At 74.5% G+C, this 230686-nt stretch carries 185 protein-coding genes and 2 pseudogenes (2 of these 187 running past the window's edge); 100 read left to right on the plus strand and 87 right to left on the minus strand.

Translation table 11 applies throughout. The features are described from left to right. Positions 1 to 212: the start of a hypothetical protein gene (locus tag ACGF15_RS00255; protein WP_362608556.1), read on the minus strand. The gene continues 1045 nt to the left of window position 1, outside the view; 212 of the gene's 1257 nt are visible here — the first part of the coding sequence; its start codon is at positions 210 to 212; its stop codon lies off the left edge, out of view. A gap of 146 nt (positions 213 to 358) precedes the next feature. Continuing rightward, positions 359 to 514, minus strand: a complete 156-nt coding sequence (locus ACGF15_RS00260) for a hypothetical protein (RefSeq protein ID WP_392796408.1) — start codon at positions 512 to 514, stop codon at positions 359 to 361. Positions 515 to 1316: 802 nt separating this feature from the next. Between ACGF15_RS00260 and ACGF15_RS00265 the strand changes: the two genes are divergently transcribed. The 8 genes from ACGF15_RS00265 to ACGF15_RS00300 all read left to right on the plus strand — a co-directional run bounded on the left by ACGF15_RS00265 (position 1317) and on the right by ACGF15_RS00300 (position 10948). After that, a complete protein-coding gene (locus ACGF15_RS00265) occupies positions 1317 to 1910 on the plus strand; it encodes a carbonic anhydrase (protein ID WP_362608560.1) in 594 nt (197 codons plus the stop codon). Between the two features lie 64 nt (positions 1911 to 1974). Next, positions 1975 to 3432 (plus strand): SulP family inorganic anion transporter, encoded by a 1458-nt coding sequence (locus ACGF15_RS00270; protein WP_362608562.1) that lies wholly within the window; start codon positions 1975 to 1977, stop codon positions 3430 to 3432. Positions 3433 to 3662: 230 nt separating this feature from the next. Next, a complete protein-coding gene (locus tag ACGF15_RS00275) occupies positions 3663 to 4850 on the plus strand; it encodes a cytochrome P450 (RefSeq protein WP_392796409.1) in 1188 nt (395 codons plus the stop codon). Positions 4851 to 4867: 17 nt separating this feature from the next. After that, positions 4868 to 5065 carry a ferredoxin gene (locus ACGF15_RS00280; protein ID WP_345609790.1) on the plus strand — a complete coding sequence of 66 codons (198 nt, stop codon included), beginning with the start codon at positions 4868 to 4870 and terminating at the stop codon, positions 5063 to 5065. Between the two features lie 756 nt (positions 5066 to 5821). Beyond that, positions 5822 to 8494 (plus strand): class IV lanthionine synthetase LanL, encoded by a 2673-nt coding sequence (lanL, locus tag ACGF15_RS00285; protein WP_392796410.1) that lies wholly within the window; start codon positions 5822 to 5824, stop codon positions 8492 to 8494. A gap of 42 nt (positions 8495 to 8536) precedes the next feature. After that, complete coding sequence (locus ACGF15_RS00290) at positions 8537 to 8692, plus strand: VenA family class IV lanthipeptide (protein WP_345608230.1); 156 nt, start codon at positions 8537 to 8539, stop codon at positions 8690 to 8692. 316 nt (positions 8693 to 9008) lie between these two features. After that, complete coding sequence (locus ACGF15_RS00295; RefSeq protein WP_392796870.1) at positions 9009 to 10079, plus strand: ATP-binding cassette domain-containing protein; 1071 nt, start codon at positions 9009 to 9011, stop codon at positions 10077 to 10079. Continuing rightward, positions 10076 to 10948, plus strand: coding sequence for an ABC transporter permease (locus ACGF15_RS00300; RefSeq protein ID WP_392796411.1), 873 nt, complete (start codon positions 10076 to 10078; stop codon positions 10946 to 10948). Before ACGF15_RS00295 ends, ACGF15_RS00300 begins: the two co-directional genes overlap by 4 nt. 747 nt (positions 10949 to 11695) lie before the next feature. Here the strand turns inward: ACGF15_RS00300 and ACGF15_RS00305 are convergent. After that, positions 11696 to 12328: a response regulator transcription factor gene (locus ACGF15_RS00305; protein WP_345608232.1), complete on the minus strand. Its 633-nt coding sequence runs from the start codon at positions 12326 to 12328 to the stop codon at positions 11696 to 11698. Between the two features lie 638 nt (positions 12329 to 12966). Between ACGF15_RS00305 and ACGF15_RS00310 the strand changes: the two genes are divergently transcribed. The 7 genes from ACGF15_RS00310 (at position 12967) to ACGF15_RS00340 (ending at position 19991) form a co-directional block, all read left to right on the plus strand. Then, positions 12967 to 13959 (plus strand): MFS transporter, encoded by a 993-nt coding sequence (locus tag ACGF15_RS00310; RefSeq protein ID WP_392796412.1) that lies wholly within the window; start codon positions 12967 to 12969, stop codon positions 13957 to 13959. Next, the gene (locus ACGF15_RS00315) at positions 13928 to 14677 is read left to right on the plus strand and encodes a class I SAM-dependent methyltransferase (protein ID WP_392796413.1); all 750 of its coding nucleotides are present in this window, start codon (positions 13928 to 13930) and stop codon (positions 14675 to 14677) included. The genes ACGF15_RS00310 and ACGF15_RS00315 overlap by 32 nt, the downstream gene beginning before the upstream one ends. A 161-nt stretch (positions 14678 to 14838) precedes the next feature. Then, positions 14839 to 15570, plus strand: a complete 732-nt coding sequence (locus tag ACGF15_RS00320) for a hypothetical protein (protein WP_345608238.1) — start codon at positions 14839 to 14841, stop codon at positions 15568 to 15570. Between the two features lie 85 nt (positions 15571 to 15655). Beyond that, the gene (locus ACGF15_RS00325; protein ID WP_345608240.1) at positions 15656 to 16951 is read left to right on the plus strand and encodes an ABC transporter substrate-binding protein; all 1296 of its coding nucleotides are present in this window, start codon (positions 15656 to 15658) and stop codon (positions 16949 to 16951) included. A 71-nt stretch (positions 16952 to 17022) separates the two neighbouring features. Further along, positions 17023 to 17904, plus strand: coding sequence for a carbohydrate ABC transporter permease (locus tag ACGF15_RS00330; protein ID WP_392796871.1), 882 nt, complete (start codon positions 17023 to 17025; stop codon positions 17902 to 17904). Further along, positions 17904 to 18737, plus strand: coding sequence for a carbohydrate ABC transporter permease (locus ACGF15_RS00335; protein WP_360645798.1), 834 nt, complete (start codon positions 17904 to 17906; stop codon positions 18735 to 18737). The genes ACGF15_RS00330 and ACGF15_RS00335 overlap by 1 nt, the downstream gene beginning before the upstream one ends. A 72-nt stretch (positions 18738 to 18809) precedes the next feature. Next, a complete protein-coding gene (locus ACGF15_RS00340) occupies positions 18810 to 19991 on the plus strand; it encodes a sn-glycerol-3-phosphate ABC transporter ATP-binding protein UgpC (protein WP_362608585.1) in 1182 nt (393 codons plus the stop codon). Between the two features lie 99 nt (positions 19992 to 20090). Here the strand turns inward: ACGF15_RS00340 and ACGF15_RS00345 are convergent, their stop codons facing one another. The 3 genes from ACGF15_RS00345 to ACGF15_RS00355 are packed head-to-tail and all read right to left on the minus strand — an operon-like array spanning position 20091 to position 21838. Further along, positions 20091 to 20711 (minus strand): 4'-phosphopantetheinyl transferase family protein, encoded by a 621-nt coding sequence (locus ACGF15_RS00345; protein WP_392796414.1) that lies wholly within the window; start codon positions 20709 to 20711, stop codon positions 20091 to 20093. After that, a complete protein-coding gene (locus ACGF15_RS00350; RefSeq protein WP_345608248.1) occupies positions 20708 to 20938 on the minus strand; it encodes an acyl carrier protein in 231 nt (76 codons plus the stop codon). The genes ACGF15_RS00345 and ACGF15_RS00350 overlap by 4 nt, the downstream gene beginning before the upstream one ends. 36 nt (positions 20939 to 20974) lie before the next feature. Then, positions 20975 to 21838, minus strand: coding sequence for a hypothetical protein (locus ACGF15_RS00355; RefSeq protein ID WP_392796415.1), 864 nt, complete (start codon positions 21836 to 21838; stop codon positions 20975 to 20977). 454 nt (positions 21839 to 22292) lie between these two features. Here ACGF15_RS00355 and ACGF15_RS00360 point away from each other — a divergent pair, with 454 nt between their 5' ends. Genes ACGF15_RS00360 through ACGF15_RS00375 form a run of 4 tightly spaced genes read left to right on the plus strand, consistent with a single transcriptional unit; the run spans position 22293 to position 27796 of the window. Continuing rightward, positions 22293 to 23381: a phytanoyl-CoA dioxygenase family protein gene (locus tag ACGF15_RS00360; RefSeq protein ID WP_392796416.1), complete on the plus strand. Its 1089-nt coding sequence runs from the start codon at positions 22293 to 22295 to the stop codon at positions 23379 to 23381. Continuing rightward, positions 23363 to 24712, plus strand: a complete 1350-nt coding sequence (locus ACGF15_RS00365; RefSeq protein WP_392796417.1) for a DUF6271 family protein — start codon at positions 23363 to 23365, stop codon at positions 24710 to 24712. Before ACGF15_RS00360 ends, ACGF15_RS00365 begins: the two co-directional genes overlap by 19 nt. Beyond that, positions 24709 to 26472, plus strand: coding sequence for a condensation domain-containing protein (locus ACGF15_RS00370; RefSeq protein WP_392796418.1), 1764 nt, complete (start codon positions 24709 to 24711; stop codon positions 26470 to 26472). The genes ACGF15_RS00365 and ACGF15_RS00370 overlap by 4 nt, the downstream gene beginning before the upstream one ends. A 1-nt stretch (position 26473) precedes the next feature. Then, a complete protein-coding gene (locus ACGF15_RS00375; protein WP_392796419.1) occupies positions 26474 to 27796 on the plus strand; it encodes an MFS transporter in 1323 nt (440 codons plus the stop codon). A gap of 557 nt (positions 27797 to 28353) precedes the next feature. Here the strand turns inward: ACGF15_RS00375 and ACGF15_RS00380 are convergent. Then, the gene (locus tag ACGF15_RS00380; RefSeq protein WP_392796420.1) at positions 28354 to 29358 is read right to left on the minus strand and encodes an AraC family transcriptional regulator; all 1005 of its coding nucleotides are present in this window, start codon (positions 29356 to 29358) and stop codon (positions 28354 to 28356) included. A gap of 397 nt (positions 29359 to 29755) precedes the next feature. Here ACGF15_RS00380 and ACGF15_RS00385 point away from each other — a divergent pair, with 397 nt between their 5' ends. Further along, complete coding sequence (locus ACGF15_RS00385) at positions 29756 to 31495, plus strand: C40 family peptidase (protein WP_392796421.1); 1740 nt, start codon at positions 29756 to 29758, stop codon at positions 31493 to 31495. 75 nt (positions 31496 to 31570) lie between these two features. Here the strand turns inward: ACGF15_RS00385 and ACGF15_RS00390 are convergent, their stop codons facing one another. Beyond that, positions 31571 to 32536 (minus strand): pirin family protein, encoded by a 966-nt coding sequence (locus ACGF15_RS00390; protein WP_392796422.1) that lies wholly within the window; start codon positions 32534 to 32536, stop codon positions 31571 to 31573. Positions 32537 to 32942: 406 nt separating this feature from the next. On the opposite strand from ACGF15_RS00390, the gene ACGF15_RS00395 reads away from it, so the two are divergent. Further along, a complete protein-coding gene (locus ACGF15_RS00395; RefSeq protein WP_392796423.1) occupies positions 32943 to 34208 on the plus strand; it encodes a hypothetical protein in 1266 nt (421 codons plus the stop codon). A 239-nt stretch (positions 34209 to 34447) separates the two neighbouring features. Here the strand turns inward: ACGF15_RS00395 and ACGF15_RS00400 are convergent, their stop codons facing one another. Then, a complete protein-coding gene (locus ACGF15_RS00400; RefSeq protein ID WP_392796424.1) occupies positions 34448 to 35881 on the minus strand; it encodes a dihydrolipoyl dehydrogenase family protein in 1434 nt (477 codons plus the stop codon). Positions 35882 to 35998: 117 nt separating this feature from the next. Here ACGF15_RS00400 and trxA point away from each other — a divergent pair, with 117 nt between their 5' ends. Further along, entirely contained in the window at positions 35999 to 36373 is a 375-nt protein-coding gene (trxA, locus tag ACGF15_RS00405; protein ID WP_392796425.1) for a thioredoxin, read from the plus strand. A gap of 143 nt (positions 36374 to 36516) precedes the next feature. Here trxA and ACGF15_RS00410 read toward each other — a convergent pair whose 3' ends face one another. The 3 genes from ACGF15_RS00410 to ACGF15_RS00420 all read right to left on the minus strand — a co-directional run bounded on the left by ACGF15_RS00410 (position 36517) and on the right by ACGF15_RS00420 (position 39237). Then, a complete protein-coding gene (locus ACGF15_RS00410) occupies positions 36517 to 37701 on the minus strand; it encodes a thiolase family protein (protein ID WP_345608271.1) in 1185 nt (394 codons plus the stop codon). Between the two features lie 164 nt (positions 37702 to 37865). After that, entirely contained in the window at positions 37866 to 38135 is a 270-nt protein-coding gene (locus ACGF15_RS00415; protein ID WP_256526516.1) for a hypothetical protein, read from the minus strand. Positions 38136 to 38214: 79 nt separating this feature from the next. Further along, positions 38215 to 39237: a LacI family DNA-binding transcriptional regulator gene (locus ACGF15_RS00420; protein WP_345608274.1), complete on the minus strand. Its 1023-nt coding sequence runs from the start codon at positions 39235 to 39237 to the stop codon at positions 38215 to 38217. A gap of 207 nt (positions 39238 to 39444) precedes the next feature. On the opposite strand from ACGF15_RS00420, the gene ACGF15_RS00425 reads away from it, so the two are divergent. Beyond that, positions 39445 to 39906 carry a type II toxin-antitoxin system PemK/MazF family toxin gene (locus ACGF15_RS00425; RefSeq protein ID WP_345608276.1) on the plus strand — a complete coding sequence of 154 codons (462 nt, stop codon included), beginning with the start codon at positions 39445 to 39447 and terminating at the stop codon, positions 39904 to 39906. Here ACGF15_RS00425 and ACGF15_RS00430 read toward each other — a convergent pair. Next, complete coding sequence (locus ACGF15_RS00430; protein ID WP_345608278.1) at positions 39891 to 40784, minus strand: TIGR02452 family protein; 894 nt, start codon at positions 40782 to 40784, stop codon at positions 39891 to 39893. The two genes, ACGF15_RS00425 and ACGF15_RS00430, sit on opposite strands and share 16 nt — an antisense overlap. Before the next feature lie 139 nt (positions 40785 to 40923). Between ACGF15_RS00430 and egtA the strand changes: the two genes are divergently transcribed. From egtA to egtD, 4 genes are read left to right on the plus strand one after another with little or no spacing between them, the layout of a single operon-like run. Next, entirely contained in the window at positions 40924 to 42198 is a 1275-nt protein-coding gene (gene egtA / locus ACGF15_RS00435; protein WP_345608280.1) for an ergothioneine biosynthesis glutamate--cysteine ligase EgtA, read from the plus strand. Beyond that, on the plus strand, positions 42195 to 43511 hold the full coding sequence (egtB, locus tag ACGF15_RS00440; RefSeq protein ID WP_362611148.1) for an ergothioneine biosynthesis protein EgtB: 1317 nt from the start codon (positions 42195 to 42197) through the stop codon (positions 43509 to 43511). The genes egtA and egtB overlap by 4 nt, the downstream gene beginning before the upstream one ends. Beyond that, on the plus strand, positions 43511 to 44266 hold the full coding sequence (gene egtC, locus ACGF15_RS00445; protein WP_345608284.1) for an ergothioneine biosynthesis protein EgtC: 756 nt from the start codon (positions 43511 to 43513) through the stop codon (positions 44264 to 44266). The genes egtB and egtC overlap by 1 nt, the downstream gene beginning before the upstream one ends. Further along, positions 44263 to 45225 carry an L-histidine N(alpha)-methyltransferase gene (egtD, locus tag ACGF15_RS00450; protein ID WP_345608286.1) on the plus strand — a complete coding sequence of 321 codons (963 nt, stop codon included), beginning with the start codon at positions 44263 to 44265 and terminating at the stop codon, positions 45223 to 45225. The genes egtC and egtD overlap by 4 nt, the downstream gene beginning before the upstream one ends. Here egtD and ACGF15_RS00455 read toward each other — a convergent pair. The 3 genes from ACGF15_RS00455 to ACGF15_RS00465 form a co-directional block, all read right to left on the minus strand. Continuing rightward, positions 45120 to 46019 carry a lysophospholipid acyltransferase family protein gene (locus ACGF15_RS00455; protein ID WP_392796426.1) on the minus strand — a complete coding sequence of 300 codons (900 nt, stop codon included), beginning with the start codon at positions 46017 to 46019 and terminating at the stop codon, positions 45120 to 45122. The genes egtD and ACGF15_RS00455 overlap by 106 nt on opposite strands. Next, complete coding sequence (locus ACGF15_RS00460; protein WP_345608290.1) at positions 46016 to 46816, minus strand: GNAT family N-acyltransferase; 801 nt, start codon at positions 46814 to 46816, stop codon at positions 46016 to 46018. The genes ACGF15_RS00455 and ACGF15_RS00460 overlap by 4 nt, the downstream gene beginning before the upstream one ends. Before the next feature lie 183 nt (positions 46817 to 46999). After that, positions 47000 to 48247: an extracellular solute-binding protein gene (locus ACGF15_RS00465; RefSeq protein ID WP_345608292.1), complete on the minus strand. Its 1248-nt coding sequence runs from the start codon at positions 48245 to 48247 to the stop codon at positions 47000 to 47002. Between the two features lie 513 nt (positions 48248 to 48760). Here ACGF15_RS00465 and ACGF15_RS00470 point away from each other — a divergent pair. Further along, positions 48761 to 48976 carry a dodecin gene (locus ACGF15_RS00470; protein ID WP_345608294.1) on the plus strand — a complete coding sequence of 72 codons (216 nt, stop codon included), beginning with the start codon at positions 48761 to 48763 and terminating at the stop codon, positions 48974 to 48976. A 42-nt stretch (positions 48977 to 49018) separates the two neighbouring features. Here ACGF15_RS00470 and ACGF15_RS00475 read toward each other — a convergent pair whose 3' ends face one another. Then, positions 49019 to 49513: a hypothetical protein gene (locus ACGF15_RS00475; protein WP_362611165.1), complete on the minus strand. Its 495-nt coding sequence runs from the start codon at positions 49511 to 49513 to the stop codon at positions 49019 to 49021. A 132-nt stretch (positions 49514 to 49645) separates the two neighbouring features. Between ACGF15_RS00475 and ACGF15_RS00480 the strand changes: the two genes are divergently transcribed. Beyond that, positions 49646 to 51982 (plus strand): ATP-binding cassette domain-containing protein, encoded by a 2337-nt coding sequence (locus tag ACGF15_RS00480; protein WP_392796427.1) that lies wholly within the window; start codon positions 49646 to 49648, stop codon positions 51980 to 51982. 66 nt (positions 51983 to 52048) lie between these two features. Here ACGF15_RS00480 and gap read toward each other — a convergent pair whose 3' ends face one another. Beyond that, positions 52049 to 53053 carry a type I glyceraldehyde-3-phosphate dehydrogenase gene (gap, locus tag ACGF15_RS00485; protein WP_392796428.1) on the minus strand — a complete coding sequence of 335 codons (1005 nt, stop codon included), beginning with the start codon at positions 53051 to 53053 and terminating at the stop codon, positions 52049 to 52051. Positions 53054 to 53333: 280 nt separating this feature from the next. Here gap and ACGF15_RS00490 point away from each other — a divergent pair, with 280 nt between their 5' ends. Beyond that, positions 53334 to 53870, plus strand: coding sequence for a CGNR zinc finger domain-containing protein (locus ACGF15_RS00490; RefSeq protein ID WP_392796429.1), 537 nt, complete (start codon positions 53334 to 53336; stop codon positions 53868 to 53870). Between the two features lie 19 nt (positions 53871 to 53889). Here ACGF15_RS00490 and ACGF15_RS00495 read toward each other — a convergent pair whose 3' ends face one another. Genes ACGF15_RS00495 through ACGF15_RS00505 form a run of 3 tightly spaced genes read right to left on the minus strand, consistent with a single transcriptional unit; the run spans position 53890 to position 57315 of the window. Continuing rightward, positions 53890 to 54636 carry a succinate dehydrogenase/fumarate reductase iron-sulfur subunit gene (locus ACGF15_RS00495; RefSeq protein ID WP_345608304.1) on the minus strand — a complete coding sequence of 249 codons (747 nt, stop codon included), beginning with the start codon at positions 54634 to 54636 and terminating at the stop codon, positions 53890 to 53892. Then, a complete protein-coding gene (locus ACGF15_RS00500) occupies positions 54633 to 56606 on the minus strand; it encodes a fumarate reductase/succinate dehydrogenase flavoprotein subunit (protein ID WP_392796430.1) in 1974 nt (657 codons plus the stop codon). Before ACGF15_RS00500 ends, ACGF15_RS00495 begins: the two co-directional genes overlap by 4 nt. A 1-nt stretch (position 56607) precedes the next feature. Continuing rightward, positions 56608 to 57315: a succinate dehydrogenase gene (locus tag ACGF15_RS00505; protein WP_392796431.1), complete on the minus strand. Its 708-nt coding sequence runs from the start codon at positions 57313 to 57315 to the stop codon at positions 56608 to 56610. A gap of 95 nt (positions 57316 to 57410) precedes the next feature. On the opposite strand from ACGF15_RS00505, the gene ACGF15_RS00510 reads away from it, so the two are divergent. Further along, positions 57411 to 58292 carry a LysR substrate-binding domain-containing protein gene (locus ACGF15_RS00510; protein ID WP_362611178.1) on the plus strand — a complete coding sequence of 294 codons (882 nt, stop codon included), beginning with the start codon at positions 57411 to 57413 and terminating at the stop codon, positions 58290 to 58292. 79 nt (positions 58293 to 58371) lie between these two features. Here ACGF15_RS00510 and ACGF15_RS00515 read toward each other — a convergent pair whose 3' ends face one another. From ACGF15_RS00515 to pip, 4 genes are all read right to left on the minus strand, one after another. Further along, complete coding sequence (locus ACGF15_RS00515; protein ID WP_392796432.1) at positions 58372 to 60534, minus strand: putative bifunctional diguanylate cyclase/phosphodiesterase; 2163 nt, start codon at positions 60532 to 60534, stop codon at positions 58372 to 58374. After that, complete coding sequence (locus ACGF15_RS00520; protein WP_392796433.1) at positions 60531 to 61343, minus strand: SAM-dependent methyltransferase; 813 nt, start codon at positions 61341 to 61343, stop codon at positions 60531 to 60533. Before ACGF15_RS00520 ends, ACGF15_RS00515 begins: the two co-directional genes overlap by 4 nt. 286 nt (positions 61344 to 61629) lie before the next feature. After that, positions 61630 to 62616 carry an SCO0930 family lipoprotein gene (locus tag ACGF15_RS00525; RefSeq protein WP_345608315.1) on the minus strand — a complete coding sequence of 329 codons (987 nt, stop codon included), beginning with the start codon at positions 62614 to 62616 and terminating at the stop codon, positions 61630 to 61632. A 265-nt stretch (positions 62617 to 62881) separates the two neighbouring features. Continuing rightward, entirely contained in the window at positions 62882 to 63859 is a 978-nt protein-coding gene (gene pip / locus ACGF15_RS00530) for a prolyl aminopeptidase (protein WP_345608317.1), read from the minus strand. Between the two features lie 401 nt (positions 63860 to 64260). Here pip and ACGF15_RS00535 point away from each other — a divergent pair, with 401 nt between their 5' ends. After that, entirely contained in the window at positions 64261 to 64782 is a 522-nt protein-coding gene (locus ACGF15_RS00535; RefSeq protein ID WP_345608319.1) for a hypothetical protein, read from the plus strand. A gap of 125 nt (positions 64783 to 64907) precedes the next feature. Here ACGF15_RS00535 and ACGF15_RS00540 read toward each other — a convergent pair whose 3' ends face one another. Next, entirely contained in the window at positions 64908 to 65399 is a 492-nt protein-coding gene (locus ACGF15_RS00540) for a hypothetical protein (protein ID WP_345608321.1), read from the minus strand. Positions 65400 to 65686: 287 nt separating this feature from the next. Here ACGF15_RS00540 and ACGF15_RS00545 point away from each other — a divergent pair, with 287 nt between their 5' ends. Then, positions 65687 to 66361 carry a class F sortase gene (locus tag ACGF15_RS00545; protein WP_392796434.1) on the plus strand — a complete coding sequence of 225 codons (675 nt, stop codon included), beginning with the start codon at positions 65687 to 65689 and terminating at the stop codon, positions 66359 to 66361. Between the two features lie 46 nt (positions 66362 to 66407). Here ACGF15_RS00545 and ACGF15_RS00550 read toward each other — a convergent pair whose 3' ends face one another. Continuing rightward, positions 66408 to 67271 carry a polysaccharide deacetylase family protein gene (locus tag ACGF15_RS00550; protein WP_345608325.1) on the minus strand — a complete coding sequence of 288 codons (864 nt, stop codon included), beginning with the start codon at positions 67269 to 67271 and terminating at the stop codon, positions 66408 to 66410. Positions 67272 to 67870: 599 nt separating this feature from the next. On the opposite strand from ACGF15_RS00550, the gene ACGF15_RS00555 reads away from it, so the two are divergent. Then, the gene (locus ACGF15_RS00555) at positions 67871 to 68488 is read left to right on the plus strand and encodes a sigma-70 family RNA polymerase sigma factor (protein WP_392796435.1); all 618 of its coding nucleotides are present in this window, start codon (positions 67871 to 67873) and stop codon (positions 68486 to 68488) included. A 111-nt stretch (positions 68489 to 68599) separates the two neighbouring features. Next, positions 68600 to 69121: a hypothetical protein gene (locus tag ACGF15_RS00560; RefSeq protein WP_392796436.1), complete on the plus strand. Its 522-nt coding sequence runs from the start codon at positions 68600 to 68602 to the stop codon at positions 69119 to 69121. A gap of 63 nt (positions 69122 to 69184) precedes the next feature. Here the strand turns inward: ACGF15_RS00560 and ACGF15_RS00565 are convergent, their stop codons facing one another. The 5 genes from ACGF15_RS00565 to ACGF15_RS00585 form a co-directional block, all read right to left on the minus strand. Beyond that, positions 69185 to 70408, minus strand: coding sequence for a histidine kinase (locus ACGF15_RS00565; protein ID WP_345608332.1), 1224 nt, complete (start codon positions 70406 to 70408; stop codon positions 69185 to 69187). Then, positions 70405 to 72195: a cation acetate symporter gene (locus ACGF15_RS00570; protein WP_392796437.1), complete on the minus strand. Its 1791-nt coding sequence runs from the start codon at positions 72193 to 72195 to the stop codon at positions 70405 to 70407. The genes ACGF15_RS00565 and ACGF15_RS00570 overlap by 4 nt, the downstream gene beginning before the upstream one ends. A gap of 3 nt (positions 72196 to 72198) precedes the next feature. Then, a complete protein-coding gene (locus ACGF15_RS00575) occupies positions 72199 to 72579 on the minus strand; it encodes a hypothetical protein (protein ID WP_345608337.1) in 381 nt (126 codons plus the stop codon). Between the two features lie 304 nt (positions 72580 to 72883). Further along, positions 72884 to 73153 carry a hypothetical protein gene (locus ACGF15_RS00580; RefSeq protein ID WP_392796438.1) on the minus strand — a complete coding sequence of 90 codons (270 nt, stop codon included), beginning with the start codon at positions 73151 to 73153 and terminating at the stop codon, positions 72884 to 72886. After that, the gene (locus tag ACGF15_RS00585; protein ID WP_392796439.1) at positions 73150 to 73746 is read right to left on the minus strand and encodes an RHS repeat domain-containing protein; all 597 of its coding nucleotides are present in this window, start codon (positions 73744 to 73746) and stop codon (positions 73150 to 73152) included. The genes ACGF15_RS00580 and ACGF15_RS00585 overlap by 4 nt, the downstream gene beginning before the upstream one ends. A gap of 425 nt (positions 73747 to 74171) precedes the next feature. Here ACGF15_RS00585 and ACGF15_RS00590 point away from each other — a divergent pair, with 425 nt between their 5' ends. Further along, the gene (locus tag ACGF15_RS00590; protein ID WP_392796440.1) at positions 74172 to 76139 is read left to right on the plus strand and encodes a GNAT family N-acetyltransferase; all 1968 of its coding nucleotides are present in this window, start codon (positions 74172 to 74174) and stop codon (positions 76137 to 76139) included. Positions 76140 to 76217: 78 nt separating this feature from the next. Here the strand turns inward: ACGF15_RS00590 and ACGF15_RS00595 are convergent, their stop codons facing one another. Continuing rightward, entirely contained in the window at positions 76218 to 77027 is an 810-nt protein-coding gene (locus ACGF15_RS00595) for a LytTR family DNA-binding domain-containing protein (protein WP_345608345.1), read from the minus strand. Between the two features lie 169 nt (positions 77028 to 77196). Here ACGF15_RS00595 and ACGF15_RS00600 point away from each other — a divergent pair, with 169 nt between their 5' ends. From ACGF15_RS00600 to ACGF15_RS00615, 4 genes are all read left to right on the plus strand, one after another. Then, a complete protein-coding gene (locus ACGF15_RS00600; protein WP_392796441.1) occupies positions 77197 to 77871 on the plus strand; it encodes an anti-sigma factor family protein in 675 nt (224 codons plus the stop codon). A gap of 129 nt (positions 77872 to 78000) precedes the next feature. Next, positions 78001 to 78483, plus strand: coding sequence for a transposase domain-containing protein (locus ACGF15_RS00605; protein ID WP_392796872.1), 483 nt, complete (start codon positions 78001 to 78003; stop codon positions 78481 to 78483). Further along, positions 78398 to 79069, plus strand: coding sequence for a transposase (locus tag ACGF15_RS00610; protein ID WP_392796442.1), 672 nt, complete (start codon positions 78398 to 78400; stop codon positions 79067 to 79069). The genes ACGF15_RS00605 and ACGF15_RS00610 overlap by 86 nt, the downstream gene beginning before the upstream one ends. Next, positions 79066 to 79266: a hypothetical protein gene (locus ACGF15_RS00615; RefSeq protein WP_392796443.1), complete on the plus strand. Its 201-nt coding sequence runs from the start codon at positions 79066 to 79068 to the stop codon at positions 79264 to 79266. Before ACGF15_RS00610 ends, ACGF15_RS00615 begins: the two co-directional genes overlap by 4 nt. A 199-nt stretch (positions 79267 to 79465) precedes the next feature. Here ACGF15_RS00615 and ACGF15_RS00620 read toward each other — a convergent pair whose 3' ends face one another. The 3 genes from ACGF15_RS00620 to ACGF15_RS00630 are packed head-to-tail and all read right to left on the minus strand — an operon-like array spanning position 79466 to position 83568. Then, positions 79466 to 80326, minus strand: a complete 861-nt coding sequence (locus ACGF15_RS00620; protein WP_392796444.1) for an Fpg/Nei family DNA glycosylase — start codon at positions 80324 to 80326, stop codon at positions 79466 to 79468. Positions 80327 to 80380: 54 nt separating this feature from the next. Continuing rightward, the gene (locus ACGF15_RS00625; protein ID WP_392796445.1) at positions 80381 to 82453 is read right to left on the minus strand and encodes a SpoIIE family protein phosphatase; all 2073 of its coding nucleotides are present in this window, start codon (positions 82451 to 82453) and stop codon (positions 80381 to 80383) included. A 59-nt stretch (positions 82454 to 82512) separates the two neighbouring features. Further along, on the minus strand, positions 82513 to 83568 hold the full coding sequence (locus ACGF15_RS00630; protein ID WP_392796446.1) for a DUF6777 domain-containing protein: 1056 nt from the start codon (positions 83566 to 83568) through the stop codon (positions 82513 to 82515). A gap of 221 nt (positions 83569 to 83789) precedes the next feature. Between ACGF15_RS00630 and ACGF15_RS00635 the strand changes: the two genes are divergently transcribed. The 3 genes from ACGF15_RS00635 to ACGF15_RS00645 all read left to right on the plus strand — a co-directional run bounded on the left by ACGF15_RS00635 (position 83790) and on the right by ACGF15_RS00645 (position 86588). Next, the gene (locus ACGF15_RS00635; protein WP_392796447.1) at positions 83790 to 84608 is read left to right on the plus strand and encodes a YndJ family protein; all 819 of its coding nucleotides are present in this window, start codon (positions 83790 to 83792) and stop codon (positions 84606 to 84608) included. Then, a complete protein-coding gene (locus ACGF15_RS00640; RefSeq protein ID WP_362611801.1) occupies positions 84605 to 85123 on the plus strand; it encodes a DUF1990 domain-containing protein in 519 nt (172 codons plus the stop codon). The genes ACGF15_RS00635 and ACGF15_RS00640 overlap by 4 nt, the downstream gene beginning before the upstream one ends. Before the next feature lie 61 nt (positions 85124 to 85184). Next, positions 85185 to 86588 carry a lipase maturation factor family protein gene (locus ACGF15_RS00645; RefSeq protein ID WP_392796448.1) on the plus strand — a complete coding sequence of 468 codons (1404 nt, stop codon included), beginning with the start codon at positions 85185 to 85187 and terminating at the stop codon, positions 86586 to 86588. 84 nt (positions 86589 to 86672) lie between these two features. Here the strand turns inward: ACGF15_RS00645 and ACGF15_RS00650 are convergent, their stop codons facing one another. Both ACGF15_RS00650 and ACGF15_RS00655 read right to left on the minus strand, forming a co-directional pair. Further along, the gene (locus tag ACGF15_RS00650) at positions 86673 to 86843 is read right to left on the minus strand and encodes a hypothetical protein (RefSeq protein WP_360652958.1); all 171 of its coding nucleotides are present in this window, start codon (positions 86841 to 86843) and stop codon (positions 86673 to 86675) included. 321 nt (positions 86844 to 87164) lie between these two features. Beyond that, entirely contained in the window at positions 87165 to 88631 is a 1467-nt protein-coding gene (locus tag ACGF15_RS00655) for an SDR family NAD(P)-dependent oxidoreductase (RefSeq protein ID WP_345608361.1), read from the minus strand. Positions 88632 to 89416: 785 nt separating this feature from the next. Here ACGF15_RS00655 and ACGF15_RS00660 point away from each other — a divergent pair. Beyond that, a complete protein-coding gene (locus ACGF15_RS00660) occupies positions 89417 to 90457 on the plus strand; it encodes a DMT family transporter (protein WP_392796449.1) in 1041 nt (346 codons plus the stop codon). On the opposite strand, the gene ACGF15_RS00665 is transcribed toward ACGF15_RS00660, so the two are convergent. Further along, complete coding sequence (locus ACGF15_RS00665; protein WP_392796450.1) at positions 90338 to 91624, minus strand: transglycosylase family protein; 1287 nt, start codon at positions 91622 to 91624, stop codon at positions 90338 to 90340. The two genes, ACGF15_RS00660 and ACGF15_RS00665, sit on opposite strands and share 120 nt — an antisense overlap. A 405-nt stretch (positions 91625 to 92029) precedes the next feature. On the opposite strand from ACGF15_RS00665, the gene gndA reads away from it, so the two are divergent. Next, on the plus strand, positions 92030 to 93472 hold the full coding sequence (gene gndA / locus ACGF15_RS00670; RefSeq protein ID WP_392796451.1) for an NADP-dependent phosphogluconate dehydrogenase: 1443 nt from the start codon (positions 92030 to 92032) through the stop codon (positions 93470 to 93472). Between the two features lie 387 nt (positions 93473 to 93859). Here the strand turns inward: gndA and ACGF15_RS00675 are convergent, their stop codons facing one another. The 3 genes and pseudogenes from ACGF15_RS00675 to ACGF15_RS00685 form a co-directional block, all read right to left on the minus strand. After that, the gene (locus tag ACGF15_RS00675; RefSeq protein ID WP_392796873.1) at positions 93860 to 94507 is read right to left on the minus strand and encodes an aspartate/glutamate racemase family protein; all 648 of its coding nucleotides are present in this window, start codon (positions 94505 to 94507) and stop codon (positions 93860 to 93862) included. 100 nt (positions 94508 to 94607) lie between these two features. Continuing rightward, complete coding sequence (panD, locus tag ACGF15_RS00680) at positions 94608 to 95024, minus strand: aspartate 1-decarboxylase (RefSeq protein ID WP_345608369.1); 417 nt, start codon at positions 95022 to 95024, stop codon at positions 94608 to 94610. A gap of 814 nt (positions 95025 to 95838) precedes the next feature. Further along, a pseudogene (locus tag ACGF15_RS00685) lies at positions 95839 to 96076 on the minus strand (restriction endonuclease); the annotation flags it as partial. 593 nt (positions 96077 to 96669) lie between these two features. Between ACGF15_RS00685 and ACGF15_RS00690 the strand changes: the two are divergent. From ACGF15_RS00690 to ACGF15_RS00730, 9 genes and pseudogenes are all read left to right on the plus strand, one after another. Beyond that, a pseudogene (locus ACGF15_RS00690) lies at positions 96670 to 97237 on the plus strand (ATP-binding protein); the annotation flags it as partial. A 194-nt stretch (positions 97238 to 97431) separates the two neighbouring features. Next, positions 97432 to 98178 (plus strand): BTAD domain-containing putative transcriptional regulator, encoded by a 747-nt coding sequence (locus tag ACGF15_RS00695; RefSeq protein WP_345608371.1) that lies wholly within the window; start codon positions 97432 to 97434, stop codon positions 98176 to 98178. Positions 98179 to 98264: 86 nt separating this feature from the next. Then, positions 98265 to 98954 (plus strand): hypothetical protein, encoded by a 690-nt coding sequence (locus tag ACGF15_RS00700; RefSeq protein WP_345608373.1) that lies wholly within the window; start codon positions 98265 to 98267, stop codon positions 98952 to 98954. Positions 98955 to 98978: 24 nt separating this feature from the next. Beyond that, entirely contained in the window at positions 98979 to 100124 is a 1146-nt protein-coding gene (locus ACGF15_RS00705) for a hypothetical protein (RefSeq protein WP_345608375.1), read from the plus strand. A 76-nt stretch (positions 100125 to 100200) separates the two neighbouring features. Continuing rightward, positions 100201 to 102006 (plus strand): hypothetical protein, encoded by a 1806-nt coding sequence (locus ACGF15_RS00710; protein WP_392796452.1) that lies wholly within the window; start codon positions 100201 to 100203, stop codon positions 102004 to 102006. A gap of 12 nt (positions 102007 to 102018) precedes the next feature. Then, entirely contained in the window at positions 102019 to 103509 is a 1491-nt protein-coding gene (locus tag ACGF15_RS00715) for a peptidoglycan-binding protein (RefSeq protein WP_392796453.1), read from the plus strand. Between the two features lie 40 nt (positions 103510 to 103549). After that, complete coding sequence (locus ACGF15_RS00720) at positions 103550 to 104686, plus strand: hemopexin repeat-containing protein (protein ID WP_392796454.1); 1137 nt, start codon at positions 103550 to 103552, stop codon at positions 104684 to 104686. Positions 104687 to 104731: 45 nt separating this feature from the next. Continuing rightward, positions 104732 to 105949: a DUF2235 domain-containing protein gene (locus tag ACGF15_RS00725; protein ID WP_392796455.1), complete on the plus strand. Its 1218-nt coding sequence runs from the start codon at positions 104732 to 104734 to the stop codon at positions 105947 to 105949. A gap of 102 nt (positions 105950 to 106051) precedes the next feature. After that, positions 106052 to 106726 (plus strand): peptidoglycan DD-metalloendopeptidase family protein, encoded by a 675-nt coding sequence (locus tag ACGF15_RS00730; RefSeq protein WP_345608383.1) that lies wholly within the window; start codon positions 106052 to 106054, stop codon positions 106724 to 106726. 175 nt (positions 106727 to 106901) lie between these two features. On the opposite strand, the gene ACGF15_RS00735 is transcribed toward ACGF15_RS00730, so the two are convergent. After that, positions 106902 to 108047, minus strand: coding sequence for a tyrosine-type recombinase/integrase (locus tag ACGF15_RS00735; RefSeq protein ID WP_392796874.1), 1146 nt, complete (start codon positions 108045 to 108047; stop codon positions 106902 to 106904). Between ACGF15_RS00735 and ACGF15_RS00740 the strand changes: the two genes are divergently transcribed. Both ACGF15_RS00740 and ACGF15_RS00745 read left to right on the plus strand, forming a co-directional pair. Then, a complete protein-coding gene (locus tag ACGF15_RS00740) occupies positions 107943 to 108251 on the plus strand; it encodes a hypothetical protein (protein WP_392796894.1) in 309 nt (102 codons plus the stop codon). The two genes, ACGF15_RS00735 and ACGF15_RS00740, sit on opposite strands and share 105 nt — an antisense overlap. Positions 108252 to 108296: 45 nt before the next feature. Then, a protein-coding gene (locus ACGF15_RS00745; RefSeq protein ID WP_392796875.1) for an IS5 family transposase occupies positions 108297 to 109126 on the plus strand; the annotation gives its coding sequence in 2 pieces (ribosomal slippage) (positions 108297 to 108638 and positions 108641 to 109126; 828 coding nt in all). Between the two features lie 587 nt (positions 109127 to 109713). On the opposite strand, the gene ACGF15_RS00750 is transcribed toward ACGF15_RS00745, so the two are convergent. Further along, entirely contained in the window at positions 109714 to 110679 is a 966-nt protein-coding gene (locus ACGF15_RS00750) for a helix-turn-helix transcriptional regulator (protein ID WP_362607277.1), read from the minus strand. Between the two features lie 1130 nt (positions 110680 to 111809). Between ACGF15_RS00750 and ACGF15_RS00755 the strand changes: the two genes are divergently transcribed. The 12 genes from ACGF15_RS00755 (at position 111810) to ACGF15_RS00810 (ending at position 129950) form a co-directional block, all read left to right on the plus strand. Next, positions 111810 to 111959 (plus strand): hypothetical protein, encoded by a 150-nt coding sequence (locus tag ACGF15_RS00755; protein WP_345608387.1) that lies wholly within the window; start codon positions 111810 to 111812, stop codon positions 111957 to 111959. 325 nt (positions 111960 to 112284) lie between these two features. Next, on the plus strand, positions 112285 to 112515 hold the full coding sequence (locus tag ACGF15_RS00760; RefSeq protein ID WP_345608389.1) for an MbtH family NRPS accessory protein: 231 nt from the start codon (positions 112285 to 112287) through the stop codon (positions 112513 to 112515). A gap of 22 nt (positions 112516 to 112537) precedes the next feature. Further along, positions 112538 to 114307, plus strand: coding sequence for an amino acid adenylation domain-containing protein (locus ACGF15_RS00765; protein WP_392796456.1), 1770 nt, complete (start codon positions 112538 to 112540; stop codon positions 114305 to 114307). Beyond that, positions 114304 to 115551: a cytochrome P450 gene (locus ACGF15_RS00770; protein WP_392796457.1), complete on the plus strand. Its 1248-nt coding sequence runs from the start codon at positions 114304 to 114306 to the stop codon at positions 115549 to 115551. Before ACGF15_RS00765 ends, ACGF15_RS00770 begins: the two co-directional genes overlap by 4 nt. Then, positions 115548 to 116285 carry a thioesterase domain-containing protein gene (locus ACGF15_RS00775; protein ID WP_345608395.1) on the plus strand — a complete coding sequence of 246 codons (738 nt, stop codon included), beginning with the start codon at positions 115548 to 115550 and terminating at the stop codon, positions 116283 to 116285. Before ACGF15_RS00770 ends, ACGF15_RS00775 begins: the two co-directional genes overlap by 4 nt. A gap of 158 nt (positions 116286 to 116443) precedes the next feature. After that, positions 116444 to 117520 (plus strand): phosphopantetheine-binding protein, encoded by a 1077-nt coding sequence (locus ACGF15_RS00780; protein ID WP_392796458.1) that lies wholly within the window; start codon positions 116444 to 116446, stop codon positions 117518 to 117520. A 5-nt stretch (positions 117521 to 117525) separates the two neighbouring features. Continuing rightward, positions 117526 to 117756 carry an MbtH family protein gene (locus ACGF15_RS00785; protein ID WP_362607267.1) on the plus strand — a complete coding sequence of 77 codons (231 nt, stop codon included), beginning with the start codon at positions 117526 to 117528 and terminating at the stop codon, positions 117754 to 117756. Continuing rightward, the gene (locus ACGF15_RS00790; RefSeq protein ID WP_392796459.1) at positions 117753 to 126056 is read left to right on the plus strand and encodes an amino acid adenylation domain-containing protein; all 8304 of its coding nucleotides are present in this window, start codon (positions 117753 to 117755) and stop codon (positions 126054 to 126056) included. The genes ACGF15_RS00785 and ACGF15_RS00790 overlap by 4 nt, the downstream gene beginning before the upstream one ends. After that, entirely contained in the window at positions 126053 to 127318 is a 1266-nt protein-coding gene (locus tag ACGF15_RS00795; protein WP_392796460.1) for an MFS transporter, read from the plus strand. Before ACGF15_RS00790 ends, ACGF15_RS00795 begins: the two co-directional genes overlap by 4 nt. Then, on the plus strand, positions 127315 to 127938 hold the full coding sequence (locus ACGF15_RS00800) for a hypothetical protein (protein WP_392796461.1): 624 nt from the start codon (positions 127315 to 127317) through the stop codon (positions 127936 to 127938). The genes ACGF15_RS00795 and ACGF15_RS00800 overlap by 4 nt, the downstream gene beginning before the upstream one ends. 91 nt (positions 127939 to 128029) lie before the next feature. Then, a complete protein-coding gene (gene gntD, locus ACGF15_RS00805) occupies positions 128030 to 129052 on the plus strand; it encodes a guanitoxin biosynthesis L-enduracididine beta-hydroxylase GntD (RefSeq protein WP_345608407.1) in 1023 nt (340 codons plus the stop codon). A 118-nt stretch (positions 129053 to 129170) separates the two neighbouring features. After that, entirely contained in the window at positions 129171 to 129950 is a 780-nt protein-coding gene (locus ACGF15_RS00810) for an alpha/beta fold hydrolase (RefSeq protein ID WP_345608409.1), read from the plus strand. 286 nt (positions 129951 to 130236) lie between these two features. Here the strand turns inward: ACGF15_RS00810 and ACGF15_RS00815 are convergent, their stop codons facing one another. The 10 genes from ACGF15_RS00815 to ACGF15_RS00860 form a co-directional block, all read right to left on the minus strand. Beyond that, positions 130237 to 130755, minus strand: coding sequence for an SMI1/KNR4 family protein (locus ACGF15_RS00815; protein WP_392796462.1), 519 nt, complete (start codon positions 130753 to 130755; stop codon positions 130237 to 130239). Between the two features lie 797 nt (positions 130756 to 131552). Further along, positions 131553 to 132140, minus strand: coding sequence for a hypothetical protein (locus ACGF15_RS00820; RefSeq protein WP_392796463.1), 588 nt, complete (start codon positions 132138 to 132140; stop codon positions 131553 to 131555). Beyond that, positions 132137 to 142813 (minus strand): LamG-like jellyroll fold domain-containing protein, encoded by a 10677-nt coding sequence (locus ACGF15_RS00825; RefSeq protein WP_392796464.1) that lies wholly within the window; start codon positions 142811 to 142813, stop codon positions 132137 to 132139. Before ACGF15_RS00825 ends, ACGF15_RS00820 begins: the two co-directional genes overlap by 4 nt. Before the next feature lie 266 nt (positions 142814 to 143079). Then, on the minus strand, positions 143080 to 143490 hold the full coding sequence (locus ACGF15_RS00830) for a hypothetical protein (RefSeq protein WP_392796465.1): 411 nt from the start codon (positions 143488 to 143490) through the stop codon (positions 143080 to 143082). 46 nt (positions 143491 to 143536) lie between these two features. Then, a complete protein-coding gene (locus ACGF15_RS00835) occupies positions 143537 to 144055 on the minus strand; it encodes a protease inhibitor I42 family protein (protein WP_362607253.1) in 519 nt (172 codons plus the stop codon). Next, positions 144027 to 145610 (minus strand): peptidoglycan-binding protein, encoded by a 1584-nt coding sequence (locus tag ACGF15_RS00840; protein WP_345608419.1) that lies wholly within the window; start codon positions 145608 to 145610, stop codon positions 144027 to 144029. The genes ACGF15_RS00835 and ACGF15_RS00840 overlap by 29 nt, the downstream gene beginning before the upstream one ends. Before the next feature lie 11 nt (positions 145611 to 145621). Further along, positions 145622 to 145993: a hypothetical protein gene (locus ACGF15_RS00845; protein ID WP_392796466.1), complete on the minus strand. Its 372-nt coding sequence runs from the start codon at positions 145991 to 145993 to the stop codon at positions 145622 to 145624. A gap of 208 nt (positions 145994 to 146201) precedes the next feature. Next, positions 146202 to 147236 carry an ABC transporter ATP-binding protein gene (locus ACGF15_RS00850; RefSeq protein ID WP_392796467.1) on the minus strand — a complete coding sequence of 345 codons (1035 nt, stop codon included), beginning with the start codon at positions 147234 to 147236 and terminating at the stop codon, positions 146202 to 146204. Beyond that, positions 147233 to 148822, minus strand: a complete 1590-nt coding sequence (locus ACGF15_RS00855; protein ID WP_392796468.1) for an ABC transporter permease — start codon at positions 148820 to 148822, stop codon at positions 147233 to 147235. The genes ACGF15_RS00850 and ACGF15_RS00855 overlap by 4 nt, the downstream gene beginning before the upstream one ends. Positions 148823 to 148827: 5 nt before the next feature. Continuing rightward, positions 148828 to 149847: an iron ABC transporter substrate-binding protein gene (locus ACGF15_RS00860; protein ID WP_392796469.1), complete on the minus strand. Its 1020-nt coding sequence runs from the start codon at positions 149845 to 149847 to the stop codon at positions 148828 to 148830. A 211-nt stretch (positions 149848 to 150058) separates the two neighbouring features. On the opposite strand from ACGF15_RS00860, the gene ACGF15_RS00865 reads away from it, so the two are divergent. Then, complete coding sequence (locus tag ACGF15_RS00865; RefSeq protein WP_392796470.1) at positions 150059 to 152752, plus strand: AMP-binding protein; 2694 nt, start codon at positions 150059 to 150061, stop codon at positions 152750 to 152752. Between the two features lie 94 nt (positions 152753 to 152846). On the opposite strand, the gene ACGF15_RS00870 is transcribed toward ACGF15_RS00865, so the two are convergent. Continuing rightward, a complete protein-coding gene (locus ACGF15_RS00870; RefSeq protein ID WP_392796471.1) occupies positions 152847 to 153458 on the minus strand; it encodes a class I SAM-dependent methyltransferase in 612 nt (203 codons plus the stop codon). Positions 153459 to 153855: 397 nt separating this feature from the next. Between ACGF15_RS00870 and ACGF15_RS00875 the strand changes: the two genes are divergently transcribed. From ACGF15_RS00875 to ACGF15_RS00885, 3 genes are all read left to right on the plus strand, one after another. Beyond that, positions 153856 to 154884 (plus strand): sodium:calcium antiporter, encoded by a 1029-nt coding sequence (locus ACGF15_RS00875; protein ID WP_392796876.1) that lies wholly within the window; start codon positions 153856 to 153858, stop codon positions 154882 to 154884. Between the two features lie 308 nt (positions 154885 to 155192). Beyond that, positions 155193 to 156392, plus strand: coding sequence for a lycopene cyclase family protein (locus tag ACGF15_RS00880; RefSeq protein ID WP_392796472.1), 1200 nt, complete (start codon positions 155193 to 155195; stop codon positions 156390 to 156392). Continuing rightward, on the plus strand, positions 156389 to 157960 hold the full coding sequence (locus tag ACGF15_RS00885) for an FAD-dependent oxidoreductase (RefSeq protein ID WP_392796473.1): 1572 nt from the start codon (positions 156389 to 156391) through the stop codon (positions 157958 to 157960). Before ACGF15_RS00880 ends, ACGF15_RS00885 begins: the two co-directional genes overlap by 4 nt. Before the next feature lie 59 nt (positions 157961 to 158019). Here the strand turns inward: ACGF15_RS00885 and ACGF15_RS00890 are convergent, their stop codons facing one another. The 4 genes from ACGF15_RS00890 to ACGF15_RS00905 are packed head-to-tail and all read right to left on the minus strand — an operon-like array spanning position 158020 to position 162834. Next, positions 158020 to 159039 (minus strand): DUF5914 domain-containing protein, encoded by a 1020-nt coding sequence (locus ACGF15_RS00890; RefSeq protein WP_392796474.1) that lies wholly within the window; start codon positions 159037 to 159039, stop codon positions 158020 to 158022. After that, positions 159036 to 160094 (minus strand): phytoene/squalene synthase family protein, encoded by a 1059-nt coding sequence (locus ACGF15_RS00895; protein ID WP_392796475.1) that lies wholly within the window; start codon positions 160092 to 160094, stop codon positions 159036 to 159038. The genes ACGF15_RS00890 and ACGF15_RS00895 overlap by 4 nt, the downstream gene beginning before the upstream one ends. Then, on the minus strand, positions 160091 to 161677 hold the full coding sequence (gene crtI, locus ACGF15_RS00900; protein ID WP_392796476.1) for a phytoene desaturase family protein: 1587 nt from the start codon (positions 161675 to 161677) through the stop codon (positions 160091 to 160093). The genes ACGF15_RS00895 and crtI overlap by 4 nt, the downstream gene beginning before the upstream one ends. Then, the gene (locus ACGF15_RS00905; RefSeq protein ID WP_362611466.1) at positions 161674 to 162834 is read right to left on the minus strand and encodes a polyprenyl synthetase family protein; all 1161 of its coding nucleotides are present in this window, start codon (positions 162832 to 162834) and stop codon (positions 161674 to 161676) included. The genes crtI and ACGF15_RS00905 overlap by 4 nt, the downstream gene beginning before the upstream one ends. Positions 162835 to 163082: 248 nt before the next feature. On the opposite strand from ACGF15_RS00905, the gene ACGF15_RS00910 reads away from it, so the two are divergent. The 4 genes from ACGF15_RS00910 (at position 163083) to ACGF15_RS00925 (ending at position 166974) form a co-directional block, all read left to right on the plus strand. Beyond that, positions 163083 to 163790 carry a class I SAM-dependent methyltransferase gene (locus tag ACGF15_RS00910; RefSeq protein WP_392796477.1) on the plus strand — a complete coding sequence of 236 codons (708 nt, stop codon included), beginning with the start codon at positions 163083 to 163085 and terminating at the stop codon, positions 163788 to 163790. A gap of 185 nt (positions 163791 to 163975) precedes the next feature. Beyond that, complete coding sequence (locus tag ACGF15_RS00915) at positions 163976 to 165238, plus strand: YhgE/Pip domain-containing protein (RefSeq protein WP_392796478.1); 1263 nt, start codon at positions 163976 to 163978, stop codon at positions 165236 to 165238. A 182-nt stretch (positions 165239 to 165420) separates the two neighbouring features. Then, entirely contained in the window at positions 165421 to 166026 is a 606-nt protein-coding gene (locus tag ACGF15_RS00920; protein WP_392796480.1) for a redoxin domain-containing protein, read from the plus strand. A 6-nt stretch (positions 166027 to 166032) separates the two neighbouring features. Continuing rightward, complete coding sequence (locus ACGF15_RS00925) at positions 166033 to 166974, plus strand: cytochrome c biogenesis CcdA family protein (RefSeq protein WP_392796481.1); 942 nt, start codon at positions 166033 to 166035, stop codon at positions 166972 to 166974. 150 nt (positions 166975 to 167124) lie between these two features. On the opposite strand, the gene ACGF15_RS00930 is transcribed toward ACGF15_RS00925, so the two are convergent. Both ACGF15_RS00930 and ACGF15_RS00935 read right to left on the minus strand, forming a co-directional pair. After that, on the minus strand, positions 167125 to 168042 hold the full coding sequence (locus tag ACGF15_RS00930) for a PaaX family transcriptional regulator C-terminal domain-containing protein (protein ID WP_392796482.1): 918 nt from the start codon (positions 168040 to 168042) through the stop codon (positions 167125 to 167127). After that, a complete protein-coding gene (locus tag ACGF15_RS00935; RefSeq protein WP_362611483.1) occupies positions 168039 to 168686 on the minus strand; it encodes a GNAT family N-acetyltransferase in 648 nt (215 codons plus the stop codon). The genes ACGF15_RS00930 and ACGF15_RS00935 overlap by 4 nt, the downstream gene beginning before the upstream one ends. 112 nt (positions 168687 to 168798) lie before the next feature. Here ACGF15_RS00935 and ACGF15_RS00940 point away from each other — a divergent pair, with 112 nt between their 5' ends. The 4 genes from ACGF15_RS00940 to ACGF15_RS00955 all read left to right on the plus strand — a co-directional run bounded on the left by ACGF15_RS00940 (position 168799) and on the right by ACGF15_RS00955 (position 174017). Next, complete coding sequence (locus ACGF15_RS00940; protein WP_392796483.1) at positions 168799 to 169863, plus strand: alpha/beta hydrolase family protein; 1065 nt, start codon at positions 168799 to 168801, stop codon at positions 169861 to 169863. Continuing rightward, a complete protein-coding gene (locus ACGF15_RS00945) occupies positions 169860 to 171137 on the plus strand; it encodes a DUF418 domain-containing protein (protein ID WP_392796484.1) in 1278 nt (425 codons plus the stop codon). The genes ACGF15_RS00940 and ACGF15_RS00945 overlap by 4 nt, the downstream gene beginning before the upstream one ends. A 158-nt stretch (positions 171138 to 171295) precedes the next feature. Continuing rightward, on the plus strand, positions 171296 to 172213 hold the full coding sequence (locus ACGF15_RS00950; RefSeq protein ID WP_392796485.1) for a diiron oxygenase: 918 nt from the start codon (positions 171296 to 171298) through the stop codon (positions 172211 to 172213). Positions 172214 to 172229: 16 nt separating this feature from the next. Next, positions 172230 to 174017 (plus strand): FAD-dependent oxidoreductase, encoded by a 1788-nt coding sequence (locus ACGF15_RS00955; protein WP_392796486.1) that lies wholly within the window; start codon positions 172230 to 172232, stop codon positions 174015 to 174017. Between the two features lie 146 nt (positions 174018 to 174163). Here the strand turns inward: ACGF15_RS00955 and ACGF15_RS00960 are convergent, their stop codons facing one another. The 4 genes from ACGF15_RS00960 to ACGF15_RS00975 all read right to left on the minus strand — a co-directional run bounded on the left by ACGF15_RS00960 (position 174164) and on the right by ACGF15_RS00975 (position 179014). Then, positions 174164 to 174715, minus strand: coding sequence for a DoxX family protein (locus ACGF15_RS00960; RefSeq protein WP_392796487.1), 552 nt, complete (start codon positions 174713 to 174715; stop codon positions 174164 to 174166). Positions 174716 to 174861: 146 nt separating this feature from the next. Beyond that, positions 174862 to 176112 carry an NAD(P)/FAD-dependent oxidoreductase gene (locus tag ACGF15_RS00965; protein WP_392796488.1) on the minus strand — a complete coding sequence of 417 codons (1251 nt, stop codon included), beginning with the start codon at positions 176110 to 176112 and terminating at the stop codon, positions 174862 to 174864. Beyond that, on the minus strand, positions 176109 to 177548 hold the full coding sequence (locus tag ACGF15_RS00970) for an FAD-dependent oxidoreductase (protein WP_392796489.1): 1440 nt from the start codon (positions 177546 to 177548) through the stop codon (positions 176109 to 176111). The genes ACGF15_RS00965 and ACGF15_RS00970 overlap by 4 nt, the downstream gene beginning before the upstream one ends. Next, the gene (locus ACGF15_RS00975; protein WP_345608471.1) at positions 177545 to 179014 is read right to left on the minus strand and encodes an FGGY family carbohydrate kinase; all 1470 of its coding nucleotides are present in this window, start codon (positions 179012 to 179014) and stop codon (positions 177545 to 177547) included. The genes ACGF15_RS00970 and ACGF15_RS00975 overlap by 4 nt, the downstream gene beginning before the upstream one ends. A gap of 552 nt (positions 179015 to 179566) precedes the next feature. On the opposite strand from ACGF15_RS00975, the gene ACGF15_RS00980 reads away from it, so the two are divergent. The 4 genes from ACGF15_RS00980 to ACGF15_RS00995 all read left to right on the plus strand — a co-directional run bounded on the left by ACGF15_RS00980 (position 179567) and on the right by ACGF15_RS00995 (position 184082). After that, positions 179567 to 180556, plus strand: coding sequence for a hypothetical protein (locus tag ACGF15_RS00980; protein WP_345608473.1), 990 nt, complete (start codon positions 179567 to 179569; stop codon positions 180554 to 180556). A 192-nt stretch (positions 180557 to 180748) separates the two neighbouring features. Next, complete coding sequence (locus tag ACGF15_RS00985; protein WP_345608475.1) at positions 180749 to 182278, plus strand: amino acid permease; 1530 nt, start codon at positions 180749 to 180751, stop codon at positions 182276 to 182278. A gap of 948 nt (positions 182279 to 183226) precedes the next feature. Continuing rightward, positions 183227 to 183436: a hypothetical protein gene (locus ACGF15_RS00990; protein ID WP_345608477.1), complete on the plus strand. Its 210-nt coding sequence runs from the start codon at positions 183227 to 183229 to the stop codon at positions 183434 to 183436. 214 nt (positions 183437 to 183650) lie between these two features. After that, positions 183651 to 184082, plus strand: a complete 432-nt coding sequence (locus ACGF15_RS00995) for a pyridoxamine 5'-phosphate oxidase family protein (protein WP_345608479.1) — start codon at positions 183651 to 183653, stop codon at positions 184080 to 184082. Between the two features lie 81 nt (positions 184083 to 184163). On the opposite strand, the gene ACGF15_RS01000 is transcribed toward ACGF15_RS00995, so the two are convergent. Next, entirely contained in the window at positions 184164 to 184871 is a 708-nt protein-coding gene (locus ACGF15_RS01000) for an alpha/beta hydrolase (RefSeq protein ID WP_345608481.1), read from the minus strand. Between the two features lie 682 nt (positions 184872 to 185553). Here ACGF15_RS01000 and ACGF15_RS01005 point away from each other — a divergent pair. From ACGF15_RS01005 to ACGF15_RS01020, 4 genes are all read left to right on the plus strand, one after another. Then, positions 185554 to 187251: a S8 family serine peptidase gene (locus tag ACGF15_RS01005; RefSeq protein WP_392796877.1), complete on the plus strand. Its 1698-nt coding sequence runs from the start codon at positions 185554 to 185556 to the stop codon at positions 187249 to 187251. Between the two features lie 191 nt (positions 187252 to 187442). Next, a complete protein-coding gene (locus ACGF15_RS01010; RefSeq protein ID WP_392796490.1) occupies positions 187443 to 190253 on the plus strand; it encodes an AAA family ATPase in 2811 nt (936 codons plus the stop codon). 469 nt (positions 190254 to 190722) lie between these two features. Further along, the gene (locus ACGF15_RS01015) at positions 190723 to 192741 is read left to right on the plus strand and encodes a hypothetical protein (RefSeq protein WP_392796491.1); all 2019 of its coding nucleotides are present in this window, start codon (positions 190723 to 190725) and stop codon (positions 192739 to 192741) included. Between the two features lie 167 nt (positions 192742 to 192908). Beyond that, positions 192909 to 193481, plus strand: coding sequence for a MarR family transcriptional regulator (locus tag ACGF15_RS01020; protein ID WP_345608486.1), 573 nt, complete (start codon positions 192909 to 192911; stop codon positions 193479 to 193481). Between the two features lie 82 nt (positions 193482 to 193563). Here ACGF15_RS01020 and ACGF15_RS01025 read toward each other — a convergent pair whose 3' ends face one another. The 7 genes from ACGF15_RS01025 to ACGF15_RS01055 form a co-directional block, all read right to left on the minus strand. Next, on the minus strand, positions 193564 to 194292 hold the full coding sequence (locus ACGF15_RS01025) for a gamma-glutamyl-gamma-aminobutyrate hydrolase family protein (RefSeq protein ID WP_345608488.1): 729 nt from the start codon (positions 194290 to 194292) through the stop codon (positions 193564 to 193566). Then, positions 194289 to 195791 carry an aldehyde dehydrogenase gene (locus tag ACGF15_RS01030; protein ID WP_392796492.1) on the minus strand — a complete coding sequence of 501 codons (1503 nt, stop codon included), beginning with the start codon at positions 195789 to 195791 and terminating at the stop codon, positions 194289 to 194291. Before ACGF15_RS01030 ends, ACGF15_RS01025 begins: the two co-directional genes overlap by 4 nt. A 116-nt stretch (positions 195792 to 195907) precedes the next feature. Further along, positions 195908 to 196603, minus strand: a complete 696-nt coding sequence (locus ACGF15_RS01035) for a TetR/AcrR family transcriptional regulator (protein ID WP_392796493.1) — start codon at positions 196601 to 196603, stop codon at positions 195908 to 195910. Positions 196604 to 196631: 28 nt separating this feature from the next. Next, a complete protein-coding gene (locus tag ACGF15_RS01040; RefSeq protein WP_392796495.1) occupies positions 196632 to 197477 on the minus strand; it encodes a fumarylacetoacetate hydrolase family protein in 846 nt (281 codons plus the stop codon). A gap of 12 nt (positions 197478 to 197489) precedes the next feature. Next, on the minus strand, positions 197490 to 198416 hold the full coding sequence (locus ACGF15_RS01045; protein ID WP_345608496.1) for a 3,4-dihydroxyphenylacetate 2,3-dioxygenase: 927 nt from the start codon (positions 198414 to 198416) through the stop codon (positions 197490 to 197492). After that, a complete protein-coding gene (locus ACGF15_RS01050) occupies positions 198409 to 199872 on the minus strand; it encodes an aldehyde dehydrogenase (protein WP_345608498.1) in 1464 nt (487 codons plus the stop codon). The genes ACGF15_RS01045 and ACGF15_RS01050 overlap by 8 nt, the downstream gene beginning before the upstream one ends. A gap of 37 nt (positions 199873 to 199909) precedes the next feature. Then, complete coding sequence (locus ACGF15_RS01055) at positions 199910 to 200716, minus strand: acetoacetate decarboxylase family protein (RefSeq protein WP_345608500.1); 807 nt, start codon at positions 200714 to 200716, stop codon at positions 199910 to 199912. Between the two features lie 415 nt (positions 200717 to 201131). Here ACGF15_RS01055 and ACGF15_RS01060 point away from each other — a divergent pair, with 415 nt between their 5' ends. After that, positions 201132 to 202487: a glutamine synthetase family protein gene (locus tag ACGF15_RS01060; protein WP_392796496.1), complete on the plus strand. Its 1356-nt coding sequence runs from the start codon at positions 201132 to 201134 to the stop codon at positions 202485 to 202487. Between the two features lie 139 nt (positions 202488 to 202626). Here ACGF15_RS01060 and ACGF15_RS01065 read toward each other — a convergent pair whose 3' ends face one another. The 9 genes from ACGF15_RS01065 to ACGF15_RS01105 all read right to left on the minus strand — a co-directional run bounded on the left by ACGF15_RS01065 (position 202627) and on the right by ACGF15_RS01105 (position 212655). Beyond that, a complete protein-coding gene (locus tag ACGF15_RS01065) occupies positions 202627 to 203010 on the minus strand; it encodes a nuclear transport factor 2 family protein (protein WP_392796497.1) in 384 nt (127 codons plus the stop codon). A 24-nt stretch (positions 203011 to 203034) separates the two neighbouring features. After that, a complete protein-coding gene (locus ACGF15_RS01070) occupies positions 203035 to 204486 on the minus strand; it encodes an aldehyde dehydrogenase family protein (protein ID WP_345608506.1) in 1452 nt (483 codons plus the stop codon). A gap of 58 nt (positions 204487 to 204544) precedes the next feature. Further along, the gene (locus tag ACGF15_RS01075; protein WP_345608508.1) at positions 204545 to 205135 is read right to left on the minus strand and encodes a TetR/AcrR family transcriptional regulator; all 591 of its coding nucleotides are present in this window, start codon (positions 205133 to 205135) and stop codon (positions 204545 to 204547) included. A gap of 8 nt (positions 205136 to 205143) precedes the next feature. After that, positions 205144 to 205995, minus strand: a complete 852-nt coding sequence (locus ACGF15_RS01080) for an ATP-binding cassette domain-containing protein (RefSeq protein ID WP_392796498.1) — start codon at positions 205993 to 205995, stop codon at positions 205144 to 205146. Further along, positions 205992 to 207797, minus strand: coding sequence for a dipeptide/oligopeptide/nickel ABC transporter permease/ATP-binding protein (locus tag ACGF15_RS01085; protein ID WP_392796499.1), 1806 nt, complete (start codon positions 207795 to 207797; stop codon positions 205992 to 205994). Before ACGF15_RS01085 ends, ACGF15_RS01080 begins: the two co-directional genes overlap by 4 nt. Further along, positions 207794 to 208735 (minus strand): ABC transporter permease, encoded by a 942-nt coding sequence (locus tag ACGF15_RS01090; RefSeq protein ID WP_392796500.1) that lies wholly within the window; start codon positions 208733 to 208735, stop codon positions 207794 to 207796. The genes ACGF15_RS01085 and ACGF15_RS01090 overlap by 4 nt, the downstream gene beginning before the upstream one ends. 126 nt (positions 208736 to 208861) lie before the next feature. After that, entirely contained in the window at positions 208862 to 210373 is a 1512-nt protein-coding gene (locus ACGF15_RS01095) for an ABC transporter substrate-binding protein (protein WP_392796501.1), read from the minus strand. Positions 210374 to 210623: 250 nt separating this feature from the next. Then, positions 210624 to 211619, minus strand: a complete 996-nt coding sequence (locus ACGF15_RS01100) for a methyltransferase (protein ID WP_392796502.1) — start codon at positions 211617 to 211619, stop codon at positions 210624 to 210626. A gap of 67 nt (positions 211620 to 211686) precedes the next feature. Further along, on the minus strand, positions 211687 to 212655 hold the full coding sequence (locus ACGF15_RS01105) for an aldo/keto reductase (RefSeq protein WP_392796503.1): 969 nt from the start codon (positions 212653 to 212655) through the stop codon (positions 211687 to 211689). 90 nt (positions 212656 to 212745) lie between these two features. Between ACGF15_RS01105 and ACGF15_RS01110 the strand changes: the two genes are divergently transcribed. Further along, positions 212746 to 213486 carry an SDR family NAD(P)-dependent oxidoreductase gene (locus ACGF15_RS01110; protein ID WP_345608522.1) on the plus strand — a complete coding sequence of 247 codons (741 nt, stop codon included), beginning with the start codon at positions 212746 to 212748 and terminating at the stop codon, positions 213484 to 213486. 97 nt (positions 213487 to 213583) lie between these two features. On the opposite strand, the gene ACGF15_RS01115 is transcribed toward ACGF15_RS01110, so the two are convergent. Beyond that, complete coding sequence (locus ACGF15_RS01115; RefSeq protein WP_392796504.1) at positions 213584 to 214981, minus strand: amidohydrolase; 1398 nt, start codon at positions 214979 to 214981, stop codon at positions 213584 to 213586. Positions 214982 to 215081: 100 nt separating this feature from the next. On the opposite strand from ACGF15_RS01115, the gene ACGF15_RS01120 reads away from it, so the two are divergent. From ACGF15_RS01120 to ACGF15_RS01135, 4 genes are all read left to right on the plus strand, one after another. Further along, complete coding sequence (locus ACGF15_RS01120) at positions 215082 to 216191, plus strand: zinc-binding dehydrogenase (RefSeq protein ID WP_392796505.1); 1110 nt, start codon at positions 215082 to 215084, stop codon at positions 216189 to 216191. A 22-nt stretch (positions 216192 to 216213) separates the two neighbouring features. Further along, positions 216214 to 217176: an aldo/keto reductase gene (locus ACGF15_RS01125; RefSeq protein ID WP_392796506.1), complete on the plus strand. Its 963-nt coding sequence runs from the start codon at positions 216214 to 216216 to the stop codon at positions 217174 to 217176. A 140-nt stretch (positions 217177 to 217316) separates the two neighbouring features. Beyond that, positions 217317 to 218309, plus strand: a complete 993-nt coding sequence (locus ACGF15_RS01130) for an alpha/beta hydrolase (protein WP_345608530.1) — start codon at positions 217317 to 217319, stop codon at positions 218307 to 218309. Between the two features lie 35 nt (positions 218310 to 218344). Further along, positions 218345 to 219583, plus strand: coding sequence for a multidrug effflux MFS transporter (locus tag ACGF15_RS01135; RefSeq protein ID WP_392796507.1), 1239 nt, complete (start codon positions 218345 to 218347; stop codon positions 219581 to 219583). Positions 219584 to 219933: 350 nt separating this feature from the next. Here the strand turns inward: ACGF15_RS01135 and hpaD are convergent, their stop codons facing one another. From hpaD to ACGF15_RS01155, 4 genes are read right to left on the minus strand one after another with little or no spacing between them, the layout of a single operon-like run. Beyond that, entirely contained in the window at positions 219934 to 220959 is a 1026-nt protein-coding gene (gene hpaD / locus ACGF15_RS01140) for a 3,4-dihydroxyphenylacetate 2,3-dioxygenase (protein WP_345608534.1), read from the minus strand. 20 nt (positions 220960 to 220979) lie between these two features. After that, complete coding sequence (gene hpaE / locus ACGF15_RS01145; RefSeq protein ID WP_345608536.1) at positions 220980 to 222479, minus strand: 5-carboxymethyl-2-hydroxymuconate semialdehyde dehydrogenase; 1500 nt, start codon at positions 222477 to 222479, stop codon at positions 220980 to 220982. Positions 222480 to 222501: 22 nt separating this feature from the next. After that, positions 222502 to 223422 (minus strand): 4-hydroxy-tetrahydrodipicolinate synthase, encoded by a 921-nt coding sequence (gene dapA / locus ACGF15_RS01150; protein WP_392796508.1) that lies wholly within the window; start codon positions 223420 to 223422, stop codon positions 222502 to 222504. A gap of 34 nt (positions 223423 to 223456) precedes the next feature. Next, entirely contained in the window at positions 223457 to 224896 is a 1440-nt protein-coding gene (locus tag ACGF15_RS01155; protein ID WP_345608540.1) for a fumarylacetoacetate hydrolase family protein, read from the minus strand. Between the two features lie 262 nt (positions 224897 to 225158). Here ACGF15_RS01155 and ACGF15_RS01160 point away from each other — a divergent pair, with 262 nt between their 5' ends. From ACGF15_RS01160 to ACGF15_RS01185, 6 genes are all read left to right on the plus strand, one after another. Continuing rightward, positions 225159 to 225899: an alpha/beta fold hydrolase gene (locus ACGF15_RS01160; protein WP_392796509.1), complete on the plus strand. Its 741-nt coding sequence runs from the start codon at positions 225159 to 225161 to the stop codon at positions 225897 to 225899. A 61-nt stretch (positions 225900 to 225960) separates the two neighbouring features. Further along, on the plus strand, positions 225961 to 226635 hold the full coding sequence (locus ACGF15_RS01165; protein ID WP_345608544.1) for a GntR family transcriptional regulator: 675 nt from the start codon (positions 225961 to 225963) through the stop codon (positions 226633 to 226635). A 123-nt stretch (positions 226636 to 226758) separates the two neighbouring features. Beyond that, a complete protein-coding gene (locus ACGF15_RS01170) occupies positions 226759 to 227877 on the plus strand; it encodes a phosphotriesterase (RefSeq protein ID WP_392796510.1) in 1119 nt (372 codons plus the stop codon). After that, positions 227874 to 228944 (plus strand): phosphotriesterase, encoded by a 1071-nt coding sequence (locus ACGF15_RS01175; RefSeq protein ID WP_392796511.1) that lies wholly within the window; start codon positions 227874 to 227876, stop codon positions 228942 to 228944. The genes ACGF15_RS01170 and ACGF15_RS01175 overlap by 4 nt, the downstream gene beginning before the upstream one ends. Further along, positions 228941 to 230002: an alpha/beta hydrolase gene (locus tag ACGF15_RS01180; RefSeq protein ID WP_392796512.1), complete on the plus strand. Its 1062-nt coding sequence runs from the start codon at positions 228941 to 228943 to the stop codon at positions 230000 to 230002. The genes ACGF15_RS01175 and ACGF15_RS01180 overlap by 4 nt, the downstream gene beginning before the upstream one ends. A 107-nt stretch (positions 230003 to 230109) precedes the next feature. After that, positions 230110 to 230686: the start of an amidohydrolase gene (locus ACGF15_RS01185; protein ID WP_392796513.1), read on the plus strand. It continues 1133 nt past the right edge of the window; only the first 577 of its 1710 coding nucleotides appear in the window; the start codon lies at positions 230110 to 230112; its stop codon lies beyond the right edge, outside the window.

Genomic DNA, 230686 nt, shown 5'->3' on the forward strand with positions numbered 1-230686 from the left:
ATCCTGGCGTGGTTGGTGCCGGTGGAGAGCACGCACTCGGCCTCGCCCTCGGCGAGCGCGGCGGCCAGCCGCGGTGTCATCCAGTTGCCGGGGAACCCCCGGGCGATCTCGGGCTTCTCCAGGACGGGGAAGCTGCCCGCGGCGACCGACTCGCGGTAGATCGGTATGTCCCTCACCTGTTCGATGAACTCTGCCGGTGGCTGACCGTGCACGCGAGCACCCCCTGTGGACCGGTTGGCGGATAGCGGATTTCACTGCCGACGAGGGGCGGGGCGCCTTTCTGAATGCCCTTCGGGAAACGGGCCGGGAGCCTTGGAGGCAGACCCCCGGCCCGTCCCGCTCCTCCGTCAGACCCGGTTCAGGAGATACAGCCCGACTTGCCCGCGACGCTGATGCAGCCGGACTTCGGTGCGGAGCTGATACAGCCGGACTTGCCGGAACCCTGTGCGGAGTTGACGGTCACCCACTTGTGCCAGACGGCGTCCTGGGACATCTGCGCGATCAGCTTTTCCATGCGACCCTCCGAATAGGAACATAGGAACGACTGCCATTGATCGTGGTGCGGTGACAGACCGTAAAGCCCAGACCAAGTCACTGTCAACGAACGGCAATACAAATGACGCTATCAGGACATGGAAGCGCTCTCACGGGGTGATTTGAGACATCGCCCGGCCCGAAGGAACCCCACCGGCGCACCCCCGCCGTCACCCTCTTCATCCGCCGCAGGGAGGCCGAAGGGGCCGCGCACGCCTGGGAAGACCCGCCACCGGGACGCCGAGACGGCCGCGGGAGCCGGGGACGGGCCCCGCGGGCCGGACCACCGGACCCTCCCGCCGAAGCCCTGGCGCCCGGCGCCATTCACCGTCTCCCGCACCGGACTTGACGATCCCTTGACCTGGACTGCAAGGTAATCCGCGGGTAAAGCAGAAAACTCGTTCCACGGCAGATGCAACACCGTCTCCATCCGGCCAAAAGCGCGAGGATGGCGATGGTTTTCGGTCCGCTCGGGGCGCACACCCCCAGGAATCCGACGGATCCCCACGGTTTTCGGACATCCGTCGAATCCGTGCGACTGCACCCCGTCGCAATTCCGAACGCCGCATCCGAACACTGCACCTTTATGCAGAGCACACGCATTTCCGCGCCGTCCGGACGCCGCAGTCCGCACCCGCCCCCGCACCGGGCGGATACGGGCCGCCGGCCGGAACACGGACCGCTTCGTTCCAGGCCTGCCGAGTGAATATGCCCCTTGCCCGGTGCCGGGGGAAAGCCGCCCCCGCACTTCTCGTCCCTCACATCCAGCAGAGAGGCCCCCCATGAAGCCCCTGATCGACCGGGCACGCTCGTTCACGGCCCATGTGGCCGAGCATTCCGAGGAGTTCCGCGCCCTGGAGGCCGGCCAGCGCCCCGGGGTGCTGTTCATCACCTGCTCCGACTCCCGGGTGGTGCCCGCCCTCATCACCGGTGCGCGGCCCGGGGAGCTCTTCGAACTCCGCACCGCCGGAAACGTCGTGCCGGAGTACGGTGCCGACCGGCCCTGCGCGGAGGCGGCCACCGTCGAGTACGCGGTGGAGGTGCTCGGCGTCCGCGACATCGTCGTCTGCGGACACTCCCACTGCGGCGCGGTGGGTGCCCTGGTCCGCTCCGACGACCTCTCCGCCGTCCCCTCCGTCCGGGGGTGGCTGGAGCGGTCGACCCCGCGCCCCGCGGGCGGCCCGGGAGCCCGCCCCGACCTCGCCGAGTCCGTGCAGGACCACGCCCTCACCCAGCTGCAGCGCCTCCACGCGCACCCCAGCGTGGCGAGGCGGGTCGCGGAGGGAGCCCTGTCCCTGCACGCCTGGTACTACGAGGTCCACACGGGCGCCGTGCGGGCCTACGACACCGGCAGCGGCTCCTTCCGTCCGCTGTGAGCCGCCCCACCCGTGCCCTCCGGCCGCAGCCCCCACCGCCCCCACACCTCGAGGAAGACCGCTGATGTCAACGCCTCTCAGCAACACCTCCGGCGTCCGGCGCGACGTCCTGGCGTCCCTGGTCGTGTTCCTGGTCGCCCTGCCCCTGTGCGTCGGCGTCGCCGTGGCCTCGGGCGTCCCCGCCGAGCTGGGCCTGATCACCGGCATCGTCGGCGGGCTCGTGGTCGGCGCCCTGCCCGGCAGCAGCCTCCAGGTCTCAGGCCCGGCCGCGGGTCTGACGGTCCTGGTCCACGAAGCCGTGCAGACCTTCGGCCTCGCCGCACTGGGCGCCCTCGTCCTGGTCTCCGGACTCATCCAGATCGGCCTGGGAGCCCTGCGGTTCGGCCGCGTCTTCCGCGCCATCTCCGTCTCCGTCGTCCACGGGATGCTCGCGGGCATCGGCCTGGTGCTGATCTTCGGGCAGCTCTACACGATGGCCGGGCTGGAGCAGCCCCGCTCCGGCTTCGAGAAGATCATCGGGGTGCCGGGGCTGGTGGCCGACGTGCTCGCCTCCCGGCAGGCACTCACCGCCGCGGCACTCGGCCTGGGGACCATCGCCGTCCTGGTCCTCTGGAAGAAGCTGCCGGCCCGCGTCCAGGTGCTCCCCGCTCCCCTCGCCGCGGTGGCCCTGGCCACGGCCGTGGCCGCCGCCGGGGGCCTGTCCGTGCCGCGGGTCGAGGTGCAGGGGCTGCTGTCGGCCGTACAACCCCCCGGCACCTCGGCCTTCGCCGCCCTGGCGAGCCTCGCCGCGGTCGGCACCGTGCTCGCCTTCGCGCTGATCGCCTCGGCCGAGAGCCTGTTCAGCGCCGCCGCCGTCGACCGGATGCACGACGGGAAGGGCACCGAGTACGACAAGGAGCTGATGGCGCAGGGAGTGGGCAACACCCTGTGCGGCGCGCTCGGCGCCCTGCCGCTGACCGCCGTCATCGTCCGGAGCTCCGCCAATGTCCAGGCAGGTGCCAGGACGAAGCTCTCCCGCATCCTGCACGGGCTGTGGCTGGTGCTGTTCGCGGCACTGCTGCCCGCGGCCATCGGGATCATCCCCCTCGCCGCGCTCGCCGGAGTCCTGATCCACGCGGGCTGCAAGCTCGTCCCCGCCGGGGAACTCCGTCCGCTGTGGCGCAGGCACCGGGGCGAGGCGCTGGTCCTGGCCGCCACGGCGCTGGCCATCGTCGCCGTCGGCATGTTCGAGGGCGTGCTCCTGGGCCTGCTGCTGGCCGTGGTCAAGTGCGCCTGGGAGACCTCCCAGGTGCAGGTCGGCGTGCACGAGCTGACCGACGGCCGGCTCATCGTCTCCATCACCGGCTCGGCCACCTTCCTGCGCCTGCCCCGGCTGCTGGAGGCGCTGGAGGCGATCCCGCAGGACCGGCCGGTCGAGCTGGACCTCACCGGGGTACGCCACCTCGACCACGCCTGCGCCACCACGCTCGACACCTGGGCGCAGCGGCGCGGGACATCGGTCGCCACCCTGACCAGCGCCTAAAGCCGCACCGCTCCTGCCGCCGCCCGGCAGGCCCCCCGCCGCCCCCTCCGGCCCCGCACCCCGGGCCGGAGGGGGCGGCGCGCGATGTGGCGGGGCACGCGGGCAGGGGGAGCGCTCCCGCCCGGTGGGTTTGGCCGATCCTCGCGTTGACCAGATGGATGCCTGAGGCATGTAGTTGTCGGGGAACCACCGTCGTCCGAGCCGCCGACCCCACCGCCTGCGAGGCCCCCGTGACCGAGACCGTCGTCTTCCCCCAGGACCGCACCTGCCCCTACCACCCGCCCGGCGCCTACGCCTCGTTGCAGCGCGCGCACCCGCTCTCCCGGGTGACCCTGTGGGACGGACGCTCCGTGTGGCTGGTGACCGGCCACGCCACCGCCCGGGCCCTCCTCGCGGACCAGCGGTTGTCCAGTGACTCCACCCGTCGCGACTTCCCCGTGCCCACCGAGCGGGCGGCGCTCCGGCGGCGGCGGCGTCCGGCGCTGCTGGGGCTCGACGACCCCGAGCACCACGCCCAGCGGCGGATGCTGATCCGCGGCTTCACCCTCCAGCGCGCCGAGCGGATGCGGCCCCGTATCCAGACCGTGGTCGACGGGCTGCTCGACGCGGTGGAGACGCAGGGCCCTCCCGCCGAGCTGGTCTCCTCCTTCGCGCTGCCGGTGCCCTCCATGGTGATCTGCGAGCTGCTCGGGGTGCCCTACGCGGACCACGAGTTCTTCGAGACCCAGTCGCGCCGCCTGCTGCGCGGTCCCACGGGGGCGGACGTCGAGGACGCCCTCGCGGAACTGGAGGCGTACCTGGGCGAGCTGGTCGACCGCAAGCGGGCACACCCCGGCGAGGGGCTGCTCCACGACCTGGTGGCACGTCAGCTCGACACGGGCGCACCGGCGCGGGAGGAACTGGTCCAGCTGGCCACGATCCTGCTGGTAGCGGGGCACGAGACCACGGCCAACATGATCTCCCTGGGCACCTTCACGCTGCTGCGGCACCCCCGGCGGGCGGCGGAGCTGCGCGCGGACCCCGCTCTCGTCCCGGCGGCCGTGGAGGAGCTGCTGAGGTTCCTGTCCATCGCCGACGGCCTGCTGCGCGTGGCGCGCGAGGACACGGAGGTCGCCGGAACGGTGATCCGCGCCGGTGAGGGCGTGGTGTTCGCCACCTCCGCGATCAACCGGGACGGCGAGGTCTACGCGGCTCCCGACTCCCTGGACTGGGGCCGCCCGGCCCGCCACCACCTGGCCTTCGGCTACGGCATCCACCAGTGCCTCGGGCAGAACCTCGCCCGGGCCGAGCTGGAGATCGCCCTGGGCACCCTGCTGCGCCGGCTGCCCGGCTTGCGGCTCGCGGTGCCCCCGCAGGAGGTTCCCTTCAAGCCCGGCGACACGATCCAGGGGATGCTCGAGCTCCCCGTCACCTGGTGAGGGGAGGCGAGCAGCCCGTGCGGGTGACCGTCGACGAAGGGGCCTGCATCGGCGCGGGGCAGTGCGCGCTGACCTGCCCGGAGGTCTTCACCCAGGACGAGGACGGCTTCGGCACCGTGGCGCCGGGCCGCGAGGACGGCGCGGGCAGCCCGCTCGTACGCGAGGCCGCGCGGGCCTGCCCGGTCGGGGCCGTCGTGCTCGTCGAGGACGCGTAGCAGCGCCGCTCCCGCACCCCGGGCGTTCCCGCGCGGGCGTTCCCACGCAGGCGTCCCGCGCGCGGTGCCGCCGACGGCCCTCCCGGGCGCCACACCGCGCGGCAGCACGGTCGGGGCGGCCCGTCTGCGCCCCACGGGACCGGTCCGGGGCGCTCCCTGCGGTGTGCACACGGGCGGCCGCGACGCCCCTGCCCGCACCGCCCGCGGGCGCCGTCTGCCCGCCGCCCGCCGGGGGTCCGGGCACCACGGGGGCGGATGCCCGTCCGCCCCCGCCGCGGTCCCGTGCCGTGCCGGACGGAGCGGCGGCCCCGCGTGCGCGGCGCGCCGCACACGCTCCCCCGGTGCACCGGTTACCCGTGCGTTCCGCACGGCGCAGTGGTGACAGCGGTGACTGTTCCGGCCCGTCCGCCCCGTGACACCGTTTCTCCTGTCACCGACCGGAAGGGAGACGGGCGTGCACCAGGGCTGTCACGTGTTCTGCGACGCGGACCGTCACTTCCACGACGCACCCCAACGCGTCTCCCGGCCCGGCGCCGGGGGCCCGCGCCACGCGCTCGCCGAGCGCCCCGTGCCGGAAGGCCGGGAGCGCCACGAGCACGGTGACCGGCCGGCCCCGCAGCCCGCGGACCACCGGCTGCCGGCGGCCCCGTCCACAGCACGGTGCGCCCGCTGCGCCGGGTGACGTCGGGCACGCACGGTCTATTCGTTCCGAAGGCACAGTCCAATCTGCGGTCCCCGCGGTGGAGAGGGATGGGCATGACGAGCCAGGCAAGCGAAGTCGAACTCCAGGACCTGCTGGGCCGGTCGCTGGACGCCACGGGACAGGCCGCGCGGTGGACCGTGGACACGGACGCGATGTGGTGCCGCCTCATACCCGCCTCCGCGGCGCAGCGCGAGCAGGGCTGGAAGCTGCACGTGTCGGCCACGTCCGCCTCCGCTCCCGCGGTGCTGGCGCGTTGCCTGGAGGTACTGCTGCCCCAGGAGTCCATGTTCAAGTTCGCCCGGTCCCTGGAGCAGGTGAGCGCGCTCAACTCCCGTGCCACGCCGAGGGGCAGCTCGGGCAAGTTCATCACCGTCTACCCCCGCTCCGACGCCGAGGCGGCCGCGATCGCGCTGGAGCTCCACCGGGCCACGGCGGGACTGGCCGGCCCGCGGATCCTGTCGGACCAGCCCTACGCCGTGAACAGCCTGGTGCACTACCGCTACGGGGCGTTCGTCGGCCGTCAACGGCTCTCCGAGTCGGGCCTGCTGGTGTGGTACATGGAGGACCCGGACGGCAACCCCGTGGAAGACGTCCGCACCGGCCGCTACTCGCCGCCGGCCTGGGCGGTGAGCCCGTTCCCGGCCTCCGTGCCCGCCCCGGCGGCCGCGGAGCGGGCCACGACGGCCCCGGTGCTGCTGGGCGGCCGCTTCTCGGTCCGGGAGGCGATCCGCCACACGAACAAGGGCGGTGTCTACCGGGGGACGGACGTCAGCGCGGACGTGCCGGTGGTCATCAAGGAGGCCCGGCCGCACGTGGAGGCCGACGCCTCCGGATCCGACGTGCGGGACTGGCTGCGCGTCGAGGCCCGGGTACTGGAGTTCCTCGACGGCACGGGGCTGGCCCCGCGGCTCCTGGCCGTGTTCGAGCACGGCGGGCACCTCTTCCTGGCCGAGGAGGAGATCCAGGGCGTCCCGCTGCGCAACTGGGTCGCCGAGCGCTTCCGCGACATCGGCGGCGAGCGCTACCGCGCCGAAGCCCTGGCCCTGGCGGGGCGTCTGGTGGACCTCCTCGCCGCCGCCCACGGCCTGGGCTGCGTCCTGCGGGACTTCACGCCCGGCAACATCATGGTCCGGCCCGACGGTGAACTGCGCCTCATCGACCTGGAGCTCGCCGTCCTCAAGGACGACGTCCCGCTTCCGACCACGGTGGGGACTCCCGGCTTCAGCGCCCCCGAGCGGCTGGCGGGCGCGGCGGTCTCGCCGACGGCCGACTACTACAGCCTGGGTGCCGCCGTGTGCTTCGTCCTCACCGGCAAGGTCCCCGGCCTGCAGGCCGAGGAGCCCGCGGCCAGGACCGCGCACGAGCGGCTCGCCGGGTGGCTGGCCGCCTGCGACGACGTGCTGCGACTGCCCGAGGGCCTGATCGAGATGATCCTCGGGCTGATGGCGGACGATCCCGCCGAGCGCTGGGACCCCGACCGGGCCGGCGCGGCCCTTCGCCGGGCGGTAGGGGGACTTCCGGGCCGGGCCACCGCGGTCCCGGCCGGCCGGACCCCGCGGTCCGACGAGACGCAGGGCGCGGTGGCGGGGATGGTGGACCACCTCATCGACTCGATGACCCCGCAGGACGAACGCCGCCTGTGGCCGGTGTCCGTCAAGGCGGGGGAGACCGACCCCTGCACGGTGCAGCAGGGCGCCGCCGGTGTCCTCGCGGTCCTGACCCGGTACTTCGAGCTGACCGGTGACCGGCGCCTGCCGGAGGTGCTCTCCACCGCGGGGCACTGGATGGCGGCGCGGACGGACACCCGCTCCACGCGGTCGGGCCTGCACTTCGGCGGCCGGGGGACGGCGTGGGCGCTGTACGAAGCCGGCCGTGTCCTCGAGGACCGCGTGCTCGTCGAGCATGCGACGGCCCTGGCGCTGGCCCCCCAGGAACCGGCGCCCCACCACGACATCACCCACGGCCGGGCGGGGAGCGGACTGGCCGCCGCCCACCTCTGGCACCGCACCGGGGACCAGCGCTTCGCCGAACGCGTCGTCGAGGCGGCCGACGCGCTGGTCGCCGCTGCGACACCCGAGCCGTCCGGCGTCAGCTGGCCCGCGCCGCCCGAAGTGGTCACCGGGAGCGCCGGTGAACGCTATCTCGGCTTCGCCCACGGGACGGCCGGCATCGGATGCTTCCTGCTCGCCGCTTCAGCCGTCACGGGCCGTCGGGAACACCGGGATCTGGCCCTGGCGGCGGGAGAGGCCCTGGCGGCCGCCTCCCTGACGGTCGGCGGGGCGGCGCAGTGGCCGTCCCGAGCCGGTGACGTGCCCACCGCCCCGTACTGGTGCCACGGCTCGGCGGGAATCGGCTCCTTCCTGCTCCGGCTGTGGCAGGCCACCGGCGACGATCGGTACGGCGACCTGGCCCGCGGTGCGGCGAGGGCCGTCGTGGAGCGTGCCTCCCGGGCCCCCCTCGCCCAGTGCCACGGCCTTGCGGGCAACGGCGACTTCCTCCTCGACCTGGCCGCCGCCACGGGGGATCCCGCCCACCACGCGTCGGCCGAGGCCCTGGCCCGCCTCATCACCGCCGAACAGATCCACCGCGACGGCCACGTCGTCTTCCCCAACGAGTACGGGGACGTCTCGACGGGCTGGAGCGACGGGTCCGCAGGAATCCTCGCGTTCCTCCTGCGGACCCGCCACACGGACTCCCGGCTCTGGATGATCCAGCAGCCGGGCTGACAGGGACCCCCCTGTCGACACCACCGAGAGAAGGAGATAGCCATGGAGAACCGCGACCTCGAACTGCTGGCTCACCTGCACGCCCTTCCGGAGACCGACCCGATCGGCGCCGACGGAGCCGCGTTCGCCGACACGTGTGCGTGCGTCGGCCTGCTCACGCTCCTCAACACCGTCTGCATCGGCATCAGCTGCGCCTGACCAGGTCGCAGCCCGAGCGGATCCGATACGGCCCGGCGGCCCCGTCAACCGCTTCGCGCTTGACGGGGCGCTGAGCGCCGGTCCCCCGCAGGCCGGCACCACCCGGTGCACCCGCGTCGCCAGCCGACCAGGGCAGCACGAGGGAACCGGCCGACCTCCGGCCGGTGACCGCCCCCGCGGCAGTCACCGGCCGGAGCGTCCGGCCCCCGCCTCCGCGGGGGTACGAGGCACCCGCCCCGAGCAGCACACGGCCCCTTCGACGTATCGCGCGCCCACGTCCGTGGACGACATCCAGCAGACGAGGACCTGAGTGACCATGCAGCCGTACGCCGGTGCCGATGCCCCCGCACGAACGCCCCTCCCGACCTCCGCCACGGCCCAGGACGGTGCGCGGCCCGAAGCGCAGGGGCCGTACGCCATCAGCACCCGCGGTCTGGCCAAGAGCTACCCCGGCCCGGACGGGAGCGTCAGCCCCGCCGTGCGCGGCCTGGACCTCGACGTGCACCAGGGCGAGACCTTCGCGTTCCTCGGCCCCAACGGCGCGGGGAAGTCCACCACGATCTCCCTCCTGTGCGCCCTGGCCCGCCCCACCTCCGGAACGGCCACGGTGGCAGGCGTCGACGTCCTCACCCACCCGGGCCAGGTCCGCCGTCAGGTCGGCATGCTCTTCCAGCACAGCGCACTCGACATGGAACTGACGGTGCAGCAGAACCTGCGCGTCCACGCCCGGCTGTACGGCATGAGCCGCCGCGACGCCCGCCGGCGTACCACCGAGACCCTCGATGCCATCGGCCTCGGCGACCGGCGGCGGGCCCCGGTCCGCACCCTCTCCGGCGGCATGCGCCGCCGCCTCGAACTCGCCCGCGGCCTCCTCCACGAGCCGCGGATCCTCTTCCTCGACGAGCCCACCACGGGACTCGACCCCCACGCGCGCGCCCAGGTCTGGGACTACCTGCGCCAGTTGCGCGAGCGGCAGGGGACCACCCTCTTCATCACCACCCACTACCTGGACGAGGCCGAGAACTGCGACCGCCTCGCCATCATCGACGGCGGCCGCCTGGTCGCGCAGGGGGCGCCCGCCGCCCTCAAGGCCGCCATCGGCAACGACCGGGTGGTCCTGCGCACCCACGACGACCCTGCCGCCGACCGCGTCGTGCGCCGTGCCGCCCCGCCGGGCACCCGTACCACCCACGGCTCGGACGGGATCAGCCTGCGCCTGCCCGACGGCAGTTCCTGGATCCCCCGCCTGTGCGCGGCTCTCGCCGCGGAGGGCATCCCCGTCCGGGCCGCCTCCGCGACCCCGCCGACCCTCGACGACGTCTTCTTCCACCACACCGGCCGCAGCATCCACACCGCAGGACCGAAGACGGCGGGTGAGGGCCTGTGACCGCCACCGCCGTCACCGCGCCGGGAAACCCCGACGGCCGCACCGGCCCGCGTCCGGCACCCCCGAGCCGCCTGCGCCGGGAACTGCGCGCGGTCCATGCCCTGGTCCACCGCGACCTGCTGCGCCTGTCCCTGCAGCGCACCCACACCGCGCTGATGCTGATCCAGCCGGTGCTCTACCTCTTCATCCTCGGAGGCGGTCTGGCCGCCCTGATCCCCACCGCCGCGCTCGGCGTGGGCTACCAGCTGTACCTCTTCCCCGGCATGCTGATGATGACCGTCCAGAGCCCCGCCATCATGGTGGGCATCCGCCTCATCACCGACAAGCAGACCGGATACCTGCGGGAACTCCTGATGGCCCCGGTCAGCCGCGCCACCCTGCTCCTGGGCAACTGCGCGGGCGGCACCGTGGTCGCCACCGTCCAGGGCGCCGTCCTCCTCGCCCTGGCCGGCGCGGTCGGCCTGCCCTACGACCCGCTGCTGCTGGCCCTGCTCCTCGTCGGCCTGGTCCTGTCCTCCTTCACCATCACCGCGCTGGCGCTCGCCCTCGCCGTCAGCCTCGGCCGCGCCGAGCTCTTCCACGTGCTCCTCGGCCTGGTGATGATGCCGCTGCTCTTCCTCTCCGGCGGCTTCTTCCCGCTCGACAGCCTCCCCGACTGGGCTCGCGGACTGGCCGCCCTGAACCCCCTCGCCTACGGCGTGGACCTGCTGCGCCGCTCCATCGGCCTGCACGTGCCCCACGAGGCGACCGCGGTCGGCATCGAATGGTTCGGCCACCAGCCCCCGCTGCTCCTGGAAGCCGGAGTCCTCCTCACCGCCGGCGTCCTCGCCCTGCTCTACGCCACCCGGCGCTTCAGCCGCCCCGAATGACCCCGGCCGCGGGGCCGCCCCTGGTCCGACCCCGCCTCCACAGCGCCGCCCCTGCCCCCGGGTCCTCACAGACCCCGAGGCCAGGGGCGGCGTGAGTCGGTGCCGGACAGGGTGCCGGCCGCCGGTACGGGGTGGCGGTGAGGCCGCCGTGCAGATGCTCCCCATCGCGAGCGGCCCGCCGTGCCCGGGCGACGGCCGGGGTCCGGCCCTCCCGTCGGAGCGGCGCCGGCGCGGGGGGCGGCCGCCAGCGCTGCGGGCCGGGGCCGGGGAGCACCCTGCGCCGCGAAGACCTCCTGCGCTGACCGGTTCCAGGCGGCTGCGCTGTCGTCACGCAGCACGGGTGCACAGAGCCGGGCCCCGGGGCGGCATGCCTCCCCCCGGGGCCCGTGGCCCCTCCGGTGGAGGCGCGGCGTGGTCCTGCGAGCCGCTCAGGCGTGCCCGGCCGGGCGGGCGAGCAGCCCGACGCGGCCCACGGAGGCGGGACGGGTGTGCCGGAGCCGGGACGGGGCGTGCCGCAGGTCCCCCGGCGGATCCCGGGGTGCGGTCTCCTCCCTGCTGCTCCTCGGAAACCGGGCGGCGTACGGGAAGCACCGGGAACGGCCGGGCGGTTCACCGCTGAACCGGGACGTCACCGGCCACGGGGAGCGCGCGGAGGCGGCTGAGCCGGATGAGCGGCCCTGCGCCGAGCGTGCCGGGAGCGGGCAGGGGCGGGGCGCGGGAGCCGTCCGCGCCCCGAGCGGGCGGGTGTCACGCCCAGCCGGCGTCGCGGACGATCCGTATGGCGTCCATCCGGTTGCGGGCGCCGACCTTCCGTATCGCGCTGGCCATGTAGTTGCGCACGGTGCCCCGCGACAGGTGCAGCAGCGCCGCTATCTCGTCCATCGGCGCACCCTGGCCCGCGAGCGTCACCACCCTGAGTTCCCGGTGGGTGAGCGGCGGGGCGGTGGCGTCCAGCAGCGCGAAGGCCAGGGAGGCGTCGAGATGGCGCTCCCCCTTGGCGACCGCGTGCACGGCCGTGATCAGATGGCGCCGGGAGGCGTTCTTGTCGACGAGGCCGAGCGCCCCGGCGTCCAGTGCCCGGCGCAGCAGGCCGGGCTGCTCGGGTGTGGCCAGGACGACGAGCCCCGGGTCCCGTCCCGGGGGCCCGCCCTGTGCGCCGGGGACCGCCTCGCACCGGTCGCAGGAGGCCATGCAGTCCCCGTCCACCACGCGGACGTCCACGGACGGGTCCCCGGTGCCCGGGGTGGAATGACGGCCCGTCCGCCGCAGGCAGTCGGAGGGCGTCGTGGAGGTCACCTCCAGTGCCGGGTCGGTACGCAGCAGTTCCACCAGAGCCGAGCGGAGCAGCCCCGCATCGTGCACGACAAGCACCCGGACCATCCTCAACCCCCTGAGTCGCCGGCGACAGCGCCGGTCACGCCACAGGCATGTGCCCACTCCTCCCAACTGCCCCACTCCACACCGTCGCAACACCGCGCGCGGGGGCACAAGGGGGCGCATTGCGGGCCCGTTGACCTGCCGGGACCATCCGGAGTGCGCAAAATCGACGGTGTGCCGGACCCTTGGCGCCGGGTACACCGACCCGCTGCCACACGTGCCCACGTCACACGCGGGGCGAGGGCGCCCAGCGTGTGTCCGGGCCCGACCGCGGCTCCCCGGATCTGACCGATACCCCACCCGGGGCCGCCGGGCGCATCGAGGCGCCGGGGGCGGACGGCGGCCCGGCGCGGCGCCCGCGGGCGCGACGGCCCCCGCGGGGACGGCAGTGCGGGCGCGGCCGTGCGCGGGGAGCGGGCTTCAGGGCGCGGAGGGCGGCCGCGGCGCGGGAGTTCCGTCCGGCGCGGACGGTCCGGTCGCGGAGGTGGTCCGCACCGGCGAACTGCCGACGGTCCCGCCCCGGCGCGGACGGTCGGGCCGCGCCCGGGGCGCCCGGTGCGTCCCTGCGGTCCTTCCGCGACCGGCGTCTCCGGTCCTGCCCTGGCGCCCTGCTGGCGGCTCTGCGCTGGCCGCCGCTGGCGGTGGGCGCGCTGGTCCTCACCTGCTGCGGTGCCGCCCTGTACCTGCCGGCGAACAAGGCCTACCTGGTGGCCGGGGTGGACGAGGAGCGGCGCCCGGCGTTCCTGTCGGCGGGCAATGCGGCGCTCAACGCGGGCATGGCGGTGGGGCCGCTGGTCGCGGGACCGTTCGTGCTCTCCTCCCCCGGCTGGCTGTTCGCCACCGTCACGGCGCTGTTCGCGGCGGTGACGGCGGGGCACGCCCTGCTGCCCGCGGCCGCGCGCGGCGCGGGGAGCACCGGGGCGGAGCAACGCGGGCGGGGTCTGCTCACGGGCCTCGCCCCCCTGCCGTTCGCCGCCAACGCACTCGCCTTCTACCTGTACTTCCACTTCCAGCACTATCTGGCGGTGTACGCCGTGGAGCGGGCCTCGGGCGCCTTCTACAGCCTGGTGCTGCTGGTGTGCTTCGCGCTGGTCGTGGTCGTGCAGCCGCTCGCCTCGGGCCTGATCGGGCGGATGCCCTACCCGGTGGCGCTCGCGGTGGGCTTCGCGGGCCTGGCGGCGGGGATGGCGGTGCTGGCCGCGGGCACCCGGCCGGCGCTCCTGGCGGGCGGTGCGCTGATCACCGCGGGGGACATCGTCCTGTTCCTGAAGAACGACCTGGAGGCGCTGCGTCGCAGCACCGGCTCGGACGCCGCGGTCTTCGGCCGGCAGCGGCTCGCCGCGGGCCTGGGCGCCTGCGCCAGCGGGCTGCTCGGGGGCCAGTTGTACGGCTTCGTCGAGCGGGCCGGGCACACCGGGTGGTTCTGGCTCCTCGCCGCGGCGCAGTGCCTGCTGCTCCCGGCGCTGCTGCTGGCGGTGCGCGGCGGGCCCCGGCCGGACTCCGGCGCGGACGCGCGGGGCGGCACGGGCCACCGAGACCACCCGGGTACCCGCGGGGCCCCGGGCGACCGAGACGACCGAGACGACCGAGGAGCAACGGCTGATGACACGGACGGGCGGGTTCCAGGACGATGACTTCTGGACCGAGTTCCACGACGTCCTCTTCTCCGAGGAGCGCATCGGGCAGGCCGGGGCCCTGGTCGGGGCCTCCCCCCTGCTGTCCTTCCCCGCCGGCTCGCGGGTGCTGGACCTGTGCTGCGGCCCGGGGGTGTTCACCGTCCCGCTGGCCCTGCGGGGCCACGAGGTCACGGGGGTCGACCTGAGCCCCTCGATGCTGGAGCGGGCGCGCGGGCGGGCGGACCGGGCGGGGGCCCGGGTCGCCCATGTGCGGGCCGACGCCCGCACCTTCGAGGCGCCGGGGCGCTTCGACGTCGCCGTGAACCTGTTCACGTCCTTCGGCTACTTCGAGGACCCGGCCGACAACGCGCGGGTCCTGCACACGATGCACGACTGCCTGGCGCCCGGCGGGACGCTGCTGCTGGACCTCGCGGGCAAGGAGCTGCTGGCCCGCCGGGTCACCCCGCCCAAGGTGGTGCGCCGGGGCGAGGACCTGGTGGTGCAGACCGACACGGTGCTGGACGACTGGGCGAGGCTGCGCAGCGACTGGGTGCTGGTCCGCGGCGACCGGGTGGTGCGGGCGAGGCTGGAGTGGTTCGTCTACAGCGCCGTGGAGCTGCGCGGGCTGGTCGAGGAGGCCGGGTTCGGGGAGGTGGAGGTGTTCGGCGGCTTCGACGGCCGCCCCTACGACGAGCACGCCGAGCGGCTGGTGGTGCGGGCGGTCCGCGGGGCCTGAGGGCCGGCGGCGCGCGGGGGCGGCCCCCTTCCCGCAAGCTGCTCCTGGGAGATCACTCCCGCTGCTACCATCGCCGCAGGCCGAGCATGTCGTCCCCGCGCCCGCGGAGGTGGTTCCCGGTGGTCCGCCGAACCACCGGGCGGACCGCACGGAGGAGATCCATGGCATCCGCCGAAGAGGGGCGGCAGCAGCCGGACGCGGTCGGCGTCCTCAACGCCAGACGCACCCTCCTGCAACTCCTGGGCAGGGCCGGGGTCGGCCCCGGCGACGCGGAGGAGCTGATCGGTCTCGTCGAGGCCGGGGCCGTCTCCCTGGCGCACCGCGAACTCGCCGGAGCGCAGCGCGGGGCCCCGGCAGCCGGGGAGACGCTCTACCGGGCGGGCTGGCTCGACGGTGTCCAGGCGGCGACGGCGGACCTCGGCGAGTTGGCCGAGCGGGCGGTGCGTGCGGCCCTGGTCCACGACGCGGCGGACGCCCCCGCCGGGGAGCGGCCCCCGGTGCGCCGGATGGAGGTGGAGCGGGCGAGGGTGGCGGCCACCCCTCTGTACCTGTCGTTCACCACGGTCTCGGACTTCGACCCCGAGGTGTCGGAACAGGTGCTCACGGCCGTCCTCGCCACCATGGGGGCCCGGGAGCGGGCCGGGTACGCGGGGCGGCTGGCGGGCTTCGCGGCGGAGCACCGGGAGCGGCTGGAACGGCTGTTCGCCCGCTACGGGCCGGGCAGCGGCATCGCGATCCACGGCCGCTACTCGCTGGTCCACTCCCCCACCAGCATCGCCGTCCTGGAACGGCTCTCGGCCGCCCCCGGGGAGCTGTGGGAGGCATGGGACGCGGGCGAGCTGCCCCCGGCCTGGCTGGAGGGGCTGACGGCCGCCTGGGGCAGCGGCTCCTGACGCGCCCTGCGCCGCCCGGGTGAGCTTGCCGCCCCGGGACCCGGTGCTGCGCCCCGGACCGCGGCCCGCGCCCTACGGTCGTGCCATGTCGGGTGAGGGCCGTGGTGCGGAGCTGTGGAGGGCGGTCGTGCAGCGGCTGCGCCGTCTGATCGTCCTGCCGCTGCTGGCGTCGTTGCTGACGGCCTGCGGCTCGGGGGACTCCGGCGGTCCCCCGACGCTGAACTGGTACAACTTCCCCGACGACTCCGGCGCCCTGGCCGAGGCGGCGCAGAACTGCACGCGCGGCTCCGGCGGCCGCTACCGGATCGCGTACAACAAGCTGCCGCGCACGGCCGACGGGCAGCGCCAGCAGCTGGTGCGCCGGCTGGCGGCCGAGGACCGGTCGATCGACATCATGGGCCTGGACGTCACCTGGACCCCGGAGTTCGCCGAGGCGGGCTGGATCCTGCCGTGGAGCGGCGAGGACCGGACGAGGGCCGAGGAGGGCACCCTGAAGGTGCCGCTGCAGACCGGCACCTGGAACGACCGCCTCTACGCGGTCCCGTACAACACCAACACGCAGCTGCTGTGGTACCGCAGCGACCTCGTCGGGGATCCGCCGGCGACCTGGTCCGCGATGCTGGACGAGGCACGGCGCCTCGCCGGGGAGGGCAAGCCCCACTACGTCGAGATCCAGGGGGCCCAGTACGAGGGGCTCACGGTCTGGTTCAACACCCTGGTGGCGAGCGCCGGGGGCTCCGTCCTCAACGCCGACGCCACCGCCCCCTCCCTCGGGCCGCCGGCCGTCCGGGCCGCCGGCATCATGCGGGACCTGGCGCGCTCCCCGGCGGCCGACCCCTCGCTGCCGAACCAGATGGAGGATCAGAACCGGCTCGCGATGGAGGCCGGCACGGCGGCCTTCGAACTCAACTACCCCTTCGTGTATCCGGCGATGCAGGCCAACAACCCGGAGCTGTTCGAGCACTTCCGCTGGGCGCCCTACCCCCGGGTGGACGCCTCCCGGCCCGCCCGGCCCACCATCGGCGGCATCGACCTCGCCGTGGGCGCCTACTCCCGGCACCCGGACCTCGCCTTCGAGGCGGCGCTCTGCCTGCGCAACAAGGAGAACCAGATCAACGCCGCGGTGAAGGGCGGTCTGCCGCCGACCCTGCGTGAACTCTACTTCGACGAGGAGTTCGTGAAGAGCTACCCGTTCGCGGACGCCATCTTCCGGTCCCTGGAGAACGCCAGTGTCCGGCCCCAGACGCCCGCGTACCAGAACGTGTCCATCGTCATCTCGCACACGCTGTCCCCGCCCTCGGCGATCGACCCCGAGAGCTCCGTCGAGACCATGTCCTCCCAGATCCAGGACGCCCTCGAGTCGAAGGGGCTGGTCCCGTGAGGCGGACGGGGACGGAAGGGGGCGCCGGGGCCGCGGCGGCGGGTGCGGAGGCCCCCGCCGAGGCGGGGCGCCTGTCGGAGGGGGCGCGGCAGGAGCGGCGCCTGGGCTGGCTGCTGTGCGCGCCCGCGGTCCTGGTGATGGTCGCGGTCACCGCCTATCCGATCGGCTACGCGGTCTACCTCTCGCTCCAGCGCTACGACCTCCGCTTCCCGGACCAGGCCGAGTTCGTGGGCCTGAGCAACTACGGCGCGGTGCTCTCCTCCCCGTTCTGGTGGGAGGCGTTCTGGGTCACCCTGTTCATCACCGTGGTCTCGGTCACCGTCGAGCTGGTGCTCGGCATGGCGCTGGCGCTGGTGATGCACCGCACCATCGTGGGCCGCGGGACGGTGCGCACCGCCATCCTGGTGCCGTACGGCATCGTCACGGTCGTCGCGGCCTTCTCCTGGCAGTACGCCTGGACCCCGGACACGGGCTATCTCGCCGCGCTGCTGCCGGAGGGGGACGCGCCGCTGACGGAGCAGTGGCCCGCGCTCGGGCTGATCATCCTGGCGGAGGTGTGGAAGACGACCCCGTTCATGGCGCTGCTGCTGCTGGCCGGGCTCGCCCTGGTGCCGGAGGAGACGCTGCGTGCCGCGATGGTCGACGGAGCCGGTGCCTGGCAGCGGTTCCGGCGGGTCACCCTGCCGCTGATGAAGCCGGCGATCCTGGTGGCGCTGCTGTTCCGCACCCTCGACGCCTTCCGGGTCTTCGACTCGATCTTCATCCTGACCGCGGGCGCGCACGGGACCGGCTCGGTGTCGATCCTCGGCTACGACAACCTGTTCACCGCCCTGAACCTGGGCATCGGGTCGGCGATCTCGGTCCTCGTCTTCGTCTGCGTCGCGGTGATCGCCTTCGTCTTCGTCAGACTCTTCGGGGCGGCTGCCCCCGGATCAGAGCAGGGGGGCCGCTGATGGCCGGCGCAGGAAAGCGGCATCTCACCCGGTGGACCGTCGTCAACGTCCTCGTCGTGGCGTACGCGTTGTTCCCCGTGTGGTGGATCGTGTCCCTGTCCTTCAAGGACCCCTCCACCCTGACCGACGGGAACTTCATCCCGACCAAGTGGACCTGGGAGAACTACCGGGGGATCTTCCAGACCTCGGAGTTCACCCGTGCGCTGGTGAACTCGATCGGCATCGCGCTGATCGCGACGTTCATCGCGGTCGTCCTCGGCACCATGGCGGCCTACGCGGTGGCCCGGTTGCGCTTCCCCGGTAAGCGGCTGCTGATCGGGCTGTCCCTGCTGATCGCGATGTTCCCGCCGATCTCGCTGGTCTCCCCGCTGTTCAACATCGAGCGGGTGCTCGGGATCTTCGACACCTGGCCGGGACTGATCCTGCCCTACATGACCTTCTCGCTCCCGCTGGCCATCTACACGCTGTCGGCCTTCTTCCGGGAGATCCCCTGGGACCTGGAGAAGGCCGCGAAGGTCGACGGGGCGACGCCCGCGCAGGCGTTCCGCCTGGTGATCGCGCCGCTCGCCGCGCCCGGGGTGTTCACGACGGCGATCCTGGTGTTCATCTTCTGCTGGAACGACTTCCTGTTCGCGATCTCGCTGACCTCGACGGAGGCGGCGCGCACGGTTCCTGCGGCGATCGCGTTCTTCACCGGCAGCAGCCAGTTCCAGCAGCCGACCGGATCGATCGCCGCCGCCGCCACCGTCATCACCGTGCCGATCATCCTCTTCGTCCTGCTGTTCCAGCGCCGGATCGTCGCCGGACTGACCTCCGGAGCCGTCAAGGGCTGACCGGCCCGCGGTCCGGCCGCCGCCCCCGACCCACCGCCGCCCGCGGCACCCCCTCTGCAAGGAGCACCCACTGTGGCCGAGATCGTTCTCGAGGGCATCACGAAGAGGTACCCCGACGGCGCCCTGGCCGTGAAGGACGTCAACCTCACCGTGGGGGACGGGGAGTTCGTCATCCTGGTGGGCCCCTCCGGGTGCGGCAAGTCCACCACCCTCAACATGATCGCGGGCCTGGAGGACATCACCGAGGGGACGCTGCGCATCGGGGGCGAGGTGGTCAACGACCGCTCGCCCAAGGACCGCGACATCGCCATGGTCTTCCAGAGCTACGCCCTGTACCCGCACATGAGCGTGCGCGAGAACATGGGCTTCGCCCTGCGGCTGGCCAGGACCGACAAGGAGACCGTGACGCGCAAGGTCGAGGAGGCGGCGCGGATCCTGGACCTGACCGAGCACCTCGACCGCAAGCCCGCCAACCTCTCCGGCGGCCAGCGCCAGCGGGTCGCCATGGGCCGGGCGATCGTGCGCAGCCCCAAGGCCTTCCTGATGGACGAGCCGCTGTCCAACCTCGACGCCAAGCTGCGGGTGCAGATGCGCACCCAGATCTCCCGTCTCCAGCAGCGGCTCGGCACCACGACCGTGTACGTGACGCACGACCAGACGGAGGCCATGACGCTCGGGGACCGGGTGGTGGTGATGCGCGGCGGGGTGGTCCAGCAGGTCGGCACTCCGCAGCATCTCTACGACCAGCCGCACAACCTGTTCGTGGCGGGCTTCATCGGCTCCCCCGCGATGAACTTCCTGCACGCCGTGCTGGAGGAGGGCGTCCTGCGGACCGCGGTGGGCGACCTGCCCCTGTCGCCGGAGGTGCTGCGGCGGCTGGAGGAGCAGGACGCGCCGCGCGACCTGATCGTGGGGCTGCGTCCGGAGGCGTTCGAGGACGCCGCGCTGGTGGACCCGGACCGGGAGGGGGCCCGCTTCACGGCCACCGTGGACGTGGTCGAGTCGCTCGGCTCGGACGTCTTCGCCCACTTCACCGAGGAGGGCTGGGAGCCGGCGGTCTCCGCCGAGCTGGCCGAGCTGGCGGCGGACTCGGGGGTCGCGGAGTCGGGGGGCGACGGGCACCAGATCGTCACCCGGCTCAGTACCGCGACGGGGGTGCGCGAGGGCCGCGAGGCCGAGCTGTACGTGGACACCTCGGGCATGCACGTCTTCGATCCGGCGACCGGCGCGAACCTCACCCGTCACGGGGAGTGAGGCGGCAGGCCCCCGGGCGTGCGCGGCCCTTCGGGCCCCGGGCGGCGCGGGCGGCCCGGGGGCGGTGTCGGCCCGGGGCCGGACCCGGGTCGGGCCGGGTCAGCCGGGGGCGGCCCGCAGGGAGAAGACCACAGCCGGCGCGCTCGTGGCGACGGCGGCGACCGCGCCGGTGCGGGCGTCGCTCCACACCCGCACATGGGGCGCCTGCCCGCCCGCCTTGAACCGGGCCTCGCAGCGGACCCAGGCGCGCAGCCTTCCGGCGTCCCCGGGGCCCGCCGCGCGCAGTTCGGCCTCGGTCAGCAGGCGGCGCAGCGTCCGGTGGGCCGGGGGGCGGCGGTCTGCCGCCTCGACGTCGACCCCCGTGGGTCCGGGCCCCGCCGCGGCGGCGACCACCCCGTCGGCGTGGCTGAGGCTGACGCCGAGGCCCGGGTGGCCGGGGAGGTAGGGGCGGCCGTGGCCGTGCCGCCCGCAGCCGGGGCAGCGCTGGGCGAGTTCCGTGTCCCCGGGCGGGCGCCCCGTCAGTCGGGAGACGCACAGCCGGAGCAGGAGCCGGGAGGCGAGCACGTCGTCCCGGCGGGCGGCACGGCGGATCTTCGCCAGGCGGCGGGCCTCCCAGGGGGCGAGCAGGTCCTCGGTGAGGCCGGGGAGGGCCAGCACCTCCGGGGTGGCGCCCACCCCGGCGAGGGCCGGGCCGGGAGCCGCCGCCACGGTCCGGTTCACCCGGCGGTGCTGAGGAAGCGCTCCCGGACGCGGGAGAGGGTGCGGAAGTCGTCGATGGTGGCCTGCTGGAGGTCGATGGAGGTGCCGGAGATCTCCTCCAGGAGGTCGACGAACTCCAGGAAGTCCATGGAGTCGATGAGCCGGGCCTCGACGAGGTCCTCGTCGGCGTCGATCGGCCCGTCGAGTCCGGGGTTCTTCTCGTGGAGCCAGGCGGCGACACGGTCCATGGTGCGGTTCCACTCCTCGTGGTGCGGTGGGGTCGGTCAGAGGTCGCGGGCGGCTGCCCGGAGCCGGTCGAGTGCCCGCTCGGCGGAGCCGTGGGCGAGGATCATGGCGTGCACCCAGCGTTCGACGCCGAAGGCCACGCAGGCGCTGTAGGCGGGGCCGTGGGAGCCGGCGCGGATGCCCAGGCGCTCCCCGAAGAAGTTGCGGTGGCGGTTGACGGAGGCGATCGCGGTGCCGTCGGGGGCGCTGAACTCGTGCTTGACGGGGTCGAGGGCCATCAGGCGGGCCCGGGAGCCGCCCCGGTCGTAGAAGGGGTCGTCGGCGGTGGCGCGGGTCAGGTCCAGCCCGAGCCGGCCGGCGGTCTCCCGGACGAACTCCGCTCCCTGCTCCAGGTGTTCCAAGGCGCCTTCCCTGGTGCCGAGGAAGAGCACCTCACGCATGTGGAAGCCCCACAGGCGGCGCAGTCCGTCGTAGTGGGTCTCGTTGCGGAAGCAGCGGCCGGTGGCGGAGAGCCGCAGTCCGTCCTCGCCGACGTCCCGGTCCTCCAGGGACAGCAGCAGTCCGTAGCAGGTGGCCGAGGGGAGCAGATGGCCGGTGGGCCTCAGGGGCAGCCCGGCGGGGGGCTCGCCGCCGGCCAGGCCGTCGAGCGACTCGGGGGCGAACGTCCCCGCGCCGACGCCGAGATGGGGGAAGTTGCGGAAGTAGTCGAGCCGGGCGAGGCCCTCGGCGGCGAGCAGCGGGGGGCCGGTCACCTCGGGGGCGCCGTGACGGGCGGCGAGTCCGGTGAGGAGGCCGTCGAGGCCCCGGAGCAGGGCGGTATGCACCGGGTCCAGGGTGACAAGTCCCGCGCCGGGGCTCTTCAGGCCGCCGTCGGGCAGGGCCGTGGCGCTGGTTGTGCTCATGAAACCGTTCCCTCTCGGCGTGTGCGGTCGGTCGGGGCGTCGGTCGTACGGGCGCACCCGGCCCCGCACCGGCGTCGGCGACGCGGTGGCGTGCCCGGTACCGCCCGTGGTCGCCGTCGACCGGCGCGCAGCACAGGGCCGCGGCCGACCGTCCTGCCGTGCTCGGGCCGGGGGCGGATCCGGGGCTGCGCATGGGGACAGTAGGCGAGCCCCAGGGTGGTTGTCTAGACCAAAAGGAAACGTCAACCCCCGTACGGGGAAGCGGAATCAGGCCCACCGCGACACCGCGGAACGGCACTTGACATCCCTGTTGGTCTACACCAATTCTGTTCCCGGTCCCCGCGTTTCCTTCACGACCGCCGGGGGCCCCGCCGTCCCCTCCCCGCCGCCCGACGCCGCCGCCCGGCGTCCCCCCGCAGAACCGACCCGCCGCCCCACCGCCTGGAGGGACCCCTTGACGACGCCACCCGCCCCCCGCCGCGCACGGCTCCACCGCGCGGCCACCGACCGCGCGTACCTCAGCGCGGACGGCGAGTCCTACCTCGCCCAGACCACGCTGCGGGAGCTCAGGAAGGAACGGCCCCTGAGGGTGCTGTCCGAGGAGGACTTCGCCCACTGGCAGACCTACGGCTATGTCGTGGTCCGCGAGGCGATCCCCGCCGAGGCGGCGCGCCGCCTGCTCGACTTCACCTGGGACTTCCAGGGGCTCGACCCCGACCGCCCGGACGGCTGGTACGAGGACCGCCCCTTCCGCTCCCAGCTGGACCGCCAGCTGCACGTCTACGGCTTCGTCGAGGCGTACCACCACCAGCTGCTCTGGGACAGCCGCCAGGCCCAGCGCGTCTACGACGCCTTCGTGGACGTCTGGGACTGCGAGGAGCTGTGGGTCACCCTGGACCGGCTGAACCTCAACCCGCCCAACACCGGCAACCGCGACCGGGCACTCATCGCCCCCACCGAGCGCGGCTTCGACATCGAACTGCACTGGGACATCGACACCACGCTGGGCGTGCCGCCCCAGCGGGTCCAGGGAATCATCGCCCTCAACGACACCGCCCCCGAGACCGGCGGGTTCCAGTGCTGCCCCGAGCTCTTCCGCGGCTTCGAGCGCTGGCGCGCCGCCCAGAGCACCGACCGCGACCCGATCAGGCCCGACGTGGACCGCTCCGAGTTCCCCGTCGTCCGCCCCGACCTGGGCCCGGGCGACCTGCTGATCTGGAACGGGCTGCTCGCCCACGGGGTCGCCCGCAACGCCTCCCGCAACGGGGTCCGCGCGGTGCAGTACCTGTCGATGATGCCCGCGCTGGAGGAGCACGAGAAGCTGCGCAGGTCCCGCGTGGAGTCCTGGCGCCATCTGCGCACCCCGCGGTGGAACCGCACCCTGGTGGGCGACATGGTGCGCCACGAGTCCCTGCGCTACCCGACGGCCGAGCTCACCCCGCTCGGCGAGCGGCTGCTCGGCCTGGCCTCCTGGCACGGCACGCAGGGCCCGGACACCGCGGGCGGGCGGAGCGGGGAGCCGGTGTGCACCGCGTCTGCCTGACCCTGCCGACCGACCGGGAGTGCCCGGCGACGATCACCGCCATGGCGGCCGAAGCCGCCTACGGGGCACGGGAGTTCGGAGCCGAGGTGCATCTGCTGGTGCTGGACTCGGCCGCACCGCCGGTGCGCGCCGCGCACCGGCGGGCCGTCGCCGCGCTGCCGAAGACGCCCGGGGTGGTGGTGCACCACCTCGACGAGGACGCCCAGCGGGCCTTCCTGCGGCAGGTGATCGCCGCCTCCGGCGTCCCCGCGCCGGAGCGGCTGCTCACCCTGATGCTGCCCACCGGGGTGAGCTACGGCGCCTGCACCAACCGGGCCTTCCTCCTCTCCGAGGCCCTCGGCTGCGCCTCGGTGCACCGCAGGGACTCCGACAGCCGCTACCAGCACCTCCACGGCGCACCCGTGTACCCGATCCACCACGAACTCGCCACACTGGGGCGCCCGGCCGTCGAGGTCACCGGCCGCGTCGACCGCACGCGGCTCGACCCCGCCTGCGCCGGGCGGCCGGTGGCCCTGGCCGGCGGGTCCTTCATCGGCGAGCTGTCCGTGGACGTGGCGGAGATCGCGCGCCTGGACCCGGAGGTCTACCACGAGGTCGTGGGCCTGTCGGTGCCCGCGGACTGCCCTGCTCCCTGGCGCCGCAACCTGGTCGAGGAGGCGTTCCGGGGCGCCGGGACCGAGCCGTTCACCGCCGACCGCACCACCCTGACCCTGGTCAGCCCGACACGGGTCGACATGTGCAACATCGCCCTCGCCCGGGAGGTGTACGGCGCGGTACCGCTGCCGCCCGCCACGGACACCATCGGCAGCGACTACTTCCTCCTGCACCTCGTCCGGAGCGCCCGGCTGCCGGGGGTCCTGCACAACCGGCACATCGTCAACTTCCACACCCCCGAGCGGCGCTCCGACGCCGGCTTCCTCGCCTACCAGGAGCGCTTCGCCAAGTTCCTGCTCGCCTCCGGGCCCATGGGCGAGGTCCACGCGCGGATGGCGGCGGCCGGGGACGAGCTGCTCGACGCGGCCGGACGCCTGCGCACCGGCACCGTCGCGCGCCTGGTCCGGGAGGCCGCCCGCGGCGGTCCCGACGCCAACGCCGCCCGGCTCGACGTCCTCGACCGCTGCTACCGCTCCCTGGGCGGCCGGTACACCGCGGCGGCCGAGCGGTTCGCCGCCCGCAGGGACGGCCTGCTCGCCGAGGCGCGCGCGGACATGGCGGACTTCGCCCTGCTCCTGGACGCCTGGCCGCTGCTGGCCGCGCACGCGAAAGGAACCGCAGTGACCCTCCCCGAGCCCCCCTCCCCCGGGGCCGCAGCACCGGCGGCCCTGCTGTGAGCGCCCCGCCGACGCCGCCCGGTGCGGCCCCCGCGGCCCGCACCGCCGCCGCCCGGCGGACCGCGACGCTCGCCTACCGGGGCGCCGGGACCCGGCGGGGCCCCGTCACCATGGGCCAGGCGAACATGATCCGCTGCATCCTGCGGGACGAGCCGGACGCCATCAACATCCACGACGTCTGGCCGGTGCCCGAGGGCGCCTCCGAGCACGGCGTCCTCGACGCGCTGCGGGCCCTCGCCGTGAGGCACGAGGCGCTGCGGACCACCTTCCCGCACCAACCCGGCACCGTGCCGGGCGAGCAGGTCGTGGCCGGCACGGGGCGGTTCACCGTCACCGTGCTGGAGCACGGCGAACTCCCCTCCCCCGCCGCCGAGTACGCCGAGGCGGTGGCCCGTGACGCCCGGTCGGAGCGCTTCCGGCTGGAGAGCGACTTCCCCTTGCGTCCCGTCCTGCTCACCCGCACCGGACGGCCCGTGTTCCTGGCCCTGGCGGCCAGCCACGCCCTGACGGACGGCAGCGCACTGGGCGTCCTGCGCGAGGAGTGGCTGACCCTGCTGTCCGGCGGGACGCTGCCCGAGGCCACCGCGCCCACCCCGCTCGACCTGGCCGCCGAGGAGGCGAGCCCGGCCGGGCGGCGCAGGTCGGCCGACGCGCTGCGGCACTGGGAGCGGATCCTGCGCACGGGACCGCAGGCGATGTTCGCCGAACCCGGCGCGGTGGGCACCGAGATCTCCGCACCGGGGCTCACCCTGCGCTCCGCCCGCGGCGCCCGGGCACTGGCCGGCGCCGCCCGGCGCACCCGGGCGCTGCCCAACACGGTGCTGCTGACGGCCTGGTGCCTGCTGACCGCCCACCGGGCCGGCCAGCAGGAGTGCGTCGCCGCCGTACCGACCTCCAACCGCTTCCGGCCCGCCCTCGCCCGCTCGGTGAGCACCCTCTCCCAGGACGCACTGCTCGCCCTCGACGTGCGCAAACCGTCCTTCGACGCGGTCCTCGCCGCCGCCTGGGGAGCGGCGCTGAACGCCTACCGGCACAGCCGCTTCGACGCGCTCGCCCTGTGGGACATGATCCGGCGGGTCACCGGCGAACGGGGCAGCCACTTCGCCCGGGACGTGGTCCTCAACGACATCAGCGCGCTGCCCGCGACGCTCGCCGGGGCCGCGGCACCCGACGGGGACGCCCCGGAACTCGAACTGGTCCGGGGGCCGGAGCAGGCGCTGCCGACGCGGCTGCTCGGCTTCGTCTACGAGACGGACCCGGTGCTGCGCCTCGCCCTGTGGGGCGACCCGGCGCTCTTCCCGGCGCGTGCCGCGGAGGACTTCGCGACCGGCCTGGTGCGGCTGCTGGAGGCGGCGGCCGAGGGGGACGTGCCGCTGTCGGAGCTCACCGAGGTGACCGGTGTGCGTCCGGTCGAGCGCGGTCCGGGGTGGACGCGGGTGGACGGCTGCTGGGTCGAGCCGGAGGCGGTGGCGCGGACCTTGAGCGCGGCTCTCGGCGGGCTCCCCGTCGAGGTCGAGGTCACCGGGACGCGCGAGGCGGCCGGCGCGGCCGGCGCGGCGCCGCTGCTGACCGCGCGCATCGCCTGCGAGGACGGCGGCCTGACGCCCGCCCGGGCCCACGCGGCGCTGATGGCCGCCCTGCCGGGCCGCCCCGGGGTGCTCGCCCCGCACCGCTATGTGATCGTGCAGGGCCCACCGCGGCAGCCCGCCCCGGCGGGGCCGATTCTCAGGGAAGGAACCGGCCGCGACCGGGAGATGTGACATGACGACCCATGACGCGCCCGGCGGGGGCGGGGCCCGGGCGCTGCCCAGCCCGTGGCGGTCCGCCCGCTTCCGCTTCTTCTTCACCGCGCGCAGCACCTCCCTGCTCGCCGACGGCATGCTGATGGTCTCCCTGACCACGGCCGTCCTCGGCGCGGGGTACGGCGCCGGGGGCGTCGGCTACGCCCTCGCCGCGTGGATGACGCCGATCGTCCTGCTGGTCCTCTTCGGCGGCGTGCTGGCCGACCGCTTCACCCCCCAGGTGATGATGGTCGGGGCCGACGTGGTCCGCATGCTGGCGATGCTCGCGATGGCCGCCCTGCTGGCCTCCGGCTCCGTGGCACTGTGGCAGATCATGGCCCTGATGGCCGTCAGCGGTGCCGCGACGGCGATGTTCCAGCCGGGGCTCGCGAGCATCGTGCCGCAGGTGGCGGAGGACATCCAGCGGGCGAACGCGCTGCTGCGGGTCTCCGAGGCGATGAGCGCCCTGATCGGCCCGGGTCTGGCCGGCTTCCTGGTGGCCTACTGGCACGTGGCCGGGTCCTATGTGGTGATCGCCGCCGCCTACGCGCTCAGCGCCCTCGGACTGCTGCCCCTGCGCCGGCTGGCCACCGTCCGGGACGAGAGCGACGACCCGATGTGGCGGCGCCTCGCCACCGGATGGCAGGAGTTCCGGTCCCGCACCTGGCTGTGGGGGGTGATCGTGCTGTGGGCCGTGTACGGCCTGTTCGTCTTCGGTCCCGCGCTGCCGCTCGGCGCGGCACTGCTCACGGAGCAGCACGGCGCGACGGGCTACGGCTGGATCGCGTCGGCGGACGGGGCGGGCACCATCATCGGCGGCCTGCTGGGGATGCGGGTCCGCCCGCGCCGCCCGCTGGTGGCGGGGGCCTGCGCCATGTTCTTCTTCGCCCTCAACCCGCTGGCCCCCGCGCTGGGCTGGAACTTCACGCTCACGGCCGTGACCGGGGTGATCGCCGGGTGCGGTTTCGCCTTCTGGGGGGTGATGTGGGCGACCAGCGTGCAGTCGCACATTCCGCTGGCGGTCCTCAGCCGGGTCTCGGCCTACGACGTGGCCGGCTCGATCATGGTGATCCCGCTCGGCAGGGCGCTGGCGGGTCCGGCGGCGGACCAGTTCGGCGCGGACCGGGTGCTGCTCTTCTCGTCCGCCGTCTCCTTCGTCCTCCTCGCCGCCATGCTGTGCGTGCCCGCCATCAGGGGGCTGCGCCGGGTGGACCGTCCCGGGGCGGGCGGGGCAGCCCCGGACGGGGGGACCGGCGGCGCGGACGGGACGGACCGTCAGACCCCGGCGGCCACCGGGTCCTGACACTCCGCCGCCCCGCACCTGGGGGCGGCGGACCGGTCCCCGGGCCGCCGCCGTGCGTGCACCCCCGTGGCACGCACGGGCACGGCCCGGGGAGCGGTCCGCCCCGGCCCCGGGGCGGTGGGACGCATCCCACCGGTCGAGGGGACGGGACTCCCCTCCCGCCGCCCTCCTCCCGGGCCGGGGCGCCTCGGGGGCGCCGGGTGCCCGGCGCCACCGAAGGGCGGGAGCCCCTGCCCCGGGGCCCCCGGGGCAGGGGCCGTCCCCCTCGCGCCGCACCGGCGCGAGGGGCATCGCAGGGCGGCGGAGGCCGCGGGGGCTGCGGTGCCGCGGCTCCGCCGTGCAGGTCCCGCGTACCGCGGGTCCGACGGGGCAGCGCGGGGGGCGCGTCGCATCACGTCGTGTCACCTGCCTTCCGAGGGGAGCGGTCCGGGGTACGGCACGCGGGGCGGTTGCCTGAAACCTCGTGACCGGATCCCCCGGCCCTGCGCACCACCGAGGATGCCCGGCGGGCGGCGCCCCGTGTTGCCGTTGCGTGCCCGGTCGGTTGGCAGCGCGTCTCATGCCCTCCCGGCCAGCGACCGGTTCCGGTGCTCGCTGGGCGAGACCCCGTAGGCGGCGCGGAAGGAGCGGGTGAAGTCGGAGGCCCGGTAGATGCCCCACCGGGCGGCGACCTCATGGATCGGCACGGTGCGCTGTGCGGGGTCGGCGAGGTCGTGGCGCGCCCGCTCCAGGCGCTGGGCGCGTATCCAGGCGGCGAGGGTCTCGCCCTGGGACTGCCCGCTGAAGACGCGGTGCAGATGGCTGAGGGAGACATGGTGCGCCGCGGCGATCGCCCCCGGTGTCAGCTCCGGGTCGTGCAGGTTCCGGTGCACGAAGCCGCGGACCTGCCGGACCAGGACCGCCTGCCGCGTCTCGGGGGGAAGGTCCGCCTCGGCCTCCAGGGTGTGGGCGAACAGGGCCGACACCAGGTCGAGGAGGACCGTGCCGAGGCGGGGGGCGTCGGAGGGCCGGAGGTGCTGGGCCTGGCGGTCCAGGCCGGTGAGGAAGTCGGCCAGCAGCGCTCCCGGGCCCTGACGGACCGGCAGCCCGCGTCCCAGCAGCCGCTGCACCTCCGCGGGCGGCACCGGCAGCAGGGCCTTGGGGATGTCCACCCCCACTCCGGCGACCACACCCGCTCGGCCGCCCGCGGCGCTCCCCGCGTCGCGGGCGTGCACCTCGCACGGCCGGGAGTTGTCGTCGACGAGGAGACCGCGGGGACCGGTGGCGGCCGTCTCCCCGGTGTCGCGGACGAGCGCGAGGCGTCCGTCGAGCACCAGGGTCAGGTGGTAGCGCTCGGGTTCCGCCCGGCGGATGCTCCTGGCCGTCCGGCGCAGTCGCGCGGGCGGGAAGGAGGTCCGCCACGCGCTCACCGCACCCAGTTCCATCAGGTGCAACTCGGCGCTGAAGTCGACGGCATGGTCGGTGGACGCCTCGGTGGCCCGGGTCCGGTCGATCAGTTCCCGCCAGCGGTCGAGCCTCTCGTCCGCCGGGACGTCCGCACTGCGGAACACGGTGCCGATCACTGTTCACACTCCGTTCGTCCCCTGCCCGGCGCAGCCCGGGCGGGACATGGTCCAGGACCGCCGGACGGCCCCTCGCCCTCGAAAGGGCGCTGTCCGGCGGCTGCTTCACGTCCGGGCCGTGGGGGGGGCCCCCCCCGGGGGGCCCCCCCCCCCCCCCCCCCCCCCCCCCGGGGGGCCGGGGGGGGGGGCCCCCCCCCGGGGGGGGGGGGGGGGGCCCCCGGGGGGGGCCCCCCCCACGCCCGGCCGCCGCACCAGTCTGCTCGGCCGGGGGGACGGGGTGTCACGGGTGGCGGTGGAACGGCCGGATACCGGCAACGGGCCGGGCGGCTCAGTCGGATAGGGTCCCTCCTCGCCCCACTGTTCGATCATGCGCCGTCCGCACCGGGAGAAGCCCACCATGTCCACCCCGAGACTCCCCCTCAGCCGCCGAGCCGCCCTGAGCGCCCTGGCCGCAGCGGCGGCGGGGACCGCCCTCCCGCTCGCGGCGGCACCGACCGCACGCGCCTCGGCCCCGGCGGCCCCGTCGGCCGTACCCGGCCCGGGGGTTCCCGGCACCCGGCTCCCGATGCTCGTCGACCCGACGGACCCCTGGCACTTCGCCCCCCACCCGGCAGGCGCGCTGACCACCCGTGCGGTCCCGGGCGGCCTGGAGGTCTCGGACGGCGCCGGAGTGCTCGCCACCCTGACCACGGGGGCGAGGACGGTGACGCTGCGCGGGCCGCGGCGCTGGTTCACCGAGCAGAAGAAGCCGGTCCTGGACGCGTTCCACCGGACCCCGCCCGGCGCCGGCTGGGGCATGTCCCCCGGAGGGGGAGCCTGGTCCCACCACAACGGCGCGGACGCGGACTACTTCGTCGAGAGCGGCCGGGCGGCCATCACCCTCGCGCCCGGCAGGAGCCGCTACTCGCTGCTCCCCGACCGCGCGATCGGGGACGTCCACGCCGCCGCCCGGTTCTCCTTCGACAGGCTGCCGTCCGGTGCTCCCGCCTCCCTCGGCCTCGTCTTCGCCGCCCAGGACGTCAACAACCACTACCGGGCACGCCTGGTCGTCACCCCCGCGGGAGAGGTGCAGCTCGTCCTGGAGAAGGAACTCGCCGACACGTCGACCACGCTCGGCCCGCCCGTCACGGTCGGCACCGGCTTCCGGCCCTTCGACCACTGGTGGGTCCGGGTGGACAGGGCCGGGGACCTCCTGCGCGCCCGTGCCTGGCGCCATGCCACGACGGGCGTGGACGACGAGCCCGTGAACCTGTGGCACCACCGTGTGCGCGACCCCGAGGACGCACCGGACGCGGTCCTCGGCCCCGGGCGGGTCGGTGTGCGGGGCCTCGCCTCCACCGGGGCCACCGTGGTCCCGCAGGCGAGGATCTACGACTTCCGGATCGACGCGGCGGCCTGGGCCGACCCGCCGGTCGTGACCCACTCCACCTGGGTCCGGGTCCTCCCGGAGCCCTTCGAGGGCACCTGGACCTCCGCGGTGGAGCAGCGCGTGCGCGCATGGGCCGGCGACACCTCGCCCGACGCCCTCGCCTACTCCTCGATGTACCGGCCGTTCGCCCCTGCCGTCACCGATCCCGCCCTCGGCGGCGCCCAGGTGCTCGGCGCGTCCGGGTACAGCGCGCTGGACGATGCCGGGCTGCGGGAGGTCGGGGCCGACTTCCACGAGTACATGGGGCTCCCCTGGACCTTCCCCAGCGGGGAGAGCGTCACGGCCGTCCCGGACCCGAAGTGGAAGGGGAACCTCGACTGCTCGGGCTTCGTCCGGATGGTCTACGGCCACCATCTGGGCGTCCCCCTGGGGATCGCGGCGGACGCCGAGCGCCGGTACCTGCCCCGGACCTCGCAGCGCCAGGCCGCCTCCAGCCCCGGCGTCGTCGTCGCCCGGGCCGACGACGCGCCGCCGCCGCTCGACGGGCTGCGGGTCGGCGACGTGCTCTTCTGGAACGACCCCGACGACGGCGCCGTCTCCCACACCGGCATCTACCTGGGTGTGGACCAGCACGGCAGGAAGCGCTTCGTCTCCAGCCGCAAGACGCCCGACGGCCCGACCATGGCGGACCTGGGCGGCCGGTCGGTCATCGACGGCACGGCGAGTGACCTGTACACGGACAAACTGCGGGTGATCCGCCGCTTCTGACCCCGCCCGGCGCGCTCCCCCGTGCTGTGCCCACTGGGGGAGCGGGCCGACCGGGCGCCTCGTGCGGGGCCCCGGTCAGCGCGTCCTCCCCCGGGCCCTGAGCCGGGCGGCCGGCACCTCCGGGGCGTCCAGGCGGGCGCCGTCGTAGCCCTTCACCTCGCCGAAGCGGGAGCCGGTCGTCCAGTCCTCCCTCGCCCGGCGGATCTCCTCGTCGGTCCGGCCGATGAAGTTCCACCACATCACGATCTCCTCCCCGAAGGGCTCCCCACCGAGGAGCATCAGGCCCGCGTCCGCGGAGGCGCGCAGGGGGAGTTCGGTGCGACCGCAGCCGAGGTAGAGCATGGACCCCCGCGGGACGGGCACCCCGTCGACATGGGCCTCGCCGGACAGGGCGAGGACGGCGTACTCGAAGTCCGGCTCCAGGGGCAGCCGGTGGTCCGCACCGGCGCCCAGCGCGAGGTCCGCGCCGACGATGGGGGTGTACGCGGTGCCCGGGGAGACCGTGCCGTCCAGCGCCCCGAGGATCACCGTCGCCTCCAGGCCGGGGGCGGTGACCCGGGGCAGGGCGGTGTGGTGCTCGAAGCGGGGCTCGGCCCCGCGGTGCGCTTCGGGGAGGGCCACCCACAGCTGGGCGCCGTGCAGGAACCGGGCGTGCGAGCGGGGGCTCTCCTCGGAGTGGCTGATCGCCCGGCCCGAGGTCATCAGGCCCAGTTCGCCGGGGCGGATGGTGGCCAGGGACCCCGTGCTGTCGCGGTGCAGCACCTCGCCCTCGTGGAGCCAGCTCACGGTCTGCAGGCCCATGTGGGGGTGGGGCGGCACCTGCATGCCGGGCTCGTCCGCGATGTCGTCGGGCCCGTAGTGGTCGACGAAGGCCCAGGCCCCCACCATGCGCCGCCCCAGGTTCGGCAGCAGCCGGCGCACCTCGGTGGACTCCCCGAGGGGGACGTGCCGGGGGCTGAGGAGCTCACGCACGGGCTGGGCGACGACGAACCCCCGGCCGCCGCAGACGGAGAGGGCGGCCTGACGATCGAGATTGCTCATGGCGCCAACCTACTGCCGCGTCCCGCGTGCTTCGCCCCGTCGCGGCCCGGGCCTGTCACCGGGAGTGCGGGCGGCGCCGCGAGGCCATCAGCCCCGGCAGGGCTCCGGCGACCGCCGCCGGGGAAGCCGGCTGGCCGGAACCCGCCGCCTTCCCCTGCCGCGCCCGGAGCGCTCGCCGGCCGTGGGCCGCGACCCGTCGCCCCGGGACCGGAAGTCCTGCTGGGCGGCGTCACAGGGGGAACGGGACCACCCGTGGGGCGGGGCGGACACAGGGGGCGGCGGGTGGTACGGACCAAGTTGAGCGGCGCTCGAATCCAGCCGTTTCAGAGGCCGGGCTGCCGAGGGCGCACCGGAGTCGGAAGACTGAGCCGCGGTGCGGGCTCTGCGCCCGGCCCGGAACGACGGCATGCCCACGCACGGTTACATCGACGTCATCGACGAGAGCAGGAGCGTCCGAATGGCCCGCTTGCGCACTCCCCGTCCTCGCTCCCTGGCCGGCATGGCGGTATCCGCCCTGCTCCTTCTGGGCTCGGCGCCCATGGCGACGGCCGCACCCTCCGAGCGGCTGCCGGCCTCGCGCCTGCTGCCGATCCCGGCGGGAGGGCTCCACAGCTTCGTGCGGGGGTTGAACAGCAGCGGCACGATCATCGGCGAATACCAGGTGGAGGGCTCCGCCGGGCCGCTCGCGATCCGGTGGAACGCCCACCGCCCCGGCTACACCCGTCTGGCGCCGCTGCCCGGTGAGAAGTTCAGCCGCACGACCGCGCTGAGCGACGCCGGATGGGTGGTCGGCCAGTCCTACGACGAGCTGCCCGACGTCCACCCCGTTCGCTGGACCCCGCGCGGCACCCCGAAGCGGCTGGCGCTTCCCCGCGGGTCCCTCGGCGGCAGGGCGTCGGCCGTCAACAACGCCGGGGTCGCGGTCGGTGAGGCGCAGGGGAAGGACTCCCGTTCCCGTCCCGTGCGCTGGCGGCCCGACGGCAGGAAGACCGTCCTGCCCGTACTGCCCGGCGACAGCGGTGGCACCGCCACGTCGATCAACAACGCGGGCACGGCGGTGGGGTGGACCGAGCAGCACGACGTCGCCGGGGGCCCCGCGCACCCCGTGCGCTGGAACGCGGCGGGTGCCGTGAGCGCGCTGCCCCTGCCCCCGGGGTTCACCGGGGCCCGGACGAGCCGGATCACCGACAGCGGCGTGGTCTTCGGTCACGGGCGGGCGGCCGGGAGCACGGAGTACGACCGGGTCCTGGTGTGGGCGCCCGACGGCACGGTCCGCGACGCCGGGCGCGGACGGGCCTACGACGCCAACCTGGCGGGCACCGTCGTGGGGGCCTCGCTGGACGACTCCCCGAACGGCGATCCGGCCCGGTGGCACGCCGACGGCACACGGACGGTGCTGGCCAACCCGGCGGAGGCGGCAGGGGAGGTACTGGCGATCAACAACCGGGGCACGGCCGTCGGGTACGCCTGGCCGCCGGCCGGGAACCCCGCGTTGGACAAGGCCCTGATGTGGAAGCCGGACGGTACGGTCGTCCCGCTGCCGCCGTCGTCCCTGGGACCCTACGCCGCGGCGTTCGCCGTCAACGACGCAGGAGTGATCGCCGGGTTCGCCGTCGGCACCGACGGCGCGGGCAACCCGACGACCTGGCGTGCGACCGTCTGGAAGCGCTGACGCCCGCCGCCTCCCGGGAGGGGGCCTCGGGGAGTGGCGGACACGAACTGCTCCTCGAATCCCGGCGCGTCGTCCGCGAGGCGCCGGGACCCGGGGAGCCACCACCCGGCCGCAGCCGGGACGGGTCGGCGTGCGACCGCCTTCGAGCAAGCGGCATCGGCACGGAAGCGGCCCGCCGATCCGTCCCGCCCGGCCCGCGGCAGCGAACCCAACCCCCCGGCCGTCCCGGGGATCCGCGCCTACCCCCGGTACGCCTCCAGCAGCCGCAGCCAGACCTCGCTGATGGTCGGGAACGCGGGCACCGCGTGCCAGAGCCGCTCCACGGGGACCTCCCCGGCGACGGCGACGGTGGCCGAGTGGAGGAGTTCACCGACGCCCGGCCCGACGAAGGCGGCACCGAGCAGGACCTCCCGGTCGAGGTCGACCACCATCCGGGCGCGGCCCCGGTAGCCGTCGGCGTAGAGGCCCGCACCGGACACGGACCCCAGGTCGTGGTCGACGGCGCGGACCCGGTGCCCCGCCCGCTCCGCCTCGGCGAGGCTGAGCCCCACGGCGGCGGCCTCCGGATCGGTGAAGACCACCTGGGGGACTGCCGCGTGGTCGGCCGTGGCGCTGTGGGCGCCCCAGCGGTCGGTCTCCAGCAGCGGGACGCCCCCGGCCCGGGCGGTGATCGCGGCCCCGGCGATCCGCGCCTGGTACTTGCCCTGATGGGTCAGCAGCGCGCGGCGGTTGACGTCGCCCACGGCGTAGAGCCAGTCCGTGCCGCGGACGAGGCAGGTGTCGTCGACGTCCAGCCAGGCGCCGTCGGTCAGGCCCACGCTGCCGAGCCCGATCCCGTCGGTGCGCGGGGCGCGGCCGGTGGCGAACAGCACCTCGTCGGCCCGGACGACCGCGCCGTCGTCGAGCACGACGCTGACGGGGCCGGTGTGCCCCCCGGGCCGGTCGACGGCGGCGACGGACACGCCGAGCCGGACGTCCGCCCCCGCCTCCTTCAGCGAGTCGACCACGTGCTCGCCGACGAAGGGCTCCATCCGCGGCAGCACGCCCCCGCCGCGGACCAGGAGGGTGACCCGGGAGCCGAGCGCCTGCCAGGCGGTGGCCATCTCCACCCCGACGACCCCTCCCCCGACGACGGCGAGGCGCTCCGGAACCTGCTGCGCACTGGTCGCCTCGCGACTGGTCCAGGCGCCCGCGCCGGTGAGGCCGGGCAGGTCGGGCAGGACGGCGCGGCTGCCGGTGGCGATGACGACGGCGTGGCGCGCGGTGAGCAGGTGGTGCTCGCCCTCGGGGCCGTCGACGGACACGGAGCGCGGCCCGTGGAGTCTGCCGCGGCCGCGGTAGAGGCGGGCGCCGATCGAGTCGAGCCAGGCGGCCTGGCCGTCGTCCTTCCAGTCGCCGACCTTCTCGTCGCGCCGGGCCAGGACCGCAGCGGCGTCGAGGGGGCCCTGCACGGACGCGGCGAGCCCGGGCACCCTGCGGGCGTCGGCGCGTGCGATGGCCGGACGCAGCAGGGCCTTGCTCGGCACGCAGGCCCAGTACGAGCAGTCCCCTCCGACCAGTTCGTCCTCCACGACGGCCGTGTCCAGGCCCGCCGCACGCGTCCGGTCGGCGACGTTCTCGCCGACCGGACCCGCTCCCACCACGACGACGTCGTACTCCGCAGCATCGGTCATAGGGCCAGTCTGACCGCGGGTGTGCGCCCCGGCCACATGGGCAGGGGCAGGAATAGCCGGGCTCCGGGCACCGTTGTGCGGGGCGAGTCGCCGAATGTCAGGAAGAGGTACACAGGTATGAGCACGATCGAGCTCACCAAGGAGAACTTCGATCAGACCGTCGAGGAGAACGACTTCCTCCTGATCGACTTCTGGGCTTCCTGGTGCGGTCCCTGCCGCCAGTTCGCACCGGTCTACGAGAGTGCCTCGGAGCGCCACGGGGACCTGCTGTTCGGCAAGGTCGACACGGAGGCGCAGCCGGAGCTGGCGGCGGCCTTCGGTATCCGGTCGATTCCGACCCTGATGATCGTCCGGGACAAGGTCGCGGTGTTCGCCCAGCCGGGGGCGCTGCCGGAGACCGCGCTGGAGGACGTGATCGGGCAGGCCCGCAAGCTGGACATGGACGAGGTCCGCAGGTCGATCGAGTCCCAGCAGCAGGGCGGGGCCGCGTAGCGGGTGCGGGGGCGGCGCTCCGACGGGGGCGCCGCCCCCGCGCCCGCCCACCGGGGAGCCGTCCGGCCCTGACCGCCGGGCGGCTCCCCGTCCGCCGCGCGCCGCCCTGCGGGGCGGCGCGGGGGGTCCCGGGCGGGTCGTCCTCAGCGCTCCAGGACGAGGGCGATGCCCTGGCCGACGCCGATGCACAGGGCCGCGAGGCCGGTGCCCGATCCGGCGGCGGCGAGCTGGTGGGCCACGGCCCCCGCGAGCCGGGCGCCGGAGGCGCCGAGCGGGTGGCCGAGGGCGATGGCGCCGCCGCGCGGGTTGACCACCCCGGGGTCGAGTTCGGGCCACTCGGCGAGGCAGCCGAGCGCCTGGGCGGCGAAGGCCTCGTTGAGTTCGACGGTCCTCAGGTCGGCGAAGGTCCTCTCCGCCCGGCCCAGTGCCCGCCGGACCGCTTCCACGGGCCCGAGGCCGAACAGCTGGGGCTCCACGCCGGTCACGGCGGAGGAGCGGATGCGCGCCAGCGGCTCGCGGCCGGTCGCCGCGAGGCCCTCCTCGTCCACGAGGAGCAGGGCCGCGGCACCGTCGTTGAGGGGGGAGGCGTTGCCCGCGGTGACGGTGCCGTCCGCGCGGAACGCGGGCTTCAGCTTCGCCAGGGCCTCCATCGAGGTGGTGTCGCGGATGCACTCGTCGCGGGCGAGGTCCACACCGTCGCAGTCGACGACCTCCGCGTCGTACAGGCCCTTGGCCCACGCCTCGGCGGCCTTGCGGTGGCTGTCGAGGGCGAAGGCGTCCTGCTGCTCGCGGCCGATGCCGTGCTTGTCGGCGACGCGTTCGGCCCCCTCCCCCAGGGTGACCGTCCACTCCTTCGGCATGCGGGGGTTGGTCATCCGCCAGCCCAGGGTGGTCGAGTGGAGTTCCTGGTGCCCTGCGGGGAAGGCGCGTTCCGGCTTCTGGAGGACCCAGGGGGCGCGCGACATGGACTCCACGCCGCCCGCGATGGCGATGGAGGCGTCGCCGAGGGCGATGGCCCGGGCGGCCTGGACGACGGCCTCCAGCCCGGAGCCGCAGAGCCGGTTGACGGTCACACCGGGCACGGTGACGGGCAGGCCCGCGAGCAGCACCGCCATCCGGGCCACGTCGCGGTTGTCCTCGCCCGCGCCGTTGGCGTCGCCGAGGACGACGTCGTCGATGCGGGCCGGGTCGAGGTCGGGTGTGCGGTCGACGAGTGCCCTGACGACACCGGCGGCGAGGTCGTCCGGCCGGACCGCCGAGAGCGCGCCCCCGAACCTTCCGATCGGCGTGCGGACGGCGTCGACGATGTAGACGTCGCGGATGCTCATCGAGTCACTCCCGGGCCAGGACCGGGGTCCTCCTGGCGGGCCCCGTCCACAATCGAGTCGCCCGAGTCTGTGACGGGCGCGGCGCCCTGTCAACGGCCCTGATCACGTGAAGATCGACACGTGGCGGGTCCGGACGGGCCGGCGCGGCGCGCGGCCCGGGGCCTTCAGACGTCGTCGGCGTCGATGACCCGCACGGTGAGGCCGTAGTCGAGTTCGGCCCCGTCCACCAGCAGGGCCTCCACGGCCCGGGTCTCGGGGTCGATGTCGGCTTCCACCCCGTCGCCGACGTAGCGGGGGTAGCCGGAGGCGCCCAGCTCGCCGGTGGCGTCGACGACGGCGGAGCGGATCGCTCCGTCGGCGGCGGCCACCGGGTCGTCCCCGTCGACGTGCTCGGGCAGGACCAGGACCCCGAAGCGCTGCGGTTGGTTCCTCATGAAGGCGACGCTAGACACCCGGGCCGCCCGCCGCACCTCGTCCGGGACCCGCTGCGGGGCGGGCGGGCCGCAGCGGCGGTCAACTGGACTCCCGGTGCACCGGGCGGGCGGCCATCAGCTCGCGCTCCCGGGCCGGGGCGCCCGGCTCGCGCACGGCGCGGTCCACCAGCCCGGCGAGGTCGCCGCCGCTCATGGTGTCGATGCGGACGGTGCTGAGCCGGGGGCGCAGCAGCCGCCCGAGCAGCAGGTCGCCGGCGCCGACCACGGCGGTCTCCCGGGGGACGTCCACGCCCTCGTCCTGGAGGGCCCGCATCAGGAGCATGGCGTACGCGTCGTCGTAGGCGTAGACGGCGTCCAGCTCCAGGGAGCGCCAGCGGGCGGCGAGCGCGGCGGCCGGCTCCTCCTCGTAGGCCATGGGGAGCGGGGCTATCCGGGCGCCCGCGCCCGCGGCGGCCGCGCGGGCGCCCTCCAGCCGGGGGCGGGCCAGGCGCGCCGCGCCCGGGTCCTCGGGCAGGACCACGCCGATCGCGCGGCGGCCGCGCCGGAGCAGATGGGCGGCGGCGCAGGCCCCGATGCGGCGCTGGTCCATGACGAGGGAGTGGGCACCCTCGGTGCCCCGGGGGCCGAGGGTGACCACGGCCCGTGCGCCCGAGCGCCGCAGCAGCCGCACACCGTGCCGGGTCGGCTGGGTCTCGCCGAGGCAGACGACGGCCACGGGCCTCAGCTCGGCCCAGGCCCTGGCGGCCTCGTCGCCGTCGAGGCCGGTGCTGCCGTACTGGACGACCGTGTACTCCAGTCTGCGCAGCTCGGTCTCGAAGTCGTCCAGGAAGCGGCCCGGGAGGGGGCCGCCGGGGTGTCCCGGGGTCGGAACGACCACGGTGCGGGTGCGTCCGGCCCGCAGGCTGCGGGCGGCGGCGTGGGGGACGTAGCCGAGTTCCTCGGCGGCTGCCCGGACCCGCAGCCGGGTCGGTTCGCTGATCCGCACCGCGGGTGTGTTGTTGAGGACGTACGAGACGGTGGCCCGGGAGACTCCGGCCAGCCGGGCGACATCGGCACTGGTCGGGGCGGAGCGCTCCACGGGCGGTTCGGGTGTCTGGCTCATCGCGCGGGTCATCCTTCCAGAGCCCGCGCGCCCCGCTCGCAGGCCGTGGCCGGAATGGCATCGCGGTCCTCTCCCCCAACCGCGGGGCGGGGCACCGGGGTTGCGGTCGGGCCGCGGGCGGGCCGCGCCGGGCGGGCGGCGGGCACCGGGCGGGGCGCGGTGTGCGGATGGCTGGATCCGTGGGGCCGCGGGGCCTACGGTGCGGTCATGACGATCTTCAGCTCCTCCCGAGAGGGCGCCCCCGAGGCCCCCGGCCGCGGCGGCGCGGCCGCCACCCGCGAGGCCGACCCCGCCCGCGTCGGCCCCGTGCGCACCTCCTACGCCCCCGACCGCGACGGGGACCCGGACCCCGGCGAGATCGTGTGGACCTGGGTGCCCTTCGAGGAGGGCGACGGACGCGGCAAGGACCGCCCGGTGCTGGTGGTGGCGCGGGAGGCGGAGGGGACCGTGCTGGCGGTGCAGCTGTCCAGCCGGCGACGCGACGGGGACCACGAGTGGGTCGCGCTGGGCGCGGGCCCCTGGGACTCCGCCGGTCGCCCCTCGTGGGTGGACCTGGACCGGGTGCTGCGGGTGTACGAGGACGGGATGCGCCGGGAGGCGTGCGCCCTGGACCGGGAGCGCTTCGACCGGGTGGCAGGGCGGCTGCGGGAGCGCTACGGCTGGTCCTGAGCCCCCCGCCCGGCGCTGTCCGCCCCGCCCGCGGCCTCGCCTCCGGCGGCCCCGGGCAGCCCGCCGAGCACGGAACGGAAGGCGCCGAGCGTCCTCTGCCCGGGTGTGCGGTCCAGGACGGCGAAGACGACCTCGTCGAAGTGGCCCCCGAACCGCGCGCCCGGGGCGAGGTGGGTGCGGAAGGCGGAGGCCACCTGGGCGGGGTCGTTGGCGAAGACGCCGCAGCCCCAGGCCCCGAGGACCAGGCGCCGGTATCCCGCGGCGACCGCCGTCTGGAGGACCCGCTCGGCGCGCCGGCGCAGGATGCCGGGGATCAGGGGCAGCTGCTCGGGGGCGCGGCTGCGGACGACCCCGGCGTTCGGTGCCGGGGAGGTGAGGAACCCGGCCGCGAAGGGCTCCGTCAGCAGGGCTCCCCTGTCGTCCCGGAAGACGGGGACACCCGGGGAGTGGATCACCCGGTCGGAGTACAGGGGGCTGCGGTCGGCCCGGTGGTGCTCGTAGTAGTCGCGGGCCCGCAGCAGGGTGGTGTGGAGGGCGGAGGCCCGGCACAGGGCCTCCTCCTGGGCCTGCGCACCGTTGAGGTAGCCCCCGCCGGGGTTGCGCGCGGAGGCGAAGCTGAGCACGGCCGGCGGCTCGCCGCCCCGCGCGGCGAGCCGGCGGGCGGCCGCGGTGCTGGACTCCCCCGTCACCGCGAAGGCCGTCGCCCGGCCGGTGCCGGGGTGCGCGTCCACCGGGTCGGGTCCGTACAGGCGGGTGGCCGCGCAGGAGGCGGCCACGGCCTCGCGCAGGCGCACCTCGCGGCCGTCGGGCAGCCGGTAGCCGCCGGCGGCGACGATCTCCTCGTTGTGGTGTGCGATCCCCCGCAGCCGTGCGCTCATGCGCGTCATCCTTGCCGGGGGCCGGTGCCCCGGGCAACCGGGTTTCCGCTCCTCAGAGGCGCTCTTGTGCGAACCGACGGCCGTGGCTTTAGGTTGACAGGGTCCCGCGCGGGACCCTTCGCCCCCCGAGGAGTCGATCATGCCGACGCCCGACACCGACGACTTCGGACCTCCCCTGTCCGAGGACGAGGCCGAGGAACTGCTGCGCTGCATCTGCTTCAAGACCGGACCGCCCCGGACCGTCGGAGTGGAGGTGGAATGGCTGGTCCACGATCTCGACCGGCCCCACCTCCCCGTGGCGCGCGAACGCCTGGCGGCGGCGTTCGCGTCGGTGCGCTCCCTGCCGCTCGCCTCGGCCCTGACCTTCGAGCCCGGCGGCCAGCTGGAACTCAGCTCGCCCCCCGCCGCGTCACTCGCCGAGTGCCTGGAGACGACCTCCGCCGACCTGCACAGCGTCCGCGAGGGCCTGGGGGCCCACGGACTCGTCCCGGCCGGGTACGGCATCGACCCCTGGCACCCGCCCCGCCGGATGCTCCACGAGCCGCGCTACGACGCGATGGAGCGCCACCTCGACCGCACCGGCCCCGCCGGGCGGATCATGATGTGCACCTCGGCCTCCGTCCAGGTCTGCCTCGACGCGGGCACGGAGGAGCCGGGGCCCCTCGGGCACGCCCGGCGCTGGCAGATGGCGCACCTGCTGGGGGCGGTCCTGGTCGCCGCCTTCGCCAACTCGCCCTTCCGGCAGGGACGCCGCACGGGCTGGAAGTCGACGCGGCAGGCGGTCTGGGCGGCGCTCGACCCCGTCCGCACCCTCGCCCCCGAGCCGTTCGCGGAGCCCCGGGCCGCCTGGGCCGCCCATGCGCTGGACGCCCCGGTCATGTGCGTGCGCCGGGCCGAGGGCCCCTGGGACGGGCCGACGGGCCTGACCTTCCGGCAGTGGCTGCGCTCCGGGTCCCCCAGGCGCCCCGGGCGGGCGGACCTCGACTACCACCTGACCACGCTGTTCCCGCCTGTCCGGCCGCGCGGGCACCTGGAGCTGAGAATGCTCGACGCCCAGGACGGGGAGCACGGCTGGACGGTCCCGCTCGCCGTCACCACCGCCCTCTTCGACGACCCCGAGGCCGCCGAGACCGCCTACCGGGCGGTGAAGCCCCTGGCGGAGTCCGCCGGTGCGCTGCCCGCGCCCGTCAACCCGCTGTGGGTGGCCGCGGCCCGGCGGGGGCTGGCCGACCCGGAACTCGCCGCGGTGGCGGCCGTCTGCTTCGCCGCCGCCGTGGACGCGCTGGAGCGCATGGGCGCCCCCGGCGACCTGCTGGAACGGGTCTTTGAGTTCCACGAGCGCCGCGTCCTGCGCGGCCGCTGCCCCGCCGACGATCTCCGACCGCCCGCCACGGCCCGGGAGGCCGCGATATGACCGAGGACCTGCGGCGCCGCGCGCTGGACGCGCTGACCGCCGCCCGTACCCGTACCGCCGTGCTCACCGACTGCGTCGAGGACGGTGAGCTGACGGCCCAGCACTCCCCCCTGATGTCCCCGCTGGTGTGGGACCTGGCGCACATCGGCAACCAGGAGGAGCAGTGGCTGCTGCGCACCGTCGGCGGGCGTGACGCCCTCAGGCCCGAGATCGACTCGGTCTACGACGCCTTCGAGCACCCGCGGGCGACGCGCCCCTCGCTGCCGCTGCTGGCCCCGGCCGAGGCCCGGCGGTACGCGGGGGACGTGCGGGGCCGGGTGCTGGACGTGCTGGAGCGGACCGCGCTGGAGGGCTCGCCGCTCACCGACGCGGCCTTCGCCTTCGGGATGGTGGCCCAGCACGAGCAGCAGCACGACGAGACGATGCTGATCACCCACCAGCTCCGGCGGGGAGCGGTGGCCCTCACCGCGCCCGAGCCGCCCGTGCACCCCCCCGAGGCACTGCCCGCCGAGGTCCTGGTGCCCGGCGGGCCGTTCACCATGGGGACGTCCACCGAGCCCTGGGCGCTGGACAACGAGCGGCCCGCCCACCGCCGGGAGGTGGACGCCTTCTGGATGGACACCACGCCCGTCACCTGCGGCGCGTTCCGGCAGTTCATCGACGACGGCGGCTACGCGGAACGGCGCTGGTGGGCGCCGGCGGGCTGGGAGCAGATCCGCACCCACGGCATCGAGGCGCCGCTGTTCTGGCGCCGCGAGGGCGCGACATGGCTGCGCCGCCGCTTCGGGGTGAGCGAGGAGGTCCCGGCCGACGAGCCGGTGCTGCACGTGAGCTGGTACGAGGCGGACGCGTACGCGCGCTGGGCGGGACGGCGGCTGCCGACGGAGGCAGAGTGGGAGAAGGCCGCCCGCCACGACCCGGTCTCCGGGCGCTCCCGGCGCTACCCCTGGGGGGACGCCGATCCGGACGAGGAGCACGCGAACCTGGGCCAGCGGCACCTGCGCCCGGCGCGCGCGGGCGGCTACCCCCGGGGCGCCTCACCGCTCGGGGTGCGCCAGCTGATCGGCGACGTGTGGGAGTGGACGTCGAGCGACTTCCTGCCGTACCCGGGCTTCGCCGCGTTCCCCTACCGCGAGTACTCCGAGGTGTTCTTCGGTCCGGAGTACAAGGTGCTGCGGGGCGGCGCGTTCGGGGTGGACCCGGTGGCCTGCCGGGGGACCTTCCGCAACTGGGACCTGCCCGTCCGCCGCCAGATCTTCTCCGGGTTCCGCACCGCGCGGGACGCCGGGGTGCGTGGCCGGGAGGGTGCCTGATGTGCCGCCACCTCGCCTACCTCGGCCCGTCCGTGGCGCTGGGCGCGCTGCTGACCGAGCCGGAGCACTCCCTGGTGCGCCAGTCCTACGCACCGCGCCGCCAGCGGTACGGGACGGTGAACGCCGACGGCTTCGGCGTGGGCTGGTACGCGCCGGGCGACGCCGTTCCGGCGCGCTACCGGCGGCCCGGCCCGATCTGGGGGGACGCCTCCTTCGCCGACCTCGCCAGGGTGGTGCGCACCGGTGCGCTGCTCGCCGCGGTGCGGGACGCCACCCTCGCGGGGGCGGACGGCGAGGCCGCGGCGGCGCCGTTCGCCTCCGGGCGGCTGCTGTTCAGCCACAACGGGGCCGTGCGGGGCTGGCCGGAGACCGCGTCCGCCCTCGCCTCCTCGCTGCCGGGGCGGGAGCTGCTGTCCATGGAGGCCCGCACCGACTCGGCGCTGCTGTGGGCGCTGGTGCTGCACCGGCTCCGGGAGGGGGACGGCCCCGGCCGGGCGATGGCCGAGACCGTGCGCGACGCGGCGGCCGCGGCCCCGCAGTCGCGGCTGAACCTGCTGCTGACCGACGGGGAGTCGATCACCGCGACCACGTGGGGCGACACCCTGTGGTACCTGTCCGACCCGGCCGGGGCGACGGTGGTGGCCTCCGAACCCTACGACGACGACCCACGCTGGCAGGAGGTGCCGGACCGTACGCTGCTGACGGCGACCCGGTCCGACGTCCTGCTGGCCGAGCTCAAGGAGCCGACCCAGTGAGCCCGTTCCAGCTGACCCGTACCCTTCCCGAGGACGCAACGGGGGCGGACCTGCGCGCGGACGTGCGCCGCGGTCTGGCGCGCACCCCGAAGGCGCTGCCGCCCAAGTGGTTCTACGACGGCCGCGGCAGCGAGCTCTTCGAGGAGATCACCCGGCTGCCCGAGTACTACCCGACCCGTGCGGAGCGGGAGATCCTCGCGGAGCGCGCGGGCGAGATCGCGGCGGCGACGGGGGCCCGCACCCTGGTGGAGCTGGGCTCGGGGTCCTCGGAGAAGACGCGGTTCCTGCTGGACGCGCTGACCGGGCTGCGCTCCTACGTGCCGGTGGACGTGAGCGAGAGCGCGCTTCGGGGCGCGGCCGAGGGCCTGCTGGCCGAGCGCCCGGGGCTCGACGTCCACGCGCTGATCGCCGACTTCACCCGGGAGGTGGAGCTGCCCGGTACACCGGGGCCCCGGCTGGTGGCCTTCCTCGGCGGCACGATCGGCAACCTGCTGCCCGCCGAGCGGGCCGCCTTCCTGGGCATGGTGCGGGGCCTGATGTCCCCGGGAGACGCCCTGCTGCTCGGCACCGACCTGGTCAAGGACGAGGAGGTCCTGGTCAGGGCGTACGACGACGCGGCCGGGGTGACGGCGGCGTTCAACAAGAACCTGCTGTCGGTGCTCGCCCGGGAGCTGGGCTCGGACGCGGATCCGGACGACTTCGACCATGTGGCCGTCTGGGACCGGGAGCAGGAGTGGATCGAGATGCGGCTGCGGGCCCGGAAGGCGCTCACGGTGAAGATCCGGGAACTCGACCTGGTGGTGCCGTTCGAGGCGGGCGAGGAGCTGCGTACCGAGGTGTCGGCGAAGTTCCGTCAGGAGGGGGTGCGCAGGGAGCTGGCGGCGGCGGGGCTGGAGCCGGTGCGGTGGTGGACGGACGCCGCGGGCCGGTTCGCGCTGAGCCTGGCGACGGCGCGCTGAGCCTGGCGGGCCAGGGCGCGGCGGTCCGTGCCGGGGCCGGGGACGATCGGCGGGAGCAGCCGGACCTCGGCCGTGAGCCGGCCGGCCGCGGCGACGCGGCGCAGTGAGGCCCCGAGGGGGTCGTCGCCGACGAAGGCGGCGGCCCCCGTGGGGCCGTAGGACAGGTGCACGGGCTGGACCGCGGCACCGGCGTCGAGGGCGGCCTGGAAGGCGGCGTGGCGGAAGCGCCCCTGGTCCCGGCCGCACCAGGTGGAGCCCTCGGGGAAGACGATCACCCGGTGACCGGCGCGCAGGGCCTCGGTCACCGCGGCCACGGTGGCGGGCAGCGCCCGCAGGCTGCCCCGGTCGACGAAGAGCGTGCCGCCGAGGGCGGCGAGCGGGCCGAGGACCGGCCAGCGGCGCACCTCGCTCTTGGCGAGCATCCGGCCCGGCAGCACGGCCGCGATCAGCGGGATGTCCAGCCAGGAGACGTGGTTGGCCACCACCAGGCAGCCGGGCCCGGCCTCCGCGGTGTCCCGGGCGGGCGCGCACTCGGCGAGGACGGTGGCGCGCACGCCGAAGCCCCGCAGCACGGACCGGGCCCACAGGGAGGTCAGGCGGTGGCGCGCGCCGCGGCCGAGGAGGGCCGCCGCGGGGGCGAGCGCCACGCCCCCGGCGGTCACGGCGGTCCCGGCGGCGAGCCGTGCGGCGCTCCGGGCCCGTCCGGCGGCGCCGCCGGAGTGCGCGGCGCAGCCCTGCGGGGTGCAGGGGGAGGCGGGGAGCCAGGGCGAGCCGGCCGCCGGGGCGGTGCTCACGCGGGGGCCAGGGACAGGAAGTGGCGCAGATAGCGCGGGTTGGTCCGGCGCAGGGAGAGCAGCACGTAGAGGTCGGCCACGCCGAAGTCGGGGTCGTGGGCGGGGGCTCCGCAGACCCAGGCGCCGAGGCGCAGGTAGCCGCGCAGCAGGGGCGGCAGTTCGGTGCGGCCCTGGGGCAGGGCGATGCCGTCGGAGCGCCAGAGGCGGTGCGGGGTGACCCAGTGCTCCTCGGGGGCGAGGTGGGTGCTGCGGACGGTGTCCCAGGTGGCCGCGGCCAGGGTGCCGCCGTCGCCCAGGGGGACGGAGCAGCAGCCGGCGAGCCAGTTGTGCCCGGTGTCGGCCATGTAGCGGGCGAGTCCCGCCCAGATCAGGGCGATCACGGCGCCGTTGCGGTGCAGGGGGTGGACGCAGGAGCGGCCGACCTCGACCAGGTCGTGGCGGATGGGGTCCAGGCGGGAGAGGTCGAACTCGCCCTCGGAGTACAGGCGCCCCGCGACGCGCGCGCGGTCGGGGGGCAGCAGCCGGTAGGTGCCGACGACCTCCCCGGTGTCGGCGGTGCGGACCAGGAGGTGGTCGCAGTAGGCGTCGAAGGCGTCGCTGTCGAGCCCGGGCTCGGGGCCGTCGAGGCGGGCGCCCATCTCCCCGGCGAACACCTGGTGGCGCAGCCGCTGCGCGGCGCGGACGTCCTCCGCCTCGCGGGCGAGGCCCACGAGGTAGCGGGTGTCCCCGGCGGCCACGGGGACGGAAGGGGGCCGGGGGGCGGGAGCGTGCGGAACGGCGACGGGCGTTGCGGGCATGGCGGTCTCCTGCCGTACGGACGGGGCGGACCGCGGGTGCGGCGGCCCGGCACCTCGTTTCTTCCGTGGCCGGCTGGACTCGACGTGACCGCGCGGCGGAGCGCGGATGTGCGGACGCTGAATGCCGGGAGCGGCCCCGCCGCGGACGGCGGGGCCGCTCCCGCGGCGGGCGCCGCGGCCCGGTCAGGGGCGCAGCGCTGCGGTGATCCGCAGGGAGGCCTCGCGGGCGGCGCTCTCGGGGTCGGCGCCGCGGAGCACGGCCGTCATGTAGGGCTTGATGGGGTTGTCGAGTTCGACCTGCACCCACTGGGGGGAGTTGGGCGTGGCGCGTCCGCGGACGGCTCCGGCGGCCATCGCGGCGGTGCCCTCCCGGTCCTGGAGTTCGGCTCCCAGGGTCGTCTTGTTGGGGACGTAGTTCATGGCGCGGGCGAGTTCGATCTGCCACTTCTCGCCCGCCAGGGCGGAGACCACCTCGACGGCGGCGGCCCGCTCCTTGGAGCGCTCGGGGACGATGAGGTCCGAGCCGCCGATGAAGACCGAGCCGGGGGCCTGCGCGGTCTTGCCCGGCACCGGGAAGAAGCCGAGCTTGCCCTTGAGGTCGGGGTTCTCGTTCTCGATGAAGGTGGCGGCGCTGGGGACCGCGATGATCTGGGCGGTGCGGCCCTTGGCGAAGACCCCGGGCTGGGGCGGGGTGTCCTCGTCGGCGTCCTTGGGGCCGTCGCCGAGTGCCTGGAGCTCCTTGTAGAAGGCCATGCCCCGCAGAGCGGCCTCGCTGTGCAGGTCGCCCTCCCACTCCCCCCCTCGCTCGACGGCGAGTTCCCCGCCCTCGTCCCAGATGAAGCCGGCCAGGGTGTACCAGTCCTGGCCGGAGAGGTAGATGCCGTCCTGGGAGGCGGTGTCCAGCTTGCCCGTGACCTCCAGCCACTCCTCGCGGGTCTCGGGGAGCTCGGTGATGCCCGCCTCGGCGAACAGCTCCTTGTGGTAGATCACCACGCGGTTGGCCGCGTACCAGGGGATGCCGTACTGGGAGCCGTTGATCGAGCCGGGCTCGGCGAGGCCGGGCAGCCATGCCTCGCCGCCGAGGTCGCGCACGGACTCCAGGGTCAGGTCGCGCAGTCCGCCCTTGTCGGCGTAGCCCGCGACCTGGGTGTTGCCCACCTCGATGATCTCGGGGGCGTCGTCCGAGGCGAGGGCGGCCTCCACCTTCTCGCCTATGCCGGTCCACTCCTGGAGGGTGACCTCCAGCTCGATGTCGGGGTGCTCGTCCTCGAAGGCCGTGGTGAAGCGCTCCAGGAAGTCCTCCGAGACGCTGTTCTGCATCAGCCAGATCCGCACCGTGCGCGTATCGGAGCCGCTCGGCAGCATGCCGCACCCCCCGAGCGCGAGCGAGCACACGAGCGCGGTGGGCAGGGCGAGGGCGCGGATCTTCACGAGGTCACCTTCGACGTCGGGGCAGGGAGGTGCGACCCGACATGGGGGGAGGAGCTGACGCTCGCACGGGTGTGGCTGGATTTTGGTATGGACCAAAGGTCCGGTCAAGTCCGGAAACGGGGCCGCAGGCGGCCTGCACCGGACAGGGAGATCGACTCGGCCTCCCGCGCGCCGCACGCCCGGCGGCCGACACGCCGTCACCCTCCGGCAGGGGCGGCCGCCTTGGGGGGAGTTCCGGGCCGGGCCGCCGGACCGGGCTCCTCCGCCGCCCGCCGCGCAGCGGGCGCCCGGACGCCCGCCGGACGTCCGCGGGCACCGCCCGGCCCCCAGGCGGCGGGGTGACCCTCCGCACCCGGCACGCTCCCCCGGGTGATGTCCGCCGTCCCTGCCGGACGCCCCGGCCCGGCGGCCGGGAGGGGGCGGCGGGTGGCGGGCCGGCCCCGCCCGACGCCTCGCGGGACTCCCCGCGGTGGGGCACGGTGGAGTGAACGCACGGAGAGGAGAGCGACGCACATGTCGAACCACACCTACCGCGTCACCGAGATCGTGGGCACGTCCACGGACGGCGTCGACCAGGCCATCCGCAACGGGATCGACCGGGCCGCGCAGACCCTGCGGGGCCTCGACTGGTTCGAGGTGACCCAGGTGCGCGGCCATATCGTGGACGGCCGGATCGAGCACTACCAGGTCGGCCTGAAGGTCGGGTTCCGGCTGGAGGACGACGCCTGAGCACGGCGCCGCCGGGAGCGGCCCGCCCGCCGGGCCCCTGCCTCAGGTGCGTCCCTCGCTCTGCTGGGCGGCGCGCATCGCCTCCCCCGTCCGCACGGCGCCCCACACGGCACGGACCACGCGGTGGCCGGCCCGCTCCGCGTCCCGGCAGACCAGTTCGTCGTCGTCCACCAGCATCCTGACCTCGCGGGACCGCGCCAGGCGGCGCAGGGCCTCCAGCTTGGTCACGCGGGCGGGGCGGCGGTCGGCACGGGGCCGCATGAACAGCCGCCCCTCGGGCAGTTCCTGCGCGGCCAGCCACGCGAGGGTGTCCTCGCGGCAGCGCTCGGGGCGCCCGGTCAGGTACACCACCTCGCACTCCTCGGCGGCCCGGCGGCACAGCAGCACCCCCTCGGCGAGCGGCGGGTCCTGGGGCGCCGCGGCGAAGAAGGCGTTCCAGTCGCGCGGCCGGCGCTGGAGCAGGTGCTGCCGATGGGCGGTGTCGGCGAGGGTGTTGTCGAGGTCGAAGACGGCCAGGGGCCGGGTGTCCGGTACCACGGGCCCCAGGGTAGGTGAAGCGGCCCGGCGCGGGCGCGCAGGGGGCAGGGCCCGCCCTCGCGACGGGCCCCCGGCTCCTCCCGGCAGGCCCCGGACCCCCCTGACCTGGAACGACACTTAGAATTGCCCCCTATGCACCCTTCTCATGACGGCTTCGTCCGGGTCCGCGGCGCACGGGAGCACAACCTGCGCGGCGTCGACGTGGACATCCCCCGCAACGCCCTGGTCGCCTTCACCGGGGTCTCCGGGTCCGGCAAGTCGTCCCTGGCCTTCGGGACGCTCTACGCGGAGGCCCAACGGAGGTACCTCGAGTCGGTCGCCCCCTACGCCCGCCGCCTGATCCACCAGGTGGGCGCCCCCGCGGTCGGCGAGGTCTCGGGAATGCCGCCCGCGGTCTCGCTGGAGCAGCGGCGCTCCTCCCCCACCTCCCGGTCCTCGGTCGGCACGGTGACCACCCTGTCCAACTCGCTGCGGATGCTGTACTCACGGGCGGGCGAGTACCCGCCGGGGGCACCGCGCCTGGACTCCGACGCCTTCTCCCCGAACACGGCGGCGGGCGCCTGTCCGGCGTGCCAGGGGATCGGCCGGGTGCACGACACCACGGAGGAGCTGCTGGTCCCCGATCCGTCGCTGTCGATCCGCGAGGGGGCGATCGCGGCCTGGCCGGGCGCCTGGCAGGGCAAGAACCTCCGGGACGTGCTCGACGCCCTCGGCCACGATGTGGACCGGCCCTGGCACGAGCTGCCCGCCGGGGAGCGGGAGTGGATCCTGTTCACGGACGAGCAGCCGGTGGCGACCGTCCACCCGGTCCGGGAGGCCGGGCGGATCCAGCGCCCCTACCAGGGCACGTACACCAGCGCCCGGCGCCATGTGCTGCGCACCTTCGCCGAGTCCCGGAGCAGCACGCTGCGGGCGCGGGCCGAGCGCTTCCTGACCAGCGGGCCCTGTCCCGCCTGCGCGGGGGCGCGGCTGCGGCCGCAGGCGCTGGCGGTGACCTTCCGCGGCCTCACCGTCGCCGAGGCCGCGGCGCTCCCGCTCAGCGAGCTGGCCGGGGTCCTGGCGGCGGGGCAGGCCGGCGGGACGGCGCGGGTGCTCACCGACGACCTGCTCGCCCGGGTCGCCACCGTCACCGAGCTGGGGCTCGGCTATCTGAGCCTGGACCGGCCCGCCCCCACGCTCTCCAGCGGCGAGCTCCAGCGGCTGCGGCTGGCGACGCAGCTGCGCGCGGGGCTGTTCGGGGTCGTCTACGTCCTGGACGAGCCCTCGGCCGGGCTGCACCCGGCGGACACCGAGGCCCTGCTGGTGGTGCTGGAGCGTCTGAAGGCCGACGGGAACAGCGTGTTCGTGGTCGAGCACCACCTGGAGGTCGTGCGCCGGGCCGACTGGCTGGTGGACGTGGGGCCCGGCGCGGGCGAGCACGGCGGCCGCGTCCTGCACAGCGGGCCGGTGGCCGAGCTCGCCGGGGTGGAGGGCTCGGGAACCCGCCGTTTCCTGTTCGGTGCGCCGCCCCGGCCTGCGCAGGCGCCCCGGGTGCCCGCGGGGCGGCTGCGGCTCGGGCCGGTGACCCGGCACAACCTGCGCGGTCTGCGGACGTGGCTGCCGCTGGGGGTGCTGACCGCGGTCACCGGGGTGTCGGGCTCGGGGAAGTCCACGCTGGTGGATGCGATCACTCCCGGGCTCCCGGGTGTGGAGCGCCTGGTGACGGTGGACCAGAGGCCGATCGGGCGCACCCCCCGCTCCAACCTGGCGACCTACACCGGGCTGTTCGACACCGTCCGGAAGCTGTTCGCCGCCACTCCGGACGCGCGGCGCCGGGGCTGGAAGGCCGGGCGCTTCTCCTTCAACGTGGCGGGCGGGCGCTGCGAGACCTGCCAGGGGGAGGGCTTCGTCGCGGTGGAGCTGCTGTTCCTGCCCACGACCTACGCGCCCTGCCCGGACTGCGGCGGCGCGCGCTACGCGCAGGAGACGCTGGCGGTGCGCCTGCGGGGGCGGAACGTGGCCGAGGTGCTGGACCTGACGGTGGAGGAGGCATCGGGCTTCCTCGGGGACGTCCCGGCGGCGGCGCGCAGCCTGGACGCCCTGCTGGACGTCGGGCTCGGGTATCTGCGGCTGGGGCAGCCGGCCACCGAGCTCTCCGGCGGGGAGGCGCAGCGCATCAAGCTGGCGGGCGAGCTCCAGCGGGGGCGGCGGGGGCACACCGTGTACGTGCTGGACGAGCCGACGACGGGGCTGCACCCGGCCGATGTGGAGGTGCTGATGCTCCGGCTGCACGGGCTGGTGGACGACGGCCACACGGTGGTGGTCGTGGAGCACGACATGGATGTGGTGGCCGCGGCGGACTGGGTGATCGACCTCGGCCCCGGGGGCGGTGACGAGGGCGGCCGGGTGGTGGCCGCCGGCACTCCGGCCGAGGTGGCGGCCGCGGCGGGCAGTGCCACCGCCCCCTACCTGGCACGCGCCCTTCACTGAGCACCCGGGTGGCGGGACCGGGCGCCCGACCCGGTCCCGCCACCCGGGTGCTGCCGCGCGAGCGGGTCAGGCGCCCAGCAGCCGGACGGCGTCGACGAGCCGGTGCGAGAAGCCGGACTCGTTGTCGTACCAGCCGAAGACCTTCACCTGGCGCCCGCCCGCGGCGACCGTCGTCAGCGGGGCGTCGAAGACGCAGGAGGCCGGGTCCCCCACGATGTCCGTGGAGACGAGCGGGGCGTCGGAGTAGCGCAGGACGCCGCGCAGCGGTCCGGCCGCGGCCTCGGCGAAGGCCACGTTGACCTCCTCGGCGGCGACCGGCCGGGAGAGGTACGCGGTGAGGTCCGTCATCGAGCCGACCGGAACCGGCACGCGCAGGGACAGCCCGGCGAGCCGCCCGTCGAGCCCGGGCAGCACCTTGCCGATCGCGGTGGCCGCACCGGTGGAGGTGGGGACGATGTTGAGTGCGGCGGAGCGGGCCCGGCGGGCGTCGCGGTGCGGGCCGTCCTGGAGGTTCTGGTCCTGGGTGTAGGCGTGCACCGTGGTCATCAGTCCGTGCTCCAGGCCGAAGCGCGTCTGGAGCACCTGGGCCAGCGGGGCGAGGCAGTTGGTGGTGCACGAGGCGTTGGAGACGACGTGGTGGGCCCCGGCGTCGTAGCGGTCGTGGTTGATGCCGTAGGCGAGGGTGAAGTCCTCGTGGGTGGCCGGGGCCGAGATGAGCACCTTGCGGGCTCCGGCGTCGAGGTGTGCGGAGGCCTTCCGGGCGTCGGTGAACGCCCCGGAGGACTCCACGACCACGTCGACGCCGAGGTCCGCCCAGGGCAGCCGGCCCGGGTCACGCTCGCGGCGGACGGCGATCGGCCGGCCGTCGACGAGGATGCCGCCGTCCTCGGCCGCCACCTCCGCGGGCAGTCTGCCCATGGTGCTGTCGTAGGCGAGGAGGTGGGCCAGGGTCCCGGGGTCGCCGAGGTCGTTCACCGCCACCACGTCGACGTCCGCCTTCTCGGCGAGCACCGCGCGAAGGAACCCTCGCCCGATGCGGCCGAACCCGTTGATGGCGACCTTGACCGTCATGCCTCTCCCCTTTGCTCTGCGCACCTCTCGGCGGGTGCGCGGTCCGCCGGTGCGTGCCCGCCCGGCCGTGCGCGGGCCCGGGTCGGACGGGGCGCCATCGGCCCGCCCCCGGGGCTCCGCGGTCCGCCCCCGGCATCAAGCTAACCGGCCCAGGCGGTTACCAAGGACCGTAGCCACCCCCGGGGAAACCCGTCAATGCGGTTACTTCCCCAGCATGGATAACTGGTCAGGCCGGTTAGTTTCGCGGACGTGAGGCGGTCCGGTCGGCTACCCTGTGCGGATGACGTTCGCCTTCGTCAGCGGCAGTGCCGCCCTGGACTTCGTCGGCACCGTGCGCAGCCGGCGCGACTCCCCCCTCGACCAGCTCGGCACCCGCGAGGACCTCGCCGCATGGGCGGCGGCCTCCGGGCTGCTGAGCACCCCGCCCGCGGTGACCGAGGCCGAGCTGCGGGCGGCGGTTCAGCTGCGCGAGGCGGTCTACCGGCTGGTGCTCGCCCGGGGTGCGGGCGCCGCCCTCGCGCCCGAGGACCGCGCGGTGGTCAACCGGGCGGCCGCGCGCACGCCCGTGCGGCCGGAGCTGGGGGACGGCGGGGCGGTCCTCCGGCACGGCACGGTCGCGGCGGTCCTGTCGTCCGTGGCCCGGGATGCCGTGGAGCTGCTCGCCGAGGACCCCGCCGGGGTCAAGGAGTGCGCGGCCCCGCGCTGCACCCGGCTGTACGTGGACCGCTCGCACCGCGGCTCGCGCCGCTGGTGCGACATGAGGCGCTGCGGCAACCGGGCCAAGGCGGCGGCCCACCGCTCGCGCCGTCAGGCCTGAGGGCGCGAGCGGCGGGCCGTCAGCCCGCGGTGCGCCGCGCGGCGCGCAGCCACTCCCGGTTCATCGCGGCGATCGAGGGCAGCGGGATGCCCTTGGGGCAGGCGGTCGCGCACTCCCCCGCGAGGGTGCAGCCGCCGAAGCCCTCCTCGTCCATGGCGGCCACCATGCCGAGGACCCGCGTCTCGCGTTCGGGGGCGCCCTGCGGCAGCACGTTCAGGTGGTTGACCTTGGCGGAGGTGAAGAGCATCGCGGAGCCGTTGGGGCAGGCGGCCACGCAGGCCCCGCAGCCGATGCACTCGGCATGCTCGAAGGCCCGGTCGGCGTCCGGTTTCGCGACGGGGGTCGCATGCGCCTCGGGCGCGGAACCGGTGGGCACGCTGATGTACCCGCCGGCCTGGATGATCCGGTCGAGCGCGGACCGGTCCACGACCAGGTCCCGGACCACGGGGAACGCGGCCGCCCGCCACGGCTCGACGTCGATGGTGTCTCCGTCGCGGAAGGAGCGCAGGTGCAGCTGGCAGGTGGTGGTGCGCTCCGGTCCGTGCGCCTCGCCGTTGATGACCATCGAGCAGGCTCCGCAGATGCCCTCGCGGCAGTCGTGGTCGAAGGCGACGGGGTCCTCGCCGCGCAGCAGCAGGTCCTCGTTGAGGGTGTCGAGCAGTTCCAGGAACGACATGTCCGGGGAGGCGCCGTCGACGGTGTAGGTGGCCATGGCGCCCTCGGCGCCCGCGTCGCGCTGGCGCCAGACGCGCAGGGTGAGCCTCATGCGTAGCTCCGCTGGGTGGGGTGGACGTTCTCGAAGACCAGGTGTTCCCGGTGCAGGACGGGGGGAAGGCCGGTGCCCGTGAACTCCCAGGCGGCGGCGTAGGAGAACGCCCCGTCCCTGCGGGCGGCCTCGCCGTCGGGTGTCTGGGACTCCTCGCGGAAGTGGCCGCCGCAGGACTCCTCGCGGTGCAGCGCGTCCAGGCACATCAGCTCGGCGAGTTCCAGGTAGTCGGCCACGCGGTTGGCCTTCTCCAGCGACTGGTTGAACTCCTCCCCGGTGCCGGGGACCCCGACCCGGCGCCAGAACTCCTCGCGCACGGCGGGGATGCGGCGCAGCGCCTCGCGCAGGCCCGCCGCGGAGCGGGCCATCCCGCAGTGCTCCCACATCAGCTCGCCGAGTTCGCGGTGGAAGGAGTCGGGGGTGCGGTCGCCGCCGATCGCGAGGAGCAGGTGCAGCCGGTCCTCCGTCTCGGCGACCGCCCCGGCCACGGCCGGGTGGCCGGCGTCGAGCCCGGCGGCCCGCGGGGAGCGGGCGAGGTAGTCGTTGAGGGCCGGGGGCAGCACGAAGTACCCGTCGGCGAGCCCCTGCATCAGGGCGGAGGCACCGAGCCGGTTGGCCCCGTGGTCGGAGAAGTTGGCCTCGCCGAGGGCGAAGAGCCCGGGCACGGTGGTCTGGAGGTCGTAGTCGACCCAGAGGCCGCCCATGGTGTAGTGCACCGCCGGATAGATCCGCATGGGGACCTCGTAGGGGTCCTCCGCGGTGATCCGCTGGTACATCTCGAACAGGTTGCCGTACTTCTCGGCGACCCGGTCGCGCCCCATCCGGGCGAGGGCGTCGGCGAAGTCGAGGTAGACGCCCTGCCCGCCGGGCCCCACGCCCCGCCCCTCGTCGCACACCCGCTTGGCCGCGCGGGAGGCGATGTCGCGGGGCACCAGGTTGCCGAACGCGGGGTAGAGGCGCTCCAGGTAGTAGTCGCGGTCCTGTTCGGGGATCTCCCGCGGCGGACGGCCGTCCCCGGGGCTGCGCGGGACCCAGATCCGGCCGTCGTTGCGCAGGGACTCGCTCATCAGCGTGAGCTTGGACTGGTGGTCGCCGCTGCGGGGGATGCAGGTCGGGTGGATCTGGGTGAAGCAGGGGTTGGCGAAGTAGGCGCCGCGCCGGTGGGCCCGCCAGACGGCGGTGGCGTTGGAGTTCACGGCGTTGGTCGACAGGCGGAAGACGTTGCCGTAGCCGCCGGTGGCGAGGACCACCGCATCGGCGAGGTGGGTGCTGATCCGCCCGGTGACGAGGTCCCGGGCGACGATGCCCCGGGCCCTGCCGTCGGCCACGATCAGATCGAGCATCTCCGTGCGCGGGTGCATCTCGACGGCGCCCGCGGCGATGCCCCGGGACAGGGCCTGGTAGGCGCCGAGGAGCAGCTGCTGCCCGGTCTGGCCGCGGGCGTAGAAGGTGCGCGAGACCTGCACTCCGCCGAAGGAGCGGGTGTCGAGCAGGCCCCCGTACTCGCGGGCGAAGGGCACGCCCTGGGCCACGCACTGGTCGATGATCTCCACGGAGATCTCCGCGAGGCGGTGGACGTTGGACTCCCGGGCGCGGAAGTCGCCGCCCTTGACGGTGTCGTGGAACAGGCGGCGGACGGAGTCGCCGTCGTTGCGGTAGTTCTTGGCCGCGTTGATGCCCCCCTGGGCGGCGATGGAGTGGGCCCGGCGGGGCGAGTCCTGGTAGCAGAACTGCACGACCCGGTAGCCCTGTTCGGCCAGGGTGGCCCCGGCGGAGGCCCCGGCGAGACCGGTGCCCACGACGATCACGGTGTGGCCGCGGCGGTTGGCGGGGTTCACCAGCCGGGCCTCGAAGCGCCGGCGCGCCCAGCGCTCGGCGACCGGCCCGCCGGGGGCCTTGGTGTCGGCGAGGGGTTCGCCGGTCGTGAAGTCGCGGTAGCCGGGGAGTCCGCGGTGGTCGGGGTCGGTCATCTCAGCTCACCACTCCGGTCATGACGGCGACGGGCACGGAGACGAAGCCCGCCGTGAGGACGAGGGCCGTCGCGTCGGCGGCGGCCCGCAGGGCGCCCTCGCGCGCGGGGCTTCCCGCGCCGAGGGTCTGCGCCGCGCTCCACAGGCCGTGGCGGACATGGAGTCCGACGGCACCCATGGCCAGCAGGTACACGGCGTTGCCGTACCAGGTCGAGAAGGTGTCGACGACGTTCTGGTAGGGCCGTCCCTGCTCGAAGCCGCCGGGGTGGGCGGTGCCCGTGGTGAGGTCGAGGATGTGCCACACGAGGAAGAGCAGGAGGATCACACCGCCCCAGCGCATGGTGCGGGTGGCGTAGCCCGTCCGGGCCCGCCGGTGGACGTAGCCGGTGGGCCGGGCCCGGACGGCGCGCCGGCTGAGCTGGTAGGCGCTCACGCCGTGCGCGGCCACCGCCGCCAGCAGCACCAGGCGCAGGGCCCACAGGGCCCAGCCGTGGTGCAGGACGGGGGCGCCCACGGTGCGCAGCCAGTGGCCGTAGGCGTTGAACTCCTCGGGGCCGAAGAAGACCTTGAGGTTGCCCGCCACATGGGCCACCAGGAAGCCGAGCATGACCAGGCCGCTGACGGCCATCACCGTCTTCTTGCCGATCGTCGAACGCCATGCGCCGCGCAGCGCGGACGGCGGACGCCCCGCCTTCGTCATCAGAGCCATGCCCCCGACGCTAGGGGCGCCCCCTGCAAGAGGTCCAAGACATGATCCGGCTGGACTGCATAGCTTCTGCCTATGCAGGGCCCTAGGCTGGGGGGATGCAGCTCCAGCAGCTCCGCTACTTCGCGGCCGTCGCCGAGACGCTCCACTTCACCCGCGCCGCCGAGCAGGTCCATGTCTCCCAGCCCTCGCTCTCCCAGCAGATCCGGGCCCTGGAGCAGGAGCTCGGGGCCGATCTCTTCCGCCGGGCGCGCGGCAACATCGCCCTGACCGACGCGGGAGAGGCCCTGCTGCCGCTCGCCCGGCGGATCCTCGCGGACACCGAGACGGCCCGGCGCGAGGTGCAGGAGGTGGCGCAGCTGCGGCGGGGCCGGGTCCGGCTCGGGGCGACGCCCAGTCTGTGCACCGGGCTGCTGCCGGGGGTGCTGCGCGCCTTCCACGACCGCCATCCCGGGATCGAGCTGCTGATCGAGGAGTCCGGCTCGCACGACCTGGTGCGGGCGCTGGCCCGGGGGGCGCTGGACCTGGCCCTGGTGGTCCTGCCGCTGCCCTCGTCCTCACCGGCGCTCACCGCGGTGGAGCTGCTGCGGGAGGACCTGGTGGTGGTGTCCTCCCCGCTGTCGCCCGCGCCCGCCGGGCCGCTGCGGATCCGGGATCTGGCGGACGAGCCGATGGTGATGTTCCGGCACGGCTACGACCTGCGGGAGCTGACGGTCGCCGCCTGCCGTGCGGAGGGCTTCGAGCCCGCCTTCACCGTGGAGGGCGGCGAGATGGACGCGGTGCTCGGCTTCGTGCGCGCGGGCCTGGGCGTGGCGGTGGTGCCCGCCATGGCCGCCGGGGGCGCCGGCCGGGGCCTGCGGGCGACGCCGCTGGCGGGGGCGGGGCTGCACCGTACGATCGGGCTGGCGCACCGCAGCGACGTCGCCCCGCCCCGCGCGGCGCGCGAACTCCGGCGGATGCTGCTGGAGTCGCGCGGCTGACACGGGGCCGGGGCCGGGTGCCGGGGAGCCGCCCCCGCACCCGGCCGGGTCCCGCACCCGCGGGGCACGCCCTGCCGGCTCACACGGCGTCGGCCAGCACCAGCGCGTGGATGCGGTCGGGGGAGCCGGGCCGCGCGTAGTACCAGCCCTGTGCGGTGTCGCAGCCCAGTTCACGCAGGCGCTCGGCCTGCGCGCCGGTCTCGACGCCCTCGACGGTGACGGCCAGTTCGAGGCTGTGCGCGAGCGAGACGATGCCCTCGACGATCTTCAGGTCGACCGGGTCGCAGGGGTGCTGCTGCATGCCCTGGGTGAAAGAACGATCCAGCTTGAGCACGCTCACCGGCAGCCTGCGCAGGTTGGCCAGGTTGGAGTAGCCGGTCCCGAAGTCGTCCAGCGCGATGTCGACCCCCATGTCGGCGAGTTGGCGCAGCGGCTTGAGCAGGTCCTCGTCAGCGCCGATCAGCGCGGACTCGGTGACCTCCAGGCACAGCGCCCCGGGCTCCAGACCGGAGCGCTCCAGCACCTCGACCGTGTCCGCGACCAGCGCCGGGTGCTTGAGCTGCGCCGGGGACAGGTTGACGTTGATCCGCAGCGGGCCGCCGTCGCTGTGCCGCCGGCTCCAGTAGCGCGCCTGGCGGACGGCCTCCTCCAGCACCCAGCGGCCGAGCGGCACGATCAGGCCGGTGCGCTCGGCCAGCGGGATGAAGCGGTCCGGGCCGAGGACGCCGTACTGCGGGTGGCACCAGCGGACCAGGGCCTCGGCCCCGTGGACGCTGCCGTCGCCGAGATGCACCAGGGGCTGGTACTCGATGAAGAACTCGCCGCGCTCCAGGGCCGAGGGCAGCGCGTTGGTCAGCCCGTGGCGGGTGATCACCCGGGCGTCCGCCTCGGGGTCGGACAGCTCGAAGCGGTTCCCGCCGGCCGACTTGGCCCGGTACATGGTGATGTCGGCGCTGCGGAGCACCTCCGCGCTGGTGCGCTCGCCGGCGGGCCCCTCCACGATGCCGATGCTGCCGCGCACGGCGAACTCGCGGCCGTCCACGGCGACCGGCGCGGCAAGGGCGTTGAGGATGCGGGTGGCGAGTTCGTCCACCTCGCGCGCCGTGTCGGGGCCGGTGGTCAGGGCGACGAACTCGTCGCCGCCGAGCCGGGCGACCATCTCGCCGGGCGCCGTGGCGCAGCTCTGCAGACGGTCGGCGACCTCGACCAGCAGTCGGTCGCCGACCGCGTGCCCGAGGCTGTCGTTGATCGCCTTGAAGCCGTCCAGGTCGAGGTAGCACAGCCCGAAGCGGTTGCCGTCCCCCGCGGCGACCGCCTTCTCCAGCCGCTCGAAGAACAGGGTGCGGTTCGGCAGACCGGTCAGGGCGTCGTGGGTCGCCTCGTAGCGCAGCCGCAGGTTCAGCAGCCGGCGCTCGGTGGTGTCCTCCACCAGGGCCAGCTGGTACTGCGGCTCGCCGTCCGCGTCGCGCAGCAGGGAGACGGTCAGGTTCGTCCACAGCACGGTGCCGTCGTTGCGGTAGAAGGGCTTCTCGGTGCGGAAGTCCTCGCGCTGTCCGCGCACCAGCTCGCGGTGGAGGTCCCAGACGTGCGGGCGGTCCTCGGGGTGGGCCCAGTCGGTGACCCGGCGGCCGCGCACATGGTGCTCCAGGCCGCCGAGCATCCGGGTCAGCGTGTCGTTGGCCTCCAGCACGTTGCCGTCCAGGTCGGCGATGGCGATGCCGATGGCGGCGCCCTGGAACACCGCCCGGAAGCGCACCTCGGTGTCGTGCATCGCCTGGAGGGCGTCGTTGCGGGCGAGGAGCGTGGAGCGGGCGATGGCCTCCTGCTCGGCGAGGGTCCGCTCGCGCAGGGCGTGGGCGAAGCCGGCGGCCACCGCGTGCTGGAGGCGCGAGCAGCGCGCCCGGCTCTCCTCCGCCCCCGCGCCCGGGTCGCCGCAGTAGAGCACGAGGTAGGAGTCGATGACGCCGAGGGTGCGGCTCAGCGCGTCCGGGTCGGTGCAGTGGGCCTCGACCAGCGCCCGGCCCACCCGCTGCGCGGACTGCGGGACGAACGGCGCGGAGCGCAGCGCGGTGCACAGCTCGCGCGCCGGGGGCAGCAGGTGCCGCTCGAACTCGGGACGGGTCAGGGAGGTGGCCGTGACCGGGAAGATGGCCCGGCTCCAGATGGTCGCGAAGCGCCGGAGGCGGTCCTCCAGGGCGTCCGGTTCCTCGGGGGAGCGCTCGGCCTGTGACGTGGGACTCAACGCCGGCGCCCCACCCCGGCAAAGCCCGAGAAGGCGTAGGGGTCCTCCTGCTCGGGCGGGCCGTCCGGGCGCCAGTGCGGCATGGGGACCAGTCCCGGGTCCACCGGCTCGCATCCGGTGAAGAAGGCGGCGAACTCCTCACGGCTGCGCATCACCAGCGGGTTGCGGATGTCCCGGTAGACGTCGACGACTCCGCCGGCCTGCTCGGCCGGGACCGGTACGCCCTCGTAGGAGGCGTGGGTCGCGACGAGGAGGCTTCCCGGGGCAAGGGCCTCGCAGAGCTCGGCGACGGCGGCGCAGGGGTCGTCGGCGTCCTCGACGAAGTGCAGGACGGCCACCAGCAGCAGGGCCACCGGGCGGTCGAGGTCGAGCAGTCCGGTGACCTCGGGGCTGTCGAGGATGTGGCGGGGCGTGCGCAGGTCCCCCGCGAGGACCGCGGTGCGCGCGTCGCCGTCGAGAATCTCGCGGCTGTGGGCGACCGCGACGGGGTCGTGGTCGACGTAGACGACCCGGGCCCCGGGGTCCGCCTCGCGGGCCACCTCGTGGACGTTGCCGAAGGTGGGGATGCCGGAGCCGACGTCGAGGAACTGGCCGACCCCCTCCTCCACGGCGAAGCGCACGGCGCGCCGCATGAAGGCCCGGTTGGCCTGCATGATCTTGGGCAGGCCGGGCAGGTATCCCATCGCCCTGCGCGCGGCCTCCCGGTCGGCCTCGAAGTTGTGCGAACCGCCCAGGTAGTAGTCGTACATGCGGGACACGCTCGGCACCGATATGTCGATGCCCTGCGGTGCCCAGGCGGGACGGTCCATCGATGTCTCCCACGAGTCGCCACGGCAGGTAGGCCATGTCCATGGCCAGGGTTCGAGCCGAGGCTACTGATCGCCCGCCAAGAGGGCGAGCCCAAACGGAAATTAGCGGTCCGTTCTTGGTCACACCTCGTGGTCGCGGGCGGCTGCCGGACGGGCACGCCGTGCTCCTCCCCTGCCCCGGGGGTTTCCGGCGGCGGCCGCCTCGGGAGCCCCGGGACGGCGGACGGCCCGCCCCCGCGCGACGTAGCGGGGGCGGGCCGTCCTGGCCGGAGGCGCAGCGTGGGGACTACTTCGGCGCTCCGACCGGCTTTCCGTCCGGGGAGACGGCGTACCAGGTACCGCCCACTCCCTGGCCGTTGGTGTCACCGGGCGCCTTGTCCCCGGCGAAGGTGTAGATGGGCCAGCAGTCGATGGTCTGCTGCTGGATGCCGTCGGGGCGGTCGAAGGTGACGAAGCCCTTCTTGAGGATGCCCTCGGTGTCGTTCTTGTCGACCGGCTCCACGACGGGCCACTTCTCCAGGCACTCGTCGGTGCAGGCCGACTTCATGGGCCAGGCGGAGTCCTTCGTGAACCGGTAGACGGTCATGCCGTCGCGGTCCACCACGATGTCGCCCAGCTTGGGGTCCTTGCGGACGGACAGCCCGGCGAGGTCGGCGGGCTCGGCGCCCTCCTCGCCTCCGCCGGCGGGCTCCTGACCGCCGTCTCCGCCCCCCTCCCCCGGGGCGGCCTTGCCTCCGTCGGGTGCCGCCGCGTACCAGGTACCGCCGACCCCCTGGCCGTTGGCGTCGCCGGCCTTGGTGTCCTTGGCATAGCGGTACATCGGCCAGCCGTCGACGGTGAGCTGCTTGGTGCCGTCCGCCCTGGTCACCTCACCGATGAGCGAGGGATCGACGCCCGGGGCCGCGGTGGCGCCGTCCGCGGCGACGATCGGCCAGGCCTTCGCGCAGTCGCCTTCGCAATTGGACTTCGGCGGCTTGGCCGAGTCCTTGTCGAAGCGGTAGAGGGTGAAGCCGGCGCTGTCGGTGAGGACCTCCCCGAGGTCCTCGCTGTCCCAGATGGCGAGCTGGCCCGCGGGCTTCGCCTCGCCGCCGCCGCCGTCCGCCGAGCCGTAGCCCGCCTCGGAGCCGTACCCGCCCCCGGAGGCCGCGGGGTTGGCCGCGCCGACGGCCTGGCCGTTGGGGGTCTCGGTGCCCTGCTCCTGACCGCACGCCGTCGTCAGCGCGAGTACGGCCGCCGCGGTCACCGCGAGCGAGGCGTTCCGCCAGGTGTTCATGTCCACTCCCGTAGGTTCTCCGGACTCCCTGGGGGAGCCGGCCGGGGCGCCGCCGCGGCGCCGTTCACGGACCTAGGTACGGACACGGGCACAAGGGGCGTTCAACGTCGCCGGGAAAATCTTCCGCGTCGCGGTCGCGAACCATGCGCTTCCCGTGGGCACCCGCCGATTTCCCCCCAAGGCACCGCCTCGGGAATTGGCCGGAAGTGCACGGCGGTTCGGGCTTGTTCGCCCTGTCCGCGGCACCGCCGGGGACGGGGGAGCCTCACCGGAAGCGGTCCAGTGCGGCCCGGACGCCGGTCCGGAGTGCGGCGCTGCCCTTGTGCCCGGCGTCGTCGACCACGACCAGTTCGGCGCCGGCCCACCTCCTTGCCAGGTGCCAGGCCGTGTCCAGGGGCGAACTGAGGTCGAGGCGCCCGTGGAAGAGCACCCCCGGGATCCCGTCGAGGCGTTCCGCACCGTCCAGCAGGGCCCCCTCGTCCAGCCAGGCGCCCTGGGCGAAGTAGTGCGCGGCGATGCGGACCAGGGCGATCCGGGCCGCGTCGGGCCGCCCGCCGTAGAGGTCGGGGGCGCCGTGCGGTTCGAGGGAGAGGACGGCGTCCTCCCAGCGGCACCAGTCGAGCGCGGCGCGCTCGCGGACCGCGGCGTCGGCGCTCTCCATACGGCGGGCGTAGGCGGCGACGAGGTCCCGGGGGCCCCGGGCCTCGGGTACGGCGGCCCGGAAGCGCTCCCACTCCTCGGGGAAGAAGCGGCCCACGCCCCGGTAGAGCCAGTCGATCTCGGACCGGCGGGTGGTGGTGACGCCGGCCACCACGACGGCCTCCACCCGCTCGGGATGGCGCTGGGCGTAGGCGAGCAGCAGGGTCGACCCCCAGGAGCCGCCGTGGAGCACCCAGCGCTCCACCCCCAGCTCCGTGCGCAGCCGCTCCATGTCCGCCAGGAGGTGCCCGGTGGTGTTGACCGCCATGTCGGTGGCGGGGTCGGCGGCGTGGGGGGTGCTGCGCCCGCAGCCGCGCTGGTCGAACTGGACGACCCGGTACGCCGACGGGTCGAAGGAGCGGCGTGCCCGGGGCGAGCTTCCCGAGCCGGGGCCGCCGTGGACCACCAGGGCGGGACGCCCTTCGGGGGAGCCGCTCTCCTCCCAGTGGACGAGGTTGCCGTCGCCCACGTCGAGGCTCCCCTCCCGGTACGGCTCGACAGCGGGGTAGAGCCCGTCGTCCCCGATCGTCCGGATGCCCGTCATGGACCACGCTCCGTTCCCGGTCCGCTGTCCGGCGGGCAGGCCGGGCGGACCTCTCGATGGCTTGGGCGTGCCTCGGCAGGCAGCACCGTCCACCGCGGGCGGGGCTTTCGGAGCACGCCCCCGGACCCTAAGGGCTGCCCCGCACCTCCCGCCGGGGCCGGGGCGCCTTCCCCGCCACTCGGGGCGGGTCGCCCGTGCGGGCGCCTATCCCACGCTCCGGCGCCGCGGTCGGCCCGCCACGCCGGTACGGAACCCGGTCGGCCGCGCATGATGACCCGAATGCCCTACAGCGATCGCGGCGCAGTGTGGCCGCTCGTAGCGTTTCGGTGATCGAGGAGCACACCCCGACCTGCGCGGAAACGGTTCCCGCGGATGCTCCTCGGGGACCCGGAGGTCCGCCCATGCGTGCGATACGTGCCGCATCCGCCGCTCTTGGAGCGGCCGCACTCGCCCTGACCGCATCCGCCCCCGCTGTCGCCGTCAACAACACCCCCTACGACTTCTCGGTGACACCGTCGACGGTGTCACCGGGCGGCAGGGTGACCCTGACGGCCGGTGGCTGCCCCAGCACCACGACCGTCACGTCCGGTGTGTTCGACACCGTGACGATCCCGCGCAACGGCGCGGCCACCGCCGTGGTCGACTGGGACGCCCGTCCCGGCGCCGTGTACTCGGTCCAGTTCAACTGCACCGGGCGGATCGGGACCCTCGACCTCAGGATCGCCGGCGGCTCCTCCACGCCGACCGCGAGTTCCACCCGCTCCGCGGTGACCATCGCCCCCTCGGGCGTCAGCGGCGGCGTCGGCGGGAGCATCGGCGGAGCCGGTGCCGCGGAGATCGCCGCGGGCGGCGCCCTGGTGGCGGCCGCGGCGGCGGCGACCGTCCTGGTCGTCCGCAGGCGGACGGCCGACCGGCGCCACTGACGCACCCGCACGGCCGGGCGGGGGCACGTCCGAGGCCCCCGTCCCCGCCGGCAACCGCCCGTCGCCCCGGGTCCGTCAGGGACCCGGGGCGACGGGCGGCCCAGCCGACCGGGAGGTTCGGCCGGTCAGGCCGGACCGCCGACCGTGCGGCGCCGGCGGGCGACGAACAGGCTGCCGCCCACCGCTGCCGAGGCGACGAGACCCGCACCGATGGCCATCTCGGTGCTGGAGGGGCCGACCGACCCCCCGAGACCGCCCTGCGCACCGCGGCCCGGGCGCACGGTGAACGACGCGCTGGCGGTCTGGTCGCTGTTGTTGCAGCGGACCGTCAGGTGGTAGTCGCCGGGCCGGGCGTTGTTGCGGACCCTGGCCGTGGCCTCCTGCTGGCCTCGGTCGCCGCGCGAGAGGGTGGCGTCGGGGAAGGCGTTGGAGCTGACGGTGCCACCCCGGTGGCAGCCGTCGACCGTGATCGTCAGGGTGCCGCCGGGGAACACCGTGGACGGGCTGACTTGGACGTTCCTCGGGCCGTCCCCGCCGCCGGCGGCGGCCAGGGGAGCGCAGAGCCCGACGGCCGCGAAGGCGGTCGCGGTCACCGCGAGAGCGCGTGCTGCACGCATCGTTGAACCTCCAGGAAGACGCTCCGAAGCGGCGCTCCGGGAAAGTCGACGAGGACGCCTTCCATGACGAACCCTCACCGAGCCGGACAAACAGCGCATATCGGGCTTGGGCCACCCCGGTGACCGCCCGTACGCCCGCCGGGGTCATGATCGCAAGGACCCGCAGGTCACGGACCGTGGGCCGCCCCTGCCCCCCGGTGACCCGAACGGGCCACCCCGGCTGGCCCCGGCCACCCGTTCGCCCTTCCCTGATCGCCGCCCTCCGCGGGCGCGCTTAGCGTGCCTGCATGCGCATCAAGGGGAGAAGAGCGGACCGGGACACCTTCGGCCGTGAACGGATCAGGCGCCCCTCGCCCTGGGGCGTACTCGCACTCGTCATGCTCAGCGGCATCGCCCTGATGAAGAACGGGGCGGATGCCGGTGCGGGGCCGCCGCAACCCGCGGCGGCGGCCTCCGCGACCGGCGGCGCGGGGGAGAACTTCCTTCCCGTGCCGCTCGAACCACTCGCGTACGCACCCCCGAAGACGATCCGCATCCCCGCCCTGAAGGTCGATGCCCCGATCATGGACGTGGGCCTCGACGACAAGGGCTGGATCGCGGCCCCGCCCGCGGCCGACCCCAATCTGGCCGGCTGGTTCCAGAACGGGGTCGCCCCCGGCCAGCGCGGCACCTCGGTGCTCGTCGGGCATGTCGACAACCAGTCGGGCCCGGCGGTCTTCTACGGTCTCGGCTCGCTCCGCAAGGGCCACCGCATCGAGGTGCCCCGCCTGGACGGGCGCACGGCGGTCTTCGAGGTCTACGGGGTGGAGGTGTTCGCCAAGAACGACTTCCCCGGCGTGCGGGTGTACGGGGACACGGGCCGGCCGGAGCTGCGCGTGATCACCTGCGGCGGCGGGTACTCCCGGGCCGGGGGGTACGACGGGAACGTCGTCGTCTTCGCGCGGATGGTCGAGGCCGGCTGAGCGCCCGGGCGGCGGCCCCCCGCCGGGGCCGCCGCCCGTGGCCGCCTCAGCGGTGCGGGACGGTGACGCGGTACCCGGCCTCCAGCAGGCGCGGCAGGTACCGCCGCAGGGCGGCGACGCTCTGGGAGCGGTCGCCGCCCGCATCGTGCGAGAGGACCACCGCACCGGGCGCGGCACCGTCCATGACCCGGCGCACGATGGTGCCCGTTCCGGGCTCGGTCCAGTCCAGGGTGTCGACGGTCCAGGCCAGGGGCTCCATGCCCAGCTCCGCACCGATCTCGAAGGAGTGCCGGTTCCAGGCCCCGTAGGGCGCGCGGTACCACAGGGGTCCGGTACCCACCGCGCGGTCCACGACCTCGCAGGTCCGTGCGAGCTCCCGCCGGGTCTCCGGGCGTGTCAGCCCCGGCACCAGGGGGTGCGACCAGGTGTGGTTGCCGATCACATGGCCGTCGTCGGCCATCTCGCGCAGCAGGTCCGGGTGGTACTGGGCCATCTCCCCGCAGACGAAGAACATCGCCGGCACGCGGAACTCGCGCAGGGTGGCCAGCACCCCGGGGGTGTAGCGCGGGTCGGGCCCGTCGTCGAAGGTCAGCACGATCGTCCTGCCCGCACCGGGCAGTTCCAGGATGGGCCGGGTGCGGACCGGCGGGCGTGCGCGCCGCACCCGGGGGGCATGCGCCGTCATCGGCTGAAGGCGGTAGGAGGAGGCCGCCTGCCGCGGGCCGGCCGCGGCCTGCGGTCCGGCCACCGGTGCCGCCGGCTCCGGCACGGGCGCCGGCCGCGGGGCGGGGCGCCCCGGGGCGCCACCGGGCTCGGTGGCGAACAGTCCCCCGACCACGGCGGCCCCGCCGAGCGCGGCGGCCCAGTGCAGTACCGAGCGGCGATGGACGGGCAGTTGGTCCTTGTGCATGGCCCACTGCTCGCACGTGCCGCGCCCCGGGCGGGGAAACGACACGGGCAGGGGCGGGATTCAACCCGATGGGACCACCGCGACCGCCCGCCCGGCGGCGCCGCGGGCCCCGCCGGGCCCGGGGGCGCGGCCCGCACGCGCGGGGGAGCGTCGAGGCTCCCCGGACGACGCGGAGGGCCCGTGTGCGGCGCCGGGTGCGGTGATGCGACGACACGGCGGGGTGTGCGGTCGCCGTGCGCCCGCCGCGGACGAGGGGGACGGGCCCTGGACCCGGTCCTGCGGCAGCGCGCTCGGCGCAGCGCTCCGCATGCGGCCCCGACCGGCCGGCGGTGCTCGTCACCGGTGTCGGACCGCCCGCTGCGCGCTGCCCCCGGCTTGTGCGACCGGCCCGGCGGGGCGCCGGCCGGTGGCCGCGGTGCCCTGCGGGGCCTCCCGCCGCGCCGGCCCGCGCCGCAGGGCCCGGCCGACCGCTCACCGCACCGTTCGTCGCCCGGTGCGACCGTTCACCGACGCCCCCCGTCCGGCGCCTGTCGCGATCCGGCCGGATGCGTTCGTATACGCCACGTGACAGCGGCCCACGGGCGAGAGGATGTTGACGCATGGCGACGGCGACCGCGACCACCGACGAGCAGGCGCTGGCGGAGCTCCAGCGGGACCACGGCCCGGCGCTGCTCGGCTTCCTGCTCGGCCTCACCTACGGTGATCAGCAGCGCGCCGAGGACCTGCTCCAGGAGACCCTGCTCCGGGCCTGGCAGCACCCCGAGGCCTTCGACGCCCCGTACGCGTCCATGCGCCCGTGGCTGTTCACCGTCGGCCGGCGGCTCGCGATCGACGCACGCCGCTCCCGGCTGGCCCGGCCGGCGGAGATCGGCGACGGGGTCCTCGCCGCCGTCCCGGACCCCTGCGACGCCACCGAGAGCGCCGTCGCCGCCCTGGACGTCCGTGCCGCGGTGGGGTCGCTCAGCCCGGAGCACCGGGCCGTGCTGGTGCACCTCTACTTCCGGGGAATGAGCGTCAACGAGGCGGCGCAGGCACTCGGCATCCCGCCCGGCACGGTGAAGTCCCGCTCGCACTACGCACTGCGCGCGCTCGCCCGCGGCCTGCCCGGCTACAGCCGCCGCGGCGCCTCCGGAGACCCGCGGGCCTCCGTGGGACGCGCCCGCCACTCCGACCACGGGCACGGCGGCTCCGTATGCCGCACCTCACGGGCGAGTTGAGCAGATCGGGGCCCGCCGCCGTACCGGACGGGAGAGGCTCGACGGGAACAGTCCGCACGGCGGCGGTCCGCGCGTCGGCGATCCGCACGGCGGGAAGGAAGAGGTGGGGCCATGCTGCGCGGGACACCGGGCGACACCGGGGGGCCGGGGCTCGCCGTGCCGCTCGGATGGTGGTGCGCCGAGTACACGGCGGACGAGGTGCTGCGGTCCGCGGACCTGGTGGACCCGGGCACGGTCGAGTTCCGGGCGGGACTGCACGCCCTGGCGCTGACGGTGCACCTCTGCGGGGGAACGCGTCCCCCCTCCCCCGCCGACGCCGGTCCCCGGTCGCGCGAGTGGCTGGCCCTCACCTCCCACCGGCACCCCTGGTCCCACTGGGCCGCCCGGCGGCTGGGCGAGCGGGCGCAGCTCGCCCGGCGCGGGGTACCGGACCCGGACCTGGACCCCGCCGCCGCCGCCTGGGAGTGGCTGCAGGGCACGGAGGTCCACGCGGCGGACCTCGACGGCCTGGGGGAGCCCTGCTCCGGGGCGCCCTCCGCGGCGGGGACGGCGGTGGACGAGGGGCGCCGGGTGTGGACCCCGGCGTGGCGGATAGGCGTCCCGCTCGGGCACCTGGCGGTCGGCCTGTGGTGAGCGCCCGGCGACCGGGCGGCGCGTCCACCGGCCGAGGGGGCCGCCCGGGCCGGACGCACACGGTCAGGCGAGCGCACCCGGTCCGGGCGAGGAGTGCACGCCCGCGCGGTACTTGGGGATCCTCACGGTGATCTTCATCCCGGCGCCCACGGCCGTCTCGACGACCAGCCCGTAGGCGTCGCCGTAGACCTGGCGCAGCCGGTCGTCCACGTTGAGCAGCCCGATGCCGGCGGAGGCGGTCCGCTCCCCCGCCAGCAGCGAGCGCAGCACCGCGGGGTCCATCCCGACACCGTCGTCCTCGATGACGACCACCGCCTCCGCCCCGGCGTCCTGGGCGGAGATCGTGACCCGGCAGCGTTCCCGGGAGTCCTCCAGCCCGTGCTTGACCGCGTTCTCGACCAGCGGCTGGAGGCAGAGGAACGGCAGGGCGACCGGGAGCACCTCGGGGGCGATCTGGAGGGTGACGGTCAGCCGGTCGCCGAAGCGGGCCCCTGCCAGCGCCAGGTACTGCTCGATGGAGCGCAGCTCGTCGGCGAGGTGGGTGAACTCGCCGTGGCGGCGGAAGGAGTAGCGGGTGAAGTCCGCGAACTCCAGCAGCAGTTCACGGGCCCGCTCGGGGTCGGTGCGCACGAACGAGGCGATCGCGGCCAGCGAGTTGAAGATGAAGTGCGGGGAGATCTGGGCGCGCAGGGCGCGGATCTCGGCCTCGATCAGCCGGGTGCGCGAGCGGTCCAGCTCCGCCAGCTCCAGCTGCACCGAGACCCAGCGGGCGACCTCCGTCGCTGCGCGGGCCAGCACCGCCGACTCCCGCGACCCGTAGGCCACCAGGGCTCCGAGCACCCCGTCCTCGCCGGTCAGCGGCGCGACGACCGCCCAGCGCAGCGGGCAGTCCACCTCCTCGCAGCGGCAGTGGGCGCTCTGCCCGCGCCCCGAGTCCAGCACCTCCCGCACCCGGGCCAGGGCCTGCTCGCGGTGGTGGCCGTCGCCGGGCCCGTCCCAGGCGAGCACCCGCCCGCGGTCGGTCAGGCACAGCGCCTCGGTGCCCAGCAGCGAGCGGAGTCTGCGCACGGCCTTGCGCGCGGTGTCCTCGGTCAGCCCGGCGCGCAGCGGTGGCGCGGCGAGCGAGGCCGTGTGCAGGGTGTGGAAGGTCGCCCGCTCCACCGGGGTGCCCAGGTCCAGGTCGCGGCGGCCGCCCCGGCGGGCCGCGGACGCGCCGAGCACGAAACCCAGGGCGAGGAGCAGCACCCCGCCCGTGGCGGCGAGGGCGACGGCTCCGGCGCCGCTCACCGGTCCGCTCCTTCGCGCCCCCGGTGCACCGTCGGCCCGGGGCCGGGGCTCCCGGTCCGCTCGGGCCCCTGGTGCCCCGTCCGGGCGGCCAGGTCCTCGGGCAGGTGCAGCCGCGCGAGGATGGCGCCCGCCCCCGCGGGCACATGGCGGGCGGTGGCCAGGGACACGCCCACCATGGTCAGGAACCCCAGGGGCACGGACCAGACCGCGGGCCAGGCCATCAGGGTGTGCGGCCATCCCTGCGGGGGCAGGCCCGCCCGCGTCGCCATCACCGCGGTCAGGGCGGAGCCCCCGCCCGCGACCAGCCCGGCGGCCGCGCCGGGCGGGGTGAGGCGCCGCCACCAGATCCCGAGGACGAGCAACGGGCAGAAGGAGGAGGCGGAGACGGCGAAGGCCAGCCCCACGGCGTCCGCGACGGGCACGTCGCGCGAGACCACGGACAGCACCAGCGGGACCGTCATCGCCAGGACGGTGGCCAGACGGAAGTACCGCACTCCTCGCGGCGGCAGCACGTCCTGGGTGATCACCCCGGCCACGGACATGGTCAGGCCCGAGGCCGTCGACAGGAACGCGGCGAAGGCCCCGGCCGCCAGCAGCGCGCCCAGCAGCTCGCCGCCCACTCCCCCGATGACCCGCTCCGGCAGCACGAGCACGGCCGCGTCGGCCTCCCCGGTGAGCGCGAGTTCGGGGGTGTAGACGCGGCCCAGGGCGCCGTAGACCGGGGGCAGCAGGTAGAAGGCGCCGATCAGGCCGAGCACCACCAGCGTGGTCCGCCGGGCGGCGCGTCCGTGGGGGCTGGTGTAGAAGCGGACCGCGACGTGCGGCAGGCCCATGGTGCCGAGGAAGGTCGCGAGGATCAGGCCGTAGGTGGCGTACAGCTGGGGGCCCTCACGCCCTCCGGCGAGCGGCTGGGACCAGCCGGCCGGGTCCGCGTCCGTGGCGGCGCGCTCCGGGACGGGGGCACCCTTCGGCAGCCCGAGGACGGTGCCGGCCTCGATGCGGTGGGGCCCCTCCTCCAGCGTGAACGGCTCGCCCCGGCGCACCTCGCCGTCCACGGTGCCTGTCGCGGTGAGCGTGAGCGGCGCTCCGACGTCCACGCGGACGGTGTCGTCGATCCGTACCTCGGTGTGCTCGCGCAGCACGGCCGGTGCGTCGAAGCGGGCGCGCGGGGCGTCGTCGGCCGCCCAGGCCGCGGCGAGGAAGAGCGCGGGCACCAGCAGGGCGGTGAGCTTCAGCCCGTACTGGAAGGCCTGGACGAAGGTGATGCTGCGCATCCCCCCGGCGGCCACCGCGCCCGTCACCACCACGGCCACCACGACCGAGCCGAGCCAGTCGGGCGCCCCGGTGAGGATCGCCAGTGTGAGTCCCGCTCCCTGGAGCTGCGGCAGGAGGTACAGCCAGCCGATGCCGACGACGAAGAGGCTGGCCAGCCTGCGGACGGCGGCGGACTCCAGGCGGGCCTCGGCGAAGTCGGAGAGGGTGTAGGCGCCCGAGCGCCGCAGGGGTGCGGCGACCAGCACCAGCAGGACCAGGTAGCCGGCGGTGTAGCCGACCGGGTACCAGAGCATCTCCGGGCCCTGGAGCAGCACCAGGCCGGCGATGCCGAGGAAGGAGGCGGCGGAGAGGTACTCGCCGCTGATGGCGGCGGCGTTCAGGCCCGGCTTCACGGAGCGGGAGGCGACGTAGAAGTCGGAGGTGGTGCGGGATATCCGCAGGCCCAGTCCGCCGATGAGCACGGTGGCGAGGACGACGCCGGCGACGGCGAGTGCGGTGTACGTGCGCTCCACGGGTCAGCGGCCCTCGACGAGGCGGACGAAGTCCCGCTCGTTGCGCTCGGCCCGCCGCACGTACCAGCGGGCGGTCAGCCACATCACCGGGTAGACGCCGAAGCCGAGAGCGGCCCAGACGAACGGCGCGGGCGAGCCGGGCCACCCGCCGAGCACGCCGGGCAGGGCGAACAGCAGCGGCAGGCTGCCGACCAGCAGGACCAGCACGCCGAGCGCGCGCAGCGCCGCCCGGAGCTGACTGCGCATCAGGGAGCGCACATAGGTGGTGCCGAGGGTGGTGTGCTCGCTGATCTCGGAGCGGGCCGGGGCGTGCCCGGGGCGGCGGCGGGCGGCGCGGGGCACACCGGTGACCACCTCGCGGCGGGGGGTGTGCTCTGGGGACATCGGTGTCCGCTCCAGCGTCGGGTCGCAGGTCTTCGCGGGTCGGGGGTCGGGGTGGGGTCGGGGCGGAGGGCAGGGGTGCGCCGGGGCCCGGCCGGAGCGGGCGGACCCGGAGCAGGGAGTCTACGCAGGGGCGATCAACGGCGGTAGAGACGCGGGGGTCCGCGTGCGGAGGTGATGGGAGGGGAAGCGACGCCTGTGGTGCGGAGTCCGGCGGGCCGGCAGGACCGCGTACGACGGGGCCCCGCCGCGAGCACGCTCGCGGCGGGGCCCGAAGCCGGGGCGGCTCAGCCGCTCGGCGCGCGGATCACCAGGGGGGACAGGGGTACCCCGAGGCCCACCTGGGTTCGAAGAACTCCTCCCGGAAGACCTCCAGGGAGGCCCTCAGCAGGGGGATGTCGATCTCCGGCCGGATGTAGCTCAGCCGCGCCGCCTCGTCGTCCATCCGGAACTCCAGCAGCGTCCCCCCGGACGCACCATCACCCGCCTCCACGACTTCCATGGCCTCGAAGTCGTTGTGGTCACTCAGGACGATCAGCGCGAAGTAGTCGCGCCCTTGTACGGAGAAACGTCTCACAGGAACCCCCCGAACTGCACTCGTCCGCCTCTCATGCTCCATCGTGCGCCACGCCCCGTCGCGCTGCTGCAGTCGACGATGCCGTCGTAGCCGCCGGCCTCCTTGACCGCCTCCTTGGCGACGTGGATGACCATGTCCGTCTTGGACTGCTTCTTCAGCCACCTCGCCCGCTCCACGTCCTTCTTGCTGACGGTGGGCGTCGGCTCGGACGGGGCCGGCGGCATGCCGCCGGAAAGTGAGGCGACAGCCTTCTTGTACAGCTTCATCGCCTGGATGACGAGTTGGGGGATGCCCCAGAACGCGCCCGAGGGGTCGCTGAACGTCACCGGGCTGTTGTTGGCGTACGCGTACGGGTTCATCGTCTGCGACTCGGCCATGTCCATCTTCGGGTCGACCGAGATGAACCGTCCGAGCGCGGGGTCGTACTCCCGTGCGCCGAGATGGGTGAGCCCGGTGGACTCGTCCATCGTGCCGCCCACGAAGCCCTGCTCGCCGGGCCACATCGGCGGCTTCTCGCCGCGCTGCTCGCCGAACGGGGCACCCGGGACGGCCGGCGCGCGGCCCCGGGAGGCGGGGGTGCGCCGCGCGAGCACGGCGCCCGTACACCGTCGGAGAAGGGCCGCACCGTGTCGACGGCCCGTCCCGGCAGGCGCGCACGGGGCGGCGGTGCCGTGCCGCCGCCCGACCGGGTGCGGCCGTGCCCCGGGCACGGGGACCCGGGGCACGCGCGGCCCGCCGGGCGGCCGCCGCCGGAGGCTCACCCCTCGGGGGCGAGTACGCAGGCGGCGATCAGGGCAGCCACACTCCGACCCGGGACGCGCCGGGACGCGCCGACGACCGGAGGACGAGCTGCCCACGTACGAACGCACAGGGTGCGGAGCGGACCCGTCCCGCGCACGGCACCCGGGCCCGGGCGGTTCCGGGCACTCCCTTGAGAAGCTGCGGGGCCGGGTGCCTGCCGCACCGGCCGGGCTGCCCCTCCGCTCCACCACCCGGCCCGCGAAAGAAAGGTGACGATGTGGCGCTCTCCCTCCCCTCCGTCCGTGCAATCGCACAGGCGTACCTCTCCCGGCACCCCGAGGAGCGCCGGTCCTTAGCCGGGCTCCTCGCCCACCTGGCCGCCCCGGCCGGGACCACCGAGCCCTGCGGCCCGCGGAGCCGCCGTGCCCACCTCGCACCCGTCACCTGCACGGCCGTCGTCGTCGACCGCGACCGCCGGGTCCTGCACACCCTCCGCGGCGGTACGCCGCGCCTGCCCGCACCGTGCGTCCCCGTCGAGGCGGCCGACCGGCACCTGCCGGACGCGGCACTGCGCGGGCTCTCGGCCGAGACCGGCATCCTGCCCGGGGACCTGTGCCTGACGCCCCGGCGGCTCCGGGAACCGCTGGACATCGCCGTCCACGACGTCGACGCCGACCCGGGGACGGGCGAACCCGCCCGCCGCCACTACGACTTCCGGTTCCTGTTCCCCTTGGTGACCGGCTGCTCCGTGCACCGGGCGCCGCCGGAGGCCGCCGGAGGGGGCGCCCGGTGGCTCCTCCCGTCCGAGGTGGCCTGCCCCTCGCTTCGGGCGAAGCTCCCCACCACCGGCACCGGGGGGCGCCGTGCGCATGCGCCGCCGGAGGCGCCTGTCGCCGCACGCCCCGCCCGCGAGGGCCGCGACCACTCCCCGGCACAGGTGCGCGACGCCCGGCCGACCCCCGCGGAGCACGGGGTTCCGCCTCTGCGGCTCGGAGACGCCCGGCCGCGGCGCCGAGCCGACGGTCCCCTGCACCCGGTCGCCGCCCAGGGGACGGCGCACCCGGCACCGGGCTCCCCGGTGCCCGCCCCCGTCGGGAGGAGCGCAGCCGCCGACGCGGGGGGCGTGGCGGTCCCGCTGCCCGTCGGCCGCGGGCGCCGCCCCGGCTCCGGCCCCGGCTCCGGCTCCGCGGACAGCGAGGGCGCCGGACGGCACCGGCCCTCCACCGCCGTCGCGCCGGACCGGGTACGGCCCGGCGGGCGGGGCGGCGTCCGGCCCGCCGTTCCCGAGGACGCCGAGGCGATCGTCCGGATGCGCTCGGCGCACATCCTGGCGGAGCCCCTGAGCGAGGAGTGGATCCGGCGGTGCGCGAACGAACTGGCGCCGCGCCTGGGCCCGGCGGGCGATGCGCGGGCCTTCGTCCTCGACGCACCGGACGGTGCGCTGGCCGCCTGCGCCCTCGGCCTGGTCCACTCCGCCCTGCCGACACCCGACCGCCCCCGGGGCCTGGCCGCCCGGCTGCACATCGTGGCCACGCGCCCGGACCTGAGACGCCGGGGCTGCGCACGCGCCGTGGTGTCCGCACTCGTGGACCATCTCGCCGAGAAGGAGCACGTCACCCGGTTCGAGGTCGACGCCAGCGTCGAGGCGGCCCCGCTCTACCGGGAGCTGGGCTTCACGGGGAGCCCGGTGTCGATGCGGATGACCCGCCCCGAACCACCGGCAGCCGACGGTGCCCCCGGGCGCGGCAGCGGCTGGCTGCCGCCGGAGCGGTACGCCGAGACGGTGCTGAAGGCCACCGCCTTCGCCTGCGTCTACTACACCGACGAGGACGACCGGCCGCTCCAGCTGCACTCCGTCTACTCGCCCGCCCACCCGTGGCAGTTGGTCGGCGGGACGATGGACCCGGGCGAGCGGCCCTGGGAGACGGCCGTGCGCGAGTGCCGGGAGGAGACCGGCCTCACCCCGCCGTCCCCTCCCCGGCTGCTGGCCACCGTCTACGGCCTGCCCGGGGCCGGCTGGCCCTACAGCAGCCTGGGCACGGTCTTCGACGGCGGACGGCTCACCCCGGCGCAGATCCGGGGCATCGTCCTGGACCCTCGGGAGCACGACGAGGCGCGGGTCCTGCCCCTGGCCGCATGGCGGGCCCTGATGCCGCCCGGGGACTTCGCCCGCCTGAGCGCGGTGGAGAGGGCCCGGCGGACGGGCGAGGCGGCGTACTTCGGCACCTGGGACTGGGAGGAGTGAGCCGTCACCCGGCTGCGGGGCACCCGGCGGTCCGGCCCCCGGGCGCGGACGGCGGCGATGCCGCCCGCGCCCGGGCGGTCAGGCGCCGCGGCCCTGGGAGGTCCTGGCGCGGGGCAGCATCAGCAGGTCGCGCAGCTGGCGTGCGTGGCGGCGGCTGACGGCCAGTTCGGCGCTGCCGACGCGCACGGTCGTGGCACCGGCGTCCAGGCGCAGTTCGTCGATCCGCGCGAGGGCGACCAGGTGGCTGCGGTGGATGCGGACGAAGCCCCGGGAGGCCCAGCGCTCCTCCAGGGTGGACAGCGGGATGCGCACCAGATGGCTCCCGTCCGCCGTGTGCAGGCGGGCGTAGTCGCCCTGGGCCTCCACATAGGAGATGTCGTCGACGGGGACGAAGCGGGTGACCCCGCCGAGTTCCACCGCGATCTGGTCGCCGCCCGGCCCGGGGACGACCGCCGGGGCACCGCCCCTCCGCACGGCGCCTGCCGACTCCCGCTGGGCGGCCACCAGTTCGCCCACCCGGCGGACCGCCTCGGCCAGGCGCTCGCGGCGCACCGGTTTCAGCACGTAGTCGACGGCCTTGAGGTCGAAGGCCTGCACGGCGAAGCCCTCGTGGGCGGTCACGAAGACGATCTGCGGCGGGCGGGCGAATCCTGCCAGCAGTCTCGCCACGTCGAGGCCGGTCAGTCCGGCCATGTGGATGTCGAGGAACACCACGTCGACGGACTCCTCGCCGTCCGGTCCCGCCTCCAGTGCCCGGCCGATCCGCCGCAGGGCCTCGGTGGCGTCGGTGGCACCCTCGGCGGTGCGCACCCGCGGGTCCGCCCGCAGGAGGTAGAGCAGTTCCTCCAGTGCCGGTCTCTCGTCGTCGACGGCCAGTACGCGCAGCATGGAGCGGAGTGTAGGGCCTGCGGCGCGGGGGCGGCGGTCCGCGCCGCAGCGCGGGGCCGAGCGGAGGCACGGGACTCGTGTGCACGACGCCGCCGGGGCATTGAGCAGGGGCCGGGGTCGCTGCGTATAGCAGAGTGACCGGCCGTAACACCAGGAATCGAGGATCGCCATGACCCGCCAGGAGCCGCACCGCGATGTGGCCGCCTACGCGCTGGGCGTCCTGGAACCCGGGGACGCGATCCGCTTCGAGGAGCATCTCGCCGGGTGCATGCGGTGCACCGTGCACCTGTCGGACTTCACCGCCATGGCGGAGGCCCTGCGTGAGCTGGCCGAGCCCGGAGGGCTGCCCACCGCGCCCTCACCCGAGCTGCTGGACCGGCTCACCGGGCGGGTGCGGGCGCAGCGGCGCAGGGCCGGGCGGCGTCGGTGGGTCATGGGCGCCGCCGCCGCGGCGCTGGTCGTGGCGCTCCCCGTGGGCGTGGTCGCCGTCCACGGGCCGGGCGCACCGGCCGCGCCGGTGCAGCGGGTGGCGGCCTCCGACCCGGTCTCGGGGGTGCGGGCCTCGGTGGCGCTGGCGGACCACGGCTGGGGCACCTCGGTGGCGATGCGGCTCAGCGACCTGCCCGGCCCCCGGACCTGCCGGCTGGTCGCCGTGGGCACCGACGGCGCCGAGTACCCCGTGCTCAGCTGGTGGGTGCCGGAGTCGGGCTACGGAATCGACGGCGCCTCCGGCGACGCCGGGCCGCTGGAGATCGCCGGGGGCACGATGCTGCGCTCGGCGGAGATCGGGCGGTGGGAGGTCCGGGGCGAGAACGGGGAGCGCCTGCTGTCGATCGGCGGCTGATCCCGGCGGGCTGGGTGGAGCAGGCCGCACACCGGGGCAGGAGCCGCGGCGCGGCGGGCGCCCGGTGTCCCGGGGGGCGGTGCAGGCCAATGCAGTTGCCTGTGAGCTGTGCGGGGCGTTGCCCTGGGTGTGACGGGGTGGGGAGCGGGGCAGCGGGCTCGGATCGGGATCCTGACGAAGGTGTTCACCGCCGAGCTGGTCGACGCGGCGACAGCCAAGCACGAGCGAGCCGAGCGGCGGCGCCGTCTCCTACCGGCGCGGCTGGTCGTGTACTTCGTCCTGGCCCTGTGTCTGTTCGCCCGGGAGTCGTACGAGGAGGTGCTGCGCGTGCTGACCAGCGGTATACCGGGCAGCCGGGCCCTGGCCAGGGTGAACCGATCGTCGTTGTGCCGGGCCCGGTCGCGGCTCGGCGAGGACGTCCAACCACCTCGGCACCCTCCAGGAGGAGCTTCCCGACGGCTCGTCCCTGTCGATGGCACGTCCGGGCAAGGACGTCCGGCTCCGGGCGGCCCGGGAATGCCGGATCTTGCCCAAGCACACGCTCTACCGCGTCATCACCTTGACGAAGGACGACAAGGTGGCCTTCCTCGGCACGCCCCTGCTGGACCCTGAGCGGTACCCGGCGGCCGAGTTCGTCGCGCTCTACCGGGAACGCTGGGAGATCGAGCGGGCCTTCGACGAGATCAAGAATCGCCTCGGCCCCGGTGGGCCGATCCGGTCCCGCACGACGGAAGGCGTCCGGCAGGAGCTGTGGGCCTACCTCGCCGTCCATCACGCGAACCGCCGGCTCGCTCACGCCGCAGCCCTCGCCGGCCCGGCCGTGGACGCGGACCGGGTCTCCTGCCTCAGGTGCGTCCGCATCGTCCGCCGAAGCGTTCCGTCCCGGCTCGGAGCCACGATGGCCAAGCTCACTCGCTCCCTCACCGAGGCCGGGCAGGAAGCGCGCAGCCGCTTGCTCCCAGCCCGCCGGAACCGGAACTGCCCACGGGCGATCAAGAAGCCCAACCGGTGGCCGGTGCTGCGGACCCGAGCCAAACGGGTTCGGCCGAGCCAGGCCGCTGGGCCCACAGCCAGACCAAGAAGACCACGTCCCACCGGCGGGCGGGGAGACCCATGCTCACTACCAGGCGCTGACCGCCGTTCCGCCGTCCATGGACAGAGTAACCACTGCCCAGGCTGTGACGTTGATGAGTCGTGATCAAGAAGACTTGCCTGGCCGCGACCCTGGTCGCCGCTGCTCTCCTGGTACCGGCGACGTCGGCAGCTGCCGCCCCGCCCGACCATCTCGACTGGCTCGAATCGACCCGGGCCGACCCCATCGGCTTCGTCAACTGGAAGCTCGAACTCCCCATCCCAGCCCACTATGCACCGAGCCCGAAGCCCCTCGTGAGGTGAGCCCCAGCGCACATGCCCGACCCGCCGGCGGCTGGCGGGTCGGGCATGTGCGCAACGGAACGACCTCCGTGGTACTGCGTCGAGGTTCGCCGCCAACCTGTCATGGCCGCCTCACAGGCCGGGCGCTCACGCCCTCCCCGGACCCGTCACGGCCCCAAAGCAACTGCATCGGGCGGTGCAGGCCCCCGGGGCCCGGCGGTCACTTCAGCAGGCGGGAGAGCCTGCGGTCGGCCAGCGGCCTCCCGCCGGTCTGGCAGGTCGGGCAGTACTGGAGCGAGGAGTCGCTGAACGACACCTCCCGGACCGTGTCCCCGCAGACGGGGCACGGCTGCCCGGTGCGCCCGTGGACGCGCATGCCGCTCTTCTTCTCCGCCTTCAGCCGGCCCGCCGCGGTGCCCCGGGAGCGGGCGACGGCCTCGCCGAGGGTGGAGCGCAGGCAGGCGTGGAGGGTGCGCAGCTCGTCCTCGTCCAGGTTCTGCACCGGCTTGAACGGCGACATCCGGGCCGCGTGGAGGATCTCGTCGCTGTAGGCGTTGCCGATCCCGGCGATCAGCGTCTGGTCGCGCAGGGCCCCCTTGATCCTCCGGCGCTCCCCCGCGAGCAGTGCGGTGAAGGCCGCCAGGTCGAAGGAGCCGGCGAGCGGGTCGGGCCCCAGGTCGGCGATCGCCGGGACCTCCCCGGGGCTCCGGACGAGGTGGACGGCCACCCTCTTGGTGGTGCCCGCCTCGGTGAGGTCGAAGCCGCTGCCGTCGTCGAGGACGACCCGCAGCGCCAGCGGCCCGCGGCCCGGACGCGGGGGCGCCTCGGGCACCCGGTCCTGCCAGCGCACCCATCCCGCCCGGGCGAGGTGGACCACCAGATGGAGTTCCCCCGCGGTGATGTCCAGCCACTTGCCGTGGCGGTCCACGGCCGTGACCGGTGCCCCCTCGATCGCCCGGAGTGGCGGGTCGTAGGTCTTGAGCACGCTGACGGCGGCGGGGAGGGCGCGGGCGACGGACCGTCCGGCCAGGTGCGCGTCGAGGAAGCCGCGCAGCGCCTCCACCTCGGGCAGTTCGGGCATGCCTCCACCCTGCCGCACGGCGGTGGGCGGCGCGAGGCGCGGGCGGGGCGGGGCTCAGCGGTGGTCGCGCTCCGGGACGGCGAACTCGCACCACACGCACTTGCCGCTGCCGCGCGACTCCACGCCCCAGGTGTCGGACAGCCGGTCGACGAGCATCAGCCCGCGCCCCGAGACCCCGGAGTCCCCCGCCTCCCTGCGCCGCGGCAGGGCGCTGGAGCGGTCCTCCACCTCCACCCGGAGCAGGCGCCGGGGGCCGGCCAGCACCCGCACGGTCACGATCGCGCCGCCGTCGGTGTGCATCAGGGCGTTGGTGACGAGTTCGTCCGCGGCCAGCTCGATCTCGTCGGCCCGCTCCCTCGCCCCCCAGGCCCGTACCGCGGCGCGGACCATGTGCCGGGCCGAGCGCAGCGCCTCGGGGTCGTTCTGGGCCACGTGCTGCTGGAGGCGTCCGCCCGCCTGCGGGGCGAAGGTGCCCTTGCGGCGCAGGAGCAGCAGGGCCACGTCGTCGTCCCCGCCGCGCTCGTCCACCACCTCGCAGAGCCGGTCGGCGAGCAGTTGCAGGTCGCGGGGGCCGTCGTGGACGAGGGCGGCGAGCAGGCGCATCCCGTCGTCGAGGTCGGCGCCGGGCTGCTCGACCAGGCCGTCGGTGTAGAGCAGCAGGGTCTGGCCGGGGTCGAGTTCGACGGTGGTGACCGGGTACTCCAGGCGGCGGAACTCCGCGGAGAGCCCGAGCGGGAGCCCGCCCTGGACGGGCAGTCTGCGGGGGCTGCCGTCCTGGTCGCGGACGAGCGGGTCGACGTGCCCGGCGCGCACCAGCTGGACGACGCCCGTGGTCAGGTCCACCTCGGCGTAGGTGCAGGTGGCGAAGCGGTCGGTGTCCAGCTCGTGGAGGAAGACGGAGGCCCGGGCCATCACCGTGGCCGGGGTGTGGCCCTCGGCGGCGTAGGCCCGCAGCACGATCCGCAGCTGGCCCATGACCGCGGCCGCGTGGGTGTCGTGCCCCTGGACGTCGCCGATCACGGCGCCGACGCGGCCTCCGGGCAGGGGGATGACGTCGTACCAGTCGCCGCCGATGTCGCGCCCGAGCCGTGCCGAGCGGTAGCGCACCGCGATCTGCGCACCGGCGACCTCGGGGATGCGGCGGGGCAGCATCGCCTGCTGGAGGCCCTCGGCGAGATCGTGCTCCTGCTCGTAGAGGACGGCGCGCTGGAGGCTCTGCGCGATGCTGCTGCCGAGGGCGACCAGGAGGTTGCGCTCGTCGGAGGTGAAGCCCTCCTTGTCGCGGTAGAGCAGGCCGAGCGCACCGATGGGGCGGGCCTGGGCGATGAGCGGGAGGTAGGCGGCGGCCGACACGCCCAGGCCCTTGATGTGCGGCCACAGGACCGGGTAGGAGGCGGCGAAGTCCTCCGCCGACTCGATGAAGCGGGGGGCGAGGGTCCGCACCACCTCGCTCATCGGGTACTGCTCGTCGACCCGGGTCCACCGGGTGCCGGGGACGAAGGACTCCTCCGGCCCCTCGGCGACCAGGTGGATCCGCCCGGACTCCAGGAGGCCCATCACCAGGCTGGTCGCCCCGAGGTGCTCCAGCCCCTGGGAGCCGCGGAGCAGGGCGATGACGTCCTCGACGGTGCGGGCGTGCGCGAGGGCGGCGGTGGTGGACTCCACGACGCTGGTCTGGCGGCGGCGGTCGGCGTCGAGGCCCATGCGCGCGGCGGAGTCGGCGAGTTCCTGGGTGGCGTCGCGGACGATGCCCGTGATCCGCACCGGGCGGCCGCTCGCGTCGCGCCGGACGCGGGCCTGGGTGTGGGTCCAGCGCAGGCTCCCGTCCTTGCGGCGGACGCGGAAGTAGGCGCCGTAGTGCTCGGCCCCGCGCTTGAGCGCCTGGGTGACGAGGGTGTCCAGGCGGACGGCCTCGTCCGCGGGCACCCGGGAGGCGAGATCGTCGGGCCGGCCGTCGAACTCCTCGGGACGCAGGTCGAACAGGGCCAGGCCGACGGGGTCGAGGTGCAGGAGACCGCTGCCCAGGTCCCAGTCGAAGGTGCCCATGCGAGTGAGACTCAGCGTCGTCTCCGCGCGTGCCGGCCAGTCGTCGGGAAGCGACAGGGCACCCGCTGCCCGATCAGCCATGCAGCCACTCTGCCATCATTTGCCGCTTCCCACGACCGGATCCGTGCTCCCCGGGCGGGTCACCCCGGGGAGTACTCGGAGGCGTAGGGGTCGGAGGCGGGCGGAAGCGGGACGTCCGGGAGGACGGGTGGGGCGTCGGGGCCGTCCGGCAGCGGTTCCGGGGCCGGAGCGGCGTCCGGCTGCGGCGGCGGGACGTCGGCGGGAGGGAGGGGGTCGTACGCGGGCACGTCGGGGAGCGGGGCCTCGGGGGCCTGCCCGGCCGGCGCGGAGCCGGTGTCGCCCGAGGTCGCGGGCGCCTGGCCGGCCCCGGCGCCGGGCCCGGCGAGGGCGGGGTCGGCGAACACCTCCTCGGCGGCCACCGGCGGCAGCACCTCCGGCCGGGCGTCCTCCTCGCCCCCCGTGCCCGAGGGCCGCTCGATCCAGCTGCCGTCGGCGGTGCTCACGAGGAGCAGGCTGCTGACGACCTGCTCGGCGGGTTTGACGACGATCGCCTGGTCGGGGCGGTAGCGGTCCCAGGGCCGGCCGCGCGGGACGACGGCGCGCTCGGCGGGCACGGGCGGCCCCAGGGGGCTCGCGTCGGCGCAGCGCACGCGGGGGGCGCCGAAGTGGTCCACGAGCACGGCCGTCCCCGCCTGCAGGACGGCCTGGTGGGCGCGGTTGCCGCCGTCGGCGAGGCGGTGTCCGGTGATCCGGGTGTCGGCCCGCAGGACGACCGGTGTCAGCCCGCGCAGGAAGGCGGCGACGTCGCCGTGCTCGATCTCCGCCGCGGTGGCGAACGCACGGCCCTCGGCCCGGTCGGCGGACAGGTGGCGCGTCAGGGCGGGGACGTCGCAGCTCGCCCGCTCGGGCAGGCCGCCGTACAGGCCGGGGGCGGCGCCGGACAGCGTCCGCAGGGTGGTGCCCCCTCCGGAGGGGCTGGCGGGGGCGGCGGTGACGGCGGGCGGGGCGAAGGCGGGCGCGGGGACCGCGGCCGAGGGGGCGTAGGCGCCCGCGCCGCGGGCGCTGGTCGGCTGGAGGAGCAGCTCCTCCGGTCCGGGCGGGGCGTCCGTGCCACCGCAACCGGCGGCGAGGAGTCCCACACACGCCGTGGCGGCCGCCACGGACAGTCGCTGCATCGGTGCGCGCACCTCGTTCTCCCTCAGCTCTGCGTCCCTCGCTCCGCCTGCGGCGGACGGCGGGCCTCCCGCCCGCGGACCGGTTCCCGGCCGGGCGGACCGTCCGCACCCTCAAGTTCTGACGGATCTTCAGCCCAGACGCGACTTGAACGCGTTCAATCCACCCCGTAAGCTCACCGCCGGGACGAACTTGAACACGTTCAACAGGGGGGTGGGGTGCCGTGTCGGTGCTGGTCAACCTGATCGTGATGCTCGGCATGCTGGTCGTGGTGCCGACCGGGCTCCGCCTGATGGCGCCGCGCCCGCCGACCGCCATTCGGCGGGCATGGCCGCTGTGCGCCCTGACCGGATCCGCCGCGCTGTGGCTGCCCCGGGGCACCACGGCGGTGGCGCTCGCCGGGGTCTACGCGGCGGGGACCCTGGCCCTCGCGGCCGAGGCACCCCGGCGGCTGCGGCGGATCCGGTCGGCCGCGCCGGCCGAACTCGCCGTGCTCACCGCTCTGCTCTCGCCCTGCGTGGCAGCGCTCGCCCTGGTGGCCGAGCGAGGGGGCCACCGGCTCTTCGGCTTCGACCTGGAGATCCTCGCCCTGACCGTGCCCCACTTCCACTACGCGGGCTTCGCCGCGGCGCTCGTCGCGGGCCTGGTGTGCACCGCCGCGGGCGGCCCGCTCGGGCGGTTCGCCGCGCTCAGCGTGCCCGCGGGCACCCTGCTCGTGCTCGTCGGCTACTTCCTCGGCGACGCCGCCGAACTCGTCGGGGCCGTGGTCCTGACCGCCGGCATGTGGGCAGTCGCCCTGGTGACCTGGCGCGACGTACGCAGCCGCGCCCGCGAGGCACCCACCCGCCTGCTGCTCGCCCTCTCCGCGGGGGTCCTGGTGGCCACCATGCTGCTCGCCCTGAGCTGGGCGCTCGGCGAGGCCACCGGGCTTCCGCACCCCGATCTGGCCTGGATGGCCGCAACCCACGGGCTCGGCAACGCACTGGGCTTCGCGCTCTGCTCGGTGCTCGCCTGGAGACGACTGAAGGAGACACCCTCATGACCACGCCCCCCTCCGCACTCAGCTACCCCGAGGTCGGCGCGACCCGCGGCGCGCCCCTGCCGCGCGGCTACCGGCACCTGCACGTCGCCGAGCGGATCGGCCACGGCCGCGCCGTCTTCGAGGCCGCGGGAGCGGCGGTCACGGGCTGGGAGATGCACCGCGCCTCCGGGGCGCGGGTGGAAGCCGCGGCGCCCCGGGCGGAGCCCGGCGTCCGGGTGCGGATCTCGGTGGGTGCCGGCCGGCTGCGGCTCACCGCCCCGTGCGAGGTGGTCTGGGCCGCGGACGGGCCCGACCGCACGGGCTTCGCCTACGGGACCGAGGCCGGCCACCCCGAGTGCGGGGAGGAGGCCTTCCTGGTGGAGCTGCGCGAGGACGGGGAGGTGTGGTTCACGGTCCGGGCCTTCAGCCGCCCCGCCGCCTGGTACACCCGTCTCGCGGGGCCCGCGGTACCGCTCGCGCAGCGCCTCTACGCCCGGCGGCTGGCGGGGGCGCTGCGCCGGGCGGCGGCCGCCTGAGGGGGGTGCGCTCCGCGGGCCGCTGCGCGGGGAGTCCTCCGCGGCCGCGATACTGGAGGCGATGCAGTGGTTCGGCGACGACGCCTACTGGTTGAGCCGGCTGGTGTTCCAGCGGGCCCTGGCCGTGGTGTACCTGGTCGCCTTCCTCTCCGCCGCCCTGCAGTTCCGGGCGCTCATCGGAGAGCGCGGGATGCTCCCGGTCCCCGCGCATCTGCGGCGGGTGCCCGCGCGGGCCGCGCCGAGCCTCTTCCGGCTCCGCTACAGCGACCGGCTGTTCGCGTGCACGGCCTGGTGCGGGGTGCTGCTCGCCGCCGCGCTCGCGGCCGGGGCCGCGGACCGTCTGCCGCTCGCCGTCGCCATGGCCTGGTGGGCCGCCCTCTGGGCGCTCTACCTGTCGATCGTCAACGTCGGCCAGACCTGGTACGGCTTCGGCTGGGAGTCGCTGCTGCTGGAGGCCGGTTTCCTGGCGATCCTGCTGGGCAACGAGCGCACCTCCCCTCCGGTGGTGGTCCTGTGGCTGCTGCGCTGGCTGCTCTTCCGGGTCGAGTTCGGCGCAGGGCTGATCAAGCTGCGGGGGGACCGCTGCTGGCGGGACCTGACCTGCCTGGACTACCACCACGAGACCCAGCCGATGCCCGGGCCGCTCAGCTGGTGGTTCCACCGACTGCCCCGGCCGCTGCACCGGGCGGAGACGGCGGCCAACCACGCGGTCCAGCTGGGGGTGCCGTTCCTGCTGTTCGCCCCGCAACCGGTGGCGAGCGCGGCCGCCGGACTGATCGTGGTCACCCAGCTGTGGCTGGTGCTGTCGGGCAACTTCGCCTGGCTGAACTGGCTGACGATCGTGCTCGCGCTCCCGGCGGTGGACGCCTCCCCGCTGGCCGCGCGGAGCCTGCCGGACGCGCCCCCCTGGTACCAGGCCGTCGTGCTGGCCGTCGCGGCGGTCCTGCTCGCCCTGAGCTACCGGCCCGCCCGCAACCTGCTCTCGCGGCACCAGGCCATGAACCGGTCCTACGACCCCCTGCACCTGGTCAACTCCTACGGTGCCTTCGGCAGCGTGAGCCGGGTGCGCTACGAGGTGGTGGTGGAGGGGACGGACGAGGCGGTGGCCGGCGAGGGGACGGTCTGGCGCGCGTACGGCTTCAAGGGCAAACCGGGGGACGTGCACCGCAGGCCGCGCCAGTACGCCCCGTACCATCTGCGACTGGACTGGATGATGTGGTTCGCGGCCCTCTCCCCCGCCTATGCCGCGCCCTGGTTCCCGGCGTTCGTCGAACGGCTGCTGCGGGGCGACCGCGACACCCTGCGGCTGCTCGCCCGCAACCCCTTCCCGGACGCGCCTCCCGTGCAGGTCCGGGCCCTGCTGTACCGCTACCGCTACACCACACGCGCCGAACGGCGCGAGACCGGGGCCTGGTGGCACCGCACACCGGTGCGGCAGTTCCTGCCGCCCACGCGGCTGCGCTGAGGGCGGGGCGGACCCGGGGCACACCCGTGCCCCCCGCCCGGGTGGGCGGGGGGCACGGCGGCGCAGTGCGGGTCGTCGTCCGGCTCAGTCGATGCCTTGCAGGATGTGCGGCTCGGCGAGGTCCTCCTCGTACCCGGCGAGCCTGATCGGAGCCGAGCGGGCCCACACCTCGAGACTGCCCAGTTCCTCGGTCTTGCCCGGCCTCTGGCCGCCGCGATCAGGCGGCCTCGTCTCATGCTTCACATCTGGTGTCACCGCGCACTCCTCTGTGTCGCGAAGGGGAACAGGTCCGGTTGGGTCGCGGTGGCGCAGTCAACACGTGCGGGACCGCGGCCGGGTTGAGGACCTGTCCCTGGACGGCCGAGGGGGATTGGTGGATCCCTTGGGGGCCGCCCATTCCCCACAGACTAACCAAATGAGCGGCCCCATGCTCGATGGGGCCCCATTCTCTGTCATCTTCAGGCCAACGACCCCCTCCAAATGGACAACGGCCGGCGCGCCTGCTGGCGCACCGGCCGTGAAGGGACCGAAAGAATGCCGACTATCCGATAAGAGGAGAATGCCCGGAAGGCCCGATCACCACTTGGACGGGGCGTAGTCCTTCAGGAAGCATCCGAACAGGTCCTCGCCCTCCTCGCCCCGCACGATCGGGTCGTAGACGCGGGCGGCGCCGTCGACCAGGTCCAGCGGTGCATGGAAACCGGCCTCCGCCAGCCGCATCTTGTCGGGATGCGGACGCTCGTCCGTGATCCAGCCGGTGTCCACGGCGGTCATCAGGATGCGGTCCGATTCGAACATCTCCTGGGCGCTGGTGCGGGTGAGCATGTTCAGCGCCGCCTTGGCCATATTGGTGTGCGGATGGCCCGCCCCCTTGTAGCCGCGGCTGAAGACCCCTTCCATGGCCGAGACGTTCACCACGTACTTGCGGCGCCCCGGGGCCGCGGCCATGGCCGGGCGCAGGCGGCTGATCAGGATGAACGGCGCGGTGGAGTTGCAGAGCTGCACCTCCAGCAGCTCGACCGGGTCGACCTCGGAGACCGTCTGGATCCAGCTGTTGCTGGCGTGGAGGTCCGGCACCAGACCGCCCGCGTCGATCGCGGTGCCCGCCTCGATCCGCGCGGGCGCGGCCGAACCGCCGACCAGGGCGAGTTCGGTGACCTGCTGGGCGCCGAGCGCCTCGCCCCGGGCCGAGGGCAGGGCCGCCACCGTGTCGACGGCACCGCTGCCGAAGGTTCCGATCACCTCGGACGCTGGCAGCTCACCCGCCGGAAGGGGCGCCGACTCGGCCGCCACCAGCTCGCGGTACGCCCCCGGCGAGCGGCGGACCGTCTGGGCCGCGTTGTTGATCAGGATGTCCAGCGGACCGGCGGCGGCGACCGAGTCGGCCAGGGCGACGACCTGTGCGGGGTCGCGGAGGTCGATGCCCACGACCTTGAGGCGGTGGATCCACGCGTCACTGTCCGGCATGGCCTTGAACCGGCGGATCGCGTCCTTGGGGAAGCGCGTGGTGATCGTGGTGTGGGCGCCGTCGCGCAGCAGGCGCAAGGCGATGTACATGCCGATCTTGGCGCGGCCGCCGGTGAGCAGCGCACGCTTGCCGGTCAGATCGGCACGCGCGTCGCGACTGGAGCGGTTCCGGGCGGCGCACTCCTGGCAGAGCTGGTGGTAGAAGGCGTCGACCTCGACATAGCGGGTCTTGCAGATGTAGCAGGAGCGCGGGCGCCGGAGTATGCCCGCGATGTCGCCGGCGGCCGTGGAGCTGGGCAGCAGCCCCTGGGTCTCGTCGTCGATGCGGTCGGCGCTGCCGGTGGCGGTCGCCTCGGTCACCGCCCGGTCGTGCGCCGTCTTCGCCGCGCGCCGCTCCTGGCGGCGGCGCTGCTTCACCGTGCGGTAGACACCGGCGGTGGCCCGGCGCACCGCGACGGCGTCGGGGTGGTCGACCTCCAGCCGGTCGAGCTCCTCGAGCACGCTCAGGCAGACGGCCAGCCGCTCCGGGTCGATACCCGGGCCGTGGGCCACGGGGCTGTCCTCTGTCAGGGTCATCGCCTTCGCTGTTCCTCGGTCACTCGAATGCCGTCGGCATGTCCAAAAGCGCGATTTTAGCGAGGGGGCGGGCCCCCTCCAAATGGCGTCCGTCACGGCCGGGCCGGCGCGGGCGCAGGCGCGGGTGCGGGCGCGGACGCGGACGCGGGGAACCGTGGCACCCGGGCCCGGAGACCGGTCCTCCCCCGGACGTCCGGCCCGGGCTGGCCGAAACACGCAGGGCAGATGGCCGGTCGATTGGTACAGACCTCTCACGGAAGGTAATCGCTTACCCACAGGTGCCCCTTGACCTGCGGGGAGAGGGCCGAGCACAGCGGAAGCGGCGGCGCAGTCGTTTCCCGCCAGTTGTCACCGAGTCCACACATTCGAGGACCGCGGCGTTCCACCATGGAGCGCGTACCGGCCACTGCGCAGGGGAGTGGGGCATGCCGGATGGGGGTCCGGCATGCCCCACCGGGGGAGGACGCGGGTCGGCCGCCGTGCGGACGGCGCCCGGCGGCCGACCCGCTGACGCCCCGGGGCCCCTCCGCCCCCCGGCGCCGGGGCCGTGGGCGGGCTCCGCCGGGGCCTTCGCCGCCGGGCGCGCGGCAGGCAGGGGCGAACCGGATACTGGGGGATGAAGTGCACACCCCGCAGCGGGCCTCTCCCCCGGGGTGGACCGACCCCTCCGGTCGTGCCCGTCGAAGAGCCCACCCGCCGACTCCTCCCGTACTACTGCGGCAGTACGGGAGAGTGCGTGCTCAGGAATGACGACGTGAACGCGGAAGGGGGACAGGGTGGTGGCCATGAGTTCCCTCGCGCTGTCCGTACTCCTCGCGCTGGCCTCCGTGATCGCCTACGCCGCCGGGGCGATCCTCCAGGAGTACGTCGCCTCCACGGCGCCCTCCCGGGCCTACGCCCCGGTGGACCGGCCGGGCTGGTGGGCCGCCGTGGCCCTCAACGGCACGGGAGCGGCGCTGCACGTCGCGGCCCTCGCCTACGGGCCGCTGAGCGTGGTGCAGCCGCTGGGGGCGCTCACCCTCGTCTTCGCTCTGCCGATGGCCGCGCTCTTCGTCCACCGCGGGGCGGGGGCGCGGGCCTGGCGGGGCGCGCTCCTGGCAACGGCCGGACTGGCGGGGCTCCTCGCCCTCACCGACGGCGGCACGGGCGTCACCCCGGGGAGCGGGGAGCGCGCGGTGCTCGCGGCCACGGCCTTCGGCGCGGTGGCGCTGCTCTTCCTCGCCGCACACGGCGTGCACCGCCCCGTGCTGCGGGGCGTGCTGCTGGCCGCCGCCGCGGGGGTGTCGTTCGGGATAGCCTCCATCTTCACCAAGACCGTCGCGGAGGACTGGGCATGGAGCGCCCCGCTGCGGCACTGGCCCGCCCTGCTCGTGGTCGGCGTCCTCGCGGTGCTGGGGCTGCTGCTGTCCCAGGCCGCCTACCGCGGCTCGGGGCTGGCGGCCCCGCTGGCCACCGTGACCGTGGTCAACCCCGTCGCAGCGTCCGCGGTCGGCATCGCCCTCTTCGGCGAGGGCTTCCGGCACGGGGCCCTCGGGGCCGTGCTGGCGGTGGTCTGCGGAGCGGTCGCGGCGGCCGGGATCGTGCTGCTGACACGGGAGCGGCTCGGCGGCGACCGCCCGGGGCGGACGGGAGGGGGCCGCGCGGCGGGCGGCGGCCGCTCCCGGACGCCGGCCGCACCCGTGCGGGGCCCGGGCCGGAGGGCGGGGTCACACGCGGACGCCCCGGGACCTGAGGTAGGCGAGCGGGTCAACGTCGGAACCGAAGCCCGGGCCGGTACGGACCTCGAAGTGCAGGTGCGGTCCGGTGCTGTTGCCGGTGGATCCTGACCGGGCGATCCGCTGCCCGCCGGAGACCTGCTGGCCGGTGCGCACGTTGAGGGCCGACAGGTGGGCGTACTGGCTGAACCGGCCGTCGCGATGGCGGATGACGACCTCGTAGCCGTAGGCCCCGGCCCAGCCCGCGGAGACCACCGTGCCCGGCGAGACGGCCTTGACGGAGGTTCCGGTGGGGACCGGGAAGTCGACGCCGGTGTGGTAGCCCCGCGACCAGGAGCCTCCGGCCGTGCGGTAGGCGGTGGAGGGGCCTGCGGCCACCGGCGCGCTGTAGCCGCCGGCCTCGGGCGCGGGCTCGGCCTCGGTGGGGGCCTGCTGCTTCGGGGCGGGCTTCGGCGTCTGCTGCTTCGGGGCGGGCTCGGGGGCCTGCTGCTTCGGGGTCTCCTTCGGGGTCTGCTTCGGCTTCTGCGCGGGCGCCCGCTCGGGAGTCCCCTTCGGGGTCTGCCCGGCCGCCGGACGGTCCCCGGTCCGGGAGGCGGCGCTGTCCCGCGGCTTCGCCTCCGGCGCCGCGGACGGCGCGCGCAGCACCAGCCGCTGGCCGGGGAAGATGAGGTCCGGGTCCTCTCCGACGACCGTCCGGTTGTGCCGGTACAGGCCCTGCCAGCCGCCGCGCACGCGCTTCCGCTCGGCGATGCTCGACAGGGAGTCCCCGCGCGCCACCGTGTACCCCTCGCGCTGGGTGGGCACGGTGGTCGGCGAGGCCTGGGGAGCGGGAGCCGCCGGGCGGGCGGGGGCGGCCCGGGGGGCCGCGTGGGCGGTGGGAGCCGTGTCCGGGCCGTCGCCGCCGCGGGTGAGACCGGCCCGCTCCGAGCAGGTGGGCCAGGCACGCGGGCCCTGGCCCTCGAGGACCTTCTCCGCGACGGCGATCTGCTGGTCCCTGGTCGCCAGGTCGGCCCGGGGGGCGAACCGCGTGCCGCCGTACGCCTCCCAGGTGGACTGGGTGAACTGGAGTCCGCCGAAGTAGCCGTTGCCGGTGTTGATGCTCCAGTTGCCGCTCGACTCGCAGGCGGCGACCTTCTCCCACGTGTCGGCCGAGGCGGCGCCCGCGGCCCCCGCGGCGATGAGCGGGAGCGCCATGCCGGCCCCCCCGGCGGTGACGGTGAGCGACGCTCTGTTCAGGCGACTCGGCTGGTATCGGCGGTGCCGTCCGGTTCCGGCCATGGTGTGTTCCCCCATTACCCGTACGCACGCATGCAGGTCATGCCGCAAGCGGCAAACGTAGGGCGGTGGAACGGAGCGTCACAAGCGATTCGGCCGAGAGTGACCGAATACCGCCGTCCTCGGCCGACAGGTCACGTACGGTGCCCGTTCCGCGCCCCGGGGAGCGCCCCGGCGGGGTAAGGGCGCGCCGGGGGGTGCGGCCGCGGGAGGGCGCCGCCGAGGGAGCGGGCCCGGGGCGCGACCTGACGGAAGCGGGCCCGGAACCGCTGCGTTTCCGGGGAACGGGATGCACTCTCCGGGCGGCGCACCGAAGATCGGTGAGTGGGCCGGACCGCCCTTACGTATGCACCGGCGCACGGCCGACCGGCCACCCTCAGGACTTCTTCGGCTTCCAGGAGCACACCGATGAACGGAACCGCCCAGATCGGCGTGACGGGCCTTGCGGTGATGGGCCGCAACCTCGCACGCAACTTCGCCCGCAACGGACTCACGGTGGCCGTCCACAACAGGACGGCCGCCCGGACCCGTGCACTGGTGGAGGAGTTCGGCGGCGAGGGCGCCTTCGTCGCCGCGGAGTCGGCACAGGACTTCGTCGCCGCGCTCGAACGCCCGCGCCGCCTGGTGATCATGGTGAAGGCCGGCGAGGCGACGGACGCCGTGATCGACGAGTTCGCCCCGCTGCTCGACGAGGGGGACGTGATCATCGACGGCGGCAACGCGCACTTCGAGGACACCCGGCGCCGGGAGCGACGGCTGCGGGAGCGCGGCATCCACTTCGTCGGCGTCGGGATCTCGGGGGGCGAGGAGGGCGCGCTGCACGGGCCGAGCATCATGCCCGGCGGCTCCGCGGAGTCCTATGCCTCCCTCGGCCCCCTCCTGGAGCGGATCGCGGCCACCGCCCCGGACGGGACGCCCTGCGTCACGCACGTCGGCCCGGACGGCGCCGGGCACTTCGTCAAGATGGTCCACAACGGCATCGAGTACGCCGACATGCAGCTGATCGCGGAGGCCTACCACCTGCTGCGCGCGGTGGCGGGCTACTCCCCCGCCCGTATCGCGGAGACCTTCCGCACCTGGAACACCGGTCGGCTGGACTCCTATCTGATCGAGATCACCGCCGAGGTCCTCGCCCAGGTGGACGCCGCGACCGGGCTGCCCTTCGTGGACGTGGTGGCGGACCGGGCGGAGCAGAAGGGCACCGGGCGCTGGACCGTGCAGATCGCCCTGGACCTCGGCGTTCCGGTGTCGGGGATCGCCGAGGCGGTGTTCGCCCGGTCGCTGTCGGGCCACGCCGCACTGCGCGAGGCCTCCCGCGGGCTGCCGGGCCCGTCCGCGGAGCCGCTCGGCGAGGAGGAGGCGGACCGGTTCGCCGCCCGGGTCGAGCAGGCCCTCTACGCCTCCAAGATCGTCTCGTACACCCAGGGCTTCCACCAGGTGCAGGCGGGGAGCGAGGCCCACGGCTGGGGCGTCGACTCCGGTGCGGTCGCCTCGCTCTGGCGGGCCGGGTGCATCATCCGGGCGGCCTTCCTGGACCGCATCCGCGGCGCGTTCGAGGCGCAGCCGGACCTGCCGAGCCTGCTGTCGGACAAGCAGTTCGCGGAGGAGATCGGCGCCGCGCAGGACGACTGGCGGAAGGTGGTGGCGGCGGCGGCACGCAAGGGCGTGCCGACGCCCGGTTTCTCCGCCGCGCTGGCCTACTACGACGCCCTGCGGTCCGAGCGGCTCCCGGCGGCCCTCACCCAGGGGCAGCGCGACTTCTTCGGTGCGCACACCTACCGGCGGACCGACCGCGAGGGGGCCTTCCACACCCTCTGGGGCGGTGACCGCTCCGAGGTCGCGGCGGACTGACCGCACGGCCGGGCGGGCGCCTTCGCGGAGGCCGGGCCCGCTGTGCTCGGGGCCCGCCGCGGGCGCCGCGCCCGGACGCGCACCGCCGCGGGCCGGTCGGGTGGGGCCGGGCCGGTCAGGCCGGGCCGGGCTGCGGTTCCGGGGGCGGGACCGGCTCGGGGGACGGACCCGGCGGCTGCGGGACCGGGTCGGGGGACGGTCCGGGCACCGGCGACGGCGCGGGGACGGGATGCGGCAGCGGGCCGGGGTCCGGCGGCGGGCCCGGCGTCGGCGTGGGCACCGGCGGGGCGGGGTCGGGGTACGGGTGGGTCATGCCGTGCCTCCAGAGGACGTCGTGCGTCGTTCCCAATGTCCACCGGCTCGGGTTCCCACGCGCGCCGGATCCAGTCACGGCCGTGCGGACGACGGGCCGGCGGCTCCGGAGGCGGCCCGCGCCGCGGCCCGCAGCCCGGACGCGGGGCTGCTCAGCACCGGCAGCGCCGTACGGGCCCGCTCCGCCGCGTCCGCCATCGACGCCTGCGCCAGCAGGACGGCGTCGGCGTCGCGCACCGCGTCGACGGCGCGGGCGACCGCGTCCAGGTAGCCCTCCCGGTCACCGGAGGCGAACCGGTGCCACGCCCCGGGGACGAGATGGGTGCGCAGCCGGGGGTCGGTACGGCTGCGGGCCGCCTCCTCCCTGATGAGCGCCACCGTGGGCCCCACCGTGGCGGCGAGCGCGGCGACGACCGCGACCCGCTCCAGCCGGGCGGCAGCGGCCGCCATGGGCCGGTCCACGCGGAGCACGGGCACGCCGGCCCGTGCGGCCGCCGCCTCGGCGACCGCGCCGAGCGTGGAGCAGGTGCACAGCACCGCCCGGGCGCCGCCCGCCGCGGCGGCGGCGACAGCGCCTGCGACCGGCCCCGTCCCCTCGTTCCGGGCCCGGGCCAGCAGGTCCTCGCGCACCAGGTGCCGCAGGGCCGTCCCGGGATGGTGCCGGTCGCGCAGCGCCTCGAAGACGGGGACATGGACCGGGGAGGTGTGCAGGAGGGCCAGCACGGCCGGGGTGATCACCGCGCCCGGCCGGGCGTCCGGGGCGACGGGGCCGCCCGCGGTGCGGTCCCGCCGCTCCACACGTCGCCGTGCGGACGGGGCCGGTTCAGACGGCCGCGTGGGGGTTGCGGACCGTGTCCGAGCCGGGAACCGGCTCGGCCGCGTCCGACCCCAGGGCGACGATCCGGTTCGCGGCGTCGACGTGCACGACGCTCGGCACGAACGAGCGGGCCTCGGCGTCGTCGACCTGGGCGTAGCTGATGAGGATCACCAGGTCACCGGGGTGCACGAGATGGGCGGCGGCCCCGTTGATGCCGATCACCCCGCTGCCGCGTTCACCCTCGATGACATAGGTCTCGAGGCGGGCACCGTTGGTGATGTCCACAATGTGCACCAGCTCCCCCGGGAGCAGGTCCGCGGCGTCCATCAGATCCCGGTCGACGGTGACCGATCCCACATAGTGCAGGTCGGCCTGGGTGACGGTGGCACGGTGGATCTTGGACTTGAACAGAGTACGCAGCACTTGGGACTCCTCGAGGACGGCTCCCTGCCTGCTTTGTGCAGGTCAGGGGCGTTGTTCACTGTACACCGGCACTCGTCGGACCCGAAGACGCCAAAGAACATCGACTTCACTCGGGCATGAAGGCTCCTCGCCGGCGCTTCCATGGAGTCCAGGCCGCTACGCCATCGCCGACCGGGCACCCGCTCAAACCCCTGTCTCGGAACGGACGAGGACTCATGCTGACCGGATGCTGACTGACCTGAGGATGCGCCAGGCAGGCACGCCGTTGAGCACGGACATCCTCTGCATCGACCTGGAAGCCGTTCAACGAACCCGGCATCCTGGGGCTTCATCCGGTCCCACAGCACGCGTGGTCCCCCAGCCCGCGGCAACCACCCCTGTCGTGAAGGGCATCCCTGCGATGGGCACACCGGGCAGACGTACGCCCTGCTCCCACCCCACCCGCCGCCACCGCGTTCCCGCCCGGCGGCTCACGCGCTCCGTGCAACGGGCCGGGCGCCTGCTGTGCTGGAGCCTCGCCGCCGGCATGACCACCGCCGCCCTCGGCCCCCTCATCACACCCGAAGCAGCCTGGTGGCACATGCTGTGGCCCCTGCCCTGGTCACCTCACCTGCGCAACTGTCCCGCTCTGGGCCACCCTCCGCGCCCACGAGAAAGCCGCGCACCAACAAGCGCCTGAGGAAGACGACGGCGTCCACGAGTCGGACCAAGCCGCCTGACCCGACGACACCTCCCCCACCCGCTGCTCATCCCTCAGCGACCGCAGCGTCCGTTCCCCGGCGTCAGGCGGAGTGGAGATCGTGGGCGGGACCGCCGCGCTGCGGCCGTCGTGCTTCGGCAGAGCGGCGGCGTGGTGTTGGACGTCGGCGGCGAGGGCGCGGGCGTGCCCGGTGAGCTGGAGGGCGATCTGCTCGTAGTCGGCGGGGCGTGAGGTTCGGGTTTTGCCATGCGAGGACGGCGGTGACGAGCGCCTCGTACGGGGCGCGGTCCAGCGGCAGTTCGGCGTCGACCAGGCCGTGCTGGTCGTGGAGCACGGTGTAGGTGTCGCTCACCGGCGCCTCACCGCGCGTTACCAGGCCCTCATGCGGTCCTCCAGTGCCTGGAGGACCTTACGGGCAGCCGTGATCCCCTCAAGGACCTGCGCGGGCAGAACCTCGGCGTCCTGCACGACAGCGAGGCACATGAGCTCAGCTCGCAGCACGCCACCAGCACCGAGAGGGACGGTTCCCTGACGGGCTGCCGGGGCCTGCTGCCGCAGCGAGCCCCGCCGGGCTGGCGGCGTGTGCGGAGTGGCTTCGGATTGAATCGAGACACTGCCCAGGACGGTGTCTTCTCCTCCTCCGGGCATGGCCCCGCCCGGGCGGGAGGTACATGCAGAGAACGATGCACCGGCCCAGTGGACATTTGGCGCCCGCACCTGAGCGGGAGCCATCTATCTCGGCCGAGGTATCGGAGGACTGCCACCACCAGGCCACCGACGAGGAGACCAGCTGCGGACTCCGCTATAGAGGAAGGGGTGGAGTCACCCTGCGATCGGCCGGATGCCGCGTAACCGGCTCCGCCTGGGACAACGCCGAACACGTACTGCCAGCGAGGTGGCATCAACATGTCCATGCGACGTGCAGTGTACGGAAGAAGTTGAGCCTGCAACCTGGTCAACACGCTGCTCGCCCGCGGCCATGTCGAGGAGGACTGGTCGATCGCCGAGCAGTACGGCTTCGCCCCGCCCAATCCGTCGACGATCGTGCCGCCCGGCCCCTGCTCCGTCCGGGGCCGGCTGCTGCTCGCCGTCGGCCGTACCAAGAACGGCGTCAACGAACCGGAGACGGTCGAGAAGGCGTCGGCCGCCGGGGCCAGCACAACCCCGTGGTGGCCCCCTGAGCCGTCGACCTGGCCGCCGGGGACCTCGCCCGCGCTGCGCGGCTCGCCACCGACGCCCGCCGCCAGGCCGAGCGCTTCGGCACGGACACCGCCGTAGGCGGAGGCCCTGCGCTGCGCAGCCGCCCTGGAGACCGGCCGGCGCGCGGTCCAGCTCGCCGCACAGGCGGTCGCCCACCTGGCTTGCCTCGCCCTACCAGTACGAACACGCCGCAGCCCGCGTCGAGTACGGCATCGTCGCCCGCCCGGCCACCGATGTGAACCGCGGCCTCTCCCTGGCCCGCTCCTGCGGTGCGGACGGCCTGGCGGCACGAGCGGAGGAAGCCCTGCGCACCGTGGCCGTACCGGGCTGGAACCGACGAGACCGGGCCGTTGCCTCCGGTTCAGGGCCCCGGCCTGGACACCGACTTGACGATCCGGCTCGGGTTGCACAGCGCGATCGAAGCGGCGGATACTGAGGAAGGCGGCGGGGACCGGCCGACAGCGCTGTGCATGTCCTGAACCAGGCGATCATGTTGAAGACGCGATCATGGTGACTCCCCCTCCTCCCCGGCTTCGGTTGCTCGGTCGGTTCCAGCTGGAGTTCGGGACCGAGCCCGTCGAGCTGTGCCGCAACAGCCAGCGGCTCCTGGCGTTCATGGGCATACGGGAACGCGTCTCCCGCACGGTCCTCGCCGGCAGCCTGTGGCCAGAGGTCACCGAGCAGCACGCCCGCGGCAGCCTGCGCACCACCCTGTGGAAACTGCCGCGGGACGGCCCGCCCCTGATCCGGTGCTGCGGTGACTCGCTGGCGATCTCACCCACCCTGCAGGTGGACATCCACGGCTTCACCCGCACCGCCCTCGGCATCGTCGGACGCGGCAGCTCACCCGCCCGCCCCCAGCCTCCCCTGGAGGCGCTGATGTGCGACGACCTGCTGCCCGGCTGGGACGAGGACTGGGTGCTGGTCGAGCGGGAGCGCCTTCGGCAGCTGCGGCTGCACGCCCTCGACGCGCTGGCCGAGGCCCTGACCCGGGAGGGCCGGCCGGCCCTGGCCCTGGAGGCGGCATGGGCCGGGGTGCGGGCGGAACCGCTGCGCGAGAGCGCCCACCGGGCCGTCGTCTCCGTCCACCTCGCTGAAGGCAACCTGCACGAGGCGATCCGCCACTACTGCGCCTACCGCCGCTTGGTCCTCGACGAACTGGGCGTCGAACCGTCCCCACGGTTCACCCGCCTGCTCTCCGCGTTCCCCTCGCTGTCCCCTCCGGCCGGTAACGGCGGAGTGACGCCCGGCTGACGGCACATTCGTACCGTCGGAACAGCAGTGGCACGGCACCCGCCCGTACCCCTCGGGCAGACCGGGCCGGCCGCGGAGGAGGCATCATGTCCTGGCGAGTCGCCACCAGCCTGGAGACCCTCCGGCATCAGCTCGACGCCCGCTTCCCCGGCCGGAGCGTCGCCTCCGACGGCAGCATCGGGGACGCGGCACACCAGGCGCGCGGCAGCGCCAGCGACCACAACCCCTGGTACGGGCCCGGGATCGTCACCGCCCGTGACTTCACCCACGACCCGGCCCACGGCCTCGACATCCAGCAGTTGGCGGACCAACTGCTCGACAGCCGCGACCCACGGATCAAGTACGTCATCGCCAACCGCCGGATCGCCAACCGCCGCGACTGGCAATGGGCCCCGTACGCCGGGACCAACCCCCACGAGAAGCACGTCCACCTGTCGGTGGTGGCCGACCCGCAGTGCGACGACGCCGGCGACTGGAAGCTGCCCCTGCTGGGCGCGCCCTCCGACGGCGGGAACACCACCCCCGCCGGCGGCGACTTCATCACCTGGGGCACGGGGGTCAACGTACGGGCACAGCCTCGCCTCGACGCCCCCGTCGTCGGCCTCCTCCGGGGCCCGACACCCGTCACGGTGTCCTGCCAGACCAGGGGCGACATGGTCGACACCGCGGGCCACCGCAACGACGCCTGGTCGTACGTACCCGCACTCGGCGGCTACGTCTCCAACATCTTCATCGACCACCCGGCCTCCTGGCTGCCGGGTGTCGACCCGTGCTGACGACCGGTCGGAGCCGGGCTAGCCATGGCCAGCAGGACGGAACGCAGGTTCACACCGGGACGGGTGCGCGAGTGGTGGCGGGAGCGGCGGTCCTGGGAACTGAGCGAGGAGACCCGGGCCAGTATCCGCAAACTCAAGACCCTCATATCGGTGAGGGAGGGCCTGCCCGCGCTCACGGACGAGGCCCGCGCCGTGCTCGCGGCGGCCCACGACGAGCTGGACGCCGCCGAACGGATCGTCACCTTCAACGCCCACCACAGAAGCCCCCTCGGCTCCCACATCATGGCGGCGCACACCCACCTCAACGCGGCAGCCCTGCTGTGGCTGAAGTCGTTCCTCGCCTCGCCCCAGGAGGTCTCCCCTTATCTCCCCGGCCTGAGGGCGGCGGTCATCGAGCATCTCCCCGTCACCGACACGCGCCGCGAGTCCGTCGAGCGGCTCCGGACCATCTCGACCGCGGAAGAGGTCATCAGGCTGACGGAGGCGGTCGAAGCCGCCCAGTCGGTCGCCCTGCGCGAGAAGCTGCGCGCCGCCAGCTTCGTCCGCATCGTCTACTGCGTGGCCGGGTTCCTGATGATGCTCGCCGTCGGGGTGGCCGTGCTCACGGCCATCTGGCCACAGGCCGTGCCCCTGTGCTTCGACCCCACGCAGTCGGCCGACCCCACCGGACCTCCCACGAGTCCCGATTCGCCCGTCCCCTACCGCGTCGTCTGCCCCATCGGCACCGACGACGCACCCATGTCCCAGGACCTCGACGTCAACATCGGCGCGGTCACCACCTGGGGCGACTACATCGTCGTCCAGGTGATCGGACTCGTCGCCGCCGGTCTCGCCGCGGCCACCGCACTGCGCAAGATCAGGGGCACGTCGACGGCGTACCCGGTCCCGATCGCCCTGGCCCTGTTGAAGCTCCCCGCGGGAGCGCTCACCGCCGTCCTCGGTCTGCTCCTGATGCGCGGCGGCTTCGTGCCGGGCCTCAGCGCACTCGACTCCTCCGCCCAGATCATCGCCTGGGCCGTCGTCTTCGGCTACTCCCAGGAACTGTTCACCAAGTTCGTCGACCGACGGGGCCAGATGGTCCTGGACGCCGTACGAGGGCCGGCGAGCCCGCCCCAGGACACCGAGGGGCCGGGAAACCGCCGCCCGCCACCCGACCCGCTCGAAATCTGACCGCCCGGCCGCAGAAGGAGAAATGACCTCGGACCCGACCACGCCGGCAGCACACGACATGGAAAGGACCGGCACCATGCCAGTCGACTCCCAGCTCCAGACGTCGGGGGGCGTCACCCAGACACTCGTCGCCGCGCTCGACCAGATCCACTCGGCCATCACGGCCCGCATGGTGGGGCCCGACGGGAAGCCCTCCGGCACGGCCATCTACATGCACCTGCCCGTGGGTTACCCCATCGACCCCACCATGTACTCGTACCCCTGGACACCGGCCGGGGGCGCCACCTCGGCCGCCGTGACCAGTGACGGACGTTTCGCACCGGCCGCACCCGCCGCACCGGCGGCACCCGAGGCCACCACCCCCGCGGCCGCGCTGGCGGCCGCGCCCGCCCAGCCCGATCCGCAGTTTCAGCACGCGCTCCAGTCCGCCGCCTTCACCTCGAACCTGGTCGACGAGATGCTGATGGTCACCAGGAACGGCATCGCCAGCGCCTGGCCGAACCGCAAGGTCAGCGCCGCCTACAAGACCGCGCTCGTCGGCATGCAGGCCGAGGACGTGCCCCCGCCCAGCCCGGAGGTCCAGGCCCGGATCGACGCCGCGAAGAAGACGCTGTTCACCTTCGACGCCGAAGGCAACATGACCGGCTACTCGCGCAAGTACGAGATCTACAACAAGAACAGGAAGCTGTACGAGGACGCGGTCAGCGAGTTCGCCAACGCCTTCGCCGGCGCCACCATGAACCCCGCCGAGGGCCAGGTCTGGCCGGTCACCAGCGCGAAGTACAAGGGCGCCGTCGACCGGGCGAGGGCAGACCTGTACGCGATGGGGGGCCAGGAGGTGGAGGACGCCATCGCGACGACCCAGTCCGTCGGCAGCAGCGCCGCGGCCTTCTTCATCGCCCAGGCCCGCACCATGTTCGACGCCTACCAGCTGGGACTCGCCGGTTCCGTCGCGGTCGGCGTGCCCTACTCCTACATCGACCCCGTCTCGTGGTGGGACCGGGAGAACCAGGACTTCGGCGCCACCAAGATCAGCGTGGACTCGAGCACCACGCACGCCACTGCCGCGGACCACGCACAGTCCTTCGGGCGCAGCTTCTACGACAACAGCTCCTCGTCCACCTCGGGGAGGGCGGGCTTCGGCATCGGCTCCTTCGGCGCCTCCGCGAACGCCTCCCACAGCGAGAGCAGCGCCGTGTCCGGTACCCACACCGACAGTTCGTCGTGGTCGAGCTTCCGGGACGAGACGGCGAACGCCAGCGTGGAGTTCGAGTGGTTCATGGCCACCATCCGCCGCCCTTGGCTGCTGGGCGACCTGTTCCACATGGACGGCTGGCACGTCGTCGGCAAGCCGAAGGGGTGCATCAGCGACGGCACCGTCGAGGGCCAGATACCGCCCGCCGGTGAGGACAAGCTGCTGCCGATGATCCCCAAGGGGTTCGTCGTCGTCCGCAACGTGACGATCTCGGCCGACGACTGGGGAGCGGCCGGTGACGCGTTCGAGAAGGCCGTCGCCGACTCCCGCTCCGACACCAGTTCCAGCTCCACCAGCTTCGGCGGCTCCGTCGGCTACCTCGGCCTCGGCGGCTCCGTCCAGCACAGCGAGTCCGAGTCCCACGGCGTCTTCGAGTCCGGCGGCAGCAGCGACCACGGCTGGACCTTCCACCGGGAGGGCCGGCGGGGCATGCTGGAGATCCGCGGGGCGCAGATCGTGGGCTGGGTCGGGGAGATCACGCCGCTGGCCCCCAAGACGGAAGCCCGGCAGACCGGCACGGCCGCAGGGAACGGGAGCGCCGCCGAACCCGCCCCCGCCCCGGCCGCGACGCCCGCGGCACCGCAACCCGCCGCCGGTCCCCAGCCACCAGCGGCTCCGACCACCTGAGGGACGTGCCTCATGACCGCCGACGATGACCTGCTGGTCGCGCTGGGCCGGCAGGTCCTCGCCCAGTTGCTGCGCACCTATGTCACCTCCGGCAGCGGCAACTTCGCGCTCGCCGTCCTGCCGGGCCAGGCCGTGGACGACGACATGGTCCAGGAAGGGGTGGTCAACCCGCTGCTCGTCTCCGAATGGCTGAGGGCCGACTACGACTTCCCGCTGCTGCTGAGGCTAAGCGACTGCACACCCGTTCCGGCCGCGCTGGGCACCGGCATCTCCGCCTCGTCCATCTACACCCTCATCGCCCAGTACGGCCGCCCCGTCGCCGCCCCCGACACGGACGCCGGGATGCGCGTGCGCGACCTGTTCATCCTCGCCAAGGCGGACCTGGGCCCCAACCCCGGTGCGCTGCCCCTGGGCATCGAACCCGACGACTGGGCCGCCCCCACCGGGGCGGTGCACTGGAAGACCGTCGACACCACCGCCACGTCGACCGCCACCTCGCCACCGGCGGGGAATACGGGCGAGACCGCACTGCCGAAGGCCAACCCTGCGCTGTGGAAGCTGCGCTCGCGGCACTGGGCGCAGGCCGTCCAGGGGACCCCGCGCAGCGCACTGCTGGCACTCGTCGCCGACCGCGCCACCGCCTTGCAGGACGCCGTGGCCACGGGTGAGGGCACGGCCCTGGCCCCCTCCGAGGTGGTCACCGCCAGGGAACACGCGGCCCTGAGCGACACGGCGCTCACCATGCTGCCCACCCTGCGTCCAACCGCCTTCACGGCAGGACCGGAGCCGGCCCCCGAGCCGTCGGCCACGACCACGCCGACGAGCGGCGGCGAACTGCACGTCCACTTCGAGCACACCCTGGTGCGCATGGTGCGCCGCCTCGCGGGCACGCCGTGGTGGCACCCCGAACTGATCGAGGACCCCGGCTGGTACCTGCCCGGGATGCGCCGCGGCCAGCTGGTTCCGGCACCCCCCGAGGGGGGTACCGCCCACTGCCTGCCGCAGGCCCTCCTGCTGGTACGGGACGTGCGCATCACCGGCAGCTGGACGGCCGAGGCCCATGCCGCGCTCGACTCCGCCGCACCGGCCTTCGGCCCGTTCCTCCTGCATCCGGGCACCGGCTCACCGGCGACCGCCGACGGCTCGGGCACCACGACCGTGCTCGGCCTCGGCACCCAGGTCATCGGCATCCTCGGCACACCGATGCCCGCGCTGCCGCCGACCGACGACCCCGGCAAGCCGCCTCCTCCCTCGTACGAGCCCTTCCCCGGTGCGGCATGGTTCCGGAGCGCACCGCGGAGCCCGGTGATCCACATAATGGGCCGACGGCTGGTCGAGGAGCACTGCTCCGCCTACCTGGAGGCACCCGGACCCCAGTGGACCGAGGCCGACCGAGCGTCGTTCGCCAAGTGGCAGCACAAGCTCGGCTACCGCGGCACCGACGCCGACGGCATACCGGGCCCGGCCTCCTGGAACGCCCTACGCGTGCCCCGCGCCGCGTGAACCGGCCGCCGAAGCGGCCCGACCGGCAAGGAGAGACCTCATGGCACCCCTGACCATCTCCTGTTTCTCCTGGGCGGGCGAGGCTGCCGTCTTCGACTGGACGGCGAACGCCGTCACCGCGCGGCAGCCCCTCGCCGCCCTCTGGCACGGCCTGCCGGCGGGCTTCGAAGCCGGCGTCGACACCGCGGTGGACCTGGGAACAGGGAAGCTGTACGTGTTCCGTGGCCCGGACTACGCACGCATCCCGACGGACACCGGCCACATGGACGAGGGATATCCACGGCCCATCGCGGGCATGTGGCCCGGCCTCGCCTTCGACACCCTCGACGCGGCCATGAACTGGGGAGACGGCAAGGTCTACTTCTTCCGCGGCCCCCGCTACTGCCGCTACGACATCGCCGCGGACCGGCAGGACCCCGGCCACCCCAAGGACATCGCGGCCGGATGGCGGGGCGTCGACCCGGCCTGGTCCGCGGACGGCGTCGACGCGGCGGTCAACACCGGCACCGGACGCGCGTACCTGTTCCAAGGCGAGGATTACGTGGCGCTCGACTGGCACACCAAGTCGCAGCTCCCCGGCTATCCGCTGCGCATCGCCGATCAGTGGCCCGGCCTTCCGGGGCGCGTGGAGGCGGCGTGGTCGCACGCCCCCGCCGTGCCCGCCGTCGGCCGAGGTACGGTCACAGCCGCGGACTTCCACCGCCGCTACCGTCCCTTTGCCGAAGCCGGCGAGGCACAGCTCGGTGTGCCTGTCCTGGTGACCCTCGCCCAGGCCGCCCTGGAGTCCGACTGGGGACGCAGCGCCCCGGGCAACAACTTCTTCGGGGTCAAGGCGAAGGCGACCGACCCGGAGGAGACCCGGCAGTTGCTGCGCACCCGGGAGGTGCTGCGGCGCCCGGACGCCGTCTTCCCGGAGGTCATCTCGGTCACGCCGCGGCCGGACGGCCGGTACGGGTACGTCGTGCGGGACTGGTTCCGCACCTACCCGTCCCCGCAGGAGTCCTTCACCCACCACGCCCGGTTCCTGCGGGACAACCCCCGCTACCGGGCCGCCTTCGACCACACCGGTGACCCCTACGCCTTCGCCCGGGAGGTGGCCGCCGCCGGGTATGCGACCGACCCCCGTTACGCCGACGTCCTCACGGCGCGCATGCGCCAGATCGAGGCGAGCCGCTGACCCCCGCGACAGGCCGGGCCCCACGCCCACGAGGAGGAGTTCGTCATGGCCAAACGACTGATCGTCTGCTGCGACGGCACCTGGAACTTCGCCGATCAGCCGAGCAGGACGAACGTGACCAAGGTCGCCCTGTCCGTGCTCCCGCGGTCCGCCGCCGGCACGGAACAGCGGGTCTGCTATCACCGGGGCGTCGGCACCCGGCGCGGCGAGCGACTGCGGGGCGGCGCCTTCGGCGTGGGGCTGTCACGGAACGTCACGGACGCCTACCGGTTCCTCGTAGGCGCCTACGAACCCGGCGACGAACTGTTCCTCTTCGGCTTCAGCCGGGGCGCGTTCACCGTGCGCAGCCTGACGGGGCTGGTCCGCAACAGCGGGATCCTGCGGCCGGAGCACGTCGACCGGATGGGCGAGGCGTGGTCCCTGTACCGCGACCGGATCGAGCAGCCGAACGGCGCGGCGTCCACGTTGTTCCGCCGCTCCTACGCACGCGAGGCGGGGATCCGGTTCATCGGGGTGTGGGACACCGTCGGCGCCCTGGGCATCCCCGTACCGGACGCGGCCCTGCTCCGGCCGGTGGTGACCCGGTTCAACCGCCGCTGGGCCTTCCACGACACCGAGCTGAGCACCTCGGTCGAGGGCGCCTTCCACGCTGTGGCCGTCGACGAGAAGCGGTCGGCGTTCCGGCCGACGCTGTGGCACCAGCGGCCCGGCGCCGCCTGGCAGGGCCAGGAACTGAAGCAGGTGTGGTTCGCCGGGGTGCACAGCGATGTCGGCGGCGGGTACGAGGAGACGGGGCTGTCCGACATCGCGCTGCTGTGGATGGTCGACCAGGCCCGTCGCTACGGCCTGGAGTTCGACGACGTGGTCGGCGCGGCCGGGCCGCCGGTGATGAGCCCCCAGACCAGTGCCGCCTTCCGGGTCCGACCGGACGCCTCCGGAAGGCTCCACGAGTCCCGGACAGGCGCCTACCACCTGGCCAGGGCCCATCACCGGCCGCTGGGCCGGGCCGTGAACGACCGGAACGAGCCCGACGGGAACGAGTTCCTGGCGGTACCGGCCAAGGAGCGCTACGACCGTGACGACCGCTACCGGCCGCCGGAACTCGCGCGCCGCCTCACCGCTCAGGACCGGCTCCGGCTGGAGCCCGTCCTGCTGCCCGACCTGGCGGCCGGCCTGCCGCCGATGCCGCCCGCGGCGTCCCCGCCGGGCCCGCCTCGGGGAGCCGGGGACACCCTGCACCGGGGGCCGGAACGGGAGGGGTGACCGTGTGGTGACGCCGCGCTGACGCCGCTTGCGTAGCGTGGGAGCGACACGCGGGGGCGCACTCCGCCACCGTCCCCGGACCCGTCGAGGGAAAGCCTGGTCATGGTCGCTGTGTCCGACGTCCGGCTCGGCCTGCGCAACGAGGACGTGCGTCTCGTGCAGCACGCGCTGATCAGCCGCGGCCGCGACATCCCCGACGGCGCCACCGGGTTCTTCGGCGAGCAGACCCGGGCCGCCTACCGTGCCGAGCAGCTCGCCCAAGGGTACGAGGGGGCCGATGCCGACGGCATCCCGGGCCGGGCGTCCCTGGCCGAACTGGGCCGCCTCACCGGCCTGTTCCAGCTCGATGCCGAGGCAGCGGGCGCCTCCGGCGCGGGCCGGGTGGCCTCGCCCGTGCCGGGACACCGGGTCTCCTTCGAGTTCTACGCACCCGGCAACTACGCCTGGCGGCCGGACGGCCGAGGCCGGCACACCGGACAGGACTACGCCGCCAGGGCCGGGGAGCCCGTGGTCGCCGTCCGCGGCGGCACCATCGCCTGGTCGAACGGCAACGGCGGCGCGTACGGCCAGTGGATCGGGCTGGCCGCGGACAACAGCCACGTCTACACCTACTGCCATCTGTCGCGGCGCCACGTCGAGGCCGGCCAGAGGGTCACGGCCGGGCAGCGGCTCGGCGCCGTGGGCAGCACCGGCAACTCCACCGGACCGCATCTGCACTTTGAGATGTCCAAGGGCCCGACGTGGGCGTACGGCAAGGTGGCCAAGCCCAGCTGGTGAACACCGCTCAGCTGGATCAACGCCCACAGCAGGGCCTCACCGGCGTGCGGGACATCCTCACCACGACAGGAACCCAAAGCGGCTGCACGGCAGACTGCCTCGCTGTCAGCACGTGCGTCAAGCTTGCGGTGGCCCGCTGTACTCGAAGAACCTGCCGTTCCATCAAATCCGGGAATCAGGCTGCTTCCCAGAGGTCGGCGTCCAGGATCCGGGCGGCCTTGGTGATGCCGCCCGGCATCAGGTGCCGGTAGGTGCGGTACGTCTCCTCGATCGACTTGTGCCCCATCCACTCGGCCACGTCGGTGATCGGGATGCCTCTGCCCAGCGCGTTGCAGGCGAAGTAGTGCCGGAAGCCGTACATCCGCGTCCCGTCCACGACGGGCAGGTTCTCGAGGAGCGTGCGGACGCGTCGGCGTTCCATCGGCTCCGTGGAGTATCCGCTCGGCCCCCGCAGCAGGTACCCCTCCTTCGTCGTGCCGTGTTTCTCCTCGTAGCGTTCGATCGCCTCCCGTACCGATCGGGGCAGCGGAACCTCCCGGAAGTCCCCCACCTTGCGGTGCTTCAGCTTTGCCGGCCGGTGCGTGGTGGAGTGGACCTGCTCATGCACCCGGTGTACGTCGTCCGCCACGACGTTGTTCATGTTCACGGCCCGGGCTCCGCCGTTGCGTAGTCCGCACCCCGCCGTCATCACGATCTCCAGGGCAAGGTCGTCACCCGCGGCAGCCAGAGCCTGCTCCGGATAGGCCAGGTCCGGAACGACCACCCTCTGGCGCACGTACTCCGGCTCCTGCACTCCCTTGATCGGGTCATCCGCCATCGCGCCCTTGTCGTAGGCGTCCCGCAGAATCGCCTTGAGGGTACGCAGAATGTTGACCTGGTTGCCGCGGCCGACCCCGTCCGCCTCCAACTCGTCCAGGAAGCGCTCCACCACGATGGGGGTTACGGATATCAGCTTCCGTGAGCCCAGGCGCGGAACGATATGGACGTTGATGAAGCTGCTGACGTGCCCGCCCGTGGAGTATTCGGTCATCCGGCGCTGGCGGGGCAGCCACTGTTTCGAGTATTCCGCGACCGTCTTCTGACCCAGTTCCCGGCGCGCTTCCGCGACCGATGGCGCCGTGCGCTTCTTCTCCGTATAGATGTCGACGTGGCGGGCGGGCCCGCGGGAGGAGCGGACATCACACCCCTGCGCGGGGCGGCCAGTAGTCTGATCCGCATGGCAGGCCAGTGGGACGAAGACGGAGACACGGGCGTTCCCTCTCCCGGAGAGGGCGTAGCCGACCAGGAACGCGGCTACTGGGACAACCGGCGGCTCATCCAGGAGCTGGACGACGACGAGGCGGGCCGGCGGGAGCGGCGCCGGCTGCGGGTGCGGGAGCGGAAGATGCACCTGCGGGTCCGCATGCACCGCTACGCGCGTCAGCAGGACCAAGGTCCGCTGCCGGGCGATATGGTGTTCCCTCCGCCGCCCGGAGACGGGGACCCGTACGGATACGGCACCGAGGACTCCGGCGGTGATCGCTAGAGCCTGTCGTCAAAGTGATCTTGGATTGTGGATCATGGTGTGGTGATACGTCGCCATGAACTGTCCGATGCCGAGTGGGACCTGATACGCCCGTTGCTGCCCCGGCCCACGCTGGGGCGGCCCCGGCTGGACGACCGGATGGTCCTGAACGGGATCGTGTGGAAGTTCCGCACCGGCGTCCCCTGGCGGGACGTCCCCGAACGGTACGGTCCGTGGACCAGCCTCCACACCCGCTTCCGCCGCTGGGCGGCGGACGGCACGTTCGACCGGATGCTCCAGGCCGCCCAGGCCAAGGCCGACGCCACGGGTGACATCGACTGGCTGGTGTCGGTCGACTCCACCATCGTCCGCGCCCACCAGCACGCCGCCGGGGCCCGAAAAGGGGGCGCCAAAGCCCGGCCCTCGGCCGGTCCCGAGGCGGCCTGACCAGCAAGATCCACCTCGCCTGCGACGCGGTCGGCCGCCCGCTCGCGTTCGTCCTGACCGGCGGGAACACCAACGACTGCACCCAGTTCACCACGCTGATGGACGCCATCCGGGTGCCCCGGACCGGACCGGGCCGGCCCCGCACCAGGCCCGGTCACGTCATCGGCGACAAGGGCTACAGCTCGAAAGCGATCCGCACCTGGCTGCGGCGCCGCGGCATCGGGCACACCATCCCCGAACGGGCCGACCAGGTCCGCAACCGGGCCCGCAAGGGCAGCCTCGGCGGCCGCCCTCCGGCCTTCGACAAGGAGATCTACAAGCACCGCAACGTCGTGGAGCGGTGCTTCAACCGCTTGAAGCAGTGGCGCGGCATCGCCACCCGCTACGACAAGACCGCCCAGTCCTACAAAGCAGCCGTCACCCTCGCATCGATCCTGATGTGGGCCTGACGCTTTGACGACAGGCTCTAGCAGGCACGGCAGCCGGCTTCGAGCCTGCCGCCTTCCGCCTGCCGCCTGGCCGGTGAGTGCCCGCCCGAGGCTCCGCGTCCTGACGCCCCGTCCGCGCCGGACGTCTCCGGCTGCCGGTCCCTGCCCGGGACCGTCCCACGACGCACGCGCGGCCCGCGCGCACGGTGTGATGCCCCTGGCGAAGTCCGGCGCTCTCCTGGCCGGTCGTTGCGGGCCCGCTCGCGTCGTCACGGTCCGCGCGACGCCTCCCCTTCCGCCACGTCGCCGGACGGACTCCGGGGTCGGCGGCCACCCGCTCGCCCGTCGCACCGGCCCCCGCGGGGCACACCGGCCCCCGGTGCCGCCCGATCGCGCGGCCGGGGGCCCAGCCCGTTCGGTGAGACACCGCCGACGCGGGAGCAGGGAGATACCGACACACGACGGAGCCTCCGGCCTCGCCCCGGGGCGCCGGTACATGACGGTCCCCCAGCCCCTGGCACAAAGCTGCCGTGCCTGGTTCCTGCCACCCGTATGCCTCTCCCCGCCCCCCGATTCATGGAAGGCTGGCAGGGCCGAGGCGAGCCGGGCTACAGCAGTCTCATCTCGGCCGCTCGTTGCCCCAACTGGAAGCGGCTCTGGGCGCCGAGGAGTTCGGAGACCTTGGTGACCATACGCCGTTCCGTACGGATGGACACGCCGAGCTTGCGGGCCACGCCCTCGTCGGTGAGTCCTTGGGCCAGCAGCCTCAGGAGTTCCTGTTCCTGGGGCGACAGCCCGTCGCCCGTCGGTGCGGCCGCTGTTCCCAGCGGAACAGCTGTCGCCCACACCATGTCGAACAGAGCACACAGCACGGACACCACCGCGGGTTCCTCCACGAGGAGCGCGCCCTGGGCGGAGTCCTCGAGCTGGAGGGGGATGAGTGCCGCTCTGCGATCCACGATCTGCATACGGAAGGGGAGGTGGGCGACCGTGCGGATGGCCGCGCCCTGAGCGGCGAGCCAGGTGGAGTGCTCCACCGACCCGACGTCGTTGCGGATGCTCTCCAGGTAGACCGTCTTGACCGAGACCGAGCGTGTCAGCAGATCCTGCACAAGGGGTCGGCTGGCTGTCCGGTTGGCCTCGGTCTGGGGCCCGCCGGGTGCGAAGGCCAGCGACTCCTGCCGGGTCTCCGACGCAAGTCTTTCGAGGCAGTCGCGGACCGACACCAGGTCCGTGAGCCGCTCCATGCCGGAGCCCCGCGCACCGGCATACTCCGTCATGTAGTCATCGATGAGCGAGGCCATCCGCGCGCGGGCCTCGTCCAGTGCCTTCTGCTGGCCGGCGATCTCGGCCTGCCGCTTCGCCCACAGCGCCTGGAACCCCAGGTGCGGACTGACGGGGCGGGCACTGCCGACCGCGTCCCACGAGGCATTGATCAGAGCCAGATCGGCCAGCTTGTCCAATGCGTCCCGGGCTTGGTCCTCCGTCAGGTTCAGCTTCGCGCACAGCGCCGCTATGCCGATGCCCGGGCTGCGCAGCATCTCCCGGTAGACGGTGTCGGTGGCATCTCCCACTTCCCACGTGTGGAGCACATCTCTCCTAGCTGAATGAGTCCGATGTTCGTGCTGGTTGCGACTATGTCGAGGACGCCCGCCGGTCAGTGGCCCCAACAGACCTGGACACCGCTCTGGCGGCACTGTACGTCTTCGCCGGCACCCGTGCGGCACCCTGCTGCCGGATCGGGCAGCCCCCGAAACCTGCTTGCCCGGGCGCCGCAGGGCCGCTCACCGGCCGCGCGATCGAGGCACCGTCCGCCAGGTGCCGTCCTGGAGCCCTGGCCTGCGGCTGGACGCCCGCGCTCCGCGGCCCGGAACGGCCTCCCGATGCAGCGGCAAAACCGGAAGGGACGAGCCCGGGACCGGAAGGGACGAGCCGGACCTGGAAGGGACGTCCGGAGAGGACGGGCCGGACCGCAGGGGCCGGATGCAGGCGCTCCGGAAGCGGCCCGAAGCCGCCATCGGCACCCTCGACGTCCGGCCCGGCCCCGAACGGCCGGGAGGCAGGCCCGCCCCACGTCCTCCCGCCCCGGAAACCGGCTGTCCGGCTGTCCGGCTGTGACTCCGGCGGCACAGCCGGACGGCCGTCGTCCCGATCCCGTGGTCACCGATCCACGCCCACTGAAGACATCGGGCCCTCGCGTCCCGCATGCGTACGGGTGCGGGGCCCGAAACTCATCCCGAAAGGGTGGCACCGTTGTTTCTGATAGCTGCCTCGTGGTCCTCCCCTCCTCCTCTGCCGCCGACGGCGGAGGAGAAGCTGAGGAACGCCCTCCTGCAGCATGACGGCAGCCATGGCCGGCTGCAGCACGTACGTCTGCACATGAGCAGGGGGGGTGCCCGGGGCGTCCTCTTCGTCTCGGCGCAGGACTCCGCGGCCGCGGAGTCCCATGTCCGCGCGCTGTGGGCCGCCGTCGCCCGTTCCGGAGGGCCGGTCGGCGGTTGGCGGCTCCTGCAGTGCACTCCCCTGCCTCTTGGCGGAGCCCGCCCCCCGCGGTAGCCGGCCGGTCTTCCGGTGCAGGCATGAAACTGCCAGGAGCAGAATGTGCCAGGCAGAAAGCTTGTTCCCGCTCGCCCGGTTCGGTGAAGATCAATGCATCGACCAGACAAACTCGGCTGTCAAGGCCGAGAGGGGGAGGGAAAGAAACATGGAGCGTTTCAAGAAGGCGATTCTCTGTGTCGTGTGCGCACTGCCTTTGATGTTCGCCGCAGGAGTGGCTGCGGAACAGTCCGCACACACGCGGACGTCGGCCCAGGAATCCGGCAGCGCCATGGCCCCGGACCTCGGGTGGCAGTGACCCGCCCACGCTCCCCCGCCGCACGTCTGCTCGCCGGGTTCCACGGCATCGACGTGCACTGACACTCCTGTACAGCTCCGGGGCCGGCATCGGCGCAGGCAGTTGCGCACCGGCCTGCGCGACCGGTGACGGGTGCACCCGCCCGAACGGCCCGGACCTGCCCGGCGCACACCGCCACGGGCCTCTTTCACAGGAACCCCATTTCCTTACGACCGCCGCAGGATCCGACGCACCGGGAGATGCGCGCGGGACGTACCGCTGCGGACATCTCGATCTCCGCGAATCCCCGAGTTGCGGACCTCGCAGAATCACAAGGTGGAAAAACATGCATGAGACGGCCGCCGAGGCGACTGCCGAAGGTGCGGTGCCGGAGAACGGCTCGCAATACAGCGTGGTCCGTAACCACGAGGGTCAGTATTCGGTCTGGCGAGTCGGCGAGCCCGTGCCGGGGGGCTGGCAGGAGGTGGGCGAAGCCGTCTCGCGCGAGCAGGCCCTGGCCCGGATCGAAGAAGCATGGCTTGACCTGTGCCCGCTGAGCCTGCGCTCGGCTCGCTGAGAACCAAGGGAGACTAGCAGTGGTGCAACATCAGCTCATCCACGAGTGGGTTGCGGGCGCGGCCGCGGAGGACCCGGACGCCGTCGCGGTCACCGCGGGCAGCACCGAACTCACCTACGGCGCCCTGCACGCCGAGGCGACCGCGCTGGCCGCGGTGCTGCGGGCGCGCGGCGTCACGGTCGGCTCGCGGGTGGTCGTCGCGGTGCCGCGGTCCACCGACTTCGTGGTCGCGGCCCTGGCGGTGCTCAAGGCCGGTGGCGCGTACGTGCCGATCGACCCGGAGTACCCGGTGCAGCGGCAGCAGCTCATCCTGGCCGACTCCGGCGCGGCACTCATCGTCACCGCCGGCACGGCAGGCCCCGGGGGGTACCCCGAGGTCGACATGCGCACCGTGCTGGAGGCCGGTGGCGCGTCCGCCGGGGCCGGGGCGCCGGAACCGGACATCCGTCCCGGCGACCTCGCGTACATCGTGTACACCTCCGGATCGACCGGCACCCCCAAGGGTGTCTGCGTCACACATGCCGCGGTCACCGACCTGATCGGATCGGACCCCCGGCTGGCCGTCGCCCGGGGCGAGGTGGTCGCGCATCTGGCCCCGACCGCCTTCGACGCCGCGACGTTCGAGATCTGGTCGGCGCTGGCCCGGGGCGCCACCGTCGCCGCCCTCGGCAAGGACGAGATCTCCGTCGCGGAGCTGGGCCGGACCCTGCGTGCGGTCCGACCCGACTGGCTGTTCCTCACCACCGGCCTGTTCCACCTGCTCGTCGACCACGACGTCGACATGTTCGGCTCCGTCGGTACGGTGCTGACGGGCGGCGACGTGCTCTCTCCCCAACACGTCCGGGCTGCGGCCGGGTTGGTGAAGCGGGGCCTGTACGCCGCGTACGGGCCGACGGAGACGACCGTCTTCGCCACACTGCACCGGGTCGATCCGGCACGGCCCTACGAGCGTGTGCCGATCGGCCGGGTCCTGGACAACAAGACCCTGTCCATCCTCGACGAGGAGCTCCGCGAGGTGGCACCCGGCGAGGTCGGCGAGATCTGCCTGGGCGGCAACGGCCTGGCCCGCTGCTACCACAACCGGGCGGCACTGACGGCGGATCGCTTCGTGCCCGACCCGAAGCCACCGGTTCCGGGCGGCCGCCTCTACCGGACCGGCGACCTCGGCCGGCTGCTCCCGGACGGTGAGGTCGAGTTCATCGGGCGCACGGACCGCCAGGTGAAGGTGCGCGGATTCCGTGTCGAGCTCGGCGAGATCGAAGCCGCCCTGTCGGCGCACGAGGCGATCGGCGCGGTGGCGGTGCTGGCCGTCGGCGACGACGAGAACAGCAAGCGCCTCGTGGCGTACGTGTCGCCCGCGGGCCGGTCCGTACTGAGCACCGCGGCGCTCAGGCGCTGGGTCGGCGGCGCCCTTCCCGACTATCTCGCCCCCTCGCACTACGTGCTCCTCGAGACCCTGCCGCTCGACCCCAACGGCAAGGTCGACCGCAAGGCCCTGCCCCGCCCGTGGTCCACCCGCGCGGACTTCGACCTGCCCGAGCCGGTCCCGCCCCGTACCGAGACCGAGCGGCTGGTCACCCAGGTGATGGCCGACGTACTCGGACTGGACGAAGTGGGCACCGAGGACGACTTCTACGCCCTCGGCGGGGACTCCCTGCGCAGCGTCCGGATGCTGGAGCACCTGCGGGCCCTGGGAATCACCATCAGCTCGCGGGACTTCCTGCGCCGGCCCACCGTCCAGGGCCTCACCGGACTCGTCGACGAGCTGCAGCCGGTCGGGGGCAGGGCATGAGGATCACGAGTCCCGACCGCGACGCCCGGGTCCCGCTGGCCGGCGTCGACCTCTACGATCCGGTGCCCTACCGCGACGCATGCCAGCACACCCTGTGGCAGACCCTGCGCGAAGAGGCCCCCGTCTGGTGGCAGAAGGCCCCCAACGGGACCGGGTTCTGGAACTTCACCCGTCACGCCGACGTCGATCAGCTCCTCAAGGACCACCGCAGGTTCAGCTCCGAGGACGGCACGATCCTCAGCTCCGTCGGCGTCGGCGACGCCGCGACGGGCAAGACCATGACCGTCACCGACCCTCCCCGCCATGCGCAGCTGCGCAACCCGGTGATGCAGAAACTGGGCCGGGCGATGATCCGCCGCTGCACCGAGCAGCTCAGGGCCGAGGTCGGCGGGGTCGTGGCCCCCCTGCTGGCGGACCGCAAGGGCGACTTCGTCGGGCTGATGCACAGGCTGCCGATGGCGATGCTCGCCCCGATGATGGGCATCCCCGAGGAGCTGCGCGAGGAGATCGCGCACTGGTCGGCCGTGAGCATCGCGCCCGACGAGCCCGGTCTGACCGGTGGGCTCGACGCGCACACGGCGGCGCGGGAAGCGCACGTGCACCTGCTGGACCTGTTCGGCGCGGCGATCAGGATGCGGGCCGGCGACCCGGGCGACGACGTGATGACGGCGCTGACCGGGCTGCTCCTGGACGGCGAGCCGCTGACCGAGTGGCATGTGGCACTCAACTACTACAGCCTGATGATGGGTGCGCACGCCACCACCCCGCACGTGGCCGGCCACATCGTGACCGCTCTCGTGGAGCGGCCGCACCTGTGGTCGCAGGTGCGCGCCGACCCCTCCCTGATCCCCGCCCTGGTCGACGAGGGCACCCGCTGGACATCGCCGACCCACCACCTGGTGCGCCGGGCCGATGTGGACACCGAGCTCGGTGGCCAGGCCGTCCGCAAGGGCGACTGGCTGTGCGGCTGGGTCGGTTCGGCGAACCGGGACCACGCCGTGTGGGACGACCCGTACGAGTTCCGGATCGACCGGGGCAGCAACCCGCACCTCGGGTTCGGCGTCGGGCCGCACTACTGCATCGGCGCGCTGGTGTCCCGGGCCGCGCTGACGGTGCTGTTCGAGATCCTCGCGGAACACGTCGAGCGGTTCGAGCTCCCCGAGGAGCCCAGGCACCTGACCTCGAACTGGATCAACGGCATGGCCCGGATGGACGTGGTGCTCCACCTCGGTGAGCGGTCATGACCCGCTGGACCCTGCAGCCGGTCCCGGACGACGGTGACTTCCTGGTCTTCGGTCTGCCGTACGCGGGCACCGGGGCCTCCTCCTTCAGGGCATGGCCGCGACAGCTCGGCAGGGGGCGGTTCTGCGCCGTGCAGCCGCCGGGACGCGAGAACCGCTTCGGCGAGGACACGGTCACCAGCCACCAGGAGTTCGCCGAAGGCCTGGTCGCGGAGATCGCCGACCGGCTGGACCGGCCGTACGCACTGATCGGGCACTGCGGTGCGGTTCCGTTCCTGCTGCAGACCGCGGCGCACCTGGAGCGGCGGGGACTGCCGGCTCCCCGGCGGCTGTTCGCCTCCGGGTGGGGGGCTCCGCACAGGGGCCTGTACGGCAGGCTGAACTTCGTCGACCTGGCCGAGGTCGACATGGTGGCCGAGATCGAGGACCGGTGCGCGGCCCTGGGGCAGCAGCTGCCCCGAGAGTTCGTCGAGATCGCCGCGGACACCATGCTCGCCGATCTGCGGGTACAGCGCGGCTACCGGGCGGAGGCGCTGCCGAGCCGGGACGTCCCCGTCTCGGTGATCGGCTGGACCGAGGACGACGTCGTCCCGCAGGCCGAGGTGTGGCCCGGCTGGGAGGACTGTGCCACGGCCACGTTCCACGTCCTCGAGGGCGACCACTGGGAGTTCCTCCGCTTCCCGAGTGCGCTGGGCGACCTCGTCGAGCAGGAGATGTCCGTCGCGAGCAGCGCCTGAGGTTCAGCGTCACAGGCCGTGGAGCCGGCCCGGCGGACCGGGCGGGACGGCCTTGTCGAACCGCCCGGTCCGCACGGCCGTACTCGTCCCGCGTCCCGCCCCCGAGTCGGCTCCGCCCCAGTCAACCGTCCGTGAGAACTCCGAGAAGGACACAGCACATGAATGCAGCGGAGACGGTCGCCGCACCGTCGGCCGACCCCGTGGAACCGAGCCTGGTGCAGCACATCCTGCTGGACGTCTGGAGCGCCATGCTCAGGCACGAAGTCACCGTGCATGACAACTTCTTCCAGGCCGGCGGCGATTCGCTGCTGGCGCTGGCCACCATCGAGAACATCAACCAGCGCCTCGGCTGGCAGCTCAACATGGGCGACCTGCTGCGGTTCCAGACCATCGCCGAACTGGCCGCGGAGAAGGCGCAGCCCCAGGCGGCCAACGCCGAGCACGCCCTGATCCGGATGAGCAACCCGGGCCCGCGCACTCCGATCGTCTTCGTGCACGCCGGGCTCGGCATGGTGGACGGATACGGCCGCATGGTCCGGGAACTCGGTACCGACCGGGCCTGCTACGGACTGCAGTCCCCCCTGCTCGTCAAGGGCGCCGAGAACGTACCGGACAGCTACCAGGGGCTGGCCGAGGTCTATGCGGACCTCCTGCAGGACGAGTTCGGCGAGGACGAGTTCCATCTGTTCACCTCCTGCGGCGGCGGGGCGATCTGCCTCGAACTGGGGCGCATCGCCGCCGACCGCGGGCTCGGCATCGGCAGGACGGTCGTGGTCGACGGCTACCTGGAGCTGGACTCCACCGGTGAGACGCCGGAGGACGAACTGATGGTCGTCTTCCACGACGACATCCTGCGGATGTCCGGGACCACCGACCGGTTCCCGGCGATCACCCCGCAGGAGGCGGAGCTGGAGCAGGTGCTGCGGACCACGGCGGCAGCGATGCTCGGCAGCCGCGCGGGCTCGGACGAACGCGCCGTCGCGTTCTGCCGGCGCCTCTACGCCTCCTTCCTCACCAACGCGCGCGGTCTGACCGCCTACCGTCCCGAGCCGGTCGACGTCGACCTCCTCATGCTCTTCGCCAAGGACAACGACACGCTCGGCCAGTGGCGTTCGGTCGTCACCGGCGAGCTCACCGCGGAGGTGCTGCGGTCCGAGTTCTACGGCCAGCGGCTCTGCATCGAAGAGGCCCCGTACCTCGCGGCCCGCACCATCGACTACCTGGGTGAGAAGTGAGCGGCATGGACGGCACGACCACCAACCCCTTCGAGGACGGCGCCGGCGTGTACCTCGTGCTGCGCAACTCCGCCGGCCAGTACTCCCTGTGGCCCGACTTCGCCGAGGTGCCCGCCGGCTGGCACACCGTCTTCGGCCCCGGGCCGCGGGCGGCCTGCACCGGGCACATCGAGCGGCACTGGACGGACCTGGCCCCCGTGCGCCGGGACAGCGAGGCGGGAGAACCGGCATCATGACCACGCAACTCGAGCACTCCGCCTCCCTTGCCCAGGGAGCAGAACCGACGACCGGCCTGATCGGCCGGTTCGAGGAGCAGGCCGCCCGGGCCCCCCGGGCACCGGCGCTGGTCGCCGGGGACACCGTCGTGACGTACGGCGGACTCGACGACCGGGCCGAGGGGGTGGCACGTCGGCTGCGCGAGCGCGGCATCGTCGCGGAGGAGACCGTCGGGATCCTCCTGCCCACCTCTCCCGACCTGGTCGCCGCGCTTCTCGGCACCCTCAAGGCCGGGGCGATGTACCTGCCGCTGGACCCCGACTACCCGCCGGACCGCCTCGCGTACATGGTGGCCGACGCCGCGCCCGGGGTGCTGATCACCACGCGTGAGGCGGCGGCCGGACTCGGCGCCGTGGTCGGGGCCGCTCCCGGCGCGGTGCTGTACCTGGACGAGCAGGAGGAGCAGCCGCTCCCGGCAGCGGCAGGGCGGGGCGGCGCCGGCTGGGATCCGGACCGCGGTGCCTACACCATCTACACCTCGGGATCGACGGGCCGGCCCAAGGGTGTCGTCGTCACCCACCGTTCGCTGGCGAACTTCCTGGACTGCCTGTCGGACCGGTTCGAGGTGACCTCCGGTGACACGGTGGTCGCCACCACCTCGATCTCCTTCGACATCGCCGGGCTCGAGCTGTACCTGCCCCTGGTCAACGGAGCCGTCGTGCACCTGGTGCCGCGGGAGACCGCCGTGGACGGGGTGGCGCTGCGCCGGTACCTGGGCGCTGCCCGCCCCACGCTGGTGCAGGGCACCCCGGCACTGTGGCAGCTGCTGCGGGAGGCCGGCTGGACGCCGGACGGACTCCCGGGCACGGCTCGGCTGCTGTGCGGCGGCGAGGCCCTGCCGCAGGACCTCGCCGACTTCCTCGCCGCCGGTGCGGCCTCGGTGTGGAACCTCTACGGGCCGACCGAGACCACCGTCTGGTCGCTGCTGTCACCGGTGGTCGCCGGAGAGCCCGTCGCCATCGGGAGCCCGCTGCGCAACACCGGGGTCCATGTCCTCGACGACCGTCTGGCGCCGGTGGCGCAGGGCGGAACGGGCGAGCTGTACCTCTCCGGGGACGGTCTGGCCCGCGGCTACCACGGGCGCGGCGCCCTCACCGCCGAACGGTTCGTGGCCTGCCCGTTCGGCGCCGCCGGAAGCCGTATGTACCGCACCGGCGACCTGGTGCGGCAACGCGGCGACGGAACACTGGACTTCGTCGGCCGCGTGGACGAGCAGGTGAAGATCCGCGGGTACCGCGTCGAACTCGGCGAGATCGAGGCAGCACTGCGCCGGCTCCCCCAGGTCGCACAGGCGCGCGTGGTCATGCGCGAGGACATCCCGGGCGCGGCCCGGCTGACCGGGTACGTCGTGCCGGCTCCCGGCCGGGCACCCGCACCGGACGAGCTCCGCAGCGCCCTCGGCGCCTGGCTTCCGGCGTACATGGTGCCCGCGGGCATCGGAGTGCTCGACCGGTTCCCCCTGACTCCGGCGGGCAAGATCGACCGCAGGGCGCTGCCGCCGGTGGACTTCGCCGGCCCGGACGCGGGCGGTCGCGCTCCCGCCACCGCGCAGGAGCGGGCGCTGGCCGACCTGTTCGGCGAGGTACTGGGGCTCTGCGGAGTCGGTGTCGAGGACGGCTTCTTCGACCGCGGCGGGGACTCGCTCCTCGCCACCCGCCTCGTCTCCCGCATCCGGGCCGAACTCGGCGTCGAGATACCGATCCGGGCCGTCTTCGACGAGCCCACCCCGGCGGCCCTCGCCCTCCGGCTCGGCGATGCCGAGCCGGCCCGGCCCGCCGTGCGCCCGATGGGCCGCGGCGACTCGCTGCCCCTGTCGTACGCCCAGCAGCGGCTGTACTTCCTGCACCGGCTGGAGGGCCCCAGCTCCACCTACAACCTGCCGATCGCGGTCCGGCTGACGGGGGAACTCGACCTGGCGGCCCTGCGCGCGGCGACCGCCCACCTGCTGCGCCGGCACGAGAGCCTGCGCACCCGCTTCGCCGAGGGCCCCTCGGGGCCCGAGCAGGTGGTGGTGCCCGCCACGGACGCCGCGGTGGCGGCCGCGGCCGCCGTCACCGTGCACGAGACCACGGACGCGGAGCTGCCCGCCGCCGTCGGCAGGGCGGCGGGACACCTCTTCGACCTCACCACCGACATCCCGGTACGCGTCGACCTGTTCCGCACCGGCCGGCAGGAGCACGTACTGCTGCTGTGCATCCACCACATCGCCAGCGACGGCTGGTCGCTGGCCCCGCTGGTGCGTGACCTCTGCGACGCGTACACCGCCCACCGCTCCGGGAGGGCGCCCGCGGCACCGCCGCTGGAGGTCCAGTACGGCGACTACACGCTGTGGCAGCGCGAGCTCCTCGGCCCGGCCGGCGAGGCGGACAGCCTGATGGCCCGGCAGCTCGCCCACTGGCGTCGTCAGCTCGACGGTGCGCCCGAGGTGCTGGAGCTGCCGACCGACCGTCCCCGACCTGCGCTGGCGACCTACCGCGGCGACGTGGTGCCCTTCGAGGTGCCGGCCGCGCTGGCCGGACGGCTGGCGGAGCTGGCCCGGCGCGAGGGCGTCAGCCTGTTCATGGTGCTCCAGGCGGCCCTGGCGACGCTGCTGACCAAGCTGGGCGCCGGCCCCGACATCCCGCTGGGCACCGTCCTCGCCGGGCGCGCCGACCGTGCCGTCGACGACAACGTCGGCTTCTTCGTCAACACCCTCGTGCTGCGCACCGACACCTCGGGCGACCCGTCCTTCACCGACCTGCTGTCCCGGGTCAGGACCACCGACCTGGCGGCGTACGAGAACCAGGACCTGCCCTTCGAGTACCTCGTCGAGGTGCTGAACCCGGCCCGCAGCACCAGCCACCATCCGCTGTTCCAGGTCATGCTGGTGCTGCAGAACAACGTGGCCCCGCAGTGGCGGCTGGGCGGGCTGGAGGCCGCGCACCACGTGGTGCCGACCCGCACGTCCAAGTTCGACCTGACCTTCGAGCTGACCGAGCGGTTCACCTCGGACGGGCACCCGGACGGGCTCAGCGGCGAGATCGAGTACGCGACCGACCTGTTCGACCGGTCCACGGCCGAGTCGCTCGTCGGACGGCTGCTGCAGGTGCTGCGGTCGGTGGCCGAGGACCCGGCCCGCCGGCTGGCGTCTCTCGACGTGCTCGACGCGGCCGAACGGCGCACGATCCTGGAGGAATGGAACGACACCGGCCGGGAGCTGTCCGGCGCGGCCTACCCGGAGCTGCTGGCCGACCAGGTGGCCCGCACTCCCGACGCCGTCGCCCTCGTCCACGAGGACACCGAGCTGACCTTCGCCGAACTGGACCGCCGCTCGAACCGGATCGCGCACTGGCTGATCGCCCGCGGCATCGGCCGCGACGACGTGGTCGGACTCGCGATGCGGCGCCGCCCCGAGCTGCTGTGCGCACTGCTCGGCATCCTCAAGGCGGGCGGGGTGTACCTGCCGCTCGACCCGGACTATCCGGCGGAGCGGCTGGCCTTCATGGTCGCGGACAGTGCTCCCGGCATCCTGCTGACCACGGGCGACGTCGTCGGGAGGCTGCCCGGCGCGGTGCAGCAGCTGCCGCGCCTCGAACTCGACGACCCGGACACGGCGGCCGAGCTGGCGGGGCACCGCCACGACGCTCCGACGGACGAGGACCGGCGCGCGGAGCTGCGCCTGGACGATCTGGCGTACGTCATCTACACCTCCGGCTCCACCGGCCGCCCCAAGGGCGTGGCCGTGACCCACCGGGGCATCCCCAACCTCGCCCGCAGCTACATCGAGCGGTTCCGGCTCGAGGAGGGCTCGCGGTTCCTGCAGTTCTCCTCGATCAACTTCGACCCGACGTTCTGCGAGCTGTGCTGCACCCTGCTCGCCGGAGCGACCGTCGTGCTCACCTCGCCCGACGAGCTGCTGTCCGCCGACCGGCAGCGCGAGGTGACGGCCCGGTACCGGCCGACGCACATCACCTTCTCGCCCACCATCCTCGGCGGGATGGACCAGGACGCGCTCGCGGACTGCGGCAACCTGATGGTCGCCGGCGAGGCCTGCCTGCCCGCACTGGCCGCAGCCTGGGCACCCGGCCGCCGGATGATCAACGCGTACGGACCGACCGAAGCCACCGTCGACACCCTGTACTGGGAGTGCGGCAGCGGCCCGGACGGCTTCGAGGACGCGTCGGTGCCGGTGGGCCGACCGCTGGGCAACACCAGGGTGTACATCCTCGACGCCGCCCTGCGGCCGGTGCCGCCCGGCGTCGTCGGCGAGCTGTACATCAGCGGTGACGGTCTGGCCCGCGGCTATCTCGGCCGACCGGACCTGACCGCCGAGCGTTTCGTGGCCTGCCCGTTCGGCCCCGCCGGCACGCGGATGTACCGCACCGGCGACCTGGCGCGCTGGCGCGCCGGCGGTGTGGTGGACTTCGCCGGCCGTGCCGACGACCAGGTCAAGATCCGCGGGATGCGCATCGAACCCGGTGAGATCGACGCGGTGCTGAAGGAGCACGAGCAGGTGGCCCAGTCCGCCGTGGTCGTCCGCGAGGACAGTCCCGGCCACCAGCAGCTCGTCGGCTATGTGGTGTCCCGGTCCCACGGCGCGGCCCAGGACATCGAGCATGTCGGCAAGTGGCACCAGATCCACGAGCAGGGCTACAGCGAGCAGCAGGACCTCGGCGTGGAGCAGGACTTCACCGGCTGGAACTCCAGCTACGACAACGAGCCCTTGCCGCTGGCGCACATGACCGAGTGGCAGGAGGCCACGGTCGGCCGGATCCTGGACCTGCGGCCGGACCGGGTGCTGGAGGTCGGCGTCGGGTCCGGGCTGATCCTGCGCCCGGTCGCGCCGCACTGCTCCGCCTACACCGGTGTGGACTTCTCCCGTGCCCTGATCAGCACCCTGGGGCGGGCGATCGAGGGCAGCGAGCTGGGCGACCGGGTCGATCTGCACACCATGGCCGCCCATGAGATCGGTGCGCTCGCTCCCGCCTCCTTCGACACCGTGGTGATCAACTCGGTGGCGCAGTACTTCCCCGGCGTCGGCTACCTGACCGATACGGTGCGCCAGGCCATGGAGCTGCTCGCTCCCGGCGGCCGGATCCTGCTCGGCGACATCCGCAACCTGCGGCTGCTGCGGGCCTTCGTCACCGCCATCGTCCTGCACGACGGCGCCCACGCCGACGAGTCGCTGGCCACCGCGCGGGAACTCGTCGCCCACCAGCAGGAGCTGGAGAGCGAGTTGCTGCTCGATCCGGCCTTCTTCGCCAGGATCGGCGAGCTGGTCCCGGACGTGGCCGGCGTGGACGTGCGGCTCAAGCGGGGCCGCTTCCGCAACGAGCTGACGGACTTCCGCTACGACGTGGTCCTGCACAAGCGAGGAGCGGAGCTGGTGTCCCTCGCCGAGGTGCCTGCGCGGGAGTGGAGCGGCACCGAGGACATCGGCACCCGCCTGGCAGCGGCCCGGCCGAGGGCGCTGCGCGTCACCGGCATCCCCAACGGCCGGGTGAGCGCCCGGGCGGCGACCGCGCGGCGCGTGGCCGCCGGGGGCGGCACGCTCGTACGGGACCTGATCGAGGAGACCGGCGCGCAGGCCGGAGTCGACCCGGAGACCCTGTGCGAGATCGGCGCCCGGTTCGGCTACACCGTCCTCCCGACATGGACCGACACCGCCGAGGGCGACCGCTTCGACGCGGTGTTCCTCGCACCGGGGGAAGGCGCAGGGCAGGGGCTGACCGATGTGTTCCTGTCCGCGGACCCGGAGGGGCGGCCCCTGGGCGGGCTCGCCAACGACCCGCAGGCCGCCGATCGCAGCCGGGGCCTCGCCGCCGAGCTGCGCCGCCACGCGGCACGACGGCTGCCGGACCACATGGTGCCCGCCGCCGTCGTCGTCCTGGACGCGCTGCCGCTGACCCCCAACGGGAAGCTGGACACCCGGCAGCTGCCCGCGCCCGAGTTCGGTTCCCGGGCGGGACGTCCGCCGGCCACGCCGCAGGAAGCGGCGATGGCGGCGCTGTTCGCCGATGTGCTCGGCCTGGCGGCGGTCGGTGCCGACGACCGGTTCTTCGACCTCGGCGGCGACAGCATCCGGTCGATCCAGCTCGTCAGCAGGGCGCGCGCGGAAGGCTTCCGCATCACCCCGCGGGACGTGTTCCACGACCAGACGGTCGAGGCCCTGGTGGCCCGCGCCGCGCAGAACACCGGGGCCTGCCCGGCGGACGACGACGCGGCCGCGGCCGCGGCTGCCGAAGCCTGGGAGAGGATCCTGCGGACTCCCGATCCGGAGTACCCGCTGTCCGGCTCCTCCCCCGCCGCAGGCCGCGGCCGTGTCACCCGGCGGGTGGCCGGCAGGGATGCCGGACGGCTGCTGACCGGGCTGCCGCGGCTCTACCGCTGCGCCCCCGAGCACATCGCGGTGGCGGCGCTGGCTCCTGCACTCGTCGAGTGGCGCCGTTCCCGGCTGCCGGGGTCCGGCGCCTGGCTGCGGCTGGACCTGGCCGCGGCCGGACTGCCGACCGCGCACCCGGTGCGGCTCAATCCGGGCGTCGCGGACCTGGACAGGGCCCTGGCCGAGCCGAGGGACCTGGCGCGGCTGCTGAAGCGGGTCAAGGAGCAGGTCCGGGCCGTGCCGGACGCGGGCCGCGGCTACTCCGCGCTGCTCGCCGACCCGGCGGCGCAGCGGCTGTCCTCCTACGGGGCGTCCCAGGTGCGCTTGCGGCTGCTGCCCGCCGGTACGGCCGGCGCCGGCGGTGAGGCGCGCCCCGAGGACGAGGGCACGGCTCACGCCCTGTGCGTCGACGTCCGGCCGGCCGAGGGCGGCAACGCCCTGGAGGCCGTCTGGTCCTGGGACGCCGCACGGTTCACCGAAGCCGCCGTGGGCGCGCTCGCCGACCGGTGGGCAGCCTGCCTGGCAGCGCTCGGGGCCCTCGTGGAGCGCCCGGAGCTCGGTGGGCTGACCCCGTCCGACGTCGCTCCGGCCGATGTCACGCAGTCGGCCGTCAACCAGTTGGAGACCGGCTACCCCGGTCTGTGCGACATCCTGCCCCTCACCCCGCTGCAGCAGGGCTTCCTGCTGCACACCGCCGCCGAGGGCGAGGGTCCGGACCCCTACCAGAGCCAGAGCCTGTTCGACCTCGACGGGCCGCTGGACACCGGGCGGCTGCGGCAGGCGGCCCACGCACTGCTGATGAGGCACGACAACCTGCGCGCCGGGTTCGCCCACCGCGGTCTGCGGTCCCCGGTGCAGGTGGTGCAGGACCGGGTGGAGGTGCCGTGGACCGTGCATGATCTGTCCCGGCTCGCTCCGGCGGAGCAGGAGCGCCGGGAGGCGGAGATCCTCGCGGCGGACCTCGGCCGGCGCTTCGACCTGTCGGCGCCGCCGCTGATGCGCTTCACTCTGCTGCGGCTGGCCGCCGAGCGGCATCGGCTGCTCGTCGCCGACCACCACATCCTGCTCGACGGCTGGTCGACGTCGCTGGTGTGGCAGGAGCTGTTCGCCCTGTACCGCGGCGAACGGCTGCCGCAGGCACCGCCCTTCCGCGACTACCTGTCGTGGCTCGCGGGGTGCGACCGCGAGGCCGCGGTGGCGGCGTGGCGCGGCTACCTGGCGGGCGTCGACGGCCCGACCCGGGTCCATGCGGGCAGGCCCGCGTCGGACGTCCCGCTGCGCACCGCGGACCTCACGCTGTCCTCGGAGCTGACCGGTGCGCTGCAGCGCCGGTGCGCCCAGGCCGGGGTGACCCTCAGCACGGCCCTCCAGACGGCATGGGGCATCGCGCTCGGCCGCCTCACCGGACGCCAGGACGTGCTCTTCGGCAACACGGTCTCGGAACGGCCCGCCGACCTCGACGGCGTCGAGTCGATGGCCGGTCTCCTGATCAACACCGTTCCGCTGCGGGTGCGTATCGAGCCGGGCGAGCCGATCGGGAGGACCATGAAGAGGCTGCACGAGGCGCAGCTGGAGACGCTTCTGCACCGGTCCCTCGAACTCACCGAGATTCAGCGGCTGTTCGGGGCAGAGGAGCTGTTCGACACCTGCTACGCCTTCCAGAGCTACCCGGCCGGCTCCCTCCGGGAGAGCGGGAACGACGGACTGCGGGTGCGCGAGAGGACGCAGGGGGCACGAGGGTTCTCCCACTACCCGCTCGGCATCACGGTCATCCCCGGGCGGCGGCTCGACATCACCATCGGATACCACCCGCACGTATGCGACGAAGCGCGGATCAGGGAAATCAAGGAGTCGATCATCGGTACGCTCGAAACGATCGCGGCAGGGCAGGACCGATGAAGAACTTCCTGACGATGGTCCGCGAACTGCCGTTCGCGATGAAGATCCTCCTCGCCTCCAGTGCCGCGCGCGGCCTGAGCTTCTTCGCGATCCTCGCGTACATGCCCATCTACCTGTACGACACGGTGGGGATGGGCGGTGCCGCCATCGGCTACGTGATCGGCGGCAGCGTGCTCGTCGGCACGCTGGCGAGCGTCTACGGCGGATACCTCGCGGACCGGGTCACGAAGATCAACCTGGTCATCGCGCTGGACATCGCGATCATGGCGCTCTACCTCAGCCTCACGGTGGTCCGCGACCCCTTCACGGTCACCGCGGTCCTGATCCTGGCGAATGTCGCCTCCTCGTCCATGGGGGTCGCCGGAAACGCCCTGATCTCCGAACTGGTGCGGCCGGAGAACCGGACCAAGGTGTTCTCGCTGCGCTACTCGCTGCAGAACATCGGCGCCGCGGCGGGCCCGTTCCTGGGTGTCGCCGCGGTGGCCGCCGGGGCCGGCGGGCCGTTCGTCCTCAGCGTCGGCGTCATCGGCGCGTCCCTGCTGCCCCTGGTGCTCTTCCGCCGCCGCTTCCTGACCACCGGCACGGCGACGGCGGCACCCGCCGCGGCGGCGGGGCAGGAGCCGGAGAGGGAGGAGGAGCCCGGGTTCCTCGACGTGCTGCGGAGGTTGCGGGCGGACCGGCGGCTGGCGTACTTCACCGTCGGCGGCATCCTCAGCATCGTGGTGTACGGGCCGCTCCTGACCTTCATGTCGCAGTACCTCGTCCTGGTGGAGGACCGCGACACCGCCTACCGGCTGGTCGCCTATGTCTCGGCCGCCAACGCCGTCGTGGTCATCGGCGCCCAGTACGCCCTCGGCAGCCGCCTGAAGCCGGACACCCTGATGAAGTGGCTGACCGTCGGTACCGGCGCCTTCGTCGTCGGGCTGCTCGCGATGTCGCTGTCCACGAACGCGGCCGTCATCGTGATCGCCGTGGTCGTCTTCAGCATCGGCGAGGTGATCGTGGTGCCGGCCGAGTTCACGTTCATCGACTCGATCGCCCCGGAGAAGCTGCGCGGCAGCTACTTCGGCGCCCAGAACCTCATCCATGTCGGCATCGCCCTGGGCCCGGTCATCTGCGGCGTCCTGCTGCAGCACTTCGCCCCCGCCGTCATGTTCTACGTCCTGATCGCCCTCGTGGCGGCCAGCTGGTGGCTCTACGCCGCCGGATGCCGGGCCACGGTGGCTCCCCGCACGGCGGACAAGGTGGTGAACGCGGCATGAGTTTCGCCCGGATCACGGAGAAGACGTACTGCCCCTTCGCCAAACGGTCGCAGATGGGGCCCGGAATCACCCTTCGGACGGCTGACGTCGAGCAGGAGCTGTTCCGGCACCGCGAGGTCGTCGCGGACTTCTTCCGCACGGCCGCCGAGACGTCACGGGACGGCATGGTCGTCACCTTCGAGCACCCGTCCCTCGGCGCCACGCTGGACGCGCTGGTGGATCTGACGCGGCGCTTCTACACGGTGCTCACCGGGATGTTCCCGAGCGTGTACATCCCCGACGATCCGCGGCCCGACGAAAGGTGGTACGCGATGATCGAGGGGGAGCTGTTCTTCGTCGTCTCCTTCGCCCCCTGCTATCCGGAGACATCACCGCGCTACACCCACGGCGACGACCGCACCTACTTCCTGCTGCAGCCGGCCAGCACGTTCGAGCGGAACGCCGAGGCCATCGACCGGCAGCGCGAGGGAATCCACCGGGCTTTCGCCGCGGTCGGCAAGCCGTACGACGCGCGGCTGGCGAACACGGAGAACGACATGTTCAAGGCCGTCATGCCGATCGACCCGATCGACCGCCACATCCCGTGGTGGGACGCAGAAGCCGGTCCGGCGGGCGCCTGAGGGCTGTCCCCGGGCTCCCGGACCGTCCCCTGCCCCTTCCCCACCGCGTGCGGTTCAGCGATCCCCAAAATCCATCAGAATGGAGACGCCCGTGAGCAAGTACCACGGAATCCCGAGCTACGACCTCTCCGCCGAGGAAACGGCCTCCCTGGAGCAGTTGCTCGCCGACCCGGGCCTGGCCGGGCTCGACCCCGGCGAGGTGGCCTTCCACGACAACGCCTGGGAGCTGGTGGCCCGGGTGCCGACCGGACTGCGGCGCTTCCTGGAGGAGTTCCGTCTCAACGACTCCGCTGCCGCCTTCCTGGTGCGCGGCTTCGGCGTCGACGACGACGCCGTCGGCCCGACGCCCCGAAGCTGGGCGGAGGCCGCGGCCTCCGGACGCACCCGCCGCGAGGAGTTCTTCCTCGGCCTCCTCGGAAACTGCCTCGGCTCGGTGTTCAGCTGGCCCACGCTGCAGTCCGGGCGCCTGATCCAGAACGTGCTGCCCATCGCCGGCGAGGAGGACCAGCAGAGCGGTCACGGCAGCGACGTGCTGCTGGAATGGCACACCGAGGACGCCTTCCACCCCTACCGCTGCGACTACCTCGCCCTGTTCGGCGTCCGCAACCACGACCGGGTTCCGACGACCCTTGCCTCGATCCGTGACGTGCGGCTGTCGGCGGAGGCCCGGGCAGTCCTGTCCGAGCCGCGGTTCTACATCCTGCCGGACGACGAGCACCTGCGTCAGCTGGCCGCGGTGCGGCCCGACGACCCCGGGCTGCTGCGGGTCCGTGAGATGCGGGACAACCCCGAGCCGGTCGCGGTGCTCTTCGGCGGCTCGGACTCCCCGTACCTGCGCATCGACCCGTTCTTCATGCGCTGTGCCGAAGGTGACGCCGAAGCGGAGGTGGCGCTCAAGGAGCTGGTGGTGGAGCTCGAGCGGACGCAGCAGGACGTGGTGGTCGACGCGGGCACCCTGCTGGTCGTCGACAACTACCTGGCCGTGCACGGCCGTCGCGCCTTCACCGCGCGCTACGACGGAACCGACCGCTGGCTGCAGAAGGCGGTCGTCACGCGTGACCTGCGCAAGTCGCGGGCGGCACGGGAGTCCGCCGCAGGTCGCCTCGTGGTCTGACCCGGGCGCTCCGTTCGACGGACGGGTTCCACGACGGCACGACCACGGACCACCGTGGTGCGACCCGGCGGACGGGCTCCCGGGTCGCCATGGCAGCAGCACACCGACAAGGACGGGTATGAGTGTTCTGGCAGACCGGAGCAGCACCACATGGTTCCGGACCATCAAGCGATGCAGCAGCCCACGGACCAGGCTGCTGTGCTTTCCCCACGCCGGCGGCGCCGCGAGCTTCTTCCGCAGTTGGGCGGACGACGTTCCGGACGGCGTCGAGGTCGTGGCGGTCCGCTACCCCGGCCGGGAGGACCGCCTGTTCGACGCCATGGCCGACTCCATCGAGGACATGGCGGGCTCCGTGGCGGAGGCCTGCCGGGGATTCCTCGGCACTCCGCTGGCCCTGTTCGGCCACAGCATGGGGGCGTCCGTCGCCCATGAGACAGCGCTGCGGCTGCAGGAGGAGTACGGCACCCGCCCGGCCGCGCTCTTCGTCTCGGCCCGCACCGCACCCGGCCGACCGCACCACCCCTTCTCCTACAGCGAGGACTCCGAACTGCTGGAGCATGTGCGCTCGCTGGGAGGGACGGCCGAGCACACCCTGCGCGACCCGGAGGTCCTGGACCTGGTCCTCCCCTCCCTCCGCGGCGACTACCGGCTCGTGGGGAAGTACGAGGGGACCGCCGGGAGGTCCCTGCAGACTCCGGTCGTCGCCTACTACGGAACCCGGGACGCGAAGGCGGACAGGGACGCCCTCGCATGCTGGTCGGACGTGACGGGCGGCAGCTTCACGTTGCGCGCGTTCCCCGGGGACCACTTCTACCTGGTGGACAACCGCCGCGAACTGCTGGCGGACCTCTTCGCCCACCTGGGCCACGCCGAACGGGGCGTCGGCGCAGTCGCCTGAGGTCCGGTCCGGACGTCACGGGCGGCGCGGCCCCGGCATCCGCAGCGCGCCCGTGGCCGCGTCCCATCCGCTGCCGGGCTTCCAGCGGCTGCCCTCGGAGTCCCAGTCGGGCCGGGGGGCCGGGCGGGGAGAGGAGCCGTTGTCCGGACTCCGGTCGATGGGCGGGGCCGACAGGGCCCGCGGAGCCCGCGCTTCGGGCATCACGGCGGACCGCCGGCAGGCGAGTGGCAGAACGCGGCCGGGCCCGGGGTGAATGACCCCGGGCCCGGCACGTCCTTCACGCTGCTCAGTCGAGCGTCTCCCGCAGGCCGGAGACGTCGGAGTCCCTCAGGTGGTGGAGGACATCCGAGAAGGTGCGGAAGAAGAAGCTGTCCCCTTCCCCTGTCAACCAGAACCGCTCGTCGGCGAAGCCGGCGGTGTCGATGAGCAGGATTCCCGCGCTGCGGTCACTGTTGACCGCCACAGGCAGGAGCGCGGCACCCGGTGGAATCCCCACATCCTCGGGTGTGCCGCATTCGACGAGCATCGCCCTGAACTCCTCGGCGGCCTCACCCAGACCACCCGGCTCCCAGTCGTGACAGCCGAGGAGGGCGAACGGGAAGCCTTCCAGGCCATCCGTCAACGTCAGGAACTCCCGGTAGTCCAGCTCGATCGCCTGACCGGCGCGCTGTTCCAGCGCCTCCAACTGTCCGATGCTCGCCGGCGGGTGAATTGTCGGGCGGGGAGTGACGGCGATCGGCGACTCGGAGAAGTACTCACGTACACGCCGGGACACGAGCTCGCCCACAAGTTCACTCATCTGCATGTTCGACTCCTCATGGTCGCGAAATCTGACAGACCCCGTACGGGCCGGGGTTCACGGAGCCGTTCACCAACTCCGTCGTGTAGGTGGCTGGGTCGTGGGAAACCCCTGCGTGGAAGAAGCCGGTCGGTTTGTATCCCACGTTGTACTTCTGGGCGTATGAGCCGACGCGAGAGTTGACTCGCCCGTCCTGCTGATGCCAGCAGTAGGGGTTCCACTTGCCAGACCACGTGGTGTCCGGTAGATGCCCGGCGACCTTTCCGTTGTATTCGTACGGTGTGCCGCGGACATGAGCTATGTGGCGGGCCTTGTACTGCTCGGCGACTTCCTGCAGACTCAGCGGTTTGCCGTTGCGCAAGACGCCCATCTGCTCCGACTTCGGTGACACCCGCCCCTTGGGAGACCAGTAGTGCGGTATTGCGTTGAGGGCCGCAATATGAACCTTCAACTCATCGATCTGTGCGTTCGTCGCTCCCCTGGGTACCCGGAAGCATGCCGGGCCTCCAGCCGCTGCCCTCGGGGTCCCAGCCGGGCCGAGGGGCCGGGCGGTCGGGTGCGGGACGGGGAGAGGAGCCGTTGTCCGGGTTCCGGCCGGTGGGCGGGCAGGGCGGGAGGACCGGGACGCGAGGCCGACCCGACCCGCGCCCGCAGGCGGGCCCTGCCGGGGCCCGTGCTCCGGGCCTCGCGGCGGAGACCCCGGCACGCGGGTGGCGGAACAGGACCGGCCCGGGGCTCAGGTGCCCCGGGCCGGTCCCGTTCTGCGGGCGCGCCGTATCAGCAGTGGGACTGCGGGAAGGACCTCAGTCCTCGTCCCACGGGTAGACGCCCAGTCCGGCCAGGCGTTCCTCCTCGCGATCGTGCAGGAAGCGAAGCCCCTGTGCACCCACGAGCGACGCGTCACTGATCGGGCATTCGGGGAACTCCCCGCGGATCAGTCCGACGAGGAACTCGGCCATACCGCAGTGGTGGACCATCCACGCCGCATCACCCCGGTGGTACACGGCCACGGGCCACTCGTCGGGATCGGCGCCCGTGGTGATCCAGCCGAGTGTGTCGGCGCTGTCCGTTTCGCCCCACACGAGGATCTGGTCGAGACGGTACTTCCGTGCGTGGTCGGGATCGGCCCATCGCCGGAACGCCGGATCGGCGAGCGCCCGGTCGGGCAGGCGGCTCACCCTCCGCGTGGTCCTGTCGTCGGTCACGACCGGGATCATCGCCCCGATCGCGCCCTCGATCGTGCCGTTCCCGAACCGCTGGACGAACCTCTTGTAGTCCTCCGGGAACGCCGTGCCGTAGGCGGCCTCGACCACCGTCCAGTCGACGTCGTCACCGATCTCGCCTCCGTAGGAGACGAGCACCTGGGACAGCTGCTCAACGGGATCCGTCATTTTCTGTAGCCCTCCGGGACCTCTCGTCCGAGATTGTAGAAGCGTCCTTCGTTCAATCCGTACATCGTGTTCTCCACGTGCTGGTCGAACTCGATGCCCGGCCGGCCGGTGGCCGTCACCCCGCGCGCCTGCATACGGAAACTGACCGGGACCACCCGATTCCCCTCGTACACGGGTGTGACCTTGTAGTGAACCACCTGGCCCGCGTCGACTGCCGCCTTCACCCGGTTCTCGTAGAACACCATGTTGGGGTGCTGTCCGGGGTCGCGCTGGTCCATCGGTGCCGCGTTGGCGGACCTGGAGCAGGTGGCCAGATTGTCGTAGCGCAGACCATCACCGCTGAGCTGCTTCCCCAGCAGGTGACAGGCGTTTCGCCAGAACTTCGCGGGCCGGTTCCCGTGGTCCGAGGCGAAGATCGCTGCCCAGGTGTAGGCGGGCGGGGCGATCGCGGAAGTCTTGGTGGCGGTCCCGGGGTTGGCATTGATGAATGCCTGGTCAAGACATGCCTCGACTCCCGTTGCCCGGTTCCCGTGCAACGTGTCGACGGGTGCGTACTTCCTCCAGCCGCCCCAGGCTCCCCTGCAGTCACCGTTGCGATCGCCGTCGCTCCCGTCGCCCGGGTCGGCGCCCGGTGCGGGATGGGTGTCGGGGTTCTCCTGCGGGTCGAAGCCGCCTTGGCCGAGGAGATCCAGCATCTGGAGTGCGCCCATGACCGCGTCCCAGCCGCTGCCTGGCTTCCAGCCGCTGCCCTTGGGGTCCCAGTCGGGCCGGGGGGCCGGGCGGTCGGGTGCGGGGCGGGGAGAGGAGCCGTTGTTCGGGTTCTGGTCGATGGGCGGGGCGGGCGGACGGACCGGGACGCGGACCGCGGGTACGACGATGCCGCCGCCACCGCCTCCGCCGTAGGTGGGATACGTGCGGGGGTAGTGGCGCGGGACGTACCGGGGCCCGCCTCCGCCGCCTCCGCCTCCACCGCCGCCCTTGGAACCGCTTCCGGACCGGGGCTTGGTGGCGGTCCGGCTGAAGCGGGCGGCCTGGGCCCGGATGGCGGCGGCCATCGCGTCGGCGTGGGAGTGGGACAGGGCGCTGGTGCCGGCGTAGCTGCTCGACATGGCGCCGGCCTGGGCACGCTGGTGCTTGTCGAGCACCAGCGCGCCGCCGCCGACCACCGTCGTGCCGAAGACTCCCCAGCCGAGCGCCTTCCAGCCGACGACCGCGCCGATGACCAGCGGGAAGGCGTGCCCACTCGGGTCGGTGCCGTTCAACGGGGATCCGAAACCGTAGGAGTAGCGGTTCGCCCGTTGCGCGGAGGCGGTGGGATCGAGCAGCCAGGTGTCCCGTGAGGAGAAGCCTCCGGTACCCGGCTCGTACCAGCGGGCCGCCATGCTGACGTCTCCGCTGTCGGGGTCGGTGTAGCCGGACTGGAAGCCCAGGGCAGGGCTGCTGCCCGTGCGGGCCCTGGGGCGGCCGAACGGGTCGTAGGCGGTGGAGCCGGACACCTCCGTGCCGTCGGCGGACAGTGCTGCGACGACGTCGGTGTGCTGATCGGTGATCAGGCGCTGGGCCCGGTCGCCGGTCGTGCCGGCGATCAGGGAGCCTCCCGGGTTCCGTGTGTAGCGCGTGCTGCCGTCCGACACCAGGTCCTGGGAGCCGCCGTCGTACTGGAAGGCGGTGTCCCCCCTGCGCACGATCCGGTCGAGCGAGTCGTAGGAGTAGGCGGTCGTGCCGTCCTCGACCTTGCGCTCGAAGGCGTCGAAGGCGAGGGCGCGTTCCGGTCCGTCGCCGGTCCGCACGCCGGCCAGGGTGCCGCGCGGCGTGTGCCGGTAGGTGGCGGTGCCGTCGTCGAGGATGCGGTTGCGCTCGTCGTACCGGGCCGCCGTCCCACCTGCCCTGGTGCGGTTGCCCGCCGCGTCCCATTCGTAGGAGGTGGTGGCCGAACCGTCGGTGGCCGAGGTCATCCGGCCCAGATCGTCGTAGGTATAGGTCTCCGTACCCGCTCCTGCGGTGCCGTGGGTCTCCTTGCGCACGAGGAGGTCGTTGTCGTCGTACGCGTAGTCCAGCCGGACGATCTCCCTGCTCTGGTCACCGCTCGTCGTGCGGTCCTCGGTGAGGCGGCCGAGAGGGTCGTAGCCGTAGCTGCGCCGTGCCTCCACGGCCCAGCTCCCGTCGTCGGCGGACCGGCGCGCATGCTGTTCCAGCCTGATGCGGCCGGCCGGGTCGAAGTCGGTCCAGGTCTGGGTGCCGGTGGCCGGGTCGTTGGTCCAGTCGAGACGTCCTGTTCCGTCGTAGCCGAAGCTGGTCGTCCCGTTGACGTCGGACCGCGCGGTCAGCAGACCGTCGTCGTCGTAGACGTACGAGGAACGCCCGGAGGGTCCGTCGCTGGACAGCAGCTGGCCGCGATCGTTGTAGGTGTAGGTGTCGAGTGCGAGCAGGTCGGCCGAGCCGGAAGCGGTGAGGCGGCCGGCGAGGTCGTACGCCAGTGCGCGGTCGCGGGTCGCCGCCTCGGCACCGGAGCCGGTCTCGCGGACCAGACGGCCGAGACCGTCGTGGGTCCGGACCCGCTTGACCCCGCCGGGCAGGATCTCCGTGACGTCCTGGCCTGCGGCGTCGTAGCCGACGGTCCAGGTGCGGTCGGCCGCGGCGGGGTGGGCCGCGGTCGCCGGCTCGACGGTGGACTCGGGCAGCCCCCAGGTGGTGAACGTGTAGCGGGTGGTGGCTCCGCGGCCGTCGGTGAGACGGGTGCGGTTGCCGGCCGCGTCGTAGCCGAAGGACGTGGTCACGGTTTCCCCGTCACCCACCGGCTCGACCATGCGGGTCGTGCGGCCGAGGGCGTCGGGGGCATAGGTGGTACGGGCGCCGGTGGCGCTCTCGGACATGGTCAGGTTGCCGTCGGCGTCGTACGCGCTGCGGACCGATCGCAGCGCGGCGCCCCCCGTGCCGTGGTCGGACACCCGGGTGGGATTGCCGAGCACGTCGTACTCGACGGTGCTCCGGCGGCCGGTGGCGTCGGTCGTCCCGGTGCGACGCCCGAGGCCGTCGTGGGCGAAGCGGGTCACCGCCCCCGCCGGGTCGGTGACGGTCAGCGGCTCGCCCGCCGGGTTGTGGGCCGTGGTCGTGGTCCGGCCCGCCGGAGTGGTGACGGCCGTCAGACGACCCGCGTCGTCCCAGGTGTAGCGGCTGGTCAGATTCCGCTGCTGCGGGCGGCGTTCGACGACGGTCCCGGTCAGCTTGCGGCCGAGTTCGTCGTAGGTCGCCTCGGTGCGGGCACCCGTGGGGTCCGTCGCGGACAGCTGCAGGCCCGTGGGCGTCCAGGTGAAGCGGGCGACGCCGGCTCCGTCGAGGGTGGTGTTCGGCGCCTCGTCGAAGGGCCCGGGCTGCTCCAGCCCGCGGGGTGTTCCCGCGGGCGGATCGGTCCGCTGCACCGGGTTGCCCAGCTGGTCGTAGCCGTAGCGGGTGGTACGGCCCAGTGCGTCGGTCTCGGTCGACGTCCGGCCGAGCGCGTCGTAGCCGGTGCGGCTGACGGCGGTGACCGGGCCGTCGGCACCGGGCGGGGTGTAGGCGGGCAGGGTGACCGCGGTCGCCCTGCCGAGCCGGTCGGTCTCGGTACGGGTGACGTGGCCCCGTGGATCGCGTACGGCCGTCTCCTCCCCGAAGGTGTTGTATCCGGTCACCACGGTGGGCCGGACGGTGGTCGCGGCGGCTCCGTCCTCCTCGGCCTGGACCGGCGGTGCCTTGCTCTCGACCAGCCGGCCCAGAGCGTCGTGGCGGTAGGTGGTGGTGTGCGCCGCCGCGTCGGCCCCCGCCGGGGTACCGCGGGCTCCGACGGTGCTCAGGGGCAGCCCCCGTTGGTCGAAGGTGCTGACGGTGGTGCGTGCCGGGCCGGTGCCGTCGGTGACGGAGGCGCGCACGGGATGGCCCGCGCTGTCGTACTCGGTGGTGCCGGTCAGCTTCCGGCCGCTGTCGTCGATGGTGCGGCTCTGCTCGGTGACGCGGTCGTCGGCGTCGTAGGCGGTGGTGGTCACCCGGTTCAGACCCTCGGGGTCGAGCACGCTCCGCGTGGTGCGTCCGGTCGGGTCCACGGTGTGGGTGACGACGGTCGTGCCGCCTCCGGCCGTCTGCCGTGTCGGGTGTCCGGCCGCGTCGTAGGCCGTGGTCTGCAGGACGACGTCCCTGCGGCTGCCGTCCGCCTGACGGACCTGCCGGGCGGTGACCTGTGCGGGCAGCCCGTCGTCGTAGTACGTGTACGCCGTGGTGGCCCCCATCGCGTCGGTGGAGGCGGCGAGCCGTCCGGCCGGGTCGTACGCGTTCGAGACCAGGGTCAGGTCCCGGGTCCCGCCGGACGGGTCACCGGTCCAGTCCTCGAGCACCGTGGTGGCGTGCATGCCGCGGGGGGTGAAGGTGTGGACCCGGGTGGTGCCCAGGGCGTCGGTCTCGCCGACCGTGCGTCCCAGGCCGTCGTGGACGAACGAGGACGTGCCGCCCTCGGCGTCGGTGATCCGGTCGGGCCGGCCGAACGCGTCGTAGTGGTAGCTGGTCGTGCGCTCGGCGTCGCCTCCGGTGACGTCCTGCGCGGACTCGGTCAGGAGCTTGCCGTCGGGGTCGAAGGTGCGGCTGATCCGGGCGGTGTGGGTCGTACCGGTGATCTCGTTCTCGACCCCGGCGCCGGTCTCGGTGACCACCTTCGACTGCTCGTTGTAGGTGTACCGGGTGGTGACTCCGGCGGGGAAGCTGTCGGAGACCTGCGTCTCGGAGGCCTTCCGGCCGAGGCCGTCGTACGTGAACCGCGTGATCAGCCCGGACGGTGAGGTGACCTGTGCCAGGTCGCCGCCCGCGTAGTAGGCGTACCGGGTGACGGCCCCTCCGGCGGTGGTGGTGGCGGCCACGAGTCCGGCCGGGGTGCTGCCGCCTCCGACGGCGTCCTCGGCGCCGGTGGTGTAGGAGGTGGTGCCGGTGCGGCCGTCCGCCAGCCGGGTGGAGGTGCGCAGACCGAGGCTGTTGTACGTGTGGTCCGTGCGGAAGCGGGTGTCACCGCTGCTCGCGGAGCGGGCGTCGGACTCGGAGAGGACCCTGCCGTTGCGTGGGTCCAGCGGATCGTCCGGGCTGTGGTGGTAGGAGGCGAACGAGGTCCAGCACGAGTCCGCGTCCCGGCAGGTGGTGCGGGAGACCGGGTTGCCCTGGGCGTCGTGGCCCGTGATCACGGAGTGCCCGTTGGGGTCGGTGACCGTGTGCGGGAAGCCTCCCGTGCTGTACGTGTAGGTGGTGGTGCCGCCCTCCTGGTCGGTCACCGCCAGCTTGCGGCGCCCGCGCAGGGCGTCGTAGCTGGTCGTGGTGTGCCCGCCGGCCGGATCGGTGACCGTGACGGTGGACGCCAGTGCCGATGTGCTGCTGCGTGTGCCTGCCCGGTAGTGGTCGGCGACCTGCTCGGCGGTGAGAGGGCGGTCGTAGAGGGCGGCCTCGTCGAGGTCGCCGGTGAAGTAGTACGTGCCCTCCGGAACGCCCATCCAGCCGGAGCTGCCGAAGCCGGCCCCCAGGTAGCTGTACGCGAGGGCCTGGTCGGCGATCCTGCCCTTCAGTTCGCCGATGCGGACGCCGTCGAGGTAGAGGTGCTGGATGTCGTCCGATCCGCTGAGCACGACGTGGTGCCACTCGTTGTCGGTGACGGCCGTGGAGGACGTGATGGGGGTGGCACCGGTGACGCCGCTCAGCCAGAACTCTCCGCGCAGCCTCCCCGCCTCGTCGATGTTGAGGACGGGGCGCCAGGAGGTCGGCTTGGTGCCGAGCGGCTGGTTCTGGAAGGCGAGCAGGATGCCGGGTTTCGTTGTACGGAACCAGAGTTCTGCCGCGAGGCTGGTGTCCTTGGCCAGGGACTGGGCGGGGAAGCGGAGGCTGCTGGCGCCGGTGAAGCGGGCGGAGGTGCCGTCGCCGGTGCCGAACACCCCCGTTCCGCCGAGGACGGCCTTGTCGTAGGTGCCGTTGTTCGCGCCGCCCGCGGTCTCGCTGCGCGCGGTGGCGCCGGTGGTCTCGTCCATCCGCCAGTAGGCGGCCGGGCCGTCGCCGACGACCGCGCCCCGGTACTGGGTGCCGTTGCCGTGGACCAGGCCGCTGCGGGCCCGGAAGTGGCGGGTGACGGACGCCGCGTCGAGCGGCCCGGCGTAGACGGCGACCTCGTCGATCTGCCCGGGGAAGCGGGTGGCGGCGCCCGGGGAGGCGGGCCAGGCGGTGGAGGAGAAACCGCCGCCGATGTAGGTGCGGGTGTTGGACTGGTGATTCACCTTTCCGGTGAAGGTTCCCTGCCTGACTCCGTCCAGGTACAGGGTCTGGGTGCTCCCCGAGGCGGAGATCACCGCATGGTGCCACTCGTTGTCGGTGACGGTCGTGGTGGAGGCGAGCGGGGTTCCCGTGGAGGCGGCGTTGACGTAGAACTTGCCGTGCAGCTTGTTGTCGCTGCCCACGTAGAGCAAGGGCGTCCAGGAGCCGGACGCGGCCGTGGCGCCGTCGAGTTCGGCGGACTGGTCGCCCACCAGGACACCGGGCTTGGCGGTGCGGAACCAGAGCTCGACCGCGAGGTCGGTGCCCTGGCGCAGCAGGTCGCCGGGTATCTCGGCGTAGCCGTCGTCGCCGAAGCCCGCCGAGGTGTCGTCACCGTCGGCGAACGCGCCGGGCAGCCCGAGTGCGACGCTGCCCTGGTAGGAGCCGTCGGCGTCGTCGCCCGTCCGGCTCCGGGCGGTGGCGCCCCTGCGCTCGCCGAGGCGCCAGTACCCGGCCGGGCTGTTGGCGAGGACCGCTTCGGCATAGGCGGCGGAGCCGCTGCTGTACTCCTCGCCGGAGACCTTCCAGACGCCGCCGTTCTCGTCGGTGGTGCTGGTCAGCCGTCCGGTGACCGGGTCGTAGTCGACCGTGGCGTGGGTACGTCCGGAGGGCAGCACGGACGTGGTCATCCGGCCGGAGGCGGTGCGTGCCGCGTAGTGCTCGGCAACCGTCGCGCCGTCGAGGGCGTGGCCGTAGACCGCCACGTCGTCCAGGGAGCCCTGGAAGTGGTGGGTGCCGTCGGGCAGGGCCGACCAGCCCTGGTTGGCCCAGCCTCCGCCCAGGTAGGCGAACTGGTCGTCGCGCGCCTGGACCGTTCCCGTGAGGCTGCCCACCTTGACCCCGTCGAGGTACAGGGTCTGGGTCGTCCCTGCGCTGGTGAGCACCGCGTGGTGCCACGTGTCGTCGGTGACGGCGGAGGCGGAGACGATGGGCTTGGTCCCCGCGTGCTCCAGTGTGTAGAACTGCCCGCGCAGCCGCCCGGATCCGTCGACACTGAGGTAGGGGCTCCAGCGCGTCGGCCGCTGGCCGATCTCGGTGTCCTGGAGCGTGGCGATGACACCGGGCTTCGTGGTCCTGAACCACAGTTCGACCGAGGCGAAGGCGGACGCCTGGAGGGTGTCGTCGGGGAGTTCGACGACCGAGTCGGTGCCGTCGAAGCCGGCCGAGGTGTCGGTGGTTCCCGCGACCGCGGGCGCGGAGCCGAGGATGACATCCCGGTGGACGGCGTCGTTGAACCCGGTCCGCGAGGGGACGTCGCTGCGGGCGGTGGAGCCCTCGGACTCGCCGAGCCGCCAGTACGACATCGGGTTGGAGTCGAGCACGGCGGACCGGTAGAGCGAGCCGTCCTCGTACGTGTAGGAGGTGCAGGCCGTCGTGGTGCCCGGTGGGCAGACCGTGGTCAGCCGGTCACCGGTGTATGTGTAGGTCCAGGTCAGCCCGGGTGAGCCGGGCCCGACCGGGCTGGTGGTGACGGCCGAGACCCGGCCTCCGTGCCAGGTGAAGGAGATACTGCGGCCGGAGAGTTCGTCCACCACACGGGACAGCGGCCCGCCGTCCTCGTCGGCGCGGTGGAGCCGCTGGCCGCGGCCGGCGCCGTCGACGATCCGCATCAGGTAACCGGAGGAGGCGAAGTGGTAGGTGGCGCCGGAGCGGTCGCGCAGCACCCAGCCGTCGTGCTCGCGGGCGAGCCTGCTGGTGGAGCCGGAGGGCCCTGCGTAGCCGCCGCCCTGGGTCTCGCCGTAGCGGGACTGCGAGCCGTCGGCGGCCGTGATCAGCACCGTGCCGGTCCGGGCCTCCTCGCGCAGTCTGACGTCCCAGCGGGTGGACCAGCCGGCGCCGAAGGCGCCGTCGGTCCGGGGGTCGAGGGAGTTGTAGGTGCGGGTGACCGCCAGTTCGGGGCCGACCGTGGTCACGGCCGCGTCGGTGGCCGCCGTGGTGTAGTTGCCCGCTCGGGCTCCGAACTCACGGCCGGAGTCGGATCCGCCGAGATGGCTGGTGACGCCGGGCTGGGGCACCTCGGTGCTGAGCAGGGCGGGGCCGGGGCGAGCCGAGGTGGCCGCGCCGTCGTACACATAGGCGTACCAGGCGTACGTCCTGCCCCAGGTGAGCCAGCCGTCGGGCACGGCCCACTGCTTGCCGGCCGAACGGGTCCCGGTCCGGCAGTTCTTCCGGGTGTCCTTGCCTTCGGCCTCGCAGACCTCGAACTGGTACTGGAGCGCCTTGGGGTAGCGGTCGGGGTCGGTGCCGTTCGCCCACAGGGTGGGAGTGAGGCTGTCCAGAACGACCCCGCTGGCCGGGGACTCCGCGGTCAGCTGCGGAGGGATGTTGACTCCGGAGAACTTCACGGCAGGCGCGGGAACGCCCTGGCTCGTGAAGCGGGTCACGCCCACGTCGTCCATCGTCCACTGGAGGGTGTACGTGGCAGGAGTCAGCGGGGCGATCCTGGCGTCGAGGGTGACACTCCTGCCGGGTGCCACGTCGCTGGGCATGGGTGTCCAGCGGATCTTCGCCGAGTCGGTGATCTCCTTGCCCGCGGCGTCGAAGAGGTTGTACCGGAGCTTGAGGTTGCCGCCCTTGGGCCAGGTCTGCTGGCCCTGGTTGGTGACGGTGACCTTCATCGCGCCCTCGGAGGTGGCGGTGACGGGCTTGGTGAACTCACCGAGCTTGTAGGTGGCGCCGTACTTGGTCCAGGTGATGTCCAGGCTGGGCTTGCCGTTCGGGTAGTCGTCGGAGCCGAACTGCTTCCAGGCCCTGGAGTCGCTCGTGGAGGCCTTGACGGCGAGCCCGTAGTTCTTCTTGCGGCCGTGCGTCCAGTCGTCCACGAGCTGTCGGCCCGCGGAGCCGAGCTTGATGCTCTCCCAGGCCGGGCCGCAGGACCAGGAGTTGGTACCGCCGGGGCGCCAGCCGTGCGCGAAGCTCTTGGAGCCGAGGGCGGCACCGGTCGCCGGACCGGGGTACTTCGTCGTGGTGGACTCGGCCCAGTTCGAGGTGACCGGGTGGACGGTCACCGGCCGGGCGGTGCAGGAGTAGGACCAGGTGTTGTACAGGGCGAGGTTCGCGCTCAGCACCCATGCGTTCTTGAGAGCCGACTCCACGCCGTTGAACCGCAGGAACGACGCGGCCTTGTGCTTTCCGGCGTCATAGGTTCCGGCCTTGAGGACGGTGTCCGTGGAGAAGTTGGTGTTGTACGGGTGCTGGACGTAGGTGCCCGAGGAGGCGGTGAAGGACTTGACCGACGGGTCCACGCGTACCGGGAAGACCCGCTCGGGAGCCGAGAGCCAGGACCGGTCGAGGGACAGGGTCAGTACCTGGCCGCCGTTCTCCTGGTCGAGGCCGTAGGTCACTCCGTCCGACAGGGCCCCTTCGCCCGCGTTCCCGGTGACCCGGGAGTCCGCCATCCAGCCGCGGGGCATCCATGCGCGCCGGTTCCCGGCGGCGTCGACGAAGAGCACGCCGCCGTGGGTGTCCAGCTGCGCCGTCAGGCCCTTCAGCTCCAAGGGGAAGCGCCACTCGGTCTGCGCTTCCCCGTCGTGCAGGACGATGGTCTCCTTGACGGAGTCGTTTCCGGCCAGGAGTTCGAGGTCGGCGGAGGGGCGGATCCCGGGATAGCTGATGGTGCTGCCGCTGACCTGCCCCCGCGTACGTGCCGCGCCGGCGACGGAGTAGCCCACCGTCAGGCCCTCACCGACCTCCAGGCTCACGAGCGGAGCGGAGTCGGCGTACTCGGCGAAGGCAGCGGCCGACCCGGTGGATCGCGGTGCCCAGACATCGCCGGTGCCGCTCATGGCACGGGGCCCGTCCGGCTTGGTGAGCGTGGTGTCGATCGCCGCCCAGGTGCCCTGCCGGGTACGGAAGTTGACCGGCTCGTTGTAGAACCGGGTGGTGTACGAGCCGTCCTGGTTCGCGAAGGTGCGGGCGCGCTCCTCGCGGTCACCGGGGAGCTCTCTGCTGGTCTCGCTGTCGAACCCGGGGACGACCGCGGGACGGGGCGGGGCGACGCGCCTGGCCTCGTCCATCGCGGGCGGCTCGGCCGGAGCCGGCAGCGCCGCTTCCGACAGGCCGCTCTCCCGGCCGAGTTCGCCCGGCGCGGTCAGGGCCCCGGCTCTGCCGCCCGGCGCGGACGCCTCGGTGGCGGCCGCTGAAGCCAGGTGCCCCCGGCCCTCGGCGGTGCCCCACTGCTGACCGGGACGGCTTCCGGCGTCGACGGCCCGTGTCGCCGTCGACCATGATGCGGTGGCCGTTGCCACCTGTTCTGTGCATGCTAGCGCGACCAGGACGAATGCCGTGATCGCGGCAAGCGGGCGTGCTCTGTGCACGTCCGACCCCCAAGAATCAGTATGATCCGGTAAAGATCCGGAACATGTCATCTTCGAGCGTCGGGCTGCGGGAACGCAAGTTCGATTAAGGAGACCGGTCCTCCGTGGCCCGGATGCCCGGAAGGCAGGCGAACGCGCCTCTCTCCAGAGGCGTTTCCCGGCTCGGGCCCGCGCGGCCTGCGGGGCGAGGCCCGCCGCGGCGAGGGATGGGGTGGCGGCCGGGGCCGACAGGGCGTCATGCCCGACGCCCGTACCTGCGCGCTTCCGTCACCCTGCCCGGCATGTGGCGGGACGGCGGCTGCGCCCCTCCCCCGGCGTCAGCTGCTCCGGCCCCGTGCCCGGGTCAGCTGCTTCAGTTCGATGATCGTCGCGACGGCCCGCAGCCAGGTGGCCGCGGAGTCGTCGACGGCGGGGCCGCCCGCGAGTTCGGTGCAGGTCCGCAGCCACTCCCGTACGAGGGCGGCAGCCTCCCGGCGGGGCAGCGGTTCGGGCAGGTCGGCGGCGCGGGCGAGGCCGCCCGCGCGGACGGTGTCGGCGAGGAAGGCGACCGAGCGCGGCTCGGTGCCGAGGCGGTCGAGGAGGACGGCCGCGGCCGCGGCGCCGTCCCCGAACAGGGCGGTGCGCAGGCCCCCGGGCTCGGCGGCGAGGCCGTAGCGCAGCAGCAGGGTGATGTCGAGCAGGGCCAGCTCGTCGTCGGTGCGGTCCGGCGGGTGCGGTGCGTCGTTCATGGTGGGACCTCGGGTGTCTCGTCTCGTGGCGCTGGTCCGCGGGGGATCAGCCGACGGTGACGGTGTAGGTGATGCGCTCGGGGGCCTGGGAAGAGGGAGCGGCCTCCCCCTCGGTCGGGGTGGCGGAGGGGGAGGTCTCCTCGGGTGGCAGCGTGGAGTTGTTGCCCTCGCAGGTGGTGGCGGTGCAGTGCAGCAGCGTGAACCGGGTGGTCCCCTTGCCCGTGGCCTCGAAGGTGAAGGTGAGCCCGGCCCCGCCGCCGGCCGTCGCCTCCCCGGTCTCCGGCGCGCGCTCCGTGCCGCGGCTGACGAGCACCGCGCGGTCGGGCCGGGGGTCGACCAGGTACCAGTACTCGCGGGTGGAGGCGTTCTGCCGGACGGTGAGCGTGAAGCGCTCGCCCGGTTCTGCGGTGATGCTGGTGTCCTCCGGCGAGCGGCTCGCGGTGTCCGGGGAGCCGCCGGCAGGTTCGCCGGGGCCCGGGGCGCAGCCGGCGGCGAGGGCGAGGAGCGCGGCCGCCGCGAGCGCGGCGGCGCCCCTGCTACCGCGGGATGAAGACGCTGTACGCATCGGGAAGATCATTGTTGGAAGCCTTGCCCATCCGGCCGTTGATGAAGTCGTCCTCGCTGACCCAGGTGGTCGAGCCCCAGGGGTTGTACACCTGGAGCATGTCACCCTCCTGGGCGATGATGGTCATGGCGTGGGCGCCGCTCTCGCCGCGGACGTCGACGGGGACCGGCCGCCCCTGCGACACCGATCTCTGGACCTCGGTGAGGACCGCCCGGCGGTCGTCGGCGCTGTCCAGGTCCCGGCGGTCGTAGTCGGTGCCGGTGGCGCGGCCGACGGTGCTGTCGTTGATCCGCTCCTGCCCCTCCGGGCCCATGCCGGTCCACTTCTCGCCGCCCTCGCCCTCGGTGTGCAGCCGGTGCTGCTCGTCCACCAGGCGCTGCCGGAAGGCATCGGGATCGTCCTGCTGCCCGTCGGGGCCGCCGGTGAGTTCGAGGGCGTAGACGGGGTCGACCATGGCGCGGGAGGTGACGGTGGACGAGGCCACGCAGGTGCCCTCGGAGCCGTCGCCGCCCTGGACCCACCGCTGGCCCAGGAACTCGACGACGTCCTTGTTGTTGTTGGAGCCGTTCGGCGCCACACCCTCGTCGTCCATGCTGTCCGAGGCGGTGACCACGGGGGTCAGGTGGCGGCGCAGCCAGTCGGGGTCCTTGCCGTGGATCTTGTCCTGGAAGCGGCCGATCTCGTCGACGCCGTGGCCGGCGGCCAGGGCCTTCATCAGGTAGGCCCGCTCCTGCGGCGTCTCCGACCTCGCCAGCATCCGCTCCATGGCCGTCTCGTCGTCGAGGTTCAGCAGGTCCATCCGCGCGGACGCGCGCTGAAGGTCGCCGGGCGTGAGGATCTCGTTCAACTCGGCGTCCGCGCCCGCGACGCCGGTGTCGGCGAGCATCAGCTTGTCCACGGCGGTGAGTTCGCTGGTCTCCAGCTTCCCCGCCCGCGCCTCGGCGGCCCACTTGTTCAGCTCCCGGGCGGCGACGCGGGTGGCCTCCTGCGCCTCGGAGACGGCGTCGTGCATCAGGTCGACCGCGTAGGAGCCGAAGTGGGCGGCGTTCTTGCGGTCCCACTCCTCCCCGTCGTTCTCGTGGAGGTCGTCGAAGAAGCCGTCCCGGGCGCCGAGCAGCTTCCGCTGCTCCAGCAGCTGCCCGCGGCCCTGCTCGTCCTTGCGCTGCGCGGCACCGATGGCGTCGGCCAGCGTCAGCAGCACCGTCGCGCCTTCACGGAAGGCCTCGCTCATCTGGTTCACCGACCGCCCGGCGGCGTTGACCACCTCGGAGGCGAGCACACTGGTGTCACCGACCCACACCTCCGGAAGACCCTTGCGGCCCACCTGGTCGACTTGCTCGAAGACGCCCCCGACCGGGCCGAGTTGGCCGTGGTAGAGCCTGGCCAGGCCCTCCAGTGCGCCCGGGTCGCCGCCCGGTGCGGGCACCGAGAGGGCGTTGTCGATCAGGTCGAGGACTTCGTTCTTGCTCCCGGCGCCGAGCAGCTTCCGGGACAGGCCGGCGAGCCACGCGAGGCGGAAGGAAGGGGAGTCGAGGGGGGAGGAGAAGATCGACACGGGTCCGTTCCTCAGTAGCTCGACAGGATCGAGGTGCGCCCGCCCCGCGGGGGCGCCTCGGCGGGGGTGCCCGCGGCGCCGCCGGGGACGCCGTCCGCGTACGTCCCCACCAGGCCGTCGGTGCCCCGGTAGGTGTTCCTGGCCGACTGCACCTTGCTGCCGAGTTGGTGCAGGGCCGACGCCAGCGTCTTGGCCTCGGCCTCCCACGCCTTGACGAAGTCGTTCAGCGCCGACGCGGCGTCATCGCCGCCGGCATCGCCGTACGCGTACGTGGTGCGGGACCGGACCGCCGAGCTGACGTCGTCCATGTCCCCGCCGGCGTGGTCGAGTTGCCGGGCCGGGCCGGTCATTCCCGCCTTGGCCTGGTAGCCGTCCGAGCCCACCGCGAATCCCCCATGTGCCTGCGATCATGACCGCGGGCAGGCTAACACGCCCTGCACGTACAGGTGTTCCCACGCCCTGCTCGCGCCCGCCCTCCTTCGGGCCCCGGGCCGTCCCTCGGCCCCCTCGCAGCACCCGCCCGCGAGATCACCCCGGCCGTGGAGGTCGAACAGGGCGGCTGCCGACGCGGCCCCGGGGGCCGGGCCCGGTTCACGGGTGGAGGGTCGCCTCGCCCTCGACGAGGATGCCGGTGCGCTGTCCCGGGCGCACGGAGACCGGCCCCGCGACCCGGATGCCGACGGGCTCCTCCAGCCCGTCGACCGTGACGGTGACCATGGCGTCGTGGCCGTAGAAGGCCACGTCGGTCACGGTGCCCTGGGGGCCGGCGGCGGTGTCGGCGAGCCGGAGCTGCTCGGGGCGCAGCAGGACCGCGCCCTCCGTCCGGCCCGCGGGGGCGGCCGCGAGGGGAAGGCGGCCGAGCGGGGTGGTCGCGGTGCCGCTGTCGGCGGTGCCGGGGACCAGCACGGCGTCGCCCACGAAGCGGGCGGTCCAGGGGTCCACGGGCCGTCCGTAGACCTCCTGGGGGGTGCCGCACTGGGCCACGCGCCCGTCCCGCACGACGGCGACGAGGTCGGCCGTGGAGAGGGCTTCCTGCTGGTCGTGGGTCACCAGCAGCGCGGTGGCCCCCGTGGCGCGCAGGGCGGCCCTCACATCCGCACGGACGCCTGTCCGCAGCCCGCTGTCCAGGGCGTTGAACGGTTCGTCGAGCAGGACCAGTTCGGGTTGCGGCGCCAGTGCCCGGGCGAGCGCGATGCGCTGCTGCTGGCCGCCGGAGAGTTCGTGCGGCATCCGGTCGCCGTAGCCGCCGAGGCCGACGAGTTCGAGCATCTCCTCCGTCCGGGCCCGGCGTGCTGCGCGGTCGCGGCCGCTCAGCCCGAACGCCACGTTGCGGGCGACGCTCAGATGGGGGAAGAGGGCGCCCTCCTGGGGGACGATGCCGATCCGGCGGGCCTCGGGGGGAAGGTGGACGCCGGGTCCGCACAGGGTGCGGCCGCCGACGGTGACGGTGCCCGCGTCGGCGTGCAGGAATCCGGCGATGATGCGGAGCAGGGTGGTCTTGCCGCAGCCGGAGGGGCCGAGGAGCGCGGCCAGGGCGCCTGCGGGGACGGAGAGGTCGAGTCCGCGCAGGACGGGGGCGTTGGGGCCGTAGGACTTCGACACTCCGGCGATCTGTACATCGGTCATGTGCGGTGCCGCCCGAGGAGGTAGGAGGGGATGGCCGCCAGCAGGATGAGTGCCGCGGCGTAGGGCGCGGCGGCGGCGAAGGATCCGGTGCCGGTCTCCGTCCAGAGCCGGCTGGCCAGGGTGTCCATTCCGGTGGGACGCAGCAGGAGGGTCGCGGGCAGCTCCTTCATGCACAGGACGAAGGTCAGGGCGGCTCCGGCGGCGACGCCGGGTGCGGCGAGCGGCAGCGTCACCTCGCGCAGCACCCGCAGCGGCGACCGGCCGAGCGAGCGGGCGACGTCCTCCAGCACCGGCGGCGACTGCAGCACCGCGGCGCGTGTGGCGGCCACCGCGACGGGCAGGAAGAGCACGGCGTAGGCGCAGATCAGCAGCGGGAGCTCCTGGTAGACCGGCTCGGCGTAGCGGACCGCGAAGAAGACCAGCGACAGGGCGACGGTGATGCCCGGGAGGGCGTGCCCGGCATAGGCGGACTGCTCCAGCAGGTGTGCCGTCCGGCCCCGGTGGCGGGCCGCGATCACCCCGACGGGCAGCGCGAGGAGGGTGGTGAGTGCGGCTCCCGCCGCGGCGGCGCCGAGGGTCGTGCCGGCGGTGTCCGCGAGCGTGGCGGGGTCCCAGGTCGCGGAGTTCCCGACGGCGAGCCAGTAGCCGAGGGTGGCCAGCGGCATGACGACGGCGGCTGCCGTGACCAGCGTGCACCAGGTCAGGGCCGGCAGCCGCCACCGGCCGAGCGGCGCGGGGACGGCGGGGCGGGCCGTCCCGGTCCCGGTCCTGGCGTGGCCCGCACGGCCGCGGGTCCGGGCCTCGGCGGCCACCAGCAGGACCGTCACCGCCACGAGGACGACGCTGAGGGCCGCGGCGGGGGTGCGGTCGAAGCTGGCCCGGTAGGAGGTGTAGATGCCCCGGGTGAAGGTGTCGTACCGCATCAGGGAGACGGCTCCGAAGTCGGAGAACACGTACAGCGCGACCAGGACCGCTCCGCCTGCCGCGGCGGGGCGCACCTGCGGCAGCGTGACCCCCAGGAAGGTGCGCAGCGGTCCGTGGCCGAGCGAGCGGGAGACCTCCTCCTGCGCGGGGTCGGCGCCGCGCAGGGCGGCGGTGACGGGCAGGTAGACGTAGGGGAAGCTCACCAGCGTCAGCGCGACGGCCGCGCCGCCGAAGCCCGCGAGGGCGGGGAACGCGGACAGCCAGGTGAAGGCGGCGACGTAGCTGGGCACGGCCAGCGGCAGGGTCATCAGCACCGACCAGGCCCGTGCGCCGGGCAGTCGGGAGCGCACGGTGAGCCAGGCCAGGGACACACCGAGCACCACGGAGGCGGCCACCACGGTCGCGGCCAGCCCCACGCTGCGGCCGAGCAGTTCGACGGTGCGCCCGTCGGCGACCACCTCCCAGGCGAACGAGGGCCCGCGCTCCAGGGAGCGGACGGCGAGGTAGCCGAGCGGCAGCAGGGCGAACAGCGCGGCGAGGCCCGCGGGGACGAGCAGGGCGGCGGGTGGCCGGCGCCCGGCGCGGCGCCGCCCGGCGGGCGCGACGGCGCCTGCCGGGGCGGCTGCCGGATCCGCCGGCGCGACGGGATCCGTGGAGGTCATGGGCGTCAGACCATCCCGGCTTCCTGGAGCATCCTCAGGGTCTCCTGGAGGGACTCCAGCTCGCCCAGGTCGATCTCGGGGGAGTCGAGCGAGGCCAGCGGCGGCAGGTCCTCGACGGTGCTGGTCACCCCGGCGGCCAGGGGGTACTCCTTGGTCTCCTCGGCGAAGTACTTCTGGGCCTTCTCCGAGAGCAGGAAGTCGACCGCCTTCTGCGCCACCGGCAGCTGGTCGCTGCCCTTGAGGGCGCCGACCCCGGCCACGTTGACGAGGGCGCCCGGGTCGCCTCCCGGCAGGAAGTGGATCTTGGACCTGACCTCGTCCTCGCCCTTCTCGGCGACCCGCTCGTACCAGTAGTAGTGGTTGACCAGGGCGATCGAGACCTCGCCCTTGTCCACGCCGTCCATGGCCTTGAGGTTGTTGTCGTAGACCTTCGGCTCGTTGGCCTTGATGCCCTTCAGCCAGGCGCGGGCGGCGGCGTCGCCCTCCATGACCCGCAGGCCGGTGACGAAGGCCTGGAAGGAGGCGTTGGTCGGGGCGTAGCCGATCCTGCCCTTCCACTCGGGCTTGACCAGGTCGTGCACGCTGTCGGGCACCCGGGCGACGCGGTCGGGGTCGTAGGCGAGGACGCGCACCCGGCCGGAGGTGCCGACCCAGTCGCCCGCGCTGCCGCGGAAGGCGGGGTCGACCTTGTCGAGCGAGGCCTGGGGCAGCTTCTGGAGCAGGCCCCGGGTGGAGAGCGCACCGAGGGCACCGGCGTCCTGGGAGAAGAACAGCCCGGCCTTGGTCCGGTCCCCCTCCTCCTGGATCTGGGCGGCGAGTTCGGCGCTCTCGCCGTAGCGGACGGCGATGGTGGTGCCGACGGCCTTCTCGAGTTCGTCGAGGAGCGGGTCCACCAGCTTCTCGTTGCGGCCGGAGTAGATCACGAGCCCGGCGTCGTCCTCGTCGACGCCGCAGCCGGCGACGACGGGGAGCAGGAGCGCTGCCGCGAGGAGAGAGGTCAGACGTCGGACCAGGGGGCGTCGCATGGAAGGCCTTCCTGCACGTGCAGAGAGAAGTGAACGCCCTATAAGTAAGGTAAAGCTAACCTAAAGGTCAAGGTGATGTACGCAACTTCTCGCCCTCGCGGGAGATTCGGCGAAGCCGACCCTATACGGAGCATTCTTGTCGATCTTCACCGGCTCGGCCGTGACGCTTCCGTGACTGTCCTCTGAGGCAAGCCTTTCCTAAGATGCGCTCGTGACTGCCCTTTCCGCCCTGCTCCCGGATTCCCGGAACGTTCCCTTCGCCGGCGATCTCGCGCGCCACGGCGACCGCACCGCGGTCATCACCGCCGACGGCCTCGTGACCTATCGCGAGCTCGCCGCGCGGGTGGAAGCGGCAGCACGGCGCCTCGGGCCGTCGCGCCGCCTGGTCCTGGTGGCCGGCGCCAACACCCTCGACGCCCTCGTCTGCCACCTCGCGGCGCTCTCGGCGGGCCACCCGGTCCTGCTCGTGCCGGGCGATCACCCAGAGGCCGTGCGCGCGCTGGTCGAGGCGTACGACCCGGACGTCGTGGCGGGCCCCGGCGGCGACGGGCAGTGGGTGCTCGACGAACGCCGCCCCGTCTCCGCGCACGAGCTGCACCCCGACCTCGCCCTGCTGCTGAGCACCTCCGGCTCGACGGGATCACCGAAACTGGTGCGGCTGTCGCACGGGAATCTCCAGGCCAACGCCGAATCCATTGCCGGGTACTTGGGAATCCGCGACACCGACCGTGCCGCCACGACCCTCCCGTTGCACTACTGCTACGGCCTTTCCGTCGTCCACAGCCATCTGCTGCGCGGCGCGGCGGTGATCCTCACCGGACTCTCCGTCGCCGACAGCTGCTTCTGGGATCTTTTCCGCAGCGCCCGCGGAACGACCTTCGCCGCCGTCCCCTACACCTTCGACCTGCTCGACCGCGTCGGCTTCGCCGCGATGGACCTGCCCCACCTGCGCTACGTCACCCAGGCGGGCGGCCGGCTCGCACCCGACCGGGTCCGGCACTACGCGGCCCTCGGCCGGGCCGCCGGCTGGGAGCTGTTCGCGATGTACGGCCAGACCGAGGCCACGGCCCGCATGGCCTACCTCCCGCCCGAGTTCGCGGAGTCCCACCCGGGGGCCGTCGGTGTGCCGATCCCGGGGGGCGCCTTCCGGCTCCGGCCGCTGCCCGACTGGCCCGCGGAGGACACCGGGGAACTCGTCTACACGGGGCCCAACGTCATGCTCGGCTACGCACGCACCCCCGAGGACCTGGCCCTGGGCCGGACCGTGGAGGAGCTGTTCACCGGCGACATCGCACGGCGCACGCCCGGGGGCCTGTACGAGATCGTCGGCCGGCGCAGCCGGTTCGCCAAGATCCTCGGCCTGCGCATCGACCCCGCGCGCGTCGAGGCCATGCTGGCACGGCACGGGGTGACCGCCCTGTGCGCCGGCGACGACGCGGCCCTGACCGTGGCCGCCGTCGCCGCCGAGGGCGAGGCGCGGCGGATACGCACCCTGGTGCGGGGCGAGTGCGGCCTTCCCGCCCGGGCCGTCCGGGTCCACGCCCTGGCGGACCTTCCGCGGCTGCCGACGGGCAAGCCGGACTACCAGGCCGTGCGCGAGCTGGGCCGCCCGGCCGACGCGTCCCCCGCCGACGCTCCTTCCGACGCGCCCTCGGAGGGCGGGTCCTCCCCCGCGCAGGGGCCGGGCAGCGGGCCCGAGGACCTCTGCCGCCTGTACGCGCGCGTGCTCGACCGGACCGGTGTCACGCCGGACAGCACCTTCGTCGGCCTGGGCGGCGACTCCCTCTCCTATGTGGAGATGTCGCTCCAGCTGGAGGAGCGGCTCGGCCATCTGCCCGCCGGCTGGCACACCACGCCGATCCGGGACCTCGGGCCGCAGGAAGGGACGCGCCCCGCACGCGGACGGGCGCTGGAGACCGGCGTCGCCCTGCGCGCCATGGCGATCTTCTGCATCGTCGGATCGCACATCCACGTCTTCGGCATCAAGGGAGGAGCGCACCTGCTGCTCGCCCTCGCGGGCTTCAACTTCGCCCGCTTCCACCTCACCGCCGCCGCACGCGGCGAGCGCCTGCGGCGCGCCTGCCTGAGCGTGGCGCGGATCGCGCTGCCGACCATGGCCTGGATCGGTCTCGTCCTCCTCGTCAACGACGACTACACCCTGGCCAACCTCGCCCTGCTCGACAGCGTCCTCGGGCCCGAGGACAGCAGTACGGGCATGCACTTCTGGTTCATCGAGGCCCTGGTCTCCATCCTGGTCGCCGTCGTGGCGCTCCTGGCGCTGCCCCTCGCGGACCGGGCGGAGCGGCGCTTCCCGTACGGCCTGCCGCTGGCGCTGGCGGCTCTGGGCCTGCTCACCCGCTACGACCTGCTGGGGCTCCCGGACCGCGCGCTGATGCCCGACGCGGTCACCGTCTTCTGGCTGTTCGCGCTCGGCTGGGCGGCCGCGAAGGCCGGCACCACGGCGCAGCGGCTCGTGGTCACGGCCGCCGCCCTGGTCACGGTGCCCGGTTTCTTCCCCGGCGATCCGGGCCGGGAGGCGATCATCATGGTCACGTTCACCCTGCTCGTGTGGGTGCCGACCCTGCCGGGACGCGAGCGGGTCAACCGGGTCGCCGGCCTCCTGGCGGCCAACTCGCTGTACATCTACCTGACCCACTGGCAGATCTTCCCGCTGATCGACGGATTCTCGCGGCACCTGGCCTTCCTCGCCTCGCTGGTCTTCGGCGTCGCCTACGGCATGGCCTCGACCCGGCTGATGAAGGGACTGCCCTCGCTGCTGCGGGCCGGTCTGCCCCGCGGACGCGCCGCCCGGGAGGCGCGGGCCCGGGTCCCGGCGACCGCGGTGGAGTGGTTCCGCCGCGCTCCCGCGCCGACCGGCACCGCCCCCGACCACCGGCGCGGCTGACGAGGGCGGCGGCCCGCCTCCGGGCTGCGGCGGGGGCACCGTCCGCGAGCGCCCGCGGTCCGCGGCGCGGCGCAACGGGACCGGCCCGGCGCGGTCAGCGGCGGACGGCGCGGACCACGGTGTCCAGGGCCACCGCGTCCCCGACGGGGCGCCGCGCGACCTCGGCCACGAGCAGGACCGCGCAGGGCTCCCACGCCGCCCGCACCTGCCCGACGTCCGTGAGCACCCCGGGGTCCTGCGGCCCGCCCGTGCCGTGTGCGAGGTTGGCGGCGTCGTGGCCGACCAGCAGCAGGGTGCCGCCCGGCCGGGCGGCCCGGCACGCGGTCCCGAGCACGCCCGCCATCTCGCGCGCGGGCAGGTGCAGATAGGACAGCAGCACCAGGTCGTACGCCGCCTCCTCGGCCGGGTACCGGGTGACGTCGGCCACCTCGGCACGTACGCTCCCCCGCCCCCCGGCCCCGAGGTCCTGCGCATGGCGGGCCGCGGCGTCGACGATGCGGCGGACGGCGACCGGCGAGAAGTCGACCGCGTCCACCCGCCAGCCCCGGCGGGCCAGCCACAGGGCGTTGCGGCCCTCCCCCGCCGCGAGGTCCAGGGCCCGGCCCGGGGCCAGTCCGGCGGCCTCCCGGACGACCCACCGGTTCGGCTCCGCCGACCACACGCGCTCCGCGGTCCCGTACCGCTCGTCCCAGGCCTCGGCGTCCATCCTCGCTCCTCCCCGGCCCCGCCACCCGGAGCACCGGTCCGCGCCGGGGGCGGTGGCCGCCCCCGGCGCCGCCACGCTACGCCGGTCGCGGCGGCCGTTCCCGGTGGAGCGCCGCTCCGGCCGCGCCGCGGCCGGGCACCGGGCTTCGGCCGGACGGAGGACCCTGTGCGCCGCCGTCGCGTCCGCCCCGGCCGCGGCGGACGATGATCGACCTCGACCCGACCGCACCGGCGCGGGCGGGCAGGGGCGCCTGCCGCACCGCGCCGGGCGGCCTCCGGCCGCGACCGAGGCCTGCGGCACCGCTCCGCCGGAGGCCGCAGGCCCTCGGTCGGTGCGGCGCGGCTCCGCCGGAGGCCGCCGCCGGTCACGAGGCAGGGAGGGAGGCACCGTGGCGGATCTGGTGAGCGGGGCGTGGCCGGTGGGCCTGAGTGCCGCGGTCTTCGCCCTCGCGGGGGTGGCGACCGTGCTGTGCGGTGTCCGCCTCACCGGCCTCGGCGAGGCGCTCGCCGAGCGGACCGGCTGGGGCGAGGCGCTCTTCGGGGCGGTCTTCTTCGGGCTGGCCACCTCGCTGTCCGGGATCGTGATGACCGCCGTCAGCGCGGCGGACGGGCAGCCGCAGCTGGCCTACGGCAACGCCGTCGGCGGCATCGCGGCGCAGACGCTCGCCGTCTCGGTGGCCGACGCCGCCTACCGGAGCGTCAACCTGGAACACGCGGCGGCCTCGTCGCGCAACCTGCTCTTCGGCTGCCTGCTCCTGACCCTGCTGGGCCTCGCGCTGATGGGCTCCCTGGGCCCCCGGGTGACCCTGCTGGGCATCCACCCCGTCTCGGCGGTCCTGGTCGCCTGCTACGCGGGGGGACTCGCCCTGATCCGCGGAACCCACCGGCCCCTGTGGCGGGCCGTGACCACCGAGGACACCGTCACCGAGACCCCCGGCGGGCCGGCCCCCCTGTCCGGGCGGCGCACCCGGGGCCTGTGGACCGAGTTCGTCGCCGTCGCGCTCGTCGTGGTGGTCGGCGGCTGGGCGGTGACACAGGCAGCGGAGAGCCTGGTCTCCGCGACGGGCCTGCGCGCGGGGCTGGTCGGGGGCGTGTTCATGGGCATCGTCAACGCCCTGCCGGAGACCGTCACCGCGGTGGCCGCCGTCCGGCGCGGCGCCGTCACCCTGGCCGTCGCGGCGGTGCTGGGCGGCAACTGCCTGGATGTGCTCAACCTCGTCGTCGGCGACGTCGTCTACCGGGGCGGCTCCCTCTACCACGCGGTCGAACCGGAGGAGTTGTTCCTGACCAGCGGCGCCCTGGTGATGTCCACCGTGCTCCTCGCGGGCCTGCTGGTCCGCCAGCGGCGCGGCTGGGGGAGGCTGGGCTTCGAGGGCGTCCTGCTGATCGGCGTGTACGCGGCCACGGTGGCGGCCCTGGCCGTATGAGGCACGCACCCCCTCGACGCCAGCCGCACGCCCCGGACGTCCCGGTCCGCTGTGGGCCACCCCGGTGAGAGGGGCGGCCCGGTGCGCGCCGAGCGGCCGGGACGGCGCCGCGGCTGCTTGGCTGGGCCCCGGCGCGCGCCCCCGCCACCGGGGCCCGTGCCGGGCGCGGGCCGCGCGCGACCGGGACGCGGCCCCGGTGCCGCCCCGGCGGCGGGATGTGCCGGCGGACGGCGGCGCACCTCCGCATCCAGGGGGCCCGTCGCGGCGGAATCCCTCGCGGTCGCACGGGCGGAACGCGGAAGGCGGGCATGGCCACACGGAGCACGGACATCGCGGTCATCGGCGCGGGTGCCGCCGGTCTCTCGCTCGCCTGGCGGCTGCTGGACCCACCGCCGGGCGTCCGCGCGCCGGCAGTGGTCCTGGTGGACGCCCCACCCGGCCCGCTGCGGCCCCCCGAGCGCACCTGGTGCTTCTGGGAGCCCGGCCACGGGGAGTACGACCGGCTCCTCACCGCCGACTGGAGCCGGCTGCGGGTGCGCGACGGCGAGGGGGACGGAGCGGCCCACGACCTCGGCGCCCTGCGCTACAAGATGCTGCGCTCGGGGGACTTCGCCGACGGCCTGCGCCCGCGCCTGGCCGGTCTGGAGAGGATCGAGGCCGTCGTGGAGGGGGTCGGGGACCGCCCGGACGGTGCCGAGGTGCTCTGCCGCACCGCGGACGGCTCGGCGCTCACGCTCCGCGCCCGCTGGGTCTACGACTCCCGCCCGCCGGCCGTGGCACCCCCCGCCCGGGTCTCGCTGCTGCAGCACTTCCGGGGCTGGTTCGTGCGCACCGAGAGCCCGGTCTTCGACCCCGGGACGGTGGAGCTGATGGACTTCCGCACACCGCAGCCCGGCCACGGGCTCTCCTTCGGCTACGTGCTGCCCACCGGCCGCCGCGAAGCACTCGTGGAGTACACCGAGTTCGGCCGTGCGCCGCTGAGCGAGGGGCGCTACGACCGTGCCCTTCACCACTACACCGGGCACGTCCTGCGTCTCGGCGCCTTCCGGGTCACCGCCACCGAGCAGGGGGCCATCCCGATGACCGACGGGCGCCATCCGCGCCGGCACGGCCGCCACGTCTTCCCGATCGGTGCCGCCGGGGGCGCCGTGCGCCCCTCCTCCGGATACGCCTTCGCCGCGATCCAGCGCCAGACGCGGGCCGTGGCCCGCGCCCTGCACCACGGCGGCCGCCCCGAACCCCCGCCCGCCTACCCGGCCCGGTCGCTGGCCATGGACGCCCTGCTCCTGCACGGCCTGGACAGCGGGCGCATCGCCGGACCGGAGTTCTTCACCCGCCTCTTCGACGCGGTCCCCGCCGACCGCCTGCTCCGCTTCCTCGACGGGCAGACGGGCTGGGCCGAGGAGATCTCCGTCGGGCTCCGCACACCCGTCCGCGCCATGCTCCGCACCGCCGCCGGGCTGCCCCGCCTCAGCCGCCGCACCCCACCGAGGGAGACCGCCCCATGAGCCGCCGCGCCGCCGCACGCACCGCCCCGCCCGCCGCACGCCGCGGGCGCGACCGCAAGGGCGCCGTCCTGCCGGCGCACCCGGGGCTGCCCCGCCCGCCCGGGCGGCCTCCCCGGTGCGCGGTCGTCGGCGGAGGGATCGCGGGCCTCGCGGCCGCCACCGCCCTCGCCGAACGGGGGGTGCGCGTCACCCTCTACGAGCAGGCGCCGTCGCTGGGGGGCCGGCTGGCCGGCTGGCCCGTCGAGCTGGCGGACGGCTCGGCGGCCACCATGAGCCGGGGCTTCCACGCCTTCTTCCGGCAGTACTACAACCTCAGGGGCCTGCTGCGGAGGACCGACCCGGGCCTCGAACGGCTCCGCCCGCTCCCCGACTACCCGCTGCGGCACGCCTCGGGGATGTACGACAGCTTCGCCCGGGTTCCCCGGACGCCCCCGCTCAGCGCCGTGGGCTTCGCCGCCCTCAGCCCCAGCTTCGGCCTGCGGGACCTCGCCGGGATGAACCCGCGGGCGGCACTGCCGCTGCTCGACGTGCGCGCGGCGGAGGTCCCCGGGCGGTACGAGGGCGTCAGCGCCCGGGAACTGCTCGACCGCATCCGCTTCCCCGAGGCGGCCCGCCACCTCGCCTTCGAGGTCTTCTCCCGCAGCTTCTTCGCCGACCCGGGGGAGCTCGCCGCGGCCGAACTCGCGCTGATGTTCCACATCTACTTCCTCGGCTCCTCCGAGGGGCTGCTGTTCGACGTGCCGGACGAGCCGTTCCCGCAGGCCCTGTGGGATCCGCTCGCGCGCTATCTGCGCGGTCACGGTGTGGAGATCCGCACCGGCGCGCGGGTGCTCGGGATCGGCTCCGCCCCCGGCGGGGTACGGGTCGTGCGCACCGCCTCGGGGGACGAGGCCGCCGACGCGGTCGTCCTCGCCGTCGACACCGCGGGACTGAGGAGCCTGGCGGCGGCCTCCCCCTCGCTGGCCGACGAGGAGTGGCGTGCGCGGGTCTCGCGGCTGCGGACCGCCCCGCCGTTCCTGGTCACCCGGCTGTGGCTGGACCGGCCGGTCGACGCGGCCCGCCCCGGGTTCCTCGGCACCAGCGGCTTCGGGGCCCTCGACAACATCAGCGTCCTGGACCGGTGGGAGGGCGAGGCGGCCCGCTGGGCCGCGAAGACCAACGGTGCGGTGGTGGAGCTGCACGCCTACGCGGCCGACCCGTCCGCCGCGCCGGAACGGCTGGCCCGCTCCCTCGTGGAGCAGCTGCACCGCGTCTACCCGGAGACCTCCCGGGCGCGCATCGTCGACCGGCGCGACGAGTGGCGGCAGGACTGCCCGCTGTTCACGGCCGACGGCCACCGCGACCGGCCGACCGTGTCGACCCCGGACCCGCGGGTGACCGTGGCGGGCGACCTCGTGCGCACGGACCTGCCCGTGGCGCTGATGGAGCGGGCCGCCACGACGGGCTTCCTCGCGGCCAACGCGCACCTGCGGCGCTGGGGGCTGCGCGGCCAGACCCTGTGGACCGTCCCTGCGCACGGCCGCTCCGCGGTCCTGCGGCTGCTGGCGCGGCGCTTCGGCACCTGCTGAGGCCCGGGCCCGGAACGCCGGGCGGGCCGCCGCGCGGCGGGGGCCGGGTGCCGCGGTCCTCAGCCCGGGAAGCGGCCCGAGGCCCGAAGCTGCCAGCGCCGCTCGGCGTAGCGGAGGTCGTCGCGCCACAGCCGGGCGGCGGTGGCGCGCATCGCGGGGCGCAGCAGGGGGGCCAGTGCGCGCGCCACGGCGAACCCGCGGCGGTCGGAGACGGCGAGCACGGCCTCCACGACCGCGGTGCGCGGCCGGGGTGCGCCCGCGGCCGTCAGCGGCGTGGCATGGGTCTCAACGACCGACCCCGCTCCCTCGCCGTCGGTGATCCGCATGACGACCGTCCGCGGGGCCGGGGCGCTGAACTCGGCCCGCACGGGGACGACCAGACGGCCCGAGACCTTGAAGGACACCTCCACCGCCAGGACGTCCTCGTCCTGCGCCGCGCCGCTGGCCGGGGTGCTGAGCACCCGGAGGTCGACGAAGGAGTAGGGGTGCAGCCAGGCGCCGTGCCAGGGGTCGAGGCGGTTGGCGACCACGTCCTGGGGCTCGCAGGTGCCCACCCCGGTGTAGACGGCGTCGACCGCGGACCCCGGTCCGGGGCGCGGGGGGACGACGGGCAGGTCCGTCGGCCGCTCTCCCCCGGCCCGGTCCAGCCGCACCCACAGCAGCACGCCGTCGTCGTGGACGCTCCAGGGGGACCATCCGGCGGTGGGGCCGCCGTCCAGGGCCAGTCCGTGCCAGTGGCAGACGAGCGTCCCGCACCGGACGGCCGCGTCCTTCAGGGGCGCCCCCAGGTGCGGGCATGCTCCGGGGCCCGCGTGGGGCGCTCCGGCGGCGTCGCGCCACAGCACGATCTCCGTCCCCGCGACCGTCCGCCCGAGCGGCCGGCCGGTGCCGAGGTCGCGGGCGGCGCCCACGACGAACCAGTTGCCCGAGGGGCGGGCCAGGGCCCGCTGCAGGGCCTCGGCGATCAGCGCCGGCCGGGCCTCGCGCCAGGTGGGGCGCTGGCGCTCCCAGGCGACCGCGTTCCGGCGCAGCCGGAGCGGCAGGGCGGGCCCGCGCCGCGGCGGCCGGCCGGGGCTCATGCCCGGCCGCCCGTGGTCTCCTCGCCGACCCCGAGGCCGCCCGCCGCGCCGGTGCCGTCGGCGAGCGGGGCGGTTGCGACCCGGTGGCCCGGGGCCCCGGGCCCCGGGGCGGAGGCGGAGGCGCGCGGCAGGGTGCGGGCCGCCAGCGCCCGCGCCAGTCCGCCCAGGGCCACGGCGGCCCTGCGGCGCCCGCCGACGACCGCCCTGCGGTGCACGCAGGCGTATCCGTCCTTCTCGATGGCGCCGAGGATGTCGCGGTAGAGCACGAAGGCGGTGCGCACGCAGGGGGCCGAGACGGGGTCCAGCATGCCGATGCCCGGTTCCGCCGCGCGGTAGACGTCCCGGGTCAGCGCCGCGGCCGCGCGCAGCGCCGCGGTGATCCGGGCGTCGCGGCCGCCGCTCGCCCTGCTCCAGGCGAGCAGGTCCCGGTCCACGCCGTGCGCGGCGAGGAGGTCGGCGGGCAGGTAGACGCGGCCCCGGTCGAGGTCCTCGCCGACGTCCCTGAGGAAGTTGGTGAGCTGGAAGGCGACCCCGAGGTCCGCGGCGTACGGCTCGGCCTCCGCCCGGGGGACGGCGGTGCCCAGCACGGGCACCATCTGGAGCCCGATGACGGCCGCGGAGCCGTGCATGTAGGCGCGCAGGTCCGCGTAGGTGGGGTACCGGCCGACCGTCAGGTCCTCGCGCATGGAGGCCAGGAAGTCGGCGAAGTGGCGCGGGTCGATCCCGTAGCGGGCCCGGGTGTCGGCGGCCGCCCGCACCACGGGCTCTTGCGTGGCGGCACCGCCGACGGCCCGCAGCCACTGCGCCTGGAGCCGGTCCAGTGCGGTGCGGCGCTCCTCGGTCGTCGCCTGGGTGCCCAGGTCGTCGACGATGTCGTCGGCGTGCCGGGCGAAGCCGTACAGGGCGTGCACCGCGGGGCGCCGGTCGGCGGGGAGCAGCCGGGTGGCCAGGAAGTAGGTCCTGCCGTGGCGGGCGTTGAGGCGGCGGCAGGCGGTGTAGGCCGCGCGCAGGGAGGGGTCGGTGACGCCCGCCGCGTCCAGTTCTCGCGCCGTCATGCCGGTGCTCCCTTCGCCCGGGTGCCCTCGGGGGACGGCCGGGCGTTCCGCGGGGGCCGGCCGGGCTCGGCGGCGCGCCGGGCCCGGGGGCCGGGGCGGCGCGGTGCGGTGCCGGTGATGCGCGCCGCGGCGAGCTTGCCCGAGAGCAGCACGGTGGGGACGCCGACCCCGGGGGTGGTGCCGCAGCCGGCCAGTACCGCGTTCTCGACGCCGCGGACCAGGTTGCGGGGCCGGAAGGGCCCGGTCTGGGCGAGGCCGTGGGAGGCGGAGAAGGGCGTGCCGGCGGCGTGCCCGAGGGCCGTCCAGTGGGCCGGGGTCACCAGGGACTCCTCCTCGATCGCCCCGCCGAGCCCCGCCAGCCCCCGGCGTTCGAGTTCCCGCACCAGGCGGTCGCGGTAGCGGGGGCCGAGTTCGCCCCAGTGCGCGGCGGAGGGACCGGTGTCCGTGTTCGGGCAGGGGGCGAGGATGTAGTGGAGGTGCCGCCCGACGGGAGCCAGTGCGGGATCGGTGGAGGTGGGCCGGGTGACGAGCAGCGAGGGGTCGCTCATCAGGCGCCCCTCCTCGACCAGTTCGCGGAAGGTGCCCTCCCACGCCCCGCCGAAGGACAGCGTGTGGTGCGCCAGCATCTCCCAGGTGCGGTCGGTTCCCACGTGCAGGACGACCGCGCTCGGGGAGTGCCGCAGCGGCAGGAGCCGGCGGGGCGTGCGTCCCAGCAGCCCGTAGGCGACGGGGAGGTCGGGGGTGAGGACGACGGCGTCGCAGGCGATCCGCTGGTGCTCGGTGACGACGGCGGTGACGCGTCCGCCCGCGCGTTCCAGGCGCAGCACCCGCTCTCCGTACCGGAGTGCCGCGCCGGCCCTCGCGGCCGCGTCCGCCATGGCGGTGGGCACGGCGTGCATGCCGCCGCGCGGGAAGTACACCCCGGCGACGGTGTCCATGTAGGCGATCACCGCGTAGGCGGCCAGGGCCCTGGAGGGCGCCACTCCGGCGTAGAGCGCCTGGAAGGAGAAGACGCGGCGCAGCCGCTCGTCGGAGAGGAACCGGCCCACGGCGCCGTCCAGGCGGCCGAAGCCCCCGAGCGCGGCCAGCCGGAGGAGGTCGGGATGGAGCAGACCGGCCGGGGAGTCGAAGTTGGCGTCCACGAAGCGCCGGATCTGCACCGCGTACAGCTCCTCCAGCCAGTGGCGCAGCCGCCGGTAGCCGGCCGCCTCCCGGGGGCCGGCGAACGCGGCGACCTCCGCCTCCATCGCCTCGCCGTCGGTGTGGACGTCGAGGCGGCTGCCGTCGGCGAAGAGCGCCCGGTAGGCGGGGTGCAGGGGGACGAGGTCGAGGTGCGCGTGCAGGGAGTCGCCCACGGCCCGGAACGCCTCGTCGAGGATGTCCGGCATGGTGAGCACCGTCGGTCCGGTGTCCACCCGGTAGCCGCCGAGCGACAGGCGGCCGGCCCGGCCGCCCGGTCCCGGCTCCCGCTCGACCACCGTGACACGGCGTCCGGAGCCCAGCAGGTGGAGGGCAGCGGCCAGGCCGGAGAGCCCCGCGCCCACGACGACGACATGGTCCGTCGGTCCCGGCAGGGTCTTCACCGTGCCTCCCCGGTCAGTACGGGGCCGGGCCGGACGGCCCCGCCGGGGGGCGGCGGGGCGGGAGGAGGCGCGGGGGCGCACGCGCTCCGGAACAGCAGCGCGATGCGGGCTTCGGCCTGCGCTGGCAGCCCGGCCTGTGCGAGGGCGGCCACGCCCTGCTCGCACAGCTCGCCCACGCGCCGGGCCACCAGTTCGCGGGCGCCGCAGTCGGCCAGCAGGTCGAGCAGCCGCGCCACGTCCTGCGGGGCGGCGTCCGGTGAGCCGGCGACCTCGTCGAGGAGGCGCAGCCCCGCGCGGTCGCCGCGCCGTTCGCACCGCTGCCGGGCCACGGCGAGCAGATAGGTCGGCTTGCCGTCGCGCAGGTCTCCGCCGACCGGCTTGCCGAGCGCACCGGGGTCGCCGAAGGCGCCCTGCAGGTCGTCGTGCAGCTGGAAGGCGAGTCCCGCGGAGCGGCCCGCCTCGTGCAGGGTGCGGACCAGCGCTTCGGGGGCGTCCGCCAGGGTGGCGCCCAGGGCCAGGGGGCGGCCCACCGAGTACAGCGCCGTCTTCAGCACCGCGGTGCGCTGCGCGCGGTCGGGGGACCGGACGCCGGTGACCTGCCCCAGCAGGTCGAGGTACTGGCCGGCGACCATCTCGGTGCGCATCGTGCGCCACTCCGCGGCCGCGCGCGGCGCCGCCGGGAGCCCGAGCACGGACTCGGCGAACGCGTCGTCCGCCCACACCAGGGCCAGGTCGCCGGCGAGGACGGCGGCCGCGCTGCCGAAGCTTCCGCAGGCCGGGCGCCGGTGCCCGCCGTACTGCCCGTCGAGTGCGGCGTGCAGGGCCGGCCGGCCCCTGCGCAGGGACGCGCCGTCCATCACGTCGTCGTGGATGAGCGCGCAGGTCTGGATCAGTTCGAGCGCGGCGGCGGCGCCGAGGGCGGCCGGGGCTCCGGCGGACCCGCCGCCCGCGCCGCGGAACCCCCACCACAGCAGCTGCGGTCGCATGAGGCGGCCACCGCCGAGGGCGAAGTCCGCCACGCGGTCGGCGAGATCGGCGGCGAAGACGGGATCCGCGGCCGCAGCCTGCTCCCGGCGGGGGCCGAGGAGGCTCCTCAGGCGTGCCGCCACCGCCCCGGGTACGTCCCGGTCGACGTCCAGCGGATCGAGTTCGTGCATCGAGGGCCCCTTGCCGACGCGGTGACTGCTCTTGGCTCCACGACCTTGTTCCGTACCGCCGGGGACGGCGGATGCACCGCGCCTTGGGCCGTCCAGAGCAACAGCCGCCCCCGAACCGGCTCCCGGGGGCCGCCGCGGCGGGCGGCCCGGCGCGTCGCCCCGCGGCCGCCGCCCCGCGGCGGCGAGAATCCGGTGCGCCGGGCGAGCCGCCCGGGCACGCCGACGGGCGGGACGCGGAGGGAGGGCCCATGGCCCTGTTGCGGGACGCCGACCTCGCCGAGGCCTTCGACCACGCCTCGCGCACCTACGACCGGATGACGTCCAGCAGCCCGGGCTACCACCGCGACCTGCGCCGCTCGGCCGCCCGGCTGGCGCTGCCGGGCGGCGGCGCGGGCCGGTGCGTGCTCGATCTCGGCTGCGGTACCGGCGCGTCGACCGAGGCGCTGCTGCGGGCCGCCCCGCTGGCCTCGATCACCGGGGTCGACGCCTCGGCGGGCATGCTGGAGCGGGCCCGGCGCAAGGTGTGGCCCCCGAACGTGTGCTTCGTGCACACCCCGGTCGAGGCCGCGGAGGCCGCCGGTGTGAGAGGACCCTACGACGCCGTGTTCGCCGCGTACCTCTTCCGCAACGTCGCCGATCCCGATGCGGTGCTGGCGCAGGTCCGGGGCCTGCTCCGTCCGGGCGGGCGCCTCGTGGTGCACGAGTACGCGCTCAGCGGCCGACGGGTCCACCGCGCGACGTGGTCCGCCGTGATGGCGGGGATCGTCCTGCCCTGGGGGCGGCTGCACGGCGACGGGCGGCTCTACCGGCACCTGTGGCGCAGCGTCGTCGACTTCGACACGGCGGCCGCCTTCGCCGAGCGGCTGCGCCGGGCCGGGTTCGACGGGGTGCGCACACGGCCCCAACCGGGCTGGCAGCGGGGCATCACCCACACCTTCCTGGCGACCAGGCCCTGAGGTCGCCCCGCGGGAGCCGGCGCTGCCGCGGGCCGGGCGGGGGTGCCGTCCGTGCGGATGCCGGTGATGTCGGTGCCGGGTTTCGGCCCGCCGTGCGCCGACGATGGCCGGGGCACCGCCCGCGGCACCGGCCGGGTGCTACGGGCAGCCGCCGGCCGATCCGCCCGCCACCTCCCCGGAGAACCATGACCTCCGCACCCCCCAGCCGCCCGGGCGCCCTGCTGCGGCAGCCCCGGCTCTGGCTCGTCCCGACCGTCCTCAGCGCCCTGGTCGTCCTGGTGCTGTCCCTGCTGTACATGGGCGGCATCCTCTCCCCGACCGACAACCTCGACCGGCTGCCGATCGCGCTCGTCGACGAGGACCGGGGCGAGCCCCTGCCCGGGCAGGAGGAGACACTGGGCGAGCAGATCACGTCCGCCGTCGTCTCCTCGCGGCCGGGCGGCGACGTGGACTGGCGGGAGCTGGACCGGGCCGAGGCGGAGGACCAGCTGGCCTCCGGCAAGGTCTTCGGCGCCCTGGTCGTCCCGCGCGACTTCACCGCGTCCGTGGCCGCGCTGACGACGCGCCAGGCCAGCAAGCGCCCGACGCTGACGGTGCTCAGCAACCCCGGGGTCGGGAGCCTCGGGTCCTCGCTGGCCGTCCGGATCAACCAGGAGGCGGCCCACCGGGCCTCCCTCGCGATCGGCGAGCAGCTGGTCTCCTCGACCGGCGCCGACCCCACGGCCCGGGTGCTGCTGGCGGACCCGGTGAGCGTCACCACGCGCCCCGGGCACCCGCTCGGCGAGCGCAGCGGCCTGGGGCTGACGGCGTTCTACTTCACCCTGCTGCTGGTGCTGTCCGGGTTCCTCGGCGGGAACCTCGTCAACAGCGGCGTGGACACCGCCCTGGGGTACGCGGACAGCGAGATCGGGCCCTGGCACACCCGGCACCCCACCGTGCCGATCACCCGGACCGCGACCCTGCTGCTGAAGATGGTGATGACGGCGGGCGTCTCCCTGCTCACCACCACGCTGGTGATGGCGGCGACCATCGGCATCCTGGACATGGACGCCTCCCATCTGCCGCTGCTGTGGCTGTTCTCCTACTGCGCCGTGGTCGCCGTGGGGCTGGGCGTGCAGGCGATCAACGCGGCGTTCGGCGGGATCGGCCAGCTGGTCTCCATGTTCGTCTTCATCGCGCTGGCCCTTCCGTCGTCCGGGGCGACCGTCCCGCTGGAGGCCACTCCGGGGTTCTTCCGCTTCCTCGGGGTCTTCGAGCCGATGCGCCAGCTGAGCGACGGGGTGCGCGCGATCCTCTACTTCGACGCACGGGGGGACGCGGGGCTGCACCGCGCCTGGGCGATGGTCGCCCTGGGGCTGGGCCTCGCCCTGGTCTTCGGCTTCGGCATGACGCGCTACTACGACCGCCGGGGCCTGGCCCGGCTCACGCCGCAACCCGCCCCGAAGTGACGCGACACCGGACGGGCCCGGGGGCGCCGTGCCTCCCCGGGCGCCGAGCGGGTGCGCGGGCACGAGGCTGCGGGACGCAGGGCGGCAGCGCAGGTCGGCACGCAGGGCGCGGCCCGCGCCGGGGCGGGACGTCACCGAACCGTAAGGACTCCGCCCCGCCACGCGGGGCTAGGCTCGGGGACGTGCCGACGACACAGGAGAACGCCATGCGCGCCCGCACCCTGATCCCCGCAGCCGTGACCGCCTTCGTGCTCGCCCTCGCCGGGTGCGGCACGGACGGCGGCTCCGCCGCCGGGGCCTCCGCCGGACCGGAGCAGGAGGCGTCCTCCCCCTCGGCGCCCGCCTCGCAGACCGGGGAGACCGGCGGCGGGACGGCCGAGGTCCCCGAGGCGCTGGAGTTCACCGCCACCACCCTGGACGGCGAGCCCTTCGACGCGAGGACCCTGGCCGGCAAGCCGGTCGTGCTGTGGTTCTGGGCCCCGTGGTGCCCCAAGTGCAAGGCCCAGGCCGAGGAGACGGCGAGGGTCGCCGCGGCCCACCGGGGCGAGGTCGGCGTGGTCGGCGTCGCCGGGCTGGACGGCACCGAGGCGATGAAGCGCTTCGTCGACGAGACCGGCACGGGGGAGTTCACCCACCTCTCCGACGAGAACGGCGAGGTCTGGAAGCGGTTCGAGGTCACCGAGCAGAGCCGCTACGTCATCCTCGACGCCTCCGGAGAGACGGTCTACGACGGTGTCCTGCCCGGCGGGGACGGCCTGGACGAGAAGGTCGCCGGGCTCGCCGGCTGATCCGCGGTGTCCGATCTCCCCCTGGCCCTCGCCGTGGGCGCCGGGATGCTGGCCGCGGTGAACCCCTGCGGCTTCGCGCTCCTTCCGGCCTACCTGTCCCTGCTCGTCCTCGGCGACGACGCGCCGAGCCGCCGGGTCGCGGTCGGCCGGGCCCTCGCCGCCACGGCCGGGATCACGGTCGGGTTCGCCGCGGTGTTCGGTGTCTTCGGTCTGGCCGTCCAGCCCGTCGCGGGGCAGGTGCAGCGCCAGCTGCCCTGGTTCACGGTCGTCTTCGGCCTGCTGCTCGCCGCCGCCGGGGCGTGGCTGCTCGCCGGGCGCTCGCTGCCCTCCCCCGCTCCCCGGCTGCGCCGGGCCCCGCAGGTCACCCGCTCGCTGCCCTCGATGGCGCTGTTCGGGGCGGCGTATGCGACGGCCTCGCTGGGGTGCACCATCGCGCCGTTCCTGGCGATCGTGGTCTCGTCCTTCCGCGCGGGGTCCCCCGGCGAGGGGGTCGCCCTGTTCGCCGCGTACGCGGTCGGCATGGGACTGGTCGTCGGGGCGGCCTCGCTGGCCGTGGCGCTCACCCGCACCGCCGCGGTTCCGCGGCTGCGGCGCGCCGGTGCCCTCGCCCCTCGGCTCGGCGGTGGTCTGCTGCTGCTGGCCGGGGCGTACGTGGCGTACTACGGCTGGTACGAGCTCCGCCTCCAGCGCGACGCGGCCACCACCGACCCGGTCATCGACGCGGCGGGGACCGTGCAGCGGTTCCTCGCCGACGCGGTGGACGCGGCGGGACCCGTCTCCGCCGCGTCCGTCTTCGGTGTGCTGCTGGCCGCGGCGCTCCTGCTGCGTGCGCGGCGGCGCCGCGCGGCGGGGCGGGGCGGCACGGGCACCGCGGAGGCCGGGACCGCGGGGCGGGAGACGGAGCGGCCGGACGGCGGGGGACGGGCCGGGGCCGACGGGCCGGGCTGAGCGCCCGGGTCCGCGCGCGAGCGGACCGGAGCGGGCGGCGCGCACGGGCCGCGCCCGGGCCCCGCGCTCCCCGCCTCGGCGCCTGCGCGCCCGAGGGCGCGGGGCCCGGCGCGCCCCGGGAGGCGGGCTCCGGGCAGGGCCCGCCCGGTCTCATCCCCCGCGGCCCGCACCCCCCTGCGGGGCGGCGGGGGTGTCCGCGTAGAGCGCGAAGAGCCGGGGCGCGGCGGCTCCCCCTGCCGGTTCCATGGCGGCGAGGCGGCTCCAGCACTCGGCGGCCAGGCCCCGGGCGCGGGCCCCCGGCCAGGGCCGGGGCAGCAGTTCGGGGGGCAGCAGCGGGTCGGGTTCCATGGCCCGGCTGAAGACGGCGGCCAGACGCACCGCCATGGTCAGCCGCTCCGGCCCCGGGAGGCCGCGCCCCTGCGGGAGCCGCTCCAGGCAGGACGCGGCGAACGCCTCCAGTTCCTCGTAGCGCGCGGCGATCGGCCCGAGGGTCCACAGGGCCGCGGCGAGGGCGCGGGGCTCCGACTGCCCGCCGACGCTCAGGTCGGTCGAGGTCAGGCGGGTCAGCCCGTCGAGGACGCCGAGTTCGCGCGCATGGGCCTCGACGATCACGCCGACATCGTTGGCGGTCACGTACAGCCCGCCCTGCACGGGCGCGGCACCGAGGTGGAGCAGGATGTCGCGCAGGGTGTCGCGGGCGGTCCTGCGCGACTCGGGGACCGCGAACCCGAAGAGGTGCCAGCGGCCGTCCCAGGGGGCGAGTCCGGCGTCCTGGCGGTAGGCGTGGCGCACATAGGCGGCGTCCGGGGCCACCGATCCGGTCGCGTCGGCCACCGCGCGCAGCACCGCCTTGCGTCCTCGGCCCACCTGGGTGAAGCGGCCCTCGGCGACGAGCCGTTTGACGCACAGGCGGACCTGCTGGTCCGTCATCCCGAGGACGCCCGCGACGGCGTAGAGCTCGCCCGCGTCGACGGTGCCGTCCTGCCGGACGAGCGCATGGACCAGGAGCCGGGTGGGGACCTCCGGTGCGGGCCCGGGCCCGTCGGGGGCGGGGCGTGCGGTGGTCATCGCGACCCCCCGTCCGCCGCCGTGCCGACCGGGCGGTGCATGGTCGTGACGGCGCCGAAGCCCATCAGGCGGCGCAGGTAGGGGGTCTTCTCGGTGTGCACGGCGGTGAACCCGTGCCGCTCGTACAGGGCGCGGGCGCGGGGGTTGGTGTCGATGACGTCCAGCCGGATGCGCCGGCAGCCGGACTCCTCGGCCACCCGGGCGATCTCGCGCAGCAGCCTGCCTCCGATGCCCATGCCGCGGTGCGCCGGGTCGACGGCGATGCCGTCCATCACGAGCTCGCCGGGCGCCGGGGTGCGTTCGAACAGGGCCAGGACGGCCAGCCGGGGCAGACCGCGGAAGAGCCCGTAGGCGGACAGGACGTCCCCGACGCCTCCGCCGGTCAGTCCGCGGCCGCCGAGCTGGTAGCCGGCCACGGCGACGGTCCGGCCACCGGACAGGGCGGTGACGCCGCGGTCGCGGTGGAGGTGGGAGGCGATGAACTCGCGACCGACCTCCGGGGGGTCGAGGGCGGGCCCGAGTTTGCGGCCGAACGCCTCCCAGTACAGCGCCGCGACCTGCCGTTCCTGGCCCTCGGGCACGCCCCTGTGCACCACGGGTGCGAGGCCGCCCCCCTGGTGGCCGCGCGTCGGCACCGTGTCCATGTCCGCCCTCCTGCTCGTCGAATCCGTCTGCGAACCCACTTGCACGATCGAGTCTACAACGTTCATTCTGAGTACGAACGTTTTGGACTTGATAGTTTCTGGAGGTGGAGTCATGGCGGACCGACACGGCGACGGGCACCGGGTACGGCGGCGGGGCGGAGCACTGCTGCGCGCACTGGCCGGGCTGCTGGCGGCAGCGGCCGTGCTGGGCGGGGTCGCGGTGTGGCAGAACAGCTACGCGCTGCGCGAGGAGAGGGTCTCCCTGCGGCACGCGGGACGGACGCTCGACGGGGTGCTCGCCCTGCCCGAGGAGGGCGAAGGCCCCTTCGGGCTGGTGGTGTTCGTGCACGGGGACGGACCCGTCGACGCGACCCACGAGACCTTCTACCGGCCGATATGGGAGTCCTTCGCACGCGCCGGCTACGCCTCGCTCTCGTTCAGCAAGCCGGGCGTCGGCGGCTCGGGGGGCGACTGGCTGGAGCAGAGCATGGCGGACCGGGCGGAGGAGACCCTGGCCGCCGTGGCCTGGGCGCGCGGGCGACCGGAGATCGACCGGGACCGCATCGGGCTGTGGGGAGCCAGCCAGGCGGGCTGGGTACTGCCGAAGGTCGCCGCGGAGGACCCCTCGCTGCGGTTCGCCATCGCGGTCTCCCCGGCCGTCAACTGGCAGCGCCAGGGCCGCTACAACCTGCTGGCCGAGCTCCGGGAGCGCAACGCGCCCAAGGAGGAGGTCTCGGCCGCGCTGCGCCGGCGCGAGAGCACGCTGGAGCTGCTGCGGCGCGGGGCTTCCCACGAGGAGTACCGGGCCGAGCTGGGGGACGCCGCGGACATGACGGCCGCACGCTGGGGGTTCGCCGCCCGCAACTTCACGGCCGACGCCACGGACGACCTGCGGGCCGTGCACGGGGTGCCCGTCCTGCTGGTGCTCGCCGGACACGACGTCCATGTGGACGTGGCCGAGACGGAGGCGGCCTACCGCTCGCTCCTCGATCCGTCCCTGCTGCGGGTGGCGCACTACCCGGGGGCCACGCACGCCCTGCTGGACGAGGCCGTCGCCTCCTGGGAGCCGCGGCTGACGGCGACGGCGCTCCTCGCACCGCGCCGCATCTTCGCCCCGGACTTCCTCGCCGACCAGGCCCGCTTCGTGGAGCAGCTCCCCGGGGAGCGTGCGGCATGAGGCGTACGGCATCCCGGGCGGCCGCACCGGTGCGCACCGGGGCGGGCGGGCGCGTGGCCGCCGTGGACACCCTGCGCGGGTTCGCGCTCCTGGGCATCCTGATCGTCAACATCACCTACATGGCCTCCACCCACCAGGGGTCGGGCGCGGCGGACCCCGCCTTCGACGGGCCCGTCGACCACGCCGTGCGGGCGGTGGTGGCGGCGCTCTTCGAGGCCAAGTTCTTCCTGCTGTTCAGCTTCCTCTTCGGCTACAGCTTCACCCTGCAGCTCGGCTCGGCACGCCGCGCCGGGACCCGGTTCCGGCCGCGGTTCCTGCGCCGGCTGGCGGGGCTGTTCGCCCTGGGGGCGCTGCACGCGGTACTGCTGTTCCCGGGCGACATCCTCACCACCTACGCGGTGCTCGGACTGGTGCTGCTGGCCGTCCACCGCATACGGCTGCGCACCGCGCTCCGCCTCGCCGCGGCCCTGCTCGCCGCCACGGCCGCCGCCTACGCCCTGCTCGCTGCCGCGCTGTGGCGGGCGGGGGGCGGCGGTGTGGACACGGCGGCGGCCGAGGCCGGGGCGGCACGGGCCGCCGAGGCCCTGCGGGGGGACGCGGCGTCCGTGGTGGCGGCCCATCTGGAGCAACTGCCCGACGTGGCCTTCCTGCTGGTCTTCTTCCAGGCCCCGGCGGCCCTGGCGATGTTCCTGCTGGGGCTGGTCGCGGGGCGCCTGCGGCTCCTGGACGATCCCGGGCGCCACGAGCGGGCCCTGCGCCGGCTCCTGCTGGCCGGCGGCACCCTCGGGGTGGCCGGCGGCCTCGTGTACGCGCACGCCGGTGCGACACGGCCCGGCTCGGCGTACCACGTGCTGGCCCTGGGCGTCGACGTGCTGACCGCGCCCCTGCTGGCCGGCGCCTGGGGGGCGGCCGTGGTGCTCGCCCTGCGCAGCCGGCGGCTGGGGCGCCTGACCGGCGCCCTCGCACCGCCGGGGCGCACGGCCCTGACCAACTACCTCGCCCAGTCGCTCGTCGGGGCGCTGCTCTTCACGGGCTACGGGGCCGGCCTGGTCAACCGGGTCCCCCCGGCGGGGCTGGCCGCCATCGCCGTGGCGCTGTTCACCGCGCAGGCCCTCGCCTGCCGGTGGTGGCTGCGGCACCACCGCTACGGCCCCGTGGAATGGGCCCTGCGCGCGTGGACCGTCCTCGGCCGCCCGCCGTGGCGCGCGGCTCCCGAGAGCGGCGGGAGCCGCGCACCACGGAGTGCTGCTGACAAACTTTCTACCAAGGGGTAGGCCCCGGCGGGGCCCTTACTATACGGTCCGTCTAACAAGGGGCCGTCCGCTCCCGGCGGTTCACCGCCCGCGCTCCCGACCCGGGGCGCGGGCGGAGGCGCACGCCGGATCCGGACCCGCCCGCACGAGCACCCACCCGCCACGGAAGGAGCTCCCCCATGGCCAGCAGCACGGCCCGGCCGACGATCCACGGCGACGGCCCCGAGGAAGAGCCCGTCGCCCGCCGGCTGCTCCACTCCGCCGCGGTGCTGTCGTACGACCCCGCGGTCGAGGTCGACTGGGACACCCCCCTGGACAGGGACTTCCACGGGGCCAGCCCCGAGTGGAGCACCCTGTACGGCACCGCCTACTGGGAAGAGCTGACGGAGGATCAGCGCAGGGAGCTGACCCGCCAGGAGGCGGCCTCCGTGGCGAGCACGGGCATCTGGTTCGAGATGATCCTCCAGCAGATGGTGCTGCGCGACATCTACGGAAAGGACCCCACCGGGGCCGGGTTCCAGTGGGCCCTCACCGAGATCGCCGAGGAGTGCAGGCACTCCATCATGTTCGCCCGCGGGGCGCAGAAGCTGGGCGCCCCGGCGTACCGGCCGCGCCGCGCGGTCCTGGAACTCGGGCGCCTCTTCAAGACCCTGGCGTTCGGCGAGGCGGCCTACGCGGCCATCCTCGTCGCCGAGGAGGTCCTCGACGTGATGCAGCGCGACTGGATGCGCGACGAGCGGGTGGTGCCCTTCGTACGCACCATCAACAACATCCATGTCGTCGAGGAGTCCCGGCACATGAAGTTCGCCCGCGACGAGACACGCAGGCGGCTGCGCGGCGCGGGCCGGGTGCGGCGGCAGGTCAACGCCCTGGTGGTCGCGGGGGCCTCCTACTTCATCGTCACCAGCATGGTGAACAAGGCCGTCTACGCCCAGGCGGGGCTCGACAGCGCGCGGGCGCTGGCCGAGGCGCGGGCCAACGAGCACCACAAGGCCATGCTGCGCTCCAGTTGCTCCGGGCTGATGGACTTCCTCGCGTCCGCCGGTCTGCTCACCCGCCCCGCGCTGGCGTTCTACCAGCGCGCCCACCTGATCTGAACCGGGCCGGCCCACCATGACGTACGCCATCACCCAGACCTGCTGCAGCGACGCCGCCTGCGTGGCCGTGTGCCCGGTCAACTGCATCCACCCCACACCGCAGGAGCGGGCCTTCGGCAGCACGGAGATGCTGCACATCGACCCCCGGGCGTGCATCGACTGCGGTGCCTGCGCGGACGCCTGCCCGGTCGACGCGATCTTCCCCGTGGACTCCCTGCGGCCCGGGCTGCGGCCGTACGCGGAGATGAACGCGGCCTGGTTCGAGGGGGCGCCGGAGCAGGAGGCGCCGGAGCAGGGGACGCCGCAGCAGGAGGCGCCGGAACCCGGGACGCGGGACGGCGGCGGCCGGGGGCCCGGCGCCGCACCGTGCGAGGAGGGCGGCGCCCCGTCCGCCGCGCCGGCCGCGGACCCCGCGCCGAACTTCCATCTCTGGCGGCGGCCGGAGTTCACCCGGGTCCTGCCCGCGGACTTCGCACCGCTGCGCATCGCCGTGGTCGGCACCGGGCCCGCGGGCATGTACGCCGCACAGGACCTGCTGCTGCACACCAACGCCGAGATCACCCTGATCGACCGGCTGCCGGTGGCCGGCGGTCTGCTCAGGTACGGGGTCGCACCGGACCATCCGGCGACCCGGCGCGCGGGGGAGGCCTTCGCCCGCTTCCACTCCCATCCGCGGGTGCGGATGTACCTCGGCGTCCAGGTCGGACGCGACCTCTCCGCACAGGAGCTGGCGGCCCACCACGACGCCGTGGTGTACGCCGTCGGCGCCTCCTCCGACCGGCCGCTCGGGCTGCCCGGCGAGGAGTCGCCGCGGGTGCTCCCCGCAGCGCGGCTCGTGGCCTGGTACAACGCCCACCCCGACGTGGCGCCGGACGCCGTCGACCTGTCCGGGGTGCGGCGGGTGGCGGTGGTCGGGAGCGGCAACGTCGCCCTGGACACCGCCCGCATCCTGGTCTGCGACCCCGCGTCGCTGGCGGCCACCGACATCGCGGACCACGCCCTTGCGGCCCTGCGGGACGCGGACGTGCGGGAGGTGGTGGTGCTCGGGCGCCGCGGCCCGGAGGACGCCGCCTGCACCCGCGGCGAGCTGCTGGCGCTCACCCACCTGCCCGGCGTGGACCTCGTCGTGGACGACCACGACCCCCGGATCGGCGCGGCGATCGCCACGGCGCGCCCCGGCGGCAGGGCCGCGGTGCTCCGGGGACTGCCCCGGGGGTCCGTCGCCCCGGGCCCGCCGCCGTCCGGCCGGCGCCGGATCGTGCTGCGCTTCCACTCCGCCCCCACCGACCTGCGCCCGGTGGGGACGCAGGGCGGCATCCTCGTCACCGGCGGGACCGGGGCCGCGGGCGGCCGGGGCCCGTACGCCCTCCCGGCCGATCTGGTGGTGCGCGCCGTCGGCTACCGCGGCGAGCCGGTGGAGGGGCTGCCGTTCGACGCGGAGCGCGGCACGGTGCCGCACGAGGGCGGCCGGGTGGCCGGGATGCCCGGGACCTACGTGGTGGGCTGGATCAAGCGCGGCCCGTCCGGCGGCATCGGCGCCAACCGCGCCTGTGCGGCGGAGACGGTGGGGACGCTGCTGACGGACGCGGTCGGCGGGATGCTGCCGTCGCCCCGCGGCACGGTCAGGGCCTTCGACCGCCTGGTCCGCCGCCGCGCGGGGCGCGTGGTGGACGCCCGCGGTCTGAGGCTCATCGACCGGGCCGAACGCGCGCGGGGCCGGGCGGACGGACGGCCCCGGTCGCGACTGGCGACCGTGGAGGAGCTGGTGGCCGCGGCGAGGGGGCCCTGGCGCCCGGGCCGCTGAGCCTCCGGCGACCGGGTGCCGGGGCGGGGCCGGGATCCGGAGCGGGGCCGGGATCCGGAGCGGGGCCGGGATCCGGAGCGGGGCCGGGATCCGGAGCGGGGCCGGGATCCGGAGCGGGGCCGGGATCCGGGGCGGGGCCGGGAGTGCTAGCCGTCCTCCCCGGCGACGGTCTCCGCGTCGTCCACCTCCGCCTCCGCCGGACCTCCCGCACGCCTGCCGACGACGGCCGCCGCGGCCGCCGCGCTGGCCAGGAATGCGGCGGCGACGGTCCAGGGCCGGTCGAAGCGGTGCCCCGTCACGTGGTCGAGCGACCACCGGCCCGGGCCGAGAACGCCGATCGCGCCCGCGGCGAACCCCAGGAAGAGGGGGTACTCGTAGCCTCCGGACTGCGCGAAGAACCCCGCGGGGGCGTGGACGGAGACGGCCCCGGCCATGTTGCCCGCCGCCGCGGCCCCCGCGGCCGGGGTGGCGAGGCCGAGGGCCAGCAGGGCACCCGCCCCGGTCTCGGTGAGCCCGGCGGCCAGGGCGCTCTGCTTCGGCGGGTGGAAGCCCATCGCCTCCATGCCCCGGGCGGTGCCTTCGAGCCCGCCGCCGCCGAACCAGCCGAAGAGCTTCTGGGTCCCGTGGGCGGCGAGCACGGCGCCCGTACCCACCCGCAGGGCCAGCAGCCCGGCGTCGCGTCGCAGCAGGGTGGTCATGGCGGCTCCCGGTCGGTGGTGGCGAGGGGCGATGGGTACCACTGTCGGCCGTGCGGCCCGCCCGCCCACCCCGCTGCTGCTCCGACCGGGTGAACCGGCGCGCCGGGAGCGGGGGCGGCGCGCCGGGCCTGGCGGGCCGGGACGCGTCAGCCGCGTGAGGGGCCCGCCGGGGAGGGCGTCCGACCGATCCGGACGCGGACCGGGCCGCCGAGGGGGTCGGCGGCCGCGAAGGGCTCCCCGTACAGGTGCAGCGGCCGGTCGGGGCGGGCCGTGTGCGGCACCGGCCACCGCCCCAGCGGTCGGCCGTCCTGCTCGGCCAACAGGACGGGCCTTTCCACGCGCCGCGAGACCGACAGCGTGAACCGGCCCCGGGGCGGCGGCTCGCCGGGGACGGGCAGCAGCCCGGGGGTGATCCACTCCAGCGGTGCCACGGCTTCGAGCCGCAGCAGGCCCGCGGGGCGGCCCCCGCCCGCCAGGTGGCGCAGTGCGGCCCGCGCGGCGTGCCGGCCCTCCGCCGCCGCGCCGGGGGCGTCTCCCCCGCCCCGCAGCACGTCGCCCGCCGCGAACACCCCCGCGAGGGCGGTGCGCAGCGCGGTGTCCACCGCCGGGCCGCGGGTCGCCGGGTCCAGCGCGGCCCCGGCGAGACGGGCGAGTTCGCACTCGGGTACGCCCTCGCCGGTGAGGACGAGGGTGTCGCAGTCCAGATGACGCACCGCGGCTCCGGGCCCGGTGACGAGCACGCCGGAGAGGCCGTCCGCACCCGTGACCTCGGCCACGGCCGCCGAGGTGAGCACGGGGACGCGCAGCCGCGGCGGGAGGAGGGGCGCCTCGGGGCGCCCGGTGACCAGCGCGACGACATCCGTCCCGGCCTCGCGCAGCGCCCGCACGGCCGCGAGCGCCCCGGGTCCGGTGCCGGCCACCACCGCCCTGTGGCCCGCGGGGCGGTGGTGGAGGCCGGCCCCCCGGAGCAGTTCGCCGGCGGTCAGCACGCCTTCGGGGCGGGTTCCGGGGATCAGGCGCGCGCCGCGGGGCCGTTCGCGGCCGCCCGTGGCGAGGACGACCGCGCGCGCGGTGATCCGCTCCAGGCCGCCGGGGTGGGTGACGTCCACGGTTCCGGGGGCGGGGCTGCCGGTGGCGAGGACCCGGGGGCGGAGGGCCGCTCCCGCCTCCAGCGCGGCGCGCACCAAGGGGCGGACGTACGCGGGGCCGCGGAGGGGGCTGCGGCGCGGGCCGAAGCCGCGATGGGTCAGCTGCACGGGCAGCCCTCCGGGGCCGGGTGCGTGGTCCAGGACCTCCACCTGTCCGGCGCCGCCCGCGGCGAGTTCGGCCGCCGCGGCCAGCCCGGCCGGCCCGGCGCCCACGACGAGGGCGTCCACGGCGCGCTCGCGGCGGCTCACCGCTGCCCCGCCCCATGGGGCCCGGGTCCCGGCCGGGCGCCGCGGTAGGCGTCGAAGGCCGCGCGGACCGCCGGGCCGCAGGAGAAGCCCTGGCAGCGCCCGGCACGGGCCCGGGTGCGGCGGCGGAGCCCGGCGAGGGTGGCGGGCGGCACCGTGGAGTGCAGGGCGTCGCGGATCTCGCCCTCGGTGACCCGCTCGCAGGCGCAGAGCACGGTGCCGTAGGCGGGGTCGGCGGCGATCAGGTCGGCCCGCTCGTAGGGGCGGGGGGCGGCCTCCCCGATGTTGGGCATCGCCACGGGAGGCAGGTCCCGGGCGGGCCCGAGGCCGAGACCGGCGTCGCCGAGGGCCTCGGTGACGTACGCGGCGATGGCCAGGGAGGCGCTCAGGCCGGTGGAGCGGATCGAGCCGACGGCCGCGTAGCGCTGGTCGGGGTGGCAGCGGATCCGGTAGTCCTGGTGCTCGGTGGCGGCGCGCAGTCCGGCGTAGACGGCCGTCACCTCCTCCTCCCCGAGCGCGGGCAGGATGCGGCGGCCCGCGGCCCGGAGCGCGTCGATCCCCTCGGCGGTCGACCCGGTCGCCCCCCGGTCGTGCACGTCCTCGGCGGTGGGCCCGAGCAGGACCTTGCCGTGGACGGTGGGGGCGATCAGCACCCCCTTGCCGCGCGCGGTGGGCACCGGCAGCAGGATGTGCCGCACCAGCGGACGGGCGGTCCGGTCGTGCACGAGGAGCTGGCCGCGGCGGGGCACGACGGTGAAGTCGCGGTGCCCGAGCAGTGCGTCGAGGGTGTCGGCGTGCAGCCCGGCGGCGTTGACGAGGTACCGGGCCCGCAACGGGCCCCGTCCGGTGGCGAGTTCATGGTGGTCACCGCGGTCGGTGACACCGGTGACGGGGCAGCGCAGGTGCAGCCCGGTACCGGCGCGCACGGCCTGGGTGGCGTAGGCGAGCGTGGTCGTCCAGGGGCAGATCACGGACTCGCCGGGGACCTCCAGGGCGGCCAGCGCGCCGGGGCCGAGCCGCGGTTCGGCGCGGCGCAGGGCCTCCGGCCCGATCACGCGGGGTTCGCGGTGGCCGCCCGCGACGGCCTTGGCGGCGAGCCGGGGCAGGGCGGCGCGCTGCTCCTCGTCCCAGGCCACCAGCAGCGCCCCGACGCCTTCGAGCGGGATGCCGCACTCGGCCGCGTAGGCGGACAGCCTGCGGTGGCCCTCGCGCACCAGGCGGGCCTCCAGGGTGCCGGGGGTCGCGTCGAAGCCGGTGTGGAGGATCGCCGTGTTGGCCTTGGAGGTGCCGGTGCCGACGTCGTCCGCCGCGTCGAGGAGCGCGACGGACAGGCGGTACCGGGCGAGTTCGCGGGCGATGGCGGTGCCGACGACTCCGGCCCCGACGACGGCGACGTCGTGGAGGGTGCCGGGCAGGGTGCCGGTGCGGGTGACGCTCATGCTTCCGCGGCCCCGGCGGGGCCCGGTGCGCCCGGCGTCCCGGCGAGCAGCAGGCCGACCTCCTCCCGGAAGGCCCCGAGGCGGGCGGCGGCCTCGTCGGGACCGATCGCGGGCTCGTAGACGGCGGACGGCCGCCAGGGCGGCGCCGCCTCCTCGGGGTCCAGGGAGGCGTCGGTGCCGAGGCGGGCGAGGGCCGCGACACCGAGGGCGGTGGCGTCGGGGAGGGCGGAGACCTCCACGGGCCGCTGGAGCAGGTCGGCCTGGGTCTGCATCAGCAGGGCGGAGCGGGTCAGCCCGCCGTCGGCGCGCAGGGCGGCGGCGGGGGCGCCCAGGTCGCGCTCGGCGGCCTCGGTGAGCTCCACGACCTGGGCCGCGATCCCCTCGACCAGGGCACGCACCAGGTGGCCGGGGCGGGTGGCGAGCCCGAGTCCGGTGAGCGAGCCGCGCACGTCGCCCCGCCACCAGGGGGCGGCGAGGCCCGCGAGCGCGGGGACGAAGCGGACGCCCGCGGAGTCGGGGACGGCCGAGCCCACGGCGTCGAGGTCGGCGGGCGCGGCGAGCACCCCGAGGTCGACGAGCCAGCGGACGGCCGAGGCGGCGGCGTAGACCTGGCCGTCGAGGCAGTACTCCGCGGCCCCGGCGAGCCGCCAGGCGGGGCAGCTGACGAGGCCGCCGCCGGTGCGCAGCGGGCGGGGGCCGGTCCGGGCGAGGAGGAACGCCCCGGTGCCGTAGGTGCACTTGGCGGTGGCGGGCCCGGCGGCGGTGTGCGCGAACAGGGCGGCCTGCTGGTCGACCGCGAGGCCGGTGAGCGCGATCGGGGGGCCGAAGGCCGTGGTGACCCCGACGGGGTGGGCGCAGTCGACGACCTCGGGGAGGCGTTCGTCCGCCAGGCCGTACAGCTCCAGGGCGCGGGGGGACCACTGCACGCGGTCGAGGTCGAGCAGCTGGGTGCGGCCCGCGGTGGCGGCGTCGGTCGCGAACGCTCCCGTGAGCCGGTGGACGAGCCAGGCGTCGCTGGTGGTCACGACACCGCCGCGGGTGAGCTCGCGGCGGATCCAGGCCATCTTGGGAGCGGCGAAGTAGGGGTCGAGGGGCAGGCCGGTGAGCTGCTGCAGCTCGGGGCCGTGCGGGGCGAGCGCCTCGCACAGGCCCGCGGCACGCCGGTCCTGCCAGACGAGGGCGTCGGTGAGCGGCTCGCCGTCGGCCGGGTCCCAGGCCAGCACGGTCTCGCCCTGGTTGGCGAGGCCGGCGGCGGCGACGGGCTCGCCCGCCTCGGCCAGCGCCCGGCGCCCGGCCGTCACGACCGAGTCGAGGAGTTCGCGCGGGTCCGCCTCGACGCGGCCTCCGGGGCCGTGGCGCGGGGTGACGGGGACGGTGGCGGAGGCGAGGACACCGCGCTCGGGGCAGACGACGAGCGCCTTGGTGGCGGAGGTGCCCTGGTCGAGGGCGAGTACCGGTTGCGTCACTGCCGTCGTCCCGCCGTCCTCGTCGCGGCCCCTGGCGCCTCCCGGGCCCGTGCGGGCCGGGGCCGGACGGTGTTCCGCCGTCGGGACGGCGCTACGGGGGACCGGGCTCTCCAAGATCGTCGGGATCAGCCTGTACCGGGTGCCGACGGAGCGTCAAGAATGCTTTTGGCCAGAGTAGTTGATAATCCGTCATCTGAAGTATGTGTGATCGGTAAGCCCTTGCCGCCACCCCCCGTTCGAGTAGGATCGGCGCGGCACGGCCGACCGCCGGCGCCGCAACCCGTGTCCCCCGACGGGTCCCCGGCCGACCACCGGGAGCACCCGGAACCCGACCTCGGACGGCGTCGGCCGCGACGTCCCCGAGCGGCGGCGATACCGCCTGCCCGAGCCGGTCCCGGGCGCCCGACCCGTACCGTTCCGAGGACTCCATGACGCGCAACGCACCGCCCGGCGCCCCGCCCGGCCCGTGGACCCGCCCGACGGGAGCGGGGGCCCCGGCGACGTGTTAGGCCCCTTCTCCCCCGCCCGTCCGGCACCCGGGGCGGTCGTCCGATGACCCAGGACGGCTTCCGCCCGCTGTACCACCCCGCCGGGCACGACGAGGAGCTGCGCGCCGCCCTCCAGGACCTGCGCACGGGCCGCTGGGTCGCCATGCGGGACCTGCTGGACGCGACGCCCGACTGGGCGCTGTGGACCCAGCGCACCCAGGTGCTGGCCGCCGTCGCCGCGGGCTCCGACACCGTGCGGGCCTGGCAGGTGGAGGAGCCCGGGAGTCCGCTGGTGGCGGTGATGCTCTGCCGGGTGGCCGTGGAGCGGGCGCTGCGGGCCCACCGGGAACGCCACCACCGCACCCAGGAACTCTGGTTCGCGGCCTGGGAAGCCTGCCGGGTGGCCGCGCAGACCGCGCCCGCCGACCCGGTGCCGTGGGTGTGCCTGCTGGCGCTCTCCCGTCTCGACGAGCGGCAGCAGCTCGACGAGCACCGGGCCGCGCCGCCGGGCCCGATGCTCTTCCCCGGGCCCTGGGGGCTGCTGGCGCAGGCAGACCGGCGCGATCCCCACAACCGCGAGGCGTACCAGCGGATGCTGCAGTTCGCGTACGGGCGCCGGGCGAGCCCCCGGCTGTCGGAGGCCGTCGACTTCTCCCAGTGGGCCTCGACCTCCGCCCCGGCGGGTTCGCCGCTGAAGGTCATGCCGCTGCAGGTCCGGGTGGAGCGCTACCGCCGGGTGAACGGCCAGGAGCGGGCCCTGGACCTGCACTGGGTCACCGAGGACGCGGTACGCGACGCCCGGCGCGCACTCCACGACTGGTTCGACCTGGCACCGGCGCGGACGCGCGCACTCCCCGATCTGTGCCATCTGGCCCACGCACTGTGGGGGGCCCAGCTGTTCACCGAGGCCGCGCGGGTCTTCGAGGCCCTGGGCCCGTACTACACCACCCAGCCGTGGTGCTTCCGCACCCGCGACGCCGGGGACACCGAGCTGGCCGAGGAGGTGTTCCTGCGGGCGCGCAGCCGCTGCCTGGCGGCCGCGCGCAGGGAGTAGCAGCCTCCCCGACACCCGCCCCGGCACCCGCCCCCGGACCGCCGCGGGCCGCGGCACGCACGCACGCGCCCGCGGGCCGCGCCGTGCGCCCCCCGCCGCTGCGCCCCGGGCGCCCCGCACCCGTCCGCTCCCCGCTCCCTGCTCCCTGCTCCCTGCTCCCTGCTCCCTGCTCCCTGCTCCGGAGGTTGAACGATGTCCCTGTCCCCGCCCACATGGTCCTCCGCCGACCCGGTGCCGCCGAAGGACGAGGAGGAGCGGCTGCGGGAACTCGGCTACCAGCCGGTCCTGGCCCGCCGCATGGGCGGGTTCGGCAACTTCGCGATCAGCTTCTCGGTGATCTCGATCCTCTCCGGCTGCATGACGCTGTACGGCTTCGGGATGAGCGCCGGCGGCCCCTCGGTGATGCTCTGGGGGTGGCTCGGCGTCGGGCTGTTCGTGCTCTTCGTCGGCATGGCCCTGGCCGAGGTCACCAGTGCCTACCCCACGTCCGGGGCGCTGTACTACATGGCGGACCGGCTCGGCGGGCGCAAGTGGGGCTGGTACACCGGCTGGTTGAACCTGCTGGGCCTGCTGGGCGCCATCGCGGGCATCGACTACGGGTGCGCCCTGTTCACCGGCGCCTTCCTCAACCTCCAGTTCGGCATCGAGCCGACCGCGGGGTCCACGATGATCGTGTTCGTCTGCATCCTGCTGCTGCACGCCACCCTGAACCTCTTCGGGGTGCGCCTGGTGAGCGTGCTCAACTCGATCAGCGTGTGGTGGCACCTGGCGGGTGTGGCGCTGATCGTCGGCATCCTGGCCGTCGTCCCGTCCGACCACAGGTCCCCCGAGTTCGTCTTCGGCGAGTTCGTCAACGGCACGGGCTGGGACAACCCGGTGTACGTGGCCGCCATCGGCCTGCTCCTCGCCCAGTACACCTTCTCCGGGTACGACGCCTCCGCCCATCTGTCGGAGGAGACCTCCAACGCCTCGGTGGCCGCGGCCAAGGGGATCGTGCGGGCGATCTGGGTCTCCTGGATCGCCGGCTTCGCCCTCCTCGCGGGGCTCACCTTCGCGATCCAGGACTACGACGCCACCCTGAACAGCGCGACCGGCGTGCCGCCCGCCCAGATCTTCATCGACGCCCTCGGGACCGACGGGGCCTCCGCGCTGCTGCTGGTCGTCATCGCGGCCCAACTGTTCTGCGGCAACGCGGAGGTGGCGGCGGCGAGCCGGATGGTCTTCGCCTTCAGCCGGGACAACGCCCTGCCCGGCTCGGGCCTGTGGCGGCGGGTCAGCCGCCGGACGCAGACCCCGGTGCCCGCGGTGTGGCTGTCCGTCGGCTTCGCGTGCGTGCTGGCCCTGCCCTCGCTGTACTCCCCCACGGCCTACGGGGCGGTCACCGCGATCAACGTCATCGGCATCACCCCCGCCTACGCGATCCCGGTCCTGCTGCGCCTGCGCGCGGGCGACCGCTTCCAGCCCGGTCCCTGGAACCTGGGGCGCTGGAGCAAGCCGGTGGGCTGGGTCGCCGTCGGCTGGGTGGCCTGCGTGACGGTGCTGTTCTGCCTGCCCCAGTCCCACCCGGTGACCGCGGACTCGATGAACTACGCCTCGATCGCCCTGGTGGCCGTGCTGGCGCTCGCCACCGTGTGGTGGTTCGTGGCCCGCGGCTCGTACAGCACGCCGTCCGCCTACGGCAGTGCGCGGGAGGGGGCCGAGATCGAGGAGCACATCGTCTGAGGAACCGCCGGGGCCCCCGGTCCCGGCCGAGGAGCCGGGGGCCGCGGCGGTCCTCCGCCTCCGCCCTCGGGGAGGTGCCGCCGCCGGTCCGGGGGCCCCGGGGGGGGGGGCCCCCCCCCCCGCCCCGCGCGGGGGGGGGGCCCCCCGGCCGGCGGCCCCGGCGGGCGCGGGGGGTGGGCCGGCGCCGGTCCGCGCGGTCTGGCGGGCGCGGCCCCCCGGGCGGCCCGGGCGGCGGCACCTCCCCGGACGACTGCTCCGCGTCTCGGCACCCGTCCCCCGGCCGGCCAGCCGACGGGCCGGGCCGGGCCGGAACCTTGCGCGGGCACAGCGCCGGTCCTCTGCACCGGGAGGAGGCCGCCCGGCCCCGTCCGCGAGGCGGCGGGCGCCGCACGGAACGGGCACCCGGGCGTCGACGGGCCCCGGGGGCGCCCCCGAGGCTCAAGTTTCGCTCAGATCCCGAACGCGTGCGTACGCAACACCGTGTGTGAGTACTACTGTTCCCCGGGCCACCACGCGGGGCGCCCGACCAGCGCCCCGCCGCATTCCAGGGGGAAGAATGAGTCCGAGGACCCGGTTCCGCACGGCCGGAGCCCGACGAGCCGTCGCCACGGCGGGTGGTGCAGCCGTGGCGTCCGCCGTGCCGCGCACGGCGGACGCCACGGGCCCGGCTGCGCCCGGCAGCCCCTCCCGCCGCAGGGCGAGGAGGCCGCGACCCGCACGGTGCCCGGGCGGCACCCCTCCTCACCCCGCCCGGGCATGACCTGACACCCTCGCGGGTCCTCCGCCCGCGTCGCTCCCGGCCCGCCGCGGGCGCCCTCCACACCCGCGGGAGCGCGCCGGCCGCCCGCGCCGGGCCCAGGCGCCGCTCCCCGCACCGCGCCCCGCCGGTGCCGCCTCCCGGCGGCCCCGGCCCCCTCCCCCCCGTCTCCTGCACCCCTCACCCACACCATGCCGCGACAGCACCGCTTCCCCCTCATCGCCACCTCGGCGATCGCCGTCCTCATCCACCTCGCCGGGATCGCCGTCTACCTCCACGGCGGGCTCAGGGCCGCCGCGAACCTGGCCCTCCCCGCCATCGGTTCCCTCGTCGCCGTATGGCTCGTCAGGATCGGCGACGGCCTCGGCAAGACCCCCGGAAGGCGGCCGCGAGGCCGGTGACGCCCCGGCGCGGATGCCCCGCCGCCGGGTTGCCCGTCCGGGGCCGGTTGCGCGACACGCGCCGCACGGCGCCGCCCCGGAGGCCGTGCTCGGCGGAGACTGCGTGCTGGCACGGCGAGACCGGCTCCGGACCGGGCACGGGTCCCGGTCGCCGGCCGCTGTGCGTGTGCACTCCCTTTCGACGGCACACCCTTTCGACCCGAAGGAGCACCCGATGGCCCTGAGCCGTGAAGAGCGTGAGCAGTTCCTCGCCGAGCCCCATGTGGCGGCCCTGTCGGTCGACGCCGGCGCCAAGGGCGACCGCGCGCCGCTGACCGTGCCGATCTGGTACCAGTACACGCCGGGCGGCGAGGTGTGGATCCTGACGGGGCGCGACTCCCGCAAGGCGGAGCTCATCGCCGCGGCGCAGCGGTTCACGCTGATGGTGGACCGCCTGGCGCCGTCCATCCGGTACGTGTCCGTGGAAGGGCCCGTGACCGCCGTCGAACCGGCCACCCGGGAACAGCTGACCGAACTGGCCGGCCGGTACCTCCCGGCGGAGAAGGTCGCGGGCTATGTGGACTTCGCCTGGCGCAACCACGGCGTGCAGGTCGTGGTGCGGATGCGTCCCCAGCGGTGGCTGGGCACCGACATCGGCACGCTCTGACGCGCGGCCCCGGGGCCCCGGCCCCGGACGGCCGCCGGGGCCCGGGGGCGGGGGCCCCGTGCGCCGGGGTGGGCGGCGCCCTCAGCTCCCCGGACGGCCGGCGGCGTCGAGGAGCACCGCCGCCAGCTCGGCCGGGCGCGAGAACATCGGCCAGTGGCCCGTGTCCATCGTGACGTGGCGCCAGGTGCCGGCGGTCAGCAGCGCGGCGACGTCCGGGCCGGGCTCCGGGGCGTCGAGGAGGCAGCTGACGTAGGTGGAAGGCAGCTCCCCGACGGGCCGCAGAAGCCCGGCGGGATCGGTGAGCGAGGCCCCCGGGTGGGGTGTCGACCCGCTGACGATCTGCTCGATCCGGGCGTCCGTCAGATCCTGCCCCGCGTAGTCGGGAGCCGCCTGGGGCATCCACCTGCCTCCGGCTCCGGCGAGGGCCTGCTCGAAGGCGGGCCGCCCCTGCCACCAGACGGAGGCGAACGAGGCCCCTTCCGCGGGCACCACGGCGTCGACGTAGACCACATGGGCCAGGCGGTCACCGATCCGGCCGGCCGCCTGACCCACCGGAATGCCCGCGTAGCTGTGGCCGACGAGGACGACGTCGCGCAGGTCGCGGCGCTCGATCGCATCGACGATGTCATGGACGTGGGCCCCGGGCCCCACCTCCTCCCCCGCCCGCTCGGCGAGGCCGGCGAGGGTCAGCGCGTGGGCCCCGCACCCCGCCTCGCGCAGCACGGGGACGACCTCGTCCCATGCCCACGCGCCGAGCCATGCCCCTGGTACCAGTACGAAATCCGTCATGCGCCGACGCTAGCCGGGGGGTACGACAGCGGCCGGTGGCGCGGCAGGCGCCCGGGCCGCCGCGGCGGCCCGGGCCGTGCAGGACGCAGGGCCGCGGGCCACGGGGGCGGGGGCGGGGCGGCGCGGGTGCGGGGCGCCTGCCGCGTCCGGCACGGCGGGAAGCCGCTGGTCGACCCCTGCGTGCCCGTGCCGCGTCGCCGCTGGCGGGCGGCGGTCCGGGCGGCCCGGGGGCAGTGACCCTTGCGCCACCCTCCGTGGCCGAAAAGGGTGACAAGGGTTTTCCCCGTATCGCGTTCACCTCGGCGTTTCCTAATGTCTGCGCACCGGCGCATCCCGAACCTCCCTGACCCGCGAGCCCGACCCGGCTGGCCTGTCAGGTGCATGAAGGGATGCGCAGGTGTCGGTCCCACCCAGGGCCGACGTGCCGAGCGGCGGCGCGAGGGCTCACCCGGCCCGGGGAACCGTGGGACACGCAACCCCCACACTGCGCCACGGTTCCCGCGCCGCCCGCCCGCGCCACCAAACCGTCTTTGAGAGGAACACCTTGAACGGTTCCAGGCGGAGACTCATAGCCGTCGCGGCAGCGAGCGCCACGCTCGCCGGCGTCGTCGCAACGGCTCCCGTGGCGTTCGCCGCAGCGCCCATGGCTCCCGCATCCGACCCCGCACCGGCCTCGCAGTCGATGTCCACCCCGCCGGCCGCGCCGGTCGAGAAGGTCATCGTCACCTACAAGTCCGGTACGGCGGAGGCCGCGTCGAACGGCGCGGCCACCTCCGACGCCAAGGAGAAGGCCGAACGGACGGGCGAGGACCTGTCCTTCGAGCGCCGGCTCGCCGGCGGCCCCGCCCTCGTCGACCTGGGCGGTGAGGCGTCCTCCAAGGACGTCGCCGAGGTCATGGCGGCCTTCCGGGCCGACCCCGCCGTCGCCTCGGTGGAGCCCGACATCCGGGCCTACCCGATGGCCGCCACCCCGAACGACACCGAGTACCCGCGCCAGTGGGACCTGTTCGAGGCCACCGGAGGCATGAACGTGCCCCCGGCCTGGGACACCACCACCGGCAGCGGCGTCACCGTCGCCGTCATCGACACCGGCTACGCCGCGCACAGCGACCTCGCCGCCAACGTGGTGCCGGGCTACGACTTCATCTCCAGCTCCTCCGAGGCCCGCGACGGCAGCGGCCGGGACAGCGACCCGAAGGACGAGGGCGACTGGAACCTCACCGACGGCGAGTGCGGCCTGAACTCGAAGGCGGGCGACTCCTCCTGGCACGGCACGCACGTGGCCGGCACCATCGCCGCCGCCACGGGCAACGGCAAGGGCATCGCGGGCATCGCCCACGGCGCGAAGATCCAGCCGGTGCGCGTGCTCGGCAAGTGCGGCGGCTCCTCCTCGGACATCGCCGACGCCATCACCTGGGCCTCGGGCGGCTCCGTTCCGGGCGTGCCGTCCAACCCGACCCCGGCCAAGGTCATCAACCTGAGCCTGGGCGGCCCCAGCAGCAGCTGCCCGAGCGTCTACCAGAACGCCATCAACGGCGCCGTCTCGCGCGGCAGCACGGTGGTGGTGGCGGCCGGCAACAGCAACGCCAACGCCAACGCGTTCACGCCCGCCAACTGCTCCAACATCATCAACGTGGCGTCCACCAGCCGCGAGGGGAATCGTTCCTTCTACTCCAACTACGGCAGCATCGTGGACGTCTCGGCGCCCGGCGGCGAGACCCGCCGCGGCACCGACACACCCGGCACGGTGACCACGCCCCAGAACGGCATCTGGTCCACCCTCAACGCCGGTGCCACCGTGCAGGGCTCCGAGAACTACGCCCCCTACCAGGGCACCTCGATGGCCGCCCCGCACATCGCCGGGCTCGCCGCCCTGCTGAAGTCGGCCAAGTCCTCGCTCACCCCGGCGCAGATCGAGGCCGCGATCAAGGCCAACGCCCGTCCGCTGCCCGGCACCTGCTCGGGCGGCTGCGGGACCGGCATCGCCGACGCCGCCAAGACGGTCGAGGCCGTGACCGGCACCACCACCCCCGGTGGCTCGGTCTTCACCAGCACGGCGAACGTCTCGATCTACGACCACACCACCGTCACCTCCTCGATCACCGTGACCGGTGTCTCCGGCAACGCCCCCTCCGACCTGAAGGTCGGCGTGGACATCAAGCACACCTGGCGCGGCGACCTGGTCATCGACCTGGTGGCGCCGGACGGTTCGACGTACCGCCTGAAGAACAGCAGCGGCTCGGACAGCGCCGACGACGTGACCGGCACCTACACGGTCAACGCCTCCGGCGAGACCGCGGCCGGCACCTGGAAGCTTCAGGTCCGCGATGTGGCCTCCGGTGACACCGGCTACATCGACTCCTGGAGCCTCACCTTCTGACCCACCCGGTGACCGATGACACCGCAGGTCAGCGGCGCGCCCCACGGCTTCGGCCGGGGGCGCGCCCGCACGTCTCCAGGTCCGTACCTGTCCGCATGCCGGACAAAGCCCCTGGACGCCGCGGGCTGGGTTCGTATCCTCAGCCCGTACGGGCAGGGGGCCCGCGCACGCCGGAAGGTGGTGGTGGGCCGATGGAACCGGCGGAGAGCCGCACCGCGCCGGTCGGGCGGACCGATCTGCTCGCCCGGCTCGACCGCGTCCTCGCCACCGGCGGCCGGGCCCTGCTGACCGGCCCGCCCGGGGTCGGCAAGACCGCCGTGGCCCTCTCCGCGGCGGCGCGTGCCGAGGCCCGCGGGGAGGCGGTGCTGTGCCTGACCGCGCTCCCCGCGGACCGGGACATCCCCGGCGCCGCCGCCGCGGCCCTGATCGCCTCCGCCACCCTGCCCGGCGGGGACGACGGTGTGCTGGACGGCCTTCCCGGGCCCCAGCGCGAGGCGGTCGCCGTGCTCTGCCGGGAGACCCCCATGCCCGAGGGCGGCTGGGACCCGGTCGCGCTGCGCCTGGCCCTGGCCCACGTGCTGCGCCGCCTCACCGCACGGGGCCCGGCCCTGCTGGTCCTCGACGGCACGCAGGACATCGACACGGCCAGCGCGGACCTGCTGCGCTTCGCCCTCCATCTGGCCCCGCCCGCGCTGCGGGCGCTCGCCGTCCACACCCCCGCGGCCCACGACGGCCTGCCGGCCGAGCCCTGCGACCCCTCCGCCCACACGGCCGCGTCCCTGTGGGAGGCGTCCGAGGCGGAGGTCGTCAACGTGCCACCGCTGCACGCCGACGAGATCGCCGAACTGCTGATCCACCACCGGCTGCCCTCCCGGATGGCGGGCCGGATCCACAAGGCGAGCGGGGGCAACCCGCGCCTCGCCCTCGCGGTGGGCCGGTCCCTGGCCGACGCCCGCACCCCCGTCCACCACGCGGAGGCCCTGTCCCTGTCGGGCCGGGCACGCGATCTCGCCCGGTCCCTGATCGCCTCGGTCCCGGCCGAGGTGCGCGGCACCCTGCTGATCGCCGCCCTCGCGCTCCGCCCGACGGCCGCACTGATCCGGCGGGCCGGACGCCCCCGGGCCGAGGCCGAACTCGCCGCCGCGGAGCGCGCCTCGCTGATCCGCCTCACCGAGGACGGCACGGTGGCCTTCTGCGCGGGCATCATCCCGTCCACCCTGGTCCACGACGCCTGCTGGAGCGAGCGCAGCAGCGGGCACGCCGCGCTGGCGCTGGTGGCGGACGACCCCGTGGAGGCCGTCCGGCACCGGGCCCTGGCCACCGACGTCCCCGACGCCTCGCTCGCGGCCGAGGTGTCGACCGCGGTGGAGACCGCGCGGCGGCGCGGCAACAGCACCCTCGCCGCCGAACTGGCCCTGCTCGCCGCCGAGTCCACGCCGGGGCTCGACGGCGCCCGGCGCATCGCGCGGCTGGTGGAGGCGGCCGCGGAGGGCGCGCGGGCGGCCCGGGCCGACCTCACCATGCGGGCCGCGACGGACCTGCTCGCCCGGGACGCCTCCCCGGCCGACCGGGTGCGCGCCCGGCTCGCCGTCCTGGACACCGCGGGGCAGGGCCTGACCGGGCTCGACGGGCTCTACGCGCACGCCCTGGAGGACTCCGAGGGGGACACCGGACTGCGGGCGGCCGTGCTGCTGCGGCTGGCCATGAAGTACGTGCTGGCCGACGGCGATCCGGTGGCCTCGCGCGCCGCCGCCGTGGAGTCGGCCGCCCTCGCCTCCTCGGTGGGCGACGAGCACACCGCCGCCCGCGCCCTGACGGTGCAGGCCAGGATGGACCGCTTCCTGGGCTCCCCCGACGCGGAGTCGGTGCTGGCACGCGCCCGCGACCTGGAGGCCGCCGAGCGGCCGCTCGGCGTGTGCAACGCGGCCCAGATCCTCGGCGTCCGCCACGCCCTGTTCGACGACCGGCTCGCCGAGGCCCGGGCACAGCTGGCGGCCCTGCTGCCGCTGGTGGAGCGGCGCGGTCCGGTGGAGGACGCCATCGAGCTGTACCGCACCCTGGCCGAGGTGGAGGCGCGGCAGGGCCGCTGCGCCGACTCCCTGGCCCACGCGGGGCGTTCGCTGGCGTTGACTCTGGAGGCGGGCCTCTCCCCCGGGCCGGCCTGGTACGCGCTGGCCCTGGCGGAGGCCGCGGGCGGGAGCTTCGCCCGGGCCGCGAGCTATGCGCGCCGCAGCGTGCGCGCGTCGGAGGAGGAGGGCGATCATGTGTTCCTCTCCCGCAGCCTCTACGCACTCGGCCGGGTGCAGCTCCTGGTCGGCGACGTGTCCACGGCGCTGGGGACGCTGCGGCGGGTGCAGACGGGCGAGCGGGCGCAGGGGGCGGTCGACCCGTCGATGCTGCGGTGGCACGAGGAGCTCGCGGAGGCCCTGGTGGCGAACGACGCACCGGACGAGGCCGACGCACTGCTGGCCGAGGCCCGTCCGGTGGCCGAGCGCCTCGGCCGCCGGACGGTGCTGCTGGGCCTGGACCGGGCGGACGCCATGCGGCTGGCGGCCTGCGGCAAGCCCGACGAGGCGGCGGGGCTGCTGGAGCAGGTGGCGGCGGCGTACGCGGAGGCCGGTCTGGTGCTGGAGCACGGCCGCGCGCTGATCGCGCTCGCGCGGGTGGAGCGGCGGCGACGGCGCCGCTCGGCCGCCGCGGCCGCCCTCACCACGGCGGCGACGGTCTTCGACCGGGCGGGCGCGGCGCCCTGGCTGGCCCTGGCGACCGAGCAGCCGCCTGCGGTCTCCGAGCCGACCGGCACCGGGCCGGGAGGCGCCCTGGCCGCCCTGACGGAGGCGGAGCTGCGGCTGGCGCAGCTGGTGGGACAGGGGGCGAGCAACCAGGAGGCGGCGGCGAGGCTCTTCCTCAGCGTGAAGACGGTGGAGGCCCGTCTGACCCGTATCTACCAGAAGCTGGACGTCCGTTCGCGGTCCCAGCTCGCCACCGCGCTCAACGCCTGACACCGCCGCGGGGCGCTCGTGCGGGACCGTGCCCAGGGGCCGCAGGGCAGGGGCCTGGCCGTGGCGGCGGGTCCCCGCGGAAGCGGCGGCCCGGGGTGGGGAGCACCGCCGGGGAGGGGGACGCACCCCGCGCCGCGGCGGTGCACGGCCGCCCGGCGGCGGGGCCCTGCCGGACCGGCGCGGCTGCCGCTGCGGCAGCGCCGCCGCGGACGGACCGCGGCAGGCCCGCGCCCCCGCGGCACGGGCGCGCCCGCCGCCCGCCCCTCTCCCGAGGGGCGCGAGCGAGGCGGCGTGATCCGCCCAAGCGGACCAGCGTCCGGCCCCGCACGTCACCTGTTGGGGCCACAGCCGCGCACCATGCCCCCCGCCTCCGCCGCCGCACGGCGCACCGGTGGGACCTTGGGCGGCGACCCCGCGCGGCCCCGTCCGGGACCGGGCCGCCGTCTCCCGCGAGAGAATCGGAGCGACCGTGCGACATCGCAACATCCTCCTGCTGAGTGCCGTCGTGTCGGGCCTGTCCGTCGGGGCGTCCTACGCCCAGCCGCCGACCGCACCCCCGGACCGGCACCGGGGGATCGCCCAGCAGGGCGTGGTGCGCAGCGGCGACACTCCCCTCTCCGCGGCCCGGGTGACCCTCTACCAGGCGGGCGACGGCACGGGGAGGGGCGCCCGCGCCCTGGCCCGGGCCCGCAGCGACGCGCAGGGCCGCTTCCGGCTCGTCTACCAGCGGCCCGCCGAACCCGGGGCCGTGCTGTACGTGACGGCGGACGCACCGCGGGGGAAGCAGCGCGGACGGGCCGGACACGGCGTCGCCCCGGTCCGGCTCACCACCGTCCTCGGGCACGCCGGGCGCCGGGCGCCCATCGTCGTCAACGAACGCACCACGGTGGCGGCCGGGTTCGCGATGGCGCAGTTCACCAAGGGGTCCGAGATCTCCGGCGGACACCCCGGCCTGCAGAACGCCGCCGGGGTCTCCCACAACCTGGCGGACATCGCGACCGGCGACGTCGCCCGGGTCCTCGCCACCGCCCCCAACGGACGCGAGACCTCGGCGATGCGGGCCTTCAACTCGCTGGCCAACATCCTCTCGGGCTGCACCGCCGGGGAGACCTGCGGGGACCTGTTCGCCCTGGCCACGCCTCCGGGCCAGAGCCCCCCGCGGGACACCTTCCAGGCCGCCGCCGACATCGCCCGGGCCCCGGGCCACGACGTGGACGCGCTCTTCGGCCTCGCCTCCGTACGGCCGCTCTACACCCCGGCCCTGGGCGAGGCCCCCGACGCCTGGACCATCGCCCTGCGCTACGTGGGCAACGGCCACGAGATCGACGGCCCCGGGAACGTCGCCTTCGACGCCGAGGGCACCGCCTGGATCGCCAACAACTACGCCTTCGGCTCGGACCCGCTGACGACGGCGTGCGGCTCGCGGATCCTGTCGCGGCTGACGCCCACCGGCGAGGCCGTGCGCGGAGCCCCCTACCGGGGCGGCGGGCTGTACGGCGCGGGATACGGCGTCACCCTCGACCCGCGGGGCCGGGTCTGGGTGGGCAACTTCGGCTTCCAGGGCACCGGATGCCCGAACGACGCCAGTCGGCTGTACCGGAGCGTGTCCGAGTTCACGCCCAACGGCCTGGCCCTCTCCCCGCCGTGGGGCTGGCGCCGGGGCGACATCCTCCAGCCGCAGGGCATGATGTCCGACCGCGGGGGCAACGTGTGGGTGGCCAACTGCGGCGGCCGCAGCGTCACGCGCATCCCGCAGGGGCGGGCGCGCGACGCCCGCAACATCTCCTTCGGCGACCGGATCGTCAAGCCCTTCGACGTCACGGTCGACACCTCGGGCCGTACCTGGGTCACCGGCAACGGCACCGACAACGTGGGGCTGCTCTCCCCCTCGGGCGAACTCCTCCGGACGGTCGAGGGCGGCGGCATCAAGCGCCCCATGGGCATCGCCTCGGACAGCCTGGGCAACGTCTGGGTCTCCAACGGGGGTGTGGTCGTCGCCCCGTGCGAGGGCACCACTCCCGCGATGCTGGCGGAGGCGGTCGTGGACATCGTCACCCGGCACGTGGACGCCTCGGTCACCATGATCCGCCCGGACGGCAGCACCCCGCCGAAGCCGTTCGTCAACGACGGCCTGTTCCTTCCCTGGGGCATGGCGGTCGACGGCGCCGACACGGTCTGGGTGTCGAACTTCGGCGGCCGGAGGGTGGCCAACCTCTGCGGCGCACGCGTCTCCGCCTGCCCGCCGGGGCTCACGACGGGCGACCCCATCTCCCCTGCGGACACCGGGTACACCAGCGACGGCCTGGAACGGAACACCGCCGTCCAGATCGACCCGTCCGGCAATGTGTGGCTGACGAACAACTGGCGGAACGTGCCGGTGCAGACCAACCCCGGCGGGCTGGAGATGGTCGTCTTCGTCGGCCTGGCCGCCCCGGTGAGGACTCCGCTGCTCGGCCCGCCGCGGCAGCCCGGAGGCCACCGGTCCTGAGACCGGCGTCCCCCGGGTCCGGCCCCGCGCCGGAGCGGCCGGCCCCGGTGGCCGGCCGCTCCACGGCGGTTGCCGATCCGGCGCGAAGCACCGCCCGTACACTGGCCCCCGAACGACGGAGCGGGCCGAGCAGGCCGTCCGGAGCCGCCCAGACCCAGGGAGCACGCGTGCCCGGCCAGCGATCCATCACCGAGGCGGAGCGTCTCGCGGAGGCGAGGCTGGGCGGCATGCCGCTGCGGCGCGAGCAGATGGCGGCCGTGGCCAACATCCACCGTGCGGCCTCGGCGGTGCGGCACCATCTGGAGCACTCCGTGCTGCGCGGCTCGGACCTCAGCTGGACCGCCTTCGTGGTCCTGTGGGTGGTGTGGGTCGGCGGCGAGTCGGAGACGCGCCACGTCGCCGAGGAGGCGGGTGTCTCCAAGGGGACGCTGACCGGTGTCGCGCGCACCCTCGAGTCCCGCGGCCTGCTCACCCGCACCGGTCACCCCACCGACGGCCGGCTCGTCCTGCTGCGGCTCACGCCGGAGGGGGAGGAGTTCATGCGGCGCGTGTTCCCTGCGTTCAACGAGGAGGAGGTCTTCGTGACCTCCCGGTTGAGCGACGGGGAGTGCCGGGACCTCGCGGAGGGGCTGCGGCGCGTGGTGCTGCAGGTGGAGCAGCACGGCGAGGAGCGCCGCAGGGCGCTGCTGGACGGGGCCCAGCCCCCTCCCCGGCGCAGCGGCCGACGGGCCCGGGGCTGAGGCACCGGCGCGCCGGGCCGCGCTCAGCGCCTCGCGCACGGCCGCGGCCCCTCGCGCTGCTCGGGCCGGGTGCCGACCCGCATCAGCGCCTCGCGCGCGCGGCCGAGACCAGCGCCTCGAACAGCCGCTGCTGTGCGGGGTCCTCCCCCGCGGTGTCCTCGGGGTGCCACTGCACGCCCAGGAACCAGCCGCGGGCCCCGGGGGCCTCCACCGCCTCGACGGTGCCGTCGGCGGCCCGGGCGGTCACCTCCAGCCCCGCGCCGAGCCGGGCGACGTGCTGGTGGTGGTAGCAGGACGCCTCGATGCTCCCGGTGCCGGTGAGGTCCGCCACGGCGGACCCGGGGGCGAGGGAGACGGGGTGGGTGAGGTGGCGGTGCTCCCTCCCCGGCCCGCCCATGTCCTGGTGCAGGGTGCCGCCGCGCGCGGTGTTGACCACCTGCAGCCCGCGGCAGACCGCCAGCAGGGGCAGCCCCAGCGCGAGTGCGCCGCGGGCCGCGTCGAGGTCGAAGGCGTCCTGCTCCTCGTCCACGTCGTACACGGAGGGATGCGTCTGCTGCACCCCGTAGCGGTGGGGTGCCAGGTCCCCGCCGCCCGGCAGGAGCAGGGCGTCGAAGCGGCTGAGCCGGGCGGCGGTGCCCGCCGGGTCGCAGCGTCCGCCGGGAGCGTGGGGATGGAGGGCGACGGGTTCGCCGCCGGCCCGCCACACCGCCTCCATCAGGGCCCGGGCGCTGGTCTCGGCCGCGTGGCGCAGCGCCGAGGCGGTGGCGGAGAAGCGGGCCGGGACGGCGACGAGGGGGCGCGCGGCGGTCACAGCCGGATCCAGGTGGTCTTCAGGTCCGTGTACTTCTCCAGCGCGTGGGCGGACTTGTCACGTCCGTTGCCCGACTGCTTCATTCCGCCGAAGGGCACCGTGAGATCGCCTTCCTCGTAGCAGTTGACCCAGACGGTGCCGGCTCTCAGCGCCCGCGAGACCCGGTGGGCGGTGGACAGGTCGGAGGTCCACAGCCCGGCGGCGAGTCCGTAGTCGGTGGCGTTGGCGAGGGCCACCGCCTCGTCGACGTCGTCGAAGGTGTGGACGGACAGGACGGGGCCGAAGACCTCCTCGCGGGCCAGCCGGCTGCCGGCGGGGACCCGGTCGAGCACGCTGGGCCGGAGGTAGGAGCCCCCGGTCCCGGCCGGCAGGGGCTCGCCGCCCGTCCGGAGGCGGGCGCCCGCGTCGACGGCGCCGCGGATGTGGCCGCGCACGCGTTCGAGGTGGTCCGGGCCGATCAGCGGGCCCATCTCGGTGGCGGGGTCCAGGGGATCGCCGACCCTGAGGCGGCGGGCCCGTTCGACGACCGCCTCGGTGATCCGCTCGGCGACGGCGGAGTGGACGAGGAGGCGGGAGGGGGCGGTGCACATCTCGCCCTGGTTGAAGAAGATCCCCCAGGCGGCGGTGGCGGCTGCCAGGTCGAGGTCGGGGGCGTCGGGAAGGATGATGTTCGGCGACTTGCCGCCGAGTTCGAGCCAGACGCGCTTGAGGTTGGAGTCGGCCGCGTAGCGCAGGTAGTGGCGGCCCACGGCGGTGGATCCGGTGAAGGCGAGGACGTCGACGCCGGGATGGAGCCCGAGGGCCCGGCCGGCGACCGGCCCGTCGCCCGCGACGACGTTGAGGACGCCGGGCGGCAGACCCGCCTCGGTGGCGATCCGCGCCAGCAGCAGCGCCGACAGCGGCGAGCGCTCGGAGGGCTTGAGGACGACCGTGCATCCGGCGGCCAGGGCGGGGGCGATCTTCCAGCCCGCGAGCGTCAGGGGGAAGTTCCAGGGCACGACGGCGCCCACGACACCGGTCGGCTCCCGGGCGACCAGGGCCAGGGCCTCGGGGGTGGTGTGCGGGGATGCGTCGGCGAGTTTGTCCGCGAGCTCCCCGTACCAGCGGAGGGTGGCGAGAAGGGCCCGCAGTTCCACCTCGTAGGCGTCCCTGACGGGCTTGCCCATCTCCAGGCTCACGGTGAGCGCGAGATCGGCCCGCCGCTCCTCGACCAGGTCGGCGAAGCGGAGCAGCGCCCGGCCCCTGGCGGCGGGCGCCAGCCGGGGCCAGGGGCCGGTGTCGAAGGCACGGCGGGCGGCCGCGACGGCCAGGTCGACCTCCGCGGCGCCCGCGTCGGCCACCTCTGCCAGCACCGTGCCGTCCCGGGGCGAGACCACGGCGAACACGGCGCCGCCCTCGTGCGCGGAGCCGTCGATGTGGTGGGCTCCGGCGAGGCGGAGCGCAGCCGCCCTGCGGGTCCAGTCGTCTGCGGTGGCGTCCACGGTCGTTCCTCGTTTCATGGGGTGGGTGCGGAGGCGGGCCGTATTTCATTTGAGGTCAAACAATGACGGCGGAAACCGTCGGGCGCGGGAGCGGGACGCGGGGCCGGCGGGTCCCGCGACGGCTCGTCCGGCGCTCAGCCCTCCGCCGGACCCGCACCGCCCCCGGCCGGATCGGCGTCCCCGCCGTCCCCGGCCGGATCGCCGTCCCCGCCGTCCCCGGCCGGGTCGCCGTCCCCGGCCAGCCGGGCGAGCAGCAGCCGCAGCTCCGCCAGCGCCTCCTCGGTCACGTCACGCTCCCCGAAGACGAGCTGGTGCAGGACCAGACCCTCCAGCGCGGCGAACACCAGCCGGGACAGCCCCCGGTCGACCGGCCGGTCGAGGACCCGCGACAGCTCGCGGCGGGCGCTGTCGAAGTACTCCGTGTAGAGCGCCCGCAGCGGCGGCATCAGCTCCGGCATGCGCCGGGCCTCCAGCAGCAGCTCGTACTGGAAGGCCTGGAGTTCCGGTCCGGACTCGACCATGGCGCCCAGCCCCGACGCGAAGTCCTCGGCCCGCCCGGAGCCGCCGCCCAGGGCGTTGACCCCGAGCGAGGAGCGCACGGCGTGGTCGACGGCCTCCTCGATGAGGGCGTCGCGGGAGCCGAAGTGGTGGACGACGAGCCCGTGGGTGACGCCCGCCTCCTCGGCGACCGCCCGGTAGGTCAGCTTGCGCAGACCGCCCCGGGCCACCACGCGCACGGCGGCGTCCAGCAGGGCGCCCCGGCCCGACCCGTAGTTGGTCACGCGCTTGCGGACGCGGCGCCCGCCGGCGGGCTCGACGGAATCGCTCATGGCACCGACCCTACCGGCGGGCCGCCCGTCACCGCCGGGGCGGTCTGATGCCGCGGAACTCCCAGTCGCCGCCGAGCGCGGTCGAGCGCACCTCCTCGGACTCGGTCGGCTGGGCCCCCACGTCGCTGCGGACGGGGGTGGGGCCGGTGACGACGTGGTTGGTGAGCCGCCCGAGGCCCTCGACCTCGACCTCGACCACGTCGCCGGGCCGGACGGGGCGGGAGTTGGCCGGTGTCCCGGACAGCAGCACGTCCCCCGGGCAGAGGGTGATGGTGCGGGCGATGTCGGCCACGAGGTAGTGCATGTCCCAGGTCATCTCGTCGGTCGAACCGTCCTGCACCACCTCGCCGTTGACGCGGGTGCGCAGCCGCTTGCCGCGGAAGTCCCAGTCCGTGACGAGGCCCGGCCCGAGCGGGCAGAGGGTGTCGGAGCCCTTGACGCGCAGCATGGAGCCCGCGTCGGTGTCCCGGAAGTCGTGCAGGCCGAAGTCGTTGGCGATCGTGTACCCGGCGATGTAGTCCCCCGCGAGAGAGGGCGGGATGTTGCGGGCGGTGCGTCCGATGACGATGGCGACCTCGCCCTCGTAGTTGAGCCATGCGCAGCCCTCCGGGCGCACGACGGCACCGCCGTGGCTGTTCAGCGCCGAGACGGGCTTGTGGAAGTAGGTGGGGGTGCCGGGCAGCGGGATGCCGAACTCCTCCACCCGGCTGCGGTGGTTGAGATGGACCGCGATCACCTTGGTGGGGACGACGGGCGGCAGGTGGCGGGCGCTGCGGACAGCGACCCGGCGCCCGTCGCCGGCGACCAGTTCGTCGCCGTCGCGGACGGTCTGGAGTGCTGCGCCGTCGAGGAGGACGCGGCGGTACTCGGGCATGGGGAAGCCTTTCTAGGCGCTGTGGCGGGAGGGGGCCGGCCCGGGTGCACCGGTGCCGGTCCAGCCGTCGGCGGGGCGTTCGAACCACAGGTGCACCTGTCCGGTGCCGACGGAGTTCTCGTAGGCGCCGTACTGCCGCCCCGGCGCGGTGCACTCCTGCTCCCCGAGGGCACCGGCCATCATCAGGTAGTGGAAGAACCTGGCCTCGGGCCGGAACGCCCAGAACTGGTCCATGGTGTCGAGGACCCGGCCGTGGCGGCCCTGCTTCAGCCAGGCGATGCGTTCGAGGTCGGCCGCCCTCGCCTCCGGGGTGAAGATGTGGGCCGGGTCGCTGGCCTCGTGGTCGCGCAGCTCCCGCAGCGGCCAGAAGGTGTGCGAGAGGGCGCCGGAGGCGATCAGCAGCACCCGGCGGCCCGGTGTGGCGGCGATGCCGTCGGCCAGGGCGCGGCCCAGGCGCAGATGGTCCTCCATGTCGCCGGTCTGGCAGACGCCGATGGTCACCCAGCGCTTGCCGGGCAGGCCCTTGCCGAGATAGGTCCACAGGTTGAGGGTGGCGTAGTAGATCGGCAGGTAGGCGTCGTCGATCGGGGTGATCCAGGTGCCGTGCCGGTCGGCGAACGAGGCGATGTTGCGGGCGAGTTCGGGATCGCCGGGGAAGTCGTAGGGCATTCGGCACATGCCCCGGGGCAGCTCCTCGGAGGTGAAGAGGCCCGCCCGGCGCGACTGCGCGGTGACGACGAACTCCACGGTGGTGGCCCAGTGGGAGTCCAGTACGACGACGGTGTCGTAGTCGTCGCGTTCGAAGACGTCCCGGCGCAGCTCCCGCAGCCCGGTGACGAGGGTGATCTCCCTGCCCTCGTTCAGCTCCCGCCGGGTCCGCTCGGGCAGGACGATGGTGGGCACGTGGGCGAGCAGGCCCGCGCCGGTGATCTCACCCATGGTCGCTCCATCCCCCGGGGGCGGTCACGGTGTTCTTCAGGTCGCAGTAGAAGTCGAAGCTCCAGGTGCCGCCCTCGCGCCCGACGCCCGAGTGCCGCGAGCCCCCGAAGGGTGCCCGGAGGTCCCTGACGAAGAAGCAGTTCACCCAGACGGTGCCCGCGACCAGCCGCTCGGTCACCCGTGCGGCGCGGGCGCGGTCGCCGGTGGCCACGGTCGCGGCCAGGCCGAAGCGGGTGTCGTTCGCGAGGCGCACGGCCTCGTCCTCGGAGTCGAAGCTCTGCAGGGTCAGGACGGGGCCGAAAACCTCCTCCTGGACGATCTCGGAGTCCTGCTCCACCCCGGTGAGCAGGGTCGGCGCGTAGTACCGCTCCCCGACCCGGTGTCCTCCGGCGACCGCCCGGGCGCCGGAGGCGAGCGCCCTGCGCACGAAGCCGTCGACGCGTTCCAGCTGCCGGGGGTGGATGGTGGGGCCGATGTCGGTGGCGTCCTCGCGCGGATCCCCCTGCCGCAGGCGGGCGATCCGGCCGGCGAGCCGGCGGGTGAACTCCGGGGCGGCGGAGCGCTCCACCAGGATGCGGGTGGCCGCGAGGCACACCTGGCCGGCGTTGTCGTACTGCTCGACGGCGAGGTCGACGGCGAGGTCCGGGTCGGCGTCGGCGAAGACCAGCAGGGGGGACTTCCCCCCGAGTTCGAGGCTCAGCGGGGTGAGGTTCGCCGCGGCGGAGGCCGCGATGCGCCGTGCGGTGGGCACGGATCCCGTGAAGCTGACGCGGCGCACGTCGGGGTGCCCGGTGAGGGTGCCGCCGATCTCCGAGCCGTAGCCCTGGACCACGTTCAGGACGCCGGGGGGCAGGCCCGCCTCGGCGGCGATGTCGGCGAGCAGGGAGGCGGTCAGCGGGGACCACTCGGCGGGCTTGAGCACGACCGTGTTGCCCGCGGCCAGGGCCGGGGCCACCTTCCAGGTCGCGAGCATCAGGGGCGCGTTCCACGGGGTGATCAGAACGCAGGGACCGGCGGGGTCCCAGGTGACGTGGTTGGTGTGGCCCCGGGTGAGGAACTCCTCGTGCTCCAGGTGCAGCAGCCGGTCGGCGAAGAACCGGAAGTTGTGGGCGACGCGGGGCATGACGCCGCGCCGGTGGGAGCGCAGCAGGGCGCCGTTGTCCATGGTCTCGACCAGGGCGAGTTCCTCGCTGCGCCGCTCGACGCCGTCGGCGATCGCGTGCAGCACGCGGGCGCGTTCGGCGCGGGAGGCGGCGGCCCAGCCGGGGAAGGCGGCCCGGGCGGCGGCGACGGCCGCGGCGGCCTCCTCCGGGGTGCCCCGGGCGACTTCCCCCAGGGGGGTCCCGTCGACGGGTGAGATGTCGGTGAAGGTGCCGCCGGAGGCGACCCGTTCGCCGCCGATCCAGTGCCGGGTGTCGACGGGGACCCCGGCGACGGTGGTGGTGTGTGCGCTCATGGCCTGCTGCTTCCTGGTGCTCGGTGTCGACGGGTGCTCATGCGGCGCCGGAGGTGTGCGACTCCAGGAGCCGGCCGCCGTCCCAGACCACTCCGACCTGCCGGTAGTAGGCGCCGATCGGCTCGCGGACCTCCAGGCGGGACAGCTCCTCTCCGGGCGCCTCGAACAGCTCCAGGTCCGCGTCCCCCACCCAGGGCTGTCCGCCCTCGAAGGACGCGGCCCCGGACTCGACCAGCTCGTCGAGGGCGAGGCCCCCGCCCTTCTCGATCGAGGGCAGCCACCGGTGGTGGGCCATGGGGTGGCCGTTGACGAAGCCGTTCGTCGGCGACGGCTCGCGCAGGGTGACGACGGCCTGGGCAAGCCGCCGGTCGGACGCCGCCAGGGTGGCGCCGAAGCGGGCTCCCGCCTCGATGCGCGGAGCGGGCCCGAAGGGGTGGGGGCGGGTCTGGTGGAGGGAGCCGAGCTTCTTCGGGTAGCCCTGGTGCAGTCCGCGAGCGACGGCGAAGTCCTTGTCGACCCAGATGTGGACGCAGCGGCTGTAGGTCCGCCCGCCGTAGCTGCACCGGACGACGGCGAACGCCTCCTTGTACTGGGACCGCACCGGGTCGAGCAGTTCCCGTCCGGAGCCGGAGCAGGACTGCCAGTCGGCCCAGACCAGGGCGACCGCGCCGGGGTCCTCCTCGGCCGGCTCCAGCGGTTCGGGCAGCAGTTCGCGCACCCGGGCCGGGTCGGTGCGGTACTCGACGGTCAGCAGGTCGCCCGAGTAGTGCCAGGGAGGCGGGGGGATCAGCGACGAGGCACCCGTCGCCGTCTTGGGGTGGAAGAACCCACGGACAGTGGTCACTGAAGACTCCTTGAACGGCTGGGCCGCCGCACGCTGCGGCGCGGTGGCGCCCGGCGGCCGCGGGCCGGGGCAGGCGGGGCGCGCGGACGGGGAGGCCGTGCGCCGGGAGGGTGAGTGGGCCCGGCCGGCGGACGGTCGCAGCCGGGCCCGGCCAACGGGCTACGGCTGGCACCGCGTAACTCGTTTGACTTCAAACAACATAGGGAGGTCCCCGAGGTGCGGTCAATAGCTATCCGGATGGATAATTTATTGGGGCGGACCCCTTGCGGGAGCGCGGCGGCCGTCCCTACCGTGGGAGACCACACAGCGAACGGCCCCCTGCGTCCGCGCAGTTCGAGGCGGCCCTTCCCTCCCCCACCTCTCCCCCGGCGCCCCCGTGCCCTGGGAGGCACTCCCTTCCCCAGAGGAGACACCGGTGAGCGCATCCGACAGCTCCGCCGTACGCCGGCACATGGAACGGCTGGCCGCCGAGGGCGTCGACGTGGTCCGGGTGACCTATCCCGACCTGATCGGCACCGAGCGCGCCAGGGACGTCCTGCTGGACGAACTGCCCTCGGCCTGCGAGCACGGCCTCGCCTTCTGCCGCGCCGTCTACCACACCACCCCCCGGGGCGGCACCGTCCCGGTCCCCGGCGGACTGGACGCCGGTCTGCCCGACGTCCGCGTCCTGCCCGACCTGCGCACCCTGACCGCGCTGCCCTGGGAGCCCGGCGTCGCCGGCTGCCTGGGCGACGTCACCGACCCGGCCACCGGGCTGCCGGCTCCGGAGTCGCCCCGCGACCTGCTGCGGGCCGTGAGCGCGCGGTGCGCGCAGCACGGGCTGCGCCCCGTGATCGGCCCGGAGCTGGAGTACTTCCTGTGCGAAGCGGCCCCCGGAGGGGCGGGCGGCTGGCGCCGCTACAGCGACACCGACGGCGCCGTCTACACCGCCGGGCTGCGCGGGGACCCGGACAACCACCTGCTGCGCACCCTGCGGGGGCTGCGCGACCTGGACCTCGGCGTCAGCAGCGGCAACCACGAGTTCGACGGCGGGCAGTTCGAGATCAACCTGACCCACTCCGACGCCCTCGCAGCCGCCGACCGGGCGTTCCGGTTCAAGGCCGCGGTGAAGGAGCTGGCCCGCAAGGAGGGCCGCCTGGCCACGTTCATGGCCAAGCCCTTCAACGAGGCGGGCGGCTCCGGCTTCCACCTCCACCTGTCCTGCGTGGACGAGGCGGGCGGCAACGCCTTCGCGGACCCGGCCGCGCCCCACGGCCTGTCCGCCACCGCGCGCCACGCCGTCGCCGGTGTGCTCGCCCATGCGCCGGCGCTCGCCGCGCTGGCCAACCCGACGGTCAACTCCTACAAGCGCTTCGGTCCCGACACCCTGGCCCCCTGGCTCGTCGACTGGGGTCTGGACAACCGCAGCGCCATGGTCCGCGTCCCGCCCGAGCGCGGTGCCGGCACCCGGATCGAGTCGCGCCTCGGCGACGCCAGCGCCAACCCCTATCTGCTGGTCGCCGGGACCGTCGCCGCGGCCCTGCTCGGTGTCCTGGCCGGGGCGGAGCCGCCGGCTCCCCTGGAGGGGTACGGCTACGACGCCGGGCGGTCCGCCATGCTGCCGGCCACGCTTCCCGCGGCCCTGGACGCGCTGGAGGCGGACACCGAGCTGACCGAGGTGCTGGGCAAGGACTTCACCACCGCGTACCTCGCCTACAAGCGCGACGAGGTCGCCCGCTTCCACCGCCACGTCACCGACTGGGAGTTCTCCGAGTACGCCGAGCACCTCTGACCCCGCCGGGGGAACCGGGCGGCCGCACCGGCGTCCGGTTCCCGCCCCGGCGGGTCCGGCGCGCGCCCGACCCGCACCGCGGGCGCACCGCCCCCGGCCGCCCGAGGCGGTCAGGGGGCGGCGCGCCCGGCGGGAGCGGTCACCGCGGATCGTGGCGGAAGAAGGTCTTGCCGGCGATCCGCCACCGGCCGTCCTCCCGCACCAGGGAGAAGTGGTTGGTGAAGTCGTGGCCCTGGTAGCCGTACTCGTCGAGGACGGCCACCGCCACCTCGCCGCTCACCTCGACCGAGCGGACGGTGTGCGTGTAGGAGGTGGCCCACTCGTGTGCGGCGGTATCGGCCGCCACCACCTCGCAGAACGCCTCGATCGGGGCCGACACGAACCGGGGGCCGAGATAGCCCCACATATGGGCGTCGGGACGGAAGACCGCCCGGACGGCCTCGGGGTCCGCGGTGCGCACCGCGGCCGCGTACGCCTCCACGGTCGCGTGGACGCCGTCGTGGACGGGGGGCAGGTCACTCATCGGGTCCTCTTCTCCCAGGGGGCGTCAGCCGTGGTGGATCCACACGCCCTTGGTCTCGGTGAACACGTCCAGGGCGTAGGAGCCCATCTCGCGTCCCCATCCGCTGGAGCGGAACCCGCCCCACGGCGCGGCGGGGTCGGGGACGGCGGGCATGTTGACGAACACCGCACCGGCGCGGATGTCCTCGGCCAGCCGGTGCGCGGTGGACAGGTCGCGGGTCCAGACCGCGGCCGCCAGCCCGAAGGGGGTGTCGTTGGCCCGCGCCGCCAGTTCGTCCTCGTCCTCGTAGGTGAGCACGGGCAGCACGGGGCCGAAGACCTCCTGCCGGGCTATGGCCATCTCGTCCACGACACCGGCGAACACGGTCGGGCGGTAGAAGTTGCCGTGCTCCAGCGGCCCTTCGCCGGCGCGGCCCCCGCCGGTGACCAGTTCGGCCCCCTCGGCGACGCCCCGGCGCACCAGGGCGTCCACGCGGTTCAGGTGCTCCTCGGTCACGAGCGGTCCCAGCTGGGTGTCCGGGGAGAGTCCCGGCCCCAGGCGCAGCCCGGCGACGGCCGCCGCGAGCTTCTCGGTGAACTCCTGTGCCCGGCGGCGGTCCACGTAGAAGCGCGCGTAGGCGGCGCACACCTGGCCGCTGTTGAGCAGGGCACCCTGCACGTTGCCCTGGACGGCGGCGTCGATGTCGGCGTCCCTGGCGACGATGCTGGGCGCCTTGCCGCCCAGTTCGAGTGTCACCCGCTTCAGGTCGTCCGCCGAGGCCCGCACGATCTCCCGCCCCACCTCGGTGGAGCCGGTGAAGGAGACCTTGTCGACCCCCGGATGCCCGACGAGGGCGCGGCCGGTCCCGGGACCGCCGGTGAGGAGGTTGACCGCTCCCGGGGGGAACCCGGCCTCCTCGCACAGCCGGACCAGGTGCAGGGTGGTCAGCGGGGTCTGCTCGGCCGGCTTGACCACCACGGTGTTGCCGCAGGCCAGGGCCGGTGCCATCTTCCACGCCGCGATCATCAGCGGGAAGTTCCACGGGGTGATCAGCGCGCACACCCCCACCGGCTCGCGGCGGGTGAAGTGCAGGGTGCCGGGGAAGGAGACCGGGGCGACCGACCCCTCGATCTTCGTGGCCCACCCCGCGTAGTAGCGGAAGTGCTCGGCGGCCCCGGCGACGCTGACCCCGCGGGCGACCGCGAGGGGCTGCCCCTGGTCGCGGGTCTCCAGCTCGGCGAGTTCGGCGGCGTCACGCTCGATCAGCTCCGCCACCCGCCACAGCAGTCTCGCGCGCTCCGCCGCGGTCAGCCCCGCCCACGAGGGGTCGTCGAGCGCCCGCCGCGCCGCGTCCACGGCCGCGTCCACGTCGGCGCGACCGGCCTCGGCGCAGGTGCCCAGCGCCTGACCGTCGGCCGGGTCCCGGGTGCCGAACAGCGCCCCGTCCGCGGCGGGCGTCCACTCTCCTGCGATGTACAGCCGGCCGTGCACGTCCATGCCCTCATCCGTTTCGGTAGTCGGTCGGTGTCGCCCGGTCGTGGCCGCCGGCCGCCGTTCAGTCGGCGATCCTGCGCATCAGCCGGTCGACATAGGCCCGGAACTCGGGGATCAGCGAACCGTCCGGGAACATCAGCGAGGTGATGTTGGCCCCGATGGACATGTTGATGGCCTCGCCCGCGAGCTGGATCACCTCCGGTGCGTCCGCCGGTTCGTCCCTGCCGCGCGCGGCGGCGATCCGCTCCGCGAGCAGCGCGCGCCAGTCGCGCAGGTGCCGGCGGTACAGCGCGGCGAGTTCCTCGTTCGCCACCGAGTGCTCCCACAGGGCGAGCAGGACGCGGCCGGACTCGATGCGGTAGGTGTCCAGGGGCAGCGTCGACTCGAGGTGGTGGCGCAGCGCCTGCACGGGGTCGGACGTCGGATCGCCCTCCGCGATGCGCTGGCCCATCTCCGCGAGCACGCTCTGGAAGGTCGCGGCGACGATGCTGTCCTTGCTGGGGAAGTACCGCTTCAGTGCGCCGTTGGCGAAGCCCGCCTCGGCGACGATGCTCCTCATCGTCGCGGCCTCGAAGCCGCCCTGGATGATGAGTTTCTTGGCGACGGCGATGATCTCGCGCCGCCGCTGGTCGTGATCGATGATCTTCGGCATGGTCTTTCCTACGCTACTGGGCCCTGTGCCGCCGCACGAAGGCCGAGACGGCTCCGCCGGCGCTCCGCCTGCCGCCGCGGGTCGGCGACCGGTGACGCCAGGAGCAGTCGGCGGGTGTAGGGGTGCTCGGGGTCGCGGGTGACCGTCTCGTTGGGTCCGCTCTCCACGCACTCCCCGCGGTACATGACCGAGACGCGGTGGCAGATGCGCCGGACCACTCCGAGGTCGTGCGACACGAAGAGGTAGGACACGCCGGTCTCGCGCTGGATGTCGATGAACAGGTCGATCACCGCCGCCTGGGTGGTCAGGTCCAGTGCGCTGACCGGCTCGTCGCAGACGATCAGGCGCGGTCTGCGCACCAGCGCCCGGGCGATGGCGATGCGCTGGCGCTGGCCGCCGGAGAACTCGCCCGGGTAGCGGGACACGGTGTCCGCGGGGAGGCGGACGCGCTCCAGCATCTCGGCCACCGTGGACCGGGCCTCGGCCCGGCCGGTGCCGGAGGCGGTCAGGGGCTCGGCGAGGATCCGGCCGACGGTCATGGTCGGGTCCAGCGATCCGTAGGGGTCCTGGAAGACGACCTGGAGGTCGGCGGCGAGGCGGCGCCGGGCGGCGCCCCTGAGCCGGGTGATGTCGCCGCCGTCGAAGCGGATGGTGCCGGAGGCGACCTCGGTCAGGCCGAGGATGGCCTTGCCCAGTGTGGACTTGCCCGATCCGCTCTCGCCCACCAGGCCGACGCACTCGCCGGGGCCGATGGTCATCGACACGCCGTCCAGGGCGCGGAAGGAGGTCCGTCCGCGGCGGTAGTCCACGACGAGGTCCTCGACCTCGAGCAGGGGGGTGTCGTGGGGTTGCGTGCTCATGTGCGCACCGTCCGTCCGTCCGTGTTCCACGCCGCGTCCAGGTCGGCGCGGCTCTCGGTGTCGTCCTGCGAGGCGTGGATGAGCTCCCCGGTGTACGGGTCCCCGGGGCGGGCGAAGATCTGCTCGACCGTGCCCGTCTCGATGATCCGGCCGTCCTTCATCACCGCGACCCGGTCGCAGATGTCGGCGACCACGCCGAAGTTGTGGGTGACGATGACGAGTGCCATCCGGTACTCCTGCTGGAGTTCGCGCAGCAGCTCCAGCACCTCGGCCTGCACCGTGACGTCCAGTGCCGTGGTCGGCTCGTCGGCGACGAGCAGCTCCGGGTTGCCCGCGACCGCTCCCGCGATCAGGACGCGCTGCGCCATGCCGCCGGAGACCTGGTGCGGATAGGAGGCCATCACCCGGTCGGGGTCGGTGATGCCGACGCGCCGGAGGATCTCGTGCGCCCGCTGCCGTGCCTGCGCCTTGGTCAGCCCGTGCACGGCACGCAGGGGTTCCAGGAGCTGACGCCCGATCGTGTAGCAGGGGTCGAGGTTGCTCATCGGCTCCTGGGGCACGTACCCGATCCGGGTTCCCAGCAGCGCATGGCGCTTGGCCCGGGGGAGGTCCCCGACCGGCCGGCCGCCGACCCAGATGCCGTCCGCCGTCGCCCGGCCGCTGTCGGGGAGCAGGTCGAGGGCGGAGAACACGGTCTGCGACTTGCCCGAGCCGGACTCGCCGACGATGCCGAGCACCTCTCCGGGGGCGACGTCCAGGCTGACGCCGCGGACGACCGTCCGGTCCCCGTGCGGGGTGCGGTAGGCGACGCGGAGGTTGCTGATGCGCAGCGCGCTGTCCTCGACGGCGTGGACCGGCTCGCCGCCCCCGTCGCCCTCGGTCCCGCCCCCGACGGGCGGCGTGGCGTCCCGCCCGCGCCGGGGCCCGGGCCCGGGCTCGGTGCGCACGTTGACCAGGTCGGCGAGGGTCGAGCCCATGAACGCCAGGGCGGCGATGGTCAGGCCCAGGGCCGCGGAGGGCCACAGCAGGATCAGCGGGTGGGTCCCCATGGTCCGGAAGCCGTCGTTCATCATCTGCCCCCAGTCGGGGGTCGAGGCGGTGCCGACGCCCAGGAACTGCAGTCCGGTCTGCATGCCCATCGCGACGCCCGCGGTGAGCGCGGACTGGATGATGACGGGGGCGTGGACGGCCCGCAGCATGTGGGCGTGCAGGATCCGGGGATGGGTCAGGCCCGCGACACGGGCCGCGTCCACATACGGTTCCCTGCGGACGGCGAGAGCCCGGGAGCGGGAGACGCGGTAGTAGCCGGGGGTCATGAACACACCGACGGTGACCATCAGGACCGTGAAGTCGGCGCCGGTGCCGGCGGCGACGATCAGCAGGACGATCATTCCGGGGACGGACTGCACCCCGTCGCTGATCCACGAGCAGATCCGGTCGGTACGTCCGCCGAAGTACCCGGCGGCCACGCCCGCGGGCACCCCGATGCCGACGCCGACCAGGCAGGCGACGGCCGCCCCGTAGAGGGTGGTGCGCGCTCCGAAGAGCAGGCGGCTGAGGATGTCGCGGCCCGCCGAGTCGCCGCCCATCGGGTGCTCGGCGCTGGGCGGTGCCTGGGTGAGGGTGAAGTCGACCAGGTTGGGGTCGTGCGGCGCGAGCAGCGGGGCGAACAGGGCGACGAGGACGACCAGGAGGAACACCGCCAGCGCGGCGACACCGAGCGGGCGGCGCCGGTAGCGGGCCCACAGGCGCCGCTCGGGGCTGACGCGTTCTGCGGAGGCGGGGAGGGCGGTGTCGGTCACAGCTCGCGCACCTTCGGATTGATCCACCCGAGCACGAGGTCGAGGAGGAAGTTGACGAGGACGACGAAGACGACGGTGACGGCGGTGAGGCCGAGCAGGATGGGGATGTCGCCGATCTGGGAGGCGGACTGGGTGAGGCTGCCGATCCCCGGGAGGTTGAAGATGATCTCCACGACGATCGCGCCGCCGAGCAGTCCGACGAACATCACCGCCAGGACGGTGAGTGCCGCGGGGGAGGCGTTGCGCAGCACGTGCAGGGTGACGCGCCGGGAGGACAGGCCGCGGGCCCGCAGGGTGCGGACGAAGTCCTGGTTGCCGACGCCCAGGAAGCCGTTGCGGAGCTGTTCGGCGATCATCACCACCGCGCTGAGGGCCAGCGCGACGGACGGCAGGGTGATGGAGGCGAGCCATCCGGAGGCGGAGTGCGTCAGCGGGACGTAGCCCACCGCCGGGAACCACTGCAGGCGGACCGCGAAGATCATCACGAGCACCAGGCTGACCCAGAACCCCGGCAGGGCGAACAGGACCACCGAGGCGAATTTGAGCAGGCGGGAGAGGCGGCCGTGGGGGCGCAGGCCGGTGGCGACACCGACGGCGAGGCCGACGGCGGCCGCGAGGAGGGTGGCGGCCACGACGACCGAGAGGGTGACCGGGACGCGGAGGGCGATCTGGTCGGAGACGGGCTGGAAGTTGCGCCACGAGGTGCCGAAGTCGCCGCGGACGGCGTGGGAGAACCAGTCCCAGAACTGCACGAGCAGGGGGCGGTCCAGACCGAGGCGTTCGTGGAGTGCCGCGCGCTGGGCGGGCGTGGCGTTGTTGCCGAGCAGGCCGGCGGTGGGGTCGCCGATGGCCAGGTGCGCCAGGAAGAAGGTGGCGGATGTGGCGACGAGCAGCAGGGCCAGGCCCGACAGCAGTCGCCTGATGGTGAATCTGATCATGGTGTGACCCCTCTGGGGCCGGGGCCGCCCGCCGCTCGGGCGGCCCCGCCGGGACAGGTGCCAGGGCGTGTCTCGGAAGGAGCGCCGTCCGCCCGGAGGGCGGGGGCGGGACTTCCGCGGCACGGCCTAGCCGCGCTGGATGAACCTCAGGGTCGGGAACATCATTCCGGTGATCGGGGTCACCGTGATGTCCTCGGTGCTGAAGTAGATGTTGTTCGCCTGGTACCACACGTCCTGCCAGGCCAGTTCGGTGATCTGCTGGTTGAGCCGGTGGATCAGGGGGAGCTGCTCGTCGCCGGTCGCCGCCTCGATCTGCCCGACCAGCTCGGCGACTTCGGGGAAGTCCTCGACCGAGGGGTTCGGGTTGAACCACTGCTGCGAGGTGATCCGGCCGTCCACCGACGCCGCCGGGTTGGAGTCGAGGGCGAGGACGGCCACGAACATGGGATAGGTCGCGGCGTTCTTCTGGTAGTCGGCCGGCGACATGTTCTTCCAGGTGACCTTGATGCCCAGCTTGCCGAGGGTCTGCTGGACGGAGGGCTGCCACGGCTGGAAGATCGACGACATCGGCATCGTGACCGGGAATCCGTCGGGGTAGCCGGCCTCCGCCATCAGTTTCTTGGCCTTGGCCAGGTCGAAGGCGTACAGGTCGTCGAGGGAGGCGTCGTGCACGGAGCGGCCGGCGGGGAACACCTGGTTGGTGGCGACCCCGGCCCCCTGGCCGACCGACTTCAGCATGGCCGCGCCGTCGAAGGCGTGGTTGATGGCGCGGCGGACGCGCACGTCGCCGAGCGGCTCCAGCTCCTTGCCGGTGCGGTCGGTGAACTGGATGCCCACCCAGGTGGCGACGTCGGAGGCGACGTTCCAGCCGTTGTCCTTGGCCCGGGGGATGTCGGCGGCGTTGGCGTAGGCGATGTCGAGCTGCCCCGAGAGCATGGCGTTGAAGCTCGCGGTCGGGTCGGCGATCGGCTGCACGTGGATGGTGGAGAAGGGGTACGTCCCGTCGTCCCAGTGGCCGGACTTCTTGGTGAACACGTACTCCGACCCCGAGGTCGACCTGGCCGGGTCGAAGGTGTACGGGCCCGAGCCGACGGGCCGGGTGGCGAGCGTCCCGGCCGTGATCGCGGCGGGCGAGGCCATCCAGCTCCTCCCCAGGCCCATGTAGTAGAGGAGGGCGTCGTCCTTCTTCTTCAGGTGGACGGCCACGGTGTCCTCGTCCACCTGCTTGAACTCGGACACGTTGGCGTAGGTCTGGCCGGAGCGGACCCCGGCCCTGAGGTGTTCGAGGTTCTGCACCGCGGCCGCGGCGTCGAAGGGCTCGCCGTCGCTGAAGGTCACCCCGGTACGCAGTTCCATGGTGAGTGTCAGGTGGTCCGGGGAGTACTCCCAGGACTCGGCGAGCCCGGGCACGGGGCGGGAGCCCGCGTCCAGGGCGACCAGCGGGTCGTAGACGGCCGACAGGTAGGGGCCGTCGAAGCCGATGTCGGCCTGCGCCGGGTCCCAGGACGTGACGTCCAGCAGTGTCCCGATCTTGATGTCCTCCCCGGTGGCGCTCCCGGAGGGGTCGGCGGTGCTCGTGCACGCGGCCATCGCCAAGGCGGCCACCGCGACGAGTGCGGCTCTCCAGATTCTCTTCATGGAGTCTTCTCTCGGGTGAATTGGGCGCGCTGGTGCCAGATCGATCCGGGAGGGGAAAACCGCCTGTTCCCTCGCCGTCGCAGCGCTGGGCCCATAGATGGAGAGTGGGTGCACGGAGGAGTTCTCCTGCCCGCCACCTCATGTGTCGTGCCCGTTAGTCTACGACTGTCGGCAAAAAAGGCAATGGCCCCGCCCCTGCCGAATCGGCGAGCGGCGGGGCCAGACGGGCGCCCCGGGGGGCGGGGTCGCCTCAGACCGCCTCGGCGACCAGGACGCGCGGGCTCCCCGGGAGCGCGAGGACCTCGCGCGGACGCCAGCCCGCGGCGGTCAGCCACTGCCTGACCTCGGATTCCGGGTAGACGACCGTACCGTCGATGACGAAGTACTCCCCCGCGTGCAGGGCGTCGATCGGGCGCTGGCGGTCGTCTCCGTCCAGCAGGAAGTCCAGCAGCAGCAGGGTCGCGCCGGGGCGGGCCGCGCTGCGGGCGCGGGCCAGGATGGCGCGGTTCTGCGCGGCGTCGAAGCGGTGGATCACATGGTTGACCATCACGAGGTCGTGCTCCCCGCCCGGGTCCGCCGCGTCGGTCGGCGCGGGGTCGATCCGCGCCCGGTCCGCGAGGCCGGCCGCTTCGAGCGCCCGGGCCACCGACTCCGTCGAGGCGGGGTCGAAGACGAAGCGGGCGGACAGCCCGGGATTGGCCTTCAGGGCCCCGATCGCGAAGTCCGGCGCGAGGCCGCCGAGGTCGAGCAGGTCCCGGTAGGGGCCGAAGTCGAAGGAGCGGGCGAGCATGGCGGCGTGCAGCGCGTTGTAGCGCATGACACCGGCCATGAAGGCCTTCCACCGGTCCTCGTCCATCTCCAGCCGGCCGGGCTCGGAGGTGTCGACGGCGGTGTCGAACTGGAGCCAGTGGCCGTAGCTGATCTCGTTCAGGAAGGCGAGGAAGGGATGCAGGTCGAGCTCCCCGCCGCCGAGGTAGGCGGCGGCGTCCGGGGCGAGCCGGTAGCGGCCGTCACGGCGCTCCAGCAGGCCCAGTGCGTTCATGGAGTCGGCCAGGATCCGCGCCATCCGCTCGCTGAGGCCGGTCGCCGAGGCGAGCTGGGCGATGTCGTGCTCGCCCTCGGCGAGGGCGCGGAAGACCCCGCAGCGCGCGGCGGCGAAGAGCTGCTTCGCCCCCATGTAGCCGATGGCCACGTCGAGGATGCGGTCGGGCGTCGCGGTCTCGGCGGACGTGCCGGGTTCGGTCATGATGTCCTCCTGTGAGAGTGGTGTCGCAGAGGGGTGGGGCGCGGGGCCCCGGGAGCGCCGGGACGGTTCACCAGGTGCCGTCCGGGGCGACGTCGCGGTCGAGCCACAGATCCCGGGCGGCGCGGCGCAGTGCGGGGGCGCCCACCCGGTCCAGCAGTTCCACCGCGCCGACGTTGTCCTCCAGCTGGGACTGCCGGGAGACCCCGACCAGCACGTTGGCGGTGGCGGGGTTGGCCAGGCAGAAGGCGATGCCCAGCTGGGCGGGTGAGGCGCCGAGGGTGTCGGCCAGCTGCCGCACCCGCGGGTAGGCGGCGGCGATGCGCTCGCGGATGCCCCCGACATCGGCGCCGATCCTGCGGTCCGGGCGCAGGTTGCCGACCAGCATGCCGCCCTCGAAGACGTCGGACGCCTGGAGGGCGAGTTCGCCCGCGTCGAACAGCGGAGCGTAGTAGTGCCCCTCGGCCATGGACCTGCGGGCCAGTCCGTACTTGAGCTGGGCGAAGGACGGCGGCACCAGGCCGTGCGCGCGGGCGATGTCGACGGCCGCACGCAGGTCGCGGTAGCGCCAGTTGTTCACGCCCCAGCCGCGGAACCGCCCGGCGTCGATCTGCTCGGCGACGTCGGCGACCACGCGCGCCACGTCGAGTTCGCCGAGGTAGTCGCCGACGACGACCAGGTCGGCGCTCTCGGCGCCGACCCGCTCCAGGGACGTCTCCATCTGCCGGGTGAAGCCGGTGGCGGGGTAGTCCCAGAGCCAGAGCTTGCCGCAGAACTGCCAGTCGGAGCGCGCGAGCCCGGCCTCGCGCACGGCGCGCCCGAAGATCAGGTCCGTGCGGGAGTTCTCCGCGTGCGGGCCCATGTCGTAGTGCGCGACGTCGAAGAAGGCGCAGCCCAGTTCGGCCGACCGCGCCACCAGCGACACCGCGTCGCCGAAGTCCATCCGGTCCCAAGTGTTCCAGGACCCCAGCGCCAGGACCGGCACCTCGGGGCCGTCCGGCCCGAGGCGGCGGCGGGGAACGGTCGGTGCAGTGCTCACGGCGCCTCCTGGCGGCCTCGGTTTTTTCGTCTACGCTTGTATACTATAAATCGAGGCCGCGACACAGGTCCCGGCCCGAGGGGAGTACAGATGAAGCGCACACGCACCGTGCTCGTCACCGGCGGCGCCGGCGGCATCGGCCGAGCGGTGGCCCGGGCGTTCGCGGCCCGGGGCGACACCGTGGTGGTCGCGGACAGGGACGCGCAGCGGGCCATGGACACCGCGCACGGACTCGGCGTCCACGGCAGGATCCTCGACATCACGGACGAGGAGGCGATCGCGAGCGGACTGGACGCCGTGCAGGACGAGTTCGGCCCCATCGAGGTGCTGGTCAACAACGCCGGCCTGCTCACGGTCCACGGCACACTGCTGGAACTCGCCGGCGGCGACCTGGACGCCATCCTGCGCACCAACGTGCTCGGCACCTTCCTGATGACCCAGCACACCGCACGCCGCATGGTCGCGTCGGGGGTGGCGGGGTCCATCGTCAACCTCTCGTCCATCGGGGGCAGGCAGCCGACACCGGGGATGGGCGGATACGAGAGCAGCAAGGCGGCCGTGGACGCCCTCACCCGCTGGGCCGCGATCGAACTGGCCCCGCACGGCATCCGCGTGAACGCCGTCGCCCCGGGCCCGGTCCTCACCGAGACGGTGTCCGCCGGCATGCCGGAGGGTTCGCCGCAGCGCCGGGCCTGGGAAGGCCGGATCCCGATGCAGCGGTTCGCCCGGGTGGAGGACGTCGCCGCGGCCGCCCTCTTCCTCGCCGGCGACACGGCGGCGCACATCACCGGGACCAGCCTGCCCGTGGACGGCGGCCAACTGCTCACCTGAGGCCCGGCCCGGCCCTGTACGGCAGGGGTGCGGGCGGGGGGGCCTGCCGGGCGGCGGTCGCCGCCCGGCAGGCCCCCCTCGCCCGCGCCCTCCGGCGTCAGACAGGCTCCGGCACCGCGCCCCCCGCCCCGCGCTCGTAGACGACCCTTCCGTCCACCACGGTCAACTCGACCGCGACATCAGGCAGTTCGGCGGGGGCCACGGACAGCGGGTCGGCCTCCAGCACACACAGGTCGGCGGCCATCCCGGGGGCGAGCACGCCCTTCCACGACGCCGCGCGGTCCTGCCGGGCGGGCTGCTGCGTGTAGCAGCGGAGCAGCCGGTCCATCCGCGCGCGGGGGTCGGCCGCGGGGCCCATCCACGCGTCGGCGGCGGCGATCTGCCGCCGCCAGTCCGGCGAGAGCACGGGCGCGTCGGAGGTCAGGCACAGGGCCACGCCCTCGTCGAGCACGGCCCCCAGGGGCCAGGCGGCCGCCGCGGGCGCCGGGCCGAGTGCGGCGTCCACCAGGCCCCGGGTGCGCAGCGCGATCTCCGGCTGGGTGGCGAGCCCCACGCCCAGCGCGGCCATCCTGCGCAGCTGCGGCCGGGTCACGAGGTCGCCGTGGATGATGTAGTGGCCCAGGTCCACGTCCTTCTCCGCGCGGGCCCGCTCGACGGCGTCGAGCGTCACGTCGATGGTCCGGTCGCCGGTGGCGTGCACCCCCACCTGGTGTCCGGCGCGGTGCGCGGCGAGGACCATCCGCGCCAGGTTGGCCTCGCGGTCGGCATCGTCGGCACCGGCCACCAGGAGGCTGGGACTGGCGCCGTCGGCGTAGCAGTGGTGCGTGTAGGCCGACCGCATCGGCGGTATGCCGTCGGCGAATATCTTGACCCCGGCGAACCGCAGCCACCGCGGGTCGCCGGTGGAGCCGTCGAGCCCGTCCAGGCCGGCGAGGAAGTGCTCCAGGTCGCTGGGACCGTCCAGCTCCCCGAAGAGCCACAGGACCGTCACCCTCGCCCGCAGCAGGCCCTCTTCGGCGAGCGCGCGGTACTGGCGGACGACCGGGGCACCGAAGGCGCCAGTCTCGCCGCGGTCCTCGCCGGGGCCGAGGCCGGGTTCGGTGTAGCTGGTGATGCCGAGGGACGCGGCGAGGTCCCCGGCCCGCAGGATCGCGCGGCGGCGCTGGGCGTCGTCGACGAGCGGGTTCCGCGGCACCGGGCCGGGGCCCGCCTGCTCCCCGAACAGCGTCTCGGGCCACAGGGCGCCGAGCCAGGTGGCGTGCAGATGGGCGTCGTTGATGCCGGGCAGCACGGCGCGCCCGCCGAGGTCGACGACCTCCGTCGAGGCGTCCGCCAGGGCGGTCACCTCCCGGTCGCCGCCGACGCGGGCGACCAGCCCGTCGCGCAGGGCGACGGCCGTCGCCCCCTCGCCGCCGGGCGCCAGGGAACGGACCACACCACCCCTCAGGATCAGATCGGCCGGTGCGGTACGGGCGTCGCCGTCGGCTGTGCGCACGGGGGCTCCTCGGTGCTCTCAGGGGCTCGACATTTAAATCGACAGCCGTAGACTAACCCATCGTCGAGCCCCTGAAGCGCTCGATCCGAAGGAGTTTTCGATGGACCTCCCCTCCTCGACCCGCGCCGCGGTCCTGACCGCGCACGGCGCCGAACTGGCCCTCACCGACCTGCCCCTGCCACCGGGGCCGCAGCCGGGGGCCGCCCTCGTCCGGATCGTCTGCACCACCCTGTGCGGGACCGACACGGAGATCTGGTCGGGCAGGATGACCTTCCCCGGCATGCTCCCGATGGTGCTCGGCCACGAGATGGTCGGCGAGGTCGTCGCCGTCGGCGACGGCACCCGCGACGCGCTGGGCCGCGAGCTGACCGTCGGGGACCGCATCGGCTGGTCGGAGTCGACCTGCGGTGCCTGCCACGGCTGCACGGTGCTGCGGGAGCCGGTGGCCTGCTCCGAGCGCGGCTACGGGTTCCTGCAGCGCTCCGACGTCCCCCCGTTCGCCACCGCCGGGCTGAGCGAGTACGCCTACGTGGTCCCCCACGCGGCCAAGCTCCTGCTCCCCGGGGACGTCCCCGACACCTGGGCGGCGATGGCGGGTTGCGCGGCGAAGACGGTGCTGCGGGCGTTCTCCCGCGCCGGCGGCGTCCGCCCCGGGTCCCGCGTCGTCGTCCAGGGCTCGGGAGCACTCGGGCTCTTCGCCACCGCGGTCGCCCGGATCAGCGGCGCGGGCACGGTCGTCACCGTCGGCGCTCCCCCGGCACGCCTGGCCATGGCCGGGGAGTTCGGCGCCGACGGGACGGTGGACATCGCGACGGGCTCGGACGCCGTCGTCGAGCGGGTGCGGGACCTCACCGGCGGCCGGGGGGCCGATCTCGTCCTCGACTTCGCCGGCGCCCCCTCCGTCGGCCGGGAGGCCGTGGCGATGGCCGCGCAGCGCGGGCGGGTCGTGGTCGTCGGCAGCACCGGCCCGGACTCCGAACCGGTGCCGCTGGGGACGGTGATGGGCAAGGAGCTGACCGTCCTGGGCTCCCTCAACGGCGACATCGCCGACTACCACGAGGCGATCGGCTTCTTCCGCTCCTTCGCCGACCGCATGCCGTGGGACCGGCTCTTCGGCGCGCCCGTCGGCCTGTCGGGCGCCTCCGCGGCCCTCGCGGCGATGAGCAGGCACGAGGAGACCAAGGCCGTGGTCGACCCCCGGCTCCCCTGAACACCCCGGAAAGGACACGCACATGACCACCGCACCCCTCCCCCGGCGCCCGATCGGCACGAGCGGCCTCGAAGCCTCCGTGCTGTCCCTCGGCTCGTGGCACACCTTCGACCGGATGGACTTCGCCGACGCCGTCGCCATGGTCCGCCATGCCCTCGACGCAGGCGTCAACCTCTTCGACGTGGGTGTCTACGGCATGCCCGGCACGCCCCCCGTGTTCACCGACGTGCTGTGGGGCTCGATCATGCGGGCCGCCAGGGTCCCGCGGGACGCCTACCTGGCCTCGGTGAAGCTGTGGATCGAGGCCTTCGACGAGCGGGGGTTCGGGCCGCAGCTGGAGAACGCCTTCCTGCGCACCGGGCTCGACCACGCCGACCTGGTGATCCTCGGGGACCTGCGGCGCGAGGACGTCCGCCTGGAGGACCTCGTCGAGGACCTCGCCTCCCTGACCAGGGCCGGGCTCATCCGCGCCTGGGGCGTGAACAACTGGTCGGCCCCGGGGGTCCACGCCCTGCGCCGCATCGCCGCCGAGCGGGGCGTGCCCGGGCCGCAGATCGCCCAGCTGAAGTACAGCCTCGCCCGGCGCTCCATCCCCGACGGCGCACCGTTCGGGGAACTCTTCGCCGCGGGGTTCAGCATGCAGGCCTCCGATGTGCTGGAAGGCGGCATCCTCGCCGGACGCATCGCGCCCGACCGGGAGATCGGCCGGGACCCGGGCGGCATCCGCGAGGCCATCGTCGCCACCGTCCCCGGCATCCGCGAACTGGCCGGTGCCCTCGGCACCACTCCCGCCCAGCTCGCGATCGCGTTCACGCTCACGCACCCCGCCAACGCCACCACGCTCGTCGGCGCCACCCGTCTGGAACAGGTACGGCAGAACATCGGCGCGCCGGACCTGCTGCGGCGGGTCGGAGCCGAGGAACTGCGCTCCCTGGTCGAGCCCTTCTGGGCCGACCGGGACGTCGTCGACCCGCAGGGCCCCTGACCCGCACCGGCCCCGACCGCCCAGCACCTCCCCCAGGAGCACCCGATGAACCCTGCCCTCCGCCGGGCCGGCCGCAGGCCGGCACCCTGCCCCTCCCCCCGCCCGGCACACCCGCCGCGGCCGCACCGGGGACCGGGCCGATGACCGCCCGCCCCCGCCCCGTCCCCTACGACCGGGCCCTCGAACCGGGCCTGGCCAGGTGCCGGGAACTGGTGGAACCGGTCCCGCTGCGGGCCGGCACCATCGCGGCCAGCCGCGCGCACTTCACCACGCTCATCCCGACGGCCGAGGAGGCCGTCGGCGACCGCCCGGTGGAGTTCCGGCACGTCACCGCGGCCGGACCGGCGGGAGCGCCGGACCTGGAGCTGACGGTGCTCAGGCCCCGCGGAGGCACCCGCGACGCGCCGGGGATCTACGGCATCCACGGTGGCGGCATGGTGCTGGGCAACCGGTTCTTCTGCGTCCCCGGCCTGGTCGAGGACGTCCTGGAGTTCGGTGCCGTCGCGGTGGCCGTCGGCTACCGCCTGGCCCCCGAGCACCCCGCTCCGGCGGCGGCCGAGGACTGCTACGCGGGCCTGGTCTGGTTCGCCGAGCACGCCGCCGCACTCGGCGTCGACCCCGCCCGGGTACTCGTCGCGGGCGCCAGCGCGGGCGGCGGGCTCAGCGCGGCCGTGGCCCAGATGGCGCGCGACCGCGGCGGGCCCGCACTCGCCGGGCAGATACTCGACTGCCCGATGCTCGACGACCGCAACGACACGGTGTCGAGCCGCCAGTACGACGGCATCGGCATCTGGGACCGCGGCAGCAACGACACCGCCTGGAACGCGGTCCTGGGTCCGGACCGGGGCACCGGCGCGGTCTCCCCCTACGCGGCGCCCTCGCGGGCCGCCGACCTGTCCGGACTGCCGCCCGCGTACATCTCGGTCGGGGCCGCCGAGGTGTTCCGCGACGAGGCGGTCGACTACGCCACCCGCATCTGGGCCACGGGCGGCCGGGCCGAGCTGCACGTCTGGGCGGGGGGCTACCACGGCTTCACCGGCTTCTCCCCGGACACCGAGGTGGCCCGGGCCGCCGTGGCCGCCCGTGCGTCCTGGATCAGGCGGGTCCTCGGCACGACCGGCCGGACCGCGTGACGACGGCCGCGGCACGGCCCGCGCAGGTGATGAGCATGCGCCGTGCCGCCGTCGTGCTCGGCTCGCTGGAGGTGTTCGGGCCGCTGTCGATGGACCTGTCCATGCCGCTGCTGCCGCAGCTCGCCGAGGACCTCGGCACCAGTGACAGCCTCGCCCAGACGTCGATGTCGGTGTGCATGCTCGGGCTCGCGTTCGGCCAGCTCGTGGCGGGCCCGCTCAGCGACCGGCTGGGCAGGCGACGGCCGCTGCTGTGGGGCATCGCGCTGTTCACCCTGTTCTCGCTGCTGTGCGCGCTCGCTCCCAGCATCGAGACCCTGCTCGTGGCCCGGTTCCTGCAGGGACTGACCGGGTCGGCGGGCGTCGTCGTGGCACTCGCCGCCGCCCGGGACGTGGCGGTGGGCATCCAGCTCGTGCGGCTGCTCAGCATGCTGGCGCTCGTGGGGGCACTCGCTCCGGTGCTGGCGCCGGTCGTCGGAGGGCAGCTCGCCGCCGTACTGGACTGGCGGGGTCTCTTCGTGGTCCTCGCCGGGGTCGGAGTGGTGCTGCTGGCCGTCGCGGGCACGCTGCTGCCGGAGACGCTGCCAGCCGGTCTGCGGCACCCCGGCGGGTTCACCGAGGCGCGCCGGGGCTTCGGCACCGTCCTGCGGGACCGCCTGTTCGTCTGCTACCTGCTGGTGGGGGCCTGCACCGGCACGGCGTTCTTCACCTACCTCGCGTCCGTCAGCTTCGTCCTGCAGGAGGGCTTCGGACTCAGCCCCCAGGCCTTCGGGGCCGTGTTCGCGGTGAACGCGGTCGTGGCGATGCTCGGGGCACTGTTCAACCGGGCCGCCGTGCGCCGGGCCGGTCCGGCGCGGATGTACGTGGTGGGGACCACGGCGACCGCGGTCGCGGCGCTGGGGCTGCTCGGCACGGTACTCGCCGGGCTCGGTCTCACCGCACTGCTCGTGGCCCTGGGCCTGGTGCTGTTCAGCTACGGCGTCATCAGTCCCAACAGCTCGGCTCTCGCCCTCGGGGGCCACGGCGAACGCGCCGGGACCGCCGCCGCACTGCTGGGCGTCTCGACCTTCGCCGTCGGGCCGGTCGTGGCGCCGCTGGCCGCGCTCGGGGGACGCGCCGAGGTCACCATGGCCGTGACCATGGCCGTTGCCGCCGCGGTCGCCTGCGCCCTGGTGTGGCTGGCCGTGCGGCCGCGCCTGCGCGGGGCCCCCGCCCAGCCCCGGCGCGGGGGGCCCGAGAAGGACGACGCCCGGGAGCACGGCACCGCTGCGGGCTGAGCGTCACCCGGGGCACCGCACGACACAGGGCCGCCGCCGGCGTGAAGCCGGCGGCGGCCCTGTGTCGTGCAGCCCTGTGTGGTGGGGCGCCGTGTGGTGGGGACCTGTGTGGTGCGGCCCTGTGTGGTGCGGAGCCGTGTCCTGCCGCACCATGTCGTCCGGCACCATGCCCTGCCGCACCATGTCGTCCGGCACCGCATCGCGCGACGCCATGCCGTCCGGCACCGACGCGAAGAGCCCGGCGCCGGGGGCGCGCACGCGCAGGAGCCGGACGAGAAGACGGACATCGAGGAGCCGGACGCGTGGGCGTCCGGCTCCTCGGTCGGCGGCGCGGGCCGCCTCGGGGGGCGTCAGGCGTCCCGCGCTCCCGGGTCGACGATTCCGAGGCCGTCGGCACCGACCTGCACCGCCGACTCGTCCAGCGCCGAGGCGGTGACCGGCTGGGGGCGGCCCTCCAGGTCGAGCACCGGCGACGCCTCCTTGTACCAGGACTCGATCACCGCGTTGCCCCAGAAGTCCCGGCGGCGGTCGTCGCGGACGTTCCACCGGTAGGTCTCGTGGTCCGGGTCGCCGGTGTAGTAGTCGGAGGTGTAGATCTCCACCCGGTGGCCGTCGGGGTCGCGCAGGTAGAGGTAGAAGGCGTTGGAGACACCGTGGCGGCCGGGGCCCCGCTCGATGTGGTGCTCCTGGCGCAGCGACCCGAAGAGGTCCGCCGTGCGCAGCACCTGGTGGGACTCGTGGGTGGCGACCCCCACATGGTGCAGCCGGGGCCCCGCCCCACCGGTGAAGGCCACGTCGTGGACGGTCTGCTTGCGGTACATCCACGCCGCGTACAGCTCGTGCTCGTCGCCCTCGATCGTCTCCGAGCAGCCGAAGCCGAGCGCCTTGTAGTGCTCGTAGGCGGCGGGAATGTCGGGGGTGCAGATGTTGAAGTGGTCCAGCCGCGCGATCTCGGCGCCCCGGCGCAGGTCGTAGCGCTGGATCAGGCGCTCCGCGCGGTCGATGTCGTGGAAGAACTCCACGGGGAATCCGAGCGGGTCGATCACGCGGACGGCGTCGCCGACCCCCGGGGTCCCCTCGCCCGCGGGGACGCGGCGCACCGGCCGGCCGAGCGCCCGGAAGTACCGCTCGGCGCGGTCGACGTCCTCGCCGGTGCGGACCCGGTAGGAGAGGTGGTCCAGCGCCGCCGTCTCCCCCTTGCGCAGGACGAGGGAGTGGTGGGTGAGCTCGTCGGTCCCGCGCAGGCAGAGCAGCGAGTCGTCCTCGTACTGGATGTGGAAGCCGAGCATGTCGCCCCAGAACCAGCGGGCCCGGTGCAGGTCGGTGACGACGAGCTGGGCGTAGGCGGAGCGGACGACGTCGGGAGGGGTGTTCATGGGCAGGTGCTCCTTGACGTTCAGACCGCGCCGAAGCGGGGCGCGTGAGCCTCACCGAGCATCACATGCACGATCTTCGACTCGGTGTAGAAATCGATACTATGCGCACCGCCCTCGCGGCCGAGACCGGAGGACTTCACGCCTCCGAAGGGAGTGCGCAGGTCGCGGACGTTGTGGGAGTTGATCCACACCATGCCGGACTCGACGGCGTGCGCCACCCGGTGCCCCCGCGTGAGGTCGGAGGTCCACACGTAGGCCGCGAGCCCGTACTCGGTGGAGTTCGCCAGGTCCACGGCCTCGGCCTCGTCGTCGAAGGGGGCCACCGCGACCACCGGGCCGAAGATCTCCTCCTGGAAGATCCGTGCGTCGCGGGGCACGTCGGCGAAGACGGTGGGCTGCAGGTAGTTGCCCTCGGGCAGGTGGTGGGGACGTGCGCCGCCGGCCGCCAGCCTCGCCTCCTGCCGCCCGATCCCCACGTACTCCATCACCCGTGCGTAGTGCTCGGCGTGGACCAGGGCGCCCACCTCGGTGGCCGGGTCGGCGGGCGGGCCGACCCGGACGTTCTCGGCGCGTTCGGCCAGGCGGCGGGTGAACTCCTCGTAGACGGGGCGCTCCACCAGCACGCGGGAGCCGGCGGTGCAGCGTTCGCCGTTGAGCGAGAAGACGCCGAAGACGACCGAGTCCAGGGCCGCCTCGAGGTCCGCGTCGGCGAAGACCACCACCGGGGACTTGCCGCCCAGCTCCATGGAGGTGGTCTTCAGGTGCTCCGCGGAGCAGCGGACGATGTGCCGGCCGGTGTCGGTGGAACCGGTGAAGGAGATCAGCGGCACCCCCGGGTGGTCCACCAGGGCCTGCCCGGCCTCCTCGCCGATGCCGTGCACGATGTTCACCACACCGGCGGGCACCCCGGCCTCGTCGAGGATCTCCGGCCACAGGCTCGCGGACAGCGGGGTCCACTCGGCGGGCTTGAGGACGAGCGTGCAGCCGGCGGCCAGGGCGGGGGCCAGCTTCCAGCTCTCCAGCATGAACGGGGTGTTCCAGGGGGTGATGAGCCCGGCGACGCCGACGGGGCTCCGGACCACGTAGTTGATCTGCTGCTCGCCGACCCGGAACGCCTCCTCACCGAGCGCGACGACGACGTCGGCGAAGTAGCGGAAGTTCTCGGCGGCCCGCCTGGCCTGGCCTCTGGCCTGGGTGACGGGCAGGCCGGAGTCGAAGGTCTCCAGTGCGGCCAGGCGCTCCTCGCGCGCCTCGACGGCGTCCGCGATCCGGTGGAGGATGCGGGCGCGCTCCCGGTTGCCGAGCCGGGACCAGGCGGGGAAGGCGGCCTCGGCCGCACGGACCGCGCGGTCGACGTCGCCGGGGCCGCCGGCGGCGGCCTCGGCGTAGGGGGCGTTGGAGACGGGGTCGGCCACGGGGAAGGTCCGGCCGTCTGCGCTGGGGAGGAGTTCGCCGCCGATCCAGTGGCGGATCTCCTCGGGCAGGGCGTCGGGGCGCCCCGGGGTCAGGGGTGTGGACATGGTGCCTCTCTTCGTTCCTGGGTCAGAGCTGCCGGGTGAGGTCGCCGCCCTCGGCGAGCAGTGCGCGGATGCGGGCGAGTCCGTCCTCGGTGGGCGGGGTGAGCGGGGGACGCACGTGCGGGGAGGAGATCCGGCCCTGCTGTGCGAGGACCCACTTGGCGGGGGCGGGGTTGGTCTCGACGAACAGGAGGTCGACGAGCGGGTGGAGCCGGTAGTGGAGGTCGCGTGCCGCGTCGAACTCGCCGGCCTCCCAGAGCTCGTACATGCGGGCCACCGCGGTCGGTGCGAGGTTGGCGACAGCGGAGACGAAGCCGGCGCCGCCGAGGGCGAGCAGCGGAAGGCACAGCAGTTCGATGCCGGACCACACCAGGAGGTCGCGGCCGCAGGCGTGCAGGACACGGGAGAAGTGCTCGAAGTCCTTGGTGGTCTCCTTGACGCCGACGAAGTTGTCGAAGTCGGTGAACAGCCGCCGCACGGTCTCCGGCGCGATGTCGACGGCGGTGCGGGAGGGCACGTTGTAGGCGACGATCGGCAGGTCGGGGAACTCGCGGGCCACCGTGGCGTACCAGCGGTACAGCGCCTCCTGGGTGGGGCGTGCGTAGTAGGGGGTGATGACCAGGGCCGCGTCCGCGCCGAGGTCCCGGGCGGCGGCGGTGATCTCCAGCGTCTCGTCCAGCTTGTGCGAGCCGGTGCCGGGCAGGAACGGCACCCGGTCCGCTATCTCGTCCGCCGCGGTGCGCATGGCGGCGATGCGCTCGGCCGTGGTCTGCGCGGACGGCTCGCCGGTCGAACCGCCCAGTGAGATGCCGTGCGAGCCGGATTCCAGCTGCCAGCGGACCAGGCCGCGCAGGCTGTCGTGGTCGACCGCGCCGTTCCCGGTGAACGGGGTGACGACGGGGGCGATGGACCCGCGGATGGTGGCGGGGTCGGTGCGGAACTTCATGGGGTGCTCCGTGGGTGGATGGGTGCGGACGGGGTCATGGCCGGGCTTCGCGCCACCGCTCGTAGGCGGCCCGCCAGGTGGGCCCGAGCGGGTACAGGCCCTGGATCGGTTCGCCCGCCCGCACCTGCTCGGCGATGAACCGCTCCTGCGATTCCTGCTCGGCGCAGTCGGCGGCGAGTTCTTCTGCCAGGTCGGGAGGGACGACGACGACGCCGTCCGCGTCGCCGACGAGGATGTCGCCGGGCTGGACGAGCGCCCCGCCGCAGGCGATGGGGACACCGGTGTCCCAGGGGACGTGCCGGCGCCCGAGGACCGCGGGGTGCTCGGCGGCGTGGTAGGTGGGCAGGCCGAGAGCGGCGACGGCCGCGCTGTCGCGCAGGCCGCCGTCCGTGACGATTCCGGCGGCGCCCCTGACCTGGGCGCGGAGTGCCAGGATGTCCCCGATGGTGCCGGCCGTGGTGTCGCGCCGGGCGTCCATCACCAGCACCTGGCCGGGGCGCAGTTCCTCGACGGCCCGCTTCTGCGCGTTCATGCCGTTGCCGAACCGCTTGAAGAGGTCCTCCCGCAGCGGCAGGTAGCGCAGGGTGTGCGCGGTGCCGACCAGCGTGGCGCCCGGGTCGGTGGGGCGTACGCCGTCGATCGTCATGTGGTGCAGCCCGCGCCTGCGCAGCTGGGAGCTGAGCGTGGCGGTGGCCAGAGCGCGCAACCGGTCGGCCAGGCGGGCGTCGAGGGCCGGACCGGGCTCGTCCGCTCGCCCGGGGCCCCAGGCGTCGGCGCGCAGTGCGGCGTCGGCGCGGGGCATGGCGCCCCAGGCCGCCAGGGTGTGGGCGGACTCGGTCACCGTGTTGGCGAGTCGGCCGCCGGTGCGCCCGTCCGGGCCGGAGACCTCCACCTCGACCGTGTCGCCGGGTGAGACCACCGAGGCGCCCGCCGGGGTCCCGGTGAGGATGACGTCACCCGGCTCCAGGGTGACCAGGCGCGAGAGGTCGGCGATCAGGTCTCCGAAGGGGAACAGCAGGGTGGAGGTGTCGGCGTCCTGGACCAGCTCGCCGTTGACCCAGGTCCGCAGTCGCAGGGCGGCCGGGTCGAGTCCGGCGGCGTCCAGCAGGCGGGGGCCGAGGGGGGTGAAGCCGTCGGCCCCCTTCGACCTGAGGTTCGATCCGCGGTCGGCGTGTCTGAGGTCGTAGGCGCCGGCGTCGTTCGCCGCCGTCACCCAGGCGACGTGGTCCCACCCGCGCTCCGGTGCGACCCGCTGCGCGCGGCGGCCGATGACGAGGGCGATCTCGCCCTCGAAGGACATGAGTTCGCAGCCCCGGGGGCGGACGAGGGGGTCGCCGCTGCCGGACAGCGAGGAGGGCGGCTTGAGGAAGTAGGACGGCTGGTCGGGGACGCGTCCGCGCTCCCCTGCGCGGCACGGGTAGTTGAGGTGGACGGCGATGATCTTCGAAGGCTGGGTCCCCAGCGGATGCGGCATGGGAGTTCTCCCTGGGCGTGGGCGACATCGGGGCGCGAGCGGGGGGGGGAGGGGCGGCACCGGTCGGCGGCCCCGGGAAACCCGGGGCGCGGACGGCGGCGGCCCTCCGGACCCCGGGCCACCTCGTATCACGAATCGTATACGATGATGTGCGCGATGCGGAAGGGTGGAGCCCGCCCCCGGGGGGCGGCTTGGACGGAGCGCCGGGAACCCTAAGGTGATAGCAAATCGTATATGAAATGCGTTTCGAGAGGTGTGGGAGATGCAGAGTCGAACCGGTCTGGCCGTCCGCACGTTCGCGCCGGGCCCGGCCCCCGCGGGGCTGCCCGTGCTGCTGGTGCACGGCTTCGGCTCCACCGGTCACCGGGACTGGGTGGAGACCGGGATCGCCCAGGCCCTGGCCCGGGCCGGGCGCCCGGTGCTCGTGCCCGACCTGCGGGGCCACGGGGACAGCCCGGCCCTGTCCTCGGCCCGCGAGGCCGGTGTCGCGGCCCATGTCGAGGACCTCGTCGCCGTGCTGGACGAGGCGGGCGCCGCGTCCTACGACGCGGTCGGGTACTCCCTGGGCGCAAGGCTGACCTGGGAACTCCCCTCGGCGACCCCGGGCCGGCTGCGGCGCGCCCTGCTCGGCGGGCTCGTCCCCGCCGAGCCCTTCGCGGCCGTGGACACGGCGGCGCTCCACCGCGCGGTGGCCGAGGGCACGGAGCCCGCCGACCCGCTGACCTCGGCCGTCGCCGGGATGGTGCGCGCCCACGGGGACCGGGCCGCCGGACTCGCGCTGTGCGTGGAGGGGCTGCGCGAGACGCCCTTCGCACCGCGCTCCTGGACCGGCGGTGTCCCGCCGGTCCTCGTCGTCGGGGACCGCGACGCGATGACCCGCGGCATCGAGCGGGTCGCCGACCTGGTCGACGGCTGTGAGCTGCTCACGGTGCCCGGCGACCACCAGGGAGTTCTCACCGGCGAGGCGTTCCGCCGTACAGTCCTGGAAGTCCTTGCGCGGTGAGCGCACGAGTACACGGCCGGGCCCGGGCTGCGGCCGCCCGGCCCGGGGTAGGGGAACACCTATGAGCGCCACGGAGAAGCACGCCCGCACCACGGGGTCGAAGGCGGAGGCCAGCTACGAGCTGCTGCGTTCGCGCATCCTCGACGGGAGCTACGGTCCGGGGTACCGGCTGGTGCTCAGCCAGCTCGCACGGGAGACCGGGGTCAGCACGATCCCCCTGCGCGAGGCGCTGCGCCGTCTGCAGTCCGACGGGCTCGTCGAGGTCGTCCGCAACATCGGCGCACGGGTGGCGGTCTTCGACGCCGCGCAGGTGGAGCACTCCCTGCAGGTCCTGGCCCGCCTGGAGGGCTACGCCACCGCGATCTCCGCACCGCGCATGCAGGCGGAGGACGTCGAGCGCTCCCGGAGGATCAACACCCGGATGGCGAAGGCCCTGGAGGACTTCGACCCCGCCTCCTTCACCGCACTCAACCGGGAGTTCCACTTCTCCCTCTACGCCCACTGCCCGGACGCCCACCTGGTCGCGCTGCTGGAGGCGGAGTGGGCGCGGCTGGACCACATGCGCCGTTCGACGTTCAGCCACGTGCCGGGGCGGGCCCGGCTCTCCGTGGCGGAGCACGAGCGGCTGCTGGAGCTCGTCGAGGCGCATGCGGATCCGGCGGAGGTCGAACGGGTCGCCTGCGCCCACAAGGTCGCGACCGCGGACGCGCTGCGCCGGGCCAGGCCCGCCTCGTAACCCGCCGCGCCGGGCGGCCGCCCGGCGCGGGGGCGCCTTGCCTGCGGCGGGCGCCGGGAAAGGGGGAAATCCGACCTCATCAATCGTATACGATGCCATATCTCATCTGTTAGCGTGGGCCGTATGACCCCTACCGAATCGACCGCGGACCCGGCCGGCGCGCCCACTTCCGCACCGGCACCCGGGGGCAGGGTCCTCACCGTCACCGGGGAGGTCCCGCCGGACGCACTCGGCCCGGTCATGCCCCACGAACACCTCCTGTCCTCCTTCGCACCGCCGGTCGACACCCCCGGGGCATGGCGCGCCCTGGGCAGGGAGCGCCCCGCGGACGGCGACCCCCGCGCCCGCTACGAGGCGCCCCTGGGCATGGACCTTCTCGGCGAGATCACCCTGGGCGCCCCCAACCGGGACGACCTGCTGCTCGGCGACGAGCGCCTCGCCACCGACGAGGCCGCCGCGTTCGGGCGGGCGGGCGGCAGCACGCTGGTGGACCTCACGACACCCGACCTCGGCCGGGACCCGGCGGCACTGCGCCGGATCTCCGAGGCGACGGGGCTCTCCGTCGTCATGGGCTCGGGCAGGTTCCACCCCGCGTGGCGCCCCGCGTCCGAAGCCCTCTCGGCCGAGACCCTCACCGAGGAGATCGTCCGCGACCTCACCGAGGGTGTGGACGGGGTGCGTGCGGGCGTCATCGGCGAGATCCCGGCCCTCGACCCCCGCAGCCCCGCCCAGCGCGCCGTCCTGGTCGCGGCGGCCCGGGCATCGGCGGCCACCGGGAGCGCGATCTCCCTCTGCCGCTCCCCCGACCCCGGCACCCAGCGGCGGGTGCTCGACCTGCTCGCCGAGGAGGGAGCGGACCTGCGGCGCGTCGCGCTCGGACGCTGCGACACGCTGTCCCCGGACCCCGACGCCCTCGAACCCCTGCTGGAGCGGGGCGTGTTCGTCCAGTTCGACCAGCTCGGACGCCTGCCCACGGTGCTCAGCACCAACGACGACCAGGACGTCGCGGCCGCCGTGCTCGAACTGGCCCGCCGGGGACACGCCAAGCGGATCCTGCTCTCGCAGGACGTCGGCGCCAAGTCGCGGCTGCTCGCCCACGGCGGGGGCGGCTACGGCTTCGTCCTCGGGCAGTTCGTCCCCTACCTGCGGATGCTCGGCGCCGACGACGCCCTCGTCGAGACCCTCACGGTGCGCAACCCCGCACGGCTGCTCACCCTCCCGGACCGAAGGACCGCCTCGTGAGCCGCTACCCCTTCCCCATCCCCGACCTCCGCGGCAGCGCCCTGACCGTCACGGGCCCGGTGGACCCGTCCACGCTCGGTCAGACCCTCATGCACGAGCACGTCTTCGTGGACCTGCGGCGACCGCCCCGCTTCCACCGCCCCGGCGAGGACTCGCCCGAGGCGGCACAGCCGCTGACCCTCGCCACCCTCGCCCGCACCCGGCAGGGCCACCCGAACGCCGACAACGACGTGCTGGGCGACTTCGACGAGATGCTGGACGAGGTCCTCGCCTTCGCCCGGAGCGGGGGGCGCACCCTGGTCGAGGTCTCCCCCATCGGCCTCGGCCGGGACCCCCTCGCCCTGCGCCGGCTCTCCCTCGCCACCGGTCTCGCCGTCGTCATGGGAGGCGGCTGGTACACGCCCGCCTTCCATCCGCAGGACATGCACACCCGCAGCGTCGACGACCTGGCCGACACGATCGTGCGGGACACGGTGCTCGGCGTGGACGGCACCGGCATCCGCTCCGGCATCATCGGCGAGATCGGCGCGGAATCGGCACCGCTGACCGGCGGCGAACTCAAGAGCGTCCGCGCCGCGGGCCGCGCGAGCAGGGTGACGGGTGCCCCGGTCACCCTCCACGTCGGCGGGGTGGGCGAGGACAAGCTCCGGGTGCTCGACGTGCTCGCCGAGGAGGGCGTCGCCCCGTCGAGCATCGTCCTCGGCCACGCCGGAGAGCTGCTGTCGGACCCCGCACTGGGCAGGCGCGTCCTCGCCCGGGGCGTCTTCGTGGAGTTCGACTTCCTCGCCTCGCCCGGCAGCCCCTGGGGGCACCTCTTCCTCACCGGCGACCACACGACCGCGCGCGGCATCGCCGCGCTCGTCGAGCAGGGCCATGGGGAGCAGATCCTGCTCGGTCACGACGTGTGCCAGAAGATCCAGCTCAAGAAGTACGGCGGACAGGGGTACGACTACATCCCGCGGCACTTCCTGCCCGCCCTGCGCCGGCTCGGCGTCGGCGAGGAGGCCCTGCGTGCCGTCATGGTCGACAACCCGGCCCGGGCGCTCACCTTCGCGGCACCGCGGTGACCACCGGCGAGCAGACACAGCCGATCGCGCCCGACGGCCGCAACCGCCACGACCGCCACGACCGCCCCGAAGGAGCAGCCATGCACGCCGCCCCCGTCCCCTTCGACCCGGCACTCGCCGCCGTGCTCGACGCCCTGCCCCGCGGCGAAGGGGACGCCGCCTCCCCCGGAACCGTCGCCGCGATCCGCGCCTCGGTGGCGAACGGACCCGCCCCGTCGGTCGCCGAGAGCGTCGGCGACCGCGGGATCGACGTCGAGGAGCGCTCCGTCCCCGGCCCCGACGGCGCCCCGCCGCTGGAGGTCACCGTGCTGCGCCCGCGGCGGCACACCCCGCCCGTCCCGGGGCTGTTCAGCATCCACGGCGGCGGCATGATCAGCGGCGACCGCCACCAGGACGTACCGCGGCTGGCCGACCTCGTCGAGGAACTGGGGGTCGTGGCCGTCAGCGTCGAGTACCGCCTCGCACCCGAGCATCCCGATCCCGCACCGGTGGAGGACTGCTACGCCGGGGTGCGGTGGATGTGGCGGCACGCGGCGGAACTCGGCGTCGACCCCGACCGCATCGCCGTGATGGGCGGCAGCGCCGGGGGCGGCCTCGCGGCGGGCGTCGCCCTGCTGGCCCGTGACCGTCAGGGGCCGCCCCTCGCCGGGCAGCTGCTCCTGTGCCCGATGCTGGACGACCTCAACACCACGGTCTCCAGCCACCAGTACGACGGCAGGGGCCCATGGCAGCGCGACGCCAACCTCCTCGCCTGGCAGGCGCTTCTCGGCGACCGGGCCGGCGACCCCTCGGCCGAGGTGTCCCCCTACGCCGCGCCCGCCCGCGCCCTCGACCTCTCCGGCCTTCCGCCCGCGTTCGTCGAGGCGGGCAGCGCCGAGCTGTTCCGCGACGAGGACGTGGCGTACGCCTCCCGCATCTGGGCGGCCGGAGGCCAGGCCGAACTGCACATCTGGCAGGGCGCGTTCCACGGATTCGACGTGTTCGCCCCGGACCACGAGATCACCCGGGCAGCCCTGGCGGCGCGCCGCTCCTGGCTGCGCCGGGTGCTCGGCCTGTGAGGCGCCGACCGCAGGGCGCGGACGCCGGGCCGGGACCTGCCCGCGACGGGCAGCCCGCCACCTCCCGACGCCCCACACCATTCCCCACCTCAGCCGAAGGGGGCACGATGCCTCGGACAGCGGACCTCATCCTCACCGGCGGCGACGTCCTGACCGTCGACGACGCCTTCTCCGTCGCACAGGCGGTCGCCGTGCGCGACGGCCGGATCCTCGCCGTGGGCGGCGACGCGGAGATCACGGCGCTCGCCGGGCCCGGGACCCGGCGGATCGACCTGGCCGGCCGGACCGTGCTGCCGGGCATCAACGACTCCCACCTGCACGGCGCCGCCTGGGCGCTGACCCGGCCGCCCTTCGCCCTGGACCTCGGCCATCCGGCGGTCGAGTCGATCGCCGACATCGCACAGGCGGTGCGGCGGGCCGCGGCAGCCGTGCCCGCCGGGGAGTGGATCACGGGCCTGGGCTGGGACGTCGGCTACCTGTCGGAATGCCTCTCCGATCCCTCCCGCCGCCCGCACCGCACCGACCTGGACGCCGCCGCCCCCGGCCATCCGGTCTGCCTGACCGACTTCTCCGGTCATATGGTGTGGGCCAACTCCGCGGCCCTGGCCCGGGCGGGCGTCGCCCGCGGCACGCAGGCCCCCGCGGGCGGTGTGATCGAGACCGACGCGGCGGGCGAGCCCACGG

Origin of the sequence: Streptomyces sp. NPDC048001 (assembly GCF_043203115.1) — a bacterium.
Taxonomy (GTDB): Bacteria; Actinomycetota; Actinomycetes; order Streptomycetales; family Streptomycetaceae; genus Streptomyces; species Streptomyces sanyensis.

Bases quoted from the DNA above. Each gene is read 5' to 3' on its own strand.
- ACGF15_RS00260 (WP_392796408.1), bottom strand. From the start codon at position 514: ATGGAAAAGCTGATCGCGCAGATGTCCCAGGACGCCGTCTGGCACAAG.
- ACGF15_RS00265 (WP_362608560.1), top strand. From the start codon at position 1,317: ATGAAGCCCCTGATCGACCGGGCACGCTCGTTCACGGCCCATGTGGCC.
- ACGF15_RS00270 (WP_362608562.1), top strand. From the start codon at position 1,975: ATGTCAACGCCTCTCAGCAACACCTCCGGCGTCCGGCGCGACGTCCTG.
- lanL (WP_392796410.1), top strand. From the start codon at position 5,822: ATGACGAGCCAGGCAAGCGAAGTCGAACTCCAGGACCTGCTGGGCCGG.
- ACGF15_RS00290 (WP_345608230.1), top strand. From the start codon at position 8,537: ATGGAGAACCGCGACCTCGAACTGCTGGCTCACCTGCACGCCCTTCCG.
- ACGF15_RS00295 (WP_392796870.1), top strand. From the start codon at position 9,009: ATGCAGCCGTACGCCGGTGCCGATGCCCCCGCACGAACGCCCCTCCCG.
- ACGF15_RS00305 (WP_345608232.1), bottom strand. From the start codon at position 12,328: ATGGTCCGGGTGCTTGTCGTGCACGATGCGGGGCTGCTCCGCTCGGCT.
- ACGF15_RS00315 (WP_392796413.1), top strand. From the start codon at position 13,928: ATGACACGGACGGGCGGGTTCCAGGACGATGACTTCTGGACCGAGTTC.
- ACGF15_RS00320 (WP_345608238.1), top strand. From the start codon at position 14,839: ATGGCATCCGCCGAAGAGGGGCGGCAGCAGCCGGACGCGGTCGGCGTC.
- ACGF15_RS00325 (WP_345608240.1), top strand. From the start codon at position 15,656: ATGTCGGGTGAGGGCCGTGGTGCGGAGCTGTGGAGGGCGGTCGTGCAG.
- ACGF15_RS00335 (WP_360645798.1), top strand. From the start codon at position 17,904: ATGGCCGGCGCAGGAAAGCGGCATCTCACCCGGTGGACCGTCGTCAAC.
- ACGF15_RS00350 (WP_345608248.1), bottom strand. From the start codon at position 20,938: ATGGACCGTGTCGCCGCCTGGCTCCACGAGAAGAACCCCGGACTCGAC.
- ACGF15_RS00355 (WP_392796415.1), bottom strand. From the start codon at position 21,838: ATGAGCACAACCAGCGCCACGGCCCTGCCCGACGGCGGCCTGAAGAGC.
- ACGF15_RS00375 (WP_392796419.1), top strand. From the start codon at position 26,474: ATGACGACCCATGACGCGCCCGGCGGGGGCGGGGCCCGGGCGCTGCCC.
- ACGF15_RS00385 (WP_392796421.1), top strand. From the start codon at position 29,756: ATGTCCACCCCGAGACTCCCCCTCAGCCGCCGAGCCGCCCTGAGCGCC.
- ACGF15_RS00390 (WP_392796422.1), bottom strand. From the start codon at position 32,536: ATGAGCAATCTCGATCGTCAGGCCGCCCTCTCCGTCTGCGGCGGCCGG.
- ACGF15_RS00395 (WP_392796423.1), top strand. From the start codon at position 32,943: ATGCCCACGCACGGTTACATCGACGTCATCGACGAGAGCAGGAGCGTC.
- ACGF15_RS00400 (WP_392796424.1), bottom strand. From the start codon at position 35,881: ATGACCGATGCTGCGGAGTACGACGTCGTCGTGGTGGGAGCGGGTCCG.
- trxA (WP_392796425.1), top strand. From the start codon at position 35,999: ATGAGCACGATCGAGCTCACCAAGGAGAACTTCGATCAGACCGTCGAG.
- ACGF15_RS00410 (WP_345608271.1), bottom strand. From the start codon at position 37,701: ATGAGCATCCGCGACGTCTACATCGTCGACGCCGTCCGCACGCCGATC.
- ACGF15_RS00415 (WP_256526516.1), bottom strand. From the start codon at position 38,135: ATGAGGAACCAACCGCAGCGCTTCGGGGTCCTGGTCCTGCCCGAGCAC.
- ACGF15_RS00420 (WP_345608274.1), bottom strand. From the start codon at position 39,237: ATGAGCCAGACACCCGAACCGCCCGTGGAGCGCTCCGCCCCGACCAGT.
- ACGF15_RS00425 (WP_345608276.1), top strand. From the start codon at position 39,445: ATGACGATCTTCAGCTCCTCCCGAGAGGGCGCCCCCGAGGCCCCCGGC.
- ACGF15_RS00430 (WP_345608278.1), bottom strand. From the start codon at position 40,784: ATGAGCGCACGGCTGCGGGGGATCGCACACCACAACGAGGAGATCGTC.
- egtA (WP_345608280.1), top strand. From the start codon at position 40,924: ATGCCGACGCCCGACACCGACGACTTCGGACCTCCCCTGTCCGAGGAC.
- egtB (WP_362611148.1), top strand. From the start codon at position 42,195: ATGACCGAGGACCTGCGGCGCCGCGCGCTGGACGCGCTGACCGCCGCC.
- egtC (WP_345608284.1), top strand. From the start codon at position 43,511: ATGTGCCGCCACCTCGCCTACCTCGGCCCGTCCGTGGCGCTGGGCGCG.
- ACGF15_RS00460 (WP_345608290.1), bottom strand. From the start codon at position 46,816: ATGCCCGCAACGCCCGTCGCCGTTCCGCACGCTCCCGCCCCCCGGCCC.
- ACGF15_RS00470 (WP_345608294.1), top strand. From the start codon at position 48,761: ATGTCGAACCACACCTACCGCGTCACCGAGATCGTGGGCACGTCCACG.
- ACGF15_RS00480 (WP_392796427.1), top strand. From the start codon at position 49,646: ATGCACCCTTCTCATGACGGCTTCGTCCGGGTCCGCGGCGCACGGGAG.
- gap (WP_392796428.1), bottom strand. From the start codon at position 53,053: ATGACGGTCAAGGTCGCCATCAACGGGTTCGGCCGCATCGGGCGAGGG.
- ACGF15_RS00490 (WP_392796429.1), top strand. From the start codon at position 53,334: ATGACGTTCGCCTTCGTCAGCGGCAGTGCCGCCCTGGACTTCGTCGGC.
- ACGF15_RS00495 (WP_345608304.1), bottom strand. From the start codon at position 54,636: ATGAGGCTCACCCTGCGCGTCTGGCGCCAGCGCGACGCGGGCGCCGAG.
- ACGF15_RS00500 (WP_392796430.1), bottom strand. From the start codon at position 56,606: ATGACCGACCCCGACCACCGCGGACTCCCCGGCTACCGCGACTTCACG.
- ACGF15_RS00505 (WP_392796431.1), bottom strand. From the start codon at position 57,315: ATGGCTCTGATGACGAAGGCGGGGCGTCCGCCGTCCGCGCTGCGCGGC.
- ACGF15_RS00510 (WP_362611178.1), top strand. From the start codon at position 57,411: ATGCAGCTCCAGCAGCTCCGCTACTTCGCGGCCGTCGCCGAGACGCTC.
- ACGF15_RS00520 (WP_392796433.1), bottom strand. From the start codon at position 61,343: ATGGACCGTCCCGCCTGGGCACCGCAGGGCATCGACATATCGGTGCCG.
- ACGF15_RS00525 (WP_345608315.1), bottom strand. From the start codon at position 62,616: ATGAACACCTGGCGGAACGCCTCGCTCGCGGTGACCGCGGCGGCCGTA.
- pip (WP_345608317.1), bottom strand. From the start codon at position 63,859: ATGACGGGCATCCGGACGATCGGGGACGACGGGCTCTACCCCGCTGTC.
- ACGF15_RS00535 (WP_345608319.1), top strand. From the start codon at position 64,261: ATGCGTGCGATACGTGCCGCATCCGCCGCTCTTGGAGCGGCCGCACTC.
- ACGF15_RS00540 (WP_345608321.1), bottom strand. From the start codon at position 65,399: ATGCGTGCAGCACGCGCTCTCGCGGTGACCGCGACCGCCTTCGCGGCC.
- ACGF15_RS00545 (WP_392796434.1), top strand. From the start codon at position 65,687: ATGCGCATCAAGGGGAGAAGAGCGGACCGGGACACCTTCGGCCGTGAA.
- ACGF15_RS00550 (WP_345608325.1), bottom strand. From the start codon at position 67,271: ATGCACAAGGACCAACTGCCCGTCCATCGCCGCTCGGTACTGCACTGG.
- ACGF15_RS00555 (WP_392796435.1), top strand. From the start codon at position 67,871: ATGGCGACGGCGACCGCGACCACCGACGAGCAGGCGCTGGCGGAGCTC.
- ACGF15_RS00560 (WP_392796436.1), top strand. From the start codon at position 68,600: ATGCTGCGCGGGACACCGGGCGACACCGGGGGGCCGGGGCTCGCCGTG.
- ACGF15_RS00575 (WP_345608337.1), bottom strand. From the start codon at position 72,579: ATGTCCCCAGAGCACACCCCCCGCCGCGAGGTGGTCACCGGTGTGCCC.
- ACGF15_RS00595 (WP_345608345.1), bottom strand. From the start codon at position 77,027: ATGCTGCGCGTACTGGCCGTCGACGACGAGAGACCGGCACTGGAGGAA.
- ACGF15_RS00600 (WP_392796441.1), top strand. From the start codon at position 77,197: ATGACCCGCCAGGAGCCGCACCGCGATGTGGCCGCCTACGCGCTGGGC.
- ACGF15_RS00620 (WP_392796444.1), bottom strand. From the start codon at position 80,326: ATGCCCGAACTGCCCGAGGTGGAGGCGCTGCGCGGCTTCCTCGACGCG.
- ACGF15_RS00625 (WP_392796445.1), bottom strand. From the start codon at position 82,453: ATGGCTGATCGGGCAGCGGGTGCCCTGTCGCTTCCCGACGACTGGCCG.
- ACGF15_RS00630 (WP_392796446.1), bottom strand. From the start codon at position 83,568: ATGCAGCGACTGTCCGTGGCGGCCGCCACGGCGTGTGTGGGACTCCTC.
- ACGF15_RS00640 (WP_362611801.1), top strand. From the start codon at position 84,605: ATGACCACGCCCCCCTCCGCACTCAGCTACCCCGAGGTCGGCGCGACC.
- ACGF15_RS00645 (WP_392796448.1), top strand. From the start codon at position 85,185: ATGCAGTGGTTCGGCGACGACGCCTACTGGTTGAGCCGGCTGGTGTTC.
- ACGF15_RS00655 (WP_345608361.1), bottom strand. From the start codon at position 88,631: ATGACCCTGACAGAGGACAGCCCCGTGGCCCACGGCCCGGGTATCGAC.
- ACGF15_RS00660 (WP_392796449.1), top strand. From the start codon at position 89,417: ATGAGTTCCCTCGCGCTGTCCGTACTCCTCGCGCTGGCCTCCGTGATC.
- ACGF15_RS00665 (WP_392796450.1), bottom strand. From the start codon at position 91,624: ATGGCCGGAACCGGACGGCACCGCCGATACCAGCCGAGTCGCCTGAAC.
- gndA (WP_392796451.1), top strand. From the start codon at position 92,030: ATGAACGGAACCGCCCAGATCGGCGTGACGGGCCTTGCGGTGATGGGC.
- ACGF15_RS00695 (WP_345608371.1), top strand. From the start codon at position 97,432: ATGGTGACTCCCCCTCCTCCCCGGCTTCGGTTGCTCGGTCGGTTCCAG.
- ACGF15_RS00700 (WP_345608373.1), top strand. From the start codon at position 98,265: ATGTCCTGGCGAGTCGCCACCAGCCTGGAGACCCTCCGGCATCAGCTC.
- ACGF15_RS00705 (WP_345608375.1), top strand. From the start codon at position 98,979: ATGGCCAGCAGGACGGAACGCAGGTTCACACCGGGACGGGTGCGCGAG.
- ACGF15_RS00710 (WP_392796452.1), top strand. From the start codon at position 100,201: ATGCCAGTCGACTCCCAGCTCCAGACGTCGGGGGGCGTCACCCAGACA.
- ACGF15_RS00715 (WP_392796453.1), top strand. From the start codon at position 102,019: ATGACCGCCGACGATGACCTGCTGGTCGCGCTGGGCCGGCAGGTCCTC.
- ACGF15_RS00720 (WP_392796454.1), top strand. From the start codon at position 103,550: ATGGCACCCCTGACCATCTCCTGTTTCTCCTGGGCGGGCGAGGCTGCC.
- ACGF15_RS00725 (WP_392796455.1), top strand. From the start codon at position 104,732: ATGGCCAAACGACTGATCGTCTGCTGCGACGGCACCTGGAACTTCGCC.
- ACGF15_RS00730 (WP_345608383.1), top strand. From the start codon at position 106,052: ATGGTCGCTGTGTCCGACGTCCGGCTCGGCCTGCGCAACGAGGACGTG.
- ACGF15_RS00740 (WP_392796894.1), top strand. From the start codon at position 107,943: ATGGCAGGCCAGTGGGACGAAGACGGAGACACGGGCGTTCCCTCTCCC.
- ACGF15_RS00755 (WP_345608387.1), top strand. From the start codon at position 111,810: ATGGAGCGTTTCAAGAAGGCGATTCTCTGTGTCGTGTGCGCACTGCCT.
- ACGF15_RS00760 (WP_345608389.1), top strand. From the start codon at position 112,285: ATGCATGAGACGGCCGCCGAGGCGACTGCCGAAGGTGCGGTGCCGGAG.
- ACGF15_RS00770 (WP_392796457.1), top strand. From the start codon at position 114,304: ATGAGGATCACGAGTCCCGACCGCGACGCCCGGGTCCCGCTGGCCGGC.
- ACGF15_RS00775 (WP_345608395.1), top strand. From the start codon at position 115,548: ATGACCCGCTGGACCCTGCAGCCGGTCCCGGACGACGGTGACTTCCTG.
- ACGF15_RS00780 (WP_392796458.1), top strand. From the start codon at position 116,444: ATGAATGCAGCGGAGACGGTCGCCGCACCGTCGGCCGACCCCGTGGAA.
- ACGF15_RS00785 (WP_362607267.1), top strand. From the start codon at position 117,526: ATGGACGGCACGACCACCAACCCCTTCGAGGACGGCGCCGGCGTGTAC.
- ACGF15_RS00790 (WP_392796459.1), top strand. From the start codon at position 117,753: ATGACCACGCAACTCGAGCACTCCGCCTCCCTTGCCCAGGGAGCAGAA.
- ACGF15_RS00795 (WP_392796460.1), top strand. From the start codon at position 126,053: ATGAAGAACTTCCTGACGATGGTCCGCGAACTGCCGTTCGCGATGAAG.
- ACGF15_RS00800 (WP_392796461.1), top strand. From the start codon at position 127,315: ATGAGTTTCGCCCGGATCACGGAGAAGACGTACTGCCCCTTCGCCAAA.
- ACGF15_RS00810 (WP_345608409.1), top strand. From the start codon at position 129,171: ATGAGTGTTCTGGCAGACCGGAGCAGCACCACATGGTTCCGGACCATC.
- ACGF15_RS00815 (WP_392796462.1), bottom strand. From the start codon at position 130,755: ATGCAGATGAGTGAACTTGTGGGCGAGCTCGTGTCCCGGCGTGTACGT.
- ACGF15_RS00820 (WP_392796463.1), bottom strand. From the start codon at position 132,140: ATGACGGATCCCGTTGAGCAGCTGTCCCAGGTGCTCGTCTCCTACGGA.
- ACGF15_RS00825 (WP_392796464.1), bottom strand. From the start codon at position 142,813: ATGACATGTTCCGGATCTTTACCGGATCATACTGATTCTTGGGGGTCG.
- ACGF15_RS00830 (WP_392796465.1), bottom strand. From the start codon at position 143,490: ATGAACGACGCACCGCACCCGCCGGACCGCACCGACGACGAGCTGGCC.
- ACGF15_RS00835 (WP_362607253.1), bottom strand. From the start codon at position 144,055: ATGCGTACAGCGTCTTCATCCCGCGGTAGCAGGGGCGCCGCCGCGCTC.
- ACGF15_RS00850 (WP_392796467.1), bottom strand. From the start codon at position 147,236: ATGACCGATGTACAGATCGCCGGAGTGTCGAAGTCCTACGGCCCCAAC.
- ACGF15_RS00855 (WP_392796468.1), bottom strand. From the start codon at position 148,822: ATGACCTCCACGGATCCCGTCGCGCCGGCGGATCCGGCAGCCGCCCCG.
- ACGF15_RS00860 (WP_392796469.1), bottom strand. From the start codon at position 149,847: ATGCGACGCCCCCTGGTCCGACGTCTGACCTCTCTCCTCGCGGCAGCG.
- ACGF15_RS00870 (WP_392796471.1), bottom strand. From the start codon at position 153,458: ATGGACGCCGAGGCCTGGGACGAGCGGTACGGGACCGCGGAGCGCGTG.
- ACGF15_RS00880 (WP_392796472.1), top strand. From the start codon at position 155,193: ATGGCCACACGGAGCACGGACATCGCGGTCATCGGCGCGGGTGCCGCC.
- ACGF15_RS00885 (WP_392796473.1), top strand. From the start codon at position 156,389: ATGAGCCGCCGCGCCGCCGCACGCACCGCCCCGCCCGCCGCACGCCGC.
- ACGF15_RS00890 (WP_392796474.1), bottom strand. From the start codon at position 159,039: ATGAGCCCCGGCCGGCCGCCGCGGCGCGGGCCCGCCCTGCCGCTCCGG.
- ACGF15_RS00895 (WP_392796475.1), bottom strand. From the start codon at position 160,094: ATGACGGCGCGAGAACTGGACGCGGCGGGCGTCACCGACCCCTCCCTG.
- ACGF15_RS00905 (WP_362611466.1), bottom strand. From the start codon at position 162,834: ATGCACGAACTCGATCCGCTGGACGTCGACCGGGACGTACCCGGGGCG.
- ACGF15_RS00910 (WP_392796477.1), top strand. From the start codon at position 163,083: ATGGCCCTGTTGCGGGACGCCGACCTCGCCGAGGCCTTCGACCACGCC.
- ACGF15_RS00915 (WP_392796478.1), top strand. From the start codon at position 163,976: ATGACCTCCGCACCCCCCAGCCGCCCGGGCGCCCTGCTGCGGCAGCCC.
- ACGF15_RS00930 (WP_392796482.1), bottom strand. From the start codon at position 168,042: ATGACCACCGCACGCCCCGCCCCCGACGGGCCCGGGCCCGCACCGGAG.
- ACGF15_RS00935 (WP_362611483.1), bottom strand. From the start codon at position 168,686: ATGGACACGGTGCCGACGCGCGGCCACCAGGGGGGCGGCCTCGCACCC.
- ACGF15_RS00940 (WP_392796483.1), top strand. From the start codon at position 168,799: ATGGCGGACCGACACGGCGACGGGCACCGGGTACGGCGGCGGGGCGGA.
- ACGF15_RS00945 (WP_392796484.1), top strand. From the start codon at position 169,860: ATGAGGCGTACGGCATCCCGGGCGGCCGCACCGGTGCGCACCGGGGCG.
- ACGF15_RS00950 (WP_392796485.1), top strand. From the start codon at position 171,296: ATGGCCAGCAGCACGGCCCGGCCGACGATCCACGGCGACGGCCCCGAG.
- ACGF15_RS00955 (WP_392796486.1), top strand. From the start codon at position 172,230: ATGACGTACGCCATCACCCAGACCTGCTGCAGCGACGCCGCCTGCGTG.
- ACGF15_RS00960 (WP_392796487.1), bottom strand. From the start codon at position 174,715: ATGACCACCCTGCTGCGACGCGACGCCGGGCTGCTGGCCCTGCGGGTG.
- ACGF15_RS00970 (WP_392796489.1), bottom strand. From the start codon at position 177,548: ATGAGCGTCACCCGCACCGGCACCCTGCCCGGCACCCTCCACGACGTC.
- ACGF15_RS00980 (WP_345608473.1), top strand. From the start codon at position 179,567: ATGACCCAGGACGGCTTCCGCCCGCTGTACCACCCCGCCGGGCACGAC.
- ACGF15_RS00985 (WP_345608475.1), top strand. From the start codon at position 180,749: ATGTCCCTGTCCCCGCCCACATGGTCCTCCGCCGACCCGGTGCCGCCG.
- ACGF15_RS00990 (WP_345608477.1), top strand. From the start codon at position 183,227: ATGCCGCGACAGCACCGCTTCCCCCTCATCGCCACCTCGGCGATCGCC.
- ACGF15_RS00995 (WP_345608479.1), top strand. From the start codon at position 183,651: ATGGCCCTGAGCCGTGAAGAGCGTGAGCAGTTCCTCGCCGAGCCCCAT.
- ACGF15_RS01000 (WP_345608481.1), bottom strand. From the start codon at position 184,871: ATGACGGATTTCGTACTGGTACCAGGGGCATGGCTCGGCGCGTGGGCA.
- ACGF15_RS01005 (WP_392796877.1), top strand. From the start codon at position 185,554: ATGTCCACCCCGCCGGCCGCGCCGGTCGAGAAGGTCATCGTCACCTAC.
- ACGF15_RS01010 (WP_392796490.1), top strand. From the start codon at position 187,443: ATGGAACCGGCGGAGAGCCGCACCGCGCCGGTCGGGCGGACCGATCTG.
- ACGF15_RS01030 (WP_392796492.1), bottom strand. From the start codon at position 195,791: ATGAAACGAGGAACGACCGTGGACGCCACCGCAGACGACTGGACCCGC.
- ACGF15_RS01035 (WP_392796493.1), bottom strand. From the start codon at position 196,603: ATGAGCGATTCCGTCGAGCCCGCCGGCGGGCGCCGCGTCCGCAAGCGC.
- ACGF15_RS01040 (WP_392796495.1), bottom strand. From the start codon at position 197,477: ATGCCCGAGTACCGCCGCGTCCTCCTCGACGGCGCAGCACTCCAGACC.
- ACGF15_RS01045 (WP_345608496.1), bottom strand. From the start codon at position 198,416: ATGGGTGAGATCACCGGCGCGGGCCTGCTCGCCCACGTGCCCACCATC.
- ACGF15_RS01050 (WP_345608498.1), bottom strand. From the start codon at position 199,872: ATGAGCGCACACACCACCACCGTCGCCGGGGTCCCCGTCGACACCCGG.
- ACGF15_RS01065 (WP_392796497.1), bottom strand. From the start codon at position 203,010: ATGAGTGACCTGCCCCCCGTCCACGACGGCGTCCACGCGACCGTGGAG.
- ACGF15_RS01070 (WP_345608506.1), bottom strand. From the start codon at position 204,486: ATGGACGTGCACGGCCGGCTGTACATCGCAGGAGAGTGGACGCCCGCC.
- ACGF15_RS01075 (WP_345608508.1), bottom strand. From the start codon at position 205,135: ATGCCGAAGATCATCGATCACGACCAGCGGCGGCGCGAGATCATCGCC.
- ACGF15_RS01080 (WP_392796498.1), bottom strand. From the start codon at position 205,995: ATGAGCACGCAACCCCACGACACCCCCCTGCTCGAGGTCGAGGACCTC.
- ACGF15_RS01090 (WP_392796500.1), bottom strand. From the start codon at position 208,735: ATGATCAGATTCACCATCAGGCGACTGCTGTCGGGCCTGGCCCTGCTG.
- ACGF15_RS01095 (WP_392796501.1), bottom strand. From the start codon at position 210,373: ATGAAGAGAATCTGGAGAGCCGCACTCGTCGCGGTGGCCGCCTTGGCG.
- ACGF15_RS01100 (WP_392796502.1), bottom strand. From the start codon at position 211,619: ATGACCGAACCCGGCACGTCCGCCGAGACCGCGACGCCCGACCGCATC.
- ACGF15_RS01110 (WP_345608522.1), top strand. From the start codon at position 212,746: ATGAAGCGCACACGCACCGTGCTCGTCACCGGCGGCGCCGGCGGCATC.
- ACGF15_RS01120 (WP_392796505.1), top strand. From the start codon at position 215,082: ATGGACCTCCCCTCCTCGACCCGCGCCGCGGTCCTGACCGCGCACGGC.
- ACGF15_RS01125 (WP_392796506.1), top strand. From the start codon at position 216,214: ATGACCACCGCACCCCTCCCCCGGCGCCCGATCGGCACGAGCGGCCTC.
- ACGF15_RS01130 (WP_345608530.1), top strand. From the start codon at position 217,317: ATGACCGCCCGCCCCCGCCCCGTCCCCTACGACCGGGCCCTCGAACCG.
- ACGF15_RS01135 (WP_392796507.1), top strand. From the start codon at position 218,345: ATGCGCCGTGCCGCCGTCGTGCTCGGCTCGCTGGAGGTGTTCGGGCCG.
- hpaD (WP_345608534.1), bottom strand. From the start codon at position 220,959: ATGAACACCCCTCCCGACGTCGTCCGCTCCGCCTACGCCCAGCTCGTC.
- hpaE (WP_345608536.1), bottom strand. From the start codon at position 222,479: ATGTCCACACCCCTGACCCCGGGGCGCCCCGACGCCCTGCCCGAGGAG.
- dapA (WP_392796508.1), bottom strand. From the start codon at position 223,422: ATGAAGTTCCGCACCGACCCCGCCACCATCCGCGGGTCCATCGCCCCC.
- ACGF15_RS01155 (WP_345608540.1), bottom strand. From the start codon at position 224,896: ATGCCGCATCCGCTGGGGACCCAGCCTTCGAAGATCATCGCCGTCCAC.
- ACGF15_RS01160 (WP_392796509.1), top strand. From the start codon at position 225,159: ATGCAGAGTCGAACCGGTCTGGCCGTCCGCACGTTCGCGCCGGGCCCG.
- ACGF15_RS01165 (WP_345608544.1), top strand. From the start codon at position 225,961: ATGAGCGCCACGGAGAAGCACGCCCGCACCACGGGGTCGAAGGCGGAG.
- ACGF15_RS01170 (WP_392796510.1), top strand. From the start codon at position 226,759: ATGACCCCTACCGAATCGACCGCGGACCCGGCCGGCGCGCCCACTTCC.